Origin of the sequence: Pseudomonas fluorescens, from assembly GCF_902497995.1 — a bacterium.
Lineage (GTDB): Bacteria > Pseudomonadota > Gammaproteobacteria > Pseudomonadales > Pseudomonadaceae > Aquipseudomonas > Aquipseudomonas fluorescens_BK.
Genome location: NZ_CABVII010000013.1, coordinates 1 through 176083 on the forward strand (window position 1 = coordinate 1; position 176083 = coordinate 176083).

The window sequence follows — 176083 nt, forward strand, 5'->3', positions numbered from 1 at the left end:
TTCGCCGGCCAGCTGGAAAACATGCTTGGCCAGGTCGACCGCCACGGTAGTGCAGGCCGACAAATCGGCAGAAGACAATGATTGATCAATCGAAGTATGCTTTTTCATGGACTCGCCCTCGCTGTCGTTGGCTGTTTAGACTGCCACCGTGGCGCATTGACGCCTCGGCGTGGGCGAGTCCATCCAATTACAGGGTTTCGTGTTGGACACAATATTAGTGTGCTGCCGCGATTCCTGTGGGAGCGAGCTTGCTCCCACACTAAATGAGTCGATAAAGCCTAGAAGTTGATGGTGTACCCAACAATCACCCGGTTTTCATCCGCCGCATCGGCAAAATTCGAGCGCATCGTCGCGTTACGCCAGCGCAGCGAAACATTCTTCAAGACCCCGGACTGGATAACGTAGCTCAGATCCGTCGTCCGCTCCCATTCCTCCCCCTCCCCACCCGAGGCCCGCAAGGCCCCAGCCTTGACGCTGCTGATAGTCGTCGGATCCACCTGGTCCCCCTTCACATAACGCAGGTTGAAGGTCAGCCCAGGTACACCGAGCGCAGCAAAATCGTAGTCATAACGCATCATCCAGGCCCGTTCATTGGCCAGGGCGAAGGTGCTGACCTGCTGCTCGCTGAACAGATAAGTGTCGGTACCGCCCACGTAGGCGTAAGCCGTGTCGCCGCGGACTTTCTGGTAGCCACCGCTGAAGGTATGGCCCTTGATCGAATAACCTAAATTAGTGCTCATAGTCCGGTTATCGACCTTGCCCAACAACTCGCGCCCTGTTTCACGGGCGGAAAAATAGCGCCACTCCGTAAACACATCGCCCGGCCCCATCCCGATCCTGTACTTGAACCCCGCAAAATCGCGCCGAAACAGGTCTTCGAGCTGGCTGGTGTGCAAGCTCAGGGTCAGGTTCTTGAGGGGTTGGTAGTCAGCACCGGCGTAGTACAAACGATCACTGGTGATACTGGCCGAATAAGCACCCTGTTGCGCCATCGCTGTCAGGTCTTCGAAGTCGGTAGAGTCGCGTAGCTTGGTCGAATCCACCTCCAGCGCAGTGAAGGTGAAGTTGTCCAGGTCCTTGCTCACCAACTGGGCACCGTTGAACCACTGCGGGAACAGCCGACTGTTGTTGGCAGCCAGCAACGGCAACTGCGGGCTGAGACCACCCACTCGAACCTCGGTCTGCGCAAGCCTGGCCTTGAACGTGCCAACGGCCTTGGAATAATCGTCGACGGCGCGCTTGTCCGCCCCCCGTGGCAACAACCCGCTGCCAGAGCGATCCGGGCTGGAGTCGAGCTTGATTCCCAGCATGCCCACCGCGTCCAGGCCAAAGCCCAGCGATCCTGGCGTAAACCCCGATTGCAACTTCAGCATGAACCCCTGCGCCCACTCGCCGCGCCGGGACTGGGTGGCGGAGTCACCGTGGAAATCACGATCAAAGTAAAAATTACGCAGCTCCAGACTGCCTTTTCCATCATCAACAAAACCTGCCTGAGCCACCGAATGAAAGGTGCAGCAAAGCGTCGCGAGCATCAGCGATGCTCGCTGCATAACGAATGAAGTCATGTTTCTGCCTTTTTTATTGTTGTTATAAGGAGCGAGGTTGTTTCAACAACCGGGTCAGGACTTCGGATTCTTGACGAAGCACGCGACCACAATGCATGCGATCAGGATCATTGGCGCAATGGACAGCATGCCCATGTAACTGGTACCGGAGACATCGTTGATCTTGCCGACCATGACCGGCGCGACCATGCCACTGAGCTGGCCGATGGAGTTGATGGCCGCCGTGCCACTGGCAATCGCCAACCCGGAGAAGGTCGATTGCGGAATGGTCCAGAAGATCGGGATCGCGATGAAGGTGCCCGCCGTGGCCAGCACCAGCGCCGCCATCATCGCCCAGGACGAATCGGAGAACAGGCAGGCCAGCAAGTAACCCACGGCCGCCAGCAACAGGCACATCACCAGGTACTTCTTGCGCTCGCCGGTACGGTCCGAGAGGCGGGTCAGCCAGATCATGCCGATGCACGCCACGATGTAGGGCAGCGATGACAGCATGCCGACCCAGAATACGCTTTGCACCCCGGACGATTTGATCAGGTGCGGCATCCAGAAATTGATGCCGTAGGAGGCCATTTTGATCACGAAGTAGATCAGCGCCATGATCGCCACTTCCCGGGTCAGCAATACGCGCCACAGCGAGGCATGCACCGGTCTGGCTTTGGCCCGGTCCTGTTCGAGGTTGGCCGCCAGCAGGTCCTTCTCGCCCCGGCTCAGCCACTTGGCCGATTCGATATCGCGGTCCAGCTTCCACAGCACCAGCAGGCCCAGCAACACACAGGGCAAGCCGGACATCAGGAACAACCAGTGCCAGCCCGCCAGGCCGAGCACGCCATCCATCGTCCCCAGCAGGATCCCGGCCGCTGGCCCGCCCAAGGCACCGGCCAGCGGTACCGACAGGAACCACAGCCCGTTCATCTTCGCCAGGTGCTTTTTCGGAAACCAGCAGGCCAGGTAGAACAGGATCGCCGGGCCGAAACCGGCTTCCATGACGCCGATCAGAAAGCGCAGGAAGTACAGGGTGTATTGGGTGTAGGCGAACATCAGGGCCGCGGTGGCCAGGCCCCAGGAGATCATGATCCGGCAGATCCAGGCCGGCGCACCGTAGCGTTTCAGGCCCAGGCTGCTGGGCACTTCGAACAGCACGTAGCCAATGAAAAACATGCTCGCCGCCAGGCCATAGGCCGCGTCGGACAAGCCCAGTTCCTGCTGCATCTGGACTTTGGCGAAGCTGATATTGATCCGGTCAAAATAGGAAAACAGAAAGCAGATGATGGCCAGCGGCATGATGCGCCAGGCCACGCGCCGATAAAGCAATAGCTCGTCGATCGTTTGTTCGCTGCGCGCGAGCGCCATTTCGCCAGTCATGGCAACCATGGTGTATCTCCGTTTTTGTAGTTATTAGAGAGAAGCAAAATCCTGCAGGACGTTGCTCAACTGGGTTTAACGGATCCGAATCAATTTTTCCTTGTAGGCCTGGCCCTTGCTAACATAGTCCCGGGCATTGCCGTGCATGCCGGCGATGGCTTCAGGCGTCAGCTCTCGCACCACTTTGGCCGGCGCCCCCAGAATCAGCGAGTTGTCCGGGAACACCTTGCCCTCGGTGACAATCGCGCCAGCACCGACCAGGCAGTTCTTGCCGATCACGGCGCCATTGAGCACCACCGCCTGAATCCCGATCAGCGCACCGTCGCCGATGGTGCAGCCATGCAACATGGCCTGGTGGCCGATGGTGACGCCCTCGCCCACGGTCAATGCAAAGCCGGGATCGGCGTGCAATACGGCACCTTCCTGCACGTTGCTGTGCTGACCGATGCGAATCGGCTCATTGTCGCCGCGCAACACGGCCTGGGGCCAGACACTGACGCCTTGCTCGAGCGTGACATTGCCGATGACCGTGGCGTCTTCGGCGACGAAGGTTTCGGCGTGGATCTCGGGGATCAGCCTATCGTATTGATAGATCGCCATGGCAACGCCTCCTCAGGCCTGAGCATCTGTTTTAAGCACGCCAGCCGCACACAGCTCGGCGATGTGCTCGTCGCTGTAACCGAGTTCGCGCATGACCTTGTGCGTATGTTCGCCGATTCGGGGAATCGACCGGCGCGGTTGCAGGCGCTCGCCATCCAGGGACAACGGCAGCAACGGCATGGCAGTGAAGGATCCGTCTTCGAGCTCGAGATTGGCCAGGCCGCCGCTTTGCAGCAGGTGCGGATCCTCGAACAACTCTTCCGGGCGACGTATCGGCGCAAAAGGAATGCTGTGGGCTTCGAGCTCCAGGGCTAGCGCCTGAGCATCCATCGTCGCGAAGACCTCGGCCAGATGCGCCAGCAGCCGTGGGCGCTGCAACACCCGGTCATTGTTGGTGGCCAGGGTCTGGTCATCGAGCAGCGCAGTCTGGCCCAGCAACTGGCACAAGGCATTCCACTGCCCTTCGCCGGTAGCGGCGACGAACATCTGCTCACCGCCGGCGAACTCGAACACGTCATAGATCGCCCAGGCGCTGATGCGGTTCGGCATCGGCGCGGCGGCCTGGCCGGTCACGGCGTACTGCTGCATGTGCTGGGCGGCGAGCAACACGCAGTTTTCGTAGAGCGCGCTCTGCACCTCACGACCCAAGCCGGTGACGTTGCGGTCGTTGAGCGCGGCAAGCACGCCGATGGCACCGAACATGCCGCCCATGATGTCGTTCACCGAGCTGCCGGCGCGCAACGGCCGGCCGACGGGCCCGGTCATGTAGGCCAGGCCGGCCATCATCTGCACCACTTCATCCAGGGCCAGGCGATTGTCATACGGACCCTTGAGAAAGCCTTTGTGCGAGGCATAGATCAGGCGCGGGTTGCGTTGACGAATCGCCTCGTAACCGAAGCCCAGCTCCTGCATGCGCCCGGGTTTGAAGTTCTCGATGAACACATCGCTGGTATCGATGAGTTCCAGTACGGCATCGCGCCCTTGCGCGGTGTTGACGTCGATGGCAATGCACTGCTTGTTGCGGTTGAAGGTGCGGAAGAATCCGGCACCGGCGCCCAACAGACGACGGGTACCGTCGCCGCGGGTCGGCTCGATCTTGATCACTTCGGCCCCGAGATCACCGAGGATCATCCCGCACGTCGGCCCCATCACCATGTGTGAGATTTCGACGACACGAATGCCTTGCAATGGAAGTCTGGACATTATTGTTTTCCTTAATCGCTGTGGTTCAAGCGCGGCTGGCGGCTGGGGGGTAATTGAGCGGCAGGCCGGCGCGGGCAATGCAGCCGTATTGGGCTTCGTCGGGCAAGGCATCGCGCAGCACCTGCCGTGAGGCGATCAGGGCGGCCAGGTCGATGCCGGTGTCGTAGCCCATGCTTTGCAGCATGAACACCAGGTCTTCGGTCACGGTGTTGCCGGACGCACCCGGTGCGAACGGGCAACCGCCCAGCCCGGCCAGGGACGAATCGAGTTCGGTGATGCCTTGCTGCACCGCCACCAGGCTGTTGGCGAGCGCCAGGCCGCGGGTGTCGTGGAAATGCGCGGCCCTGAGCTTGTCCCCGGCAATGGCGCGAATCGCCTGCAAGGTCGTCGCCACCTGGCCGGGATTGGCGTAGCCGGTGGTGTCGCCGAGGGACACCAGATCGCAACCGGCTTCCAGCACATGGCCGGTCAATGCGCAAAGGTCGCTCAGCGGCACATCGCCCTGGCGGGTGCAGCCAAAGGCAACCGACATTCCGGCAATCAGCTGCACAGTGTGCAAGCCCATCTCAGTGCGCAACTGGCACATCCGTGCCAGCTCCTCGACCATTTCCAGCGGAGTTCGCCGCACATTGGCCAGGCTATGGGCGGCGCTGACAGAGACCGGCGCGATGATGCGGTGCGCGCCGGATTCAAGCGCGTCGCGGCAGCCGCGCAGGTTCGGTGCCAGGACCGAGACCACCAGATCGGGGTAACTCAAGGCATGAGCCACCACTTCCCTGGCATCGGCCATTTGCGGCAGCAATCTGGCGGGCACGAAGGACGCGACTTCCATATGGCGTACGCCAGCGGCATAGGCCGCATCGATCCATTGGCGCTTGGCGATGGTAGGCATGATGGCTTGAAGGCTCTGCAAACCATCGCGCATGCCGACTTCGTTGATCGTTATTGTTGTCATGAAGTTCTCTCACAGGCTGAAGCACAGGCCCAGACTAGAGAGACAGCGCGGTGCCGAAAAGACGTGATTCACGGCCTGATCCATCGTCAACCGCGATGGATGGATCAGCGCGGCGATTGGCGCGGCGGTGCGCGTAGCAGCAGATGGTCCAGCAATCGACGCGCCGACAGCGACAAGGCCTCACGATCGCGCACGCAGATCACAAACTCACCCAGCGCCCAATCGTCGGTCAGGGGGATGATGCGCAGGTCGAACAGTTGCGCGTAGCGCGCCACCGCTTCCAGCGGGAACACCGCCAGTCCCAGCCCGAACTGCACCAGCCGGAACGCGGCATCGAATGACGACACGTAGGAGCGGAAACGCAGCTCCCGGCCATGCCTGGACGCGTCTTCGCGCATGAAGGTATTGAGGGTGGCGAAGGCCGACAATCCCAGATGATCAAAATCCAGCGTCTCTTCGAAGGCAATGCTGCTGCGATCGGCCAAGGGATGACTCGCACTCACCACGACTGCGAGGTGGTCCTGGCGGTAAGGCAAAAATTCCAGGTCGCCCACGGCCATCGAGCGCCGGCAGATGCCCAGGTCGGCATTGCCCTCAGCCACCCCGCGCACGACGTCGGGGCTGAAACGCTCTTCGATGTCGGCCTGGATCCGCGGGTTGTCCAACATGAAAGCGGACAGTTCTTCCGGCAGAAACTCCATGATCGACGACACGTTCGCCAATACCCGCACGTGCCCGCGGGCCCCTTCGGCGTATTCGCCCAGTTCGCTGTCGAGCCGCTCCATCGCTCGGGTCAGTGACCGCGCATGCCGCAGCAAGGCCAGCCCCGCCGGCGTCGGTTCGACCCCGCGCTTGCTGCGCTTGAGCAGCGGCGTGCCAAAGCGCGCCTCGATGTCCGAGATCCGCTTGCTGACCGCCGAGGGTGCGAGGAAGGCCCGCTCACTGGCACGGGCGATGGTGCCTTCGTCGCAGACCAGGATGAACAGGTGCAAGGACAGGTGATCCAGGTGCTGCATCAGATCCACCCCTCAAGCCGCAGCGTGGCCCGCACCAGCCGTTGCTCTTCGCCTTCGATTTCCCTGAGGTTGTCGCAAATGCTCTGGATATGCGCGATGGCGGCCTTGCGCGCCTGCTCCGGCATGCGCCCGGTCACGGCGTTGTAGAGTCGCGCGTGGTGGCGGTCGATCTGGCGTTTTTGCGGTTCGCGGTGGTAGAGGTTGTTGACCGAGGCAAAGACGGTGTTGAGCAGCAAGTCGGTCAGCGAGCGCAAGGTCTGCACCAGCACGGGATTGTGCGAGGCCTCGCAGATGGCCAGGTGAAACGCATGATCGAGCCGGGCATGGTCGCACGCTGGCAGCGAACGGTTGTGGGCATCGATCAATACCTCATAGGCGCGAGTGATCAGGACAAAGTCGGCGTCGGTGCCGCGCAAGGCCGCCAGGCGCGCGGATTCGCCCTCGAGCAGGCTGCGGACCTCGAACAGATCGTAGAGGGTGCGTGGCTGCGAGCTGAACAGGTGCATCAGCGGTGATACGCCACCGTGACCGGAAAGATCGGCGACGAATGAGCCCTTGCCCTGTTCGGTCCTGATAATGCCGCGAGCGCGCAACAGCTTCAGCCCTTCACGCAGTGCCGTGCGCGAGACGCCGAGTTTTTCGGTCAGACGCCGCTCCGATGGCAACAGCTGCCCGGTCTTGAGCACCCCATCGACGATCAGCCGTTCTATGCGCTCACAGACCACGTCTGCCACTTGCGGATTACGACCCGTTTCTGTGCTTTGCATTCACCCTCCAACTGGTATGACCAGTTGCATCAGCCTAATCACATCCATGCAAACCCTATTATAAGCTTATGTTTTATCGGAAGTTTTTTCGAAATAGCTGAAAATATCGAATAAAAAACTGGTTCGACCAGTCAAACAACGCATAGACAGTAGACCGCCTCGGGCCAATGATGCAAGTGAGCGTTATCCGCAAACAGGGCTCCAATAAAAACAACCGAGTGCCGTGAACCGCCTATGAACATCCTCTACGATGAACGCGTCGATGGTGTCTTGCCTGATGTCGACAGAACCGCACTGATCCAGGCGCTGCAAACGCGATTGCCGGATCTGGACATCCTGCATCAGCGCGAAGAACTCAAGCCGTACGAATGCGACGGACTCTCTGCCTACCGCACCACGCCCATGCTGGTGGTGCTGCCACGTCACCTCGACGAGGTGCAAGGCGTGCTGCGAATCTGCCACGAGCTGCAGGTCCCGGTGGTCGCCCGCGGCGCCGGCACTGGTTTGTCCGGTGGTGCATTGCCGTTGGAAAAAGGCGTACTGCTGGTGATGGCGCGCTTCAACAACATCCTGCACATCGACCCCGCCGCCCGCACCGCCCGGGTCCAGCCGGGGGTGCGCAACCTGGCGATTTCCCAGGCGGCGGCGCCATTTGGCCTGTACTACGCGCCGGACCCTTCCTCGCAGATCGCCTGCTCCATCGGCGGCAACGTGGCGGAAAACGCCGGTGGCGTGCATTGCCTGAAATACGGGCTGACGGTGCACAACCTGCTCAAGGTCGACATCCTCACTGTCGATGGCGAGCACCTGAGCCTGGGGTCGAATGCCCTCGATTCGCCGGGGTTCGATCTGCTGGCGCTGTTCACTGGTTCCGAAGGCATGCTCGGGGTCATCACCGAGGTTACGGTCAAGCTGCTGCCCAAACCGCAGACCGCCAAGGTGCTGCTGGCGGCGTTCGATTGCGTAGAAAAGGCCGGGCGCGCGGTGGGTGACATCATCGCCGCCGGCATCATCCCCGGCGGCCTGGAAATGATGGACAACCTGGCCATTCGTGCCGCCGAAGACTTCATCCACGCCGGCTATCCAGTGGACGCCGAAGCCATTTTGCTGTGCGAACTCGATGGCGTCGAAGCCGACGTCCACGACGACTGCGACCGCGTGCGCCAGGTGCTGGAACAGGCCGGTGCCACCGAAGTGCGCCTGGCCCGCGATGAAGCCGAGCGGGTGCGTTTCTGGGCCGGGCGCAAGAATGCCTTCCCGGCGGTGGGCCGCCTCTCCCCGGATTACTACTGCATGGACGGCACCATCCCGCGTCGCGAACTGCCCGGCGTGCTGCAAGCCATTGCCGCCTTGTCGGCCGAATACGAGCTGCGGGTGGCCAACGTATTCCACGCCGGCGACGGCAACATGCACCCGCTGATTCTGTTCGATGCCAACCAACCCGGTGAACTCGATCGCGCCGAAGCCCTGGGCGGCAAGATCCTTGAATTGTGCGTCAAAGTCGGCGGCAGCATTACCGGCGAACACGGCGTGGGCCGGGAGAAGATCAATCAGATGTGCGCGCAATTCAACAGCGATGAGCTGACCCTGTTCCATGCCGTCAAAGCCGCCTTCGATCCCAGTGGCTTGCTCAACCCCGGCAAGAACATTCCGACCCTGCACCGCTGCGCCGAGTTTGGCGCCATGCACGTGCACATGGGTCAGTTGCCCTTCCCTGAACTGGAGCGTTTCTGATGCGCAGCGAACAGGATATGGATGACAGCGGCGCCCTGCTGGAACAGGTCGACCAGGCGCTGCAAAACGCCACGCCGCTGCGCATCCAGGGCTCCAACAGCAAGGCGTTTCTGGGGCGCATCGTCGCCGGGGAAGTGCTTGATACGCGCTCCCATCGAGGCATCGTCAGCTACGACCCGACCGAACTGGTGATTACCGCCCGCTGCGGCACGCCATTGGCCGAGCTGGCCGAGGTGCTGGACGCGGCGCAGCAGATGCTCCCCTGCGAACCGCCGTCCTTCGGTGACGACGCCACCGTCGGCGGCATGATCGCCAGTGGGCTGTCGGGACCACGCCGTCCCTGGTCAGGCTCGGTGCGCGATTTCGTGCTGGGAACACGGGTCATCACCGGGCACGGCAAACATTTGCGCTTCGGTGGCGAAGTCATGAAAAACGTCGCCGGCTACGACCTGTCGCGCCTGATGGCCGGCAGCTACGGATCACTTGGGGTGATCACCGAAGTCTCGCTCAAGGTCCTGCCCAAACCGCGGCAATGCTTGAGCATCAGCCTCGATATGGACAGCGATCGCGCCCTGCTGCGCCTGGCGCAATGGGGCCAGCAACCGCTGCCGATCAGTGCCGCGTGCCACGACGGTCAGCGCCTGCACCTGCGCCTCGAAGGTGGCGAAGGCTCGGTGGCGGCAGCCCATGACCGCTTGGGTGGCGAGCTGCTGGATGCTGCGTACTGGGCGGACCTCAACGAGCATCGCTTGAGTTTCTTCGACGAGGACCAGCCGCTCTGGCGCTTGTCCGTGCCCAACAACACGGCAAGGCTGTCCCTGCCCGGCCGGCAGCTGATCGATTGGGGCGGCGCACAGCGCTGGCTCAAATCCGATGCCGAGGCCTCGTTCATCCGCAAGGTCGTCGATGAGGTTGGCGGGCATGTGACCTGTTACAGCCACGGTCTGATCGACAGTCCGTTCCAGCCGCTGCCCACCGCGCTGATGCGCTACCACCGCAGCCTGAAGCAGCAACTCGACCCCCGGGGCATCTTCAACCCCGGTCGCCTGTACGCGGAGCTTTGAGCCATGCAGACCACCTTGAGCGAACACGCGCGCCAACTGCCCCGTGCCGAAGAAGCCGAAAGCATCCTGCGCACCTGCGTGCACTGCGGTTTCTGCAATGCCACCTGCCCGACCTATCAGTTGCTCGGCGATGAACTGGATGGCCCCCGGGGTCGCATCTACCTGATCAAACAGGTGCTGGAAGGCAACGAGGTCACACAGAAAACCCAACAGCATCTGGATCGCTGCCTGTCATGCCGCAACTGCGAAACCACCTGCCCTTCCGGCGTCGACTACCACAACTTGCTGGACATCGGCCGCGCGGTGGTCGATGCGGCCGTGCCGCGCTCGCTCGACCAGCGCCTGTTGCGCGAAGGATTGCGCGGCGTCGTGCCCAATCCGCGACTGTTCAAGGCGCTGGTCAGCAGCGGCCAGGTGTTCCGCGCGTTGTTGCCCAACTCCCTGCAGGCCAAGTTGCCGCGCCGCGTCTACCCGGCGAAGCCGCGCCCGGTCACTCGCCATGCCCGGCAGGTGCTGATGCTCGAAGGCTGCGTGCAGCCGAGCCTGTCGCCCAATACCAACGCGGCCACCGCGCGCGTCCTGGATCGGCTGGGCATCAGCGTGACACCGACCCGCGAAGCAGGCTGCTGCGGCGCCGTGGACTATCACCTCGACGCCCAGGCCGCCGGCCTCGATCGTGCCCGGCGCAATATCGACGCCTGGTGGCCGAGCATTGAAAACGGGGCCGAGGCCATCGTGCAAACCGCCAGCGGTTGCGGCGCTTTCATCAAGGACTACGGGCACCTGCTCAGCGCCGACCCGGCCTATGCCGAGAAGGCGAAAAAGGTCAGTGCACTGGCCAAGGACCTGGTCGAAGTGCTGCGCGACGAGCCGCTGGAAAAGCTCGGGGTGCACGGCGATCAGCGCCTGGCGTTTCACTGCCCCTGCACCTTGCAGCACGCACAGAAACTCGGTGGTGCGGTCGAGTCGATCCTGACCCGCCTGGGCTTCAACCTGACGCCCGTACCCGACGCTCACCTGTGCTGCGGCTCGGCGGGCACTTATTCAGTGACCCAACCCGAATTGTCCCGACAACTGCGCGACAACAAGCTCAATGCGCTCGAGAGTGGACGCCCCGAAGTCATTGTCACGGCCAATATCGGCTGTCAGTCTCACCTCGACGGTGCGGGCCGAACCCCGGTCAGGCATTGGATCGAACTGGTCGAAGCCGCATTGCCTTAACCCAACCCTGGAGAATCCCATGAACAGCAAAGCCGTACTGAGCCAGAGCGAAGTCAGCCAGATCCTCGCTGCCGCCCGCACCGAAGCCCAGAACAACCAGTGGGCCGTGACCATCGCGATCGTCGACGACGGCGGTCATCCGCTGGCCCTCGAACGCCTCGACGGTTGTGCCCCGATCGGCGCCTACATCGCCACCGAAAAGGCCCGCACTTCGGCCCTGGGTCGGCGCGAGTCCAAAGGCTATGAAGAGATGGTCAACGGTGGACGCCACGCCTTCTTGTCAGCCCCCCTGCTGACCTCCCTGGAAGGCGGCGTGCCGATCATCGTCGACGGCCAGGTGATAGGCGCGGTCGGGGTGTCCGGGGTCAAGGCCGAGCAGGATGCACAAGTGGCCAAGGCCGGCGCGCAAAGCCTGACATGAACAGGGCGCAGTTCGCGCTAAATAAACGCATGAACTGGCGCCGCAAAACCGCGCGCTGGTGTTCGAAGGTGGCGCGCAACCCAATGTCTATACGAACCGTTGCTGCACAAATTCCGGCAGAGGTTCAAGGAACACACCCAGGCCTGATGCCTGGTGCCTGTAGGAGCAAGCTCGCTCCTACAATTAATGTTTTGTCCCTGGTATGCGCAAAGTACGCCGAGCAATCAGAATGGCCATGAGCGCCAAGCCGAACGTCACCCACGAAACCAGCCCGATTCCACCCTCGAATGCCCTTGCGGCCTGCGCCATCAATTCTCTCCCTTGATCAGCCGACAAGTCTGCCGCCACATGATGGGCGCCAGATAGCGTCTCACTCGCCAGCATCATCTGCACATCGTTCAGAAACCCCGGAAGTTGCAATGCACCGCGATAGTAGGCAGTGACGAGACCACCGAGCACTGTCGTCCCCAAAACCACGCCCACTTCATAGGCCGTTTCGCTAATGGCCGACGCCGCACCCGCCTTTGCTGGCGGCGCGGCTGACAAGATCACGTCATTGGATACCGTCGCGATCGCACCCACGCCGATGTTCAGCAAGGCAAACGCCACCACCAGAACGGTCAAGCTACTGCCCATGCTGGCGACCAGCAAAAATGCCGCTCCAGCAAACGCCATGAGAATCGGTACCAGCACCTGCAATTGAACCCGCTGCGCGACAGGCACGACCGCCATCCCCACCACAATCGCCATGACCTGACCCGGTATCAACGCGAGACTGGCACTCAAGGGCGACATCTGGAGAACAATCTGCAGGAATTGAGTAGTGAAAAATACGAAGCCTACGAGGAATGCCAGGCTCATCAAATTGATCAGCACGGAACCGCTAAAGGTGCCGTTGCGGAACAGACTCAGGTCCATCAGCGGCACAGGCAATCGTAACTGCCGACGCACAAACATCCAGCCCGCGACTACGCCCACTGCAAATGCTGTCAACGCCATCGAATCGATACCATTACTGGCGCTGTGTTTAATGCCATAAACAATGGCGCCAAGGGCGACCATTGACTGCAGAATACTTATCGGATCCAGCGGCCCTGAAGAGTCTCTTTCGGATTCGGGTAACAACAGAGGCCCCAGCACCAGCAACGGCACCAACACGGGTACCGCCAAAAGGAAAATCGACCCCCAACTGAAGAACTCCAGCAACACCCCACCCACCAAAGGACCGAGTGCCGATCCTACCGTCAAGGTCGTAGCCCAGATCGCGACTGCAAGCCTGCGTTCTTCCCGATCTTCGAACACCGAACGTATCAACGCCAGAGTTGACGGCATCAACATCGCACCGAAAACGCCCATACACGCTCGCCCGGCAATCAGTTGCATGGCGGTATCGGAATACGCAGTCAGCACCGACACTATGGCAAACCCCAAAGAACCAGCCAACAGCAACTTACGATGGCCGATTCGATCCCCCAGACTCCCCATCGACACCAGCAATCCGGCCAATATCAGCGAATATGCATCGATCATCCACAATTGCTGGCTGGCGCTCGGGTGCAGGGCTTCGGCGATCTTTGGTAACGCAAATCCAAGTACCGTATTGTCAACGGTCACCAGCAATACAGGTAGCATCAGCACGCTTAGGCCTAACCAGCGTTTTGATCTACGTTGTGTTGCCTCACCTGTCAAGGTCATTAACGACACTCCTTATCGTGTAAGAAAATTTACTTCCCTCCTTGGAAGAAAAGGACCTTTCTATAATTTCGATACATTAAGATTCAATCAACTATTTGTTTCATATTGTATCTTTGAGATAGCTCAAACACTTTCAAGTCAAACCAATAACTAAATATCAACTCAACTAACAGCCTTTGCTGAGTCGAGGAAGGTAAAAGACAAAAGAAAATGCTCAAGTCTAATGCCGTGCCACAAAGGCATTGCTCACCTCCTTTTTGGAGTCGCGCACAGAAGCCGGGAGCAAGGCGATTTTATCCGTGAGAGTGCCTATCAAGGTGCTTTGGCCCATCGGCGACTCAAACAACTCGATACCCAGAAGATGAGCCACCTCGAACGCCACGCCTATTTCACAGCCTGGCTCACATTTCTCGAGGCGCTGTATGAGGCTACGGGAAACACCGGCCCGGTCAGCCAGTTGCTGCAGGGTCAACCCACGCTCTTTTCACTTGAGCTGGATCGGCTTCCCCAGAATCTCTAGTGCCTTGAAGGTGTGGGGTGAATAGGTGCGATTGGCCATGACGGACGCTCTTCAGACGATGATTAGAATAAACCTGTAGGCGAAGGCGTTTTCATGGGTGCTGCAAGGCTTGATGCCGCCTTCGCTGGTATAAATACCCGTATACGGTTCACCAAGCTACTTTATGGATTGTTTACAGGTATTTTTGCCAATTTATCCGTACCACAAGCGTCGTTCGATAACGGCGATCGTTTGATCTGCACTTCAGCATTTGTTCTTGAGCGACTACGCTCGATAATTATCGCTCACATCGTCGAGCCGGCAGACACCCGCCCCGCCCAAAAGGAAGCGCACAGATGACCCGTCTCACTGCGAAAGACTTTGCCCCGGAATTGCTCGAACTGTATGACTACTACGCCCACGGCAAGATCAACCGGCGCGAGTTTCTTGATCGTGCGGCGTTGTTCACCCTGGGCGGCTTGACGGCCAGCGCGCTCCTCGCCGCGCTGAGCCCGAACTATGCGCTCGCCGAGCAGGTGGAGTTTACCGACCCGGACATCATCGCCGAGTACGTCACTTACCCCTCGCCCAAGGGCAACGGGCAGGTCCGTGGTTATCTGGTGCGACCGGCGAAGGCCAGCGGCAAGGTGCCGGGGGTGGTGGTCGTGCATGAAAACCGCGGGCTCAACCCCTACATCGAGGATGTCGCGCGGCGCGTGGCCAAGGCCGGTTTCATCGCCCTCGCCCCCGATGGCCTGACGTCGGTCGGCGGCTATCCTGGCAATGATGACAAAGGCCGGGATCTACAGGCGACGGTCGATCCTGAAAAGCTCATGAATGACTTTTTCGCCGCGATCGAGTGGTTGATGAAGCACGATGCAACGACTGGCAAAGTCGGCATCACCGGGTTCTGTTACGGCGGTGGCGTGGTCAATGCCGCGGCCGTGGCTTATCCGGAACTGGGGGCTGGCGTGTCCTTTTATGGCCGACAGCCAGAGGCCAAGGACGTCCCCCGGATCAAGGCACCGTTGATGCTACACTATGGCGAACTGGATACCCGTATCAACGAAGGCTGGCCAGCCTACGAGAAGGCGTTGAAAGCGGCGGGAAAGACCTATGAAGCCTACATTTATCCGGGCGCCAACCACGGTTTCCATAACGACTCCACGCCCCGGTACGATGACGCTGCGGCGAGGTTGGCCTGGGACCGGACGCTGGGGTGGTTTCGGCGGTATCTGGTTTAGCGGTGACTTCGGGTCATGACTCACACACGGCTCGTTTCGGGTCATTGCTGATGCACGGTTGCTCCGCCGTTTCCATCAGCAACTGATCCACCACACCCGACAGCGCGACCTGCCCATCCCCGGTGCTACGCAGCACTTGCTGGTAGAGGCTGCGCTGTCGCTCTGCACTGGTACCGTCCCGCAGTATCCGGCGTGCCTTGGCAAAGACCTCCTCCACGCCCATTGCCTGCGCTGCATCGCCAAAGATCTGCTCGGCCATGAACAACCACTGCTCGGCAGAGAAAGGCCGGTCGTAACCCTCGACAATGAAGGACGCGTGGATGCCAAATCGCTTCGCGCGCCAGCGATTTTCCTGGAGGATCCATCGCGATTCCTGTGACCAGGTCGATCCCGGGCGGGGTTGATCGATGGCGCAGGCGACCAGTAATCGAAACAAAGAGGCAATGCACAAAGCATCCTCCAGCCGTGGGCACCCATCCGTCATCCGCAGCTCCAGCGTCGGAAACCGGGTAGCGGGTCGTACACCCCACCAACATTCGCTGGCCTGACGGATGGCGCCGGTGCGGATCAGCAAAGCGATGTAAGCGTCATAGGCACCTTGATCTTCGAAGTACTCCGGAACGCCCATCCTCGGCCACTCATCACAGGCCGCCTGGCGATAGCTCATGAAGCCGCTGTCGGTGCCGTTCCAAAAAGGCGAGGAGCTGCTCATTGCCAATAACAACGGCATCCACGGCAAGATTTCGTTCATCACTTGAATGCGATCCAGGTGATCCGGCACTTCGACATGCACGTGCAGACCGGATAGCAGGCTACGCCAGGCGACGTGCTGGTAGTCTTCGAACAGTTTGAGAAAGTGGGTTTGCTCCGTGGCCTGTTGCGTACGCCAGTCAGCCAAAGGATGACTGCCGGCCGTGAGCAATCCCAGACCATAGGGTTCGAGCGCGAGCCGCAGCCCTTGGCGAGCAGTGCCCAGGTACTGCGCGGCTTGCGCAAGGCGGGTGAAGATCGGGGAAGCGACTTCGATCTGCCCCTGGAACATCTCATGGGCAAAACAATCGCCCAGCACCGCCTTGCACGCGTCAATCGCAGCGCCGGGGGGCTTGCCGGACATGCGCCGGGAGTCCAGGTCGGTGATGAAGTATTCCTCTTCAATGCCAAACTTCAGGTGTCTGTTCATCCCTGCGCCCTTAAGTGATAGTCCTCGCCCGCGACCGCGCGCAGATACGCCTGATCCGCCTCGATTCGCAGGTCTCGCCACTCCTCCCAACTGACGATCCCCTGGCGATCCATCTCGTCCGACTGTCGTAGCAGCTCTTCATGGTAGGCATCGGGGGATTCCATGCGCAGCGCGATGTTTTCCAGCGCCCGATGCCAGCCATCCAATGCACAAAGTCGTCGCTCCTCGGCCTGCGTAAGCAGGTTTCTGAATGAATTCATGGCCGTGGGATTCCAGAGTTATTTTGTGAATGGAGCTATCGCGTGCGACATAGGTTCATGAGGGCCGACAAGAGGTGTAAAGGCGGCGGCAAAAAATCTCGAACTCAGCCCTTGGTGCTGCATCCAATGTGTAGGCCAACCGAGGTAAGTGCGATGAACAACGGTGAGCGCAACAACGACATCGAATCCCCAGCAACGTCGAACGCCCCGCCCACGGATTCGTCCGGCAAGCCAGTCAATAATGTGGTGGAACGAGATATTGAGGACAGGGACAGTGACACCAGGGGGGTGGATGAAAGCATTACGCCCTCGTCCCCTCGGACCAAGGAGCAGGACGCCGAGGAACTCAGCAAAAAAATTGCCGAGATAGAACGCAAGGTGGCGGATGGTAACTAACAAAGCGCTAAAGCGGCGTCCGCCTCGCCAGTTACGTCAGGGACGAGCTGATTGGGCCGCAACTGGCGAGGGGAACAACTAGACATTAGCTCATAATTTAAAGATGTCTCATGCGCCGCGATCGCGACCGCGACTTTTTATTCTTTTCAGACGAACCACACGCCGAAGGGTTGGCATATCCAGCGACGCCTGCGCAATCATTCAGACGCCGAGGACACTGCCGCCGATACGTTTTGCCAGATGCTGACAGCCCGTGTTGACCCCGACAGCGAAGGCGTACTCACGGACGCCTTCGCCAGCAAGCCGGCTCCTGCAGGCTACCAATTGACCGTGCGCGGTTGCGAGTGGAGCAATCCCGGCCTATGTTCCAAACGACGCATTTGCTTGCGACCGGCGCGCGAACTCGCCGCGGGTTGCTGTCCCATTCAGTGCAGATTTTTGCGACGAGGTGACAACATGCCGAATGACTCCCGCCCCGCCGTGCTCGAACTGATCGGCAATACGCCTCTGGTGCGTATCAGCCGCTTCGATACCGGCCCGTGCACACTGTTTCTCAAACTCGAATCGCAGAACCCCGGCGGTTCGATCAAGGACCGCATCGGCCTGGCGATGATCGACGCCGCCGAACGCGATGGCCGCCTGCGACCGGGCGGCACCATAGTCGAGGCCACCGCCGGCAACACCGGCCTGGGTCTGGCCCTGGTCGGCCGCGCCAAGGGTTACCGGGTGGTGCTGGTGGTGCCGGACAAGATGTCCACCGAGAAGGTCCTGCACCTCAAGGCCATGGGCGCCGAAGTGCACATCACCCGCTCCGATGTCGGCAAGGGCCATCCCGAGTACTACCAGGACGTTGCCGCGCGCCTGGCGCAGGACATTCCCGATGCCTTCTTCGCCGATCAATTCAACAACCCGGCCAACCCGCTGGCCCATGAGTGCAGCACCGCGCCCGAGATCTGGGCGCAGACCCAGCATGATCTGGATGCCATCGTCGTCGGCGTCGGCTCCGCCGGCACACTGACCGGATTGACCCGCTTCTTCAGCCGGGTGCAGCCGAACTTGGAGATGGTGCTGGCCGACCCGGTCGGCTCGGTCATGGCCGAGTACAGCCGCAGCGGCACCCTTGGCACGCCCGGCTCATGGGCCGTGGAAGGCATCGGTGAAGACTTCATCCCCTCGATTGCCGACCTGTCCAGTGTGCGCAAAGCCTATTCGATCAGCGACGAAGAAAGCTTTGACCATGCCCGCCAGCTGCTGCGCGCCGAAGGCATTCTCGGCGGCTCTTCGACCGGCACCCTGCTGGCCGCGGCACTGCGTTACTGCCGCGAGCAAACCGAGCCGAAACGGGTGGTCAGTTTTGTCTGCGACACCGGTACCCGCTACCTGTCGAAGGTCTACAACGACCAGTGGATGAACGATCAGGGCCTGCTGCAGTACAAACATTATGACGATCTGCGCGACCTGATCGCGCGGCGCTTCGAGGATGGCCGGGTGATCAGCGTCGGCCCGGACGACACGTTGCTCACCGCGTTCCAGCGCATGCGCCTGGCGGATGTGTCGCAACTGCCGGTGCTGGTGAACGGCCAGCGCCTGGTCGGCGTGATCGACGAGTCCGATATTCTGCTCGGCATGCAGGAAGATCCCTCGCACTTTCGCATGAGCGTGGCCAGCGCGATGACCGACAAGGTGCAAACCCTGCCGCCCGGCGCCAGCCTGGCCGAACTGCAGGCAGAGCTCGACCGCGGACTGGTGGCGATCATCGCCGATGCGTCGGGCTTCTACGGCCTGATTACCCGGTTCGACCTGCTCAATCATTTACGGAGATCCCTGACATGAGTCAGCACGATGAATCCGCTGCAAGCCGCGCCTTCGCCACCCGCGTGATCCACGCCGGGCAGGTGCCGGACCCCACCACCGGGGCGCTGATGCCGCCGATCTACGCCAACTCCACCTACTTGCAACAGAGCCCCGGCGTGCACAAGGGCTTCGACTACGGGCGCTCGCACAATCCGACGCGCTTTGCCTTGGAGCGCTGCGTCGCCAATCTCGAAGGCGGCAGCCAGGCCTTCGCCTTCGCCTCCGGGCTGGCGACGATTTCCACGGTGCTCGAACTGCTCGACACGGGGGCGCACGTCGTCTCCGGCAACGATCTGTACGGCGGTACTTTCCGTCTGTTCGACAAGGTGCGTCGGCGCAGCGCCGGGCTTCGCTTCAGCTTCGTCGACCTCTCGGACCTGGCGGCCTTCGAAGCGGCGCTGCAGGACGACACGCGCATGGTGATGGTCGAGACCCCGAGCAATCCCCTGCTGAGCCTCACCGACCTGGCGGCCATCGCGCGCATCTGCCGCGACCGGGACATCATTTGTGTGGCCGACAACACCTTCGCCAGCCCGTGGATACAGCGTCCGCTGGAACTTGGCTTCGACATCGTGCTGCACTCGACGACCAAGTACCTGAACGGCCATTCCGACGTGATCGGCGGCATCGCGGTGGTCGGTCAGAATGCCGAACTGGCCGAGCGCCTGGGTTTTCTGCAGAACGCAGTGGGTGCTATCGCCGGGCCGTTCGACGCGTTTCTGACCCTGCGCGGGGTGAAAACCCTGGCACTGCGCATGGAACGCCACTGCAGCAACGCACTGGAACTGGCGCAATGGCTGGAGCGTCAGCCACAGGTGGCGCGCGTCTATTATCCGGGGCTGCCCTCGCATCCACAGCACGAACTGGCGCGGCAGCAGATGCGCGGTTTCGGCGGGATGATTTCCCTCGATCTGAACAGCGACCTGGCCGGCGCCAGGCGCTTCCTCGAAAGTGTGCAGATCTTTGCCCTGGCCGAAAGCCTGGGCGGCGTGGAAAGCCTGATCGAGCACCCGGCGATCATGACCCACGCCACCATTCCTGCCGAGACCCGAGCACAGCTTGGCATCGGCGATGCGCTGGTGCGTCTGTCAGTAGGTGTCGAGGATGTGGAAGACTTGCGCGCCGACCTGGCCCAGGCGCTGGCGCGGATTTGAGCAAGCCTGTCTGCTTGTCCATGTGCGGGGGGGCATTGGCGTGCCGCGAGAGGCCGGTCGCCAAGGCCAGCAACACTTCGAAAAAAACGGAGAATCAGTAAAAAATAAACGATTTTTCCTGATACGCCCTGCTCGATAGCATGACCTGCACCTGCCTCGATCAGTTCAGGAAAAATCGCATGTCTCCCATGAACATCGGCGAACCCTGGATGTGGGCCAGCTTCATCGCCTTCATCATCTGCATGCTGGCGCTGGACCTTTTCGTGTTCGGCGGACGCAAGGCCCATCGCGTGTCCGTCCGCGAGGCACTGTCCTGGGTCATCGCCTGGAGCGGCCTGGCGCTGGCTTTCGCCGCCCTGCTCTGGTGGTATCTGAACGACACCTTCGGCGCGCAGGTCGCCCAGCGCATAACCCTTGAATTTCTTACGGGCTACCTGATCGAGCAATCGCTTTCGATCGACAACATGTTCGTCTTCGTCATGATCTTCGGGTACTTCGCCGTGCCGCCGGAGTTGCAGCGCCGGGTGCTGCTGTATGGCGTGCTGGGCGCCATCGTGATGCGCACCCTGATGATTTTCGCCGGGGTCTGGCTGGTGTCGCAATTCGCCTGGCTGCTCTATGTCTTCGGCGCGTTCCTGATGATCACCGGGATCAAGATGCTGATCTTCGCCGACCAGCAGCCCGATCTGGCCAGGAACCCCTTACTGGGCTGGTTGCGATGTCATTTGCGCGTGACCGACGGCTTTCACGGCGAGCGGTTCTTCGTGCGGCTCAACGGCGTGCGCTGGGCGACGCCGATGTTTCTGGTAATGGTATTGATCGAAGCCAGCGACCTGATATTCGCGGTCGACAGCGTCCCGGCGATCTTCGCCGTCACCACCGACCCCTTCATCATAGTCACCTCGAACATCTTTGCGATCATGGGCTTGCGCGCCCTGTACTTCCTGCTCGCCGATATGGCCGAGCGTTTCCATCTGCTCAAATACGGGCTGGCCTTCGTCTTGGTATTCATTGGCGGCAAAATGTTGGCCATGCCGTGGTTTCATGTGCCGATCCAATGGTCGCTGGCGCTGGTCGCCGGCATTATCCTGACCTCGGTGCTGCTGAGCCTGTTCCTGAGCAGGGAAAAACGCCAAGCGCTGGCGAAGAACAATAAACGAGGCCCGGGAACGGCTAAATGATGCGGCAGCCGGCAAGAAACGGACGAAACCCGGGGATATTTGCCTGGGCAAACGAAGTTTCAGACTGACGGTCACACACCGGTTAAACGCCGAAAACACAGGCGCTAGAAGGTGCCGCATCGGCCGTTTTCGGTCGATACCGATCCCGCAAACATTTGCTTACAATTCAACGACTCGTTAAACACCGAGCTGTCGGCTACTAGTGATAGGTTACGGCGCTTGCCCGGGCCATGAGATGCTCTTCTGCCTTAATTATGCGCATCAACCTTCCCAGTCTTCCTGCCTTCGGTGCCTACCTTGCCCTTGCCTGCCTGTTTGCGGGCGCATGGTTCAGCCACCCGGCCCCTGTGCATTCGTCCTTTGCCCTGATGAAACCGGTCATGGCGGTGGCCGATCAAGTGGCCAAGCCCATCTATACCAGCCGGTTCGCCTCGTCCGGGCTGGTGGACTTCGTGCATTCCTCGGCGGTCACCGCCTTGCCTGACGGCAGCCTGATGGCGGTCTGGTTCGCCGGCACTCGCGAGGGCGCCGCCGACGTGCAGGTGCGCTCTGCCCGCTTCGACGCCAACACCGGCGAATGGGGTGCGGAACAGGTACTGGCGACGCGGGATTCGACGCAACAGGGCACCCGAAAATACATTCGCAAGCTGGGCAATCCGGTGGTCGCACTTGCGCCGGACAATCGCCTCTGGCTGTTCTATGTATCGGTGTCCATGGGCGGCTGGGCCGGCAGTGCGGTCAATGTGATGGTTTCGGACGACTATGGTCGCCAATGGTCCGAGCCGCGCCAATTGATCACCTCACCCTTCCTCAATATCAGCACCCTGGTCCGCTCGGCACCGGTGTTTCATGCCGATGGCTCGATCGGCCTGCCGGTCTACCACGAGTTTCTCGGCAAGTTCGCCGAGTATCTGTACCTGAGCGCGGACGGCAATGTGATCGATAAGTACCGCATCAGCCACGGCAACAACTCCTTGCAACCCACGGTGGTTCCACTGGATGGTCAGCGCGGTGTGGCCTTGCTGCGCTACGCCGGCAACACCCATCACCGCGTGCTGGCGACCCGCACTGAAGATGCCGGGCAAACCTGGAGTGAACCCTACCCGCTCGATCCATCGAATCCGAACTCCTCGCTGGCGGCGGTCGCGACGCCCAAGCACGGGCTGCTGGTAGCGCTCAATGACCTGCAGGAGGGGCGCTTCAAGCTGAGCCTGTACGGTACCGACGCAGAGATGGACGATTGGCGCTCGCTACGGGACCTGGATAAATCGCCCGATCCATTGGGGGCTCCGTTTTCACCCGAGGCCTACAAGGAAATCATCGGCCAGGAATTTCGCGGTTCCAGTGGCGCTCTGCGCCAACCGCTGGAAGCGCAGTTCCTGAGCAACCTCGACACCCGGGTCTGCAAAAGCCAGGGCTGCGAATTCGAATATGAATACCCCTACTTCATCCGCAGTCCCGACGGTCTGTATCACCTGGTGTATTCCTGGAACAACACATTCATCAAGCACGTGACCTTCAACGATGCCTGGCTGGCGGAGCGAGTCCATTGATCAACCTCTGGCAAGCCCATATCAGCTTCGCAATGATCCTCTTCCTGCTGCTGCCGTCTTTTGGCTTGAACAAGGGCGGGCGTGTCGCGCTATTGCTCGCCTTGCTGGCAGTCAGCTACATCCCGCTGGACGGATTGACCCTGGCTGCGTACTTGCGCAGCCACATCGATGACCTTGCCGTCACGACCCTGGTGTTCATGGCCTGGGGTTGTCTGCGTCGACTGGAGCTCTTGCCGCCTGCGCGGCAGGGTCAGGCCGGCATATTGGTCCTCTTTGCCGTGATGGCCCTGGCGCTGTACCCGGCAACCCTGGGCTTGAGCGACCTGGACCCGTATCGGTTCGGCTTCAGTCCGCGTCCGATGCTGGTGTTCGTCGGGCTGCTGACGTTGAGCCTGTTTTACCTGCGCAACTACCTGGCGGTCTTGATGCTGGCCGGCGCAACCCTGGGCTTCATCGCCGGCATCAAGCCATCGCACAATTATTGGGATTACCTGGTTGATCCGCTGCTGGGCCTGTATTGCTGCCTGGCACTGCTGCTGTTGGCCACGCACTGGACCTTTGGTCGGCTCGGCTCGCTGCGCGGTTCGGCGTGACAACGATTCATTCAAGATTCAACGACAATTTTTGACAGGGGAACATGGATGGGTTGGCTGCAATCGAGACGTTTGCATTACTGGCTGGGCGCAACAGCGATTGCGTTTGTGCTGTTTGCACTGCTGCGGGTGGTGTTCTTCTTCGGCTTTTCCGGCTTTGACGCCAACGCGTTGAGCGCTGAACCGGCCGTGCCGGAAACCCTGGGCATCGGCTTTCGTTTCGATCTGCGCCTGGCCATCCTGGTGATGTTGCCGGTGGCGTTGCTGGCCTGGATCCCGCGCTGGAACCTCACGACCAGCCGCCTGCTGCGCCGGATCGCACGGGTGTACCTGGCCGCGATCCTGAGCGTCATGCTGCTGATCTACATCATCGATTTCGGCCATTACGCGTACCTGGGCGTCAGAATCAACGCCACCGTGCTGCGCTTTATCGACGATGCGCAAATATCCCGGGACATGGTCTGGCAGACCTATCCGGTCATCTGGATTTCACTGGGTTGGCTGGCGACCGTCGCCCTGGTGACCCTGGCCCTGATGCGCCTGGAGCGCGTGACCCTGGACCGCCCGCGCAAAGTCATCCACCCGCTTTCCGTCACCTGGGGCAGCGCGTTGATGGTGGTGGTGGTGTTGCTGGGCATCCTGGGCCGTGTCGAGAACATGAACCTGGAAAACCCTGTGCCGTTGCGCTGGAGCGACGCGTTCTTCTCGGGTAACACCCAGGTCGCGGCACTGGGCCTGAATCCAGTGATCTTCCTGTACGACACGGTCAAGGTCGGCCAGTCGCGCTACGACGAAGCTCAGGTGCGCGAACACTATGCCGTCATGGCCAAGTACCTGGGGGTCGCACAGCCTGACCCGCAACGCCTTGATTTCGTCCGCCACCAGGCGCCACAACCCTACAAGGTACCGGGTAACCGGCCACCGAACGTGATGTTCGTCATGCTCGAATCCCTGGGTACCAGCGCCGTCGGTGCCTATGGCAACCCGATCAATCCGACGCCGAACATCGATCGCCTTGCCACGCAGAGCTGGTTCTTCGAGCACTTCTATGTGCCGGTGACCGGGACCGCGAAAACTGTCTGGGCCAGTATCAGCGGCGTGCCTGACGTCACTCGTCAGGAAACCGCGACCCGCAACCCGCTGATCACCAAGCAGCACACCCTGATCAACGCCTTCACCGGTTACGAGAAGCTCTACACCATTGGCGGCAACTCCGGCTGGGCCAACATGAATGCCTTGATCCGGCAGAGCATCGACGGCGTTCGCCTGTTCGAAGAGCGCGACTGGAAGGCTCCGGTGGTGGACGTGTGGGGCATTTCCGACCTGGACCTGTTCAAGGAAACCGACAAGATCCTGCAAGCACTGCCCAAGGACAAACCGTTCTTCGCTTATGTGCAGACGGCCGGCAACCATCGTCCCTTCACCATTCCCAAGACCAATGACGGCTTCGAGGTCAAGCACCCTACCCTGGAAGAAGTCCAGGCCGCCGGATCGCGCAGTGTCGAACAGTACAACGCCGTGCGCCTGCTGGACTTCAACATCGGTCGCCTGATGGAAATCGCCAAGGCGGGCGGCTGGTACGACAACACCATTTTCGTGCTGTTCGGCGACCATAACACCCGTATCGCGCAGATCCCGTTCCTGGCTCCGGCCTACGAGCAACTGGGCCTGGAAAGCAATGCGGTGCCGATGATCATCCACGCCCCGGGCCTGCTCGGGACGCGAAACGTCAAGGAAGCCGTGGGCCTGGTGGACTTGCTGCCGACCGTCGCAGGCATGGCAGGCCTCGAGTTCCGCAACAGCGGCATGGGCCGTGACATCCAGCAACCCGCGCCCGAGGGTGAACGTGTCGTGCCGCTGGTATTGCGCGAAGGCACCTTCCCGTTGATTGCAGGCGTCACTCAACACTATATGGTGCAGATGGAACACGACGGCAGCTCGCCGACGCTTCATGACCTGGCCTCGAAGACGCCGCTGGACAACGTGGCAGAGAAAAACCCGGACGAGTTCAAGCGCCTGGTGGAGTTGACTCGGGGTATGCATGAGACTTCGCGGTTGATGCTTTATCAGAATGTGCGTGAGTGATTGAGGGTGGCGGCAGAACCCTGATGTGAGGTTCTGCCAATCCGCTCGCTCAAGCTGGAAACGATGCGCACTGTGCACGGGCTGAATGGCCCGATCTTCGCCTGATGTTATGCTGATCACGAGCGAACTCATCCTGCCCCTCAACCGAGGAAGTGAAGATGAAGCACCTATTCGCGGTCGTCCTGGCTGCCCTCTCGCTTTCCATTTCGCCCCTCGCCAGTACAGCGCCCACCGACGACGCCAACGCCATCCGCCCCTTCCACGTCGCCATTGCCGACAAGGACCTCACCGACCTGCGCACCCCCCGCAGATGATTGGCTACGGCGCGACGGACTCGCCGGCCTTCCTCGCGGCACTCATGCTCGTGCATCCAGGTTTTGCCAAATGGACGTACGGCGCCGACCCTCGGCAGTCGCCAACCAGGGATCAAGTGCTGGATGACATTACGTTGTATTGGCTGACGAACAGCGCCGCTTCGGCAGCACGGCTCTACTGGGAGAACATGGGACGCAGTCCGCTTTCTTCGGCTGCTCAGAAAACCACCGAGATCGCGCTGCCGGTGGCCGTCACGGTATTTCCGAATGACGTCTACTACCCCCCGGAAAGTTGGGCCAAGCGCGCCTATGGCCACCTGATCTACTTTAACCAGGCGAAAAAAGGTGGCCATTTCGCGGCCTGGGAACAGCCGCAGCTGTTTACCGAGGAACTGCGCACGGCGTTCCGATCGTTGCGCTGAAGCGCAAAAATCCTTTCGGTGCAGTGAGCCAAGGGGTTCGCTGGATCGGACGGCTCAGGCCGACGGATGAAAGTCTGCGCATTGGCGTGGTAGCGCCCCTGAAACGATGAAACCAGCACCATCATGCCCATCGTGGCGGCGTCCAGTTCGATCAGTAGTGCGTGGAAAAGCAACCTGTTGCAGTTGTGCGCTTGAGATCACCCTTGCGAGTCATCATGATCGGGGCTAATTACCACTAGCCCTGGAGGCATCGCATGCGCCCTTTGTGTCGGACCAACCCTGCGTCGAGCTCGAGATCGTTTCCAGCGCGCTTGCACAACTGGTTCGCGCTCTGTCTGCGGTGGGGTCTGTGCATGGGTATCGTCATGCCCGGCATTACGGCTGCAGAGTCTCGGCCCGAGGATATGGTGTATCTGCGTTCGATCGATCCGGACATCGAGCAGGACATCCGTTATGCCAGCGCCCACAACTTCACCGGGCACTCGCTCGACGGTTACGCCGCGGCGCAGTGCCTGTTGACGCAGGACGCGGCCCTGGCCCTCGCCCGGGTACAAAAAGCACTGCGTGCCCAGGGCTATGGTTTGAAGGTATTCGACTGCTATCGACCCAGCCGTGCGGTTGCCGACATGGGGCGCTTCGCCACAGAGCCGGGTGACCCGCGCAAGGCCGAATTCTATCCGCGCGTGGACAAGCAGGACTTCTGGCGCCTGGGTTATGTGGCCCGCGTGTCCAATCACTCCCGAGGCTCGACCGTGGACCTGACCTTGACCGGCCCACAGGCACTGCCCGCCGAAACCTGGTCGCCCGCGGCCGCGCAAGTGGACTGTACGGCGCCCTATGGCCAGCGCTGGCGCGACGGCGCACTCGATATGGGCACAGGTTACGACTGCTTCGATGAGCGCGCGCATACCGACACGCCGTTGATCAACGCCGATGCCCGGAAAAATCGCCAGCTACTCAGCCGGGCCATGGAAAAGGAAGGATTTTCCGGGTACGACAAGGAATGGTGGCACTTCACCTACAGTGGCGCGGGTCCGCGCAAGGACGTCATGGATTTCCCCATCACGCCGCTGGAGGCAAGCAACGTGCTCGACTCCAGCCACCAGCTGATAGTGGTCACCAGCAAAAACTGGACTGACGTCCAGGGCACTGCCCAGCGCTATGTTCGACAAGGGTCCACCTTTGAAAAATACGCGGATCCCTTTCCGGTGGTGCTCGGCAAGAACGGGCTGGCCTGGGGCAAGGGTGTTGCAGCGAACGTCGAGCAACGGGAAGGCCCGGTCAAACGCGAAGGCGATGGAAAAGCGCCTGCCGGGATTTTCAAGCTGGGAACAGCATTCGGCTACGACAATGCGGCCAACACCAAACTGCCTTATCTGGCGTTGACCCCGACCACCGAATGCGTGGATGACAGTCAATCCAACCATTACAACGAGCTGGTCGACGGGGCGACAACAGCCAGGGACTGGAACAGTTCCGAACGCATGCGGCGTGACGATGACACGTATCGCCAAGGCATTTTCATCGAGCACAACTCGCCGGCGTCACCCGCCTTGGGCTCGTGCATCTTCTTCCATATCTGGCGAGGCCCCTCCTCGCCGACGCTTGGTTGCACCGCCATGGATCAAGCGAATATTTCCCTCTTGTTCGGTTGGTTGGATCCTCGCCAGTCGCCGCTGCTGGTTCAATTGCCCGAAGCGCAATACGAGCACTTTCGTGCAAGCTGGAATCTGCCCGAACGTTGATATCGCCGGTTCCCGCGGAAGGCATTCCGGCGAAACCGGTTGATACGTGCCTGTTACCTTGCCCGACTCAGAGCATATCCGGCTGTTACCTTGCCTGTAACGCCAAGATACTTCGCCGCACTGCGCGTTGCGCCTAGAGTGAAGCCGTCAATGTGCCTACAGGGTTGTGACGACACCACCCGCCTCTGTGCAGTGGAGGCATGGAAGTCCTGAAACGGGTGCTGTCTGATCGCTTGTCGGATTCGATACCCTCTGCCCATTGATTGCCCAACACACAACCAAGGAAGAGGGAAACCATGAGCAAGTCGAGCGCTATAAGCCTGCAACTGCAACTTCAAAATGACGTGCAAGAGGCCGTCAAGTCGCTTTTGGGCGCCACCAAGGCCCTGACCACGGCCGATTACGGCAAGGTGCTGACGTCGACCCTGGCGGCTACCCAAAAGGTAGTCACGATCGAGATCGCCGACGCCGATCTGACCCTGCTCAAGAAGTCCGGGTACAAGCTGTGCTTTGCCAAGAAGGTCGGTACCGCCGACTACAACGTGGTCTGGCAGTCCTATGGCCAATACCTGAGCAACAACGAATTCAGCTGGACGCCCCAGTACCAGCTGTTCGGCTCCAACCTGTTCAAGGAAAACGTGCAGGTTAAAGTCTCGACCAATGTCGTCAACATCGGGCTGGGACAAACCTCGATACTCGCCGACTCCGGCCTGCTGGGTCCGGCAGTGACGGGGGGTCCTGCCGCCTCCTTCACCCTGGTCAACAACTACGCGCCCATTCATCCGGGGGTCAATCAACTGTCAACCGGCATCGATGGCAACCAGGTCAGCACACCGATCTACGTTGCCGTGAACCAGGTGGTCACCGGCAATACCGTTCTGACGCCCGTCGAAAGCATTCTCGTGTGGTTCGAACAGAACGTGCAGACCAGCACCATGTTCAGCACCTCGCGCTCCAAGTCGATCGAAATCGAGCTGACTTTCGCTAATGACGCCGCGCGCCTTTACGAAGGAGGTGAATGGAAAACGATATAACCCGACGCACCGGGGGCAACCTCAGGGTTGCCCTTTCCACTCAGGAATCGTCACTGCCGCCCTGGGAGAAATAGCCGGTCAACGACCGACAGATAGACTCCGCCAGGTCTTGCTGGGTGGCAATGCCGTAGGGTCGCTTGCGATCGAACTGCTCCGACCAGCGAATCCGGCCCTGCGCGACATCGATCAGGCGCAGCGTCGCCCGGACCCGTGCCGGCTCCACCCGCACGCTGCCTTCCAGGGAATAATTGCCCCGCCCGCCGCGTACCAGCTCCGTTGCCTTGGTGGTGTTGCGCGGCACCCTCATCAACACATGATTGGCACCGCTGCGGGTTTGCTCGAACGACTCGAACAACCTGCAACCCAACTCTTCGCACAAGCCACGGGTAAAGTCGTCGCCATCGAGGGTGATGCAGGTAAACGGCTGGATTTGCAGAACGGGATGGCGCATAGCGATCCCTTTAGGCCTGAGCCTTTGGCAAGCCAGTCGATAACAACCGGCCGGAATGCTTAACCGTATGGGGTCTTGCAGGCCAGTGGTGACGTAATGTTCGGCGAGCTTGCGCCGCAACCGTCCTACCTGAACCCGCACCACCGGATCGTCGCCTGTGCAGTAAACCATGGGGTCACGACGAAACACCGCGAGGCCGATGGCGTGTTCGGTGAGGGGAACGCCCGGGGATTGCAGGTCATGTTCGACCAGGAAACTCAGCAGGCTGCCCAGCCGCCGCGACTTGGCGAACAACGGACTGGCCAGCAATTGCGCGAGCACCCGCTCCACCTCTTCCCGGGCCAGAGGCTGGGGAACGATGCCTGCACTCGGACCGCCAATGCGCTTGATCACCACTGCCTGCCTCCGTGCAGGTTGCCGCCAGTCACTCGCGATCTCGATGGCCATGAACGACTCGAGTGCCGACAGATCCCAGCGTAGCAGTTGCCAGCCGGTGGTGGAGAAATTGCGCTGGTCGGAGGGCCTGGCCATAGCCGAAGGAAATGTCGGCGCGGATCTGTCCGACCACTCGTCTGGAACCCCGCGCCGGATCTATTGACAGTAATAGGCGTCTGCGCGATTATTATTACAGCGCATACGATACAAACGTATACGACACATACACACAGTTTTCCAAACCTTGAGGATCCACCCCATGAGCAAGATCGAAAAAGTCCTGGCCACCGGCAAAACCCACACCACCGTCAGCGCCGCTGGCATCACCTCGCGCGGCCATGACGGCAGCCTCGACATCACCCTGTCGACACCCGGCAACGCGAAACCGGCCCACGTGTTTGCAGCCACCCAGCCGCACCCGACCGCCGAGCAACTGTTCGCCGGCGCCTGGTCGGCCTGCTACACCGCCGCTGTCGGGCTGGTCGCCGGTGAGATGAACGTGGTGCTGCCATCCGATCTGTCCGTCGACATCGAAGTCGATCTGGGCCAGACCGGTCCGGCCTACTTTCTTCAGGCTCGGTTGACCCTGCGCGTGCCGGGGTTGGCGCACGATGTCGCGACGACGCTGGCGCATACCGCCGACCAGATTTGCCCGTACTCGAAGGCGACGCGGGGTAATATTGACGTGGCCCTGAACGTCCTCACGGCATGACGCACCGCGCGGCGTTGATATCGATCGACAGCTTCGATACGCCATATATATCGCATACGCTTAAAGCGCATGCGAACCATGAAACCATTCAAACGATGAGGACTCATCCATGAACAAAATCGAAAAAGTACTGGCGACCGGCAAAACCCACACCACGTTCAGCGACGCTGGCAACTCTGCCCATGGTCTCGACATCCAGCTCTCCTCGCCTGGTAACGCAAAACTGGCACACGAGTTCACCGCCATCGTGCCGCACCCGACCGCCGAGCAACTGTTCGCCGGCGCATGGTCGGCCTGCTACACCGCCGCCGTCGAGCTGGCGGCGAAAAACATGAAGGTGACACTGCCGTCCAATCTGGCCGTCATCATCGAGGTCGATCTGGGCCAGACCGGTCCGGCCTACTTCCTCCAGGCGCGCTTGACCCTGCGCGTGCCGGGCCTGACGCAAGACGTCGCGATGGAGTTGGCGCATGCCGCCGACCAGATCTGTCCGTACTCGAAGGCGACGCGAGGCAATATCGATGTGGTCATTAACGCGCTGACGGCGTGATCCATCCTGTGACCGGTTCGCCTTCGCCGACGAACCGGTCGCAACCCCAAGTTGGTATCGTTCCGATAGAATCGCATACGAGGTATATTTCACCTTTTACCCGCCATCAGTCTTCGGCCAAAGAGGATGCACATGAAAACCACGGACAAGACGTCTCCCGCCAACCCGAAGCTCTCCGACTTCCTGTGTTTTGCGGTCTATTCCACCAACCTGGCGTTCGGCAAGGCCTACAAGCCGATTCTCGAGCAGCTTGGGCTGACCTACACGCAATACATCACCATCGTGGCGTTATGGGAGCAAGACGATCAGACCGTGGGCAGCCTCGGCGAAAAGCTGTTTCTGGAATCGAACACCCTGACGCCGATCCTGAAGAAGCTCGAAGCGATGGGCTATCTGCAGCGCCAGCGCGATCCCGAGGACGAGCGCCAGGTGCGGATCAGCCTGACGAAGGAAGGTCGACAGCTGCGCGAAGGCCGCCCGGAACTGGGTCTCTCCGACGCCACCGGGCTGACGCCGGAGGCGTTCATGGAGATGCAGAAGGCGGTCGTGACGCTGCGCAACAATCTCATCAAATGGACCAAGGCCGGGTAATGCCCCGCCTACCCCACCAGATCGATCAACTGCTCGCGCTGCGCCCCCGTCAGCATCGGGCCAAACCCGGCACCGGCGTTTTGCGTCATGTAGCGCGGGTTGCCCGTCCCGGGAATGACACAGGTCACCGCCGGATGCGCCAGCAGGAACTTGAGCGCCAGTTGCGGCCAACTGCTGACCTCCACTTGTGCGGCCCATCCCGGTAGCGGCTTGCCCTTCAAGCGTGCGATCAAGCCACCGCCGCCGAAGGGTCGATTGCAGATCACCGCCACGCCGCGCTCGCGGCACAGCGGCAGCAGGCGTTTCTCCACGCTGCGATCATCCAGGGCATAGTTGATCTGCAGGAAATCCAGCGGTTCGGCCTTGAGTACCGCTTCTACCTCGTCATAGGCCGACGCCGTGTAATGAGTGATGCCGATGTAGCGAATGCGCCCTTCCTCCTTCCATTTGCGCAAGGTCGGCAAGTGGGTTTTCCAGTCCAGCAGGTTGTGGATCTGCATCAAGTCGATACGGTCGGTCTGTAACAATTTGAAAGACTGTTCCATCTGCGCGATGCCTTCTTCGCGGCCACGGGTCCAGACCTTGGTGGCCAGGAAGGCCGGTGAACGCGGCCGGTGGATCGACAGCAATTCACCGATGGTCTGTTCGGCGCGACCATACATCGGCGAGCTGTCGATCACGGTCCCGCCCTTCTGGAACAACGCACTGAGCACCGCTGGCAGATCCTTGTAGGCAGGGTCCGCCGGCGCGACATCGAAGCCGCGATAAGTGCCCAGCCCGACGACGGGCAACGGCTCGGTGCTGGAAGGGATGGCTCGGGTCAGCATATTCTTGCCTCCTGTATCCTTCGACGGCGGGGACGCTGCAAAGGCCGGATCGAAGGTGTAAATCACCGAAGCACCGGCGGCCAGCGTGAGAATTTTTCGACGCGTATATCCATCAGTGTGGCTCATGGAATGGCCCTTCCACAGTTTTTGCGTGCGCTATGGATCGACTACACTCTGAGCGCTATCAGGCGATAGCAGCCTTCAGGCCCAGAGCAGTCAATGCCGCCCACTGACGTTAGCCGAATGTCGCGCACCCTGGTGTCTCTCGTCGTCATCGTCGCAGCGCTGTACCTGGTGCTCTGTGTGGCGTTGTTCGTGTTCCAGCGCGCGCTCATCTACTACCCGCAACCCCGCGCCATCGACACCTCGGCGTCGCTGCTCGCCCTGACGGTCGACGACGCGCAGGTGCTGGTCACCGTGCGCCCGCGCGACGGGGCCAAGGCGTTGATCTATTTCGGCGGCAATGCCGAGGACGTGTCCCGCAGCCTGCCCGGATTCGCCCGGGCTTTCCCCGATCATGCGCTCTACCTGATGCACTACCGAGGCTACGGTGGCAGTTCCGGGTCACCCTCCGAAGAAGCGATCCAGCGCGATGCCGTGGCCCTCTTCGATCAGGTCTACGCCACGCATCCCCATATCGCCGTGGTCGGTCGCAGCCTGGGCTCGGGGGTCGCCGTGCGCCTTGCCAGCCAACGGCCGGCGGCTCGCCTGGTGCTGATCACTCCTTACAACAGCCTTGCAGAACTCGGGGCCCGGCTGTACCCGATTTTTCCCGTGAGATGGATGCTCAAGGACACCTTTGACTCCTGGAAATACGCCGCTCGCATCACAGTGCCGACGTTGTTGTTGGCGGCCGAACATGATGAAGTGATTCCACGCTCCAGCACGGACCGGCTCTACACGCATTTCGCCAAAGGTGTGGCGTCGTTACGGGTCATACCGGGTGTCGGGCACAATTCGATTTCCGAAAGTCCCGACTATCTCAAACTGTTGGGGGATGGGTTGTAAGTGGCCCGGCGACACTGTGTTACTCGTAAGGGAGCCAGAGCACCGGGCCCGGTGGCAACTTATGCCACGGATAGCCCTTCGCGCCGAGTTCAAAGGCGTACTCGAACAAGCGTTTCATGTACTCGCCATCGAATTTATGGTTTCGCGAAAAGCAAAAGTCAGCGCCGATGTAGGCAAGATTGAAGTCGGCCCCATCCTGCTTCGCCATCCGGTAGATCCGATCGAGGTCGCTGATGCCCTGGGTTTGAATCAAGGCACTGATGGCTCGACCGCCAATGCTCAACGTACGGCGCTTCGTCCCGGACCACTGCGGTTCCAGCTTGCCGTTGCGAATGACATAGAAATGACGTTCGTGGCGCATGGGTGCGCCCGGGACTTTGTTCATCGCCATCACGGTGCCTGGCGGGTACAGGAACATCTGGGTGATGACGCCGCCATCCACGTGCATTTCCTGGAACAGTTGGCCGTCGACTTCCACATCGATCATGACCGGTGAAACGGCGCCGGGAATACTCATCGAGGCGACCATGATGTTGCGAAAGAGCTCGAGCGCTCCCGGCGCCTGGCTGGCGGCGATAGTGCCCATGTTCCAGGTGACCGGCCGCGCGGAATCAAGGTCAGTGGTGCCAATCATCAGGATTCGTCCTTTGGCATATTGCGCCGCGATCTGCGCAAGCACCTCAGGCGTGATGTACTTCGCGATGAGCCGCGACAGTGGTTTGCTGTCGGCTACCCCGTCGCTGGCAAGACGCGCCAGGACATTACGCGAACGGAAAATGTCTTTCGGGCCGACTGCGTTGCAGATACGCTGGATGACCGCATCATACTGCGGCCCCAGGAAAGCGAACGGGGCGACCAGGGCGCCGGCGCTGATGCCTGTGACAATCTTGAACGCCGGGCGAGTGCCATGCAGGGTCCATCCCGCAATGAGCCCCGCCGCAAAGGTGCCAGCGTCGCCACCTCCGGAAATGGCCAGCATGCTTGCCAGCGGCAGGAGGGTGTCCGGCCTGCCGGTTGCAACGAGCGCCTCATACTCTCTCTTGTTGGCCGCAATGGCATCCTGAATGAACGGACTCAGGTCCTGGTCCATCCAGTAGCGAGCATTGGGAATACCCGGTATGACCGCTTTTTCCGTTAACGTCGGCGGCACGGCGTCACGGCGTTGCAGGCACGCCTGAAGCAACATGTTGATGGTTGAGGCACCGGGTCTGAGCTGGAACGGGTTCAAAACGCCTCCTCCGGCCCCTGCAATCGACAGAGAACGCGCTCATCTTGTTATTCGGTGAAACGTCCTTACCGGTGGTGCCCGAGATGGCTATGTGCAAGCAACCGCGACACTTTGCTCAAACGTCCAGTCGCTTATCTTGCGCCCCTTTACGAGAGAAACAAACACGTTGACCGCGTCGCCAAGGCGAAGGCGCCTTCGAGGACGCCTTCGCCGGCAAGTCGGATCGCCGCACCGCTGGCTCCTACTTCAACTCTACAACCGGCACGCCTTTCTTCACGATATAGGTCGCCAGCTCCGACGCCTTGGCTGCACCGATGTTCTTCGCGACATGCGCAGTGCCAGCGGGGATGTACAGGGAGTCACCCGCCTTGAGCGTGACCGGTGGCTGCCCCTCGAGCTGATACTCGAACGTGCCCTCCAGGACGTAGGCGACTTCCACACCGGGATGAGAATGCTTGGGTGAAGAAACACCCGGATCGATATCAACCCGAACCTGGATCACCTCACGCCCGGAAACATCCAGGTCGCGCTGCAACAGATCCGTACGGTGGATCCCGGACTGCCAGCTTTTGGCCGGCTGCGACCCTTGGCTGGCTTCGGCGGGAGCCTTCGATTCTTGAGCTTGCGAGACGCCGGCGAAGGCGGCGAGCGCCACGGTGGCGGCAACGGCGAACAGGCCAGCGGTAGTGCGCAAGTTGCTACGGAAGTTGATACGGGACATCGCATATCTCCAGGGAATACACGGCAAGGCCGCGCCAGGTTTTGCCGCGGATGCGGTGGCTCTATTGGGAGGCCGCCGTGTATCGCGCAAGTGTCGCGCGAACCATGGATTTGTATGCAAAGGTAGCTGTAGGTGTGGGAGATACGTGCAGATACAAACGGGTGTGGCGTTTGACTTTCTGCCATCCTCCCCAATCACTTGCGCGGCGAGTGCCTGCGCGCCAGGCGTAGCGGCCAGTTGCCGCCGTTGGCACGCCGACATTCCTCTTCGGAGTCGAACTGCACATGGGCCGAGACCGAGTTGAGCGGAACCTGGGCTGCAGTCAACGCCTCGGCTGTCAGTTCAATCATGCGCCCACCCTGCCCGCTCGCCAGTGCCTGATCCTTTTGCGCCTGCGTATCGAACACCCAGACCACCCTCAGGCTGGAAGGAAATTCGGCGTAATCGATTTCGTGGGTCAGCCAGACGAACCCGACCAGTTCCGCCTTGGCCGTCTCGCACGCCTCGGTGAGAGTGGCGACCAGGCGACGTTCGATGTGCGCCTGCTCGCGTTTGCTTAAACCCATGGATGGAGTCCTTGTAACCGGCAAAAAAAACATCATACGACACCTGCCAGTTCTCTTCGGCCTGGATCAGCTGGGAGCATGCTTCATCCATTGCCGAGAATCGTGTTGGTACAATCACCTGCATACAACCAAATTGGAAATCACCAAACCCTGTAGGAGCCGGCTTGCTGGCGAAGGCGTCTGCATGGGCGCTGCAAGGCTTGAGGCCGCCTTCGCTGCGGTGCGGCGATCCGACAAGCCAGCTCCTACAGGATCACCTGCATACCGCTGGATTGTGGAAAATGCCAATCCCTGGAGCTGCCGAAGGCTGCGATCTTTGATCTTTATGTGATGGCCTCAACAGCAACGCATTCATTCAGAAAAAACGCGTTATCGTTTGCGACCATCGCGAGCAAGCTTGCTCCTACACCCCCCACCCGACGGAGACACTCGTGACAGCTCTTACCGCCCGCGACGTTTACCAGGTATTGCGCGACGCCGCCCTGGGCATTCGCCCTATGCAGCGCCTCGGCGATCAGCCCGGGACTGGCCTGGTGCAGGTCGATATCGAAGGCTGGCGCCTGACCCTCGACGTCGACGGCAACCACCTGCGTCACTGCCAGCGCTGCCAGAGCCCGGACGGCCGCGAGGGTGTGTTCGACAGTTGGCAACGCACCGATCCCGTCAGTTTGCTCAGCACCTGGGAGCTGGCGCAGATCGAGCGTCTGTTGACTGAACTCAATACCGCGTTTTGACCGCCTTCCGCTCCGGCTTGTAACGCTGCATCTGCTTCACGTCGTCGCGCTGGCGAATGCTGCAGTCAGGTACCGCGCCGCGCTGGTGGTCGCCGGGCTGGCCAGGGAGGAGATGCGGGTGGAGCTGGTGGTGTACGCGTGCATGGACTGAGCCCGTGCGGGCGGCGGCTCATTGGGGGCGCCGAACCGCCCTCACCTTGCCACTGTTGCCACCGCCGCAGAAAAACCGGTCGGCGCCATCGGACTCAAGTCCCGACACCCCGACGCCATCCGGCAGTTTGAGGCTTTCCAGGACCTCGCCGGTGTGCGGATCGACGCGGCGCAATTCACTCTCGTCCCCTTCCCACGTGCCATGCCACAGCTGCCCTTCGACCCAGGTCACCCCGGTGACGAAGCGGTTGGACTCGATCGTGCGCAAAATCGTCCCGGTTTCGGCATCGATCTGGTGGATTTTCCGATCACGGTAGCGGCCGACCCACAGCGTGCCTTCGGCCCAGGTGAGCCCCGAATCATTACCGCCCCCCGGTGCCGGGATGCTGTTGAGCACCCGCCCGGTCCGCGGGTCGATTTTCTGGATGCGATCGGCGGCGATCTGAAACAGGTACTGGCCGTCGAAAGCCGTGCCCGCGTCGGCGGTGACATCGATCGAGCGCAGGGTCTTGCCGCTTTCCGGGTCCAGGGCGTTGAGTTTTTCGCCGCTGGCGAACCAGACCTGGCGGCCGTCCCAGGTCAGGCCATGGATGGTGTCGACACCGGGAAACGGGCCGTATTCACGCAGTATTTCAGCGGTTGAGCTTTTCATGCTGGCTTCCTCGTCGCGGGTTGATGGCGTTCATCCTAGTCACTCGGCAGTGGCGCCGGGAGTAACAAGGTCGTCGCGAAACCCGGTATCGGCGGGGTCATCCAGCGCCGCGCGCGCCCGCGACCGAACGACTGCACCCTGCCGGCCGCCGCCAGCGCCTCGAGGGTGCGCTGCACGGTGCGCTGACTGGCGCCGAGGGCCAGCGCCAGGGCGGAACTCGACCACGACTCGCCGTCGGCGAGGAAGGCGAACACTGCGGCAAACTTCTCATCGACCGGTGGCGCCAACACCACAACGTCGGCTGACACCAGAGGCACCAGGGCGAATCCGCGCGGGGTCGCCATCACACCGGCCAAGGGCTTGAGCGCCGCCCGCAGCCGGCCGATTTCGACGCGCAACCGGGCGCGATGGGATTCGTCCGTCAGCTTCAAGCGAAAGGCCCCGGCGATCAGCGCTTCGCGCGACACGTCACCGGGCCAGGTCTCGGCCATCATTCTGGCCAGTGTGAACAGCACCGGGCGGGTGGCGAGGGAAACCGACATGCCGGCGCCCCGCACGCCGTAACGACACGCATCCACCACCAGTGACGTTGAGCCCAGCAGCGCTTCGACCTCATCCAGCAACACGGGCCGCTCTTCACCATGGACGATCAGGCGCGCGGCGGGCGAGTCGAGGATGAGCACGGCGTTCTCGACCTCGGCGGTCAGCGCCGGGATAGCGGCCAATTCGGCAGCATGCCTGGCCCGCGCCAGGGCATTGTGCGCCGACTGCGATTGCAGGCGGCGAATGGCAATCCCCGCCACCACCAGTTCATGGGCGGCGCGCAAGACCGGGGGTAGCGGTGCCGGATCGAGCGCGGCCAGCAAGACTTCAGCCTCGTCGAGCTGCCCGATCAACAGCAAGCGCCGAATCTGCAAGTAGCGCGCATGGGCCGCGTTGACCCAATCGCCGTGCGCCTCCAGCGTCACCCGCGCCGCGTCGAGGGCCTTCACCGGCCAGCCCAGGTCCCGCGACGCGAGAGCGATCTCGGCCTCGGCGACCACGCACCGTGCCCGGGCCACCGCCTCTTTCGGCCCAAAGGCACGCGCCGCACTTTTCACCAGCGCCTTGGCCCGCACCAGATCGCCGAGCTGCGCCATGGCGATGCCCCGAAGTGCGAGCGCCGGCGCGTCGTCACGCAACGCCACCCGATCCAGCGCCCCGAGCGGATCACCCGCCGCCAGCGCACGCGCCGCCGCGGTGATCAATGAGTCCATGTGCAGTGCGCCATAGTTGTCACTCCTGACGAGCGATATCCGGGGTTTAGTCTGATTCACGGAGTAAAGCATTCGCCGGTCCGCGCTATGGGGTTTTTAGGTGAAAGATTCTGCCTATCACCCCCGAATACTCCACCTATTAGCTGACTCCCGCACTCGGGTCTAACCTTAATCCAGCGCTGGCATTATAAGCTGGCCGGTTTAGCGCTGATCAGGAAACACCGAATGAGTCCGAAGCTTGACTAGGGCACCCGTGGGCCACCGCGCAGGCAACTCGATTGCCGCTGTTCAGAATTCCCGTGTGGTCAAGACAATCAGTTGATCAAACTGCTGGCCCTGCCGCCTAAGTCATTGATTTTGCTCGTCGCTATTGCGCGCCCATACCGGGCCGGATAGCCGGATGAACACGACCTAAAGGTAGCTCACACATGGCAAACGAATCGAAATGCCCGTTCAACCACGCCGCTGGCGGTGGCACGACGAACCGCGACTGGTGGCCGAACCAACTGAATCTGAAGATCCTGCACCAGCACTCGTCCCTGACCGAGCCCATGGACGAAGGCTTCAATTACGCCGAAGCATTCAAAAGCCTGGACTTTGCGGCGCTCAAGCAAGACCTGCATGCACTGATGACCGATTCACAAGAATGGTGGCCGGCGGATTTCGGTCACTACGGGCCCCTTTTCATTCGCATGTCCTGGCACGCCGCCGGTACCTATCGCACCGGTGATGGCCGCGGCGGTGCGGGTTCCGGTCAACAGCGCTTCGCGCCACTCAACAGCTGGCCGGACAACGTCAGCCTCGACAAGGCGCGCCGGCTGCTGTGGCCGATCAAGCAAAAATATGGCCGCAACATTTCCTGGGCTGACCTGATCGTCCTGACCGGCAACGTCGCGCTGGAGTCCATGGGCTTCAAGACCTTCGGTTTTTCCGGCGGTCGCAAGGACGTCTGGGAACCGGATGAAGACGTTTACTGGGGTTCGGAAAACAAATGGCTCGGCGGCGACACCCGCTATGGCAAGGAAAACGAGCCCATGCAAGAGCCCGGCGAAGGCCCGCTGGTGGCCGAGCCTGGGGAAAACGAGGAGAGCCGCACCGAGCAGGGGCGCAACCTGGAAAACCCGCTCGCGGCGGTGCAGATGGGTCTGATCTACGTCAACCCGGAAGGCCCCGAGGGCAACCCGGATCCGCTCGCCGCGGCGAAGGACATCCGCGAAACCTTCGCTCGCATGGCCATGAATGATGAAGAAACCGTGGCGCTGATCGCCGGCGGCCATGCCTTTGGCAAAACCCATGGCGCCGGGCCTGCCGACAATGTCGGCGCCGAACCCGAAGCCGCCGGCCTCGAACAACAGGGCCTGGGCTGGAAGAGCACCTTCGGCACCGGCAAAGGCGGCGACACCATCACCAGCGGGCTGGAAGTGACCTGGACCACCACGCCCACCCGGTGGAGCAACAATTACCTGGAAAACTTGTTCGGTTTCGAGTGGGAACTGAGCAAAAGCCCGGCCGGGGCGAACCAGTGGGTCGCGAAAAACGGTGCCGGTGCCGGCATCATTCCCGATGCCCACGACCCGTCGAAACGGCGTAATCCAACGATGCTGACCACCGACCTGTCGCTGCGCTTCGACCCCATCTATGAACCGATCTCCCGGCGCTACCTGGAAAATCCGGATCAACTGGCCAACGCGTTCGCCCGCGCCTGGTTCAAACTGATCCACCGTGACATGGGTCCACTGTCGCGCTACCTCGGCCCGGAACTGCCCAACGAAGAGCTGCTGTGGCAAGACCCGATTCCAGCGGTCGACCACCCCTTGGTCAACGACAGCGACGTTGCCGCACTCAAAAGCAAACTCCTGGCGTCGGGCCTGACGGTCTCGCAGCTGGTATCAACCGCCTGGGCGGCGGCTTCCACCTTCCGCGGCTCCGACAAACGCGGCGGCGCCAACGGTGGCCGCCTGCGTCTGGCCCCGCAGAAGTTCTGGCAGGCCAACCAGCCTGAGCAACTGGCGAACGTGCTGGCGAAACTCGAGAGCATCCAGAGCGAGTTCAACAGCGGCGGCAAGAAGATCTCGCTGGCGGACCTGATTGTCCTGGGCGGCAGCGCCGGTATCGAACAGGCGGCGAAAAATGCCGGCCACAACGTCACGGTACCGTTCACACCAGGACGGATGGACGCCTCGCAAGAGCAGACGGACGTGGAATCCTTCGGTTTCCTCGAACCTGTTGCCGATGGTTTCCGCAACTACCTCAAGTCCCGCTACCGCGTACCCGCCGAGGCCTTACTGATCGACAAGGCACAACAGCTGACCCTCAGTGCACCGGAAATGACCGCGCTCCTCGGCGGCCTGCGCGTGTTGAACATCAACGCCGGACAAACCCGGCACGGTGTGTTCACCCAGCAGCCGGAAGCGTTGACCAACGACTTCTTCAAGAACCTGCTGGATATGGGCGTGGAATGGAAGCCGGTCTCGGAGGCTAATGAGGAATTTGAAGGAAGGGATCGTAAAACCGGTGAAGTGAAGTGGACCGGGACCCGTGTCGATCTGGTCTTCGGCTCGAACTCGCAGCTGCGAGCATTGGCCGAATTCTATGCAAGCGGCGATTCGAAGGAGAAGTTCGTCAAGGACTTCGTTGCAGCCTGGACCAAGGTGATGAACCTGGATCGCTTCGATCTCAAATAACTCAAAGGTACTGCTGAAAACCCGCAGCGCCTCCCTCTGTGGAGGCGTTGTGCTTTTGGGCTGGCGAGGGTTTCAACGCATTGAACCTGGCGCACTTGCTGATCGGCTCGAAACTCAAGGAGGTGTGATCGGCATCGGCACTGCGGGAAGGTCTAAATGGGAGAGATAGTGGCAAGCGCGCCGATCAAAATGGTCAACACCAGAAATCCACCCAGGAAAAATGCCATCTTGCCCATTGTGCCTCCTACATTATGAGTTTGCGGTGCAGTAGCTGACGAAACTGCGGACCGTGCCGTCATTGTGAGCCGCGGACGCTGTGCATTACAGCAGCAGATGGCGCAGGAAAATACGGATCAGATCCCCCCAGCTCAAGGACACCACAAACATTGCTGTCACGCCCGGGACCTGTAGGAGCGAGGCTTGCCCGCGAAGGCGTCCTAAAGGTCGATGGGTATGCTTGACCGTGTACATATCCAAGCAAAAGCGAGGCCGTCTACCGGCCGACCTGGCTCTCTGATCCGCACGCAATCCAAATTGTGGGAGCGAGCCTGCTCGCGAAGGCGGCTGACAACCAACCAATCTACTTCGACCCTACTCAATTCCCACTGTAGATACCGTCTTGAACCTCACCTATTCCTGCGGATCAACCTGATCCAACACCCGATTCACCGACAACTCCGCCAACGAAATCATCTGCTGAATCGCCAATGCCAAATTACATTTCGGACCTTCAAGGATGAACGCCAATTCACTGGCCATGACACTGGCTGAGGCAAGGGTTTCACAGGCGTGAACCAGGAGGGTCTCGCTATTTACGGTGGGGACAATGGTGAAGATGGGATTGGGACGACGCCCAGCCATGGCTGGCTTGCGGGATGGAGACACTGGATCGGTTTCTGTGCAGCCGTCCGTATCCGGCGGATTTGGCGTTACCTTGAACATTGTGAAGTTCCTATGAAAGTGAGCCCCTCCCTATCCGCTACCACGCAAAATAAGGAGACGGCTGTACACAGGGTGGTAGACCGGTCATAGGAACCCGGCAGGCCGAAGCCTCCCATGCACAGCCGCCACAAAGCAGCCAGCACAAAAAAACGCCCTGAGGCGTTCTGGGTCTATGAAGTAACCGGGCTACCACACCCGTTCGCTGAATTGGCAGCGACGGGAGGAAGGTTAGCGGGGCGACCTCCGAAGCGCAAGCCTAGAAAACGTAGGAAAAATCCGAATTTTTCCGGACTTTTACAAACATGCAAGTTGCAACGCCAACCTGGGAATGACAAATAGACCCATCCCTTTCCGGTCCCTTTTCCCGTTTTTTTGGTCTTATTATTGAAAATACTCCGACCTTATCGACTCTGATTTTTTCCGTATTTCCTTCATTGCAGACGCATAATTAGCCTCCAACCCACGGCGAAACTCCACAGCATGCGGGTGATGCTCACGCCATTCTTTAGGTACATCAGGAGCACGTCCCTTTTCAATAATTTTATTCACCTTATCTTGATTGAATCCGCGAGCATAATCGGCATCCATTATTTCCTCCAAAAATCTGAGATTATTTGATTGAGGATGATTACTGGCTGCCTCCAGCTGATTAAAGAAAAACTCACTGTCTCTTTGCATGGGTTCACTATATTCAAGGTCAACCAATTCATTGCGCTTAGCTATAGCCTCTTCGGGCTTTATCGGACCATTCGAACGTTGTTTTAATTTAAGAGCTTCTGGCTGCCCCCTCCCCCTATTGAGCCAAATTGCATTATGCTCTTTAACAAACATTAATTCATTGACGCCTCCCGCTGGCGTTTTTAAATTTCCCGCATTTTCTAAAATTTTCCTCTTGGCAACCGATCTACCAAAACTAATAATCGCTCCTGAAACATGCCCTGTCGGGTCGTACCTATTAACGGGATCCCCCAAACAATACGCATACGAATTCAATCCTCCCCGCCCAAACGGACTTAAACTGTCCGGGCTATTAAATCGCATCAGCACCGGGTTATACGCCCGATACCCGTTCCCCAATAAATAGTGTCCAGTAACAGGATCCGGCCGTTGGCCGTTGAAGCCCAACAAACTGGCCAACCCGCTTTCGCCCCGGTGACCATAGGGTGAATAGGCGATGGGTTTCGGCGCAGGGTTTTTATCGAGGGTATGCAGCACCGAACGTTGCTGATCGGTCGCCATCAGCGCGTTATCAAATACATCATCCACACGTCGCTGCTGTGCAAGCAGTTGGTCGTCGTGTTGGAAGATCGAATGCTGCATCTCCCCTTGAATTTCGGTCGCCAGACGGCTTTTGCAGTAGAACCGTTGAAGTTTGGGCGTATCCGGTTGGGCGTGATCGATCAGTCGATCCAGCGGATCGTAGCCGTAGAGGCAAAGCAAGCGTGGCTGCTGAGAAGACATTGAAGACTCCGAGCTTAGGTCTGGGAGTTTGAGTATCTGCCGGGTGAGCCGAACTGAGAACTATCAGAACTGTTAGGTTCAACGGCTTTGAGATCGCCTACGCTTCACAGCAAATTCTCTTCTTTGTAGTTCAATCCAGTGGGTAGTTGAAAAAGCGGGACTCAAAAAACGGGACTACTGAAAAAGCGTGAAAAAAGAAAAAGCGGGACCGAAAAAGCGGAAAAAGGGAAAAAGGGAAAAAGGGAAAAAGGGAAAAAGCGGGACTGATTTATTTTTGAAAAAGCAGGACTGATTTATTTTGGACTTTAATAAATCCGACCCCTTTCCTCTTTCCTGGACCCCTTTCCTGCCTTTTCCTGACCCCTTTTCCAACCCTTTTCCCGAGCGGCAAGCCTGGTATGTGTAGGAAAGCTCCGAGGATGAGCCAAGTAGCTGTGCTTTACTCGCTCATGCCAAGCAGTTTTTCGAGGCTCATGATGAAAACCACTGACAAGTCGGATGACCCGTCGATTGCTGCACCAATCGAGAAGACGTCAACCGTCAACGTCTGGCGTACTATGCCTGGCGGCATCTGGGCGTTGGGCTTCGTCTCGATGCTGATGGACATCTCCTCAGAGATGATCCATGCGCTGTTGCCGCTCTACATGGTGACAGTACTGGGTACCTCCGTTCTGGCGGTGGGGCTCATCGAAGGCATAGCCGAGGCTACGGCCTCGATCACCAAGGTATTTTCCGGGGCACTCAGTGATCGCTTGGGCAAGCGCAAACTGCTCGCGGCGCTGGGCTATGGGCTGGCGGCGCTGTCCAAACCGATCTTTCCATTGGCGGGCTCGCTGGACTGGCTGACCGGGGCTCGCTTTATCGACCGTATTGGCAAAGGCATTCGCGGCGCCCCGCGCGATGCGTTGGTGGCCGACATCACGCCACCCGCGATACGGGGGGCGGCTTTCGGCCTGCGCCAGACCCTGGATACCGTTGGCGCATTCCTGGGACCGTTGCTGGCGATCGGATTGATGTGGCTGACCGCGAACCACTTCCAGACGGTGTTCTGGGTGGCCGTCATCCCGGCCTTCCTTGCCGTCGCGGTGCTGCTGGTGTTCGTTCATGAGCCCGGACCAGTGGAAGGGACGCACCGGGTGCGTGCGCCTTTGAGCCGGCGTGAATTGGCCCGACTGGGCGCTGGCTATTGGTGGGTGGTGGGTGTCGCTGCGGTGTTCAGCCTGGCGCGTTTCAGTGAAGCCTTTCTGATTCTGCGCGGTCAGGCCGTCGGGCTGTCGCCGATGTGGGCGCCAGCGGTGCTTGTGCTGATGGGGGTGGCGTACTCACTGTCAGCCTATCCCGCCGGGGTCTTGTCTGATCGTGTCAGCCGCGTGGCGGTGCTCGGCGCAGGTTTGATATTGCTGATTGCTGCCGACCTGACTCTGGCGTTCGCGCCGGGTATCGATGGCCTGGTCGTCGGCGTCATTCTATGGGGGCTGCACATGGGGTTTACCCAAGGAATATTCGCCGCCCTGATCGCCGATTGCGCGCCGGCTGAACTGCGCGGGACAGCATTTGGCATGTTCAATCTGTTGACCGGGTTGGCCTTGCTGCTGGCCAGTGTGGTCGCTGGGGCGTTGTGGGACAAGGTAGGCTTCCAAGGCACCTTCCTGATGGGAGGGGGCTTTGCTGTTCTGACTTTGCTGGGATTGTGGGTGATAGCCCACAAAAAAGCCCACTGACCGTTTCCGGTTCAGCGGGCTTTTTCGATCAGGCCTCTACTTACAAAGCCATATCGCTAGCAGCATTCTCTTTCACTGCCTTAGGCTTTTCAGTCGCGGCAGGTGCAGCAGGAACAGCCACCTGCCCCATCACCGGCGGCGGAGTCAGCTCCAACACCTTAGCGGTATAAGCCCACTCTTCAGCCACCTTCTCAGGGCTACCATTCAACTGCGTGCCATAACTCGGCACGATCTGATGCAGCTTCTCCTGCCACGCCGGGGAAGCCACCTTGTCCTTGAACACTTTCTGCAGCACGGTCAGCATGATCGGCGCAGCAGTCGAAGCACCTGGCGATGCACCCAGCAAACCGGCAATAGTGCCGTCTTGCGACGCAACAATCTCGGTACCCAGCTTCAGCACGCCGCCGGCGGCTTCATCACGCTTGATGATCTGCACGCGCTGGCCGGCTTGCCACAGGCGCCAGTCTTCGGCCTTGGCGTTCGGGAAGTATTCTTTCAGGGCGTCGAGGCGGTCTTCGTCCGACAGCATCAGCTGGCCGGCAAGGTACTCGACCAGCGGGTATTCCTTGATGCCGACCTTGGTCATTGGCCACACGTTGTGCGTGGTGGTGGTGCTCAGCAGGTCCAAGTACGAGCCTTCCTTGAGGAACTTGGTGCTGAAGGTCGCGAATGGGCCAAACAGGATGACGCGCTTGCCGTCCAGGACACGGGTGTCCAGGTGCGGAACCGACATCGGCGGTGCGCCAACGGAAGCTTTGCCGTAGGCCTTGGCCAGGTGTTGCTCGGCGAGGGTCGGGTTTTCGGTGACGAGGAACGAGCCGCCTACCGGGAAGCCTGCGTATTCCTTGGCTTCAGGAATGCCGGACTTCTGCAGCAGGTGCAGGGCACCGCCGCCGGCACCGATGAACACGAACTTGGCGTCGGTTTCGGATTTTTTGCCGTCTTTGAGGTTTTTGTAGCTGACGCGCCAGCTGCCGTCGTCGTTCCGGGTGATGTCCTGCACTTCGCTGGACAGTTTCAGGTCGAATTTCGGTGTGGTTTGCAGGTGCGCGACGAACTGGCGGGTGATTTCGCCGAAGTTGACGTCGGTACCGATCGGGGACCAGGTGGCGGCGATTTTCTGGTTCGGGTCACGCCCTTCCATCATCAGCGGCACCCACTGCTTGATCACCGCCGGGTCTTCGGAGTACTGCATGCCGGCGAACAGCGGGCTCGCTTGCAGGGCTTCGTAGCGCTTTTTCAGGAACTTGATGTTGTCATCGCCCCACACAAAGCTCATGTGCGGCGTGGAGTTGATGAACGAACGCGGGTTTTTCAGCACGCCTTGCTGAACCTGCCAGGCCCAGAACTGACGGGAGATCTGGAAGGCTTCGTTGATTTCAACGGCTTTCGGGATCTGGACGTTGCCCTTGTCGTCTTCCGGGGTGTAGTTCAACTCGGCCAGGGCAGAGTGACCGGTGCCGGCGTTGTTCCAGCCGTTGGAGCTTTCCAGGGCGACGCCGTCGAGGCGCTCGATCATTTCCATCGAGGTGCCGGGTTCCAGCTCATTGAGCCAGACACCCAGGGTCGCGCTCATGATCCCGCCGCCAATCAGCAGCACGTCGACCTTCTTTGCCTCTTCCGCCTGAACGGACGTGATCCCCATCGACAAAGCCAGCCCCAGCAGGGCTGTGTTCATTTTTTTAAACATCTGTTGCACCTATGATAAAACGCCATCCGCCCTTCCATCTTCACTCGCAAGCCCCTTGTTTCACGGCATACAGGCAGATGTCGTGGGTGCTCGCACATGACGATTGGAGGGTGGGCACACAAGGCCGACGTGTTCCATCGACCTCAGTTTATATGTCCCTACTGAACTGGTTTTTTATCTTTATTGGCTTCAGCTACTTGAGCGACAGTGATTCTGTTGGCGGGTCTCGTGGACACGCAAACTGAATAAGTCAAAGCAAGTTATTGCAAAGAATATCACGACATGGCGAACCCGCGCGTCTGTTCCCCACTTGATGGTCCGGGCACGGGCGCCGGGCGCCACTATACTGATCCTGATTTTCCTGGTGAGCCTGTGAGGAACAGTCATGAGCGATAAAGTCGATCTGCGCAAATACTCCTCTCAAGTGGTGGACGGCATAGAGCGCGCCCCCGGCCGCTCCATGCTGCGCGCCGTGGGCTTCACCGACGAGGACTTCAAGAAGCCGCAGATCGGAATCGCCTCGACCTGGGCGATGGTCACGCCGTGCAACATGCACATCGACAAGCTGGCGATCGAAGCGGAAAAAGGCGCGAATGCTGCCGGGGCCAAGGGTGTGATCTTCAATACCATCACCATTTCCGACGGCATCGCCAATGGCACCGAGGGCATGAAGTATTCGCTGGTGTCGCGGGAGGTGATTGCCGATTCCATTGAAGTGGTGGCCGGTTGCGAGGGCTTCGACGGGTTGGTGACCGTGGGCGGTTGCGACAAGAACATGCCGGGCTGCCTGATCGGCATGGCGCGGCTGAATCGCCCTTCCATCTTCGTCTACGGCGGCACCATCCGCCCCGGCGCCGGCCACACCGACATCATTTCCGTGTTCGAAGCCGTAGGCCAGCATGCGCGGGGCGATATCAACGAGATCCAGGTCAAGCAGATCGAGGAAGTGGCAATCCCCGGTCCCGGTTCCTGCGGCGGGATGTACACGGCCAACACCATGGCCTCGGCGATCGAGGCGCTGGGCATGAGCCTGCCGGGTTCCAGCTCCCAGGACGCGGTGGGCAGCGACAAGGCCTCGGACAGTTTCCGCGCCGGTCAGCAGGTGATGGAGCTGCTCAAGCTGGACCTCAAGCCGCGGGACATCATGACCCGCAAAGCCTTTGAAAACGCGATTCGGGTGGTGATCGCCCTGGCCGGCTCGACCAACGCTGTGCTGCACCTGTTGGCCATGGCCCATGCGGTGGATGTCGAGCTGACCCTGGATGATTTCGTCGAGCTGGGCAAGGTGTCCCCGGTGGTGGCCGACCTGCGACCCAGCGGCAAGTACATGATGAGCGAACTGGTGGCCATCGGCGGCATTCAACCGTTGATGAAACGCATGCTGGCTGCCGGCATGTTGCATGGCGATGTGCTGACGGTCACCGGCAAGACCCTGGCCGAAAACCTGGAAAATGTGGCCGACTATCCCGAAGGCCAGGACGTTATCCTGCCCTTCGACCAACCGGTGAAGAAGGACTCGCACCTGGTGGTGCTGCGCGGCAACCTGTCGCCCACCGGTGCGGTGGCCAAGATCACCGGCAAGGAAGGCCTGCGCTTTGAAGGCACAGCCCGGGTGTATCACGGCGAAGAAGGCGCGCTGACCGGCATTCTCAATGGCGAAGTCAAGGCCGGTGACGTGATCGTGATCCGCTACGAAGGCCCCAAGGGCGGACCCGGCATGCGCGAAATGCTCTCGCCGACATCGGCGGTGATGGGCAAGGGCTTGGGCAAGGATGTGGCGCTGATCACCGACGGCCGCTTCTCCGGTGGCTCGCACGGTTTCGTGGTGGGGCACATCACGCCGGAAGCCTTCGAAGGTGGGCCGATTGCGCTGATCGAAGACGGCGACAGGATCACCATCGATGCTGAAACCCGGCAGATCAGCGTCGACGTGTCCGACGCCGTGCTGGCCGAGCGCAAGACCCGCTGGGTACGCCCGGAGTCGAAGTACAAACGCGGGGTGCTGGCCAAGTATGCCAAGACCGTGTCCAGCGCCTCGGAAGGGGCTGTGACGGATAAGTATCTCTAGGAGGTCAGCTTTTTCAGGACTGACGCCTTCGTCGGAACGGCGCCCGGAGCAGGCTCGCTGCGCGGAGGGCTTCTCTGAACGGGTTATCGACTGTGCCGGGCGCTAATTGAAGGCTATTTCCATACGCTCGCTTCTTTACGACATGCGGTCGTCATCGACTGTCAGGGCCCCACACGACCCATCTTAATGCCCGGCTTGCCACAGCACAGCCTCGCGGCCCAGAAGTGCCTGCAATGTCAGCGCGTTGGCCAGCGCAAACCCACTGGCGGTGTTATCGAAGATGCACCAGGTGGTGATGCCCGCCTGCACCGGGTTTTGCACCTGCCGCGCCAGTGCCTCCAATCGGCTCAGGTCGTAGTCGCTGTAATAAATCCGTGGGGAGCCGTGCCAGCGCCAGTAATGAATCCCCGGCCAACCGCCTGGCGTGTCGCCCCCGGTAATGGGCGAGGGATCGGCAGCGACCCGCCCTATTCGCAGCTCGATCAACAAGGCTTGCGCGTCCAGCCAGCTCTCATGCCGTGGTTCGAGTACCACCGGCCCGGCATAACGTTGCCGCAGCGCCAGGAAAAACGCCGCAGCAATGTTTTCGTCATAAGCCAGCGACGGCGGCAACTGCACCAACAGACAACCCAGGGAATCACCCAGCGCCATGCATTGGGACAGAAACTCGTCCAGCAGCGCCTCACAGCCTTGCAAGCGTTGAACATGGGTGATGAGTTTGGGCACCTTGACCGAAAACCGAAACTGCACCGGCACCGACTGCGCCCAGCGCCAATAGGTCTGTGACCGATGCGGGCGATAAAACGAACTGTTGATTTCAACGGCCGTGAGCTGCGAGGCATACCGCTGCAGATGGGTGCCGTGCTCAGGAAACATCGGCCAGTGTTCTCGGGGCAGGCTCCAGCCGGCACAACCGACGTATATCGGCGGGATTTGATTGGGCTCGTTCAATAAAGCACTCATCGATTTGTTCATTCAGGCTTCCTTCTCCTGGATCCGAATAGCCTCCGGCTCCTTGAACTTCGAGAAAAGCTCGCCCTGCAAGTTCGTTTTTTCCGCAACCCATGCTAGGTTGTACGATGACCGATGAGTCAATTGAATGACCATCGCTCCGATCAACCACAACAACAAGGAAACACCCATGAAACGAACCAGACTGCTGATTGGTTTTCTGTGCCTGTTCAGTGGCTACGTAGCGGCCGCCTCTTCCCCAGGCGAGAACGATGTCGCGCAAGCCGTGGACCATCTGACTCAAGCCATGCTCAAGAAAAACATTCCGGAACTGCAAGCACTGACCGCCGAGAACCTCACCTACGGGCATTCCAGCGGCAAGATCCAGGACAAGAAAGAATTCATCGCCGATATCGAAACCGGCAGAAGTGCGTTCAAGACCCTGGAAATGCAAAACCAGACCATCACCCTGTCCGGTGATGTGGCGCTGGTTCGTCACCACTTCTCGGCCCAGGCGCTCAAGGGCACCGAGGTGGTGCCAACGGAAATCGAGAACTTCCAGATCTGGCAGAAACAGAAAGGCCAATGGTTGCTGGTTGGCCGACAAGCTTTCCGCTTCTGATTTCTGTTCGACAAAGGGGACGCGTTTATTTGGGGCGCGTCCCCTTTCTTCATCTCAAAAAAGAGCCTTCATCGCCGACAATTTTGAGCCAAGGCCAGCGAGTCTGATAACTGCGAGCCTTCGCTTCGAACAAATCGGGTTGAGGATTGAGCGGATTGATCCGCAACAGCCCGACGATAGATGAAATCCGTTTGCCGAAAGAGTGAATGCGGTTGTTTAGCCACCCAAACAGCCCGTTGAAGTAACGCGTGTCCTTCTCGATGCTTCAGGGTACGCCCATCCACCGTGCCCACGAAAAAGCCCGCACAAGGCGGGCTTAGTTAGTGAAAGTTGAGTAGGTGGCCAGCGCTGGTCTCTGGCTTACAAGGTTTATCAGGACTCTGACAGAAGAGTTTTGTGCTCTTCTGCTTCACACGGCATAAGGGCTGGATCTCAACGCGGAGATCTTTCTAACCGTGTACCCTTCGGAACGCGCCCCACGTTTCCTCGCTATCCGCTTTGCGCATCAGTCTGCGTCTTCACCTACAACTTCAGAGTAGCAAAAAGCGCGGAGCGCTGGTGGCGATTTTTAGACCGATTTCCTTCATGAAAAACAGCGGCTGGAAGCAAAAATACTATGGCCCGGCCCCCAAGGATGAAAATTGACGTTCACCGGGCTCAAGTAAATACTCGACTGTCTGGCGAGCCCCATCCGGGCGGTACATTCACAGGGCAAAACTCACTACAGGGGACGGACCGCAACATGACGACGCGAACTGAAAAGGCCATTCTGGCTGGCGGTTGCTTCTGGGGCATGCAGGATCTGATCAGGCGCCAACCCGGTGTGCTGTCCACGCGGGTGGGCTACACCGGCGGTGATGTAGACAATGCCACTTATCGCAACCATGGCACCCACGCCGAAGCGATCGAGATCGAGTTCGATCCGCAGCAGATCAGTTACCGCCAGATCCTCGAGTTTTTCTTCCAGATCCACGACCCGACGACGAAGAACCGTCAGGGTAACGATATCGGTCCAAGCTACCGCTCTGCCCTGTTCTATCTCGACGACGAACAGAAGCGCGTGGCCGAAGACACGGTGGCCGACGCCGATGCCTCCGGTCTCTGGCCCGACAAGGTGGTCACCGAGATCGTGCCCGCCGGCCCGTTCTGGGAAGCGGAGCCGGAACATCAGGACTATCTCGAACACTATCCCAATGGCTACACCTGTCATTTCATCCGGCCGAACTGGAAGCTGCCCCAACGCGGGTGATGGTCCTTATGGCAGGCGGGGGCATGGGGACGTGCTCGCGCCTACAGTCCTGCGATCAGGGATCAACCTGACCCATCAGTTCGGCGACCGTTTCCGAGCGATTGGCAAAGCGCTGCGCCAACACCGCACACACCATCAGCTGAATCTGGTGGAACAGCATCAACGGCAGGATCAACACGCCCAGGGTGCTGCCGGCGAACAGCACCTGGGCCATCGGCACACCGGTCGCCAGGCTTTTTTTCGAACCACAGAAGAGGATGGTGATGCGGTCTTCCTGATTGAAGCCAAAAGCTTTGCCCAGCACCGTGGCGATCAGCAGCACCAGCGCCAACAGGATGCAGCAAACCACCACCAGCCCGGCCAGGGCCCACAGCGGAATCTGATGCCAGATGCCTTCGACCACCGCCGCGCTGAAGGCACCGTAGACCACCAGCAGAATCGAGCCCTGATCAACGAACTTCAGCCAGTTTTTGTTGCGCGCCACCCAGCTGCCGATCCAGCGCCGCGCGACCTGCCCGGCAATGAACGGCAGCAACAGTTGCACGCTGATTTTCAGAATTGCATCGAGGGTCGAGCCGCCATCGCCGTGCACATCCAACAGCAAGGTCACCAGCAACGGAGTGAGGAAGATCCCGAACAGGCTGGACGCCGCCGCACTGCAAATCGCCGCCGGAATATTGCCACGGGCCAGAGAGGTGAAAGCAATCGCCGACTGTACGGTGGCGGGGAGCGCACAGAGGTAGAGCATGCCCATGTACAGATCATTGCCGATCAGCGGCGACAACAAGGGTTTGAGCGCCAGGCCGAGCAGCGGGAACAGGACAAAGGTCAGGCCGAACACCAGCAGATGCAGACGCCAGTGACCCGCACCGGCGATGATCGATTCGCGCGACAGCTTGGCGCCATGCAGGAAGAACAACAGGCCGATGGCGAAGTTGGTCAGCCAGCCGAAAGCGACCCCTATCTGACCGCTGGCGGGCAGCACGCTGGCTAAGATGACCACGCCGATCAGGGTCAGGGTGAAGTTGTCGGGCAAGAAGCGAGGGCGGGTCATTAGTATCATCCGGGGCGCCAGGAACGTTGTGACGACTGTAACCTGCCTGCTGATGACCGACTAACGCCAATAAGCCAGTAGATGCCGCCAAAAGGACATGGCAGACGCTTTGTTCTCGTCCCGCAGCAACTGTGGTCCGTCGGAAAGGACGCCGCGACCTGATTCAGGGTTGCTACGCGGGCCCAAAAGGCACAGCGCGCCCCCCATGCCCCTGACAAGTTGCCAGCCAAACCCTTCCGCACTCGGCAGCGGCTATGTATCATCAGCCCGGGCCGGTGCTGCCCGCCGCTCGCTCCCGCAGGGAAAGGTGAAAGCATCTCCATTTTTTCCGAACGCCATCGATTCTCTTGATCGTCGAGGTTTGGCAATGCGAGCACCAAAAAGCCTCGGCTACAGGAGCAACGATGTTTTCAATCGATCAAGCCAAGCAGATGGCCAAGAAGCTGCGTGCCTCGCTGCAAGCACGCAATCAGGAAGTACCTCACTCCACCGCACTTGAACTGGTAGCGCACCAGCTCGGCTACAAGGACTGGAACACCGCGTCAGCGATGCTTGCCCAGGAAAGCACCCCTCCCGCGATTACGTTCGACAAACCCATCCCGATATTGCGGATGTTCGACGAAACCAAGGCGCGTGAGTTCTATCTGGATTTCCTGGGCTTCAGCGTCGAGTTCGAGCACCGGTTCGAAGCGGATCTACCGCTGTACCTGGGGATCAGCCGGGACGGCCTGCAACTGCATCTTTCCGAGCATCATGGCGATGCGAGCCCCGGGTCCACGGTATTTGTGCCCATGCACAATATCGAAGGGCTTCGGGATGAGTTACTTGCCAAGCGCTACGGCTACGGACGCCCGGAGATTGTTCAGCAGGGCTGGGGACAAGTCCTGGAAGTCCACGACCCTTTCGGTAACCGGATTCGGTTCTGCCAAAGCTGATCCTGCCTGGCGGACTGGGCAGGCCCGGTCCGCCCTGGGTTGATTGTCACCCTCGACGATGGGTGCCAATTGGGCCCGAGGCGGTCATTATCGCTTCATTTCGTCTACCCTCACCAAGCGCCCTGCAGCCATCAGCTCGTGCCCGGCGCCTCGATATTCTTGCATTAATGTACCGGAGAATTTCCATGCTCAAACGCCCCCTGGCATTGGCCGTTGGCTTGACCCTGTCTTTTTGCACCCTGCTGGCGCAGGCCGCCGACACCCTGAAAGTCAGCGCGATTCCCGATGAAGCCCCCACCGAACTGTTGCGCAAGTTCAAGCCGCTGGGCACTTATCTGGAACAGCAATTGGGCATGAAGGTCGAGTTCGTGCCCGTGAGCGACTATCCGGCCGTGGTCGAAGCGCTGGCCACCGACCGGATCGACCTGGCCTGGCTGGGCGGTTTCACGTTCGTGCAGGCCCGCCTGAAAACCGGCAATGCCATACCGCTGGTTCAGCGCGAACAGGACGCTCAATTCACCAGCAAGTTCATCACGGCCGACCCGGCCGTCAAGTCGCTGGCCGACCTCAAGGGCAAGACCTTTGCATTTGGCTCGGTATCTTCCACTTCAGGCAGCCTCATGCCGCGCTTTTTCATGCTCAAGGACGGCATCAAGCCGGAAACCTGGTTCAGTCGCGTGGGCTACTCCGGTGCCCATGACGCCACCGTCGCCTGGGTCCAGGCCGGCAAGGTGGACGCCGGGGTACTGAACGCCAGCGTCTGGGAAAAACTGGTCGCCGCCGGCAAGGTCGACACCACCAAAGTCAAAGTGTTTGCCACCACCCCGGCCTACTTCGACTACAACTGGACGGTGCGCGGGACGCTCGACCCGGCGCTGGCGGCCAAGATCAAGGCCGCCTTCCTTGCGCTCGATCCGGCCAAGCCGAAGGACAAGGAGATTCTGGACCTGCAGGCCGCCAGCCGATTCATCGAAACCAGCCCTGAAAACTACAAGGGTATCGAAGAAGCCGCACGCGCCGCCGACCTGCTCAAATGACCTTGCACCTGACCCAGGTCAGCCTCACCCACGCCAACGGCGTCCGGGCGCTGCATGGCGTGGACCTGCACATCGCAGCGCGGGAACAGGTCGCCATCATCGGCCCGTCCGGGGCGGGCAAGTCGAGTCTGCTCAACCTGCTGGCCACTGCCCTGCGACCTGGTAGCGGCGAGCTGCAGGTGCTCGGCGAGCAAGCCTGGCAGCTGTCTGCCCGTCAGCGCCAGCGTCTGCGCGCGCGCATCGGTCTGATCCATCAAGCGCCCCCGCTGCCACCGCGCCAGCGCGTGGTCACCGCGGTCCTGGCCGGAAAGCTGGGGCAGTGGGGCCTGGGCAAGAGCCTGCTGAACCTGCTGCATCCGCTGGATATTCCGGGCGCACGCGCCGCATTGGCCAGGCTGGACCTTGGCGACAAGTTGTTTGCGCAATGCCAGCAACTGTCCGGCGGCCAGCTACAGCGCGTGGGCATCGCCCGGGTGTTGTATCAAGCGCCCGAGGTGTTGCTGGCCGATGAGCCGGTATCGGCGATGGACCCGGTGCTGGCCGAGCACACGCTGTCGGTGCTCTGCCGCCATGCCCGGGAACACCACGTTACCCTGGTCGCCAGCCTGCATGCGGTAGAACTGGCCCTGGCGCACTTTTCGCGAATCATCGGCCTGCGTGATGGACAGATCCTGTTTGACTTGCCGGCCAGCGCCGTCGACCGCGAGTTGCTCGACAAGCTCTACGCCAATGAGCAGCTGCAGTCGTCGCCAGTTCCTCCGGCCCCCTTGGTTGTGCAGATTCCCCGATGCTGAAACGCGATACCCGAGATCCCGCCACCCGCCCCCGCCTGCTCCTCACGCTGCTGGCCCTTGTCCTGCTATGGCCTGGCATCCACTTCAGCGAGTTGGACCTGAGCGTACTGGTAGCCAGTGACAGCCAGAGCGAGATCGGCAAGTTCGTGTCAGCCTTCTGGCCGCCCGCCCATGGCGATGAGTTCATTGAGCTGTTGTTGCAAGCCACCCTGCAGACCCTGGCCATCGCCACGGCCGGCATGGCGTTGGCGTTGCTGTTGGCAGTCCCCGCCAGCCTGCTGGCCAGTCGTGCGCTGTCGCTGTCTGCTGCCTCCCGTGCCGGCCGCCCGGGCTTTTGGGGTGGACTGGTGCGCTGGCCGGTACGCGGTTTACTGATCTTCCTGCGCAGCGTGCCGGAAATCGTCTGGGCCCTGCTGTTCGTGCGCGCCGTCGGCCTCGGCCCGACGGCCGGGGTCCTGGCCATTGCCATTACCTACAGCGGCATGTTGGGCAAGGTCTACGCGGAAATTTTCGAATCGGTCGACCTGCGTCCGGCCCACGCGCTGCTGCAGTCCGGCAGTGGTCGGCTACCGGCCTTTTGCTACGGGATCCTGCCCAATGTCGCTGCGGAGCTGCTGTCGTACACGGTGTACCGCTGGGAATGCGCCATCCGCGCCTCAGTGGTGATGGGCTTCGTCGGTGCCGGCGGCCTGGGCCAGCAAATGGACCTGTCGTTGCGCATGTTCGCCGGCGGTGAAGTGGCCAGTCTGTTACTGACGTTCCTCGTCCTGGTGCTGCTCGCCGATCAACTCAGCCGCCTGCTGCGCTGGAGGCTGGCATGAATCGCCTGTTGAACCTGGTCCTGCTGCTGTGCATCGGCGCTGCGGTCGTCGCTTCGTTCATTTATCTGGGCATCGACCTCGGCGAGCTCGGCGACAGCGGCAACCTGAACCAGATGGGCGCTTATGCCCGGCGTTTTCTCAGCCCGGACCTGAGCCCGGGCCATCTGCAAGCCATCGGCCACGGCGCCCTGGAAACCATTGCCATGTCCGCCCTGGGCACTCTGCTGGCGGCGGTACTGGGCCTGTTTTTGGCATTGCCCGCCGCCGGGCGCTTCGGCTGGCCTTTGCAGAGTGCTTCGCGCCTGGTGCTCAACGCCTTGCGCGCGGTGCCGGAACTGGTGTGGGCCGCGCTGATGGTGCTTGCCGCCGGCCTCGGGCCCAATGCCGGCACACTGGCATTAGCCCTGCACACCACCGGCGTGCTCGGCCGGCTGTTCGCCGAAGCGCTGGAAAATACCCCGCCAGAACCGGCCGAAGCCATCCGCCTGCAGGGCGGCAACGCCGTCTGGGCGTTCTGTTACGGCACCCTGCCCAACCTGTTGCCACAGCTGCTGGCCTACATCCTGTACCGCTGGGAAAACAATATCCGCATGGCCAGTGTGCTCGGCTTCGTCGGCGCCGGTGGCTTGGGGCAAATGCTGTATGTCAGCCTCAGCCTGTTTCAGGAAGCCCAAGCCAGCACGGTGATCCTGGCCATGCTGATCCTGGTATTCGCCGTGGATACATTGAGCAGCTGGAGCCGTCAACGCTGGGTCAAGGCCTGAGGCAAGCGTTCAGCGCAAGGACGTTCAATCATCCTCATGCAACTTGATACCCCGCGCATGCAGCAGATGAGGCACCAGCAGCACCAGCAATGTCAGCGCCAGGAACGCCGCCGATATGGGTTGCGTCAGAAAGACCATCCAGTCCCCCTCGCTGATGGACAAGGCATTGCGCAATTGCTTTTCGGCCATCGGCCCCAGCAGCATGCCCACGATCACCGGGGCGACGGGGAAGTCGAAGCGCCGCATCAGGACCCCGCCCCAACCGATCGCCAGCATCAGCAACAGATCGAAGGAAGAGTGGCGCATGCCGTACACGCCGATGGTGGCGAACACCAGGATGCCGGCGTTCAGGTAAGGCCGGGGGATCTGCAGCAGCTTCACCCAGAGACCCACCAGCGGCAGGTTCAACACCAGCAGTATGACGTTGCCGATGTACAGCGAAGCCACCAGGGTCCAGACCAGGTCGCCCGAGGTCTCGAAGAGCATCGGCCCCGGTTGCAGGTTGTAGTTCTGGAAGGCGGCCAACAGGATCGCCGCGGTGGCGGAGGTGGGAATGCCGAGTGTCAGCAGCGGCACCAGAGAGCCGGTCGCGCTCGCGTTGTTGGCGGCTTCGGGGCCGGCAACACCTTCGATGGCGCCCTCGCCTTTGCTGGCGGCGAATTCTTTCGGGTGTTTGCTGAGTTTGCGTTCGGTCGAATAGGACAGAAACGTCGGAATTTCAGCACCACCGGCCGGGATCGAGCCGAAGGGAAAACCGATCAGTGTTCCGCGCAGCCAGGCGGGAACCGAGCGCTTCCAGTCGGAGCGGGTCATCCATAAAGAGGTCAACCGGTGCCGGCCGGCTGCAGCTTCTTTTTGATAGAGCAGGCTGTACAAGGCCTCCCCCACGGCAAACAAACCGACTGCCACCAGCACCACCTCGATGCCATCCACCAGTTCGGGGACGCCCAAGGTGTACCGGGCAATGCCCGAGGTCGAGTCCAGGCCAATCAAGCCCACGGTCAGGCCGATCCCCAATGAGGCAAAGCCTCGCAGCATCGAGGCCCCCAGTACCGCAGACACGGTGGTGAAGGACAGCACCAGAATCGCGAAATACTCCGCAGGACCGAACTTGAGCGCGAGTTTGGCCACAAGGGGGGCAAACAGGGTCAGCAGTATCGTCGCGATGGTCCCGGCCACGAACGAGCCGATCGCCGCCGTGGCCAAAGCCGGTCCCGCTCGACCGTTGCGGGCCATGAGATTGCCTTCCAGGGCCGTGACCATGGACGATGATTCACCGGGGGTATTGAGCAGAATGGACGTGGTCGAACCGCCGAATTGAGCGCCGTAATAGATACCGGCAAACATGATCAGCGCCCCGGTGGGATCGACCTTGGCGGTGATCGGCAACAGCAAGGCCACCGTCAGTGCCGGCCCGATGCCCGGCAGGACACCAATCGCAGTGCCCAGCAAACAGCCGATAAACCCCCACATCAGATTGATCGGCGTCAGTGCCGAGGAAAATCCCATCGCCAGGCTTGCGAGAATGTCCACCGTATCGATCTCCTTCGGCCCGGTTCAGATCCAGGCGTTGACCAGGGGCGGCAGGGAAACCCCCAGCCCGGCGTTGAACAGCCAGTAAATCGGCAGGGTCAGGGCCATGCCGATGGCGAGATCGCGCACTGGACGGCGGCTGCCGAAACCCCGTGCCGAACAGGCAAACAACAACGCGGCCGCCAACACGAAGCCGATGAAGTTGATGAGCAACGCCACCCCCAGAAGACCCGCCGTCACCCAGGCCGCACCGGCTTTTCCGTCCGGTACGACGCCAGCCGTCCCATCGGTGTCGTCTGCCAGTTCGCGAAAGCCACCCGTGACCGCTTGATAGCTGAGCAACAGGCCTACGGCGCCAAGGAATGCCGCTACGGCATAGGGATAGACGTGCGCCCCGAGGATGACGAACCCCATCTCGGGGGGAAACCGATAGGCGCCAAACGCCAACACGGCGCTAACGGCAATCACACCGATGCCAATCGCCAGTTGCGTCGGCACAATCGTGCGAGGCTGAGTCATTTCGCAACCAGCCCGACCTCGACCAGCATCGCCCGCAGCCGCACGTGCTCTTCGTCGACGAATTTGCCGAACTCATCGCCGGTCAGGACGTTGGGTGACCATTTGTTGGTGTCGATATTGTCTTTCCAGACTTTGCTGTTGGTAGCGGCCACGACCGCGTCGGTCACTTCCTTGCGCTGCTCTGGCGTGAGGCCCGCGGCGCCGTAAACGCCACGCCAATTGCCGATCGTCACGTCATAGCCACTCTCTTTGAGCGTCGGCGCATCGATGCCGGCCACACGCTCCGGCGCGCCGATAGCCAGTACCCGGAACTGGCCGTTCCTGATGTATTGGCCAAGTTCGGCATAACCACCGGTGATCACCTTGATCTGGCCGCCCAAGGCCTGGGCCACGACTTCACCGCCACCGGCGAAGGCGACGTAATTCACCTTGTTGACCGGCACACCCATTTTGCCCGCCAGCTCGGCAATCCCGATGTGATCGATCGAACCCTTGGAACCACCGCCCCAGGCGATACTGGTCGGCTTGTCTTTAAAGGCTTTGAGCAAGTCCTCCAGGGTCTTGAATTCGGACTCCTTGCGCACGGCGAGCACGTTGTATTCGGTGAACAGCCGGGCGATCGGTGTCACGTCCTTCAAGGTGATTTGCGGCTTGTTCTGTTCAATGGCCGTGACCATGATCGCGCCGACCACCAGCAGCGCATTCGGATCGCCTTTGGTGCTGTTGGCGAACTGCGCCAGCCCCAGGGTCCCCCCTGCTCCGCCCTTGTTCTCGAAGGTGGTGGATTTCGCCGCTTTGGCCTCGACCAAGGCTTTGCCCAACACCCGTGCGGTCTGGTCATAACCGCCGCCCACGGAGCCTGGGGCCATGAACTTGACGGTGTCCAGCGCAAAGGCCGGTGCGGCAAGGGCCGCAGCAGCAATGCCGGCTGCAAGGTAACGATTGAATCGATGGAACAAAGCGGACATGAGTTGTCTCCCGATTGCATTATTTTTATCGTTGCCGGCTGAACGTCGATCAGGGCGCAATCCCTGTTCAATGAAGCTTGGCCTGCGGATAAGCGTAGGCCATAGTCAGGACGACGACATACACAGGATGAGTCGCTTCGAAAGGGGCGCCACCACTTGGGCTGTTGAGTGTCTTGTTGTGAAGGCGCGTTACCGACTAGCAACTTATTGATATTCAAACTTCTACTTTTTCAGAAACACTTAACCCTGATGGCGCGCTACAGCGCTGAACAATGCCGAGTTATTCTAAAAACCATCTGCGCTGAACCCTGGCCTGTTACGTCGGGAATCAAGTTGTTCAATAATCTGCAACAGGAAACTTGTCATGAAAGGCATACTCGGCGGCATTGGATTGTCACTGTTACTGGCGGCAACAGCGGCGTTCGCCCATCACGGCTGGAGTGAATACGACTCCAGCAAATCCCTGGAGCTCAATGGCACGATTGAAGAGTCGGGCTACTCCCATCCCCATGGTTTCGTGCGCCTCAAGACAGCGGACAAGACCTGGACCGTCGTCCTCGCACCGCCCTCGCGCATGGAGAATCGCGGCCTTACCAGGGACATGCTGAGTGTGGGCAACGAGGCCACCGTGGTCGGCTATCAGAATCGCAACAAACCTGAAGAATTGCGCGCCGAACGCATCACGGTCGGCGGCAAGACCACGGAGCTGCGATGATGCAGGCCGTGGATAGCAACGGTGGAACGGGGCCGGACAGCTGGCTGGACTGGTTGAATGACTCGCCCGTCGGGGCGGCCATGCGCGGCGACCTGTGGCTGTATCCGATGATCGAGGTGGTTCACATCATCGGTTTCACGGTGTTGGTCGGCTCTGTCCTGATGTTCGATCTGCGGGTGCTCGGGCTGTCAAAAAATATCGCGGTGACGGCGCTGGCGCGCCACCTCCTGACCTGGTCAATTGCCGCCCTGTTGTTGATCGTGCCTGCCGGCCTGATGATGTTTTCCGCCCATCCCCATGATTTCGCCTCCAACGGCGTGTTTATCCTGAAGCTGTGCCTGATCGCTGCGGCGGGCGTCAATGCCGCCTTGTTCCACATCGGTGTCTACCGCTCCGTCAACCAATGGAACACCGCCGTTGCGGCGCCCGGCATCGCAAAGATCCAGGCGCTGTTTTCGATTGCGCTATGGGTCACCGTGATTCTGTGCGGACGACTGTTGGCGTACACCTGAACCAACTTGCCTGCGACGCCGCGCACTCGTTTTTCTGGCGGGCTTTTTTTACCGGGTCGCTCAGTCAGGTATTGGTTTTCAGCCTGGTCCACAACCGGGTACTCAACCGTGCGATGGCCGCAGGCAGTTCCTCTACGGTAAACAACTTGTCCAGCACACCGCTCGGCGGGTAGATCGCCAGGTCCTGCTTCACGGCCGGAACCACATACTGATCCGCTGCGAGGTTGGGGTTGGCGTAGTGGATGCTGTTGCTGATGTTGGCGATGACCTGCGGCGTCAGCAGGTAATTCATGTAGGTATAGCCATTCTTCTCGTGCGGCGCGCTCTTGGGCATGACCACCATGTCGAACCACAACGTCGATCCTTCGTCAGGAATCGAATAGGCGATGTCGATGCCGTTATTGGCTTCCTTGGCGCTGGCCGCCGCCTGCACCACGTCACCATTGAAACCGATCACCGCGCAGACGTTACCGTTCGCCAGGTCGCTGATGTACTTGGAGGCGTGGAAATACTGCACGTAGGGTCTGATTTTCAGCAGCGCCTGCTCGGCTTTCTTATAGTCCGCAGGTTCGTGACTGTGAGGCGGCAGGCCCAGGTAATTGAGGGTGATCGGCAGGATTTGCGTGGGGTTATCGATAATCGCCACGCCACACTGGCTCAGTTTCTTGATGTTGTTTTCATCAAAAAACAGATCCCAGGAGCGGGTGACATCGGTGTTGCCGAAGATCGCCTTGATCTTCTCGACGTTGTAACCGATACCCGCGGTGCCCCACATGTAGGGGTAGCCATACTGGTTGCCCGGATCATTGACCTCGAGTTTTTTCATCAGTGCCGGGTCAAGGTTTTTCCAGTTGGGCAGCTGGTTTTTATCAAGCTTCTGAACGGCCCCTGCCTTGATCAATCGGGACAGAAAATGGTTCGAAGGGCTCACCACGTCATAGCCGGTGTTACCGGTCATCAGCTTCGATTCCAGCACTTCATTGCTGTCGTGAATGTCGTAGGTGGCTTTGATTCCCGTCTCTTTGGTGAACGTGGTCAGGGTGTCGTCGGCGATGTAGCCGTTCCAGTTTGAGATGTTGACGACTTCGTCGGCATAGCAGGCTGCCGACAACGTCGTCAGCACGACCATCAGCGGAATATTATTGACGCGCATGTTCAATCACCTGGTTATTGATGAGCTTTTATTGTTTGCCGAATGCCGGGTTTTCTAGACTTCTGTTCGGGCCCTGACCGCTTCCACGCGCATTCGCAGCATGGCACCGATATCGAGCAAGGGACGCGGCGGCAGCCAGCCCGGCTGAGCCCTGTGCATGACCGATGTCAGGATCGGCGAGCTGGCACCCGATGCCAGTTCGGCGAGCAGGCGTCCCCACAGGGTGCCGCGCGCGACGCCCGAACCGTTGCAGCCGGCCACGGCAAAAACGCCCTCTTCGACCTTGGCAAAGTAAGGCTGGCCGGAGCGTGAGGCGCTCAGGTGTCCGGTCCAGGTGTATTGGATGTCCTGCTCGTTCAGCCACGGAAAACGGCGCTGCAAGCCGAGCACATGGTGTTTTCGACGCTGCGCAAGTTCACGGTCGGACAAGTCCCGGGAACGGTACTCCGCGGTGTTGCGGATCATCACCCGACGATCCGGCGTCAGGCGCACCGTGGCCCCGAGCGGACGGGTAGAGAGCACGCCCCAGGGTTCGACAGCGCCGATGGCGCGGAACTCTTCGTCACTGAGCGGCCGCGTGAGGCTGGCACTGAGTTCCATCGCGAAGGTGCCGCTGTCGGTGATTCCTGCGCGGGGGATGAACGCGTTGAGGCAGACGAGCACCTGCTTCGCTTCGATGCTGGCGTTGACCGCATTGGCGCGAAGGCTTCCGTTACGCAGACGCTCCAGCCCGCTGATATCGGTATTTTCATAGAGGGTGACACTGTCCGGCAGCGTATCGAGCAGGCCCTTCACGTACTTCGCCGGTTGCAGCAGGGCATTGCCATTGCCGCACCAGATCGCGGCCTGGTAATGCTTGGTTCCGAGCTTTTTGCTCAGTGCGTCACCTTGCAGGAACTGCGCAGAGGCGCCGACCGCTCTCAGTGTTTGCAGCTTGGCCTCGACATGGGTCAGTTTGCCCGGATCGCTGACAGCGAAGTAATAACCCGAATCGCGAAAATCGCACTCGATGCCATGCCGAACAATGCGCTGGCGGACTTCCGCACTGGCGACCCGTGAAATCTCGGTATCCACTTCAAAATCAGCAAAACCCTGACGGCCGATCAGCTCGTCATCGGTCGGGTGTTCATGGCCGACCACGAAGCCTGAGTTGCGCGCCGAAGCCCCCTGCGCCGCGCGCTGCCGATCGACAACCACAATGCGTGCCTGAGGGTGCATGTCTGCCAGCGAATGAGCGGCGCACAGGCCGGTGATGCCGGCACCGATAATCAGCCAGTCAGCTTTTTGCGGGCCGCTCAGGCGAGTGCGTGCCCGAGAATCTCCAGCCTGCGCGATCCAGCCACATTTATTTTCCATGCGTCACCTCATTCGACTGTCATTGCGCGAGCCGTCTCTGTCCAAAGCACAACCTCATGCAACAATCGCATCAGTGGTTTGAGATGGCGGTAGCTAGAGCTAGAATCTATAAGGCCTTCGGCAATACAACCAACGTTATAAAATCATCGAGCCATTCAGCAAACGCATGGATAACATTCGCCACGTTCCCTCGCTCCAGGCCTTGCAGGCACTGGTCGAAGTCGCCGACAGCGGTAGCTTCACCCAGGCTGCGCAGACGCTGTGCCTGACCCAAAGCGCCGTGAGCCGCAAAATTCAGCAACTGGAGAGCCACTTCGGCTTACCCATGTTCGTAAGGAATAGCCGCAATGTCCGCCTGACCCCGGAAGGCGAACAGGTGCTGGCCATCGCGCGCAATATCCTGGCGCAGTTGAAATCACTGGAGGATCGGCTGGCACCGCAGAAACGTCCTTTACGCATCCGCATGCATGTGTCGCTGGCGGTGCGCTGGTTACTGCCGAAGTTGAGCGAGTTCTATCGAAGTCATCCGGACGTATCGCTGTCGATCGAAACCGTGGCGACTGAAGTGGTGGAACCGGCGATCGATAGCGATGCCTACATCCTCTATCTGCCGGAGCCGTCCGCTGATCCGGATTGCCTGATCCTGTTCGAGGAAGCCCTGGTGCCGGTGTGCGCCCCGGGCCTGGGCAGCCCGACCCGGCCGTTGCAGTCGGTGGAGGATCTAGGGGGTTTCCCGCTGCTGCATCGTTCGGCGGACAAGCATGACTGGGTCCAATGGCTGTCCGCCAATGGCGGCAAGTCGCTGGAAGATTACCGGCACATTCCCTTCAACCTCGACGAGCTGGCGCTCGATGCCGCAGCGCGAGGATTGGGGGTCGCCATGACCGACTTGACCCTGGCGGTCGAATCCATTGAACGGGGCGTGCTGGTCATACCCTTCGGCCCCCCCTTGAAAACCCGCGGAATATACGCGCTGAAGCTGCAACCTTCGGCGGCTTCTCACCCGGCGTGCGGGCTGATCATGCAATGGTTCTCCCAGCAGGCCGAATTACCTTCGCCGGCAAGCCGGTCTCGCTCCCACATGGGGCACCGGTGATTCCCGGGTTGTGACTGTTGTTGGAAGTTTTTTCATGAAGGACCGTTCCTCGATTCCGACGTACGGCGTTTAGGTCATCAGACATTGATACCGCTTCATCGAAACGCTTTTTGCGGCGTTTTATCTCCCGGTTGCGATAATCAAAGGTACAAGCTGCTCTTCATCCGACAGCGCTCCATGATGACCCATCCAGGATGTCTGAAAGGGTTCCCGGATTGAACGAACCAAACCGGCACCGTCCCCGGCGATGACCAAAAGATCTCCGATGCGCCTGCACGCTGCATCCGTCACGTTCTTCCCGAACAGGCCAAGGGCCAATGCCTGTTCTCGCGTGAGCACCTCAAAGTGCCCTGCGAGAACTTCGCGCCAGCGCTTCACTGCATCGGCATCGGTGGGGTCTTGAAGATAAACATGCCGCGCGCGAATATCACCACAGATACTGGCTACTCCCCGTTGCAAGTCCGGCATCAAGTCAAAATCAAACGTCCTGGCATCATCGACCGTGGTCATACCATGGTCAGCGGTCACTATTAGCACCGCGTCCTGCTCAATTTGATCTCGCAGACTGCGGATTCGTTGATCGATATCTTCGAGCGTGTCCTGCCACTTCCCGGATCCTGGCCCATGCAAATGTCCACACAGGTCGAGCTCACCGAAATAAACGTACGACAGTTGTCGATCATTGCACCCTGACACCGACCGAAAGCGTGCCATCAGATCATCGGGATCAGTGAACGCAATGACCTTGGCCCCATTGAACACGGTCCGGGTATAGGCCGAACCGGCAATGGCGGCAGGCAGAAACGCATTGATCAACAAGCCACCGGCAGCCGCCTTTACCCAGGCCGACTGGCTGGCAACGATCTTTTCAGCACAGGCGGCTGCAGCTTCAAGTCGACCGGTGCGCGGGTCGAAGAGCTGCCAGGACAGAGGATTGAACTGCCACGCCTCGACATTAAATGCCGCACCGACAATGCCGTGACTACCGCTGTCTTCTGCTGTTGCCAGCGAAGCCAGGCTGGCAGCCGTCGTCGACGGGAAGCCCGAATGCAGTATTTGCCCCTCCCCCCTGTTTACCAGTGAGCTCAGATACGGAGCCCTGTGGGCATACCTGTTCAGAAGTTGAGCGCCCAGCCCGTCAACCAGACACAGCACCACCTGCTTGCAGCATGGCAAGACGATGCTTGCCGCATTGTCGCTGACGCCCAGCGATTGAAGAACCGAGTTCGTCAAACTGGCCAGGCCGGACCTGACTGGCTGGAACATGGCGCACCTCCTTGAGCGGTGTGAATGGCCTCTACCCGATTCCATCGTAGGGGATTGAAGCCATGGAGATTACAAACTTGCCATCGAGTTGTCAGCGCAGCCGGCGCTCTCGATTCCTGCAGTGGGGTCGTCGGTCACCCACACCGGGAGCCGTCGGTCGCCAGCCGTAACCACGGCGCCAATTCATTAGAAAATTGTCATTCAACTGTTGGTCGGCTGTGCGGATCGCCTGGTTAACCGGAACTTATTGCCAGGCCACCCTCCGGCAGCCAATCAGCCCTGAACAGAGGGAATCATCATGAAAATGTTCACACTCGGTCTGGCCACCCTCCTCGCCGGCCCGGCGTTGGCCGATACCCACACCGCCGACCCTGTCATACAGGACAAGCCCGGTTTCTTCGTCCACCTGGACGTCGCCAAAGAGCTGACCAGTACCGATATTACGCAAGCGTGCGGCATCGTCCCCGCACGGTTCACTTACCTTGACCAGCAGGGGCGCGAGCATGTGCTGGATTACCAGGCCCAGGGTGTGTGGTGCATCAGTGATCATTGAGCCAGCGATGTACTCGCATTTGATCGGGCTACACTGGCGCGGCTGACCTCTGTAGCCCGTTACGTCGGACGATGCGCCCCTATGTTGTCACATCTTATTTCTTCTCTTTGACAATCGAGGCTTGAGCTTTAGGCTGTCTCAACCTATAAATACTATAGAAAATCATGAGCGACCTACTGCCGTTTCCGCTGTCCAAAAAGAAAGCCCTGGAAATCATTAGAGAGCTTTCTATTGGTTCTGAGCGTGTCTTTTATTCCAAACACGCGCGGTCGCGCATGATTGAGCGGGAGATAACCATGCCGGATGTCATGGAATGCTTGCGCAGAGGACAAGTCACTGATGGCCCCTACCAAGCACCAGGGGGCGATTGGAGATTCACTATTTCATGGTTCAGGGCCGGGTCACCCCTCCAGATTGTCGGCGCAATCGATGTCGACGAGGATGGGAAATATCTCGTCATAGTGACCACGATGCAAAGGGAGAGATAATTTTATGTACCACTACGTTGAAAGCGGTTTGCCGAACGTTTGGCTTAGCAACGGCTACGTGGTGAAAGAGACCGCTTATGGCGAGTCTGTTGCTATCACGGATGTCGAGGGTCTTCACGACTTTATCGGCAAGACTATTGCGCAAAAGCCAGCAGCACTTACCGGTGCAGAGTTTCGGTTCCTGCGCAAAGAACTGGGCTTATCGCAAGAAAGACTGGCCGGTATTGTCGGGCTTACCTCCCAGGCGGTGGCGATCTGGGAAAAGACTGACAAGATTCCGACTGTAAACGACCGCTACCTGCGCGGGCTTTACCTGGAAGCCAAGACTGGCGAGGCGGACCTGATGGCTGCCATTAACTCGATCAACGAACTGGACCACGAGCTTCATAAGCTCAATCTACAGTTTGAAAATGGCTGGCATGAACAAGAAAAAACATGTGCCTGACAAAAACGTCAATGCTACAGCTACTGTAGGAGCAAGCTTGCTCCTACAGTAGACCCGGGAACTTCAAGTAAAATGGCAAAAAACACCAGCGCCTTTGAGCAGTTTCGGCATAGGCGCAACGCTTTGCCGAACCTAGACTCGCCCTCAGATTAAAGCATCCAAGCTCAATAAAATCCGGTGCTGATCCAGGAGAATCACCATGAACCCATCCGATATTTTTGTTATCAGCGCCGTGCGCTCGGCCATCGGCAGCTTTGGCGGCTCGCTCAAGGATGTGCCACCCATCCAGTTGGCCACCGACGTGTGCCGCGCCGCCATCGAGCGTTCAGGTCTGGCGCCTGAGCACATCGGTCACGCCGTAATGGGGCATGTGATCCCGACCGAAACACGTGATGCCTACATCTCCCGAGCCGTGGCAATGAATGCCGGCCTGCCCAAAGAAACTCCGGCCTTCAACGTCAACCGCCTCTGCGGCTCCGGTTTGCAGGCAATCGTCAGCGCAGCACAAAGTCTGATGCTGGGGGATGCCGGGGCTGCGCTGGCCGGTGGCGTCGAGTCCATGAGCCGCGGCGCCTACCTGTTGCCGCAGGCACGCTGGGGCGCACGCATGGGTGACATGCAGGCCATCGACTACATGCTCGGCGTGCTGCAAGACCCCTTTGCCGGTTTCCACATGGGCATCACCGCGGAAAACATCGCCGAGCGTTATGGCATCACTCGCCAGGCCCAGGATGAACTGGCGCTTGTCAGCCAACAACGGGCCGCCCGAGCCATTGCCGAAGGCCGCTTTGTCGAGCAGATCGTGCCGATCGAAGTGGCGACCCGCAAAGGTACGGTGACCTTTGCCACTGACGAACATGTGCGCGCCGAGGTCAACGCCGAGCAATTGGGCAAGATGAAACCGGCCTTCAAAAAAGACGGCAGCGTCACCGCCGGCAACGCCTCCGGCCTCAATGACGGCGCCGGTGCGCTGATCATGGCTACCGGTGAAATGGTCCGTGCGCAAGGCCTCAAGCCCATGGCCCGACTGGTCGGTTACGCCCACGCCGGTGTCGAACCGGAACTGATGGGGCTGGGCCCGATTCCCGCCACGCGCCTGGTGCTCAAGCGCGCCGGCCTGACCGTCGCCGACCTGGATGTCATCGAGTCGAACGAGGCCTTCGCCGCCCAGGCCTGTGCGGTGGCGCAAGAACTGGGCTTCGACCCGGAGAAGGTCAACCCCAACGGTTCCGGCATCTCCCTGGGCCATCCGGTGGGCGCCACCGGTGCGATTATCGCCACCAAGGCCATTCATGAACTGCACCGTGTTCAGGGGCGTTACGCCCTGGCGACCATGTGCATCGGCGGCGGCCAGGGCATCGCCGTGTTGTTCGAACGCGTCTGACAAGCCCCCGCCCGCTCCCCTTGCCCCCCGTTTAGCGGGGGGCAGTTTGAGCGTGATCGACAAAACCATTCGAAAATCGGTGTGATGACCTAACCTCATAGGCTGAGTGACTATCAACAGAGTCGAACACGCCTATGCGTCCTGTATTGAAAGCCATGATCCTCATCGCTTTCACGCTTTTCGGGTCGAGTCCCGGAATGCTGTCGGCAGCGGACCCGCCAGACGATTCAGTGCCCAGACCGGGGGCTGCAATCCTTGCCGTGCCCCAGAGCGACCTCCAGGCGTTGCAACTTCGACTGGACATCCTCAAACAGCAGATTTCGCTGGTTGACGATTACAACCAGCTGGAAGGCCCGCAGGATCTGGTTCAAGCGTTCATCCTCGATGTCGATCGCCTGTCGGCCTCGTTGCTTCCCCTGCAGACCCAACTGCGCGCGCAACTCGGGGTGCTGGGACCTGCCACGCTCGACGATGCAGGATCGGAGCAATCCGATATCGCTGCGCAAAGGGCATCGCTCACCGAGCAAAAAAACAAAGTCGACGCCACCTTGAAAACCCTGGCAGCGCTCAAGGGGAGTGCCACTGACCTCATCACCCAGATTGCCGGCATTCGGCGCAACCTGCTGGAAAGCGAGCTGACCCTGAGCACCCAAAGCATCCTGAATCCGGGCTTCTGGACACCGCTATTGAACCCGTCGCCGGACGATCGGCAGCGCTTGAGCTTTTTCATCGATCAGGCGCGCGACGTGGTCAAGGCCGCCTGGCAACCCGGTCAGCGCCTCTTCACGGCCGCATTGCTGTTGCTGGCCCTGGTCCTCTGGACCCTGGGCCGCAGGCTCGCCGAACGAGGGCTGGCATGGCTGTGCATCCACCGCATGCCCGAGGGACGCCTGCGCCGAAGCTCACTCGCACTGGCCTCGGTACTGGCCACGGTATTGACCGTTGGCATTTCCTTGCAATTGCTGTTCTTTGCCTGCACGCGCCAAAGTCCACCGACGCCGATACTGATGACCTTTTCCCAGGAATTCGAAAAGATCGTTTACGCCTGCGTGCTGATTGCCGCCTTGAGCCGCGCCTTGTTGTCCACGCAACATCCTTCCTGGCGATTGCTCGCAATTGCCGATCCGGTGGCACTGTCGCTGAAGCCGTTTCCTCGACTGTTGGCTGCTGTCCTGTTGGTTCTGATGACGATTATCCAGGTCGCCAACGCAACCGGCATGAGCAGTGAGATTGTGATCGCTGGTCGAGGCGTCATCGCCCTGACGGTCGCCTCGATTGTCGTTTTTTTATTGATGCGCACGAGCAAGGTCCGAAGATCAGTCGTGGCCAGTGGAGAAGCCCCTGAAGCGGGCACGACCTTCGCCGGACTGCTCTATGCAATCACCGGTCTGGCAATGTTGATCGCCCTGTTATCGCTGCTGACTGGATATGTTTCTCTGGCGAGGTTCATCACCTACGAGCTGGTCTGGGGATTCCTGATCCTTTCCGGCTTCTACCTCCTGATACAGCTGTTCAAGGACGCCTGCGAATACCTGTTTTCATCCAGGAGTTCCAGCGGCAAGGCGATGAAACAGATGCTGGGCATTGATGATCGTCGACTGGAGCAGATCGAGGTCATTCTCTCCGGGGTCGGCCGGGCCGGGCTATTGCTATTAGCGGCTGTCACACTGGTTGTCGGGGGTGTCGGAACGACGCTTGGCCAACTGATCACCAATGTCTTTTCCATGCTCGGCGGCGGCGGACTGCGCAAACTCAACATTATCCCGGGCCACCTGCTCAATGCGGTGCTGGCCCTGATGATCGGCATTTACCTGATTCGATCGCTGCGCCGCTGGCTGGATAACGAGTTCCTGCCCAAAACCGACATGGACCCGGGCATGCGGGCCTCGCTCAGCACGCTGTTTGCCAACATCGGCTACGCCCTGGTCATTCTGCTGACGCTGTCGTCATTGGGCGTGCAGTGGACCAATCTGGCCTGGATCGTCAGCGCCTTGTCAGTGGGGATCGGCTTCGGCTTGCAGGAGATCGTCAAGAACTTCGTCTCCGGCCTGATCCTGCTGACCGAACGGCCGGTGAAGGTGGGCGACCTGATCAGTATCAGCGGGGTCGAAGGTGACATCCGCCGAATCAACGTGAGGGCCACCGAAATCCAGCTCAGTGACCGCTCGATCGTCATCGTCCCGAACTCGCAGCTGATCTCGCAGAACCTGCGCAACGTGACCCTCGGCGGCAGCGCCCAAGGGGTGGCGATACTCGAACTCACCTTCCCCCTGGACATCGACCCCGAGCAAGTGAAAAACCTGCTGTACGACACGTATTGCGAGCACGAGACCATTCTCGACAAACCGGCGCCGGTGGTCCGGTTCAGCAAACTGACCCCCGAAGGCATCACCTTGACCATCACCGGATATGTCGGCAGCCCAAGAATTGTCAGCACCACCAAAAGCGACCTGCTGTTCGAGATCCTCAAGCGCCTGGGTGCCGCCGGGATTGAATTGGCCAAGCCGGCACCCGCGGTGTGAGCGGGTGCCCGGCATCAGGGACGGTTACTTCGGTTGCGCCACCGTGCGCAAGTAAGGTTTCACTGTCTTGAAGCCATCCGGATACTTCTTGCGTGCATCCTCGTCGGAGACCGACGTGGGAATGATCACGTCATCCCCCGGACGCCAGTTCACTGGGGTGGCGACGGTGTGTTTGGCGTTCAGCTGGAGGGAGTCGAGCAGTCGCAGCACTTCATCGAAGTTGCGCCCGGCACTCATCGGGTAGATCAGCATCGCCTTGACCTTCTTGTCCGGGCCGATGATGAACACCGAACGTACCGTGGCGTTGTCCACGGCGGTCCGGGCGCCGCCACTGGCATTGGGGTGAATCATGTCGTAGAGCTTGGCCACCACCAGGTTCTCGTCGCCGATCATCGGGTAATTGACCGCATGGCCCTGGGTTTCTTCGATGTCTTTGGCCCAGGTCTGATGGTTACTGACGGGGTCGACGCTGAGGCCGACGATTTTGGTGTTGCGCTTGTCGAACTCGGGCTTGAGCCCGGCCATGTAGCCGAGTTCAGTGGTGCAGACCGGGGTGAAGTCCTTCGGATGCGAGAACAGGATGGCCCACTTGTCGCCAATCCACTCGTGGAAGTTCAGCGTGCCTTCGGTGCTCTCAACGGAAAAATCCGGTGCTTCGTCGCCTATACGAATTGCCATGCTCATTCTCCTCACTGTGAAGGGTCGGGAAACGCTTGGACAAACCAGTATAGGAGACCTTGAAGGGCGAAGGCGATTTCACGGACGCCTTCGCGGGCAAGCCTCGCTCCTGCGGGGGGCCATGTCTGCATGGGCACGGCTTGGGGCGAAGGCGGTCTCACGGGTGCCTTCGCCGGCGCTATTGACGCGCCACCTTATAGCGGACGCAATCGTCGTAAAAACTCTGCCAGACCGCCGCCGGCTTGAGTCGCGATTGGCTGTCGTAGGTCTGCTCGGTAATGCCCATGGCCATCATGCGCATCCATGGCTTGCTGAATTTGTAGGCCTGCAACTTCTGGCGCGCGGCATACAACGAGACGCCCGACAGTTTAAGTTCCTGGGCTTTGGCCGCCGTTCCCGCCCCCCAGCTGCACAGATACTGGTCATTTGCCACCAACTCCCTGGCCTGAACGGAGGCGGTACCGCTCGCCAGGCCGCACGACATCAGCGCGATCAACACATTCCGCATTAGCATTCGATCCTAACTATCTGAAAATAAATTGATTCTGGTCAAAGTTTTAAGGCTTCGGGGCCAGCAAAATGCCTTAACTGCGCGATAGCCTGTTTTCTCAGTGTCTGACGGACATGTCTTGCGAGATTTCAATCCTTGGCTATAGCTAACGTTTCCCAACACAATCCAGAGAGGCAACGGAATGTCAGTCGCAAAGAAAATGACCGTGGGGCAACTGACAATGCTGACGGCCGTCAATATGTTGGGCTCAGGCATTGTGTTGTTGCCCACCAAACTCGCCGAAGTCGGCGGTATTTCCATTCTTTCCTGGCTGATCACGGCCACCGGCTCCCTGGCGCTGGCTTATGCCTTCGCGCGCTGCGGCATGCTCAGTCGCAAGACCGGGGGCATGGGCGGTTACGCTGAATACACCTTCGGCAAGGCGGGCAACTACCTCACGAACTACACCTATGGGCTCTCGTTATTGATTGCCAACGTCGCGATCAGCATTACGGCGGTCGGCTATATCCAGGAGCTGTTCCACATCCAGCTTGATTCACTGCAAGTGGGTCTGGCGACTATCGCTCTGTTGTGGATCACCACGTTCGCCAACTTCGGCGGCGCGCGGATTACCGGCCGAATCGGGTCGATCACGGTGTGGGGGGTAATCGCACCGGTGGTGCTGGTGTCCACCATTGGCTGGTTCTGGTTCGACAGCAGTGTCTATGCCGCTGGCTGGAACCCGCACAACATGGGCTGGTTCGAAGCCGCAGGGGCATCGGTGGCGATCACTTTATGGGCCTTCCTCGGCCTGGAGTCGGCGTGCGCCAACACCGATGCCGTGGAAAATCCCGAGAAGAACGTACCGATTGCGGTACTCGGCGGCACCCTCGGCGCGGCCGTGATCTACATCGTCTCCACCAACGTCATCGCCGGCATTGTGGACAACCCGGAACTGGCCGCCTCCACCGCACCATTCGGCCTGGTCTTTGCCAAGATGTTCACGCCCTTGGTCGGCGATATCGTGATGGCCGCGATGGTACTCGCCTGCATCGGTTCATTGCTGGGTTGGCAGTTCACCATCGCCCAGGTGTACAAAAGCTCGGCGGACACCGGTTACTTCCTGTCGATCTTCGCCAAATCCAACAAGGCCGGAACGCCCATTGTCGGCATGCTGGTCCTGCTGGCCGCGCAGACGGCGCTGGGCTTTCTCACCATCAGCCCGGACCTGAGCAAGCAGTTCGACACCCTGGTCAACCTCGCGGTGGTCACCAATCTGGTGCCGTACATCCTGTCCATGGCGGCGCTTATGACCATGCAGAAAGTGTCCAACGTACCCGCAGGCAAGGCGCTGGCCACCAACATTATTGCCTGGGTGGCGGCCGCTTACAGTTACCTGGCGCTCTACAGCTCGGGCGAGCAGGCACTGATGCTTGGCGGCGTGGCGACCATCTTCGGTTACACGCTGTTCGGCTTCGTCAACAACCGCCTGATCCGCCTCGAAGCGCGCAATAACAGCGTACCGACGCAAACCGTCAGCGCTCAGCACCTCACGGGCGAGCCGGTGCCGGTGAACAGTTTGCAAACAGCCACTCTGGAGGTTCAACAATGACGGAATATAGACACTTGCTCGGAATGCTCACGCTGCTGGTGAGCAGTCCGCCGGACAAAAGAACCGTATTCGGTCGCGCCCTGAATCAATTGATCAGTGGTGTGGAAGAACGCGCCATCAGCGTGCTGGTCTCGGAAAGCCTGAGCGACGCCACCTCGATCCTGCAGTCGGACCCGGCCATTCAGTGCGTGCTGCTCAGCTGGGAAATGGACGACAGCGAAGGTCACGAGGAATGCATCAAACTGCTGACCAGCCTGCGCGAACGCAACACCCGGGTGCCGGTGTTCCTGATCAGCGACCGCAGCACGGCGTCGAGCATTCCGCTGGTGGTCATGCAGCACGCCGACGACTTCATCTGGCTGCCCGAAGACACCAGCCGCTTCCTCAGCGGGCGCATCCTGGCGGCCATCGAACGCTATCGCCAGGCCGCGCTGCCGCCGATGTTCGGCGCGCTGGTGAAATTTTCCCGCACCTATGAATACTCGTGGCACACCCCAGGGCATGCCGGTGGCACGGCGTTTCTCAAGAGCACGGCGGGCCGCGCGTTCTATGAGTTCTTCGGGGAAAACCTGCTGCGTTCGGACCTGTCGATTTCGGTCGGCGAACTGGGTTCGCTGCTCGATCACAGCGGCCCCATCGGCCAGGGCGAGCGTTACGCGGCCAAGGTGTTTGGCGCGCACCGCACCTATTACGTCACCAACGGCTCGTCGACGTCCAACCGGGTCATCCTCATGGCCAGCGTCACGCGCAACCAGATCGCGTTGTGCGACCGCAATTGCCACAAGTCCGCCGAGCACGCGATGACCTTGTCCGGGGCCATTCCGACCTACCTGGTGCCGACCCGCAATCGCTACGGCATCATCGGCCCGATCCTGCCGCAGACCCTGAGCGCCGAAGGGGTCAAGGCGGCCATTGCCGACAACCCGCTGGTCAAGGACGGTATCGACCCGACGCCGATCCACGCCATCATCACCAACTCCACCTACGACGGCCTGACCTACAACGTCACCCGGGTCGAGGAGTTGCTGGGCCAGAGTGTCGACCGGCTGCATTTCGATGAAGCCTGGTACGGTTATGCGCGGTTCAACCCGCTGTACCGCGACCGCTTCGCCATGCATGGCAGCCCTGACGATCACGATGAGTCGCGCCCGACCGTGTTCGCCACCCAATCGACCCACAAGTTGCTCGCCGCACTGTCCCAGGCGTCGATGATTCACGTGCGCAACGGCCGCAACCCGATTGCGCACGGGCGCTTCAACGAGTCGTTCATGATGCACGCCTCGACCTCGCCCAACTACGCGATCATGGCCTCCTGCGACGTCAGCTCGGCGATGATGGAAGCGCCCAGCGGGCAGATCCTGACCACCGAATCCATCGAAGAAGCCATCGCTTTCCGCCAGGTCATCTCACGCATGAACAATGAGATGCAGGGCAAGGACGAGTGGTTTTTCACCTGCTGGCAGCCGCCGTCGGTGCAAGTGGGTGGCGCGGCGGTACCCTTCCATGAAGTCGATCCGGTGCTGCTCAAAACCGAACCGAACTGCTGGGTGCTGCACCCGAACGAGGTGTGGCACGGTTTCGGCGACATCGAGGACGGCTACTGCATGCTCGACCCGATCAAGGTCTCGGTGCTGAGCCCCGGCATGGGCGACGACGGCAACCTGCTGGACTTCGGCATCCCCGCCTGCATCCTCACCGCCTACCTCGGACGCCAGGGCATCGTCGTCGAGAAAACCACCGACTTCACCATTCTCTTCCTGTTCTCCATCGGCATCACCAAAGGCAAATGGGGCACCCTGGTCAACGCCCTGCTCGACTTCAAGCGCGACTTCGACGATAACCTCGAGCTCGAGCTGTGCCTGCCGGACCTGCTGACCGCCAACCAGCAACGCTATGCCGGCATGGGACTCAAGGACCTCGCCGAGGACATCTTCGCCGCCATGAAGCAACACAAGACCACGGCGACCATGGCCCAGGCGTTCGGCATGCTGCCGCAAGCCGAGTTCAGTCCGGTAGAGGCGTACGAGAAACTGGTGAAAGACCAGGTCGAACGGGTGACCCTGGAAGAAGCCGCCGGGCGGATTGTCGCCACCGGGATCGTGCCCTATCCACCGGGCATTCCATTGTTGATGCCAGGTGAAAACGCAGGGCCGGCCGATGGGCCGTTGCTGGCCTATCTCAGGGCGCTGGAAAGCTTCGACAAATCCTTTCCGGGTTTCACCCATGACACCCATGGGATCGAAAGCGAGGGCGGGGTTTATCGGTTGCTGGTGTTGAAGTGATGTAAACAGGACCCTCGGCTTACACAAACCCAAATGTGGGAGCGGGCTTGCTCGCGAAAGCGGCCGTCCAGTCGACAAAGATGTTGACTGACACTCCGTCTTCGCGAGCAAGCCCGCTCCCACAGTTGATCTCCTTCAGCCATGGAGATCGCATTGCGCAGGTTTGATCAAACCCTCACATTGCGTCCCGGCAATGTCGATCGCTGACTGCTTTCCCAATCCTCCACCAAACCCACCGGTGCATCGGACGCCGGCAGCATGTTGCGCCCGCGAACCAGATCCGAGGCGCGCTCGGCGAGCATGATGGTCGGTGCATTGAGGTTGCCGTTCGGTTCGGTCGGAAACACCGACGAGTCGATCACCCGCAAACCCGCGATGCCCCGTACCCGCAGTTCTGAATCCACCACCGCCATGTCATCCTCCCCCATCCGGCACGAGCCGCAAGGATGGTAGGTGCTCTCCAGGTTCTCGCGGACGAAGGCGTCGATCTCTTCATCGGTGTTCACCTGCGGCCCGGGTGCGATCTCGCCGTCGCGGAAGCGGTCCATCGCCGGCTGGCCGATGATCTCCCGGGTCAGGCGAATGCAGCGGCGGAAACCTTCGCGGTCCTCTTCCCGTTGCAGATAGTTGAACTGAATCTGCGGATGTTCGTAGGGGTCAGCCGAACGCACCCGCACATAGCCGCGGCTCTTGGGTTTGTTCGGCCCGGTGAGCACCATGAAGCCGTGGCCCTTGATCGGTTTGTTGCCGTCGTAACGCATGGCCGCCGGCAGAAAGTGGAACTGAATGTCCGGCCAGCGCAGGCCCTTGTCGGAGCGGATGAAACCACCGGCCTCGAAGTGGTTGGTGGCGCCGAGCCCGTCCTTGAACAACAGCCAGCGCAGGCCGATCATCAACTTGCTCAGGGGGTCCATTTTACTGTTGAGCGTCACCGGTTCCTTGCAGCCGAACTGGATGTAGACCTCGGCGTGATCCTGCAGATTCTCCCCTACTCCCGGCAGGTCATGGCGCACACCGATCCCGGCTTTGCGCAGGACCTCGGCCGGGCCGATGCCGGAGCGTTGCAACAAGTGTGGCGAACCGATGGGCCCGGACGATACCAGCACTTCCCGATTGCAATAGACCTGGTGAGTCTGGCCTTGGTGGTCGTAGCTGATCCCCACCGCGCGCTTGCCTTCGAGGATGATCTGGCGGGTCATCGCGTGGGTGATCACGGTCAGGTTCGGACGGCCCATGGCCGGGCGCAGATAGGCGTTGGCGGTGGAGCAGCGCACGCCGTTTTTCACCGTCATGTGCATGGCTCCAAAACCTTCCTGCATGAAACCGTTGCAGTCGTCGGTCTTGATGTAGCCCGCTTCGGCACCGGCTTCGACCCAGGCGCCATACAGCGGATTCTTCATGTGGTTGCCGTTGGTGGTGTGCAACGGGCCGGTGCTGCCGCGATAGCCGTCACCACCCTCCTCGTAATGCTCGGCCCGCTTGAAATACGGCAGGCAATTGCGGTAGCCCCAACCTTGCGCGCCGAGGGATTCCCATTCGTCGAAGTCATACGCATGGCCACGGATGTACACCAGGCCATTGATCGACGACGAGCCGCCCAGCACCTTGCCGCGCGGGCAGTGAATACGCCGGCCGTTGAGGTAAGGTTCCGGCTCGGTTTCGTAGCGCCAGTTGTACTTTTTGGTGTTCATCGGGATCGAAAACGCACTGGGCATCTGGATCACCACGCTGCGATCGCTGCCACCGAATTCCAGCACCAGCACTGAAGTGGCCGGGTCTTCGCTCAGGCGGTTGGCCAACACACAACCGGCCGAGCCTGCACCGATGATGATGTAGTCGTATTTTTGCGTAGTCATGGTTATCTCCCGGCCGTCGATTCGTTGAAGACCGGCAACGAGGGCTTGGTCAGCCGGTCGCCGGTGGTGTATTGGGGGGATGTTTTTTCGATGTGCTGGATGACGGTTTCTTCGCGCTTGAGGTCGATCGAGCGGCTCAACCAGTAGTAGGCCAGCCCCGAGACGATCAGCCCGACGAGCCAGGCGATGTCGATGCTGCCGAGCGCCTTGGCCAGCGGGCCGACATAGACCTCGCGCTGCTCGACGCCGTCGTAGATGTAGAAGAACGGGATCATCGAGATGAAGCCGATGGCGTACGCGGCAATGCCACGCAGGCCCCAACTGCCGTAGATATTGCCGTGGGGCATGAAGAAGTGCGGGATGGCGTAGCGGCCCTTGCGCACGAAGAAATAGTCGGTGAGGTTGACCAAGGTCCAGGGCACCAGGAAGTACAGCATCACCACCAGGTAGATGCCCAGCACCGACAGGCCTTTGCCCGAACTCTGGATGCTCAGGGCCACGCCCAGTTGCAGCAGGATCACGAACGCGATGGCCAGGATCCGCGCCCTGCGGGTCGGCTCGATATGCTTGATCGAGTCGACGCAGGTCAGGGTGGTCAGCTTGGCGCTGTAGATGTTCATCGCGATGACCGGCAGGAACGCCAGGATCGTGACCACCACTACGGCCGTACCCATGAACGGCGACACGGTGTTACCCACTTGACCAAGGGCGACCAGCACGTCGGTGGAATGCAGGTGATCGGCCAGCCAGCCACCCACGGAAATCATCCAGGCGCCGGACAACGAGGCACCGACAAACACCACCGCGATCAATTTACCGCTGGAGGTGTTCTTCGGCAGGTAGCGCGAATAGTCGGACACATAGGGCGCGTAGGCAATGTTGTAGCTCGCCGCCGCGGCGAACTGGGCGATGAAACCGGTCCAGTTGAAACCCAAAGGTGCGGGGGCCACTTCGCCGGCGGCCAGTATCGGCATCGGCGCATCGGGCACCCAGCCCATCAGCACCGCCAGGGTCACCAGGCCGTACAGCGGCAGCGACAGAAACAACGCCCATTTGAAACTGCGGTGCATCCAGTCATGACCGAGGATCGCCAGGACGGCAGCCGGTACCGTCACGGCCACCGCCACCACAATGGGGTTGAAGCCAAATAGCGTATGCAGGCCCTGCATCATCAATACCAGGTTGACGATGTTGAAACCGGCGAACACGAACAGCGTCGCCAGCAGCACCAGGATCACCCCGCGATAACCGAACTGCGCACGGGACTGGATCATCTGCGGCAGCCCCAGGTGCGGGCCTTGCGAACCGTGAAAGGCCATGAACAGAGTGCCGAACATGATGCCCAGCGTGCCGGCGAGCGTAGTCCAGAGCGCGGTCAGGCCGACGCTCGGACCCACGAAGCCGATGGTCATGGTGAAGAAGGTGAAATTGCCTAGAAACCAGAACGGCCCCTGGCTCGACAGTTTGTCAGTGCGTTCGCTCTCCGGGATGAAATCGATCGAATGCCCTTCGACGATGGGTTTGTTGTCGAGGATAGACAGGCTTGGGGCGGCTTTGGCGTCAATGTTCATGATGGGCTCTTATTTTTGGAAGATCATGACGGATAACTGCATTCTTTTCGGTGAACGCCTTTCCTGTGGGAGCGGCGATGCGGCGATCCGACTTGCTCGCGAAAGCGGCGTGTCAGTCAACATTGATGTTGAATCAGATGGCCCCTTCGCGAGCAAGCCCGCTCCCACACGGGTTGAGTCAGCCATGACTCAGGGCAGGGTGATCCAGACCGCCTTCGTTTCGAGCAGATAATCGAGCTGCTCCGCGCCCAGGTCCTTGCCGAATCCGGACTGCTTGTAGCCACCGAACGGCATCGACGGATCGAGGGTGCCATGGGCGTTGACGTAGACCGACCCCGCTTTCAACCGTGGGATCAGGCTGTGCACCTTTCCAAGGTCATTGGAATACAGTGCGGCCGCCAGGCCATAAGGCGAGTCATTGGCCAGGGCCAGCGCCTCTTCCTCATCGTCGAACGGCGCGGTCACCAGCACCGGGCCAAAGATTTCTTCCTGGACGATGCGCATGTCGTTGCGGCAATGGGCAAAAATGGTCGGCTCGACGAAGAAGCCGGGGCCATCCACAGGCTGGCCGCCGTAGATCAGTTCGGCGCCTTCCTGCTTGCCGGTTTCGATGTAGTCGGTCACTCGCTGCTGCTGCAACGCCGAGACCAGCGGGCTGATGAAGCAGTCGGGATCCAGACCCGGCGCCATCTTCAAGGTCCGGGTGTAGGCGACCAGTTCGCGCAGGAATTCGTCGTAGACGCTGCGATGAATATAGGCCCGCGTACCGGCATCGCACACCTGGCCCGAGTTGAAGAACACGCCGTTGGCGATGGCCTGGGCGGCGGCTTTCAGGTCGGCATCGGCCAGAACGATTACCGGTGATTTTCCTCCGAGTTCCAGGGTAAGTCGCTTCATTTCGTCCAGCGCCGCGCGGCCGACGGTGCGTCCGACCGGGGTCGAACCGGTGAAGGTCAGCTTGTCGATGCCCGGGTGGGTGGCCATGGCCGCACCGACCACACTGCCGCGACCGGTGACGATATTGATCACGCCGTCCGGGATGCCGGCTTCCTGCACCAGTTCAGCGAAACGCAAGGCCGACAGCGAGGTCAGTTCGGCGGGCTTGACCACCACGGTGCAACCGGTTGCCAGCGCCGCACCGAGCTTCCAGGCCATGGTCTGCAGTGGGAAATTCCACGGCACGATGGCGCCCACCACCCCCACCGCTTCCTTGCGCGTATAGGCCAGGTAGTTGCCCGGCAGCGACGGCTCGACGGTGCGCCCGTGAAGCTTGGTGGCCCAACCGGCGAAATAGCGCAGGGTATCGACCGTGCCCTGGATATCGACATCCCGGGCGAAGGCCGCTGACTTGCCCATGTCGATCGATTCGATTTCGGCCAGCTCGGCGGCGTTGCTTTCAATCAGGTCGGCCAGGCGTTGCATCATCCGTTCGCGCTCTGCCGGTTTGGCCTGACGCCAGGCGCCACCGTCAAATTGCGCGCGGGCGGCTTGCACCGCGCGATCCAGATCCGAGGGGGTGCCCATGGGAATACGGGTGATCAGGCCTGCGGTCGACGGCTCGATGACATCGGAAGTCTGCCCGTCGCTGGCCTCGACAAAGGCGCCGCCGATGAACATCTTCTGCGCCTTGCCGAGGAAGGTCTGGGTGGCTTCGGAGACGCCGAATTTCTGCAGGTAATTTTTGACGATCGTGTCCATTTTCATGCCCTCTGTGCGGCGGTCAGATCACGCCGAGGCCGTGGTGGTTTCGCTCAAGGCATGCCGCGCCCGGGCCCGCTCGTGGAAGATGAAACCGATGCTGTTGAGCAGCAGTTGCGCCGCCAGGATCGAGGTCATGCCGGTCGGGTCATAAACGGGCGCCACCTCGACCAGGTCCATGCCGACGATGTTGCCCTGGCTGCGTTTGGCCAGGGCCTGGATGATTTCCAGCACTTCGTAGTAGAGGAAACCGCCATGGCTCGGCGTGCCGGTGCCGGGTGCGATGGAAGGGTCGAAACCGTCGATGTCGATGGTGATGTAGTAGTTGATGTTCTGCGGGATCAACGCCAGCACACCGCCGACGCCCAGGCGGCGCACGTCGCGCACCGAGAGGATCTTCGAGCCGGCCGCATGGGCTGCTTCGTAGTCATCGCGATTGGAGGAAGACACGTTGCGGATGCCCATCTGGGTCATGCCGACGATGTGGTTCATTTCGGACGCGCGGCGCAGCGGGTTGCCATGGCCGTAGCGCACGCCATGGCGTTCGTCGACGAAGTCCAGGTGTGCATCGAAATGGATGATGTGAATCGGGCCACGCCCTTCGAAAGCCTTGATCACCGGGGCGTGCACCGAATGATCGCCACCAAGCACCACCGGCATGACGCCGGCATCGAGGATCTTGCGCACCGCATACTCGGTGTTCTGGTTGCTGGTGACCATGTCGGTATGGACGATATCGGCGTCACCCACATCCACCATGCGCACGTCGGCGGCGGTCAGGTACATGACGTCATCTTCGTGGTCGTAGGCACCGGCATGGCCGAAGGAGAACAGTGTCGATGCCTCGCGAATGCCCCGTGGCCCGAAACGGGCGCCGGAACGCCACTGGGTGCCCATGTCGTTGGGCACGCCGAGTACTGCGACGTCGGCATCCAGGGCATCCCAATCGGTGCACACCGGGGATTTGCCAAAGGTGCAGTGCCCCACGAATGGCAGGTTCAGACGACCGGATTCATAACCGTTATTCGACATTTCAAGCCTCTCCACTTCTTGTTATCGGCTTGGCGGACTGCAAGGCGACCGCCGTTGGAGTGACTATGGGCGCAGGTTTTCGTGGAAAAAATGCCAAACATCAGATACTCATATCGGCATTACCGATGCATCCACACGCCGGAGGTCCAAGGTGATCCAGCTCCACGATGTCGATCTGAAACTGCTCAGGGTGTTTGCCACGATTGTCAGGTGCGGCGGCTTTTCCGCCGCGCAGGCGGCGCTGAATGCCGGCCAGTCGACCATCAGCGAACAGATGACTCATCTGGAAACCCGGCTTGGGGTCAAACTCTGCCAACGGGGGCGCAGCGGCTTTCGCCTGACCGAGCAAGGCGTGGCGATCCATGAAGCCACCCAGCGCCTGCTCTCGGCGGTGGAAAACTTCTGCATGGACGCCGACGTGCTCAAGCAGCACATCAGCGGCAAGCTCAACCTGGGCATCATCGACACCACCATTACCGACCCGGACTCACCGCTGCCGCGCACCACCCAGCGCTTCGTGTCCAGGGGCCATGACGTGCACCTGAACGTGTACGTCGGCACCCCGGCGGAACTGGAAGAACGCGTACTCGACGGCCGCCTGCACCTGGCCATCGGGCACTTCCCGATCCACGTTCCCGGCCTGTTGCATTCACCGCTGTATCAGGAAGCCCTGGGGCTGTATTGCGGGCGGCGGCATCCGCTGTACGGCAGCAAGGCCGAGGGCGACGAACTGCTGGAAGAGATTGCCGCGAGCCGGATTGTGGTCAGGGGCTACATGCAGCAATACGACCTGGAACACCTGGGCGTCAGCAAGGCCGCGGCCACCGTGGACAACATCGAAGCCCTGGCCATCCTGCTGATCTCCGGTGCCTACCTGGGTTTCCTGCCGGTGCACTTCGCCACGCAGTGGGTCAAGACCGGCGAAATGCATCAGCTGGCGCCCACCAGCCTGCAACTGATGTCGCCGTTCGATGTGATCACCCGACGCGGCACTGCCCCGCCGCCGATCTTGCAGGCTTTTCTCGAGGACCTTGACGCCTGTTCTCGAAAGGCAGCCAGTCACTGACAGACACTGCTCGCCACAATTGAACAGTGCCCGGCATACTGATTGGCGCAGTCATCTCGTTCGCCACCTTGCAGGCCAGTCATGCGCATCCACGTCACCTTCATCGACCGCGTCGGTATCACCCAGGAAGTACTGGCCCTGCTCGGCGGGCGCAGTTTCAATCTGGATGCCGTCGAGATGGTGCCGCCCAACGTGTACATCGATGCCCCGACCCTCGGTGCCGATGTGCTGGAGGAACTGCGCGAGGCCTTGCTCGGCGTGCGGGGTGTGCAAGCGGTGACGATGGTCGACATCCTCCCGGGACAACGTCGCCGCCTGCAGCTGGATGCCTTGCTCGCGGCCAGCATCGACCCGGTGCTGGCCGTGGATGACCGCGGCCATGTGCTGCTGGCCAATCCCGCGCTGATCGCCCTTTGTGGCCGTGAGCCGGCGGGTGAGCCGCTGACGGCGCTGTTCGACGATCCCGACTTGCAACGCACACTGATCGAACACGGCTACCGCTTGCCCATGCACGAAGTCAGCCTCGCTGGCCAGACCTTGCTGCTCGACGCGATGCCGATCACCGATGCCGGCGCCCTGCTGACTCTGTATCAACCGAACCGCATCGGCGAACGCCTATCGGCGCTGCACCATGACCATGCCGAAGGGTTCGATGCGCTGCTGGGCGAGTCCCCGGCGATTCGCACCCTCAAGGCCCGCGCCCAGCGGGTGGCCACCCTCGATGCACCGCTGCTGATCCAGGGCGAAACCGGCACCGGCAAAGAACTGGTGGCCCGCGCTTGTCACGCCATCAGCACTCGGCGTGATGCGCCCTTTCTGGCCCTGAACTGCGCGGCACTGCCGGAAAGCCTCGCCGAAAGCGAGCTGTTCGGCTACGCCGCCGGCGCCTTCACCGGCGCGCAACGGGGTGGCAAACTCGGCCTGCTGGAACTGGCCGACCAGGGCACGGTATTCCTCGACGAAGTCGGTGAAATGTCGCCCTACCTGCAAGCCAAGCTGCTGCGCTTCCTGAGCGATGGCTGCTTCCGTCGGGTGGGTGGCGATCGCGAGGTCAAGGTCAACGTGCGGATCCTCAGTGCGACCCACCGTGACCTGGAGAAAATGGTCAGCGAAGGCAGCTTTCGCGAGGACCTGTTCTACCGCCTGAATGTACTCAACCTGCAAGTGCCACCGCTGCGCGAACGCGGCCACGACATCCTGCTGATGGCCAATCACTTCATGCAACAGGCCTGCGCACAAATCCAGCGCCCGGTCTGCCGCCTGGCGCCGGGCACGTACCCGGCGCTGCTCGGCAACCGCTGGCCAGGCAACGTCCGGCAACTGCAGAACGTGATCTTCCGCGCCGCCGCCATTTGCGAGAATCCGTTGGTGGACATCGATGACCTCGACATTGCCCGGACGGCCGTGGAGCGCAAGAACGACGGTGAGGTGGGCAGCCTGGAGGCGGCCGTCGGTGATTTTGAAAAGAACCTGCTGGAACAGCTTTACCGCAGCTATCCGTCGAGCCGTTTATTGGCTGCACGCTTGCAAACTTCGCATAGTGCGATTGCTATTCGGCTGCGTAAGTATGGGATTCCGGGGAAGCTTTGATGTGTTTGCTGATGACTTTTGCAGGCCTGTAAATCGACATACAAGAACATCCTCGTAATACCTTTAAACAAGGCCAATCGGTTGCCATTACCGGTCCCAGTGGTGCGGGAAAAACCACCTTGCTGGAAACGCTGGCCGGATTGAATGCTTCGGTCAGAAGTCAGTTGAGCATCGACGGCCTGCCGGTTTCCAGGTTGAGCGCCCTGACGCACTTGAGATGCCTGAGGTATTGTCCTCAATCACCGCAGTTTCTAGAAGGTCATCGTCATGCAGGACGGCGCGATTATCGACGACGGTCCCTGGTGTGAGTTGGTCCATAGGACGGCAATCAGAACACTGCTGAGCGACCTTCAACCGCGAGCGTGATGCTTTGGCGAAAAGCTGCTTGCGATAGCGTTGCAGCTGACCTGCCGACAGCGACTTGCATCGTGGTGTGTGTAAACCGCTACAGCGTATCGAATTCGATACAACTCTGCGCAGGCCCCGCATTCCTCCAGTTCGACTCCCTCTGTGTTCCAACTTCCACCGTACCTGTATTGATTTCAATACGCAAAGCTCAGTCATTTCTCACGAAAATATCTCAACTTATTGATTTTTAAAGAATAACTGTTATTGGCATCGCACTTGCTCGTCAACCTCCACTGCCGACCACAGCCGGGAAAAAAACGACTCATCACCCGGCGCGGGATAGCTAGAACACCGCATCCCTGTAGGAGCGAGGCTTGCCCGCGAAGCTTTTAGCGGTCTCAAGGGCCTCTTCGCGGGCAAGCCTCGCTCCCACAAGGGCATGTCATACCTTCCAAGAACAACAGAGGATTCCACCATGTTCAGCAAGCACGACCAGATCAAAGGCTACGACGACGAATTGCTGGCGGCGATCAACGCCGAGGACGCGCGGCAAGAGCACCACATCGAATTGATCGCGTCGGAGAACTACACCAGCCAACGGGTGATGGAGGCGCAAGGCAGCGGGCTGACCAACAAGTACGCCGAAGGCTATCCGGGCAAGCGCTATTACGGCGGCTGCGAGCACGTCGACGTGGTCGAGCAACTGGCCATCGATCGCGCCAAACAGCTGTTTGGCGCCGACTACGCCAACGTCCAGCCACACTCCGGCAGCCAGGCGAACGCCGCGGTGTACCTGGCGTTGCTGCAAGCCGGCGATACCGTGCTGGGCATGAGCCTGGCCCACGGCGGCCATTTGACCCACGGCGCCAAGGTCAGCTTTTCCGGCAAGCTCTACAACGCGGTGCAGTACGGCATCGACACCGACACCGGGCTGATCGATTACGACGAAGTCGAGCGCCTGGCGGTCGAGCACCAGCCAAAAATGCTTATCGCCGGGTTCTCCGCCTATTCGAAGACCCTGGACTTCCCGCGCTTCCGTCAGATCGCTGACAAAGTGGGTGCCTATCTGTTCGTCGACATGGCCCACGTCGCAGGACTGGTGGCGACCGGTTTGTACCCGAACCCGCTGCCGTACGCCGATGTGGTCACCACCACTACCCACAAGACCCTGCGCGGCCCTCGTGGTGGTTTGATCCTGGCCAGGTCCAACCCGGAACTGGAGAAAAAACTCAACGCCGCCGTGTTCCCCGGTGGCCAGGGCGGACCGCTGATGCACGTGATCGCCGCCAAGGCCGTGTGTTTCAAGGAAGCGCTGGAGCCTGCCTTCAAGACCTATCAGGCGCAGGTGATCCGCAACGCCCAGGCCATGGCGAAAATCTTTATCGACCGTGGCTACGACGTGGTGTCCGGCGGCACCGACAACCACCTGTTCCTGGTCAGCCTGATCCGCCAAGGCCTGACCGGTAAAGACGCCGACGCCGCCCTCGGCCGCGCCGGTATCACCGTGAACAAGAACGCCGTACCGAACGATCCGCAATCGCCGTTCGTGACCTCCGGCCTGCGCATCGGCACCCCGGCGATCACCAGCCGTGGTTTCAAGGAAGCCCAGAGCGTCGAGCTGGCGGGTTGGATCTGCGACATTCTCGATCACCTTGGTGATGCCGATGTCGAGGCCAATGTCGCCCGTCAGGCCGCTGCGTTGTGCAGGGATTTCCCTGTGTATCGCGACTGAATGTCAGCGGGAGGGCTGGTCCCTCCCGTTCGCGCAGACGGATGAACAGCGCCTTGAATTCAAGCGCGTAGACGCAGACTCGCGATCCTATGGGCAAACCTGACCGGAGCGCTCTATGATTGATCCCCATGACGACCACGCCGCCAATCCGCCAACCCTGCCCGCCCGGCGCCTGCGACTGCGGGCGTGACCCGCTGCTGGACACCCCGGGCGCGGACGTGCGCATTCTGTTCCTGACCCGCTCGGAGGAAAAGCGCCTGGTCGAGCGCCTGGAAAACCTGCAGAGCCTGAGCGACCTCGAACGGTTGCAGCAGCGGATGTACGAGCAGCTGGGTATCCGGGTGGAGATCGCCCCCGGGTTCAACGAAGTACGGACCATGCGCGGCATCGCCATTTCCATCGGCGAACTGCCCGGCTTGTGCCGCAAGACCCGGCAGTCGATTCCGGCGGCCATTCGCCGCGGTCTGGAGAAACGTCCCGAGGTTGCCTACGATCTGCTCAATGCCAACGACCTGTTGCGCGATGCCTGATCCTTGGCCCCGTTCCCGCGCCTTTTCTTGCAAAGACAACGAAACAGGATCAGCGGTCATACGCGGATTCTGGCCCGCTGCTATGCCTTTTCATGGGAGAAATCGTTTCAGGCCGGCCAGGATGAAGCCGGCAAGACAGGCGTGACCGTGGTCCCGGCGCCAGCCAGGTGCGCGAAGATCAACAGGTGCCAATCCGTAACGGGAGGTGGCGAATGTTATTCATGGTCAGTTGGACTATCAGCCCGCAAAACCGCAACAGCGTGATCCAGCGCTTTCTCGAGACCAAGGGGGCTCCACCCGAAGGCGTGAAGATGCTGGGGCGCTGGCACGCCGTCGGTGGCTCCAGCGGGTTTGGCATCGCCGAAACCGATGATGTCGTACAGATTCAGAAGTGGGTGCTGCAATGGAATGACCTCATGAACATGGAAGTCCATGCGGCGTTGACCGATGAGCAGGCGGCGCCGTTACTAGCAGCCGTTGTCAGCAAGCAATAGTCATCCGGGCGGCGGGCCCTGCTCGCCGTCCCTCCTCTCGAGCACCCTCCGGTATCTGTGGGAGCGGGCTTGCTCGCGAAGACGGCAGCCCATTTAGAATCGCAGTGACTATGAGACCGCTTTCGCGAGCAAGCCCGCTCCCACAGTGGATTTTGTCGGGCTCAGGTCTTGTGGACACCCACAAATCGTCCCGGAGTACGAGTCTCTACTTCTTCATCCCCACCCGCCGCCGCATCTCGGCGGTGATGGTCTGCCGGGTTTTCTTCAGGTCCGCCCAGGGTCCATCGCCCACCTCTGCCAGCCGCTCATGCACAGTGTGCACATTCCATTGATTCCCCCCCTTGAGCTCACCCACCTCCTCGCGAAAGACCGGCACCGACACCGGTAGCCCTTCGCGAGTCCGCACGGCGTAGGCGCAGATGGTGGTGGCTCCCAGTCCGTTGCGCAGGTAATCGATGAAGATCCGTCCGACCCGATTCTTCGGGCCGGAGACCGCGGAAAAACGATCCGGCAGCAATTTGGCCATGTGGCTGACGATGGCATGACTGAAGTCCTTGACCTCGTCCCAGCCCAGCTTGCGGGTCAGTGGCACCACCAGGTGAATGCCCTTGCCGCCGCTGGTCTTGAGGAAGGCCTTGAGCCCCAGTTCATCGAGCACCGAAAGCGTCAGTTGAGTCGCCTCGACCATGCGTTTCCAGGGCAGCGCCGGGTCCGGGTCCAGGTCAAGGACGAAGCGGTCGGGTTTGTCGAGGTTGTCGGATGTGGCGTTCCAGGTGTGCAGTTCCACCGTGCTCATCTGCACGGCGCCGATCAGGGCTTCGGCGTTGTTGATGATCATCACCGGTTGACCGGTGAGGGCCTTGTCCAGGGTGGTGATTCCCGCAATGGCCAGGCGTTCGGCGTTCTTCTGGAAAAACAGCTCGCCGGCGATGCCGTCCGGGGCGCGCACCAATGCCACGGGCCGGTCCTTGAGTTCGGGCAATATCCATTCGGCGACGCTGGCGTAATACTCGGCCAGTTGCACTTTGGTGGTGCCGCTGCTGGCGTCGATCACTCGGTCCGGGTGGGTGATGCGCACCTTGCCCTTGCCCAGGCCGATTTGTGAAGGTGCGGGTTCGATGGTTTTCATCTTGGTGGCTGGCTTTTCAGCGGCGCTTTTTTTGGTAGCGGCAGTTTTTGAAGCGGCAGTCTTTATCGCGGCAGCTTGCGCAGCAGCCGTCTTTGGAGCAGCAGTTTTCGCAGCAGCAGCCTTCGAAACAGCAGTTTTCGAGGTCGAAGTCTTCACGGCTTTCGGACGCTCCTCGGTAATGTCTTCGGCAGGTTTGTCGTCGCGCAGGCCATGGAACACCGCATGGCGCACCGAGCCTTCCTTGGTCATTTCGGCAAAGGCCACTTCCGCCAGCAGCGTCGGCTTGAGCCAATGCACGCCTTTGGCGTCGAAGCCAGTCGGTGGATTGACCACGGGCGGTTTTTTCACCTGCAAGGGTTTCAGTTGCTCGTGGATGTGTTTGAGCGTGGTCTCGTTGAAGCCGGTGCCGACCTTGCCGGCGTAGCGCAGTTCGCCACTGTCGCGGTCATGCAGCCCCAGCAACAAGGCCCCGAACCCATTGCGCGAACCTTTTGGATCGGTGAAGCCGACCAGCACGAATTCCTGGCGATGCTTGCACTTGAGCTTGATCCAGTCGCTGCTGCGCCGGGACACGTAGGGCGACCCCAGCCGCTTGCCGATCAGCCCTTCCATGCGCATCTGGCAGGCGCTATTGAGCAAGGCTTGCGGTTCTTCGCCAAACGCGTCGGAGAACCGCAGCAGCGGGTGTTCATTGGGTTTGAGAACTGTCGCCAGCGCGGCCCTGCGCTCCTCGACGGGCACTTCGCGCAGGTCCACGCCGTTGAGGTAGGGCATGTCGAACAGGTAGTACAGGATGGCGCCGCTGCGGCCGGAATCGAAGGCGTTCTGCAAGGCCTGGAAGTCCGGCACGCCCTGGTCGTTGGCCACCACCATTTCGCCGTCGAGCCAGGCTGATTCGAGGCCCAGTGCTGCCAGCGCCTGGACTTGTCCCGGCAGCTTGTGGGTCCAGTCGTGACCATTGCGCGTAAACAGTTGGACCTTGCCGTGGTCGATGCGCGCCATGATCCGATAGCCGTCGAACTTGATCTCATAGCTCCAGTCACCGTCCGGGGCCTTCTCGACCAGGGTTGCCAGTTCCGGCTTGAGCTGTTCCGGCAGTTTGGCTTTGCGGGCGCCGGTCAAAGGCGTCGCCCTTTCCTTGCGCGCCGCTGCGGCCGGTTTCTTCACGGGTTTGGGCTTGTCCGCAGTCTTCGATTTTTTGGGGACGATGGTCCGGTCACTGAGCACGCTGTCGGGCTCGGCGGCGACCACGTCGTACTCGCTTTCGGGTTTGGCCGCGCCGTCCTGGTGCTTGATCAGAAACCATTGCTCCTGCTTGCCCGGCATGTGCGTGCGCACCAGGTTCCACAACCCGCCGAGCTTCTCGCCCTGCAGCTCGAACTTGAGCTTGCCCTTGGCGTAGGCCTTGGCCGGATCCTCCTGGGGAATCCACACGCCACGGTCCCAGACGATCACGTCGCCGGCGCCGTAATGCCCTTCGGGGATGCTGCCCTCGAACGTGGCGTAGTCCAGCGGATGGTCTTCAACGTGGACTGCCAGGCGCTTGACCTTGGGATCGAGTGACGGCCCCTTGGGCACCGCCCAGCTTTTCAGGGCGCCGTCGAGTTCCAGGCGAAAGTCGTAATGCAGGCGCGAGGCATCATGCTTCTGGATGCAGAATTGCAGGGCATGGTCTTGCGCTTTTTTTTTGCGCGAGCGCTTGGCGGCCGGTTCAGAGGTCGCCGAGAAGTCGCGCATGCGGTTGTAATCGTCCAGATTCCTGTTCATGGCCCACCTGCAGGCGAGGTCACGATGCCCCCGATGCCGGGGCCGATGCGCGTGACGATCAACGCCACCACGGCAATCCGCTCCACGCGTTGATAGCCTTGGGTCAACAACTCCTCACCGAACACATCGGGGTCGAGTTCGCGGTACGTCCAGCCGAACAGCGGCGACTCAAGACGCGGGGTCAGTGCGGCCAGAAACGGGTCGCAACCATCGATCATCGCCACGCCGGTGTACAGCACCAGCGAGCCGCCGGGGGCCAGTCGATACAGGGCCTGCTCGACGATACGCAGCGACAACTGTTCGCCAAGCGCTCCGCCGCCGTGGCGGTAGGCACGCCCGGCGGGGTCGGCCATGTAGGGTGGATTGGCAACGATCAGGTCGAAGTTGCCGTCGACGTCCTGCAGCACATCGCTGGCTTCGATGCTGACGTTGGCCACTTCGGCGAGCGCGACGTTGACCGCTGTCAGGCGTAGCGCCGCCGGGTTGATGTCGACGGCCAGCACTTGGGCCTCACGACGCGCGCGGGCAATCACGATCGCTCCGACTCCGGCGCCACAGCCGATGTCGACCGCACGCCTGGTCGGCGCGAAGTTCTGTTGCAGATGCGTGTGAATCAGCTGGGCGAAACGGTAGGTGTCGGGGCCGAAGAACACCGCGTCAGCGGCATCGGTGGGGAACCCGGAATGCACGAACAGCAGATCATCGAGGCTAGACCAGCGCACACGACTTCTCAGCCGCCCATTGCTCTGCTCGAGGACGCCCGCTTGTTCCAACTGTCGCTGTTCGTCCACCGACAACAGGCCGGGCTCGAACGACCGCGACCAGCCAAAAATTTCGCGCAGGGTCCGGGCGCTTTGTCCGAACGCGCGATCATTGACCCGCTGGTGGGTCAGCGGCGTCGGCGTGATAAAACGGTAGCCGTCGGCCTGCAAGCGGCGACCCAGTTGCAGCAATGCCAGATCGGCAGCGCCCAGTTGTGCTTCCTGATTCATCACAGGCTCCCTATCGAAGGCTGGATTTGAGTTCGATAAACCGTCGCGTGGCCATCAGGCCAGCCGGGTGGGAATGCCGGTGGGCCGACAGCCATGGGATCAGCACCTGCATCTGCTCGTGGGCGGCCAGTCCCTCCAGCGCGGCGTGCAGGCTCGCGATATCCGGATCATTGGCGGGCACCGGCGGTTCTGCCGAGGCGCCAGTGCCCCGTCGCACCGCTGCGGGCAAATGCTCAGGTCTCCAGTTTCCGCCGATCCAGTCATGCAGCAACTGTTTTTCATAGGGGCTGAACACCCCGAACATGGCCGCGCCGTCGCCGTCGATCAATTGCCAGAAGCGGCTGGCCTGCGGGTCCTGGTGACGCTTGATCCAGCCCTTTTCTTCCAGGGCAGCGAGGAAGCCGGGCAACTGCCCGGGCGCCGACAACCATTGGTTGACGGTCTTGCCCTCGAAGCGACAGTAGTCGGAATGCATGTGCTGGCCGAACGGACGTTTACGTTCCAGCATGTCCAGCACTTCGCCGTACAAGTCGAAGGACTCGATAATCGCGCGGCTGCCCTGCCCCAGATCATTAAGCCGGTAGCCCCATGCGACCCGGCGCAAAAACGCCTCGCGATCACCTTCGATCGGCAGCAGCTGCAACACCGACTGCACAGCCTTGTGCGCATGGCCGGTGCTGGCATTGTCGATGGTCACGTGCAGGGTGAAGTAATACGGATCGATGCCCAGCTCGCCGAGTTCATAAGCACTGATCAACAAGTGCAGCGGCAGCACCTCGTAGCCGAGGTTGTAGCCGATCACCTCAGGCAGACACTCATCGCTGCATTCACCCAGCGCCAACTGCACCGCGCCTTGCAGGTAATACTCGTCAGCGATCACGCCGCTGTCCAAGCCATGCTCGGCGAGCAGTCTGCGGTAGATCACCACGTGGTTCTGCGCCGGATTGCCCTCGCCCAACTCTTCCAGGTAAGTGCAAATCAGGCCTTCGAAACGCGGGTCGCGCCAATGCCGCAGCAGGCCATACAGCCAGGCACCGTCCACCCGTTTGGTCGGGGCAACAGACTGCAGAAAAAACAGCGCGTGCGCCTTGTTGCTGAAGAACTGCCGCGGTCCGCCCTCCTTGCGCTGTTGCAGGTAGTCGGCGTATTGCCGGGCGACGGCGATGCTGTGTTGTTCGACAAAACCTTGCAATTCCGACAGGTCCTGCGGCAACTCGTCCGGCAGTTGCGCCGCTCGCTGCAACTGGGTCTGCAGAAAGCTTTGAGCGAGTGCATGCCGGTGCTGCGCACCGTCGCTCAGCAGCAGTTGCTCGTAGATTTGCTTAACGCTGCCGGCGCCGGGAATCGAATATTCGTGGGCAGGCCTGGATTCAAGTCGTGTCAGGGCAGTCATGGATGCATCTCTCGGTCTGAGGCCAGTGGCAGGACGCTGGATCAGCACGTCTCTACATCAGCAGAGCGACCGCTGCGCAGAAAAATTCCATTGGTGTTCAAAGGCCCCGGACAGACGGCTGCGGGTGCGGCACTTGGCTTGCACTGGAGTGAATATACTCAACGGGTGTGGACCCATCCTTCGGAGAGCGATCATGCGCACGGTTCATCTCATCGAGGCGGCTAACATCCCCGGGCCGGTCAATGTCGTGGGTGAGGCGATCACGATTCTCGCCGGTGGTGATCTGTCCAAGCCCTTTGAAGTGCATATTCAGCAAGGGGTGCAAGGCGGAGGGCCGCCGCCGCACTTTCATCCCTGGGATGAAGCCTTCTATGTCATCGACGGGCAGGTGGAAGTGACGGTCGAGGGCAAATCCAACACGGTTTCGAGCGGTGGTTATGTGCATATCCCAGCCGGGACCGTCCATGCCTACAAGAACCTCAGTACCTCGGCGAAGATGATTGGGGTGGTGTCCGATCCGCGGGGCGGGCAGTTCTTTGCGGCGATGGATCGGCTCAGGGTGCCGGAGGATTTAGCGCGGATATTTGAAGTGGCCGAGCGTTATGGGGTTACGTTTCTGGTGCCGAAACCATCCGGGATACCGTAGAAGTGGAGATTCAACAGGTTTACCGCGTTATCGTTCTTCGCGAGCAAGCCCGCTCCCACATTGAGTACGCGGTCAATGTGGGAGCGGGCTTGTTCGCGAAGGCGGCCTGACAGCCAACGTGGCTTTTAGGGTGCACCTCAAGCAACGCCACCCTTGGCCTGCTGCTCCAGATGCACCTGCAAGTCCGGATCAATGCCCAGCGCCGCAGCCAGTTCATCCAGATAACCGCGCTCGGCATCCTGCTGATCGTCCACCAGCATCACACTGGCCAGGTACATTTCCGCCGCCATGCCAGGGTCCGTGGCCGATTGCGCCACATCGGCGGCGGCCAGCGGCCGGGCGACTTCATCGTCCAGCCATTGCTGCAACTGCGGATCATCGGTGTGACGGCCGATCTCGGTGCTGATCATCTGTTTCTCGGCGTCATCGATCCGGCCGTCGGCCTTGGCCGCCGCAATCAATGCCCGCAGGATCGCATGACTGTGGTCTTCGACTTCCGGGCCAGACAGCAGGTCCACGGTACGCGGTGCCTGTTGCGGCGCCGCCGCCTGGCTGCGTTGCCAGGCCTGATACGCCTGGAACGCCATCATTCCCAGCGACGCCAGCGCGGCATAGTTGGTGCCGCCACCCGACCGGGCCCGGGTCGAACCACCCGAGGGTGAGCCGCCGCCCAGCAAACCGCCGAGCAAGCCCCCCAGGCCACCGGCACCGGCACCCGCACCGGCACCCCCGCCCAACAGGCCGCCAAGCAATCCGCCGAGGTCGCCAAGCCCACCCTGGGCCGAAGCACCGGGGCCGCCCTGTTGCGGCATCGAGCCCTGGCCGGCACCGCGCAGAAGTTGTTCGAGCAGATCGCTGGTGTTCATGACGGCATCCTCTTTGGTTGGAGTGATCCAGTCAGGCAACGATAGTCCTCGCCAGCCATTGCGCCACCACCGTTTGGCTGACGTGAAACCCGAGCCGTGCACTCTGCCTTCCATGGCCGCGCGACCTGCAGCGCGGGTCCATAATGCCTGCCGATTTATCCGGGGTATTTTTTGTGTGGCGCAGCTAAGATTCATGGGTGGTGAACCTTATTCCCGGATTCCCGGTCGATACCTGCAACCCGACCAGGTTTGCCGCCGCCCCCGATCGTGTGGGTGATGACTGGCTTGCTTCACATTCTGGAGAACGCCCCCGTGATTTCGACTCTACACATCGCCAGGCTCAAAGCATGGGGCGCCCATGGTTTTACCGCCACTGGCGTGGTCACCGCTTTCCTCGCGACCCTCGCGCTGCTGGAAAACCAGCCCACCAACTGCCTGCTGTGGCTGGGCGTCGCGCTGATCGTCGACGGGCTGGACGGCGCGCTGGCGCGCAAGGTCAATGTGCAGTCGGTACTGCCGAGTTTCGATGGCTCGGTCCTCGACCTGGTGATCGACTACCTGACGTATGTGTTTATCCCGGCGCTGTTCATCTATCGCTACATCCCGTTGCCGGACTACACGCTGCTGTTGACCGTGTCGCTGATTCTGGTCTCGTCGCTGTTCTGCTTCTGCAACGTCAACATGAAAAGCAAGGACAACTACTTCCAGGGCTTCCCCGCCGCCTGGAACGTGGTCGCCCTGTGCTTGTACATCATCGGTCCATCGCCATGGATCACCCTGCTCACCGTCATCGGCCTGGCACTGTTGACGGTGACGCGGATGAAATTCCTGCACCCGTTCCGCGTGCGCAAGTTCATGCCGATCAACATCGCGGTGACGGCCGTCTGGCTGCTGTGCAGCTTGTCGCTGGTGGTCAATCATCCGGTGATCAACCCGCTGGTCATGGGGCTTTGGCTGCTGATGTCGGCTTATTTCCTGGGTATCTGCATCTGGCGTACGGCGATGGAGTGGTTTGACACGTCGCGGCACAAGTAGGCCGCCATGCCCATTCATATCGTCCGGCTCGGCTCCCCGCGCCTGCCTGATGAAGGCCTGCGCATAGGCACGGTACGCCGCCCGCCGCGGGGCGTGCCGAAAGCCGAGTTTGCCAGCCGGGATTTTTATGATGTGTGGCAGCCGCTGCTGTCGCCCAGCGCGGAACTGGTTGCGCAAGCCAAGGCCGCGGAGGATCAGAAAGACTGGGATGCATTTCGACGCAAGTTCAAGGCTGAAATGAACCATCCCGCGCCCGGCCAGTTACTGGATCTATTGGCCGCCCTCTCCCATCAAACGTCGCTGGCTGTTGGGTGTTATTGCGAGGAAGAGGAGCATTGTCATCGCTCGGTGTTGCGCGAATTGCTGAAGGCGCGCGGCGCCAAGGTTGTATAGATGGCGCGAACACCACAATTCTCTATGGACTGACAGAGCGCCTTCGCGAGCAAGCCCGCTCCCACACTTGATCGGTGTCGTACGCGGTTTTTGCGGCTGACTCGATAGAATGTGGGAGCGGGCTTGCTCGCGAAAGCGGTCGCACAAGCAACCGGAGGCTCAGGGCGTAATCGCCACCTTCATCACCCCATTCCGCTGATGTGCAAACAGCTCATACGCCGTTTCAATGTCGTCGAGCTTGAACCTATGGGTCACCAGCGGCGACAGATCGACCCCGCCACTTTCCACCACCGCCATCAGTCGTCGCATCCGTTCCTTGCCACCGGGGCACAGGGTACTGACGATGCTCAAGTCCCCCAGGCCCGCGGCAAAGGCATCCAGCGGGATACGCAGGTCAGTGGAGTAAACCCCCAGGCTGGATAAACGGCCACCGGGGCGCAGCACCCGCAGCGCGGACTCGAAAGTGCCCTGGGTACCCAGCGCTTCGATGGACACGTCAACGCCACGACCCTCGGTCAGGGCCATGATCTGCGCGACCACGTCGCCATCCTTGAAGTTGATCACATGGGTCGCGCCCAACTGTCGCGCTACGCTCATCCGCTCGGGCACGGCGTCGACGCCAATGATGGTGGTCGCCCCTTTGAGGCGCGCGCCAGCCACGGCACACAGGCCGATTGGCCCGAGGGCGAAGACCGCGACCGTATCGCCGATGTTGACCTCGCCCCGCTCCGCGCCGGAAAAGCCGGTGGACATTATGTCCGGGCACATCAGCACCTGTTCGTCGCTCAGGCCGTCGGGAATCGGGCACAGGTTGGCCAGCGCATCCGGCACCAGCACGTACTCGGCCTGGCAGCCGTCGATGGTATTGCCGAATTTCCAGCCGCCAGCAGCCTTGAAGCCGTGGCGGGTGTCCGCGCCATCCTGTGAGCCGCAGCCACAGAGGCAGGCATAACTTTGCCCGCTGGGGGTGATGGCGCCGGCAATCACCCTTTGCCCCTCGACAAAGCCGCGCACCTGAGAACCGAGCCGTTCGATGATGCCCACCGGTTCGTGACCGATGGTCAGCCCTTTGGCCACGGGGTATTCGCCACGCAGGATGTGCACGTCGGTGCCACAGATTGTGGTGGTGGTAATGCGGATCAGCGCATCCAGCGGCCCGACTTCGGGGATAGGCTTGTCGTCGAGCACGATGCGGTTTTTCTCAACGAATATCGCGGCTTTCATGGTTGCCATGGCAGTTCTCCCAAGTGTGCGCGTGCGCATGAGTTCAGCACAAACCACAGCCTGCACCGGGCTGACGGACGGGAGGTTGATCATGGTCAATACTTAGGGGATTGAATGGCTATGAAATGACTGCACATCGGGCGGCAAAGTCGGAACCCCTGGTCGTTACAGCGGTGCCGCCACCTGCTCGTCAACCCCCGGGAGGTTCGTCATGTCTGAGCAATCACGATTCATGCTGGTCGCCTCGCCCCTGATGGAACACAGCCCCGCCTTCGACCGCGCCGCGGCGCTGGCCAAGGCCGAAGATGCGGCGTTGCACATCGTCGCTTTCGATTATCTGGAGGGTCTGGCGACTGCCAGTCTGGTCAACGAAAAGGCTCTGGAGCAGATGCGCCTGGGTTACGTCGACCGCCATCGCCAGTGGCTGGAAGAACAGGCCCGTCCCCTGCGCAAGATCGGCGTGCACGTCACCACCGAGGTCGCCTGGGTCGAACGTCCGTTGGAGGAAATCCTGCTGCACCTCAAGGAGCAGCCGATGGACGTGCTGATCAAGGCGCTGGAGCACGAATCGCTGTGGTCACGGCTGATGTTCACCCCGCTCGATGTGCATTTGCTGCGTGAGTGTCCGGTGCCTTTACACTTCGTCAGCCACGCGGTGCACGCCTTGCCCCGCAAGATCGTCGCTGCGGTCGACCCCTTCCATCGCGATGACCACTACAAGACCTTCAACGACCGGATCCTGCATGAAGCGGCGAAACTGGCCAGCGCCTGCAATGCCGAGCTCGACGTGGTGTATGCCTACGATCTTTCCTCGATCAGTGCGGACGAGTTCGGCTTCGACAATGGTTCGGCGTTTTTCTCGTCGGGCAAGGCCAAGACCCTGTACGACTATCAGGAAGACGCCTTCCACGAACTGGCCGAGCGCAACGGCATCGCGCCGGAACAGCGGCACATGATCATGGGCAGTCCGGGCAAGGTCCTGATCCGCTTTGTCGAGGCCTATGACACCGATGTGATTGTCATGGGTCGGGTCGGCCATCGCGGGCTGGGCCGGCTGATCGGCAGCACGGTGGAGCACCTGCTGTACAAAATGCCGTGCAGTGTGTGGGTGGTGTATACCGAGCGGCTGGATGAGTGAGTAGTCGGCCAGGCACCGCATACCAATGTGGGAGCGGGCTTGCTCGCGAAGGCTGTCTGTCAGTCGCCATTGATGTTGGCTGACACGCCCCCCTTCGCGAGCAAGCCAGCTCCCACATGGGATTTCTATCAGATCCTCAACGCCTTGTGATGACCACCTCGAGGTACTCACTCGGCACCACCATCGACTTGTCTCCCGCCCGGTTCAAGCGGTTCAGCAGCTCGGCCAGGTCATTTTCCAAAGCCTGTGCACCTTCGGGGGGCAGTGCCGCGAACGCCTTGTGGACCGGGCCGTACCAGGTGCGGAACGTGTCGATGAAATGCGCGGCCGAGCGGTAGCGAAAGTTGAAGTGCTTGCGCGTCACCTGGAGCAAAAAGTTGCGTTCATCGAAATGCGAGTGCAGCCAGGCCTCGGTGCCCCAGTTCGAAGGCGGTTGCGCGCCCGGCGGTGGCGGCAAATGCCGGCCCAGGGTCTTGAACATCTGGCCAACGAAGCCTTCGGGCGTCCAGTTGGCCAGGCCGATCCGGCCGCCGGGACGACAGACCCGCGCCAGTTCCCCGGCGGCCTTGGGCTGGTCGGGCGTAAACATCACACCGAAGGTCGAAAGCACGGCATCGAAGCTGGCATCCTCGAACGGCAATGCCTCGGCATCGGCCACCTGGAAAGTCACTTCCAGGCGTTCTGCCCTGGACCGGTCTTCGCCGCGCTCCAGCAGCGCAGCCACGTAGTCGGTGGAAGTGACATGACAACCACGGCGGGCGGCGGCCAGCGTCGCATTGCCATTGCCGGCGGCCACGTCGAGCACACGTTCGTCGCAGAGCAGGTCGCAGGCTTCGGCAAGTTGCTCGCCGACAATCTGCAACGTGGTACCGATCACGGCATAGTCGCCGCTGGCCCAGGAGGCCATCTGACGGTTTTTCAGGGCAGTAAGATCAATGGGTGTACTCATGGAGACTGTCTCTGGCGGGTTGGAACAACGGACCAGCAACGGGCGCTCGATTACTCTGCCGTCGTGGGATCGATGATGTTCATGACCTGGGATACGCTGTTGGCCGGGAAACCACCCTGCTTGGCATGCTCCCGGATGAGCTCCTCATTCGGCGCGATGTACACGCAGTAGATCTTGTCGCCGGTGACGTAACTCTGCAGCCATTGCACTTCTGGCAGATCGCGCAAGACCTTGCGCGACTTTTGCGAGATGGCTTTCAAATCCCGTTCTGACAGTGTTCCAGCGCCTGGGATTTCGCGTTCTATGACGAACTTCGGCATGGCAACCTCTCATTCTTGTTATTGATGACAGGGTCGGTAGGCCCTGTGTGCCAACTATCGCGCCGGGAAACGTTGGCGTCCTGCCCGATCGTCGGCCAACCTTGCCCGATCGTCCGGAGAGTTCACCTTGCGCCGCGACAGGCTCACAATCAATCTCATCATTAAAGGCAGCCCCGAGCACAGGGGAAACCCAACATGGACGCCCTGTCCCAGACCCTGCGTGTCGTCCGCCTGGTCGGCGCGATCTTCATCAATGCCAGGTTCACCGCACCCTGGTGCTACCAGTCGCCCAGCGCCGACACAGCGGCGCCCTTCCTGGAGCCCGGCGCCGAACGGGTGGTGATCTTTCACTTGATCACCGAGGGCGAGTGTTACGTCGAACTGGGTGACGATCCTCCCCTTCTTCTAACGGCGGGCGATGTGGTGGTGTTCCCTCAAGGGGACGCCCATCGCATGAGCTCCAGACCGGGGCTCGCGCCCGCCAGCGGTGCGCGGCTGGATGTGGTGCTGGCGCGCCGTCCCCGGCAGTTGAGCTATGGCGGCGGTGGCGCGATCACGCGTCTGGTGTGCGGCTATCTGGCGTGCGACACACGGCTGGCGGGCATGTTGCTGACGGGATTGCCGGCCGTGGTCAGGGTCAATGTGCGCGGCTCGAATGCCGGGATCTGGCTGGAGTCTTCGGTGCGTTATGCGCTGGCCGAAGCTCGGTCGCCGCGCCCTGGCGGCGAAGGCGTCCTGGCCAAGCTGGCCGAGGTGTTGTTCATCGAGGTGTTGCGCCTGTACATGCACGAACAGGGCGAAGGCCGTACCGGTTGGCTGGCGGGCGTGAGCGACCGGATCGTCGGCGCAGCCCTGAATGCGCTGCATAAAAAACCCTGTCACGCCTGGACGCTGGATGAACTGGCGCGCACCGCCGGTACCTCGAGATCGGTGTTGGCGGAACGCTTTCAACTATTGGTAGGGGTTTCGCCGATGCAGTACCTGACGCAGTGGCGAATGCTGCTGGCGGCCAACCTGTTACGCAGCAGCAACAGTTCATTGATGCGGATTGCCGAAGAGGTGGGTTACCAGACCGATACGGCGTTCAGTCGGGCATTTCGTCGTGAGTTCGGGGCGCCCCCGGCGGCGTGGCGACGCAGTCAGGAGAAAAAGCCAATGGCCCACGGCGTGCAGCCTGTGAGCCATTGATCCAAGGGACGCGGAGCCTCCGGAGCTGCATTCCCACGCTCTGCGTGGTAACGCCTCCAGTGACGCTCTGTGTCACGCTTTTGGATTTACGCTGCCGCGGGGGCTTTGGCGTTGGCCTTGGCTTCTTCCAGCAACTGCTGGATCATTTTTTCCTGGGCCTCGTAGCGGCCTTCGCCGAAGTGGGTGAAACGGACCTGGCCCTTGGCGTCGATCAGGTAGTGCGCGGGCCAGTACTGGTTGTCGAAGTTGCGCCAGATCGCGTAGTTGTTATCGATCGCCACCGGGTAGGTGATGCCGAGCTCTTCCACCTGATCCTTGACGTTGGCGATGATGCGTTCGAAGCCGTATTCGGGGGTATGGACGCCGATCACCACCAGGCCATCCTTCTCGTATTTATTCGCCCAGTCCTTCACGTAAGGCAGCGTGTGCTGACAGTTGATGCAGTCGTAGGTCCAGAAGTCCACCAGCACGACTTTGCCTTTCAGGGACTCGTTGGTCAGCGCTGGCGAGTTGAGCCATTCCACGGCACCGGAAATCGACGGCATGGCGCCTTTGGCGTTATCCATCGTCGAGTCGGCCTTGACCTTGCTGACGAAGTAATCAACGACTTTCGGTACGCTTTCCAGCACTCCTTTCTCGAGGCTGCCGAGGCCTTCGGACGAGGTGCCGGCCAGCAATGTCTTGTCGGCACCGGTGGAGATCACCGCCGCGGCGGCCAGCACAGCCACACCGGTACCACGACGCAGCCATCCGGTGACCGGGATCGACGCTTTCAAGCGATTGACCAGGCCGCGACCGGCGAAGATCAGGGTGCCCAGGGACAACGCACTGCCCAGGCCGTACGCCACCAGCAACAGACTGGTCTGGGCGTTTGCGCCTTGCAGCATGGCGCCGGTGAGGATGACGCCGAGGATCGGCCCGGCGCACGGCGCCCACAGCAGGCCGGTGGCGACGCCGATCATGACCGAGCCCAGTGGGCCGGACATTTTGCGGGTGTCAGGGTCGAGGCGGTTGCCAAGCAGCACGAATGGACGCGCCAGCCAGCCACCGACCCGGGCGGAAATCAGCGACAGGGCGAACAGCACCATCACGATCAGGGCCACGTGGCGGCCGGTGTTGTTGGCGTGCACCACCCACTCGCTGCTGACCACCGCCAGGCTGGAGATGAGGGCGAAGGTCAGGACCATGCCGCCGAGGGTTAACAGGACCGAGGAACGCGTACGGTCGACCCCGGCGAACAGGAACGGCACGACTGGAAGGATGCAGGGACTGAGGACGGTCAATATGCCGCCCAGGAACGCGATGAGTAACATGGGATCACCTGGAAAAATTAAGGGGGTGATACACCGCAGTTCCAATGTGGGAGCGGGCTTGCTCGCGAAGAGGCCAGTACCTTCGATATTGATGTCGACTGACACGCCGCCTTCGCGAGCAAGCCCGCTCCCACATTGGAACTGTGGTGTTGACAGAAGCAACGCCTGGCTTCAGGCCGTCTGGCTATCCAGCAATTGCCCCTGTGGCGTTCGGCTGCCGCCGTTCTCTGCTACCAATTGCCCCTGCGGAGTCCGGCCGGCACCATCCTGAGCAAGCAAGGCATTGGCGCCCTGCTTCGCCACCGGGGTTAGCTGGAAGCAGGTGCCGCTGCCACAGCTGCCTTGTTCCACGGCGGCATTGGCGTGGGCGGCGGTGCCGGCCAGGGAGAAGGCAGCGGCGGTCAGAAAGCGCGATAGGTTGTTCATGAGGGTGTTCCTGTTGCAAAGGGGATGGGCAAGCGCCAGGCAAAGGACTCAGTTGCCTTCGTTGCAGCCGTCAGCAAATTTGCGATAGTCCAGGACCTGGGTTTTGCCCCCGGAATCCAGGTAGGTCAGCTGGGCATCCACAATCCCGCAGGAAGGCGTGGCGTCCTGTTTCATCGAGATCACTTTCCTGATGTCCAGGTGCGTGCCGTAGGTGTAGGTTTGAGGGGTGACATCGGCTTCGGCGCGGGCCGACAGGGTGCAGATGTTCAGTGCGGCAAACAGGCAGGCGGTGACGACGGCTTTGGTGTTCATGGTGGTTTCCTCAAGGCTTCGACAGGTCAATCGTTGATTGGGCCGAGGCGTCCTGGCTTGCCTCGATGGAACCCATTAGAAGCCCGCGAGGTATCTCGTCTGTGTCAAAAACAGGCGCGTGTAAATCGGTACGTATCAGAGCCGCCCCGTGATACACAGCGATACAAAACCGCTGAAAAACAGTGTTTTTGCGTCTGCATGTATCCGCTGCCACACCAGATACACTGCAATACAAAGGGTTGCGGGCAGGCGCGCCAAGGCTCGATAGACTGCGCGACATCCCCCATTTACAGAGGCTTGGCCCCATGGAACACGTCAATCACATTCTCATCGTGGACGATGACCGCGAAATTCGAGAGCTGGTAGGCAACTACCTGAAAAAGAACGGCCTGCGCACCACCGTCGTGGCGGACGGGCGACAAATGCGCGCCTTCCTCGAATCCACGCCGGTGGACCTCATCGTGCTCGACATCATGATGCCCGGCGACGATGGCCTGATGCTCTGCCGCGAGTTGCGTGCCGGCAAACACAAGGCCACCCCGGTATTGATGCTCACCGCCCGCAATGATGAAACCGACCGCATCATCGGCCTGGAAATGGGCGCCGACGATTACCTGGTCAAGCCGTTCGCCGCCCGTGAACTGCTCGCGCGTATCAACGCCGTATTGCGCCGCACGCGGATGCTGCCGCCGAACCTGGTGATCACCGAAAGCGGTCGCTTGCTGGCCTTCGGCCGCTGGCGCCTGGACACCTCCGCCCGGCACTTGCTCGATGACGACGGCACCATGGTCGCGCTCAGTGGTGCCGAGTATCGGCTGCTGCGGGTGTTCCTCGATCATCCACAGCGGGTGCTCACTCGCGACCAGTTGCTGAACCTGACCCAGGGCCGCGACGCCGACCTGTTCGACCGTTCCATCGACTTGCTGGTCAGTCGCTTGCGTCAACGCTTGCTGGACGACGCCCGCGAGCCGGCGTACATCAAGACCGTGCGCAGTGAAGGCTATGTATTTTCCCTTCCGGTGGAGGTGCTGGGTGCGCCTTCATGAACCTCGCGATACGTTGGCCACGCACCCTTGCCTCGCGCTTGTCGCTGATTTTCCTGATCGGCCTGATCCTGGCGCAGGCCTTGTCCTTCGGCGCGCAGTATTACGAGCGTTACGAAAGCGCGAAAAACACCATGCTGGGCAATCTGGAAACCGATGTCTCGACCTCCATCGCCATCCTCGACCGCTTGCCGGCCGAAGAACGTGCCAACTGGCTGCAACAACTGGAACGGCGCAATTACCGCTATTTGCTGGACGAGGGCTCGCCGGGCATGCCCATGAGCGACACCCCCATCGCGGTGACTTCGATCAAGGACGCCATCGGCCAGGATTACCCGATGACCGTTACCGACATTCCCGGCCCGATAAAACGCTTCCAGGTCCACCTGAAGCTGGCTGACGGCAGCCCGGTGACCATCGATGTACGACCGGCGATGCTGCCGTTGTCGCCGTGGTTGCCCATGGTGTTGCTGGGCCAACTGGCGCTGATGATCGCCTGCACCTGGCTGGCCGTGAGAATCGCCATCCGCCCTCTCACCCGCCTCGCCCAGGCGGTGGAAAACCTGGACCCCAACACCCACGCGGTGCATCTGGACGAGAAAGGCCCGACCGAAGTCGCCCATGCCGCCAAGGCGTTCAATGCCATGCAGGCGCGCATCGCCGCCTACCTCAAGGAACGCATGCAGCTGCTGGCGGCGATCTCCCACGACCTGCAAACCCCGATCACCCGCATGAAATTGCGCGCCGAATTCATGGATGACTCCAGCGAAAAAGACAAACTGTGGAACGACCTCGGCGAGATGGAACACCTGGTGCGCGAAGGCGTGGCCTATGCCCGCAGCGTTCACGGTTCCACCGAGGAGAGTCGTCGCACCGATCTGGATTCGTTCCTCGACAGCCTGGTGTTCGACTATCAGGACATGGGCAAGGACGTGCAGCTCGGCGGCAAAAGCGACGCGGTGATCAACACCCGGCCCCACGCCCTGCGCCGGGTGCTGGTGAACCTGACGGACAATGCGCTGAAGTTCGCCGGCGCCGCCGAGTTATGGGTGGAGTCGAAGGCGGACGGCAATTTGTCGGTGAAGGTGATGGATCGTGGCCCAGGCATTGCCGAAGAGGAACTGGCCCATGTGATGGAGCCGTTCTACCGCGTGGAAAACTCACGAAACCGCAGCACCGGTGGCACCGGACTGGGGTTGGCGATTGCGCAGCAATTGGCGTTGGCGCTCGGAGGGTCGTTGACGTTGAGTCGTCGTGAAGGCGGAGGTTTGTGCGCGGAGCTCAGGTTGCCGGGTAATAAGGCGGGGCGTTGAAAGGGAGGGGGATTTCCCGGAGATTGGGGAAAAAGTTACGCGTGTTTCAACGGTAAAACACAGCGCACGGCAACACCACCAATCCAATGTGGGAGCGAGCTTGCTCGCGAAGAGGGCCTCACATTCAACATTGATGTCGGCTGAAAGACCGCTATCGCGAGCAAGCTCGCTCCCACAGTTGATTGGTGGTGATTGGGCGATCGCGCCTAGGCGACGACGCCCACCACGCCCTCCCCATGCATCTGCCGCAACACTGCCAGCCCGTTGTCGATGAACGCCGACGACCCGGCGACACCCGCCTCCACCGCCAACCCTTCCAGCTGCGCGCGGCCATTGAGCTCGGGAAACTCGCCGATCCGCTGCAACAACCGCCACGCCAACGGACTCAGTTCGGAAAACTTCACACTCCAGTCCTCGGTTCGACGCACCAACAGCAGCGTCGGCTGAACCGGTGGCGCTTCAGGTCGATAATCCGGCCCGACCCGCTGGACTGGCCAGGCATAGGCCAAGGGCCAGGCCAGTGGCGAAACCTGCAACGATCGATCCAGCAGCAACCCGGCATCGCTGGCCGGCAAGGGCTCGGCTTCGGACTGTTGCAGCACCATCTCGATCCACTCGTAATGCGCCAGTTCGATCATGAACGGCGGCCACGGCCCTGCGCTCAAGGCCTGCGGTTCAGAGGCGATGAATTCGACAAATTCCTCGGCGATTTCGCCGAATTTCGGCGTGCGCGCGCGGTAGTCCCGCAAGAAGCCGCGCACCAGAGAGCGCCAGTGTTCATCGCCAAGCATCTTGATCAGCACCGGAAAGGTCCCGCTGAGCAACGATGACAGGTTCGATAAAATCAGCTCGCGGTAAACCTGTGCCCGCGCCACGTCCATCCCGGCCGGCGGCGCGCAATGCTCGGGATCGCGCAGGTATAGGCCCATCGCCGTTTGCTGCTGCCGCAGCGAGTGCTTATCCACGGTTCACCTCCACGGCTTGCAGGCGGCGAATAGTCTGCAATTCGGCCACCAGCTCCGAGAACGCAGGAAAATTGAAATCCCGTTCCAGCAAGGTCGGCTGCGCGCCGAACCGGCCGTAAGCCTGGGCCAGCAACGACCAGACCACCGGTTTGACCGAAGCGCCGTGGGTGTCGATTTTCAAGGTGTCGGACTCATCGAAGTGCCCCGCCACGTGCATCGCCACCACGCGGTCCGAGTCGATACAAGCGAGGAAGGCCTGCGGATCGAAGTCGTGATTGATCGAGTTGACGTACACATTGTTGACGTCCAGCAACAGGTCGCAGTCGGCTTCGCGCAGCACCGCGTTGGTGAAGGTCACCTCGTCCATGTCCTGCTGTGGCGCGGCGTAGTAGGAGACGTTTTCCACCGCCAGGCGCCGACCGAGGATGTCCTGGGCCTGACGGATTCGCGCGGACACGTGATGCACCGCTTCTTCGGTAAAAGGCAACGGCAGCAGGTCGTAAAGGTGGCCGTCATCGCTGCAGTAGCTCAGGTGTTCGCTGTACAGCGGCACCTTGTAGTGATCGAGAAAAACCCGAACCTCTTGCACAAAACCCACGTCCAGCGGCGCCGGCCCGCCCAGTGACAGGGACAAGCCGTGACAGGACAACGGATAACGCTCGGCCAATGCCTGCAATGCCGCGCCATGGGCGCCGCCGATACCGATCCAGTTCTCCGGCGCGACTTCCAGAAAGTCGAAATCGCCCACCGCAGCGGCCTGGAGGTCTTTCATTAAACCGCGACGCAGGCCAAGCCCGACGCTGGCCTTCGCTGATGTGAGGGGGGTGTGCATGATGTCGATCCCAAGGTTGCCAGAATGCAATCCAGTTGATCGCAGGGGTGTATCGGGACTGTGTACGGCCGCCCCCCGGAATGGGAGGTACTGTATCGAGGAGGGGGTTGGATACAGTGGGATACACACCTCCCCCTGTGGGAGCGGGCTTGCTCGCGAAAGCGGTGTGACATTCAACATCAATGCCGTCTGACACGGCCTCTTCGCGAGCAAGCCCGCTCCCACAGGGTATCGGTGCGGGTCAGGGAGATTTGGCTAACAACGACTTTCGTCGCTCCAGCCAGCGCTGCACCGCCCCCGGACTAAACTGAATGCACGCAGGACGTACTCATCGTCCTGATCATTCCACGACCACCGCCCAGGGCTGGACACCTCGAAAAACCGCGCCTCTGGACCGTGATCCTGCCACAGGAGCGCACGTGATGGACGAGGCCAGACTCAATGATTTCATGGGAAAACTGGTGAACGACATGGGCGGCGCGGCGATGCTGGCCAATGTCATCCTCGGCGAAGAGCTCGGACTGTACCGGGCCATGGCCGACAGCCAGCCGATCACCCCTGAAACACTCGCCGACAAGACCGGCTGCAACGCCCGCTTGCTGCGTGAATGGCTCAGTGCCCACGCCGCCTCCGGTTACATGGAACACCGCGACGGCCAGTTCCGCCTGCCCGAAGAGCAAGCCCTCGCGCTGGCGAACGAAGACTCGCCGGTCTATTTGGCGGGCGGTATCGGCGTGCTCGCATCGTTTTTCCATGACAAGGACAAACTGGTCAACGCCATGCGCGGCAACGGCGCCCTCGCCTGGGGCGATCACCATCCGTGCATGTTCAGCGGCACGGAGCGGTTCTTCCGGCCAGGCTACAAAGCGCATTTGATCGCCGAATGGCTACCGGCACTCGAAGGTGTGGTCGCCAAACTGGAGGCTGGCGCCAAAGTAGCGGACATCGGCTGCGGCCATGGCGCTTCCACTGTGATCATGGCCCAGGCGTTCCCGGATTCGCGGTTCGTCGGTTTCGACTACCACGCCCCCTCCATCACCGTGGCCACCCAGCGCGCCGAAGAAGGTGGCGTGTCCGGGCGTGCGCGGTTCTTCCAGGGCACGGCAAAAAGCTACCCCGGCAACGACTATGACCTGGTCTGCTACTTCGACTGCCTGCATGACATGGGCGACCCGGTGGGCGCGGCGCGGCACGCCTATGAGTCGCTGAAACCGGACGGCACGGTACTGCTGGTGGAACCGTTCGCCAACGACTCGCTCGACGACAACATCACCCCGGTTGGCCGCTTGTTCTACGCCGCCTCGACCTTCATCTGCACCCCGAACTCGCTGTCCCAGGAAGTCGGCCTCGGCCTCGGTGCCCAGGCGGGCGAGGCGCGGTTGCGCAAGGTTTTCACCGAGGCGGGGTTCAAGACGTTCCGTCGGGCGACGGAAACCCCGTTCAACCTGATTCTGGAGGCGCGTAAATAGAGACCGCTGACGCGGACGGCTGATGGCTGACTGCTTACCGCTTACTGTAGGAGCCAGGCTTGCCGGCGAAGGCGCTTCATGGCCGCTGCAAGGTTCGAAGCCGCCTTCGCTGCGGTGCGGCGATCCGACAAGCCTCGCTCCTACAGGATCAGCTGCGGACCAGTGGATGGTGGGAAAACGCCGAACCCCCGTAGGAGCCAAGCCTGCCCGCGAAGGCGTCTTCATGGGCGGTGCAACGCTTGAGGCCGCCTTCGCGAGCAGGCTCTCCCACAGGTGACTGTGATCAGCTCATGGAAATCTGTGGGCCCAAATTTTCTTCTTTAAGGATATCGAACAACGCCTGCGCCGCCGTCGACAGTTCCACCCCCGGTTTGGTCAATACCCCGATCGCCCGCTCCACCACCGGATCGCGCAAGGTAAGGCATCGCGCGCCCAGCTCCCGCATCTGCCCGGCGCACAGGGCCGGCACCGCGCTCACCCCCAACCCGCTGGCGACCATCCTTCCGATCGTCGCCAACTGATGGCTTTCAAATTCCACCGGCAATTTCATGCCCCGAGCCTGCAAGTGTTCTTCGAGCATCACCCGCACCGTCGACGGCCGCTGCAAGGTGATGAAGGGTTGTTCAAGCAATGTCGGCCAGTCGATATCGCGCAGTTCTGCCAAAACAGAATCATGCGGCACAACCGCCACAAACCGGTCCATGTACAACGGCGTGAATTGCAGCGAAGCACTCTGCGTCGGTTCAAACGCCACCCCCAGCTCCACCTGTCGATCACGCACCATTTCCAGCACTTGCTCGTTGATCACGTCGTTCACGGTGACGTTGACCTTGGGATACCGCGCGCGGAAAGTCTTGAGGATCGGCGGCAGCAGGTTGCCGGCAAACGACGGAATCGCTGCCAGGGTCACACGACCGCGCTGCAGGGTGAAGCGCTGGCGCAGCTCATCCTCGGCATTGTCCCAATCGGCAATCAACCGCCGCGCCAGCGGTACCAGCGACTCACCTTCCGGGGTCAGCGCCACATTGCGCGTGTTGCGGGTGAACAAACGCCCGCCCAGACCCTCTTCCAGCGCCTTGATGGTCAGGCTCAACGCCGATTGCGACAGGTGCAAACGCTCGCAGGCCACGGCAAAGCTCAGGCTCTGGGCCACGGCCAGGAATGCACGGATCTGCTTGACTGTCATGAACACTGTCTCCAACGTAATACGCATTCACCCACCCCATTGGTGAGTTTTATCTATCAATCTACCTTAAAAATCAACTTAACAAATAAATCCAGCAGCGAGACACTTCATTCCATTCGGCTAGCCAGCCGCCCATTAAGAATAAAAGAGGTGCATATGGCAGGTTTCGACAAGCGCGTGAGTTCCTACGAGGAAGCCCTGGCAGGTCTTGAAGACGGCATGACCGTGATCGCCGGCGGCTTCGGCCTGTGCGGGATCCCGGAAAACCTGATCGCCGAGATCAAGCGCAAAGGCACTCGTGACCTCACCGTGGTCTCCAACAACTGCGGCGTCGACGGTTTCGGTCTCGGCGTTCTGCTGGAAGACCGGCAGATCAGCAAAGTAGTGGCCTCCTACGTGGGCGAGAACAAGATGTTCGAGGAGCAACTGCTCAGCGGCGCAATCGAAGTGATCCTGACCCCGCAAGGCACCCTCGCCGAAAAAATGCGCGCAGGCGGTGCCGGCATCCCGGCCTTCTTCACCGCCACCGGCGTCGGCACTCCGGTCGCCGAAGGCAAGGAAGTGCGCGAATTCCATGGCCGCAAGTACCTGATGGAAGAATCCATCACCGGCGACTTCGCCATCGTCAAAGGCTGGAAAGCCGACCATTTCGGCAACGTGATCTATCGCCACACCGCCCAGAACTTCAACCCGCTGGCCGCCACCGCCGGCAAGATCACCGTGGTCGAAGTCGAAGAAATCGTCGAACCCGGAGAGCTGGACCCGGCGCAGATCCACACCCCTGGCATCTACGTCGACCGGATCATTTGCGGCACGTTCGAAAAGCGCATCGAACAGCGCACCGTGCGTAAGTGATCCCCTGCCCCCGGACCGAATGAAGGAATAACAACAATGGCACTTTCCCGCGAACAAATGGCTCAACGCGTCGCCCGCGAAATGCAGGACGGCTTTTACGTGAACCTCGGCATCGGCATTCCGACCCTGGTCGCCAACTACATCCCCGAAGGCATGGAAGTGATGCTGCAGTCGGAAAACGGCCTGCTCGGCATGGGTCCCTTCCCGACTGAAGACACCATCGATGCCGACATGATCAACGCCGGCAAACAGACCGTGACCGCCCGTACCGGCGCCTCGATCTTTTCCTCGGCCGAGTCCTTCGCGATGATTCGCGGTGGTCATGTCGACCTGACCGTGCTGGGTGCCTTTGAGGTAGACGTGCAAGGCAACATTGCCTCGTGGATGATCCCCGGCAAGCTGGTCAAAGGCATGGGCGGCGCCATGGACCTGGTGGCCGGCGCAGACAACATCATCGTCATCATGACCCACGCGTCCAAGGACGGTGAGTCCAAACTCCTGTCCAAATGCAGCCTGCCGCTGACCGGCGCCGGCTGCATCAAGCGTGTACTGACCGACCTGGCTTATCTTGAAATCGAAAACGGCGCATTCATTCTCAAGGAACGTGCACCGGGCGTCAGCGTCGAGGAAATCATCGCCAAGACTGCCGGTGAACTGATCGTGCCTGATCACGTACCGGAAATGCAGTTCGCCGCCCAGTGAGGAATCTTTCCATGCAAAAAGTCGTCATTGTCGCCGCCAGGCGCTGGTGACCTTGCTGCATGAAATGATCAAGCGTAACGCCAGGAAAGGCCTCGCCACCCCGTGCATCGGTGGTGGCCAGGGCGTGGCACTGGCGAGCGAGCGTAAAGCGTTCAACAGACTGCGCGGGGGCCCACGAAGAACCGCTGCAGTCTGGCAACATCCCGGTGCGACTCACGTCGCACCGGGTCATACCCATTACCGAAACTGTAAACCCGTACGCTTGTATACAATGCACCCCCATATATAGAGCAATCCTTCCTCCGCAATGCTAACGTTGCCTCTCCCTCAGATCGGAGATGTGTGCGTGTTGATCCTCAAACTGCTGGTGATTCCGGGATTTCTGCTGCTGATTTCACTGGCTGGCAAACGTTGGGGGCCTAGCGTCGCCGGCTGGCTGTCGGGGTTGCCGGTGGTGGTCGGGCCGATTCTGTTTTTCCTCGCCATCGAGCAAGGCCAGGTGTTCGCCGCTCAATCGGCGACCGCAGCGTTGTCCGCGATGTTCGCCATGATTGCCTTCTGCGTGACCTATGCCCAAGTCGCTCAACGGACGGGATGGCCGTGGGCGCTGGTCATTTCGCTGTTGGTCTGGGCCACTGCGGCCGTGGTGCTGTCATTGATCCCGCCGTCGTTGACGTTCTCGGTAATCGCCGCCGCGATCGCATTGCTGGCCGCGCCCTGGTTGTTCCCCAAGGTGCAGCCCGTCGTTGCAGGCCCGGCACCGAAGTCCGACAAATTGCTGCTGCGCATGATGGCCGGTGCCCTGCTGACCCTGGCCGTCACGCTGTTGGCCAGCACCGTCGGCGAACGCTGGAGCGGCCTGCTCGCGGTGTTCCCGGTCCTGGGCAGCGTCATGGCGGTGTTCTCCCAGCAAACCCGCGGACCGGCATTCACTGCGGCCTTGCTCCGGGCCACCGCGACCGGGATGTATTCGTTTGCCGCGTTCTGCCTGGTCCTGGCCCTGACCTTACCCAGCATGGGCCTGAGCGGGTTCGGCCTCGGCGTCGCGGTGTCCGTGGCCATGCTCGGGGTCACCAGACGCCTGCTGGCAAAACCGGTGAAACCAGTGCCCGAGGTCGGGGGACCGGCAATCAGGCGCTAAGCTGTTCTACCTGCTGGCGGCCAAGAGGGTCGCTTGCCCGACGAGCTGAAGGAACAGACAGGACTGCTGTTGAACCAGTTGTCGTAATCCATTCCCGGCCATGCACGGCACAGTGTGAGCGCACCGGACTCTGTGGGATGATCGCCCGCCAAAGCGCGACCATCCCTGGAGATTTGAATGTCATTGTTGAGTAAAAAAGCCGTTGTCCTGATGCTGATGGCGGTCGCCAGTCTCGGCGCGTTGAACGCACAGGCCGCCAAGGCGACGGCCAGCGACAAGGCGCCGGCACAGAAGGTTTCGCTGCTGGGCGGCAAGTTCACGTTCACGTTGCCCAAGGGCTTTATTGCCACCCCATTGCCCGCCGGCGACGCGGCGACCGGTACCGCCGGGGCGACCGGCACCATGTACACCAACCAAGCCACCAAAACCGTAGTGATCGCCGCTGAAAACACCATTCCCGGCGGCGTCACCGTCAAGGACAACGACGGCCAGTTCCTCGACTCCGCGGTGTCGAACTTTGCCACCGAACAAGCCGCCGCGCTGCCGGACTTCACCAAGCTCAGCGAAAAAAGCCTGACCCAGAAGGCACGGGCCTGGGGCTGCGCCAGATAGACAGCACCGCCACCCAGGGCGGCGGCAAAACCCTCGACACCACGCTGATGGCCGCGTCCAACAAGCGCATGGCGATCGTTCAGGTGATTTCCCGGCTCAGCGACAATGCCGGGCACGAGTCGCTGGTGAAACAGATCGTCACCGGCAAGTAATCATCAGGGATTCAGACGCTGCAGCCAGGCGCTCAAATCCTGCATCTCGGTAGCGCTGATGCTGTGACCGATACCAGGGTAGGCATGGAATTCAGGCTTGAGTGACAGGCTCTGCAACAGGTTGTCAGCGTCAGTGCCATCGTTGTATGGAAGACGTTTGTCCGCCGTGCCATGCCCGATGAAAATCGCCAGCGACCGGCGTTTTTCATCCGGTTTGAGCTCGGCCTTGAGCACCGGCAGAATCCGCCCGCTCAACGCCGCGATTCCCCCCACTGCCTCGGGCTGACGCAACGCCACCTCGTAGGACATGATCGCACCCTGGCTGAACCCCACCAGAAACACCTTGTTCGGTCGGGTGTGATATTTCTTTGCCGCCTGTGCGACAAAATCCAGCAGCACCTGAGCGCTGGACTTCAGGTCATCGGTTTCGCCGTTATAGGCACCGGTGCCTTTTTCGCGAAACCATTTGTAACTACCCTCCTCCATCACCCTCGGTGCCCGCACCGACAGGTAGTTGTATTGCGCGGGCAACTCATCCTTGATGTCAAACAGGTCCTGCTCGTTACTGCCGTAACCGTGGAGGAAAATCACCAGGGGTTGATCACGGGATTCGGCGTGGGTCTGCGCCAGGTACTTGAGCGGCAGATCGGTTTGCAGCGGGGTTTGAGCGTGGACGGCGGTGGACGCCAGCAGCGTCAGCAGCGCGAAAAACTTCAACATAAACCTTCCTTCACATGTGCAGGATTCGGGTGAAGCCTAACATTGTGAAACGGGATGTCGATGATGGCCTGGGTATCGGCATCGCTGCTCGCGAAGGCGCCAGACCCGTCACCCCCGACCCTCAAGGCTTACGCAATAAATAGGTATCCATAATCCACCCATTGGCCAGCCGCGCCGCCTTGCGCACCCGCTCGATCTCATCCGCCACCTCCTCGAGCTTGCCGCTGATGAGCATTTCATCCGGCGTCCCCAGGTAGGCCCCCCAGTAAATCTGCGTCTCCTGATCCGCTACCTGATGGTAGGAATCTTCAGCATCGAGCATCACCACCAGGCTGTCGGCATCGCTCACCTGCCCCGCCGCCAGGCGCCGGCCGGTGGTGATTTCAATCGAGCGGCCGATGCGATTCAACGGCACTTTGTGCCGAGCCGCCAGCGCCTGGACGCTGGTGATGCCGGGGATCACTTCGAACTCGAACACACAGCGCCCCGAGGCCAGAATCGCCTGCAGGATCCGAAGGGTGCTGTCGTACAACGACGGGTCGCCCCACACCAGAAAACCGGCGCACTGGTCGTCGGTCATTTCCTCATTGATCAAGCGTTCGAAGGTCATTTGCTTGGCCAGGTTCAGCGCTTCCACGCTGGTCTTGTAGTCCACATCACCCCGCTCGCGCTCCGGACTGTGGGCTTCGACGAAGCGATACTCGCGATCCGTGATGTAGCGTTCGCAGATCTCCCGGCGCAGGTCGATCAATTTGTCTTTGCTCTGGCCCTTGTCCATGAGGAAAAACACGTCGACCAGATTCAGCGCTTTCACCGCTTGCATCGTGATGTAGTCGGGGTTGCCGGCACCGATGCCGATGACCAGAAGTTTTTTCATCAATGTGTTTCCTCAAGGTCAGTGCCCATCAAACGCAAGCGCCAGCAACCATTGAACCGTAACTCGATGGCTGACAGCGGCTCGACATCGATCAGATTAAACGCCGCGGCTTGCAATGTTTGGGTCAGCGCGGCGCGAATGACAAACGGATGGGTAATGGCAACGATGTGCCCCGGCGTCGCCTCCAGCGTCGTTAGCCAGGCCGCTACCCGTTCACCCAGTTGCACCAGCGACTCGCCGCCATGGGGCGCCGAACTCGGGTCATCGAGCCAGGCCTGGAGCATTTCGGGCTCGGATCGGTGCAACTCGTCGATCCGCACGCCTTTCCAGCGCCCGAAATCGCAATCGCGCAGCGCCGGGACCACCTCCACATCGCTGCCGAACAACCCGGCGGTTTGCCGGGCCCGCAGTTCGGGGCCGCAGAGAAGCCGCGGCGTTCCCTTGAACCGGGCGCGACGGGAACCCATCGCCGATTGCCCGGCCATCTCCAATGGCTCATCTGTAGGAAAACGCGCAAGTTTCTGTGCGACGGTTCGAGCGTGGCACATCAGCGTCAAACGGGTCGACTGCACAAAGGATCACTCTGTTTAAAGGAAGAAAACGGCTTCACACCGTCAATAACCGGGTAATTGTGCCGCAAGTCGCGCAATCGGGGGCGTCTCGTTTCAGCCGATTGTACAGATCCGCAGACTTGCGCCGACTTGAAAATCGGCTATCTCCGATACCTTTATAGGCGATGGCCTACAAGATCAGTCGAGATCGCCGTAGCCCCCGTCATACGGGCATTTCGCCCCATTTCCGGGCCTGGAAACACCGTGAAAAATTAACTAGACAGGGAGCAGGCGATAAATAAATACTGCTTTCTCGGATCAGCAATTGAAACCGACCACCCATCCAGCAGGAGCCCGGATGCCCTCTCGCAACGACAACAATGACCGTCTCGGATCCCCCTGCACCCAGTGGCAAGCTCGACGGTTATTTCAACAAAAAACCGTGCTGCCCCACACAACTAACGGCTGATAAAAACAAGAGTGACGTCTGACAGTCATGCAGACGATCGCCTCTTCAATGCGTGGAAACCGACAGTGATAGTCAGGTCTGGTGCCGCCCACCGGACCCATTGATACAGGAGTGCATCCATGCTGGTCTTACGTCCAGTCGAGCTGACCGATCTGCCCCAGTTGCAGCGACTTGCTCGCGAAAGCCTGGTAGGCGTCACGTCCTTGCCGGACGACATCGGACACTTGCGCCGGAGGATTCTCGACTCTGGTGACTCATTCGAAAAAGACGTTCAGGGCAATGGCCCGGAGAATTACTTCTTCGTGCTGGAGGACTTGACGACCCGACGTTTGACGGGCTGTTCGGAAATCCTCGCCACCGCAGGCTTCAGCGAACCGTTCTACAGCCTGCGCAACCGGCACTTCACCAGCGCCTCGCGGGAGCTGAACATCGAGCACGGCGTGCCAGCACTGTCGTTGTGTCACGACCTCAGTGGCCACACCTTGTTGCGAGGTTTTCATATCGATGCGGCCTGGGTGCGCACATCGGCTGCCGAGTTGCTGTCACGGGCACGGCTGATGTTCATTGCCGCTCATTCGCGGCGCTTTGCCGAAACGGTGATTACCGAGATCGTCGGCTTTAGCGACGTTGAAGGCGGGTCGCCATTCTGGGATGCGCTGGGCAAGCATTTCTTCGACTTGCCCTACGCCGAGGCCGAGCGACTCTGCGGCCTCAAGAGCCGGACTTTCCTCGCCGAACTGATGCCGCAATACCCGATCTATGTGCCGATGCTGCCCCAGGCCGCGCAGGATTGCATCGGCCGCATCCACCCCGATGGCCAGGAAGCCTTCGATATCCTCGAGCGCGAAGGATTCGAGACCAACAGCTACGTCGACCTGTTCGACGGCGGCCCGACGCTGTATGCGCGGACCTCGAACATTCGCTCGATTGCGCAGAGCCAGACCGGTACGACGCAATCGGGCTTGTCCATCGATGCCCGTGGCAGCTATCTGGTGAGTAACGATTCACTCAAGGACTATCGCGCAATCGTCGCCGACCTGGACTATCGCCCGGGACAACCGGTGGCCTTGAATGCACGGATGTGCGCGGCGCTGAAGGTGACGCAAGGCAGCCCGATTCGGCTGATCGCCCTGTGAGCAGCCCCCGTCCCCGACGACAGCATTCGAACTGGCATGAAGAAGGAACTGCATCATGATCGTCCGTCCGGTCAGCGTCACCGACCTGCCCGCCTTGCTCGCGCTCGCACGGCAGGCCGGCCCCGGGTTCACCTCCCTGCCGACCAGTGAGGAACGCATGGCCCACCGGGTGCGCTGGGCCCAACGGACCTTCGCCGAGCAGGTCGAGCGCGCCGATGCCAATTACCTGTTCGTGCTCGAAGACGACGATCAACAAGTGGTCGGGGTCAGCGCCCTGACGGGCGCCGTTGGCCTGCGTGAGCCCTGGTACAACTACCGGGTCGGGCTCACGGTCAGTTCATCGCCGGATCTGGGTATCCAGCGGCAGATCCCGACCTTGTTCCTGAACAATGAAATGACCGGGCAATCGGAAATCTGCTCACCGTTTCTGCGACCCGACCAACGCCAGGACAGCAATGGTCGATTGCTGTCATTGGGGCGCCTGTTGTTCGTCGCCGAGTTTGCGCACCTGTTCGGCGACAAACTTATCGCCGAACTGCGTGGCAGCGCCGACGAACAAGGTAGTTCGCCGTTCTGGGACAGTCTGGGCCGGCACTTCTTCAAGATGGATTTCAGCCATGCCGATCACTTGTCCGGGCTGGGCAACAAATCATTCATCGCCGAATTGATGCCACGCCAGCCGCTCTACACCTGCATGCTGACTGAACAGGCCCGGGCGGTGATCGGCAAAGCCCATCCAGACACCGAACCGGCGTTGAAAATCCTCACCGCCGAAGGCTTTGCCCATAAGGGCTATATCGACATTTTCGACGCCGGCCCGGTCATCGAAGCACCGATTTCGAAAATCCGCACCGTGCGCGACAGCCAGCCACTGGTGCTGGCCATCGGCACGCCGGACGACGAAGCACCGGTATGGCTGATCCACAACCGCCGCCTGGAAAACTGCCGCATCACCAGCGCTCGAGCACGGCGGGTGGGCGACAGCCTGATCGTCGACCGCCTTACCGCCAAACGCCTGCAACTGCAACCCGGCAACTCGGTGCGCGCCGTGCCGCTGCTCAATCAACAACCCCAGGCGGTGGCGGCGTGATCAGGCATGCGGGATTGCTTGCAAATTCGTCATCATTTCTCCCCCTCGCGCGTGATAGCCTTTTGTTTTTCGGCGTTGACACTTTTGCTCAAGCCCGTCCATTCCAATGGTGGAACTCATATGCCCAGGCTTTCTCATCAAGATTTGCGCCGTAACTTTCGCCAACTGTTCGCATCCAATGCCTGTTATCACACAGCGTCGGTCTTCGACCCGATGTCGGCACGCATTGCCGCCGACCTGGGTTTTGAAGTGGGGATCCTCGGTGGTTCGGTTGCGTCGTTGCAGGTGCTGGGCGCCCCCGACTTTGCCTTGATCACCCTCAGCGAGTTCGCCGAGCAGGCTAGCCGCATCGGCCGCGTGGCCCAGTTGCCGGTCATCGCCGACGCCGACCACGGCTACGGCAACGCACTCAACGTGATGCGCACCATCGTCGAACTCGAGCGCGCCGGTGTGGCCGCCCTGACCATCGAAGACACCCTGCTGCCGGCGCAATTCGGCCGCAGATCCACCGACCTGATCACGGTCGCCGAGGGTGTCGGCAAGATTCGCGCGGCGCTGGAAGCCCGGGTCGACACGGAGATGGCGATCATCGCCCGCACCAACGCAGGTATCCTGCCGATCCAGGAAATCATCAGCCGCACCCGGCATTACCAGCAGGCCGGCGCGGACGGGATTTGCATGGTAGGGGTACGGGATTTCGACCAACTGGAGCAGATCGCCGAGCACCTGAGCGTGCCGCTGATGCTGGTCACCTACGGCAACCCGCTGCTGCGCGACGACAAACGTTTGGCCGAACTGGGTGTGCGGGTCACCATCGACGGCCACGGGGCGTACTTTGCCGCGATCAAGGCCACTTACGACAGCCTGCGGGAACAACGGCAGATCTTTACCCAGGCCCCGGACCTGAGTGCGACCGAGCTGACGCATACCTATACGCAGCCTGAGGAATATATCCGTTGGGCGGAGGAGTTCATGAGCGTCAAGGAGTGAGGGGTCAGCCATTTATGGTGTGAACCGAACTGGCGCCTTCGCGAGCAAGCCCGCTCCCACATTAGATCTCTGTCAGGCACAAAACTCATGTACACAGGAGATCAAATGTGGGAGCGGGCTTGCTCGCGAAGGCGCCAGTCGCAACACCAGTAAACCGCGGCCTTTACCCCCGCCTTGCTTACTTCTTGGCCAACTCCATAATCATCCGCGACAACAGATAGATCCGCGGTGCCACGCTTTCCACTTCCGCGTATTCCTGCGGCGTATGAATATTGCCGCCGACAATCCCGAACCCATCCAGGGTCGGCGTCCCCACACCGGCCGAGAGGCTGGCATCCGCCGCCCCGCCACTGCCTTCCTCCGTCAACTTGCGCCCGATTTCGCCGTAGATCCCCTGGGCCATGGCCATCCACCGCCCCCCCAGTTTGCTGCGCGACAGCGCGGTGTCGAAGACGGGGCGGCCCCTCCTACAGGGGGCCAGTGCAGGCCTTCAGACCGCGTCGAGGAATGCGTGACGAGCCCTGCCATCGCCGCAGCAGATGACCCGGTTGCGACCCGTCGTTTTGGCTTCATACAGCGCCTGGTCGGCATCGTTGAGCCAGAAGGTCGAGTCGGGGTGGGTCGGGTTGAAGGCAGCCAGGCCGATACTCAGACTGACTTTCAGCGCCGGGTTCTGCTCATAGCCCAGCGTGGCGAAGCGATCGCGCAGGGCGTCCATGGCAGCGGCGGCGCTGGCGAGGGGCAGATCCGGGAGGATCACACAGAATTCATCGCCGCCGTAACGCCCGCAGAGGTCGGCTGCCCGCAGGTTTTGCTTGAGTATCTTGCTCAGCTGGCGCAACACGATATCCCCGGCGACATGGCCGTAGGTGTCGTTGATGGTTTTGAAATGGTCAATGTCGATCAGTGCAACCGCCCCGCCCTGATGCTGGCGTTGGCAACGCTGGAATTCGACGTCCAATCGATCCTTCCAGGCGCCGTGATTGAGCAGGCCGGTGAGGCTGTCGGTGCGGCTCAGGGCGAGCAATTCACGTTTGTGCCGGCCCAGGGTCGTGGCCTGACGGAAACAGATCCAGCCCAGCGCCAACGGATAGAGACTCAGCAGGGGCAGACAGGCATACAACTGCAACGGGGTGGTCTGCGGGATGAACAGCGGCGTGAAGATCAGCCAGCCTATGCCTATCCCCAACACCTGCGCGACGGTCCCCACCAGCAAGAAACGCAGGCCACCGATCGCCACATTGTTCATCGCCATCATCGACAGCGTCGCCGCGCTGGGCAGCGGGTTGAACTGCATGGCGGCGACCCAGAAACCGCCGAGAAAGGCATCCATGAGGATGTTGCGGTGCTCGGCGTGGAAAGGCACCTTCGCCCGACGTGCCCATTGGTAGGCCACATGCGGCCAGAGGACGCCGTTGAGCAGCATCAGCACCCAGACCCACGGTGCCGGATTGAGTGGATACACCGCCGCGCCCACGCACAACAGCCCAAGGGCCAGGCCCAGGATTCGCGATGTATAGAGCCTCCTGGCCAGTGAAAGTCCTTTTCCTTCCGTTTTTTCCATAGGGGCCTCTGTGCCTCTGAACGGAACCTGAACACACCGGGGTTGCAGGCGTGCTGGAAGTCTATCAGGGTAACGTTAAATAGCCATCACCGGCTGGCGGTCGAATACCGTCACTTGCCGGCATTGACCCATTGAAAAACCAGGTCTGCGCCTATCGAAGTTCGCCCCTGAGCGGAACGGACCTACACTGAAATAATTCAAAGAGAGAGAGGGAGCGCCGTTTGGAAATCCGGAGCTGCCACAGGTGGTACCAAGCAGGAGCGGTCATGTGATTGCCATGTTTGCGGAGTCCGGTTTCAGCTACCACCGGTTGCCCCCGCCGATCCCATCCTGTCCTGATCAGATAGAAGGAAGACGCTGATGCTTGTGTTGGTTGTCGCAATCGCGGTTTTCGTGGCCTGGAGCTGGTTGAGCTACCCAGCCATCGGGCATTGGCTGTATGACTTGAACATGGCGGCGGAGGCCAAACTGTATCGCCTGCACAAGCTCGTCGTGCCGATCACGGAAATGACCGTCTCGACCTGGCAAGGCGGACCGTACGAGGCGTCAAGCAGCGTGCTGATGCTCCACGGTTTCAGTGCCGACAAGAACATCTGGCTGCGCTTTGCCCGGCACTTTGTCGGCAACTATCGGGTGATCATCCCCGACATTGCCGGTCATGGGGAAACCGGCTTCAAGGCGGGCGGCGGTTACGACATTGCGGTGCAGGCCAAGCGGATGATCCAGTTGCTCGATGTCTGCGGCGTCGAAAAGGTCCATGTGATCGGCAGCTCCATGGGTGGCTACATGGCGGCGTGGCTGGCAGCCACTTATCCGGATCGCATTGTCTCGGTCGCGCTGATCGACCCGGCCGGTGTCACCGCCCCCGAGGTCAGTGACCTGGAGCGGCATCTGACCAAGGGGCACAATCCGTTCCTGATTCATTCGAAAGAAGAATTCCAGCGTTTCTACGCCATGACCATGGCCCAGCCGCCGTGGGTTCCCGGTGTGGTGCTGGACGCCATTGCCCAGCGCTACGAACACACCTGCGATGAACTGGAAGAAATCTTCAGGGATTATCGCGCCAGTGCGCCAATGGAACCGCGGCTCCCCGACATCAGGTGCCCGGCGCTGTTGCTGTGGGGTCGCAAGGACCGCTTGATCGATGTCAGCAGTGTGGCCATCTGGAGTAAAGGCATCGACGATCTGCGGGTGGAGATCCTGGAAGGCATCGGCCATCTGCCGATGGTCGAAGACCCTTCGAACACGGCGCGGGTCTATCGGGAGTTTTTGGCATCCCAGCGCTCGGAAAGCCCCCAGGATCAAAGGCTGCACTGAGCAAACAGTCCTTGGAAGAATGAAGTCCGGAAGATTCTTCGTTTGTCGGCGGCGCTGAAGGCTGCGATCTTTTCCCTCATCCTTCACGTCACCGCGCCAGGAATCCTTTTTCATGAGCCACCCGAACTTCGTCAGCCCTGACCTGATCCGCCAACGCTTCTCCAAAGCGATGTCCGACATGTACCGCGAAGAAGTGCCGTTGTATGGCGCGCTGATGGAATTGGTGGAACAGACCAACCGCCATGTGCTGGACAGTGATCCGCAGATCGCGCGCCAGTTGAACGGCACTGGCGAAATTGAACGGCTGGACCTGGAGCGCCATGGTGCGATCCGCGTCGGCACCGCCGGTGAACTCGCCACGCTCGCCCGGCTGTTCGCGGTCATGGGCATGCAGCCGGTGGGTTATTACGACCTGACCCCGGCCGGCGTACCGGTACATTCCACTGCATTCCGTGCCGTGCATGAAGCGGCCTTGCAGGTCAGCCCGTTTCGCGTGTTCACCTCGCTGCTGCGCCTGGAACTGATCGAAGACCTGGAACTGCGAGCCTTCGCCCAGTCGGTACTGGACAAACGTTCGATTTTCACTCCGGCAGCGCTGATACTCATCGAACGCGCCGAACGCCAGGGCGGCCTGACCGAGCAGCAAGCCCAAGACTTCGTCGAACAGGCCCTGGAAACTTTCCGCTGGCACCACAGCGCCACCGTCACCGCCGATCAGTACCAGAAACTCAGCGCCCAGCATCGCCTGATCGCCGACGTGGTGGCGTTCAAAGGCCCGCACATCAATCACCTGACACCGCGCACCCTGGACATCGACAGGGTCCAGGCGCAAATGCCCGCCCGCGGTATCACGCCCAAAGCGGTCATCGAAGGTCCGCCCCGCCGTCAGTGCCCGATCCTGTTGCGCCAAACCAGTTTCAAGGCCCTGGACGAACCTGTCGCCTTCACCGATCAAGCCGACACTTGCGGCAGCCACAGTGCCCGCTTCGGTGAAATCGAACAGCGCGGTGCCGCGCTCACTCCCAAGGGCCGTGCGCTTTACGACCGCCTGCTCAATGCCGCCCGGGATGAACTCAAGGACTTTCCAAACGAAGCCAACGCGGCCCGCTACAACGAACTGATGGCGCAGCACTTCGGCGAATTTCCTGACACCTATGAGGGCATGCGCCAACAGGACCTGGCGTACTTTCGCTATTTCGTCACGGAAAAAGCCGTGGGGGCGAACGAGCTGAAATCCTTTTCTCTGGAAGATCTGCTCAGCGGCGGTTATTTGCGGGTTGAACCGCTGGTATATGAAGATTTCCTGCCGGTCAGTGCGGCGGGGATTTTTCAATCGAACCTGGGAGATGCGGCGCAAACCCACTACGGGGTGCATTCGAACCGGCAGGCGTTCGAGAAGGCGCTGGGGCGACCGACCATCGATGAGTTGGGGTTGTATGCCGAGACGCAACGGCGTTCGATCGAGGCGTGTTTCGCCGCGTTGTAGGAACCAGCGGTATGCATATGATCCTGTAGGAGCGAGGCTTGCCCGCGAAGGCGGCCTCAAGCCTTGCACCGTCCATGAAGACGCCTTCGCCGGCAAGTCGGAGCGCCGCACCGCTGACTCCTACAGGGCTGCGATCTTTTGATCTTATTTCAGCCTCGCCAAAAGAGCCTCGGCAGTAGCCTCGGAAGACGCCGGATTCTGCCCGGTCAGCAGCGGACCATCCGTCACTACATAACTCGCCCAGTCATCGGCCTTGGAGTAAATACCACCCTTCTCCTTGAGCATATCCTCCACCAGAAACGGCACGACATCCGTCAGTTGCACCGCTTCCTCCTCGGTATTGGTAAAGCCCGTCACGCGCTTGCCCTTGACCAGCGGCCGACCATCCGCATCCTTGACGTGACGCAACACACCCGGCGCGTGGCAGACCGCCGCGACCGGTTTACCGGCCTGCTGCAGCGCCTCGATCAGCGCGATCGAATTCTGGTCTTCGGTCAAATCCCACAGGGGGCCATGGCCTCCCGGATAGAACACCGCGTCATAATCTTCGGCTCTCACACTGCTCAACAACGCAGTAGACGCCAAGGCGGACTGGGCGGCGGAGTCCTTGCGAAAGCGCTCGGTGGCCGCGGTTTGCGCATCCGGCTCGTCGCTTTTCGGGTCCAGGGGGGGCTGGCCGCCCTTGGGCGAGACTAGGGTCAACTGAGCGCCGGCATCCTTGAACACGTAATACGGTGCGGCGAACTCTTCCAGCCAGAAGCCGGTTTTCTTGCCGGTGTCACCCAATTGATCGTGGGACGTTAGAACCATCAGGATTTTCATGTCGTTCTCACTCCATTTCAGGATTTTCCCATGCTGAACCGCAAGGGGGACCTGTTGTGATGGACCCTTCACGGTACCCGTTTGTTTCACTTGTCGCTCGCGAGAACTGAGTGATGGCGCATGGCCCGGATGCGAGCCAGGTTGCGCAATTGCCAAGCTATAAAAGAACGTGTTTGCTGCTGCGCACCAAGGTCTTCAGTTGAGTGCAACAAATTGCACAATGCCGTGCAACTTCTAGCGCACTTGCGGAAAACCTTCTGAATAACATTCTGAATGCGGGTGATCTGGCCGCTATATTTTGGTGCGTTATCCAAATGAATGAGATGCCCATAGCGTGGCAAGAAATACATTCATCTATAGCAGCAGAAGAATAGATCGCTCAATAAAAATGGGCGACTATGACGGTCGCCCATTTTTCATGATGGAACTTCTAACATGTTGCTACATAAGGTGTTCGCCCAGTGTAGGGGCCTCGGCAATCCATGCACTGGTAAAGAGCCCTGACACTGGGCGAACGGGAGGTATTTTAATGGAACTTCACGAATATGTCCGTATATGTGAACATGAAATTTTTGAAACATCCTGTTTAAATGTCAACCTAAATATCATTACATACGCCGCTCAAACTCACCAGTTCGATCATTAACCGATCTTATACAGAAAAGTTGTACAACATACTCGGCCAACATACTGACACGTCACTGTCTGTATGTTGGCAATAAGCCATCCTTCAGAATCCTCCGAACTTCATTTCCAGGTCCGTGCCGACGAACACAGACCTTGCTCAGGGAGTATTCGCCGTTTCCTGCGCGATGGATTCGCCGCTGTCGGCGCCTTTACCGCTGTCCTTGCGCCGGGTCGGATCGGTGGGGCGCAGCAGGTCGGCATAATGGGCCTCAGCGGTTAATAGGTGTCGCTGCGCACCGTTCAGCCGCCCGGGGGTTGCAAGGCCTTCCCCGCAGAGTTAGATTGGATATGTGCAAATACCTGTCGCGCCAATATCTTTCAGGAGGTCGTCATGACCACTACGGTCGAATCGATAGAGATCCGGCAGAAACCCCGACCTGCCGGGGTTGCCGACTCTCAATCCGAAGACAGCGAAAGGGTCGTCATTACCCTCAGGGCACCAACACACGAGTCGGTGCAGGCATACATCCTTTCCCTCGAAATGCTAACCGCAGCCTTTCGTTGTCAGCTGCAACCTGTCCCGGAGGAAACTATCTCGACAATAGTCTCCCTGTGCGTGCCGAAAAAGCCGGTCACCTCCACACTTCTGCGCGAAGCAAAGATGCTGGTCCAGGCGAAGACCGAGATCCTCCACAGCAATGACTGGATTACCGCGCACGAAATCGCCGAGCTTGCCCAGTTCAAGTCGAGCAACCCCAGTTCTCAGCCGAACAAATGGAAGCTCAGTGGCAAGATTTTCGCCCTGCGTCATGAAGGGGTCGATTACTTCCCGATCTACGGGTTGGACCCCGCGCACGGCTTCCGACCTTTCGCCAGGCTTGGGAGTGTGATTTCGACACTGGCATCCATGAAAGACGGTTGGGGAATGGCCTTCTGGTTTGCAACGCCCAACAGCTATTTGGGCGGCAAGCGTCCAAAAGACCTGCTCCAGACCGACCCACAAGGCGTGCAAGAAGCGGCTGAGGACGAGGTAGCCGGGGTCATCCATGGTTGAAAGGCTGCCAAAGCACCCACCTGCTCCCGGCGAACACATTCAGGTGCGCCTGACCACCATCAAGGCCGGCCGGGTGCTGCATCGCTTTCACATTAATGAATTCCAGGCGACGGATTTCAATGGCACCGACAAAGGAAATGCGAGATTCAGCCCGATCCGGAACGCTCTGGGCGAGATCATCCCCACGCTGTATGGGGGCAGTACATTCGACTGCGCGGCTATGGAGACCGTATTCCGCGATGTGACCTATGAACCCCCGCCGAAGTATTACCAAAAAGCAAAGCTCGCCGGGTTCATGTATTCAAACGTCCTGGTCGTTGAAGAGCTATCTGTGGTGGATCTGTCCTCCAAAGCCTTGCGGTCACTGAACATAACCCGCAACGAGCTGATCGACACCGAAAAGAACATGTACCCGACAACGCGCCTATGGGCCGAGGCAATTCACGCATCAGTGCCTGACGCGCAGGGCCTACGTTGGATTTCGCGGCAGGACGATACGGCAGAAGCCGTTGTGCTATTCGGCGACAGGATCGGACCAACCGCCCTCGTCCAGCATGGCCGCAGCTTGGATGTGGTCAATGACGAGGACGCCTACAACTGGCTACTGGACCTGGCCGAGGTCATTGGTGTGCGAATAGTGCCCTGACAAATGTTGGCCAACGAGTTCTGAAGACGGTATCTACATGAGCTCAATACCCGGTCATTTCCAGATACCCCTGCCCGCCGTGGCTGCCACTCAACTGCACCGGCCCCTCCCAGTAGGGAATGCGCAAATCCATCCAGGCATTGGGGTTGAGGGCATTGAGGGTGATGTCGAGTTGCTTGCCGGGAATCTTGATCGACCAGCGGATGGGCATGGAACGGCCGGCGACTTTCGCCGTTTCCTGCGGTGTGAGGAGGATGTCGGTGGCGTGCAATGACTGCGCCTGCCCCCGGGCGTCGATCCAGGTGCCGGTTAGGTACGGCGCGCCGTCCTTGTGCCGCATGCGGTACAGCATGACCTGTTCGCCGCTGTCCAGGTGCAGGGAAAACCAGTCCCAGCCCGTTTGATTCGCGGTCAGCGGTTGGCTGCTCCACTCGCGATCGAGCCAGGCCGGACCGCTGACCTGATACACCTGGCCATCGATGTCGAGCGTGCCACTGGCCTGGAAAAACGGTTGGCTGTAATAGTAAGACGCCTGGCCCTGTTCGGATTTCTGGCTGAAACCCTGGTCGCCCTGCAACACCAACGGACGTGAAGACGTCAGCCGCAGCTGGTAGCTGAACGCCTTGTCCCGGGCGCTGAGTTGCAGCTCGGCCAAAGGATTGTCAGCGCTGGCCTGACTGCTGAAATGCCAATCGTCAATCCACGCGCTGAAAGGCGTCAGGTTCACCCCGGCCTGACCGACGCCACCCCGGGCATAACGTTCGGCGGCGTGGTGCACCGTTGCCGACGTCACCGCCGCATGCCCCAGCCAGATGATCGGGTTAGCCCAGCCAGTTTGCTCGGGCACCGCTTTCAAGGCACTGCGAAACAACGTCCATTGCGCGCCAAATTCGTTGCCCTGTGGGTCCTTGAGGTTGGCGGTGACGTACCACCATTCAATGCGAAAACCGTCGTGGGGACCGTGATCCGCCGGAAAATTGAAGGCTCTGCCAGGCACCACCGGCGTGAACGCGGCGGCTTGATTGCCCAATCCCGCAAAGCCCTTCTCGACAGGCGCCGGGTTATCGCAACCGCCGAGCAACGCCAGCAACAACACACCGACCTTAATCCTCATGGGCAAAGGTCCTCAGCAGATCCGCCGGTTGCGTGCGATACAGCGAGTACAGCGGCCACGCCGACGCCAGCAAGGTCGCGAGCAGCGCCAGCCCCAGCAACTGCAACAGCTGCAGCGGGAACACCTGCAGCGGCAGACGCCAGCCGAAGGCCTGGACGTTGATCACGGCATTCAGGCACCAGGCCAGCGCGATACCCAACGGCAACGCCAGCACCAACGTCAGCACTGCCAGCAACCAGGTTTGCCCGAGGTTAAGCAGCATCAATTGCCGGCGCGTCACCCCCAGCGCCCACAAGGGCGCCAGTTGCCCCAGGCGACTCTGGCTCTGGGTCAACAGGCTGATGAACAACGCCACACCCGCTACGCAGAGGGTCAGGCTGTTGAGCGCGGCGGTCGCGGCGAAGGTGCGCTCGAAAACCTGCGTGGACCAGCCCTTGAGCCGCGCCTGATCGACGATGCGGCTGTCGTCCAGGTTGAAGCGCGTTTGCAGCGCCGTCAGGAACGCCGGGATCGACGGTGGATCGATGCGCAGGTTGAAGCGGTTGGGGGTCAGTTGCGGCCAGCCGCGCAGCAGGTGATTGGCGTTGACCAGGATATGGCCCTTGGGATTGCCATAGTCGGCGTAGATCCCGACGATCTGTGGCGACCAGGGGCCGCCCGGTGTCGGTATCGTCAGGTGATCGCCAAGGCGCACCTTCAAGCGCCGGGCCAGTTGCTCGCTGAGCATCAGCGCATCGTCGCTGGCCAGCCGATCCCACGGCTTGTCGCCCAAGGCTTCCAGCAGCGGCCAGTGCTGGCGGTAGGTCGGGTGATCGATCACGCCGAAGATATCCGCCGGCCACCCCTGCAACTGGACGGACACCTGCCAGTTGGGCAGCACCGCCGTCAGTTGCGGCTGTTGTGTGAGCCAGCTGTGCAGCTCCCTGGCCTGGGCCGGGTTTTGTGGATTGAGGTAGAGCTCGGCGGTCAACCGTTGTTCGAGCCAGTTGCTGAAGGTCTGGCGGAAACCTTCGGTCATGCTGCCGGCACCGATGTTGGCCGCCAGGGCCAACAGCAGCGCCATCAACGCCAGGCTCAGGGCCGGCAGTTGCTGTCGGCAATCGGCGAGAAACCATTGGCCGAGCACCGATCGACTGCGCTGTAGCACCAGGTTCAGCACGCTATTGAGCACCACCGGCAGCGCCAGCGCGGCGCCGAGCAACAGCGCGGCCATCAGCACGAAACCACTGGCCAGGCTGTCGCCCCGCAGCAACGCCAGCAGCGCAATCACCGCGGCAATCGCGGCCACCCAACCCTGACGGCGCAGCCAGCGCGCATGGGCCTGATGCCAGGCCTGCGGATCGGCCAGGGCCAGCAACGGCAGACGCGCCGCCCGCCACAGACTGTTGACGCCTGCCAGCAAAGCGCCGAGCAGGCTCAGGCCGACACCGCTGAGCCACCACCACGGACTGAGGCTCAACTGTCCCGCCACTTCGGCGCCATACAACCCGCGCAGACTGGCGGCGACATCCGGCAACAGCACACTGGCCAGCAAGTAGCCACTGGTCACTCCAGCGAGGCCGCCAATCAACGCCAGTGCACCCAGCTCAACGGCCAGACACGCGATCAACATCCGTGCACTGACACCGCAGGCGCGCAAGGTGCGCAACAACCCTCGGCGTTGCTCCAACGCCAGGCCGATGGCGGCGTGAGCGATGAACAGCCCGACCACGAACGACAGAAACCCCAGGGCATCGAGGTTCAGGTGAAAGCTCTCGGTCAGGCGCGCGAGATTGTTCTCTTCGCCGCTGCTCTTGAGTTGCAGCTGGCCTTTGAATTGATCGGGCAGCGTCGCGCTGAAGTCCTTGGGCAACAGCAGGCGCGACAGCTGATCCGGCAGACCAAGGACCTGCTGGGCGAAGCCGATGTCCACCAGCAACACACCGGGGGCCATATCGGCTTCAACATGCAGCGGCGGCAATGCCACGCCGTTCAGGCTCGACGGCTGCTCTCCCTCTTGCAAGCCCAGGGCCTGCAAGGTCTGCGGCGAAATCCAGGTCCTGCCCGGCGGCCTGAAAAATTCGACGATTTGCTCGATCGCCAGTGCCTGCCCGGCCACTGCGGAACCGGCCGGCAGCGACACCGGCTCGATGCCCATCAGCTGCAAGCGCTGGTCTTCATGCCCCTTGAGTGTCAGCCGGCCCTGCAGCACCGGCGACACCGGCCAGCCTGCAAGGCGCAGATCGACAAACACTTGTTGAGAGAAGGTCGCGCCACTGGGGGTACTGAGGCTGGCCTGGGGTTCACCGCCGATCAACTGGCTGGCCCGGGCATAACTGTCCCGCGCCTGGCTGTTCAGTGCCTGCACACCGGACAGCAGGCTGGTGGCGAGCCAGAGCCCGGTCAACACGCTGAAAAATTGCACCGGGTGCTGCCGCCAATGGCTGAGCAGTGCCCGCAAGGTTTCGCCAAAGACCCGCACTTCAGCGCCCGTCCGCGCCAGCCAGACGGCCACCCTGCAACACCACTTTTTCCGCCAGTCGCGCCGCGACCCGTGGGCTGTGGGTGACCATCAACAAGGTCGTCGGACTGTCGTCGAGCAGTTCCAGCAACAACTTCAACACCTGGTCGCTGGTGGCTTCATCGAGGCTGCCGGTCGGTTCGTCGGCCAGCAGCAGTTTCGGTTGCGAGGCCAGCGCCCGGCCCAGCGCAACCCGCTGCTGTTGCCCGCCGGACAACTGCTCCGGATAACGTCGCAGCACATCGGCCAACCCCAGACGCTGCACTAGATGCGCCTGCCAACGCGGATCATGCCGCCCCGCCAGCCGCGCCTGGAACGCCAGATTGTCCTCCACGCGCAAGCTGCCGATCAGGTTGTACTGCTGGAACACCAGGCCGATTTCGGTCCGCCGCCAGCTCGCCAGTTGCCCTTCGCTCATCTGTTCCAGCCGATGCTCGCCGCTGCGGATGCTACCGCGATCGACCTTGTCCAGCCCGGCAATCAAGTGCAGCAAGGTGCTCTTGCCGCTGCCCGACTCGCCCATCAGCGCCAGGCTGCTGCCGGGCTTCAAGGTCAGGTCGACGCCTTGCAGCACCGGTAATGGACCCTGGGGAGTGGCGTAGCTTTTGAAGACGCCTTGGACCGACAGCATGGGGGCAGGCTCGTTGAGGTCAGTGAGGCTAGGATAGCGGACGGCGGCGACACCGCGTTATCGTTCTTCGCCGGCGAGCCTGCTCGCGAAGGCGTCGGTGGTAGCTACACATAGTTCAGTTCAGAAACGCTGTTGATACCGGTCATAGAGCGCCTCGCGGTTGGAATGCGGGTACTCCTCGAAGTGCTGTTGCATTCTTGTAATCCAGACATCGCAAACGCGATCCCCTATGCCAGCTATAGTTAATGACCTTGGGGAAATGCGGGAATACCGATTTCGCAGGTGCTGCCATGAACAAAACCGATCTGACGCTAGCGTTCGCCCTCTGCCTGACCGCCACCGCCGCAGCCCATGCGGATGACCTGACCCCCACCACCGACTACAGCAGTGAATTCAACTATTACGGCGAAAACCAACCCTTCGCCCATCCCGTCCCACCCTCCCTGAGCTCTGTGCCGCCGCGGTCTTACATCCCCACGGCCCCGAGGGAATTCATCCCGATTGCGAGCCAGCATGTGTTCCACGACTCAAGATTGCCAACCGTCGCGGATGCCACCGTGCGGGTGTTCATCCGATCCTACGACGCGGAACGCGGCGTCTACGTCAACGAAGAAGTGCCCGACCCCAGCTGCCTGCTCGCCTGCCTTGGCGGCCAGGGACAGGCGAGTGAGGTTTACCACTGACGTTTGTCCGGGCGCGCGAGGCCGAGCTTTTCGATCCGGTAACGCAGCATGTCGCGGCTCAGGCCCAGCAGCCGTGCCGACTTGGTGACATTCCAGTCGGTCTTGTCCAACATCTTGCGCACCATGTCGCGCTCCACTTCCGGCAGGTTCATCGACTCGGTGCCGTTATAGGTCGGGCGCGGTTCGCTGTGTTGGGGTTCATGCTGGAACGCGAGTGGCTCATCCACCAGGCTCAGGCACACGTTCAACTGGTGGGTGGCAATGGTGTCACTCTGGGCCAGCAGCACGGTTTGCTCGAGCATGTTGCGCAACTCGCGCACGTTACCCGGCCAGCTGTAGTTGAGCAGCAACTCTTCGGCCTGGTCGCTGAAATGCAGGTGCGGCTTGCCATAGCGTTTGCCATGGCTCGCCAGGAAATGCCGGGCCAGCACCAGGATGTCTTCGCCACGGGCGTATAGCCGCGGCACCTTGATCGAGATGATGCGCAAGCGGAAGAACAGGTCGCGGCGGAACTTGCCCTGCTGGACCATCTGTTCGAGGTTGCAGTTGGTGGCGCTGATCACCCGCAAATCGACTTTGCGTTCCTTCACCGAACCGACCCGGCGAATGGTCCGGTCTTCGAGCAGCTTCAGCAGTTTGGCTTGCAGCAACAGATCCATTTCCCCGACTTCATCGAGAAACAGCGTACCGCCATCGGCCGCTTCCACCAGCCCGACGCGACGGTCCTTGGCGTCGGTGAAGGCGCCTTTCTCGTGACCGAACAGTTCCGACTCCACCAGGTTGGAAGGAATCGACGCGCAGTTGAATTCTATGAACGGGCCTTTGCTGCGCGGACCGTCGAAGTGCAGCGCCCGGGCCACCAGTTCCTTGCCGGTGCCGGTCTCGCCTTCGACGAGTACGGGCGGCAGATCGGTGTTGGCCATGCGCCGCTCGGCGTCGAGCAACTGGCCGATGGTGTTCTTCAGATACTGCATGGGCGCCGAGTCGCCGATCAATGCCTGCACCCCGGACTTCTGCGCTTCGCGCTCCTGATAGAACGACAGCGTGCGTTCCAGCCGCTCAGTGGCCAGGGCCTTGTCCAGCAACAGCTTGAGCTCCGGCAAGGCCACAGGCTTGGTGACGTAATGGAACGCCCCCTCTTTCATCGCCGCCACGGCATCTTCGACGTTGCCGTAGCCGGTCATCATGATCACTTTCAGATCCGGCGCGCTGATGCGCAGCTTCTGGATCAGGTCGTGCCCGCTCATGCCTGGCAGCGAATTGTCGGTCAGCACCACGTCAGGGACGAAGGTACTCAATTGCTCCAGTGCTTCTTCAGCCGAGTGGCAGACTGTCACCTCGAAGTCTTTGCGCTCCAGGTAGGTCTGGATATTCTCGGCGAGGAGTTCATCATCCTCGACCAGCAATATGCTGTGCTCCATATTCCCCTCCCGTTGCCACTTTGAAATTGAGACAGACGCGGGTTCCTTCCTGCTCCCGGCTGGTCAGGTCGACCGAGCCGTCGAAACGCTCCATTATTCTTTTGACCAGGACCAGGCCTACGCCCAACCCGCCTTGTTTGGTGGTGAAAAACGGCTTGAACACCATTTGTTGCTGCTGCTGGCTCATGCCCTTGCCGGTGTCACCCAGGGTCATGCACACCCGCCCGGGCTGCGGCGATTCGATGTCGATACTGAGCACGCCACCCTTGGGCATGGCTTCCAGGGCATTGGCGAACAGGCTATTGAGAATCTGCGTGAGCAATACCTGTTGGCTGATCACCGGTGGGCAACTCTGCGGCGTGAAACGCACTTCGACACCGCAGCGTTTGATCAGCGCGTGGTAGGCACTCAGGGTGTCGTCGATCGCCAGCACCAGCTCCACCGCTTCACCCTCGTCATTCACCGGCCGCAATGACACCAGCAACTCCCGGACCCAGCGCGACATGCGATCGACCTGACTGATAATGTCGCCGATGTTCTTCTGCGCGCCCTGGCTGGCGATTTCCTGGGCCAGTTCGGCGCTGGAGCGAATATTTGCCAGCGGGTTGCGCAGGCTGTGAGCCACCGCCGAGGACATTTCCCCCAGGGCAACAAAGGTCTCGTTGGTGATCAGCTGTTTCTGCTGGCTTTCGAGCAGCTTGGCCGCACGCCGCACTATCCAGAACAACGCCAGGTAAATCGCTGCACCGCCCAGCCCGGTCGCCAGCCAGATGGACTTGAAGCCGCGCTGGATGCGCGCCACCAGATCCACCGGTTCCTTGTAGATTTCCACCATGGCGATCACTTGGCTTTTGTCGGCATTGAACATCGGGATGTAATTCTCGATGAACAGATAGGCAGGCTCGCGCAACAATCTCTGCTCGGGGCGTTCCTCGACGATCTCGTGGTAGCTGGTGGACACCGACTCCTTCATGGCGAAGGACTCATCCAGCTCGTCATCGTCTTCAATGCGCACGCCGATCAACTGAGGGTTGGTCGACCAGACCACGGTGCGATCCTGGGCATACACCGTGGCCAGCAGAAGGTCCGGCAGATGTTTTACATGATCGAGAAACTCGACGCGGGCGGCGGCTCGGGTCGCCGGTTCGACGTCGGGATAAGCATGGTCCTGGCGCGGGTCGAGCATTTCGCCCATGGTTCGGTTCGGATTGATCGACGCATGGCGGATTTCGGCCTCACCCATCGCCTGAATGAACTGCGCGGTCAGCATGGAATCGCGTTCGACACTCTCGATCACCACGAATCGCGTGGAAACATAGCCCAACCCCACCGCCACGGCCGCGATGATGAAAAAGCTGCCGAAGGAGAACCAGCGCAGCAAATTGAACGGCCCGCGCCGGCCCTTGCGTTCTGTGTCCGGCGTCTGCAACGACGCCGCCGTTTTTTGTTGTTCCAGTGTCTGCATGGGTGGGTCCTGGATGCTTGCATCAAGCCTTTTCAGCCGTGTTTCGAATCAGTGTAGGTGGCGACGGATGGCGCCATTGATATTATTTAGCCGCTATTGCGTTTGCACCGCCTGTAACGGTTGCTGCCGTTCGGGCAGGCACGCAGGCTCGCTGTTCCCAGCGTCATCGCCAGAAGGACGCTCAAAGGCCTCAGGAAGCCAAACCGCTTGAAAGGGAACCGCGCTTTACTGTCCATCACCAGCCGCCTCGAAGTCATGAAGGGGTAATGGTGATGTGCAAGTAGCTCGCCAGATTTTTAACAGGTTTTACGAAGCACTAACCCATGACAAAACAGCGGCTTATCAACATCAATGTGCCATGTCCGGGAAGCCGCTGGGGAATGCCACCCGCTAACGGGGAAAGCTCACACCCATTTTTCAGAACAGCCGTTTGAATGAAAGACGGACAGTCGTGCCCTCGCCTTCGCGGCTTTGCAGGGTCACCGCGCCGCCGAAACGATCCATGATCCGCTTGACCAGCACCAGTCCGACCCCCATGCCACCGCGCTTGGTGGTGTAAAACGGGCGGAAGGCCATGTTGCGTTGTTCTTCGTTCATGCCTTTGCCAGTGTCGCTCACAACCACGCAAACGCCTTGGGCAACGATCGGCTCCAGGGTGATGGTGAGCGTGCCGCCCTTCTCCATCGCCTCCAGTGCATTGGCCAGCAAACTGTTGAGAATCTGCGTCAACTGCACCTGCTGGCTCAGGACCATGGGTGTTTCCTTGGGCTCGAACACGACCAGGACCGCGGCCTTGGCGATCTGCTGCTCGAAGGCCATGAGGCTGTCATGCAACGCTGCCACCAGATTGACCGGCTCCGCCTCGTCGTTGAGCGGGCGCAAGGATTGCAGCAGCTCCCTGACCCATTTCGACATGCGATCGACCTGGCCGATGATGTCGTTGATGTTCTTGCGCGCCGCGCCGCTGTCGAATTCCAGCGCCAGTTCAGCGCTGGAGCGAATGGTCGCCAAGGGATTGCGCAGGCTGTGGGCCACCGCCGACGACATTTCGCCCAGGGCGACAAAGGTTTCGTTGGTGATCAGTTGCTGCTGTTGTGCCGCCAGCAGCTTCGCGGCCCGACGCACGATCCAGTACAGCCCCAGGTAAATCAACCCACCGCCCAGGGCGGTGGCCAGCCAGATCAATACCAGGCCGCGCTCCATGCGACTGATCAGGTCCTTGGGCTCCTTGTAGATCTCGACCATCGCGGTGACTTTGTCGCCGTCGGCATCGAACAGCGGAATGTAGTTTTCGATGAAGATGTATTCAGGGGGCGTTACGAACTTCTGCTCCATGCGGCTATGGTCGACGCTGTGATAGCTGGCCGACACCGGGGTCTTGGAGGCAAAGGCTTGATCCAGGTCTTCGTCGGTATGGATCGTGGTGCCCATCAATGCCGGGTTGGTCGACCAGATCACCCTGCGGTCGGGGGCGTAGATGTTGGCCAGGATTACGTCCGGCAAGTGTGCGATATGGTCGAGGAATTCGCCACGGGCATTGGCCCGGGCCATGGGGTCGACGTCTGGAAAGTCCTTGTCCTTGCGAGGGTCGAGCAACTCGCCCATGGTCCGCACGTTGGGAATCGACACATGGCGTACCTCGGCCGAGGCAATCGCCTGAATGAACTGGGACGTCAGCAAGGCATCGCGCTGCACGCTCTCGGTAATCACGAACCGCGTGGAGACCGACCCCAGCGCCACGGCAACCGTGCCGATCACCGCCAGGCTGATTAGCGAAAACCAGCGCAACAGATTGAACGGCGGCTTGCGCGAGTGCAGGCAAGTATCGCCCTCCTGCGACAGGAGCGCTTTGATAGGCATGTTCATGGACATTTGTTCCCGACGTTTCCCCTATAGGGTTATAGCCCACTAATGGCCGTTTGCCCGATGTCGGGTTTTGGGGGCGGGTGTCGACAGTGGTGAACCTGAATGGGGTCGAGCTGAAGAAATATAATTACCTGTGGGAGCGGGCTTGCTCGCGAAGACGGTGGCCCAGTCAATATTGATGTCGCCCGACACACCGCTTTCGCGAGCAAGCCCGCTCCCACAGGTCCGCACATTAGCGCATCCCCTGCCCCTTACACCCGACATCCCCACCTGCCCCCAATGCTGGGGACAATGGCCCGCTCGCTGAAGCGAAGGCCTGACGGCGTTTGTCCGCCGCATGCCCGTGCCGCGGGCCTCTCAAGGTTGTTTTCAGCGATTGGTACGGAAGTTGCCGAAGCCCTCTCAACTGACCCATCCCCACGGGACAGGTACTCTGAGAGAGGGATTAACTCATGCACCCCTTACTGTCCAAAACTGCGGCCGCCCTGGTCGTGAGTGCTCTGGCCCAAGGCGTCGCCCAGGCAGCGTTGTACGCTGTCGACCCCGGACCTTACCTTCCCGCCAACGGCTCGTTCGCCGCCTGGTATCAGGACACCCACGGTCGGACCCTCGACCTGTGCCTGTCCAAGGCGGTCAGCTCCAGGGCTCCCGGTGCACCCGGCGCGCCGTCGTACATGTGTTCGTTGTTGCCGACCCCCGGCGTATTCGACGACGCACAACCGATCGTCTTCCCGACCAACTTCCCTGACGAAGCCTTCTGGTTCACCGCCGATGCGCAAATCGTCGATGCGGCCCGGGGTATCGACCTGTCGTTTGGTACCGCCATCGAAGCGGCTTTCGCTGCAGAAGAACCGGTCGAAGGCGACCAGCTCAGTTTCGCCCGCGTGCGCATTCGCATCGATGTGCCCACCGCCGGCACCTACGTCGTCACTCATCCCTATGGCGTCGATGTGTTCAACGTCGATGTGCCCGGGCGGCGGGCGATCAACATGACCCGCGACATCGGCATCGGCTCGCCGAAAACCTACGACGGCGCCCTGCGCGGTGACGTCGGCCCCTTCCTGCGCAGCGTCAATGGTCCCTACACCGAGACCAATCCACTGACCGGTGCGGCCGAGCAATTCATCGGCGACCCGAACCTGGAAGAGGCCATCACCGGCAGCCCGTTCAACACCAACTTCGTGCGCATCGAAGGGCCCAATGGCCTGGATTTGCGTACCACGCTGTTCAGCATCTCCGGCAAGTTGTCGACGGTGGTGCGGCCGACGCCGATGATCACCCAGCGCAGCACTTACTCGCGCAAAGCCGGTGCAAGCGCGCCGATCGCCCAGCAGGACGTGTTCGTCATGGCGCCCCCGCCGCCGGCGACTGCCGCCGTGACCAGCAGCAGCCCGGTGCTGAACATGAGCGAAGCCACCACCACCGGCAACTGGTACGCGCAGTCAGCGGTCAATCCGACCTTGCCGAGCATTGTGCAGGTGACCGCCGACAACCACGTGGCGATCCCCACCAGCACACCGACCACCCTGTCCATGGCGCTGACCGACCTGGTGGTGATCCAGCGTGCGGAGTACAGCCTCAGCAGCGGGCAACTGACCCTCGTGGCCTCGACCAGCGACGAGACTTCTCCGCCGGTGCTCACTGCTTCATCCGCCAGCGGAGCCGCCATCGGCGCCCTCAGTGGCGAAGGCGCGGTGAAAACCCTGGCCACCGGCATCTCGCCGATTCCACCGTCCAGGGTTCGCGTGACGTCATCCAATGGCGGCAGCGACACCGAAGAAGTGGTCATCGTGCAATGAACGCTCACATGCCCAGATCCTCATCAGGAGGCATCATGAACAATTGGCCACGCCTGGCGCTCAACGCCCTGGGACTGACTCTATCGCTGTCCGGCAGCGCGTTCGCGCAACTCGCCGCCGTCGACCCCGGCCCTTACACCTTTGCCACGGGGAAATTCCCCATGTGGTATCAGGACAACAATCAATTGAAGATGGAGTTGTGCCAGTCCCGGGCCGCAAGCTCGCGGGTGCCGGTCACCAACCCACCATCGTACATGTGCGTCCTGGCGGCGGAACCGGGCGTCTACGACGACGCCCAGCCGATGGTCTTCCCCGACAACTGGCCTGGAGAAGCTTTCTGGTTTGCGGCGGAGACCGCGATCCCGCAAGTCGGCAACAGCGGGTATGAACTGGAAGTGTACGTGGCCGCGATCGAGGCGGCATTCGGCGCCGAAACCCCGGTGGACGGTGACCAGGTCTCCTTCGCGCGGATTCGCCTGCGCGTCTCGGTGCCGACGCCCGGGGTCTATACCATCACCCACCCGTACGGGGTGGAAACGATCAACGTCACCACCACCGGCCGGCGCGCCATCAACATGACCCGGGACATCGGCATCGGTGCACCCGGTAATTTCAGCGGCGTGCTGAACGGCAACGTCGGCCCGTTCCTGCGCAGCGTGAATGGCCCCTACACCGAGATGAACCCGGACACCGGAACCGTCGAAACCTTCGTCGGCGATCCGAACCTCACCGAGCAGGTCACCGGCAGTCCCAACAGCACCAACTTCGTACGCATCCAGGGACCGGCCGGGACCATCGAGACCAACCTGTTCACGGTGTCCGGCAAAGTCCTCGACAACCGTGCCCAGACCCCGGTGGAAATCGACCGCGCCACCTATCGGCGCACCGGCACCGGCACGCGGGTCGAAGTCTTCGGTAAATCGGGCAACAGCTCGAACCTGTGTTTCCGTGAAAGCATTGCCCTGGTACCCGGCCCACCGCTGTCGCCGTGTCTGATCAACATGACCGCCGACAACAATGGCCTGTTCTTCGGCCAGCGTCAGTTCACCGGCAACGTGCCTCCGGTCGTGGTGGTCACCGCCACCAGCCCGACGGGTACAACCCGGCCGACGGCGGTATCGAGCAAGCTCACGGACGTGGTGAAAGTCCAGACCGCGCGCTACAACTGGAGCAATCACAGCCTGCTGATCGAGGCCACCTCCACTGACGAAGTGACGGTGCCGGACATGGTCGCCCAGGGTTACGGTCGTCTGTCGAAGACCGGCACCCTGCAACGCCTGACCGTTGCCGACCTGCAACAGCCACCCGCCACCGTGACGATCAAATCCGCCGCGGGCGGCAGCGATACCGAGCCGGTCGTGGTGGTCGGTTCGGCACCGGATACCGGCGAAAACAAGGCGCCACTGGCGGTGGCCGACACCGGCAGCACCAGCTTCGGGGTGCCGATCACCCTCAACCTGCTGGGCAACGACAGCGACCCGGACGGCAATACGCCGCTGAGCATCACCGCGCTGACCCAACCGGCCGCCGGCCAGGGCAGCGTGGCGTTGAGCGGCGCGGCAGCGGTGGTCTACACCCCGCCGGCCGTAGTCAACGCACCGCTGACCACGACGTTCACCTACAAGGCTCAAGACGTCAAAGGCCTGGCCTCGACCGCTCCGGCGACCGTGACCATCACCGTGGCGCCTAACCGGTCTCCGGTGGCGGTCGTCGACAGCATCGCGACCCTGGGCGTGGCGGTACCGATCAACGTGCTGGCCAACGACACCGATCCGGAAGGCAACGTGCCGTTAGCCGTCGCCAGCCTGACCCAGCCAGCGGCCGGTCGCGGCACCGTCAGCACTGACGGCAGCGTGATCACCTACACCCCACCGGCCACGGTCACCACGGCCTTCACCACGACCTTCACCTACATCGCCAGGGACAGCTTCGGCGCCCAGTCGGCGCCGGCTACGGTCACGGTGCAAGTCTCGCCAAGGCCTGCCGCGGAGACCTTCGCGGTGACCGCCGCCACCGTCCAGGCCCGCTCCAACAACCGTTTCAACTGGGACTTCTCGGGCACCTCTTCGGTGACTACGGGTAACACCATCACCGTCCAGGTGACGACCCCGAGCGGGCTGGTGACCCTGGGTAGCACCACGGTGCCGGTGACCGGACGCTGGCGGCTGACGGTGAGCAACAGCACCGCGGTGATCCCGTCGGCCAACCCGACGGCGACCATCCGCTCATCCCAAGGCACCGTGCGCACGGTCTCCGTAGCCGTGCAGTAAGCGCTCGCCCCACTGATCTGGATCGGTGGGGCAGGCCTCTTCCCAAAGGACAACGCCATGAAAACGTCGACCGCCGCCCTGCTCTGCCTGCTTCTGCTCTGCAGCAGTGCGGGCGCGGGCGCCGATGATTTGATGGAGAACGACGACCTGGCCCAAGGCTTCGACCTCGGCGAGATGCCCGCGCCGATTGGCCAGCAAGCGCTGATCGATCAGAACGGCCAGGCCAACGTCGCGCTGCTGCAGCAGAACGGCCAGTCGCTGCTCGGTCGCATCGTCCAGTCGGGGAGCAATCAGGAAGCGTACATCCTGCAGCAAGGCAGCGACCTGATGGCATTGATCACCCAGCAAGGTTCGGGCAACAACGCCCAAATCACGCAAAACGGCAGCCACAACCGCGCGCAGATTTCCCAGAACGGCAACAACAACGACGCCAGCATCGACCAGGCCGGCACGGGACTCTCGAGTGCCGTGACCCAGTCGGGAGACGGCATGAGCGTTTCGGTCAAACAGTATCGCTAAAGCATTGCACCACTTGGAGGTTTCATCATGTTCAAACTGACGCCCCTCACCGCCGCCATCCTGGTCATTGTCAGTGCCCAGGCGATGGCTGACGACAGCCTTTCCACCCAGAACCAGGTCGGGACGGCCAACATCGCCGAAGTGACGCAAATCCAGGCCAGTTTAAGTACCATCACCCAGACACAACTCGGCGAAGGCAACAACGCGGCTGCCAAGCAAGACAACGCCACCGGCACCATTACCCAGGATCATCTCGGTAATTACAACGCCGGCTACGCCGAGCAGCTGTACGAAAACGCCAGCACCATCACCCAGCAACAGGTCGGCGCCCAAAACACCAGCCATGCCAGCCAGTCGATCGGCTTGGGCGGCAACCAGGCGCTGCAACAACAGCAAGGCACCGGCAACTTCTCCTTCATCTACCAGGAAGGCCAGGACGGCAACACCGCCACCAGCGTGCAGCTCGGTGACGACAACCAGGCCAATATCGAGCAACTGCAGTACGGTACCGCCAACAACGCGACCGTCATCCAGTACGGCACCGCGAACTACGGAACTGCCGAACATGTCGGCCACGTGGCCGGCCAGATCAATATCAACCAGGCCGGCGAAGGCAACTACGCCTATGGCGACCAGAGTTTTGGTAACGACGGCACTGTGACCATCAACCAGCTGGGCGACATGAACGGCACCGAAGTCTGGCAGGATTCGCAAGTCGTCAGCAGCAAGGTCACCGTCGACCAGATCGGCCTGACCAACGAAACCATCGTCGACCAGAGCTTCGGCGAAAACAACGTCGCCCAGATCCTGCAAGTCGGCGACCTCAACGCGATCTACGCCGACCAGTTCGAGTCCATCGGCTCGACCCTGGCGCTCTACCAACAGGGCACCGGCAACGTGCACTTCACCTACCAGAGCGGCGACAGCCATGTGCTCAATGCCAACTCGGTGGGTAACGACAACAAGGTCTATGCCAGCAACTGGAAAGGCCCGCAAGCCGGTGGCCAGTTCGGTACCAACCAGCGTGCGACCGTCAACCAGCTCGGCAGCAACAACATCGCCAGCTTCACCCAGGCCGGCGCTGGCCAGATCATGACCACCAACCAGAACGGTACCGGCAACAAGACCACGGTCAGCCAGGCTGACAACTACAACGAGCTGTACTTCGACCAGAACGGCAGCGACAACATCCTCATCGCCTCGCAACGCGGCACCACCAACCTGGCCCAGGGCACCAGCAACGGTTCGGGCAACAGTACCGAGTACGATCAGTCGGGCATGGATAACCGGGCGTTCACTACGCAGTACGGGAGTGATAACCAGATCACTGTGAAACAGGCGGACAACATGAACGTGGCGTATGTGACCCAGGAGGGGACGGGAAACATTGCCCGTGTCGATCAGGGTGGGATGACGCAGATGGCGAATGTTCAGCAGTATGGGTCGGGTAACCAGGTGACTGTGTTGCAGCAGTAATTTCGTCAACAAAAAAAAACCGCGACTCTTTTTAAGGATCGCGGTTTTTTTTCGTCCACATGGACTGAGTGTGCGCCGGATCGAGCACGGTCGAAATTGATTGTCGGTTGTCAGGACGTCATCGCGACGTGGTCCACCTGACGAGTTCCTGTGGCTGAGGGATTAACCTTGGGGATCGAGGTTATCCAGTGCCCGGTTTACCGCCAGATCAGCCAGCATGATGACCTGCTGGATGCCCAACACCATGCTGCGTTGCGGCCCCTCGACGAATGTCGCGAAATCACTGGCCATGACACTCGCCGAAGCCAACGACTCACAGGCGTGGGCCAACAGGCTTTCGGTGTCGATGTCCGGGGCGATGACGAACATCGTGCTGGGGTTGTGGGGGGCGGAAATGTTGATCATGGCGGGTTTGAGGTGAAGGTTGGAAGTGCGGGCGGCGGTAGTGCTTTCGCTGTGTGATTCTGGGGGATTCGGTGTTGGTTTGGGCATGGTGAAGATCCTGTAGAAAATGAAACCACCATGACCTGTCGCTAAACAAGTAAGGGTGGCGGCTGTACGAAGGTTAGCGAACCGGGGGTACAGGAGAACCCGGCAGACCCGAAAGTCTCCGACGCACAGCCGCCATGATCAAATTGCAAGCATAGAAAAACCTGCAATAAAGATTGGAGTGCTGTTGTTCCCTGTTACTGTTCGGATCGCTAAACCCGATCGCTGAATTTGCAGCGATCCAGCAACGATAGAGTCAGGGCCCAGGGTGCACAAGCCGGCGGATTCTGCCGTAGTTGTAGGCAATGGCGCAAGGTGATGTAGCCTTCAAGTCAGTCCTACAGACAACTACTTGAACCCATAAAAGTCTGGTTGGCTGTCAGCCGCCTTCGCCGGCAAGCCGGTCTCGCTCCCACATTTTCTGATCGCTGTCGTGCATGGACTCTGTCTGCGCCGAGGATCCACTGTGGGAGCGGGCTTGCCCGCGAAGGCGGCGGCATAGTCAACATTTGTGCAAGCTGGACCACCGCTTTCGCTGGCAAGCCAGCTCCCACAGGGTCCGCGGATATTCGCAAAAGACCTGGTCGGCCCGAAGGCCGCCATGTCACTCATCCCCACCCTCAGGCACCACCTTGGCCTGAGTCAAATACCGATCCAGCGTCTCATCCTGCACCGGTGCAGTCTTATCCCCCGCCACCTGCCACATCTTGCGTTCAATCCCCTGGGCCAACAGATGCCCCACCGCCGCCTCGATCGCCGACAACACACACAACTGCGCCGGCTCGTTCGTGGTATACCCGACCTCGGCCTCAAGCAACTTCTTGAATTCGATAAACTTGAACACCCCGGCACTGCGGGCCACGGAGTAGATGGTCTTGCTGGTCATCACGTTGGCCAGGACCTGCCCGCTGCGCACATCCACCGCCCGCAGGTTTACCGTGACTTGATCCACCCGATACTCGCGGGAAATGTCGATGCCCAGGTAACGCGCCCCTTCCCCGCCGCTGCGCACGTTGGTGTCGTACGCAATGATCCCGCCCTCGAGCATCATGTTCGCCGCCTGCAACGGCGGCAGCTCACCCAGGATATTCACCGGCGTGTTCGGTTTTTTCTGCGAGGCGCGGATGATCTTGCGTTCGGTCAGCAGGTTCTGCAGCCCCTCACGTTCCAGCACCACGAACCAGCCACTGGACTGCAACGCATCCATCAACATGCTCGCCGCGCCCTGGGTCACGCTGGTGGAAAAGGAACTGGCCGGGGTCGGTTTGTACTGCCCGGTCTGATCCCGGAAGCCGTACACCACCGCCATCAACCGGCCTTTGGGGCGTGGCATGTTCAGCAAGTCGTAATAGGTCGACGCCCGAGGTGTCAGGGTCGGGGTTTCGGTGTCCTGCTCCGCCGACATCGGCTCGCGCAGACTGCACCCTTGTAATGCCGCCAACATCAGCCCTAGCGCAATGATCTTTTTCATGTCCTTGTCTCCCCGTCGACCGAGTCCCCTCAAGGGGCCAGTCCATTCACCTGGATTTCCGAAATTTCACCGCTCGCTCGATCGGTCACTTCAATAGTCAGTGCGCCGGAGTCGTCGATGACATTGACGATAAAAGCGTCGGTGGACAGGCTCCCCGTGTTGCCGGTGGAGATGTTGTCCAGCAACTGCCCCAGCAACCGCGATTGCAACTGGCTGCTGAAGCGTTCGAGGGCTGAGGTCCCGGCCAGCGAGGCCCGGTCTTTCAAGTCCGGATCGTCGTGGTCGTTTTGCGCCTGGGCATTGTTGAGCAGCCAGGTTCCGTTCAACGGGTTGCCGCCGAACGACGGGTTGATCGGCGTGTAGACCAGCTCCGTGGCCTGGACCAGGCCGCCACTGGCGAACCCGAGCAACCAGATTCCGGCCACTGACAGCCCGGAGCGGTGCAACAACGTTTTCGTTTTCATAATTCGTCCCTCTCAAGGTCCGTGGTGTCCTGCAACAAGGCTTCCAGCTTGCGTTTGACGATCTGCCCGCGCACCCAGTCGGCAGCGTCGGACGCCTCCTCCTTGAGGTCCACGGTGTTCGGCGGCAGGAAGCGCCGATACACCAAACGCTGTTGGTACTCCACCGTCACCAGGCTGCCCCAGCGTGCGGAAGGTCGTTCGCGTACCACCAGGTTGAAATCCATGGGGCTGGTGGCGCGCAGGCGTTCACTGAACGCGTAATAAAACTCGTGGCCGATGTGCGAGATGGTGTCATCGACGATAAAGCCCATCATTTCGTCCTCTTCGGCGGCCGCGGCAAAAGGCATCGCCAGCAGCAGGATCAGGGCCAGGCAGAATCTGTTCATGGCGTCACTCCTTGTGCAGACCGGGACGGACTTTTCGGCCCCGACGCGCCCTCGATGAACGCCTTTTCGGCCACGAACTGCCAGTCCTTGTAACTGGCCATGCCGGTGAAGTCCGACCATTGACTGGGGAAATCCGCCTGTTTGAGCGGCGTGTCCGTGGAGGGGCTGAAGAGGCCGGTGATGCGCCCGTCGAAACCGCGCATCAGGGTCCATTCACCGCCCCCGATCGGGTCCGGGTACAACTGGCGAATATGGTGTCTGGCGTTGGGGAAACGTTCGTCCTGCAACAGGTCCGCCAGTTCTTTGGGGTACTGCGCCAGGCCCGGCGAACTGCGGTAATAGCTGCGCAAGGCCTGGGCATACTGGGTACCGACCCAGAGCAACTGGCGTTCACGATCCCGGCGCGAGGCGCTCGACCATAATTCGCCGGCACTGGCCAGGCCCATGCCCATCACCATGATCAGGAACAACACGCCCAGGTAGGTGAAACCCGCCTCGTTCGAGGGCTTACCACTCGGCATAAAGGCTGCCATCACGCGCCCTCCCTGTAGCGCCGCTCTTGATATCGGCAACCCCGCCCGGAACACCGTCCGGCGGCGCCACCAGCACCCACAGGTCCTTGCGCTCGGCGATCGGGTCCATCGGCGGGTTGCGCAGGTAACGCTGCTCCACCAGTTGCTCGAGGGAATCGGGGTAGCGCCCGGTGTCGCCGTAGTAATGATCCAGCGCCTCGCGCATCGCCGACAGGCTCTGGCGCAGGGTGGTCTCCTTCGAGGCCTCGAGGCTGTTGAAATAGCGTGGCAAGGCGATGGTCATCAGGGTCGCGATGATTGCCATGACCACCATCAGTTCCAGCAGGGTAAAACCCTTTTCCCGACGCATAAGTCACCACTCCCGGTAGGCGATGCCGTTGAGACCCTTGCCGCGTGCCAGGGAGTAAACGTCAAAGACGTCTTCGCCCTCCCGCGGGTTTTGAGCCGTACTGTCATAGGCGCGCAAACCCCAGCCGCCTTCGTCGTCGCGCTTGACCGGGGCCAGCGGGTCATGGGGCACACGGCGCAGGAAATAGAACTTGGCGCCCTTGGCGCTGCGCACATCGCGCACGCCGTCCACCAGCACTTGCAGATTCGGTGGGTAGCCGCTGCTGTTCAGCGACTTCTCGATATAACCGGCGTCGAAGGCGCGTTTGTAGGCGTCGATGGCGTCGCGAATCCGGTACAGCGCCGTGCGCAGCTCCTGCTCCTTGCCCCGGCGCACTACAGTCTCGGTCAGCGGCGCGGCCATGCCGGCCAGCAGGCCGATCAGGGCCAGCGTCACCACGACTTCGATCAGGGTAAAACCGCGTTGCGAGGCGTTCATGATCAAGGCTTCTCGATAGCGACTTGGGTGGTGACAGCGACCGGCCGGTCGATGGCCTGAGGCGCAACGGAAGACTCCAGCCGCCGGTCCGGCGCCTGGATGTGCATGCTGGTTTCGGTGCCGGTGGGGAATTCCATGTCCGACGGGCTCTGGTACGGCAGGTTGCGCACGATCCGTGGGGTGATCGACAGCACCAGTTCCGACTTGCCGACGGTGTCCTTGTTGCTGCCGAACAAGCGGCCCAGACCTGGAATGTCACCCAGCCCCGGAATCTTGTTGCCGGTAGCGCCATGGTCGTTGCGCATCAGGCCGGCGAGGATCTGGGTTTCGCCGTCATGCAGACGCAGGGTGGTCTGGGCGTTGCGGGTGTCGACCTGAACCGGAATCGTGCCCTGGCGGGTCGGCTCCAGCGGGGTGGCGTTACTCACTTCCAGGGCGATCTTGATCGCCACTTCGTTGTTCAGGTGCACGGTGGGTTGCACTTCAAGTTTAAGACCGACATCCAGGTAGGTGACGCTTTCGGTGATCACCGGGCCCTGGGTCGACGGCACCGAGGTGGCGCTGATGATCGGTACCCGCTGACCGATGTGGATGCGTGCCTGTTCGCGGTTGCTGACGCGAATCACCGGACTGGCCAGGGTGTTGATGTCGTTGTCCTGGGCATTGATCTTGGCCTGGGGCGATGGATTGATGGTGATCCGGCCGGAGTCGATGCCTTTGAGCTGATCGAGCAAGGTCACTGCCGAACCGTCGCTGTTGAGCACGCCGAAGGTGTTCGGCCACTGCAGACCGAGGTCGAGAATCCGCTGGGTGGCGACTTCCATCACCTCCACTTCCAGCACCACTTCCGGGTTGGACTGGTCCTGGGATTGCAGGAGCTTTTCCGCCATGCGCACCGCGTCTTCGCTGTCGCGCATGGTCAACGTATTGAGGCGTTCATCGACGAACACATCGCGAGTCTTGAGCATGGTCTTGATCATGTTCAGCGCGGTGTTGGCATCGATGCTGGTCAGGTAGAAGGTGCGCATCACCAGCTCTTGATAGTCCTTGACCTTCTGCGGCGAGTCCGGATAGATCAGCAAGGTGTTTTCGTTCACCACTTTCTGGTGCAGCTGGTTCTGTTGCAGCAGCAATTCCACGGCGTCTTCGATGCGCACGTCACGCACGAAGATGGTGGCTTTCATGTCCGGACGCAGGTCCTTGTCGAAGATGAAATTCAAACCGGCGACCTGGGACAGCACTTCGAAGATCACCTTCAGGTTGGCGTCGCGAAACTCCAGGGTCACCGGCCGGTCGAGACGGGTGCGCAGTTGTGGGTAAGGAATCACGTTGCGGCTTTGCACCAGACGGATATTGCTTTGCAACTCCAGGGCGCCTTCATTCTTGGGGTCCAGTTCGAGGATCTGTTTGACCTGGCGATCGGCGCCGTATATGTCACCGCGACGCAGGTCGCCCCGGGCCAGTTCGAGTTTGTCATCGAGACTGCGCATGTGTTCGAGTTGGCGCAGGGAATCCTGGGCACGGCGGTTGTTGGGTTCGAGGGTCAACACCCGGCTATACGCCATGCGTGCCGAAGCGAAATCACGCTGGGCGCGATCCATGTCGCCCTGGGTCAACAACGCCGTCACTGCACGGGCACGGCCGCTGGTCAGGGCCAGGTGCAGCTCGGTGTCGCGAGGGTTTTCCTTGAGCCCTTCCTCGATACGGGCCAGACCGGCTTCGTACTGCCCCGACTCCATCAGGTCGGTCCCCTCCTGCTTGGCGACTTGCGCCGAACTGCACGCGACCAGCGCTGTGCACAGGCAAAGGCTCATCAGCGCTCCTAGCGTATTACGGCATGATCTGATCATTGCGTGCTCCCCACAGACAAGGTCTGGGACAAATGCAGAGGCAGGTAGATAAAGCTCAGTTCCACATCGGAAATGCCTTCGATCCGCCAGGTTTCGTCGATCACATCCCCTTTGCGCACGACGTATATTTTTTCGCCGTTCTGCAAAAACACTTGCAGGTCGGAACGGTCATCCAGCTTGCCGATGAACTGGAATGGCATCGGCGGTGCGCTGGGGGCTTGCACCACCGGGGTGACGTTGACGGGCTGTTCGGTGACCGTCGCAAGCGTCGGTGCAGCCTTCCAGCTGCGGGCGGCGAACAGGTCGCCAGCCGGGGTCAGGTCCTTGACCACCGGAGTTTTTTTGTTGGCAGCGGCCGCCGGCAGCGTGCCGCCGGCCTTGCCTTGGGCCGGGCTGACCACGGCGACCACCGAGTCATTGTCGTCCGTCGGCATCAGGTACCCGGGCAACCAGGTCAGCGCCGCCGCCACGCCGAAGAACGCCACCCAACCCACTACGCGCCTGGTATTCATCATGACCTCGACAGGTAAAGGGTCATGCGGATCCGCCCGGTCAGGTCGGTGTCGGCGATTTTCTTGCGCTGGAACTCCACGTCCTCCACCACCACCGCCGGCAACTGGCCGAGCAAGGCATGCAGGAAGCGCCGCAGTTGCGGGTAGCTGCCGCGCACCGGCAGCAAAATCTGATAGCGGGCCAGATGGGTCTTGGGGTCGATGCCCAGGGAATACTCGCCGCGGGCCAGGGTGATGCGTTCCTGGGCCGCCAGCGCGTAGATCTTGTCGATGGCAACCGTGGCCTGGGGCTGCGACGGCAGCTTGCTGCGAAAGTCGTCGAGCTGACGTTGCGGCACCACCGGGGCGGCGACACTGCCGTCTTCGACCCTGGACAGGTATTCGCCGGCTTCGCGGGTCTGCTGGCTGAGGGCTTGCAGCGCCTGCCAGTCCGGCATCAGGCCCACCAGGCCGTACATCAGTGCCAGCAGCAGCATTGCCAACCCGGCCAGACCGGGCACGCCCAGGCCTTGCAGGTATTCGTGGACGATCAATCTAGGGATTTGCATCACCGATCTCCCAAGCAGCCGACAGATTGAATTGCACCGGTTGCTCCGGTGATTTGACGAGGATTTCGTGGCTGAGCAGCGACACGTCGGACAGCTCGTCACTGGCTTCGAGGCGCTGGTGGAACGCGAGCATGGCTTCCAGATCCCGTGCCTCGGCGCTGATCCGCACCTGGCCTTTGCGCGCATCCGGAGTCAGGGTCAGCAAGGCGATGTCATCCCGGGGCAGGGTTTCGAGCATGGCGAACAGCCGTTCCCAGGGCCGACGCAGTTGCTGCGAAACCTTGCGCATCTCGGCCAGGTTCTGCGCCTGTTCCCGGGTCTCGGCCGGCGTCAGGCGGGTCTTGCTGCCGGTGTCGCCGGTGAGGACGCGCTGGGCGGTCTGCAGATGGCCTTGCTGTTGCGCGGCCTGTTCACTGAGGTGCTGCTGAATGAAACAGCAGGTCAGTGTCAGCACCAGGCCACCGGCCAGCAGGCTCCAGCCCAAGGGGCCCGAGCGGCGGCGCGGCTGGAAGTCGAGCATCAGGGCGCGCATGTCAGGCCACCGCCCGGGACATGACGTACAGAGCATCGCGTACGCCGGTCCGGTCTTCTTCGAGGGTGCGCAGCTGTACACCGGGTACGTCTGGCTGGACCTCGATCCGCGCCGGCGCATGCAGGTAGACGCTCAATGGCCGTTCACTGGTGGAGGCCTGCAGTTGGCTTTCGCGACCGATCAGCGCGGTCAGTGCGGCGTCGCTGTCGCCGGTGCCGACCGACCGCACCGCCGCCCAGCGCCCTTCCCGGGCCAGCAGCAACACACTGCGCACCGGCTCGGCGACCACGAACAGGAAGTCGCCGGCGTCGAGGCTTTTATCGAAGTGGTTGAAGGCGGCCATCAGGTACGGCTGCACCGAGCGCAAGCGCAGGCCGCGCCCGCTGACCAGGCTGCGCAGGCGCGCCAGCAGGTCTTGGGGCAGCGCGCTGGCGACACGGTCGTAACCCGCAGGCTCGGCCGACAACACCAGGTTCCAGGGTTGCGTCGGTACGCCGTAGAGGTCTTCGAAACACAGTTGGGCGAACCCCTGCAGTTCATCAGGGCTGCTGATCTGGTCGTTCCAGGGCACCAGGCAAAAACGGCTGAAGTGCCCGGAAATCACCACGCTCAATTCGGCACCGGGCCGGGTGTGTTCAGCCAGCAGACAATCGAGGGTGTCCAGGGCCACGGTCCAGGCATGGAAGCCTTCGTCGATAAAGCCGACGCTGCCCAGCCACAGGGTTTCGTTGCCCTTGCGCTGGCCGAGGCCAACACTGCTGGCGCCGAGCACGGCGACAAAACGATCACGAGACAAAAGTGACACGATTGATCTCCTCGAGCGTGGTCCGCCCCTCTGCAACCAGTTCCAGTGCCGACTGGCGCAACAGGCGCAAGCCACGTTTGCATGCGTGTGCCTTGATTTTCGAAACGGGTTGGCGCTCGACGATCATCTGCCGCAGCTCATCGTCCAGGTGCAGCAGCTCGGCGATCGCGGTACGCCCGCGGTAACCGGTGCCCCGGCAGTGGCCGCAGCCTTTGCCGTGGACGAAGTGGTAATGATCGACCTGCTGTGGATCGAGTCCGCTGAGGCGCAGTTCTTCCTCGGTCGGGTTGCTTGGCGCGCTGCAACTGGCGCAGACCAGACGGATCAGGCGCTGGGCCAGCACCGCATTGAGGGCGGAGACCAGGCTGTAAGGGTCGATTTCCATCTGGGTGAAACGGCCGATCACGTCGAATACGTTGTTGGCGTGGATGGTGGTGAACACCAAGTGCCCGGTGAGCGCCGACTGCACGGCGATCTGCGCAGTATCGGGGTCACGGATTTCACCGACCATGATCTTGTCCGGGTCATGGCGCAGGATCGAGCGCAGGCCACGGGCGAAGGTCAGGCCTTTCTTTTCGTTGACCGGGATTTGCAGCACCCCGGGCAGTTGGTATTCCACCGGGTCTTCGATGGTGATGATCTTGTCCACGCCGTGGTTGATCTCGGTGATCATCGCGTAGAGGGTGGTGGTCTTGCCGCTCCCGGTGGGACCGGTGACCAGCACCATGCCGTAGGGCTCGGCGGCCAGCCGGCGCAGCTGGCGCAGGGTGTGTTCTTCAAAACCCAGGGCCTGCAACTGCACGCCGCTGACCTTGTCCGCCAGGTCCTGTTTGTCCAGCACCCGCAGCACCGCGTCCTCGCCGAAAATGCTCGGCATGATCGACACCCGAAAGTCGATCTGCCGGCCGCTGATGCCGATCTTGAAACGACCGTCCTGGGGCACGCGTTTTTCGCCGATGTCCAGTTCAGCCATGACCTTGACCCGGGAAATCACCTGTTCGGCGAACTCGCTGCCCTGGATCTTGCTGATGTTGTTCAGCACCCCGTCAATGCGGTACTTGATCACCAGGCCGCTGCCGGTGGTGCCAAGGTGGATATCGCTGGCGTGCATTTTCAGCGCGTCGTACAGGGTCGAGTTGACCAGCTTGACCACCACGCTGGCGTCTTCGCTGATGCTGGTCAGGGACAGGCTTTGCAGGGTATCGATTTCGATGTTGGCGTCGGCCTGGGCGTTGAGCGATTCCACCGCGTGGAAGCTCTCTTCGTGCCGCGCCAGGTAGGCTTTCAGGTCGTCGGCGTGCACCAGGTACAGCGGCGCGCCGTGCAGGCAGTCGTCGATCCAGGCCAGGCGCGAGGTATCGAAGGGGTCGGCAAACACACCGATGACCGCCTCCGCGTGTCGCAGCAGGATGAATTCGCGCTTGAGGCATTGGGCCAGGGTGACCCGGTCGAACACCGGGGTGGCCTGAAACAGGCTGTCGGTGTCGAGCACCGGATAATGCAGGGTCGCGCCGAGGCACTGGATGAAGGGCATGGGGGCCAGTTCGCACAGCACCCCGAGGGCTTCCAGTACCCGCTCCCCGGAGCTGGTGGCCCGGGTCCGGGCCTGGGCCAGTTGCTCACTGGAAAAACGAGACGGTACAGCCTCCAACAGCGCCGGTTCGACGGCAAGGGATAGACGGTCCATGGCATGCTCTCCAACGCCGGGGGCTTTGAGCCCTGTCGACGCGGCGAGCCATGACAGCTTGTCGCGCCACTACTCCCCGGTGAGCAATTGTCCGTCGTCTGGTGCCTTGGAGGTCGATGGAATCCGTCGACGATCTGCCAGCACCCAACTGCCGTCGTACAACTGCAGCGGGAAACTTTCGGTCCTGCTCTGGCGTCGTTCGACAAAACCTTCGGCGGTGCCCATGCCTGTTTTGGGTTCGCGCTCCATGCCCAGAAGATCGCAGACTGCCCGGGCCAATTCCGCCAATGGAAAGGGTTTGAACAGGATATGACTGACTCCGAGTTGCCGGGCCCGCTCACAGACTTCAGCGGTTGGGTGCCCCGTAATCAGTACAAAATGGCAATTCCTGTTCCGGCGGACAGCATCGAGCACCTCAAAGCCTTCCATATCGGGCAAGCGGTAATCGAACACCATCACATCGGGTGCGAACCGTTCGGCTTCGCCGATACCCGTCGCACCGTCATGTGCAATCCGGACGTCCAGCGCTTGCGCCTGAAGGTAATCCTTGAGGTTTTCGGCAAGGAGCTGTTCGTCTTCGACAACCAGTACTTTGTTTAACAAGGTCGACTCCTTGAAACCGCAGGTCCGATGTTCCAGCCCTGGGAGTGCGTCCCTTGACAGGACTAATGCACACTTCATGCCAGGCTGGGCGCCGGTATTATTATCTCTTCATGTCCTTGAATTTGAAGACAATGCCTTATCGTCCAGGACCCCCTTCCCCCAAAGGCGGGGAAGTACATGGATTGGCACTGAAGTTCTTTCCCCACTGTTGGGGGGGAAACGTTCAATCATCGTCAATCCGCTCGATTCGACTGCTGGAGCGTAACTGCGCCAGAACGTCTCGACGAGCCTGAGCCTGTTGTTGCCGGGCAAGGTACGTCCGGACCCTGTCAAGCCCTTGCTGCTCTGAGACATCGGTCGCCTCCCGGTGATTCTGCTCCAAGCGTAGTCGCGCGTCTGCAACTGTGGAAGCGTCGGCATCCTGTGTCTCTTTGATCAGGATATGCCGAGCCTGGACTTCCTCCGGCCGGCTCATCTGGGCGCGATGCTCTTCATAGAAGGCGCGGACCTGCTTTTCGTCCGGCCCGGCGACCTGGGTCAGGTCGGCGAACACCTGGCGGGCAGCGAGTTCTCGGCGGGTGTACTCGATATAACCGGCTTCGTCGAAGCCGGCGTCTTCCAGGCGCCGGGCGAACTTATCGGCATCGCCGATGGCCTGCCGGGTCTGGTCGACCTGGCTGTGCACCCTGGCGTCGCTGATCACCACCCCGCGCTTGACCGCTTCCTGCCACAGCAACTCGCGGTCGATCAGCGCATCGAGGGCGGCCTGACGCAATTGCTTGTAGGCCTTGGGATTGCGGATATTGCCCACTGCCCGGCCCTGATCTTCCAGGTACTCGGCGAAATAACGCTCCAGGCGCCATTCGGAAATGTCCTCGCCATTGACCCGTGCCGCGACCGGGCCGTTGCCGCAAAACGCCACGGGCGCCCACATCGCCAGCAGGATCAGCACAGTGTTGAGTTTCATGATCGACCTCCGGTCAGGGCGTGGCGGCAATGGGTTTGTAGGGTGCCACCAGATAGAAACGCTGGTCGGGCAGCTCGACGGTGACGATATGCGCGCCGCTCAAGCCCTGGCGGCGACCCGGACCGAAGCTGATCCTCGGGGTCAGCCCGGTCTCGAAGTCATGCAGGCCCTCAAGGGCGGTGACGAGCTTCTCGCGGCTGGCGTCGTGTCCGGCCTGCTTCATGCCCTCGCTGAACAGCAGCATCGAACTGAACGCGCCGACTTGCAGCACCGCGTGCTGACCGCCGAGCCCATGGTGTTGGCGCATCCGGGTCAAGGCCAGACGCCCGGCCAATGTCCAGTCACTGGGCACGAAGGGATAGGCCAGAAACACCCGCCGGGAAAAACCACTGGGCACCTGGAGCAGATCGCCAGCCACCTGGTTCGCCGCGGCGAACAGGTAAGGCACCTGCCCCGCGGTCTGCAAGCGTGCGGCGAGGCGACTGAAACCGCCGCCGCTGCCCAGGTAGAACACCGAGCGCGAGCCCAGCGGCAACTCGTCACGTGCCGGGTCGTAGGCTTGCAGACTGACCTTTTGCCAGGCGCGTTCCTGCAGGTACTGGCCGAGGTTCTGCGCTGCCAGCCGTTGGCCGGGCTCGTCCGGGTAGGTGATCAGCGTCGGTCCCTGGAGCACCCGCAAACTGTTGGTGGCGTAATCGGCCAGGGCGATCAGTTGTTCACGCAAACCCGGCAGCGGTTCGAAAATCTGCCGGCTGGCCTGGGTCGTCCCCAGCAGCGACAGCGGTCCGATCAGGGGAATACCGGCCCGATCCAGGCGCGCAGCCAAATCCGAATCCAGTGCCGGTACCAGCGGTGCGATCAGCGCGAACACCTGCTCCTGCTCGATCAAGCGCTCCAGTGCCTGCTCGGCACTGGCGCGGTCCGGGCCCGGATCGACAATCGTCAGGTACAACTGCCGACCATGAATCCCGCCCGCTTCGTTGATGCGCGCAATGCTGCCCTTGAGCACCGAGGCGATGGTGGCGCCCTCCTCGCTCAAGGGTCCCTGGCTTGGCAACAAGCTGCCCAGGTACAGCGTGTCGGCGGTCAGGCCCGGGTCGCGGTCGTCGGCCAGACGCTTGAGGTAGGCCGTGAGGTTGCGCTGATCATTCATCGACAGCACGAACCGCGGCATCGCCGGGTCGAGCCGATTGTTGCCGGGATCGCGCCCTTCCTGAATCGCCCGCGCCAACAGGCCTTCGGTATATGCCGGATAGTCACGGCCGTTGATTTGCTGTTGGCCATAGCGGCTGGTGAGTCGCGACCAGCTCAGGTCCGGTGGTCGCACCCCGCCTTCCGGTCGCCCCTGGCCGTCGGTGCCATGGCAGTTGGCGCACGGCAGGCTACTGGCCGGCAGCAGCATATTCGCCGCGCCGACCCGGGCCATGATCGGCTCACCGCTGCCCGACACCCCCTCGCGATACAACCGTTTGCCGGCGCTTTCGCTAGGGCTCAGGGGCTGCCCATGGGCGGCGAGGCTGATGCCGCCGAGCAGTAGCAGGCCGAGGATGAGTGAGGTCTTCATGGCGCGGGCTCAACGACCGGCCACGGGCATTGTCAGCAACTGCAAGCGCTGGGCAATGGCGGCGGCCGGGGCATCGGGACGGATCTTGCTCCAGCGCTTGTTGGCCACGTCACCGACGATCAACTGGGTGGAATGCTGCTCGGGGCTCGGCAGAATCTGGCCGATGCGGCTCAGTACCAGGTCGATCTGCGCCTTGTCACCGGTGAGAAAAAGCCAGTGGGGCTCATCGACGCCCTGCTTCAAGGTGTAAGCCTTGAGTACCGCCGGGGTGTCCCGCAGCGGATCACTGGTAAGGGAGATAAAGGTAATGCCATCGGCCTTGTCACCCAGCACCTCGCGAACCTCCTTGAGTTTGCGGGTGATCAGCGGGCAGGCATCGTTGCAGCTGGTGAAAATCACGTTGAGCAGTACCACACGGTTCTGCAAGGCGTCGCTGTAGAAGCGCAGGGTGTTGCCGTTCTGGTCCTGCAGCGGCGTGTCGGTGAACCAGGTTTGCGCATCGCGGGTGCCGCCCGCCGGTTGCGCCGCGGCCACCGCAGGCGCGGCGCTCTCGTGCCCTTCGTGGGAGAACGCCCTGTCGCTGCTCGCGCAAATGCCCATCATCAGGATAATCAAGGCGAGCGCTTTCATGGGTGATGCTCCATGGCAATGGCAGTGTGCTTGGTACGTCCGTTGCGCTGGCCGCTGAGTTTTTCCACTTCACGGCTCAACACGGCCGGGTCGGTGAAGCCGTAATAACGGGTCCAGTTGCGGCTATTGCCGTCCCCCACCAGGATCAATGGCTGATGGCTTTTGAAGTCACCACTGAAGCTGCCGAGGCCCTTGAGGGTTTCGTTGACCGACTGCGGGCTGCCGGTGAGCCAGCTCCAGCCCGGACCGTTCTGGAAGGTACGGGCATAGTCATTGAGGCGTTTGGCGTCATCTCGCTGCGGGTCAATGCTGATGGAGACCAGCTGCACCTCGGTGCCGACCCGGGCGCCGAGCTGTTTCTGCACCTTGCCCATGATCGAGGAGACCACCGGGCAGACCGTGGTGCAGCTGGTGTAGATGAAGCTCATGACCACGATCTTGTTGGTCACCAGGTCCTTTTCCAGACGCACAGCCTTACCGTCCTGGTCCTCCAGGGCGACATCGGCGAACTTGACCTGGGCGTTTTCCGAACTGGCGCTCTGGGCCGGCATGTCATGGCCGGCGTGCTCGTCCGCCGAGTGGGCCTGGGCCTGAACGATACCGGCGGCCAACAGGCAGAACGTCAACAGTCCACGGTGTGCGAATCGGTTCATGTCAGTTTCCTCTTAGTGGGTATCGCCGGGCAGGACCCGAACGCTGGCAAACGTCTTGTCGTCGAAACTCGCGCCGAGGGACGCGGCGCGCACGTGCAGGTACCAGGCGCCGTTCTGGTCGAGGGTCACCGGGGCTTCATACACGCCGTCACCCACCTCCAGGGCAGCGACTTCCCGAGCGCGGGACGTCGGGGCGCGGAAGTAGCGCACCTGAACGTCCTTCACCCCACTGCGCTGGGCCTTCTGTTTGCCCTGGACGATGCGAAAGCGCACGACGTAAGGGCTGCCGACAGCCGCAGTGGCTTTGTCGAGCATGAACTCCACCTTCGGCATGCCCGGGTGCTGGTCGAGGGTTTTGTCCGGCTCGACCAACGCCGTGAAGCAATGGATGATGTTCGGCTGGTTGAGCAGGAAGGCCACGTCAAACAGCCCGGCGTCCGGCAGCTTGATCCGGGCGCTGTACAGCCCCGGCTCCACTTCGCGCAGGCTGCGGTCGATGACCAGTGCCGCACGGGCCACTTGGCCGCGATTGGGATAACCGGACATCGGCGCGTTCATGCCTTCAGCATAGAAGTAAGTTGTGTTGTCCACCGGATTGACCACAAACACCGCGTTGTCGTCCCGCGACACCGCCAGGCTCGACGCCAGCGGCAAGTCACCGGCCAGGCGCGGCGCCTGCGGTCCCGCTTCGAAACCCTGGCTGATCGGCTTGCGGCCTTCACCCAGGGACGACAGGTTGATCATCGTCACCTTGGCCGAGGCCAGTCCGCGTACGTAGGCGTAGGCCTTGGTGAACACCACCTGATAGGGTTCGGCGGACACGTCCAGTTCATGGATCAATGAATCGGTGCCCGCGTCTACGACATAGGCCTGGTTTTCCAGGGTGTTGAGCACGATGCCGAATCGCCCGTCGGCACTGAAGCCCATCGGACCGAGTCCCTGCTTCAGCTTGATCACCCGGCGCACCACCAGGCGGGTGTCATCGACCACGGTCACCGTGCCGTCCTGGCCGTCGCTGACATACACCGCCTGGGACAGCGACGAGTAAGCAACCGATAACGGGTGCGAACCGGTCTTCAATTGTTTACTGATGGTCAGGGTGGCGATGTCGATGATGCTCAGGGTGCCGTCGTCGCGGTTGGTGACGAAGGCATGCCGGCTGTCCTTGCTGAAAGCGATTTCGTGATGCCCGGCACCGGTGGCCAGATGCTTAAGGGTCTTGAGGCTTTGGGTGTCGATCACCGTGACCCCGGATTCCTCGGCGGTCCTGGCGTTGTTGCCGACCCACAGCAGGCGTTCGTCCGGCTGCAACGCCAACCGCACCGGGTTGCTGCCGGCGGTTACCGAGTCGATCAACTTGAATTGCTCGCTGTCGATCACCGCCACCTCCCCGGCAGTGGGCATCGATACGAATACGCGTTTATTGTCCCGGGGCGTCACCCAGTCCATCGGCGGCTGCTTGATATCGATTCGGGCCATGGTGCTGGTGATCCCGCCCACCGACACCGAAGGGTCGACCACCGAGACGCTGGCATCGCGGTTCATCACCAGCAGGAAGTAGCTGTTCAGGTCGAGCAGCGGCCGTGCGCCGATGCTCGACTTCAGGAACACCCCGACCCGGGATTTGCAGCTTTGCTCGCGACCCTGGGCCTGGTCGGCGGCGACGGCTTGCGGATCCACCCAGGCACCGGGGGCGACGCCCGACAGTGGCTGACCCGAAGCGCTGTCAGTGACCCGAAAGCGCACGTCGGCGAACTCGCCCTCGCGCAGCACGCCGTTTCCGGCCAGCGGCGTCAGCTCAAACGCCACCGTCACCCCGTCACGCACCAGGGTGTTTTTGCTCCAGGTCTTCGGCACCGCCGCCTCGCTGAGCATCACCGGTTGCCACGCTCGCCATACGCCCAGCCAGATCAGCGTCAATCCTGCAAGCAGCGCCCAAACGGCGACTATGATGGTCCTATTCATATCGTTCTCCCCTTACAGATCTGTGCCTGACTGCCCGCCCCCCGCCCCCTGTAGGAGCGAGCGGGCGGCGATCCGACTTGCCCGCGAAGGCGTCATTCGTCACCCCGCCGAAACCGAGGTGGCCCCTTCGCTGTAGGAGCGAGGCTTGCCCGCGAAGGCGTCATTCGCTGCCCCGCCTAAACCGAGGTGAACCCTTCGCGGGCAAGCCTCGCTCCTACAGGGGTGGCGTCATTCGCCACCCCGCCAAACCGAGGTGAACCCTTCGCGGGCAAGCCTCGCTCCTACAGGGGTGGCGTCATTCGCCACCCCGCCAAACCGAGGTGATCCCATCGCGGGTCAGCCGTGCCCCTACGGTGCCGGCGCCGGTTCAGGTTCGTTGGTCACCCGCAGCAATCCCCAAAGCCCGGCGGTGTTGCCGTAGGCGGCGTAGTCACGGAACAGGTAGTCGCCCGGTATCGCATTGCTGCCCCCGGCGCTCGGGTGCATGAAGCTGAAGTGCGCCGCCGGCAGGATGCTTTCGTGGGCGCCGATGTACATCGACATCGGGTTGAAGCCGAACCGCACCGAACCCACTCCTGGTGTACTCATCGGATAACCGCCGGTATCGCTCTTCTCCGACTGGAACGGGTTGACCGACCAGACGTGACCGTCAAGCTGGAAGGTCGTACCGCGGCTGCCACCGGTGGGCATCATGATGTGGGTGCGGAACGGTTGCCCCGGCTTCACATACAGCACCGGCGTTTGCGGATCGCCGCCCACCAACGCGTTGCTGTAGGCCATGTGCGCATTGGGCACGTCACCGTAACCATGGCCGCCGGCTCGACCGAACGGCGCATCCGGTGCCAGCCCGAAGCGGAACCACAGCGGCTCGGCCTTGTAGTTGATGGCCATGCTTGAGTTGTCCTGCGGATCGGTCGGCACACCCAGGCCTTCGGCGGCAATGCCTTCGACCGGCCGGCCATTGGCCCAGCGGATGTTCAGGGCTTTCTGCCAGACCATCGCAAAGTCGCGGTAGGTGGTTTGCCCCGGTGCGGTGACCGTGGCCGTCACTTTGCGCGCATCGTCAACCCAGGTCGCGCCGATCGGCAGAATGCTCATCGCCCCGCCCAGGCCTTTCTGCGGCTGTTTGATGACGTCCGCCGGGGTGAAATTCAACCCGCCGAACTCCACCGCCGTGGCGTTGATGTTGTCGACATTGCGGCCCAGTTGCGTGATCGGCTTGCCTTCACGCTCAAGGTGCCCGGCGTAGTACTGATAGGCACGCGTCGGGTACGCGCCGACGTTACCGACCCGTGGTGGCACGGTCTGGATCGGATTGGCGCCGACGTTGGTGCCGTCGGACTTGGTGATGTCGTATGCCAGCAGTTGCGCGTGCAGGCCAACGTGGCTGGATGGCCGCATCAGGTTGTTGCTGAAGGTGGTAGCGCCCAGGCCGCTATTGCGATCGCGTTTGACCATGCCTTGCATCACCGCTGTCTGGGTCAGGTCCGGCATAACCATGGGCAGACGGTTTTCCAGGGTGATGTTGATGCAATCACCGGCCGCCGCGCGCAGCACCAGGGGTTCGACAGGCACTCCGGGCTTGAGCTTGCCGGTGATCGGATCGAGATCGCCCTTGCGCACATACAGGATCGCCGTCGGGTCATGCAGCGGCCCGCTTTGCCCGCCGATGGTGAAGGTCTCACCGTCTTCGGGGTCGGTCACGGTGACCTGTGGAATGCTCACGGTCCGCGAGTTGAACACCAGGGTGCCGCCCGCCGGATTCAACGGCCCGCCGACATGTTGCCCGAGCCCGGCCGGATCGCCGATGGTCAGGTTCAGCGGGTTGCGCAGAATGTCGTTGGCCAGCGCCGCGACCACTTCATAGTTGCGTTGCACGGTTGGCCGGGTCCCAATGCCATTCGGGTTGGCGCCATACCGTGGACAGATGCCATCGAACGCCACCGTGTTGCGCATACCGGCCGGTTTCGGGTTGTTCGGCAGCGCGAACAGATCGCTGCGCTGGGCCGTGTAGTTGCGCATCACGCCCCAGATCCCGCTCCAGTAACCTTCCAGGGAGGCGTCCATCGAGTACAGGTAATCCCCGGTGGTCGCGGCCGAGCTGGACATCATCGCCACCGGCGCATTGAAGCCCATCTGCTCGGAGATCCCGATCATCTGTGACGAGCGCCAGCCGGAGTTGGAGCTGTTGCCGAACCCGGAACCGCTTTGCAGCCATTTCACGCCGTGCAGGGTCACGTTGTGCTCTTCTTCGTGACCGCCGGCATGCACCCGCAGCCGCACGTTGTCACCGGTGTAGGTGCGCAACATCGGGGTGAACGGGTCACCCGGCTCTGCGCCGCCACGGTTGATATGCGGCGGGAACAGCGTGGTGCCGCCGGTGGGGCCGGTGGCCGCGGTCACCAGGTTCGGCGCCAGGTTCATTGCCGGGATCGCACGGTCGGTACGGCTTTGCATGGCATAGGCCAGGTCGCCGCCGAGGCCGTCGGCCTGCATGCCGCGCTTGCCGTCCGGGCCGACCTTGTACGGGTCATACACCCGCAGGGCCAGCGGTTCGTTGCGGTAATTGACCACGAACATGCCCGGGTCATCGACCGAGATCGCCTGTGGGCATGGCCGGCTTGGGCAGCCCGGAACCTGCCCGCCTTGAACTTCGACAACCCCTTCCAACAGGGTGCTGGCGTTATTGCGCACCGGCGGGTTGATCGCATAGCGGAAACTGTCGGCGGTGGCCGGGAAGGCTTGCGGATTGGGCACGCCATTGGGGCCGGCACCGACATACACACCGGCTTCATAGGCGTGCTGGAAGTCGCTGTACTCGAGGAAGAACTCACGGAAGCTGTCGTTCTTGCCGTCGCCGTCCAGGTCACCGGTGGACACCACCGCTTGCCACGAAGTCGGTCCGCCGTCCTGCCGCGCGCCGCTGTACAGCGGTTCGCCGGTTTCGGCATGGAACCAGGTGGAACCGGCAGGTTCAGCCAGCACGGTGGCGTACAGACCAATCTGTTGGTGCGTCGACGGGCCGAGGTGGTCGTGGGTGAAAATGGTCCCCAGCCCACGGTCGATGCCTTTGGTGTTCACTACCGGATCGACAAACCAGCGTTGCATCGCCGTGCGTGCCCCAACCCAGTCGGCCCGGCCGTATTGACCGAAGAACGGGTGAGCCTTGGCTTTCGGACAGGCCGGTGTGCCGTCGCGCGGGTCGGTGCCTTGACACTGGTTGAACTGGCGAATGGCGTGGATGCGTTCTTGCACCGCACCTGGGGAAAGTACGCCGTCTTCGTAGTTCCAGCCGTTGGCTGAACCATCGGCGGCGGTCAGGTCCCATTTCGGCAGGTGAATGTGCTGGCCGATCACATCGGTTGGCGTACGCACCTGATAATCGTCCATCTCATAGGTAGCCGGTACCAGGTTGGTTTGCTGGTACTGCACGCAGTCGAAGGTATTCATACGCATCACCAGCGGCTCTGGTGGACGCTGCTTGGTGATCACCGGCCAGGCGTCTTGCCACAGCGCGAGGATGCGCGCTTGCGGGAAGTGGTAGCCGACCTTGTTGTACACCGCGTCAAACTGGATGTTCGCCGCTTTATAGACCCGTGGGCGGTCGGCGGTGAAGGTCGAGGAACCGGTGTAGGACATGCCGTCAACCCGTTCACCGCTATTGAACTCGCCGGTGCCGGCGCTGCTGGTCAGGCGTTTTTGCCGGTCATCCATGCACGGTTCGTAATACGGTGCGCCTGCAATCGGCAAGGCACCGTTGGTGCGGAAGTTGCGTGCCACGACCTGCTTGCCCGGCAGCACGGCGAAACTCGGGTGGTCTTTTTTGGCGTGGAACGCCATGGCCGCCTGTTCGACTTCGGTGCCCTCTTCTGGCATATAGATCGGTTTGGCGCGGGTCACTTCCTTGGAGAAATCCAGGGAGGTGGTAATGGTGTGCGCCTGGCCACCGGAGGAAAAACCGTCCAGGGAATGGCGCCCCAGGCCACCGTCCCAACCACCGGACTGAGCCGGGTCGAGGTTGGCCCACAAGGCATTACCGCTGGTTTTCAAGGACTGAGCCTTGGCCGCATCCAGCATGTCCAGCGGTGGGGTCGGTGGGCGTTGCCCGACCGAGCTTTCCATGCCGCCGATCCAGAATGGATAACCCGGGTTTTTCAGGCTGCCGTCGGCATTGCGGTTGGCTTCACTGCGATCGACCAGGGCCAGGGAACCGATGGCCTGGGCGCCGCCGCTGCCCCCGTGGTGTTCGCCGTCATCCTCCTCGTCGTCATCATCGCCACCGGCCACCAGGGTTTCGCCGATTTTCGGCACCACCGCGACCTTGCCCGGCATCGGTGCCATGGCTTTGCCTGGCAGCGGCACTACCGCTGGAATCGGTGTACCGGCAACGATCTCGCCATCGGGCAAGGCCCGTGCGCCAGCGGCCGGTTTACCGCTGCGCAGGGCGTAAGGTTCACTGTGATAACCGTCTTGCCCCTGTTGCGAGACTTCCAGGCGGGTGCCTTCTTCGAAGACGTCATGCACCCGCCACATGCTCCACATGCCCTGGGCAAAATGCGGGTAGAAGTGGCAGTGATAGATAGCATCGCCGGCAACGCGGTTGCGGTTGCCCGAACCACCGTTGGCGATTTCATAGGTGTAGCCGGCGCCCGGGCCGATGCCCTGTGCGTCCATATAATCGGAGTTGTCGTCGTTAGGGTTGAATAACCACTGGTGCCCGTGCAGGTGGAAAATATGCTGCTCGTGGCCGTTGTGGGTGTTGCGGAATTTGACGAAGTCACCGATGTAGCTGTGGTTGACGTTGGACGGTTCGGACGGGTACAGCGCCATGGTCGCCTTGACCCCGATCTGATCGGCGTTCGGCACCTGGCCCGGAAGAATGCCTTCCAGGCCGGCGTTGGCCGGTACGTCCACCAGCATCGCCACGTCGCCGACGGTGTGGGAGCTGAGGAAGAACTCTTCGTAAGCGCAGGACAGGCAGTCGTGCATCGGCCCGACGCCCAAACGGTTGGCCACCACCTCGGCCCCCATGCCGCCGGAGCCGTAGTTGATCATGAACGAGTCGCGGGTCGGCTCCAGCACGTGGGCCATCACCGGGTCTGCCCAATACGCGGGGAACGCCTGGGTCGCGGCGGTTTCATCCTGGAACTGCGAAGCAAAATCGCGGAACGGCTCCAGTCGATTGGGGATCGCCGGGTTGCGTTTGCCGATGGCTTCCAGCGGGTAGGTCGAAGGCGGGAAGCTGCCATCGGCGTTGCTGCCCATCACGATCGCGTCGCTCTCGCTGGAAATGATTTCGTTGCCCTCGACCATATTGATGATCGGCGTGCCGGCCTTGCCTTCACGGATCCAGGGCTCGCGCTGCGGGTAACGCGCCTGGTAGTCGACGATCGGCTGACCGGCCGGGGTGCGGCCGGCGCTGGCCATGCGCATCTCTTCTTCGGTCAGGGTATTGCGATAAGTGCGGCCGCCCTTGGGCACCACCACCACCTGGCCGAACAGGCCGTTGGCAACGTTGCCCGCATCCCCTTCACCACCAAAGGTCGCGCCGCGGCTGCTGGCGGCGAACGCCCCTTCGCGCTCGGCGTACAGGGTATAGGAACGGCTGGCACCTGGTGGAATCAAGGTATTGGCGTTGCGCCCGGTGTAGGACGCGATGTCGTTAATGCTGTTGACGGCCTGCATGCCGTTGACCTGGAAGCCGACGTGACGGTCCTTGACCTGCTCGTCGACCTTGAAGTTGTCTTCGTTACCGATTTCAACTTCCTCTTCCTCACCCTCTTCTTCCTCGCCGTCCTCATGCGAACCAGGGTTGGCCTGGTAAGCCAGCAGGTTCTGCAGGTTGATGGTCAGGCAGTCTCCCGCCGCGACGCGCAGCACCAGCGGCCGCGGACGCTTGTCGGGTCGCAGCGAAACCTTGCCCGGCACCGCCGCCCCGCCCTGGGCCAGGGACCGGTCATGGTCGTCGACCACATCGCGGCGCAGGGCGAACATCATGCCGTTGACGTTTTGCGCGCCGAGGCGGTTGAACATCAATGGCTGATCCAGTGCCACGACGTTGGCCACCAGATTGCGTTCGCAGCGCAGTGCCGCTTCGGCCACCCCGATGCCATGCATCGACGCCACCAACAGCAGCAATTTGAATAAGGACTGAGCGTGGGGTATGCCGGTCATGATCACGGGCCTCGCTGGGGGTGCTCGCAGGGAAAAATGCTTGACAAGTCCCTTTTAGCAATCCGCATGCCATAATTATTATTGTTGTTTATCAGTTAGTTACAGACAGAAATTGATAAGCCGGGGGGATATTCCCCACCCATTCCCCACTTTCCGGGCCAGAACTTTTCTGCCCCACTGTTGGGGGAACCTGCCCCACAGTCGCCAATCACAACGGCGCATCCACGGCCAGCCCCTGCAAACGTCGGTACTGGCGCAACACGTTCGGCACATAACGCCGGGTTTCGGCGAACGGCGGGATCACCCCGCCACGGCTGAGCACCGCTTGCGGCCCGGCGTTATAGGCCGCCACGGCGAGGCTGATGTCATTATCAAAAAGGGTCATCAGGCGCTTGAGATAACGGGCGCCGCCCTGGATGTTGGCCTTGGGGTCGTAGACGTCGGTCACGCCCATTTCCCGGGCGGTGTCGGGCATCAGTTGCATCAGCCCGCCGGCGCCCTTGGGTGAGGTCGCGCCGGCGTTGTAGCTGGACTCGGTCTGGATCACGGCATGCAACAGCGCCGCCGGTAGCTGATTGGCCGTGGCCGCCGCCGAGACCAGCTCGGCGTAGGGTTGCCGGGCAATCATCTGCGGTTGCCGGTCGATGCTGACCTGGGCGGATTCAGGCTCATGAATCACCCGTTCATAGGTGCGACCGGGACGGTGGACATTGGACAAAACGTAGCTGCCGTTGGCGTCCACGGACACGAACACATCGGCCTGTACGACGGCGGTCTGCATCAGCAGCCCGAGCAGTCCCATGGTGAGTGCTTTCATTGTTCTGCCTCCCCTGACCGGCCCCGAAAAATGGGGGTAATGCCCCAATGGCCGGTCGTACACCTGCCCTACGCAAGCACTGTGCCGAAAGCGCGAAGGCCCGTGGTTCGGGGGTTGCAGCCGGATGTCCGGGCATGAGCATGGCAATTGCATAAGCCTGCATGGCGACCCTTCCGCCGACTGTATGAGGTCATCATGAATCAACGTCTGTGTTGTACCCCGCGTACGCAAAGCGGGTTCACCCTGCTCGAACTGTTGGTGGTGCTGGTGGTGCTCGGGCTGTTGGCCGGCATCGTCGCGCCGAAGTATTTCGCTCAGCTGGGGCGTTCCGAAGTGAAGGTGGCCAAGGCGCAAATCGAGGGCCTGGGCAAGGCCCTGGATCTGTACCGGCTGGAGGTCGGCCATTACCCCTCGACCGAACAGGGTTTGCAGGCGCTGGTCACCGCGCCGAGCGACGAGACCCGCTGGACCGGTCCTTATTTGCAGAAAAAACTGCCGCAGGATCCGTGGGGCCGAAACTACACCTACCGCCACCCCGGCGAGAACGGCGAGTACGACCTGCTGTCCATGGGCAAGGACGGCCAACCCGGCGGCGAAGGCGAAAACGCCGAAGTCACCAGCTGGCAATGACGAGGGACGAACATGCGCTTTCACCTCAAGGCCGTGGGCAAGGCTGGCGTGGTCTCGATGACAGTCGAGGCCCCCGGCCACAGCGAAGCCCGGCGCATCGTCGAAGACCAGGGCTTGCGGGTGGTGAGCCTGCACGTCGAACGGCATTGGCGGGCATTGCGCCTGCACCAGCGCGAGACGTTCAACCTGGTGCTGTTCAGCCAGGAACTGACCACCTTGCTCAATGCCGGCCTGCCGTTGATCGATGCGCTGGAAAGCCTGGCGGAAAAAGAGCATGCGCCCCAGGCCCGCAAGACCTTGAGCGAACTGGTGCGCCTGTTGTATGAAGGCAAGTCGTTCTCCCAGGCCCTCGGGCAATTGTCCGCGGTGTTCCCGCCGCTGTATGTCGCGCTGGTACAGTCGAGCGAGAAAACCGGCGCGGTGGGCGATGCCCTCGGCCGCTATGTCAGCTATCGCCAGCGCATGGACGAGGTTCGACAGAAGATCGTCAGCGCGTCGATCTACCCCCTGCTGTTGCTGGTGGTGGGAAGTGGCGTGGTGTTGTTTCTGATGGGCTACGTGGTACCGCGTTTCAGCCTGGTGTTCGAAGGCCTGGGCTCGAACCTGCCGTGGCTGTCGCAGATCCTGATGAGCGGCGGGATGTTCCTGCACGCCCACCAGGGTGAGTTCTTCGGCGCCTTGGCGGCCATCGTCGTCGCCCTCGCCTTCCTCCAGCGCCAACCGGCCTTTCGCCGGGGCCTGGACCGGGTCATCGAAAAACTCCCGGCGGTGCATCAACGCATCTTCATGTACGAACTGGCGCGCTTCTACCGCTCCCTGGGCATCCTGCTGCAAGGCGGCATCCCCCTCGTCACCGCCATGGGCATGGTCCGCGGCCTGCTCACCGTCGCCTCGCGCGCGCGCCTGGACCAGGCCTGCGAGCGGGTGCGCGAGGGGCAATCACTGTCGGCCGCGCTGGAGCTCAATCACCTGGTGACGCCGGTATCCCTGCGCCTGCTGCGCGCCGGCGAACAGTCCGGCAACCTCGGGCAGATGATGGAGCGCAGCGCCGACTTCTACGACGAAGAAATCAGCCGCTGGATCGAATGGTTCGTGCGGCTGTTCGAACCCCTGCTCATGACCTTTATCGGCCTGCTGATCGGGGTCATCGTGATCCTGATGTACATCCCGATTTTTGAATTGGCCTCGAGTATTCACTGAGGCACCGGGCTGTACGTTATTTTTTCAGCCACTGACGCCGCAATCACTGGATTGCGGTCGGGCTCAGGCGGACCCGGGAGGTGCTGGAGCCGTGTCGCAAAATCTACGTGAGCTTCGAGCAGAAAAAATAACTATGCACCGCATCCGGTGCCGTAACTTGAAGGAGAATCCCGTCGTCCAACCGGACAAACTTACTCACGCACAAGGAATTGCGAACATGACTACTGACATACTCGGTCCGATCCGCCACTTGATCGGAAACCGCTACGTACCTGGCGTTAAAGCCTATATCAGCGAATTGACCGGATTTACCATCGTCACCGGGCCCGATGAAATAACGACTTCGGAGGTGAATCCGAAACGACTGAAAATCCGTTGCGATAGCACTGGCTACATCTCGTCGTTTCACATCGGTTGATGCACCGCACGTCGACAGGCTTATTGAAGTAAAAAGCCAGACAGCTGAAAACTGATTCAGAGACAAATGCAACAAGAAAGGTCCGTCTCTCGCGATACGGGCCTTTTTGTAATGGGCAGATGGAAGCGGGCGAGCACATCGGCAGATTGTGTTGCGGGACTCCTGACGCTCAGCGATAACCCCTGGCCTGCAAGTTGAACAACTGCGCATAGCGCCCGCCCGCGGCCACCAGACTGTCGTGGTCCCCCCGCTCCAGGATCGAACCCTGATCCAGCACGATGATGTGATCGGCATTGCGCACGCTGGAAAAGCGGTGGGAAATCAGCAGCGTCATGCGGCCTTCGGTGTGCTCGCTGAAATGCTCGAACACCGCCGCTTCCGCCGCCGGGTCGAGCGCCGAGGTCGGCTCATCGAGAATCAGGATGTCGGCCTCGCGTCGCATGTAGGCGCGGGACAAGGCGATCTTCTGCCATTGCCCGCCGGACAGTTCCTGCCCACCGGCGAACCAGCGTCCCAGTTGTGTGGCATATCCTCGATCCAGGCGTTCGATAAAGGGCGCAGCCATGCCCTCGGCGGCAGCGGCCTGCCAACGCTGTTCATCGTTGAAGGCCAGGGTGTCGCCGACCCCGATGTTCTCGCCGACCGAGAACTGGTAGCGGATGTAGTCCTGAAAAATCACGCCGATGCGCCGACGCAGCGCGTCTTCTTCCCACGCCTGCAGATCGCTGCCGTCCAGCAGTATGCGGCCCTGGTCGGGACGGTACAGACGGGCCAGCAATTTGATCAGCGTGGTCTTGCCCGAACCGTTCTCCCCCACCAGCGCCACACTGTGGCCGGGCACCAGGTGCAGATCGATGCCTTCCAGCGCCGCGCGGCTGGCTCCCGGATAACGGAAACCGACGTTCTCGAAACGCAAACCATCGCCGGGCACCGCGCCCACCGTCAGGCTGCCGGTGTCGACCACCACCGGTTCGGCCAGGTATTCATAGAGACTCGACAGATACAGGCCATCCTCGTAAAGACCACTGATGGCGCTAAGGCTGCTGCTCACCGCCGTCTGCCCCTGCTTGAACAACACCAGGTACATGGTCATCTGGCCGAGACTGATGCTGCCGTGGACGGTATCGACCACCACCCAGGCATACGCCAGATAAAACGCAGCGGTGCCCAGCAGCCCCAACCCGAAACCCCAGCCATCACGACGCAGTGTCAACCGCCGGTCTTCGGCATAGAGACGGGCGAACGTGTCGCGATAACGCTGCAACAGCAGCGGCGCAAACCCGAACAGCTTGACCTCCTTGATATAGCCTTCGTGGGACAGCAGCGTCTCGATGTAATTTCGCTGGCGACTCTCCGGCGCGCGGCGGGTGAACAGGCGGAAGGCATCCCCGGAAAAATGCGCTTCGGCAAAGAACACCGGTAACGCGCCGACCACCAGCAGCACCAGTGCCCAGGGCGAAAAATGCACCAGCAATACACCGAAGCTGATCAATACGATCAGGTTCTGGATCAGCCCCAACGACTTCATCACCAGCGCCAACGGCCGGGTCGAGGCCTCGCGCCGCACCCGCACCAGCTTGTCGTAGAACTCGGAATTCTCGAACTGCACCAGCGACAATGTCTGGGCCTTCTCCAGAATCATGGTGTTGACCTTCTGCCCCAGCTGCACCCGCAACAGCGACTGCTGCACCGACAGCGCCCGCTGGGTCCCGGACAGCAACGCCAGCACGCCGGCTTCGAACAACACATAACGCACCACCGGCCACAACGGCGCGCTGCCCTGCTGCGCGTGCAATTGCATGGCGCTGACCACCGCATCGACGATGCGCTGACCCAGCCAGGCGGCAAGGGCCGGGAGTACACCGGCGATCAGGGTGGCCAGCACCAGCCCCAGGAACAAACCGCGAGAGGTGCCCCAGACCAGCAGCAAGGCGCGTCTGGCCTGGTCGAGTAGCGAGGTAACACGGGAAAGGGCCGCAGGCATAGGGCGATGGACTCGGCAAAGGCAGGTCGCTGAACACGACAATGCCGTCATGGTACTTCAGCCGGACAATTGCGCAGGCGGGAAACAACTAAACGTGCGGGTCACGTCGATGGGCTCCATTTTCGTAAGCACAGCGTCCTTGTTGCAAACAGCGTTGAACAGAGACTAGGAGCTGCGACTGTACAACCCGACACCACCGAAAACATCGGGGTCGCGCTTAATCAGTCGTGTCTGTCAGAGGCTTCTGACAACTCACCCTGAAACCGCGCTCGATACCGCCCCGGACTCTCCCCCGTCCATTTCTTGAATGCCCGATGGAACGCACTCGGCTCCTGAAACCCCAACCGCTCGGCAATATCGCCGATGCTCGCCTTGCTCTGACGCAATTGCTCGAATGCCACCCCACGCCGCACTTCGTCCTTGATCTCCTGATACGAACAGCCTTCACGCTCCAGTTTGCGGCGGAAGGTGCTGGAACTCAGGTGCTGTTCCAGGGCGAAGGCCTGCAAGGTCGGCCATTCGCTGTAAAGACTGTGGCGCAGGCGCTGATGCACCTGCGACGCCAGGCCGTGCTGGTTGCGGAAGCGAATCACCAGCCATTGCGGTGCGGTGCGCAGGAACACTTTCAACGAGGCCAGGTCCTGAATCACCGGCAAACGCAGGTAGTGGCTGGCAAATTCGATCTCGGTGCGTTCGGCGCCGAAGGTCAGGTTGGGGCCCCAGAGCAAACGGTCATCGCTAAGGGAAACGCGCTGATGGCGGAAGTCCGCACGATCTATGGGGATGCGTCGACCGCCCAGCCAGCACAGCAGACTGATCATCAACACCAGGAACGTCTCTTCGCCCAAACGTGCGAGGTCATCGTTTTGCGCGCGGGTTTCCAGGCTGATGACCGCCCGCTTGCCGCGTACGGTCAGGGTGCCGCGAAAGTCCTTGAGGAACAGGGCGAAGTTGGTCAGGCACTGGCGCATGGCTTTGTGCAGGTCGGGCTCCTGAATCAGCGCCCGGCAGATCAGGGCGAAGCTGCCCGGTGGCATGCCATGGGAGTCGAGACCGAAGAATTCGTCGTCGAGTTCGCGGATCTGGATCAGCCACAGCGCGGCAAATGCACTGGCCGGCACCCGTGCCGTGGGTTGTTCCATCGACACCGGGTCGATGCCCGCCTGTTCCAGCACACCCCCCAGGCGCTGCGTATCGTCCCCCAGCCCATGGATCATGGCCTGCACGAAGTAGGCGGCCACCGAGTCTTTTTCCCGCATTTGAACGCTTTACTCCCCATCACCCGAATGGCAAAAAACACCAGTGCCGTTGAACAGTTTCGGCATAGGACAACCGCCCTGCCGGCTCTAGACTCGTGGCCAATAGTACGCCTTCGGCCGTTGCGGCGGCCAAGGTATCGCAAGGTTTGAGCCCAAGGACACAGAACATGAATCTGCAAGACATTGGCGTGATCGGCGCCGGCACCATGGGCAACGGCATCGCGCAAGTCTGCGCCCTGGCCGGCTTCAAGGTGACCTTGATCGACATTTCCGACAGCGCCCTGCAAAAGGCCATTGCGACGGTCGGCAAAAACCTGGATCGGCAAATCGCCAAGGATACGCTGACCCAGGCGCAAAAACTCGAGACCCTCGACAGGATCAGCACCAGCACCGATTACAGCAGCCTGCAGAACGTGCAACTGGTGATCGAAGCCGCGACCGAAAACCTCGAGCTGAAACTGCGGGTGCTGCAACAGATCGCCGCGCAGGTCAGCCCCCACTGCGTGATCGCCTCCAACACCTCGTCGCTGTCCATTACCCAACTCGCCGCCAGCGTCAGCCAACCCGAACGATTCATCGGCCTGCACTTCTTCAACCCGGTGCCGGTAATGGGCCTGATCGAAGTGATCCGTGGTCTGCAAACCAGCGACGCGACCCACGCCCTGGCGCTGGACATGGCCACCACCCTGGGCAAGACCGCGATCACCGCCGGCAACCGTCCGGGCTTCGTGGTCAACCGGATCCTGGTGCCGATGATCAACGAAGCGATCCTGGTGTTGCAGGAAGGCCTGGCCAGCGCCGAAGACATCGACGCCGGCATGCGCCTGGGTTGCAACCAGCCCATCGGCCCGCTGGCCCTGGCGGACCTGATCGGCCTGGACACCGTGCTGGCGATTCTCGAGGCCTTCTACGATGGCTTCAACGACAGCAAATACCGCCCCGCGCCACTGCTCAAGGAAATGGTCGCCGCCGGCTACCTGGGACGCAAGACGGGGCGCGGCTTCCATGCCTATGCCTGAGCGTTGTTCACGTTTCGCCGAGTACCGGGACAAAGTCCTGGAGCTGTTCGCCAGCAAGGGTTTCGGCCAGGTCGGCATGCGTGAGCTCGCGACCTGCCTGGGGCTCTCCCCGGGTTCGTTGTATCACCATTACCCCAGCAAGCAGCACTTGCTGCTGGATCTGATCGAAGAGTTCTACGAAGAGCTGTTGGCCGCCCTGGGGCGCATCGCCCAACAAGCTCCGGCCAAACGCGACAAATTGCAGGCGCTGATCCGCGCGCATGTGAACCTGCATCAGGAGATGCCCTGGCATTTTCGCCTGGTGGAGCGCGACAGCGGCTGCCTGAACGAAGAGCAACAGCAACGGGTGCGACAACTGCGCGAGCAGTACGAAGGCAAATTGCTGTCGATAGTCGGCGCCCGGTCGCGGTTCAGTGAACAGGGCCGGCTGGCCGCCGGGCATGCGATCGCTGCCTTGCTCAACAGCGCGCCCAGCTGGCTGGCGCAGCATGCGCTGGATGAACCGGAGCGCGATGAATTGCTGGAAAGCCTGGTGCGCGGCGCCATCGAGCGTGTGCTGGCTCCACGACGCGCGCCCGAGGCAATAAGCCTGGCCTCGTCCATAGAAAAAACATCTAAAAAACCCCAACCGCCCGCTGCGTTTTAGGGCTTTGCTACCCGAGTCGACGTCCATCGGAATTCCCTGGCCAGGCAAACGGTCAACCGATGTGTCCCCTCAATGACCGGGAGCTGAACCATGAAAATCAATCCCTACCTGATCTTCAATGGCGACTGCAAAGCCGCCTTCACCTTCTATGCCCAAGCCCTGCAAGGCCAGATCGAAATGATGATGACCTTCGGTGAAAGTCCGGCGCGCGAGCACTTTGCGGCGGATTTGCACAACCTGATCATCCACACCCGCCTGTCGGTGGGCGATCAGGCGATCATGGGCTCGGACACCACACCGGATCGCCCCGCGGATGAAATGGCCGGTTGCTCGGTATCGCTGAATGTCGACAGCATTGCCGAGGCCGAGCGCGTGTTCAGCGCGCTGGCCGAAGACGGCAAGGTGCAAATGCCCCTGGAAGCCACGTTCTGGGCCGCGCGCTTCGGCATGCTGGTCGACCGGTTTGGGGTGTCGTGGATGGTGAACTGCGAAAAGGATCAGTGACCACAGGGCCCAACCAAGGTTGGGCCCTTTCCCGCGACCGGACAAAGAAGCTCCTCCCGGTAAATTACCGGGCGAAGCTTCATGCTCGACATAGCTTTTTTGTAGTTTATGAAGCGTTCATGGTTTTGTGGGTGTCGATCAGATGCTGCACCACACCCGGATCGGCCAAGGTGGAAATATCACCCAACCCATCGTATTCGGCAGCCGCAATCTTGCGCAGAATCCGCCGCATGATCTTGCCCGAACGGGTTTTCGGCAGGCCCGGCGCCCAATGGATCACATCCGGTGAAGCAATCGGGCCGATCTCCTTGCGCACCCAGTTCTTGAGCTCGGTACGCAGTTTTTCGTCCGCCTCTTCGCCGCTATTGATAGTGACGTAGACATAAATGCCCTGCCCCTTGATGTCATGCGGCACACCGACCACCGCAGCCTCGGCGACTTTCGGGTGAGCGACCATCGCGCTTTCGATCTCGGCCGTCCCCATGCGGTGCCCGGACACGTTGAGCACGTCATCCACACGCCCGGTGATCCAGTAGTAACCGTCTGCATCACGCCGCGCACCGTCACCGGTGAAGTACATGCCACGGAACGTCTTGAAGTAAGTGTCGACGAAGCGGTCATGGTCGCGATACAGCGTGCGCGCCTGGCCCGGCCACGAATCGAGAATCACCAGGTTGCCCTCGGCCACGCCTTCGATGATGTTGCCCAGGTTGTCCACCAACGCCGGCACCACGCCGAAGAACGGCCGCGCCGCAGAACCCGGCTTGAGGCCGTGAGCGCCCGGCAACGGGCTCATCAGGGTCGCGCCGGTTTCGGTCTGCCACCAGGTGTCGACGATCGGGCAACGGGACTGACCGACGTTCTTGTAGTACCAATCCCAGGCTTCCGGGTTGATCGGCTCACCGACCGAACCCAGCAGACGCAAGCTGCTGCCATCGGCGCCTTCAACAGCGGCGGTGCCCGAGGCCATCATCGCGCGAATCGCGGTCGGCGCGGTGTAGAGGATATTGACCTGGTGCTTGTCGACGATCTTCGCCACCCGGGTGATGTCCGGATAGTTCGGCACGCCTTCGAACAGCAGCGTGGTCGCGCCGTTGGCCAGCGGGCCGTAGACGATGTAGGTGTGGCCGGTGATCCAGCCGACGTCGGCGGTGCACCAGTAGACTTCGCCCGGACGGTAGTCGAACACGCGCTCATGGGTCATGGCCGCATA

At 61.2% G+C, this 176083-nt stretch carries 160 protein-coding genes and 4 pseudogenes; 79 read left to right on the plus strand and 85 right to left on the minus strand.

The features are described from left to right. Positions 1 to 278: 278 nt before the first annotated feature. The 7 genes from F8N80_RS16215 to glcC all read right to left on the minus strand — a co-directional run bounded on the left by F8N80_RS16215 (position 279) and on the right by glcC (position 7468). Complete coding sequence (locus F8N80_RS16215) at positions 279 to 1565, minus strand: OprD family porin (protein ID WP_150784274.1); 1287 nt, start codon at positions 1563 to 1565, stop codon at positions 279 to 281. 54 nt (positions 1566 to 1619) lie between these two features. Next, complete coding sequence (locus F8N80_RS16220) at positions 1620 to 2936, minus strand: MFS transporter (protein ID WP_150784275.1); 1317 nt, start codon at positions 2934 to 2936, stop codon at positions 1620 to 1622. A 66-nt stretch (positions 2937 to 3002) separates the two neighbouring features. Further along, positions 3003 to 3527, minus strand: coding sequence for a gamma carbonic anhydrase family protein (locus F8N80_RS16225; RefSeq protein WP_150784276.1), 525 nt, complete (start codon positions 3525 to 3527; stop codon positions 3003 to 3005). A gap of 12 nt (positions 3528 to 3539) precedes the next feature. After that, a complete protein-coding gene (locus tag F8N80_RS16230; RefSeq protein ID WP_150748296.1) occupies positions 3540 to 4730 on the minus strand; it encodes a CaiB/BaiF CoA transferase family protein in 1191 nt (396 codons plus the stop codon). A gap of 25 nt (positions 4731 to 4755) precedes the next feature. Next, complete coding sequence (locus tag F8N80_RS16235) at positions 4756 to 5685, minus strand: hydroxymethylglutaryl-CoA lyase (protein WP_150748297.1); 930 nt, start codon at positions 5683 to 5685, stop codon at positions 4756 to 4758. Positions 5686 to 5789: 104 nt separating this feature from the next. Beyond that, a complete protein-coding gene (locus F8N80_RS16240; RefSeq protein WP_150748298.1) occupies positions 5790 to 6701 on the minus strand; it encodes a LysR family transcriptional regulator in 912 nt (303 codons plus the stop codon). After that, positions 6701 to 7468: a transcriptional regulator GlcC gene (gene glcC / locus F8N80_RS16245; protein WP_150784277.1), complete on the minus strand. Its 768-nt coding sequence runs from the start codon at positions 7466 to 7468 to the stop codon at positions 6701 to 6703. Before glcC ends, F8N80_RS16240 begins: the two co-directional genes overlap by 1 nt. Before the next feature lie 234 nt (positions 7469 to 7702). On the opposite strand from glcC, the gene glcD reads away from it, so the two are divergent. The 4 genes from glcD to F8N80_RS16265 are packed head-to-tail and all read left to right on the plus strand — an operon-like array spanning position 7703 to position 11908. Next, on the plus strand, positions 7703 to 9202 hold the full coding sequence (glcD, locus tag F8N80_RS16250) for a glycolate oxidase subunit GlcD (RefSeq protein ID WP_150784278.1): 1500 nt from the start codon (positions 7703 to 7705) through the stop codon (positions 9200 to 9202). Next, positions 9202 to 10266, plus strand: coding sequence for a glycolate oxidase subunit GlcE (gene glcE / locus F8N80_RS16255; protein ID WP_150748301.1), 1065 nt, complete (start codon positions 9202 to 9204; stop codon positions 10264 to 10266). Before glcD ends, glcE begins: the two co-directional genes overlap by 1 nt. A gap of 3 nt (positions 10267 to 10269) precedes the next feature. Beyond that, positions 10270 to 11487 (plus strand): glycolate oxidase subunit GlcF, encoded by a 1218-nt coding sequence (gene glcF / locus F8N80_RS16260; RefSeq protein WP_150784279.1) that lies wholly within the window; start codon positions 10270 to 10272, stop codon positions 11485 to 11487. A gap of 19 nt (positions 11488 to 11506) precedes the next feature. Continuing rightward, positions 11507 to 11908 carry a heme-binding protein gene (locus F8N80_RS16265; RefSeq protein ID WP_150784280.1) on the plus strand — a complete coding sequence of 134 codons (402 nt, stop codon included), beginning with the start codon at positions 11507 to 11509 and terminating at the stop codon, positions 11906 to 11908. Positions 11909 to 12091: 183 nt separating this feature from the next. Here F8N80_RS16265 and F8N80_RS16270 read toward each other — a convergent pair whose 3' ends face one another. Both F8N80_RS16270 and F8N80_RS16275 read right to left on the minus strand, forming a co-directional pair. Beyond that, positions 12092 to 13603 carry an MFS transporter gene (locus F8N80_RS16270; protein ID WP_150784281.1) on the minus strand — a complete coding sequence of 504 codons (1512 nt, stop codon included), beginning with the start codon at positions 13601 to 13603 and terminating at the stop codon, positions 12092 to 12094. Between the two features lie 220 nt (positions 13604 to 13823). After that, complete coding sequence (locus tag F8N80_RS16275; RefSeq protein WP_224790701.1) at positions 13824 to 14075, minus strand: helix-turn-helix transcriptional regulator; 252 nt, start codon at positions 14073 to 14075, stop codon at positions 13824 to 13826. 141 nt (positions 14076 to 14216) lie between these two features. On the opposite strand from F8N80_RS16275, the gene F8N80_RS16280 reads away from it, so the two are divergent. Together F8N80_RS16280 and yghX are read left to right on the plus strand one after the other, a co-directional pair. Next, positions 14217 to 14462, plus strand: a complete 246-nt coding sequence (locus F8N80_RS16280; protein WP_150748305.1) for a hypothetical protein — start codon at positions 14217 to 14219, stop codon at positions 14460 to 14462. Further along, the gene (gene yghX, locus F8N80_RS16285; protein WP_150784282.1) at positions 14459 to 15346 is read left to right on the plus strand and encodes a YghX family hydrolase; all 888 of its coding nucleotides are present in this window, start codon (positions 14459 to 14461) and stop codon (positions 15344 to 15346) included. Before F8N80_RS16280 ends, yghX begins: the two co-directional genes overlap by 4 nt. 13 nt (positions 15347 to 15359) lie before the next feature. Here yghX and F8N80_RS16290 read toward each other — a convergent pair whose 3' ends face one another. Both F8N80_RS16290 and F8N80_RS16295 read right to left on the minus strand, forming a co-directional pair. Continuing rightward, a complete protein-coding gene (locus tag F8N80_RS16290) occupies positions 15360 to 16526 on the minus strand; it encodes a carboxylate-amine ligase (protein ID WP_150784283.1) in 1167 nt (388 codons plus the stop codon). Then, a complete protein-coding gene (locus F8N80_RS16295) occupies positions 16523 to 16786 on the minus strand; it encodes a hypothetical protein (RefSeq protein ID WP_150748308.1) in 264 nt (87 codons plus the stop codon). The genes F8N80_RS16290 and F8N80_RS16295 overlap by 4 nt, the downstream gene beginning before the upstream one ends. A gap of 153 nt (positions 16787 to 16939) precedes the next feature. Between F8N80_RS16295 and F8N80_RS16300 the strand changes: the two genes are divergently transcribed. The 11 genes from F8N80_RS16300 (at position 16940) to F8N80_RS16345 (ending at position 29117) form a co-directional block, all read left to right on the plus strand. Continuing rightward, positions 16940 to 17182 (plus strand): hypothetical protein, encoded by a 243-nt coding sequence (locus tag F8N80_RS16300; RefSeq protein ID WP_150748309.1) that lies wholly within the window; start codon positions 16940 to 16942, stop codon positions 17180 to 17182. A gap of 456 nt (positions 17183 to 17638) precedes the next feature. Then, the gene (locus F8N80_RS16305) at positions 17639 to 19015 is read left to right on the plus strand and encodes a pyridoxal-phosphate dependent enzyme (RefSeq protein WP_150748310.1); all 1377 of its coding nucleotides are present in this window, start codon (positions 17639 to 17641) and stop codon (positions 19013 to 19015) included. Beyond that, positions 19012 to 20190 (plus strand): cystathionine gamma-synthase, encoded by a 1179-nt coding sequence (locus F8N80_RS16310; protein WP_150784284.1) that lies wholly within the window; start codon positions 19012 to 19014, stop codon positions 20188 to 20190. Before F8N80_RS16305 ends, F8N80_RS16310 begins: the two co-directional genes overlap by 4 nt. Before the next feature lie 179 nt (positions 20191 to 20369). Next, on the plus strand, positions 20370 to 21371 hold the full coding sequence (locus F8N80_RS16315; protein WP_150784285.1) for a TerC family protein: 1002 nt from the start codon (positions 20370 to 20372) through the stop codon (positions 21369 to 21371). A 254-nt stretch (positions 21372 to 21625) separates the two neighbouring features. Beyond that, positions 21626 to 22924, plus strand: coding sequence for a sialidase family protein (locus F8N80_RS16320; protein WP_150784286.1), 1299 nt, complete (start codon positions 21626 to 21628; stop codon positions 22922 to 22924). Beyond that, on the plus strand, positions 22921 to 23517 hold the full coding sequence (locus F8N80_RS16325) for a hypothetical protein (RefSeq protein WP_150784287.1): 597 nt from the start codon (positions 22921 to 22923) through the stop codon (positions 23515 to 23517). The genes F8N80_RS16320 and F8N80_RS16325 overlap by 4 nt, the downstream gene beginning before the upstream one ends. A gap of 48 nt (positions 23518 to 23565) precedes the next feature. Then, positions 23566 to 25602 (plus strand): LTA synthase family protein, encoded by a 2037-nt coding sequence (locus F8N80_RS16330; RefSeq protein ID WP_150748315.1) that lies wholly within the window; start codon positions 23566 to 23568, stop codon positions 25600 to 25602. 158 nt (positions 25603 to 25760) lie between these two features. Further along, entirely contained in the window at positions 25761 to 25916 is a 156-nt protein-coding gene (locus F8N80_RS31210; protein ID WP_191632938.1) for a hypothetical protein, read from the plus strand. After that, positions 25913 to 26338, plus strand: a complete 426-nt coding sequence (locus tag F8N80_RS16335; RefSeq protein WP_224790702.1) for a hypothetical protein — start codon at positions 25913 to 25915, stop codon at positions 26336 to 26338. The genes F8N80_RS31210 and F8N80_RS16335 overlap by 4 nt, the downstream gene beginning before the upstream one ends. Positions 26339 to 26691: 353 nt before the next feature. Continuing rightward, positions 26692 to 28083 (plus strand): M15 family metallopeptidase, encoded by a 1392-nt coding sequence (locus F8N80_RS16340; RefSeq protein ID WP_224790703.1) that lies wholly within the window; start codon positions 26692 to 26694, stop codon positions 28081 to 28083. A 296-nt stretch (positions 28084 to 28379) separates the two neighbouring features. After that, complete coding sequence (locus F8N80_RS16345) at positions 28380 to 29117, plus strand: hypothetical protein (protein WP_150784289.1); 738 nt, start codon at positions 28380 to 28382, stop codon at positions 29115 to 29117. A gap of 40 nt (positions 29118 to 29157) precedes the next feature. Here F8N80_RS16345 and F8N80_RS16350 read toward each other — a convergent pair whose 3' ends face one another. Next, positions 29158 to 29964, minus strand: coding sequence for a hypothetical protein (locus F8N80_RS16350; RefSeq protein WP_150748326.1), 807 nt, complete (start codon positions 29962 to 29964; stop codon positions 29158 to 29160). Positions 29965 to 30262: 298 nt separating this feature from the next. Here F8N80_RS16350 and F8N80_RS16355 point away from each other — a divergent pair, with 298 nt between their 5' ends. The 3 genes from F8N80_RS16355 (at position 30263) to F8N80_RS16365 (ending at position 31856) form a co-directional block, all read left to right on the plus strand. Then, a complete protein-coding gene (locus tag F8N80_RS16355) occupies positions 30263 to 30715 on the plus strand; it encodes an Ohr family peroxiredoxin (protein WP_150748318.1) in 453 nt (150 codons plus the stop codon). Positions 30716 to 30824: 109 nt separating this feature from the next. Then, positions 30825 to 31265, plus strand: coding sequence for an Ohr family peroxiredoxin (locus tag F8N80_RS16360; RefSeq protein ID WP_150748319.1), 441 nt, complete (start codon positions 30825 to 30827; stop codon positions 31263 to 31265). A gap of 132 nt (positions 31266 to 31397) precedes the next feature. Next, the gene (locus F8N80_RS16365) at positions 31398 to 31856 is read left to right on the plus strand and encodes a MarR family winged helix-turn-helix transcriptional regulator (protein WP_150748320.1); all 459 of its coding nucleotides are present in this window, start codon (positions 31398 to 31400) and stop codon (positions 31854 to 31856) included. A gap of 8 nt (positions 31857 to 31864) precedes the next feature. Here the strand turns inward: F8N80_RS16365 and F8N80_RS16370 are convergent, their stop codons facing one another. Continuing rightward, the gene (locus F8N80_RS16370; RefSeq protein ID WP_150784290.1) at positions 31865 to 32809 is read right to left on the minus strand and encodes an aldo/keto reductase; all 945 of its coding nucleotides are present in this window, start codon (positions 32807 to 32809) and stop codon (positions 31865 to 31867) included. 93 nt (positions 32810 to 32902) lie between these two features. On the opposite strand from F8N80_RS16370, the gene F8N80_RS16375 reads away from it, so the two are divergent. Continuing rightward, positions 32903 to 33691, plus strand: coding sequence for an alpha/beta hydrolase (locus tag F8N80_RS16375; RefSeq protein WP_150748322.1), 789 nt, complete (start codon positions 32903 to 32905; stop codon positions 33689 to 33691). A 19-nt stretch (positions 33692 to 33710) separates the two neighbouring features. On the opposite strand, the gene F8N80_RS16380 is transcribed toward F8N80_RS16375, so the two are convergent. The 3 genes from F8N80_RS16380 to F8N80_RS16390 all read right to left on the minus strand — a co-directional run bounded on the left by F8N80_RS16380 (position 33711) and on the right by F8N80_RS16390 (position 36206). Further along, positions 33711 to 34919, minus strand: a complete 1209-nt coding sequence (locus F8N80_RS16380) for a patatin-like phospholipase family protein (RefSeq protein ID WP_224790704.1) — start codon at positions 34917 to 34919, stop codon at positions 33711 to 33713. Between the two features lie 241 nt (positions 34920 to 35160). After that, positions 35161 to 35640, minus strand: a complete 480-nt coding sequence (locus F8N80_RS16385; protein WP_150748323.1) for a cupin domain-containing protein — start codon at positions 35638 to 35640, stop codon at positions 35161 to 35163. A gap of 194 nt (positions 35641 to 35834) precedes the next feature. Then, on the minus strand, positions 35835 to 36206 hold the full coding sequence (locus F8N80_RS16390; protein WP_150748324.1) for a hypothetical protein: 372 nt from the start codon (positions 36204 to 36206) through the stop codon (positions 35835 to 35837). Between the two features lie 431 nt (positions 36207 to 36637). Between F8N80_RS16390 and F8N80_RS16395 the strand changes: the two genes are divergently transcribed. After that, positions 36638 to 36940 (plus strand): DUF7693 family protein, encoded by a 303-nt coding sequence (locus F8N80_RS16395; RefSeq protein ID WP_150749225.1) that lies wholly within the window; start codon positions 36638 to 36640, stop codon positions 36938 to 36940. A 169-nt stretch (positions 36941 to 37109) separates the two neighbouring features. On the opposite strand, the gene F8N80_RS16405 is transcribed toward F8N80_RS16395, so the two are convergent. Beyond that, positions 37110 to 37742: a Vgb family protein gene (locus tag F8N80_RS16405; RefSeq protein ID WP_150749226.1), complete on the minus strand. Its 633-nt coding sequence runs from the start codon at positions 37740 to 37742 to the stop codon at positions 37110 to 37112. Between the two features lie 35 nt (positions 37743 to 37777). Beyond that, positions 37778 to 38998, minus strand: a complete 1221-nt coding sequence (locus tag F8N80_RS16410; RefSeq protein WP_150784291.1) for a helix-turn-helix domain-containing protein — start codon at positions 38996 to 38998, stop codon at positions 37778 to 37780. Between the two features lie 428 nt (positions 38999 to 39426). Here F8N80_RS16410 and katG point away from each other — a divergent pair, with 428 nt between their 5' ends. Beyond that, positions 39427 to 41682, plus strand: a complete 2256-nt coding sequence (gene katG / locus F8N80_RS16415) for a catalase/peroxidase HPI (protein ID WP_150747540.1) — start codon at positions 39427 to 39429, stop codon at positions 41680 to 41682. Positions 41683 to 42312: 630 nt separating this feature from the next. Here katG and F8N80_RS16420 read toward each other — a convergent pair. After that, a complete protein-coding gene (locus F8N80_RS16420; RefSeq protein ID WP_150747541.1) occupies positions 42313 to 42624 on the minus strand; it encodes a DUF6124 family protein in 312 nt (103 codons plus the stop codon). A gap of 381 nt (positions 42625 to 43005) precedes the next feature. After that, positions 43006 to 44085 carry an RHS repeat-associated core domain-containing protein gene (locus tag F8N80_RS16425; RefSeq protein WP_150747542.1) on the minus strand — a complete coding sequence of 360 codons (1080 nt, stop codon included), beginning with the start codon at positions 44083 to 44085 and terminating at the stop codon, positions 43006 to 43008. 557 nt (positions 44086 to 44642) lie between these two features. On the opposite strand from F8N80_RS16425, the gene F8N80_RS16430 reads away from it, so the two are divergent. Next, positions 44643 to 45806 (plus strand): MFS transporter, encoded by a 1164-nt coding sequence (locus tag F8N80_RS16430; protein WP_224790706.1) that lies wholly within the window; start codon positions 44643 to 44645, stop codon positions 45804 to 45806. Between the two features lie 40 nt (positions 45807 to 45846). On the opposite strand, the gene mqo is transcribed toward F8N80_RS16430, so the two are convergent. Beyond that, on the minus strand, positions 45847 to 47496 hold the full coding sequence (gene mqo / locus F8N80_RS16435) for a malate dehydrogenase (quinone) (protein WP_150747544.1): 1650 nt from the start codon (positions 47494 to 47496) through the stop codon (positions 45847 to 45849). A gap of 385 nt (positions 47497 to 47881) precedes the next feature. Here mqo and ilvD point away from each other — a divergent pair, with 385 nt between their 5' ends. Then, positions 47882 to 49564, plus strand: coding sequence for a dihydroxy-acid dehydratase (ilvD, locus tag F8N80_RS16440; protein WP_150747545.1), 1683 nt, complete (start codon positions 47882 to 47884; stop codon positions 49562 to 49564). 183 nt (positions 49565 to 49747) lie between these two features. Here ilvD and F8N80_RS16445 read toward each other — a convergent pair whose 3' ends face one another. Continuing rightward, on the minus strand, positions 49748 to 50539 hold the full coding sequence (locus F8N80_RS16445; RefSeq protein ID WP_224790705.1) for a DUF72 domain-containing protein: 792 nt from the start codon (positions 50537 to 50539) through the stop codon (positions 49748 to 49750). 166 nt (positions 50540 to 50705) lie between these two features. Between F8N80_RS16445 and F8N80_RS16450 the strand changes: the two genes are divergently transcribed. Continuing rightward, positions 50706 to 51137, plus strand: coding sequence for a nuclear transport factor 2 family protein (locus tag F8N80_RS16450; protein ID WP_150747546.1), 432 nt, complete (start codon positions 50706 to 50708; stop codon positions 51135 to 51137). Positions 51138 to 51186: 49 nt separating this feature from the next. Here the strand turns inward: F8N80_RS16450 and F8N80_RS32190 are convergent. After that, positions 51187 to 51309, minus strand: a pseudogene (locus F8N80_RS32190) (nucleotidyltransferase family protein); the annotation flags it as partial. A gap of 570 nt (positions 51310 to 51879) precedes the next feature. Here F8N80_RS32190 and msrA point away from each other — a divergent pair. Next, positions 51880 to 52386 carry a peptide-methionine (S)-S-oxide reductase MsrA gene (gene msrA, locus F8N80_RS16455; RefSeq protein ID WP_150747547.1) on the plus strand — a complete coding sequence of 169 codons (507 nt, stop codon included), beginning with the start codon at positions 51880 to 51882 and terminating at the stop codon, positions 52384 to 52386. A 55-nt stretch (positions 52387 to 52441) separates the two neighbouring features. Here the strand turns inward: msrA and F8N80_RS16460 are convergent, their stop codons facing one another. Then, a complete protein-coding gene (locus F8N80_RS16460; protein WP_150747548.1) occupies positions 52442 to 53440 on the minus strand; it encodes a bile acid:sodium symporter family protein in 999 nt (332 codons plus the stop codon). A 404-nt stretch (positions 53441 to 53844) separates the two neighbouring features. On the opposite strand from F8N80_RS16460, the gene F8N80_RS16465 reads away from it, so the two are divergent. From F8N80_RS16465 to phnE, 5 genes are all read left to right on the plus strand, one after another. Next, positions 53845 to 54375: a glyoxalase superfamily protein gene (locus tag F8N80_RS16465; protein ID WP_150747549.1), complete on the plus strand. Its 531-nt coding sequence runs from the start codon at positions 53845 to 53847 to the stop codon at positions 54373 to 54375. Positions 54376 to 54560: 185 nt separating this feature from the next. Continuing rightward, positions 54561 to 55412 carry a putative selenate ABC transporter substrate-binding protein gene (locus F8N80_RS16470; RefSeq protein WP_150747550.1) on the plus strand — a complete coding sequence of 284 codons (852 nt, stop codon included), beginning with the start codon at positions 54561 to 54563 and terminating at the stop codon, positions 55410 to 55412. Then, positions 55409 to 56206 (plus strand): phosphonate ABC transporter ATP-binding protein, encoded by a 798-nt coding sequence (locus tag F8N80_RS16475; protein ID WP_150747551.1) that lies wholly within the window; start codon positions 55409 to 55411, stop codon positions 56204 to 56206. Before F8N80_RS16470 ends, F8N80_RS16475 begins: the two co-directional genes overlap by 4 nt. After that, positions 56200 to 57027, plus strand: a complete 828-nt coding sequence (locus F8N80_RS16480; protein ID WP_150747552.1) for a PhnE/PtxC family ABC transporter permease — start codon at positions 56200 to 56202, stop codon at positions 57025 to 57027. Before F8N80_RS16475 ends, F8N80_RS16480 begins: the two co-directional genes overlap by 7 nt. Next, complete coding sequence (phnE, locus tag F8N80_RS16485; protein WP_150747553.1) at positions 57024 to 57791, plus strand: phosphonate ABC transporter, permease protein PhnE; 768 nt, start codon at positions 57024 to 57026, stop codon at positions 57789 to 57791. Before F8N80_RS16480 ends, phnE begins: the two co-directional genes overlap by 4 nt. Before the next feature lie 24 nt (positions 57792 to 57815). On the opposite strand, the gene F8N80_RS16490 is transcribed toward phnE, so the two are convergent. The 3 genes from F8N80_RS16490 to F8N80_RS16500 are packed head-to-tail and all read right to left on the minus strand — an operon-like array spanning position 57816 to position 60811. After that, positions 57816 to 59324: a tripartite tricarboxylate transporter permease gene (locus F8N80_RS16490; RefSeq protein ID WP_150747554.1), complete on the minus strand. Its 1509-nt coding sequence runs from the start codon at positions 59322 to 59324 to the stop codon at positions 57816 to 57818. A gap of 24 nt (positions 59325 to 59348) precedes the next feature. Further along, positions 59349 to 59843 (minus strand): tripartite tricarboxylate transporter TctB family protein, encoded by a 495-nt coding sequence (locus F8N80_RS16495; protein ID WP_150747555.1) that lies wholly within the window; start codon positions 59841 to 59843, stop codon positions 59349 to 59351. Further along, positions 59840 to 60811 carry a tripartite tricarboxylate transporter substrate binding protein gene (locus F8N80_RS16500; RefSeq protein ID WP_150747556.1) on the minus strand — a complete coding sequence of 324 codons (972 nt, stop codon included), beginning with the start codon at positions 60809 to 60811 and terminating at the stop codon, positions 59840 to 59842. The genes F8N80_RS16495 and F8N80_RS16500 overlap by 4 nt, the downstream gene beginning before the upstream one ends. A 364-nt stretch (positions 60812 to 61175) precedes the next feature. Between F8N80_RS16500 and F8N80_RS16505 the strand changes: the two genes are divergently transcribed. Together F8N80_RS16505 and F8N80_RS16510 are read left to right on the plus strand one after the other, a co-directional pair. Further along, a complete protein-coding gene (locus F8N80_RS16505) occupies positions 61176 to 61526 on the plus strand; it encodes a DUF6152 family protein (protein ID WP_150747557.1) in 351 nt (116 codons plus the stop codon). Beyond that, positions 61526 to 62038 carry a DUF6644 family protein gene (locus F8N80_RS16510; RefSeq protein WP_150747581.1) on the plus strand — a complete coding sequence of 171 codons (513 nt, stop codon included), beginning with the start codon at positions 61526 to 61528 and terminating at the stop codon, positions 62036 to 62038. Before F8N80_RS16505 ends, F8N80_RS16510 begins: the two co-directional genes overlap by 1 nt. 64 nt (positions 62039 to 62102) lie before the next feature. On the opposite strand, the gene F8N80_RS16515 is transcribed toward F8N80_RS16510, so the two are convergent. Then, positions 62103 to 63191 carry a polyamine ABC transporter substrate-binding protein gene (locus tag F8N80_RS16515; RefSeq protein WP_150747558.1) on the minus strand — a complete coding sequence of 363 codons (1089 nt, stop codon included), beginning with the start codon at positions 63189 to 63191 and terminating at the stop codon, positions 62103 to 62105. A 54-nt stretch (positions 63192 to 63245) separates the two neighbouring features. Further along, positions 63246 to 64547 carry an NAD(P)/FAD-dependent oxidoreductase gene (locus F8N80_RS16520; RefSeq protein WP_150747559.1) on the minus strand — a complete coding sequence of 434 codons (1302 nt, stop codon included), beginning with the start codon at positions 64545 to 64547 and terminating at the stop codon, positions 63246 to 63248. Between the two features lie 166 nt (positions 64548 to 64713). Here F8N80_RS16520 and F8N80_RS16525 point away from each other — a divergent pair, with 166 nt between their 5' ends. Beyond that, complete coding sequence (locus F8N80_RS16525) at positions 64714 to 65643, plus strand: LysR family transcriptional regulator (protein WP_150784292.1); 930 nt, start codon at positions 64714 to 64716, stop codon at positions 65641 to 65643. Positions 65644 to 65763: 120 nt separating this feature from the next. Here F8N80_RS16525 and F8N80_RS16530 read toward each other — a convergent pair whose 3' ends face one another. Next, positions 65764 to 66909 carry an alkaline phosphatase family protein gene (locus F8N80_RS16530; RefSeq protein WP_191632936.1) on the minus strand — a complete coding sequence of 382 codons (1146 nt, stop codon included), beginning with the start codon at positions 66907 to 66909 and terminating at the stop codon, positions 65764 to 65766. A gap of 298 nt (positions 66910 to 67207) precedes the next feature. Between F8N80_RS16530 and F8N80_RS16535 the strand changes: the two genes are divergently transcribed. The 5 genes from F8N80_RS16535 to F8N80_RS16555 all read left to right on the plus strand — a co-directional run bounded on the left by F8N80_RS16535 (position 67208) and on the right by F8N80_RS16555 (position 72301). Next, positions 67208 to 67462: a DUF2790 domain-containing protein gene (locus F8N80_RS16535; protein ID WP_150784293.1), complete on the plus strand. Its 255-nt coding sequence runs from the start codon at positions 67208 to 67210 to the stop codon at positions 67460 to 67462. A 164-nt stretch (positions 67463 to 67626) separates the two neighbouring features. Next, complete coding sequence (locus tag F8N80_RS16540) at positions 67627 to 67950, plus strand: DUF4258 domain-containing protein (protein ID WP_150747563.1); 324 nt, start codon at positions 67627 to 67629, stop codon at positions 67948 to 67950. 4 nt (positions 67951 to 67954) lie between these two features. Continuing rightward, positions 67955 to 68395, plus strand: a complete 441-nt coding sequence (locus F8N80_RS16545) for a helix-turn-helix domain-containing protein (RefSeq protein ID WP_150747564.1) — start codon at positions 67955 to 67957, stop codon at positions 68393 to 68395. Between the two features lie 199 nt (positions 68396 to 68594). Continuing rightward, on the plus strand, positions 68595 to 69779 hold the full coding sequence (locus F8N80_RS16550) for an acetyl-CoA C-acyltransferase family protein (RefSeq protein ID WP_150747565.1): 1185 nt from the start codon (positions 68595 to 68597) through the stop codon (positions 69777 to 69779). A 134-nt stretch (positions 69780 to 69913) separates the two neighbouring features. After that, entirely contained in the window at positions 69914 to 72301 is a 2388-nt protein-coding gene (locus F8N80_RS16555; RefSeq protein ID WP_150784294.1) for a DUF3772 domain-containing protein, read from the plus strand. 24 nt (positions 72302 to 72325) lie between these two features. Here the strand turns inward: F8N80_RS16555 and F8N80_RS16560 are convergent, their stop codons facing one another. Together F8N80_RS16560 and F8N80_RS16565 are read right to left on the minus strand one after the other, a co-directional pair. After that, on the minus strand, positions 72326 to 72979 hold the full coding sequence (locus F8N80_RS16560; protein WP_150747567.1) for a peroxiredoxin: 654 nt from the start codon (positions 72977 to 72979) through the stop codon (positions 72326 to 72328). Positions 72980 to 73157: 178 nt separating this feature from the next. Further along, complete coding sequence (locus tag F8N80_RS16565) at positions 73158 to 73493, minus strand: hypothetical protein (protein WP_150747568.1); 336 nt, start codon at positions 73491 to 73493, stop codon at positions 73158 to 73160. A 178-nt stretch (positions 73494 to 73671) separates the two neighbouring features. On the opposite strand from F8N80_RS16565, the gene potE reads away from it, so the two are divergent. Next, positions 73672 to 75081 carry a putrescine-ornithine antiporter gene (gene potE / locus F8N80_RS16570; RefSeq protein WP_150747569.1) on the plus strand — a complete coding sequence of 470 codons (1410 nt, stop codon included), beginning with the start codon at positions 73672 to 73674 and terminating at the stop codon, positions 75079 to 75081. After that, positions 75078 to 77363, plus strand: a complete 2286-nt coding sequence (locus F8N80_RS16575; RefSeq protein ID WP_150747570.1) for an Orn/Lys/Arg decarboxylase N-terminal domain-containing protein — start codon at positions 75078 to 75080, stop codon at positions 77361 to 77363. The genes potE and F8N80_RS16575 overlap by 4 nt, the downstream gene beginning before the upstream one ends. A gap of 167 nt (positions 77364 to 77530) precedes the next feature. Here F8N80_RS16575 and betA read toward each other — a convergent pair whose 3' ends face one another. From betA to speB, 4 genes are all read right to left on the minus strand, one after another. Then, positions 77531 to 79219 carry a choline dehydrogenase gene (betA, locus tag F8N80_RS16580; protein WP_150747571.1) on the minus strand — a complete coding sequence of 563 codons (1689 nt, stop codon included), beginning with the start codon at positions 79217 to 79219 and terminating at the stop codon, positions 77531 to 77533. A gap of 2 nt (positions 79220 to 79221) precedes the next feature. Beyond that, positions 79222 to 80790, minus strand: a complete 1569-nt coding sequence (locus F8N80_RS16585; protein ID WP_150784295.1) for a purine-cytosine permease family protein — start codon at positions 80788 to 80790, stop codon at positions 79222 to 79224. A gap of 189 nt (positions 80791 to 80979) precedes the next feature. Further along, complete coding sequence (locus F8N80_RS16595; RefSeq protein ID WP_150747573.1) at positions 80980 to 82488, minus strand: aldehyde dehydrogenase family protein; 1509 nt, start codon at positions 82486 to 82488, stop codon at positions 80980 to 80982. Positions 82489 to 82515: 27 nt separating this feature from the next. After that, a complete protein-coding gene (gene speB, locus F8N80_RS16600; protein WP_150747574.1) occupies positions 82516 to 83520 on the minus strand; it encodes an agmatinase in 1005 nt (334 codons plus the stop codon). A gap of 151 nt (positions 83521 to 83671) precedes the next feature. On the opposite strand from speB, the gene F8N80_RS16605 reads away from it, so the two are divergent. From F8N80_RS16605 to F8N80_RS16630, 6 genes are all read left to right on the plus strand, one after another. Then, a complete protein-coding gene (locus tag F8N80_RS16605) occupies positions 83672 to 84586 on the plus strand; it encodes a LysR family transcriptional regulator (protein ID WP_150747575.1) in 915 nt (304 codons plus the stop codon). Positions 84587 to 84667: 81 nt separating this feature from the next. Continuing rightward, positions 84668 to 86176 (plus strand): sigma-54-dependent transcriptional regulator, encoded by a 1509-nt coding sequence (locus tag F8N80_RS16610; protein ID WP_150747576.1) that lies wholly within the window; start codon positions 84668 to 84670, stop codon positions 86174 to 86176. A gap of 38 nt (positions 86177 to 86214) precedes the next feature. Further along, positions 86215 to 86484: an ATP-binding cassette domain-containing protein gene (locus F8N80_RS16615; RefSeq protein ID WP_224790707.1), complete on the plus strand. Its 270-nt coding sequence runs from the start codon at positions 86215 to 86217 to the stop codon at positions 86482 to 86484. A gap of 515 nt (positions 86485 to 86999) precedes the next feature. After that, complete coding sequence (gene glyA / locus F8N80_RS16620) at positions 87000 to 88256, plus strand: serine hydroxymethyltransferase (protein ID WP_150747577.1); 1257 nt, start codon at positions 87000 to 87002, stop codon at positions 88254 to 88256. 128 nt (positions 88257 to 88384) lie between these two features. Next, the gene (locus tag F8N80_RS16625; protein WP_150747578.1) at positions 88385 to 88786 is read left to right on the plus strand and encodes a hypothetical protein; all 402 of its coding nucleotides are present in this window, start codon (positions 88385 to 88387) and stop codon (positions 88784 to 88786) included. A gap of 212 nt (positions 88787 to 88998) precedes the next feature. Further along, positions 88999 to 89280, plus strand: a complete 282-nt coding sequence (locus F8N80_RS16630; RefSeq protein WP_150747579.1) for a DUF3303 domain-containing protein — start codon at positions 88999 to 89001, stop codon at positions 89278 to 89280. Between the two features lie 205 nt (positions 89281 to 89485). Here F8N80_RS16630 and ligD read toward each other — a convergent pair whose 3' ends face one another. Genes ligD through F8N80_RS16645 form a run of 3 tightly spaced genes read right to left on the minus strand, consistent with a single transcriptional unit; the run spans position 89486 to position 94561 of the window. Further along, a complete protein-coding gene (gene ligD, locus F8N80_RS16635) occupies positions 89486 to 92176 on the minus strand; it encodes a DNA ligase D (protein ID WP_150749141.1) in 2691 nt (896 codons plus the stop codon). Further along, complete coding sequence (locus tag F8N80_RS16640) at positions 92173 to 93168, minus strand: methyltransferase (protein WP_150749142.1); 996 nt, start codon at positions 93166 to 93168, stop codon at positions 92173 to 92175. Before F8N80_RS16640 ends, ligD begins: the two co-directional genes overlap by 4 nt. A gap of 10 nt (positions 93169 to 93178) precedes the next feature. Further along, on the minus strand, positions 93179 to 94561 hold the full coding sequence (locus F8N80_RS16645) for an iron-containing redox enzyme family protein (RefSeq protein WP_150749143.1): 1383 nt from the start codon (positions 94559 to 94561) through the stop codon (positions 93179 to 93181). Between the two features lie 193 nt (positions 94562 to 94754). Here F8N80_RS16645 and F8N80_RS16650 point away from each other — a divergent pair, with 193 nt between their 5' ends. After that, the gene (locus F8N80_RS16650) at positions 94755 to 95207 is read left to right on the plus strand and encodes a cupin domain-containing protein (protein WP_150749144.1); all 453 of its coding nucleotides are present in this window, start codon (positions 94755 to 94757) and stop codon (positions 95205 to 95207) included. 137 nt (positions 95208 to 95344) lie between these two features. Here F8N80_RS16650 and F8N80_RS16655 read toward each other — a convergent pair whose 3' ends face one another. Further along, the gene (locus F8N80_RS16655; protein WP_150784296.1) at positions 95345 to 96073 is read right to left on the minus strand and encodes a tellurite resistance TerB family protein; all 729 of its coding nucleotides are present in this window, start codon (positions 96071 to 96073) and stop codon (positions 95345 to 95347) included. Positions 96074 to 96385: 312 nt separating this feature from the next. Here F8N80_RS16655 and pcsA point away from each other — a divergent pair, with 312 nt between their 5' ends. Both pcsA and F8N80_RS16665 read left to right on the plus strand, forming a co-directional pair. After that, on the plus strand, positions 96386 to 97108 hold the full coding sequence (gene pcsA, locus F8N80_RS16660; protein ID WP_150746100.1) for a phosphatidylcholine synthase: 723 nt from the start codon (positions 96386 to 96388) through the stop codon (positions 97106 to 97108). Positions 97109 to 97114: 6 nt separating this feature from the next. After that, positions 97115 to 97501, plus strand: a complete 387-nt coding sequence (locus F8N80_RS16665; RefSeq protein WP_150746099.1) for a DUF488 domain-containing protein — start codon at positions 97115 to 97117, stop codon at positions 97499 to 97501. Between the two features lie 159 nt (positions 97502 to 97660). Here F8N80_RS16665 and F8N80_RS16670 read toward each other — a convergent pair whose 3' ends face one another. After that, a complete protein-coding gene (locus F8N80_RS16670; protein WP_150746098.1) occupies positions 97661 to 98734 on the minus strand; it encodes an NAD(P)-dependent alcohol dehydrogenase in 1074 nt (357 codons plus the stop codon). A gap of 202 nt (positions 98735 to 98936) precedes the next feature. Between F8N80_RS16670 and F8N80_RS16675 the strand changes: the two genes are divergently transcribed. After that, on the plus strand, positions 98937 to 99863 hold the full coding sequence (locus F8N80_RS16675; protein ID WP_150746097.1) for a universal stress protein: 927 nt from the start codon (positions 98937 to 98939) through the stop codon (positions 99861 to 99863). Positions 99864 to 99999: 136 nt separating this feature from the next. Here the strand turns inward: F8N80_RS16675 and F8N80_RS16680 are convergent, their stop codons facing one another. Further along, positions 100000 to 100812 (minus strand): class I SAM-dependent methyltransferase, encoded by an 813-nt coding sequence (locus F8N80_RS16680; protein ID WP_150746096.1) that lies wholly within the window; start codon positions 100810 to 100812, stop codon positions 100000 to 100002. Between the two features lie 50 nt (positions 100813 to 100862). Then, positions 100863 to 101132: a DUF4242 domain-containing protein gene (locus tag F8N80_RS16685; protein WP_150746095.1), complete on the minus strand. Its 270-nt coding sequence runs from the start codon at positions 101130 to 101132 to the stop codon at positions 100863 to 100865. Positions 101133 to 101327: 195 nt separating this feature from the next. Here F8N80_RS16685 and F8N80_RS16690 point away from each other — a divergent pair, with 195 nt between their 5' ends. Further along, positions 101328 to 102320, plus strand: coding sequence for an AraC family transcriptional regulator (locus tag F8N80_RS16690; protein ID WP_150746094.1), 993 nt, complete (start codon positions 101328 to 101330; stop codon positions 102318 to 102320). An 86-nt stretch (positions 102321 to 102406) separates the two neighbouring features. On the opposite strand, the gene F8N80_RS16695 is transcribed toward F8N80_RS16690, so the two are convergent. The 3 genes from F8N80_RS16695 to F8N80_RS16710 form a co-directional block, all read right to left on the minus strand. After that, complete coding sequence (locus F8N80_RS16695) at positions 102407 to 103633, minus strand: cytochrome c biogenesis protein DipZ (protein ID WP_150746093.1); 1227 nt, start codon at positions 103631 to 103633, stop codon at positions 102407 to 102409. Positions 103634 to 103804: 171 nt separating this feature from the next. Beyond that, positions 103805 to 104059, minus strand: coding sequence for a hypothetical protein (locus F8N80_RS16705; RefSeq protein WP_150746092.1), 255 nt, complete (start codon positions 104057 to 104059; stop codon positions 103805 to 103807). Between the two features lie 48 nt (positions 104060 to 104107). Then, the gene (locus tag F8N80_RS16710) at positions 104108 to 104371 is read right to left on the minus strand and encodes a DUF2790 domain-containing protein (protein WP_150746091.1); all 264 of its coding nucleotides are present in this window, start codon (positions 104369 to 104371) and stop codon (positions 104108 to 104110) included. Between the two features lie 305 nt (positions 104372 to 104676). Here F8N80_RS16710 and F8N80_RS16715 point away from each other — a divergent pair, with 305 nt between their 5' ends. Beyond that, complete coding sequence (locus F8N80_RS16715) at positions 104677 to 105417, plus strand: response regulator (RefSeq protein WP_150746090.1); 741 nt, start codon at positions 104677 to 104679, stop codon at positions 105415 to 105417. Further along, positions 105414 to 106727, plus strand: coding sequence for an ATP-binding protein (locus tag F8N80_RS16720; protein WP_150746089.1), 1314 nt, complete (start codon positions 105414 to 105416; stop codon positions 106725 to 106727). Before F8N80_RS16715 ends, F8N80_RS16720 begins: the two co-directional genes overlap by 4 nt. A 206-nt stretch (positions 106728 to 106933) precedes the next feature. On the opposite strand, the gene F8N80_RS16725 is transcribed toward F8N80_RS16720, so the two are convergent. Further along, positions 106934 to 107692 carry an HvfC family RiPP maturation protein gene (locus F8N80_RS16725; protein ID WP_150746088.1) on the minus strand — a complete coding sequence of 253 codons (759 nt, stop codon included), beginning with the start codon at positions 107690 to 107692 and terminating at the stop codon, positions 106934 to 106936. After that, the gene (locus tag F8N80_RS16730; RefSeq protein ID WP_150746087.1) at positions 107685 to 108524 is read right to left on the minus strand and encodes an HvfB family MNIO-type RiPP peptide maturase; all 840 of its coding nucleotides are present in this window, start codon (positions 108522 to 108524) and stop codon (positions 107685 to 107687) included. Before F8N80_RS16730 ends, F8N80_RS16725 begins: the two co-directional genes overlap by 8 nt. Positions 108525 to 108946: 422 nt before the next feature. Between F8N80_RS16730 and F8N80_RS16740 the strand changes: the two genes are divergently transcribed. Continuing rightward, positions 108947 to 109993: a class I SAM-dependent methyltransferase gene (locus F8N80_RS16740; protein WP_150746085.1), complete on the plus strand. Its 1047-nt coding sequence runs from the start codon at positions 108947 to 108949 to the stop codon at positions 109991 to 109993. A gap of 283 nt (positions 109994 to 110276) precedes the next feature. On the opposite strand, the gene F8N80_RS16745 is transcribed toward F8N80_RS16740, so the two are convergent. After that, on the minus strand, positions 110277 to 111179 hold the full coding sequence (locus F8N80_RS16745; RefSeq protein WP_150746102.1) for a LysR family transcriptional regulator: 903 nt from the start codon (positions 111177 to 111179) through the stop codon (positions 110277 to 110279). 156 nt (positions 111180 to 111335) lie between these two features. Between F8N80_RS16745 and F8N80_RS16750 the strand changes: the two genes are divergently transcribed. The 5 genes and pseudogenes from F8N80_RS16750 (at position 111336) to F8N80_RS16770 (ending at position 114641) form a co-directional block, all read left to right on the plus strand. Continuing rightward, the gene (locus tag F8N80_RS16750) at positions 111336 to 112034 is read left to right on the plus strand and encodes a CoA transferase subunit A (protein WP_150746084.1); all 699 of its coding nucleotides are present in this window, start codon (positions 111336 to 111338) and stop codon (positions 112032 to 112034) included. A gap of 36 nt (positions 112035 to 112070) precedes the next feature. After that, positions 112071 to 112736: a CoA transferase subunit B gene (locus F8N80_RS16755; RefSeq protein WP_150746083.1), complete on the plus strand. Its 666-nt coding sequence runs from the start codon at positions 112071 to 112073 to the stop codon at positions 112734 to 112736. 37 nt (positions 112737 to 112773) lie between these two features. Next, positions 112774 to 112881 (plus strand): annotated as a pseudogene (locus F8N80_RS16760) (hypothetical protein); the annotation flags it as partial. Between the two features lie 201 nt (positions 112882 to 113082). Next, the gene (locus F8N80_RS16765; protein ID WP_150746082.1) at positions 113083 to 113877 is read left to right on the plus strand and encodes a hypothetical protein; all 795 of its coding nucleotides are present in this window, start codon (positions 113083 to 113085) and stop codon (positions 113875 to 113877) included. A 177-nt stretch (positions 113878 to 114054) separates the two neighbouring features. Beyond that, positions 114055 to 114641, plus strand: a pseudogene (locus F8N80_RS16770) (hypothetical protein). A gap of 3 nt (positions 114642 to 114644) precedes the next feature. On the opposite strand, the gene F8N80_RS16775 reads toward F8N80_RS16770, so the two are convergent. The 3 genes from F8N80_RS16775 to F8N80_RS16785 form a co-directional block, all read right to left on the minus strand. After that, positions 114645 to 115361 (minus strand): alpha/beta hydrolase, encoded by a 717-nt coding sequence (locus F8N80_RS16775; RefSeq protein ID WP_150746080.1) that lies wholly within the window; start codon positions 115359 to 115361, stop codon positions 114645 to 114647. Positions 115362 to 115482: 121 nt separating this feature from the next. Next, positions 115483 to 116238, minus strand: a complete 756-nt coding sequence (gene cobF / locus F8N80_RS16780; protein WP_150746079.1) for a precorrin-6A synthase (deacetylating) — start codon at positions 116236 to 116238, stop codon at positions 115483 to 115485. Continuing rightward, positions 116238 to 116810, minus strand: coding sequence for a histidine phosphatase family protein (locus F8N80_RS16785; protein ID WP_150746078.1), 573 nt, complete (start codon positions 116808 to 116810; stop codon positions 116238 to 116240). The genes cobF and F8N80_RS16785 overlap by 1 nt, the downstream gene beginning before the upstream one ends. Positions 116811 to 117377: 567 nt before the next feature. Here F8N80_RS16785 and F8N80_RS16790 point away from each other — a divergent pair. From F8N80_RS16790 to F8N80_RS16800, 3 genes are all read left to right on the plus strand, one after another. Continuing rightward, the gene (locus tag F8N80_RS16790; protein WP_150746077.1) at positions 117378 to 118394 is read left to right on the plus strand and encodes an arginine N-succinyltransferase; all 1017 of its coding nucleotides are present in this window, start codon (positions 117378 to 117380) and stop codon (positions 118392 to 118394) included. 55 nt (positions 118395 to 118449) lie between these two features. Then, positions 118450 to 119484 carry an arginine N-succinyltransferase gene (gene astA, locus F8N80_RS16795; protein WP_150746076.1) on the plus strand — a complete coding sequence of 345 codons (1035 nt, stop codon included), beginning with the start codon at positions 118450 to 118452 and terminating at the stop codon, positions 119482 to 119484. Between the two features lie 120 nt (positions 119485 to 119604). Next, positions 119605 to 120474, plus strand: a complete 870-nt coding sequence (locus tag F8N80_RS16800) for an isocitrate lyase/PEP mutase family protein (RefSeq protein ID WP_150746075.1) — start codon at positions 119605 to 119607, stop codon at positions 120472 to 120474. Between the two features lie 178 nt (positions 120475 to 120652). On the opposite strand, the pseudogene F8N80_RS16810 reads toward F8N80_RS16800, so the two are convergent. Both F8N80_RS16810 and F8N80_RS16815 read right to left on the minus strand, forming a co-directional pair. Beyond that, positions 120653 to 120889, minus strand: a pseudogene (locus F8N80_RS16810) (M20/M25/M40 family metallo-hydrolase); the annotation flags it as partial. Between the two features lie 75 nt (positions 120890 to 120964). Then, a complete protein-coding gene (locus tag F8N80_RS16815) occupies positions 120965 to 122038 on the minus strand; it encodes a diguanylate cyclase (RefSeq protein ID WP_150746074.1) in 1074 nt (357 codons plus the stop codon). Positions 122039 to 122398: 360 nt separating this feature from the next. Between F8N80_RS16815 and F8N80_RS16820 the strand changes: the two genes are divergently transcribed. Together F8N80_RS16820 and hglS are read left to right on the plus strand one after the other, a co-directional pair. Then, entirely contained in the window at positions 122399 to 123355 is a 957-nt protein-coding gene (locus F8N80_RS16820) for an alpha/beta fold hydrolase (RefSeq protein WP_150746073.1), read from the plus strand. Positions 123356 to 123467: 112 nt separating this feature from the next. Further along, positions 123468 to 124841, plus strand: a complete 1374-nt coding sequence (gene hglS / locus F8N80_RS16825; protein ID WP_150746072.1) for a 2-oxoadipate dioxygenase/decarboxylase HglS — start codon at positions 123468 to 123470, stop codon at positions 124839 to 124841. Between the two features lie 144 nt (positions 124842 to 124985). Here the strand turns inward: hglS and F8N80_RS16830 are convergent, their stop codons facing one another. Then, the gene (locus tag F8N80_RS16830) at positions 124986 to 125663 is read right to left on the minus strand and encodes a type 1 glutamine amidotransferase domain-containing protein (RefSeq protein WP_150746071.1); all 678 of its coding nucleotides are present in this window, start codon (positions 125661 to 125663) and stop codon (positions 124986 to 124988) included. Between the two features lie 1018 nt (positions 125664 to 126681). Between F8N80_RS16830 and F8N80_RS16835 the strand changes: the two genes are divergently transcribed. Both F8N80_RS16835 and F8N80_RS16840 read left to right on the plus strand, forming a co-directional pair. Continuing rightward, complete coding sequence (locus F8N80_RS16835; RefSeq protein ID WP_150746070.1) at positions 126682 to 127344, plus strand: antitoxin Xre/MbcA/ParS toxin-binding domain-containing protein; 663 nt, start codon at positions 126682 to 126684, stop codon at positions 127342 to 127344. Beyond that, positions 127337 to 127990, plus strand: a complete 654-nt coding sequence (locus F8N80_RS16840; RefSeq protein ID WP_150746069.1) for an RES family NAD+ phosphorylase — start codon at positions 127337 to 127339, stop codon at positions 127988 to 127990. Before F8N80_RS16835 ends, F8N80_RS16840 begins: the two co-directional genes overlap by 8 nt. Positions 127991 to 128033: 43 nt before the next feature. On the opposite strand, the gene F8N80_RS16845 is transcribed toward F8N80_RS16840, so the two are convergent. Genes F8N80_RS16845 through F8N80_RS16855 form a run of 3 tightly spaced genes read right to left on the minus strand, consistent with a single transcriptional unit; the run spans position 128034 to position 132235 of the window. Further along, positions 128034 to 129104 (minus strand): lipocalin-like domain-containing protein, encoded by a 1071-nt coding sequence (locus tag F8N80_RS16845; protein ID WP_150746068.1) that lies wholly within the window; start codon positions 129102 to 129104, stop codon positions 128034 to 128036. Next, a complete protein-coding gene (locus F8N80_RS16850) occupies positions 129094 to 131565 on the minus strand; it encodes an FtsX-like permease family protein (RefSeq protein ID WP_150746101.1) in 2472 nt (823 codons plus the stop codon). The genes F8N80_RS16845 and F8N80_RS16850 overlap by 11 nt, the downstream gene beginning before the upstream one ends. Position 131566: 1 nt before the next feature. Beyond that, positions 131567 to 132235: an ABC transporter ATP-binding protein gene (locus F8N80_RS16855; protein WP_150746067.1), complete on the minus strand. Its 669-nt coding sequence runs from the start codon at positions 132233 to 132235 to the stop codon at positions 131567 to 131569. A 290-nt stretch (positions 132236 to 132525) separates the two neighbouring features. Between F8N80_RS16855 and F8N80_RS16860 the strand changes: the two genes are divergently transcribed. After that, the gene (locus F8N80_RS16860) at positions 132526 to 132918 is read left to right on the plus strand and encodes a hypothetical protein (protein WP_150746066.1); all 393 of its coding nucleotides are present in this window, start codon (positions 132526 to 132528) and stop codon (positions 132916 to 132918) included. Here the strand turns inward: F8N80_RS16860 and F8N80_RS16865 are convergent. The 3 genes from F8N80_RS16865 to F8N80_RS16875 all read right to left on the minus strand — a co-directional run bounded on the left by F8N80_RS16865 (position 132909) and on the right by F8N80_RS16875 (position 137670). Then, positions 132909 to 134339 (minus strand): sigma-54-dependent transcriptional regulator, encoded by a 1431-nt coding sequence (locus F8N80_RS16865; protein WP_150746065.1) that lies wholly within the window; start codon positions 134337 to 134339, stop codon positions 132909 to 132911. The two genes, F8N80_RS16860 and F8N80_RS16865, sit on opposite strands and share 10 nt — an antisense overlap. After that, on the minus strand, positions 134308 to 135804 hold the full coding sequence (locus F8N80_RS16870) for a sensor histidine kinase (RefSeq protein WP_150746064.1): 1497 nt from the start codon (positions 135802 to 135804) through the stop codon (positions 134308 to 134310). The genes F8N80_RS16865 and F8N80_RS16870 overlap by 32 nt, the downstream gene beginning before the upstream one ends. Positions 135805 to 136221: 417 nt before the next feature. Beyond that, positions 136222 to 137670 carry a sensor histidine kinase gene (locus F8N80_RS16875; protein WP_150746063.1) on the minus strand — a complete coding sequence of 483 codons (1449 nt, stop codon included), beginning with the start codon at positions 137668 to 137670 and terminating at the stop codon, positions 136222 to 136224. 452 nt (positions 137671 to 138122) lie between these two features. Here F8N80_RS16875 and F8N80_RS16885 point away from each other — a divergent pair, with 452 nt between their 5' ends. Genes F8N80_RS16885 through F8N80_RS16900 form a run of 4 tightly spaced genes read left to right on the plus strand, consistent with a single transcriptional unit; the run spans position 138123 to position 143734 of the window. Next, on the plus strand, positions 138123 to 139469 hold the full coding sequence (locus tag F8N80_RS16885; protein WP_150746062.1) for a hypothetical protein: 1347 nt from the start codon (positions 138123 to 138125) through the stop codon (positions 139467 to 139469). Between the two features lie 35 nt (positions 139470 to 139504). Next, positions 139505 to 141739: an Ig-like domain-containing protein gene (locus F8N80_RS16890; RefSeq protein ID WP_150746061.1), complete on the plus strand. Its 2235-nt coding sequence runs from the start codon at positions 139505 to 139507 to the stop codon at positions 141737 to 141739. 57 nt (positions 141740 to 141796) lie between these two features. Next, positions 141797 to 142258, plus strand: a complete 462-nt coding sequence (locus F8N80_RS16895; RefSeq protein WP_150746060.1) for a curlin — start codon at positions 141797 to 141799, stop codon at positions 142256 to 142258. A gap of 27 nt (positions 142259 to 142285) precedes the next feature. Further along, positions 142286 to 143734 carry a curlin gene (locus F8N80_RS16900; RefSeq protein WP_150746059.1) on the plus strand — a complete coding sequence of 483 codons (1449 nt, stop codon included), beginning with the start codon at positions 142286 to 142288 and terminating at the stop codon, positions 143732 to 143734. Positions 143735 to 143896: 162 nt separating this feature from the next. On the opposite strand, the gene F8N80_RS16905 is transcribed toward F8N80_RS16900, so the two are convergent. The 21 genes from F8N80_RS16905 to F8N80_RS17010 all read right to left on the minus strand — a co-directional run bounded on the left by F8N80_RS16905 (position 143897) and on the right by F8N80_RS17010 (position 167210). Then, positions 143897 to 144226, minus strand: a complete 330-nt coding sequence (locus F8N80_RS16905; RefSeq protein ID WP_150746058.1) for a DUF6124 family protein — start codon at positions 144224 to 144226, stop codon at positions 143897 to 143899. 601 nt (positions 144227 to 144827) lie between these two features. Beyond that, positions 144828 to 145694 (minus strand): CsgG/HfaB family protein, encoded by an 867-nt coding sequence (locus F8N80_RS16915; protein WP_150746056.1) that lies wholly within the window; start codon positions 145692 to 145694, stop codon positions 144828 to 144830. Positions 145695 to 145723: 29 nt separating this feature from the next. Continuing rightward, entirely contained in the window at positions 145724 to 146158 is a 435-nt protein-coding gene (locus F8N80_RS16920; RefSeq protein ID WP_150746055.1) for a curli assembly protein CsgF, read from the minus strand. Beyond that, a complete protein-coding gene (gene csgE, locus F8N80_RS16925) occupies positions 146155 to 146544 on the minus strand; it encodes a curli production assembly/transport protein CsgE (RefSeq protein ID WP_150746054.1) in 390 nt (129 codons plus the stop codon). Before csgE ends, F8N80_RS16920 begins: the two co-directional genes overlap by 4 nt. Beyond that, entirely contained in the window at positions 146541 to 147077 is a 537-nt protein-coding gene (locus F8N80_RS16930; RefSeq protein WP_150746053.1) for a type II secretion system protein, read from the minus strand. The genes csgE and F8N80_RS16930 overlap by 4 nt, the downstream gene beginning before the upstream one ends. Then, positions 147052 to 147426, minus strand: a complete 375-nt coding sequence (locus F8N80_RS16935) for a type II secretion system protein (RefSeq protein WP_150746052.1) — start codon at positions 147424 to 147426, stop codon at positions 147052 to 147054. Before F8N80_RS16935 ends, F8N80_RS16930 begins: the two co-directional genes overlap by 26 nt. 3 nt (positions 147427 to 147429) lie before the next feature. Next, positions 147430 to 147903, minus strand: coding sequence for a type II secretion system protein (locus F8N80_RS16940; protein WP_150746051.1), 474 nt, complete (start codon positions 147901 to 147903; stop codon positions 147430 to 147432). A gap of 2 nt (positions 147904 to 147905) precedes the next feature. Next, the gene (locus tag F8N80_RS16945; protein WP_150746050.1) at positions 147906 to 149753 is read right to left on the minus strand and encodes a secretin N-terminal domain-containing protein; all 1848 of its coding nucleotides are present in this window, start codon (positions 149751 to 149753) and stop codon (positions 147906 to 147908) included. Beyond that, on the minus strand, positions 149750 to 150265 hold the full coding sequence (locus tag F8N80_RS16950; RefSeq protein ID WP_150746049.1) for a hypothetical protein: 516 nt from the start codon (positions 150263 to 150265) through the stop codon (positions 149750 to 149752). Before F8N80_RS16950 ends, F8N80_RS16945 begins: the two co-directional genes overlap by 4 nt. Further along, positions 150265 to 150813: a GspMb/PilO family protein gene (locus tag F8N80_RS16955; RefSeq protein ID WP_150746048.1), complete on the minus strand. Its 549-nt coding sequence runs from the start codon at positions 150811 to 150813 to the stop codon at positions 150265 to 150267. Before F8N80_RS16955 ends, F8N80_RS16950 begins: the two co-directional genes overlap by 1 nt. Beyond that, positions 150800 to 151345: a PilN domain-containing protein gene (locus F8N80_RS16960; protein ID WP_150746047.1), complete on the minus strand. Its 546-nt coding sequence runs from the start codon at positions 151343 to 151345 to the stop codon at positions 150800 to 150802. The genes F8N80_RS16955 and F8N80_RS16960 overlap by 14 nt, the downstream gene beginning before the upstream one ends. A 1-nt stretch (position 151346) precedes the next feature. Then, the gene (locus F8N80_RS16965; RefSeq protein WP_150784298.1) at positions 151347 to 152150 is read right to left on the minus strand and encodes a hypothetical protein; all 804 of its coding nucleotides are present in this window, start codon (positions 152148 to 152150) and stop codon (positions 151347 to 151349) included. Continuing rightward, the gene (locus tag F8N80_RS16970; protein WP_150784299.1) at positions 152131 to 153837 is read right to left on the minus strand and encodes a GspE/PulE family protein; all 1707 of its coding nucleotides are present in this window, start codon (positions 153835 to 153837) and stop codon (positions 152131 to 152133) included. Before F8N80_RS16970 ends, F8N80_RS16965 begins: the two co-directional genes overlap by 20 nt. Before the next feature lie 69 nt (positions 153838 to 153906). Then, the gene (locus F8N80_RS16975) at positions 153907 to 154440 is read right to left on the minus strand and encodes a response regulator (protein ID WP_150746044.1); all 534 of its coding nucleotides are present in this window, start codon (positions 154438 to 154440) and stop codon (positions 153907 to 153909) included. Between the two features lie 223 nt (positions 154441 to 154663). Further along, positions 154664 to 155407: a SurA N-terminal domain-containing protein gene (locus tag F8N80_RS16980; RefSeq protein WP_150746043.1), complete on the minus strand. Its 744-nt coding sequence runs from the start codon at positions 155405 to 155407 to the stop codon at positions 154664 to 154666. Positions 155408 to 155420: 13 nt separating this feature from the next. Beyond that, complete coding sequence (locus tag F8N80_RS16985; RefSeq protein WP_150746042.1) at positions 155421 to 156971, minus strand: cytochrome c/ABC transporter substrate-binding protein; 1551 nt, start codon at positions 156969 to 156971, stop codon at positions 155421 to 155423. A 9-nt stretch (positions 156972 to 156980) separates the two neighbouring features. Next, on the minus strand, positions 156981 to 157601 hold the full coding sequence (locus F8N80_RS16990) for an SCO family protein (protein WP_150746041.1): 621 nt from the start codon (positions 157599 to 157601) through the stop codon (positions 156981 to 156983). Beyond that, positions 157598 to 158254 carry an SCO family protein gene (locus F8N80_RS16995; protein WP_150746040.1) on the minus strand — a complete coding sequence of 219 codons (657 nt, stop codon included), beginning with the start codon at positions 158252 to 158254 and terminating at the stop codon, positions 157598 to 157600. The genes F8N80_RS16990 and F8N80_RS16995 overlap by 4 nt, the downstream gene beginning before the upstream one ends. Before the next feature lie 12 nt (positions 158255 to 158266). Next, positions 158267 to 160219: a YncE family protein gene (locus F8N80_RS17000; RefSeq protein ID WP_150746039.1), complete on the minus strand. Its 1953-nt coding sequence runs from the start codon at positions 160217 to 160219 to the stop codon at positions 158267 to 158269. A 348-nt stretch (positions 160220 to 160567) separates the two neighbouring features. Then, positions 160568 to 166393, minus strand: a complete 5826-nt coding sequence (gene mnxG, locus F8N80_RS17005; protein WP_150746038.1) for a manganese-oxidizing multicopper oxidase MnxG — start codon at positions 166391 to 166393, stop codon at positions 160568 to 160570. A gap of 208 nt (positions 166394 to 166601) precedes the next feature. Next, positions 166602 to 167210 carry a lytic transglycosylase domain-containing protein gene (locus F8N80_RS17010; RefSeq protein ID WP_150746037.1) on the minus strand — a complete coding sequence of 203 codons (609 nt, stop codon included), beginning with the start codon at positions 167208 to 167210 and terminating at the stop codon, positions 166602 to 166604. A 195-nt stretch (positions 167211 to 167405) separates the two neighbouring features. Between F8N80_RS17010 and gspG the strand changes: the two genes are divergently transcribed. The 3 genes from gspG to F8N80_RS17025 all read left to right on the plus strand — a co-directional run bounded on the left by gspG (position 167406) and on the right by F8N80_RS17025 (position 169458). Further along, positions 167406 to 167840 (plus strand): type II secretion system major pseudopilin GspG, encoded by a 435-nt coding sequence (gene gspG / locus F8N80_RS17015; protein WP_150746036.1) that lies wholly within the window; start codon positions 167406 to 167408, stop codon positions 167838 to 167840. A gap of 12 nt (positions 167841 to 167852) precedes the next feature. Then, positions 167853 to 169040, plus strand: coding sequence for a type II secretion system F family protein (locus F8N80_RS17020; RefSeq protein ID WP_150746035.1), 1188 nt, complete (start codon positions 167853 to 167855; stop codon positions 169038 to 169040). A gap of 217 nt (positions 169041 to 169257) precedes the next feature. Beyond that, positions 169258 to 169458 (plus strand): hypothetical protein, encoded by a 201-nt coding sequence (locus tag F8N80_RS17025; protein ID WP_150746034.1) that lies wholly within the window; start codon positions 169258 to 169260, stop codon positions 169456 to 169458. Positions 169459 to 169627: 169 nt separating this feature from the next. Here F8N80_RS17025 and F8N80_RS17030 read toward each other — a convergent pair whose 3' ends face one another. Next, entirely contained in the window at positions 169628 to 171442 is a 1815-nt protein-coding gene (locus tag F8N80_RS17030) for an ABC transporter ATP-binding protein (protein ID WP_150784300.1), read from the minus strand. 221 nt (positions 171443 to 171663) lie between these two features. Further along, positions 171664 to 172701: an AraC family transcriptional regulator gene (locus F8N80_RS17035; protein ID WP_150746032.1), complete on the minus strand. Its 1038-nt coding sequence runs from the start codon at positions 172699 to 172701 to the stop codon at positions 171664 to 171666. Positions 172702 to 172868: 167 nt separating this feature from the next. Here F8N80_RS17035 and F8N80_RS17040 point away from each other — a divergent pair, with 167 nt between their 5' ends. The 3 genes from F8N80_RS17040 to F8N80_RS17050 all read left to right on the plus strand — a co-directional run bounded on the left by F8N80_RS17040 (position 172869) and on the right by F8N80_RS17050 (position 174870). After that, positions 172869 to 173720 (plus strand): 3-hydroxybutyryl-CoA dehydrogenase, encoded by an 852-nt coding sequence (locus F8N80_RS17040; protein WP_150746031.1) that lies wholly within the window; start codon positions 172869 to 172871, stop codon positions 173718 to 173720. Further along, positions 173707 to 174366: a TetR/AcrR family transcriptional regulator gene (locus tag F8N80_RS17045; protein ID WP_150746030.1), complete on the plus strand. Its 660-nt coding sequence runs from the start codon at positions 173707 to 173709 to the stop codon at positions 174364 to 174366. The genes F8N80_RS17040 and F8N80_RS17045 overlap by 14 nt, the downstream gene beginning before the upstream one ends. A 90-nt stretch (positions 174367 to 174456) precedes the next feature. Then, entirely contained in the window at positions 174457 to 174870 is a 414-nt protein-coding gene (locus F8N80_RS17050; RefSeq protein WP_150746029.1) for a VOC family protein, read from the plus strand. Positions 174871 to 174976: 106 nt separating this feature from the next. Here F8N80_RS17050 and F8N80_RS17055 read toward each other — a convergent pair. Next, positions 174977 to 176083, minus strand: a 1107-nt coding sequence (locus F8N80_RS17055; protein ID WP_150784301.1) for an AMP-binding protein, incomplete at its 5' end; no start/stop codon positions are given.

What these genes read in the sequence shown, in the direction of transcription:
- F8N80_RS16215 (WP_150784274.1), bottom strand. Translation starts at nt 1,565, where the DNA reads ATGACTTCATTCGTTATGCAGCGAGCATCGCTGATGCTCGCGACGCTT.
- F8N80_RS16220 (WP_150784275.1), bottom strand. Translation starts at nt 2,936, where the DNA reads ATGGTTGCCATGACTGGCGAAATGGCGCTCGCGCGCAGCGAACAAACG.
- F8N80_RS16225 (WP_150784276.1), bottom strand. Translation starts at nt 3,527, where the DNA reads ATGGCGATCTATCAATACGATAGGCTGATCCCCGAGATCCACGCCGAA.
- F8N80_RS16230 (WP_150748296.1), bottom strand. Translation starts at nt 4,730, where the DNA reads ATGTCCAGACTTCCATTGCAAGGCATTCGTGTCGTCGAAATCTCACAC.
- F8N80_RS16235 (WP_150748297.1), bottom strand. Translation starts at nt 5,685, where the DNA reads ATGACAACAATAACGATCAACGAAGTCGGCATGCGCGATGGTTTGCAG.
- F8N80_RS16240 (WP_150748298.1), bottom strand. Translation starts at nt 6,701, where the DNA reads ATGCAGCACCTGGATCACCTGTCCTTGCACCTGTTCATCCTGGTCTGC.
- glcC (WP_150784277.1), bottom strand. Translation starts at nt 7,468, where the DNA reads ATGCAAAGCACAGAAACGGGTCGTAATCCGCAAGTGGCAGACGTGGTC.
- glcD (WP_150784278.1), top strand. Translation starts at nt 7,703, where the DNA reads ATGAACATCCTCTACGATGAACGCGTCGATGGTGTCTTGCCTGATGTC.
- glcE (WP_150748301.1), top strand. Translation starts at nt 9,202, where the DNA reads ATGCGCAGCGAACAGGATATGGATGACAGCGGCGCCCTGCTGGAACAG.
- glcF (WP_150784279.1), top strand. Translation starts at nt 10,270, where the DNA reads ATGCAGACCACCTTGAGCGAACACGCGCGCCAACTGCCCCGTGCCGAA.
- F8N80_RS16265 (WP_150784280.1), top strand. Translation starts at nt 11,507, where the DNA reads ATGAACAGCAAAGCCGTACTGAGCCAGAGCGAAGTCAGCCAGATCCTC.
- F8N80_RS16270 (WP_150784281.1), bottom strand. Translation starts at nt 13,603, where the DNA reads ATGACCTTGACAGGTGAGGCAACACAACGTAGATCAAAACGCTGGTTA.
- F8N80_RS16280 (WP_150748305.1), top strand. Translation starts at nt 14,217, where the DNA reads ATGGGTGCTGCAAGGCTTGATGCCGCCTTCGCTGGTATAAATACCCGT.
- yghX (WP_150784282.1), top strand. Translation starts at nt 14,459, where the DNA reads ATGACCCGTCTCACTGCGAAAGACTTTGCCCCGGAATTGCTCGAACTG.
- F8N80_RS16290 (WP_150784283.1), bottom strand. Translation starts at nt 16,526, where the DNA reads ATGAACAGACACCTGAAGTTTGGCATTGAAGAGGAATACTTCATCACC.
- F8N80_RS16295 (WP_150748308.1), bottom strand. Translation starts at nt 16,786, where the DNA reads ATGAATTCATTCAGAAACCTGCTTACGCAGGCCGAGGAGCGACGACTT.
- F8N80_RS16300 (WP_150748309.1), top strand. Translation starts at nt 16,940, where the DNA reads ATGAACAACGGTGAGCGCAACAACGACATCGAATCCCCAGCAACGTCG.
- F8N80_RS16305 (WP_150748310.1), top strand. Translation starts at nt 17,639, where the DNA reads ATGCCGAATGACTCCCGCCCCGCCGTGCTCGAACTGATCGGCAATACG.
- F8N80_RS16310 (WP_150784284.1), top strand. Translation starts at nt 19,012, where the DNA reads ATGAGTCAGCACGATGAATCCGCTGCAAGCCGCGCCTTCGCCACCCGC.
- F8N80_RS16315 (WP_150784285.1), top strand. Translation starts at nt 20,370, where the DNA reads ATGTCTCCCATGAACATCGGCGAACCCTGGATGTGGGCCAGCTTCATC.
- F8N80_RS16320 (WP_150784286.1), top strand. Translation starts at nt 21,626, where the DNA reads ATGCGCATCAACCTTCCCAGTCTTCCTGCCTTCGGTGCCTACCTTGCC.
- F8N80_RS16330 (WP_150748315.1), top strand. Translation starts at nt 23,566, where the DNA reads ATGGGTTGGCTGCAATCGAGACGTTTGCATTACTGGCTGGGCGCAACA.
- F8N80_RS31210 (WP_191632938.1), top strand. Translation starts at nt 25,761, where the DNA reads ATGAAGCACCTATTCGCGGTCGTCCTGGCTGCCCTCTCGCTTTCCATT.
- F8N80_RS16335 (WP_224790702.1), top strand. Translation starts at nt 25,913, where the DNA reads ATGATTGGCTACGGCGCGACGGACTCGCCGGCCTTCCTCGCGGCACTC.
- F8N80_RS16340 (WP_224790703.1), top strand. Translation starts at nt 26,692, where the DNA reads ATGGGTATCGTCATGCCCGGCATTACGGCTGCAGAGTCTCGGCCCGAG.
- F8N80_RS16345 (WP_150784289.1), top strand. Translation starts at nt 28,380, where the DNA reads ATGAGCAAGTCGAGCGCTATAAGCCTGCAACTGCAACTTCAAAATGAC.
- F8N80_RS16355 (WP_150748318.1), top strand. Translation starts at nt 30,263, where the DNA reads ATGAGCAAGATCGAAAAAGTCCTGGCCACCGGCAAAACCCACACCACC.
- F8N80_RS16360 (WP_150748319.1), top strand. Translation starts at nt 30,825, where the DNA reads ATGAACAAAATCGAAAAAGTACTGGCGACCGGCAAAACCCACACCACG.
- F8N80_RS16365 (WP_150748320.1), top strand. Translation starts at nt 31,398, where the DNA reads ATGAAAACCACGGACAAGACGTCTCCCGCCAACCCGAAGCTCTCCGAC.
- F8N80_RS16370 (WP_150784290.1), bottom strand. Translation starts at nt 32,809, where the DNA reads ATGAGCCACACTGATGGATATACGCGTCGAAAAATTCTCACGCTGGCC.
- F8N80_RS16375 (WP_150748322.1), top strand. Translation starts at nt 32,903, where the DNA reads ATGCCGCCCACTGACGTTAGCCGAATGTCGCGCACCCTGGTGTCTCTC.
- F8N80_RS16385 (WP_150748323.1), bottom strand. Translation starts at nt 35,640, where the DNA reads ATGTCCCGTATCAACTTCCGTAGCAACTTGCGCACTACCGCTGGCCTG.
- F8N80_RS16390 (WP_150748324.1), bottom strand. Translation starts at nt 36,206, where the DNA reads ATGGGTTTAAGCAAACGCGAGCAGGCGCACATCGAACGTCGCCTGGTC.
- F8N80_RS16405 (WP_150749226.1), bottom strand. Translation starts at nt 37,742, where the DNA reads ATGAAAAGCTCAACCGCTGAAATACTGCGTGAATACGGCCCGTTTCCC.
- F8N80_RS16410 (WP_150784291.1), bottom strand. Translation starts at nt 38,998, where the DNA reads ATGGACTCATTGATCACCGCGGCGGCGCGTGCGCTGGCGGCGGGTGAT.
- katG (WP_150747540.1), top strand. Translation starts at nt 39,427, where the DNA reads ATGGCAAACGAATCGAAATGCCCGTTCAACCACGCCGCTGGCGGTGGC.
- F8N80_RS16420 (WP_150747541.1), bottom strand. Translation starts at nt 42,624, where the DNA reads ATGTTCAAGGTAACGCCAAATCCGCCGGATACGGACGGCTGCACAGAA.
- F8N80_RS16425 (WP_150747542.1), bottom strand. Translation starts at nt 44,085, where the DNA reads ATGTCTTCTCAGCAGCCACGCTTGCTTTGCCTCTACGGCTACGATCCG.
- F8N80_RS16430 (WP_224790706.1), top strand. Translation starts at nt 44,643, where the DNA reads ATGCCTGGCGGCATCTGGGCGTTGGGCTTCGTCTCGATGCTGATGGAC.
- mqo (WP_150747544.1), bottom strand. Translation starts at nt 47,496, where the DNA reads ATGTTTAAAAAAATGAACACAGCCCTGCTGGGGCTGGCTTTGTCGATG.
- ilvD (WP_150747545.1), top strand. Translation starts at nt 47,882, where the DNA reads ATGAGCGATAAAGTCGATCTGCGCAAATACTCCTCTCAAGTGGTGGAC.
- F8N80_RS16445 (WP_224790705.1), bottom strand. Translation starts at nt 50,539, where the DNA reads ATGAACAAATCGATGAGTGCTTTATTGAACGAGCCCAATCAAATCCCG.
- F8N80_RS16450 (WP_150747546.1), top strand. Translation starts at nt 50,706, where the DNA reads ATGAAACGAACCAGACTGCTGATTGGTTTTCTGTGCCTGTTCAGTGGC.
- msrA (WP_150747547.1), top strand. Translation starts at nt 51,880, where the DNA reads ATGACGACGCGAACTGAAAAGGCCATTCTGGCTGGCGGTTGCTTCTGG.
- F8N80_RS16460 (WP_150747548.1), bottom strand. Translation starts at nt 53,440, where the DNA reads ATGACCCGCCCTCGCTTCTTGCCCGACAACTTCACCCTGACCCTGATC.
- F8N80_RS16465 (WP_150747549.1), top strand. Translation starts at nt 53,845, where the DNA reads ATGTTTTCAATCGATCAAGCCAAGCAGATGGCCAAGAAGCTGCGTGCC.
- F8N80_RS16470 (WP_150747550.1), top strand. Translation starts at nt 54,561, where the DNA reads ATGCTCAAACGCCCCCTGGCATTGGCCGTTGGCTTGACCCTGTCTTTT.
- F8N80_RS16475 (WP_150747551.1), top strand. Translation starts at nt 55,409, where the DNA reads ATGACCTTGCACCTGACCCAGGTCAGCCTCACCCACGCCAACGGCGTC.
- F8N80_RS16480 (WP_150747552.1), top strand. Translation starts at nt 56,200, where the DNA reads ATGCTGAAACGCGATACCCGAGATCCCGCCACCCGCCCCCGCCTGCTC.
- phnE (WP_150747553.1), top strand. Translation starts at nt 57,024, where the DNA reads ATGAATCGCCTGTTGAACCTGGTCCTGCTGCTGTGCATCGGCGCTGCG.
- F8N80_RS16495 (WP_150747555.1), bottom strand. Translation starts at nt 59,843, where the DNA reads ATGACTCAGCCTCGCACGATTGTGCCGACGCAACTGGCGATTGGCATC.
- F8N80_RS16500 (WP_150747556.1), bottom strand. Translation starts at nt 60,811, where the DNA reads ATGTCCGCTTTGTTCCATCGATTCAATCGTTACCTTGCAGCCGGCATT.
- F8N80_RS16505 (WP_150747557.1), top strand. Translation starts at nt 61,176, where the DNA reads ATGAAAGGCATACTCGGCGGCATTGGATTGTCACTGTTACTGGCGGCA.
- F8N80_RS16510 (WP_150747581.1), top strand. Translation starts at nt 61,526, where the DNA reads ATGCAGGCCGTGGATAGCAACGGTGGAACGGGGCCGGACAGCTGGCTG.
- F8N80_RS16515 (WP_150747558.1), bottom strand. Translation starts at nt 63,191, where the DNA reads ATGCGCGTCAATAATATTCCGCTGATGGTCGTGCTGACGACGTTGTCG.
- F8N80_RS16520 (WP_150747559.1), bottom strand. Translation starts at nt 64,547, where the DNA reads ATGGAAAATAAATGTGGCTGGATCGCGCAGGCTGGAGATTCTCGGGCA.
- F8N80_RS16525 (WP_150784292.1), top strand. Translation starts at nt 64,714, where the DNA reads ATGGATAACATTCGCCACGTTCCCTCGCTCCAGGCCTTGCAGGCACTG.
- F8N80_RS16530 (WP_191632936.1), bottom strand. Translation starts at nt 66,909, where the DNA reads ATGTTCCAGCCAGTCAGGTCCGGCCTGGCCAGTTTGACGAACTCGGTT.
- F8N80_RS16535 (WP_150784293.1), top strand. Translation starts at nt 67,208, where the DNA reads ATGAAAATGTTCACACTCGGTCTGGCCACCCTCCTCGCCGGCCCGGCG.
- F8N80_RS16540 (WP_150747563.1), top strand. Translation starts at nt 67,627, where the DNA reads ATGAGCGACCTACTGCCGTTTCCGCTGTCCAAAAAGAAAGCCCTGGAA.
- F8N80_RS16545 (WP_150747564.1), top strand. Translation starts at nt 67,955, where the DNA reads ATGTACCACTACGTTGAAAGCGGTTTGCCGAACGTTTGGCTTAGCAAC.
- F8N80_RS16550 (WP_150747565.1), top strand. Translation starts at nt 68,595, where the DNA reads ATGAACCCATCCGATATTTTTGTTATCAGCGCCGTGCGCTCGGCCATC.
- F8N80_RS16555 (WP_150784294.1), top strand. Translation starts at nt 69,914, where the DNA reads ATGCGTCCTGTATTGAAAGCCATGATCCTCATCGCTTTCACGCTTTTC.
- F8N80_RS16560 (WP_150747567.1), bottom strand. Translation starts at nt 72,979, where the DNA reads ATGGCAATTCGTATAGGCGACGAAGCACCGGATTTTTCCGTTGAGAGC.
- F8N80_RS16565 (WP_150747568.1), bottom strand. Translation starts at nt 73,493, where the DNA reads ATGCTAATGCGGAATGTGTTGATCGCGCTGATGTCGTGCGGCCTGGCG.
- potE (WP_150747569.1), top strand. Translation starts at nt 73,672, where the DNA reads ATGTCAGTCGCAAAGAAAATGACCGTGGGGCAACTGACAATGCTGACG.
- F8N80_RS16575 (WP_150747570.1), top strand. Translation starts at nt 75,078, where the DNA reads ATGACGGAATATAGACACTTGCTCGGAATGCTCACGCTGCTGGTGAGC.
- betA (WP_150747571.1), bottom strand. Translation starts at nt 79,219, where the DNA reads ATGACTACGCAAAAATACGACTACATCATCATCGGTGCAGGCTCGGCC.
- F8N80_RS16585 (WP_150784295.1), bottom strand. Translation starts at nt 80,790, where the DNA reads ATGAACATTGACGCCAAAGCCGCCCCAAGCCTGTCTATCCTCGACAAC.
- F8N80_RS16595 (WP_150747573.1), bottom strand. Translation starts at nt 82,488, where the DNA reads ATGGACACGATCGTCAAAAATTACCTGCAGAAATTCGGCGTCTCCGAA.
- speB (WP_150747574.1), bottom strand. Translation starts at nt 83,520, where the DNA reads ATGTCGAATAACGGTTATGAATCCGGTCGTCTGAACCTGCCATTCGTG.
- F8N80_RS16610 (WP_150747576.1), top strand. Translation starts at nt 84,668, where the DNA reads ATGCGCATCCACGTCACCTTCATCGACCGCGTCGGTATCACCCAGGAA.
- glyA (WP_150747577.1), top strand. Translation starts at nt 87,000, where the DNA reads ATGTTCAGCAAGCACGACCAGATCAAAGGCTACGACGACGAATTGCTG.
- F8N80_RS16625 (WP_150747578.1), top strand. Translation starts at nt 88,385, where the DNA reads ATGACGACCACGCCGCCAATCCGCCAACCCTGCCCGCCCGGCGCCTGC.
- F8N80_RS16630 (WP_150747579.1), top strand. Translation starts at nt 88,999, where the DNA reads ATGTTATTCATGGTCAGTTGGACTATCAGCCCGCAAAACCGCAACAGC.
- ligD (WP_150749141.1), bottom strand. Translation starts at nt 92,176, where the DNA reads ATGAACAGGAATCTGGACGATTACAACCGCATGCGCGACTTCTCGGCG.
- F8N80_RS16640 (WP_150749142.1), bottom strand. Translation starts at nt 93,168, where the DNA reads ATGAATCAGGAAGCACAACTGGGCGCTGCCGATCTGGCATTGCTGCAA.
- F8N80_RS16645 (WP_150749143.1), bottom strand. Translation starts at nt 94,561, where the DNA reads ATGACTGCCCTGACACGACTTGAATCCAGGCCTGCCCACGAATATTCG.
- F8N80_RS16650 (WP_150749144.1), top strand. Translation starts at nt 94,755, where the DNA reads ATGCGCACGGTTCATCTCATCGAGGCGGCTAACATCCCCGGGCCGGTC.
- F8N80_RS16655 (WP_150784296.1), bottom strand. Translation starts at nt 96,073, where the DNA reads ATGAACACCAGCGATCTGCTCGAACAACTTCTGCGCGGTGCCGGCCAG.
- F8N80_RS16665 (WP_150746099.1), top strand. Translation starts at nt 97,115, where the DNA reads ATGCCCATTCATATCGTCCGGCTCGGCTCCCCGCGCCTGCCTGATGAA.
- F8N80_RS16670 (WP_150746098.1), bottom strand. Translation starts at nt 98,734, where the DNA reads ATGGCAACCATGAAAGCCGCGATATTCGTTGAGAAAAACCGCATCGTG.
- F8N80_RS16675 (WP_150746097.1), top strand. Translation starts at nt 98,937, where the DNA reads ATGTCTGAGCAATCACGATTCATGCTGGTCGCCTCGCCCCTGATGGAA.
- F8N80_RS16680 (WP_150746096.1), bottom strand. Translation starts at nt 100,812, where the DNA reads ATGAGTACACCCATTGATCTTACTGCCCTGAAAAACCGTCAGATGGCC.
- F8N80_RS16685 (WP_150746095.1), bottom strand. Translation starts at nt 101,132, where the DNA reads ATGCCGAAGTTCGTCATAGAACGCGAAATCCCAGGCGCTGGAACACTG.
- F8N80_RS16690 (WP_150746094.1), top strand. Translation starts at nt 101,328, where the DNA reads ATGGACGCCCTGTCCCAGACCCTGCGTGTCGTCCGCCTGGTCGGCGCG.
- F8N80_RS16695 (WP_150746093.1), bottom strand. Translation starts at nt 103,633, where the DNA reads ATGTTACTCATCGCGTTCCTGGGCGGCATATTGACCGTCCTCAGTCCC.
- F8N80_RS16705 (WP_150746092.1), bottom strand. Translation starts at nt 104,059, where the DNA reads ATGAACAACCTATCGCGCTTTCTGACCGCCGCTGCCTTCTCCCTGGCC.
- F8N80_RS16710 (WP_150746091.1), bottom strand. Translation starts at nt 104,371, where the DNA reads ATGAACACCAAAGCCGTCGTCACCGCCTGCCTGTTTGCCGCACTGAAC.
- F8N80_RS16715 (WP_150746090.1), top strand. Translation starts at nt 104,677, where the DNA reads ATGGAACACGTCAATCACATTCTCATCGTGGACGATGACCGCGAAATT.
- F8N80_RS16720 (WP_150746089.1), top strand. Translation starts at nt 105,414, where the DNA reads ATGAACCTCGCGATACGTTGGCCACGCACCCTTGCCTCGCGCTTGTCG.
- F8N80_RS16730 (WP_150746087.1), bottom strand. Translation starts at nt 108,524, where the DNA reads ATGCACACCCCCCTCACATCAGCGAAGGCCAGCGTCGGGCTTGGCCTG.
- F8N80_RS16740 (WP_150746085.1), top strand. Translation starts at nt 108,947, where the DNA reads ATGGACGAGGCCAGACTCAATGATTTCATGGGAAAACTGGTGAACGAC.
- F8N80_RS16745 (WP_150746102.1), bottom strand. Translation starts at nt 111,179, where the DNA reads ATGACAGTCAAGCAGATCCGTGCATTCCTGGCCGTGGCCCAGAGCCTG.
- F8N80_RS16750 (WP_150746084.1), top strand. Translation starts at nt 111,336, where the DNA reads ATGGCAGGTTTCGACAAGCGCGTGAGTTCCTACGAGGAAGCCCTGGCA.
- F8N80_RS16755 (WP_150746083.1), top strand. Translation starts at nt 112,071, where the DNA reads ATGGCACTTTCCCGCGAACAAATGGCTCAACGCGTCGCCCGCGAAATG.
- F8N80_RS16775 (WP_150746080.1), bottom strand. Translation starts at nt 115,361, where the DNA reads ATGTTGAAGTTTTTCGCGCTGCTGACGCTGCTGGCGTCCACCGCCGTC.
- cobF (WP_150746079.1), bottom strand. Translation starts at nt 116,238, where the DNA reads ATGAAAAAACTTCTGGTCATCGGCATCGGTGCCGGCAACCCCGACTAC.
- F8N80_RS16790 (WP_150746077.1), top strand. Translation starts at nt 117,378, where the DNA reads ATGCTGGTCTTACGTCCAGTCGAGCTGACCGATCTGCCCCAGTTGCAG.
- astA (WP_150746076.1), top strand. Translation starts at nt 118,450, where the DNA reads ATGATCGTCCGTCCGGTCAGCGTCACCGACCTGCCCGCCTTGCTCGCG.
- F8N80_RS16800 (WP_150746075.1), top strand. Translation starts at nt 119,605, where the DNA reads ATGCCCAGGCTTTCTCATCAAGATTTGCGCCGTAACTTTCGCCAACTG.
- F8N80_RS16815 (WP_150746074.1), bottom strand. Translation starts at nt 122,038, where the DNA reads ATGGAAAAAACGGAAGGAAAAGGACTTTCACTGGCCAGGAGGCTCTAT.
- F8N80_RS16820 (WP_150746073.1), top strand. Translation starts at nt 122,399, where the DNA reads ATGCTTGTGTTGGTTGTCGCAATCGCGGTTTTCGTGGCCTGGAGCTGG.
- hglS (WP_150746072.1), top strand. Translation starts at nt 123,468, where the DNA reads ATGAGCCACCCGAACTTCGTCAGCCCTGACCTGATCCGCCAACGCTTC.
- F8N80_RS16830 (WP_150746071.1), bottom strand. Translation starts at nt 125,663, where the DNA reads ATGAAAATCCTGATGGTTCTAACGTCCCACGATCAATTGGGTGACACC.
- F8N80_RS16835 (WP_150746070.1), top strand. Translation starts at nt 126,682, where the DNA reads ATGACCACTACGGTCGAATCGATAGAGATCCGGCAGAAACCCCGACCT.
- F8N80_RS16840 (WP_150746069.1), top strand. Translation starts at nt 127,337, where the DNA reads ATGGTTGAAAGGCTGCCAAAGCACCCACCTGCTCCCGGCGAACACATT.
- F8N80_RS16845 (WP_150746068.1), bottom strand. Translation starts at nt 129,104, where the DNA reads ATGAGGATTAAGGTCGGTGTGTTGTTGCTGGCGTTGCTCGGCGGTTGC.
- F8N80_RS16855 (WP_150746067.1), bottom strand. Translation starts at nt 132,235, where the DNA reads ATGCTGTCGGTCCAAGGCGTCTTCAAAAGCTACGCCACTCCCCAGGGT.
- F8N80_RS16860 (WP_150746066.1), top strand. Translation starts at nt 132,526, where the DNA reads ATGAACAAAACCGATCTGACGCTAGCGTTCGCCCTCTGCCTGACCGCC.
- F8N80_RS16865 (WP_150746065.1), bottom strand. Translation starts at nt 134,339, where the DNA reads ATGGAGCACAGCATATTGCTGGTCGAGGATGATGAACTCCTCGCCGAG.
- F8N80_RS16870 (WP_150746064.1), bottom strand. Translation starts at nt 135,804, where the DNA reads ATGCAGACACTGGAACAACAAAAAACGGCGGCGTCGTTGCAGACGCCG.
- F8N80_RS16875 (WP_150746063.1), bottom strand. Translation starts at nt 137,670, where the DNA reads ATGAACATGCCTATCAAAGCGCTCCTGTCGCAGGAGGGCGATACTTGC.
- F8N80_RS16885 (WP_150746062.1), top strand. Translation starts at nt 138,123, where the DNA reads ATGCACCCCTTACTGTCCAAAACTGCGGCCGCCCTGGTCGTGAGTGCT.
- F8N80_RS16890 (WP_150746061.1), top strand. Translation starts at nt 139,505, where the DNA reads ATGAACAATTGGCCACGCCTGGCGCTCAACGCCCTGGGACTGACTCTA.
- F8N80_RS16895 (WP_150746060.1), top strand. Translation starts at nt 141,797, where the DNA reads ATGAAAACGTCGACCGCCGCCCTGCTCTGCCTGCTTCTGCTCTGCAGC.
- F8N80_RS16900 (WP_150746059.1), top strand. Translation starts at nt 142,286, where the DNA reads ATGTTCAAACTGACGCCCCTCACCGCCGCCATCCTGGTCATTGTCAGT.
- F8N80_RS16905 (WP_150746058.1), bottom strand. Translation starts at nt 144,226, where the DNA reads ATGCCCAAACCAACACCGAATCCCCCAGAATCACACAGCGAAAGCACT.
- F8N80_RS16915 (WP_150746056.1), bottom strand. Translation starts at nt 145,694, where the DNA reads ATGAAAAAGATCATTGCGCTAGGGCTGATGTTGGCGGCATTACAAGGG.
- F8N80_RS16920 (WP_150746055.1), bottom strand. Translation starts at nt 146,158, where the DNA reads ATGAAAACGAAAACGTTGTTGCACCGCTCCGGGCTGTCAGTGGCCGGA.
- csgE (WP_150746054.1), bottom strand. Translation starts at nt 146,544, where the DNA reads ATGAACAGATTCTGCCTGGCCCTGATCCTGCTGCTGGCGATGCCTTTT.
- F8N80_RS16930 (WP_150746053.1), bottom strand. Translation starts at nt 147,077, where the DNA reads ATGGCAGCCTTTATGCCGAGTGGTAAGCCCTCGAACGAGGCGGGTTTC.
- F8N80_RS16935 (WP_150746052.1), bottom strand. Translation starts at nt 147,426, where the DNA reads ATGCGTCGGGAAAAGGGTTTTACCCTGCTGGAACTGATGGTGGTCATG.
- F8N80_RS16940 (WP_150746051.1), bottom strand. Translation starts at nt 147,903, where the DNA reads ATGAACGCCTCGCAACGCGGTTTTACCCTGATCGAAGTCGTGGTGACG.
- F8N80_RS16945 (WP_150746050.1), bottom strand. Translation starts at nt 149,753, where the DNA reads ATGATCAGATCATGCCGTAATACGCTAGGAGCGCTGATGAGCCTTTGC.
- F8N80_RS16950 (WP_150746049.1), bottom strand. Translation starts at nt 150,265, where the DNA reads ATGAATACCAGGCGCGTAGTGGGTTGGGTGGCGTTCTTCGGCGTGGCG.
- F8N80_RS16955 (WP_150746048.1), bottom strand. Translation starts at nt 150,813, where the DNA reads ATGCAAATCCCTAGATTGATCGTCCACGAATACCTGCAAGGCCTGGGC.
- F8N80_RS16960 (WP_150746047.1), bottom strand. Translation starts at nt 151,345, where the DNA reads ATGCGCGCCCTGATGCTCGACTTCCAGCCGCGCCGCCGCTCGGGCCCC.
- F8N80_RS16970 (WP_150784299.1), bottom strand. Translation starts at nt 153,837, where the DNA reads ATGGACCGTCTATCCCTTGCCGTCGAACCGGCGCTGTTGGAGGCTGTA.
- F8N80_RS16980 (WP_150746043.1), bottom strand. Translation starts at nt 155,407, where the DNA reads ATGAAACTCAACACTGTGCTGATCCTGCTGGCGATGTGGGCGCCCGTG.
- F8N80_RS16985 (WP_150746042.1), bottom strand. Translation starts at nt 156,971, where the DNA reads ATGAAGACCTCACTCATCCTCGGCCTGCTACTGCTCGGCGGCATCAGC.
- F8N80_RS16990 (WP_150746041.1), bottom strand. Translation starts at nt 157,601, where the DNA reads ATGAAAGCGCTCGCCTTGATTATCCTGATGATGGGCATTTGCGCGAGC.
- F8N80_RS16995 (WP_150746040.1), bottom strand. Translation starts at nt 158,254, where the DNA reads ATGAACCGATTCGCACACCGTGGACTGTTGACGTTCTGCCTGTTGGCC.
- F8N80_RS17000 (WP_150746039.1), bottom strand. Translation starts at nt 160,219, where the DNA reads ATGAATAGGACCATCATAGTCGCCGTTTGGGCGCTGCTTGCAGGATTG.
- mnxG (WP_150746038.1), bottom strand. Translation starts at nt 166,393, where the DNA reads ATGACCGGCATACCCCACGCTCAGTCCTTATTCAAATTGCTGCTGTTG.
- F8N80_RS17010 (WP_150746037.1), bottom strand. Translation starts at nt 167,210, where the DNA reads ATGAAAGCACTCACCATGGGACTGCTCGGGCTGCTGATGCAGACCGCC.
- gspG (WP_150746036.1), top strand. Translation starts at nt 167,406, where the DNA reads ATGAATCAACGTCTGTGTTGTACCCCGCGTACGCAAAGCGGGTTCACC.
- F8N80_RS17020 (WP_150746035.1), top strand. Translation starts at nt 167,853, where the DNA reads ATGCGCTTTCACCTCAAGGCCGTGGGCAAGGCTGGCGTGGTCTCGATG.
- F8N80_RS17025 (WP_150746034.1), top strand. Translation starts at nt 169,258, where the DNA reads ATGACTACTGACATACTCGGTCCGATCCGCCACTTGATCGGAAACCGC.
- F8N80_RS17030 (WP_150784300.1), bottom strand. Translation starts at nt 171,442, where the DNA reads ATGCCTGCGGCCCTTTCCCGTGTTACCTCGCTACTCGACCAGGCCAGA.
- F8N80_RS17035 (WP_150746032.1), bottom strand. Translation starts at nt 172,701, where the DNA reads ATGCGGGAAAAAGACTCGGTGGCCGCCTACTTCGTGCAGGCCATGATC.
- F8N80_RS17040 (WP_150746031.1), top strand. Translation starts at nt 172,869, where the DNA reads ATGAATCTGCAAGACATTGGCGTGATCGGCGCCGGCACCATGGGCAAC.
- F8N80_RS17045 (WP_150746030.1), top strand. Translation starts at nt 173,707, where the DNA reads ATGCCTATGCCTGAGCGTTGTTCACGTTTCGCCGAGTACCGGGACAAA.
- F8N80_RS17050 (WP_150746029.1), top strand. Translation starts at nt 174,457, where the DNA reads ATGAAAATCAATCCCTACCTGATCTTCAATGGCGACTGCAAAGCCGCC.